Here is a 223,328-nt window from a genome sequence, read left to right as displayed (position 1 = left end):
GCGTCGAGCCGGTGACGCTGCGCGCCGCCCGCCTGATGGAAACGGCGACCGCCGTCTACGGTGTCCAGGCGATGGGCGCGCTGCTGCGGCTGCTGCCGGAGCGTGATCCGCATCCGCACCTCTTCGATGCGCTTGAAGTGATCCTCGATCACCTGCACAATCCGGCCGATGCCGGCGAGCTTTTCGTGCGTTTCGAACTTGCGGTGCTGAACGATCTCGGCTTCGGCCTCGATCTTGCCGAATGCGCCGCGACCGGCGCCCGTTCCGATCTCGCCTATGTCTCGCCGAAATCCGGCCGCGCCGTCAGCCGCAGCGCCGGCGCCCCCTGGGCGGACAAGATGCTGCTGCTGCCGCCCTTCCTCAGCGCCGAAGGCAATCATGCGGCCGATTTCGATAGTCTCGCAGCAGCATTCCGTCTGACGGGATTCTTTCTGCATCGCCACGTCTATGAACCGCGCGGCATCGAAGCCGTGGCAGCCCGCGACGGCTTTGTTCAGGCGGCACTGAAAGCGCTCAATCCAGCCTTGCGGACGCTTTCCGCTCCGGATGGTATTTCTGCCTGACCTCCTGTCTTTCCGGCATTTTTTACCGGTGCAAAACATCCTCCGGATTTGGCGGTTTACCCGCATGGCAGCCCTTCCTATGTGTTGGAGACGCCAATCGAGGAGGATCTCATGCTGACCAAAACCGCATCACCAACGACGATCACGCTCTGGAACGGCCGTGAAATTCCGCGTCTCGGCATGGGATGCTGGGCGATCGGCGGCCCCTTCTTCGCCGGCGACACGCCGCTCGGCTGGGGTGAGGTCGACGACGATGAATCGGTCGAAGCGATCGACCGCGCCATCGAACTCGGCATCCGCTTCTTCGATACGGCCTCGAACTATGGCGCCGGCCATTCGGAGGAGGTGCTCGGCCGGGCGATCGGCAATCGCGACGATATCGTCGTCGCCACCAAGTTCGGCTTTGCCACCGATCCGCAGACCAAGCAGGCGACCGGTGCCTTCGCCGATGAGGCCTTCATCCGCCGCTCGGTCGAGACCTCGCTGCGTCGTCTCAAGCGCGACCGCCTTGATCTCCTGCAGTTCCACATCAATGACTTCCCGCTGGAACAGTCGGATGCCGTCTTCGATACGCTGGAAGCGCTACGCGCCGAAGGCAAGATCGATACGTTCGGCTGGAGCACCGATTTTCCCGATCGTGCCGCCCGCCATGCCGGCCGCCAGGGTTATGTCTCCGTGCAGCATACGATGAACGTCTTCGAACCCGTGCCGGAGATGATGGCGGTGATCGAAGGGAAAGGGCTGATCTCCATCAATCGCGGTCCGCTGGCCATGGGGCTCCTGACCGGCAAGTTCACCGCCGAAAAGGCAGTGGGTGCCAAGGATGTACGCGGCGCGGCCCTCGATTGGATGGTCTATTTCAAGGAGGGGCGCATGGCCCCGGAATTCGCCGCAAGACTCGATGCCGTCCGCGACCTCCTGACATCGGGCGGCCGCACACTGACACAGGGGGCGCTTGCCTGGCTCTGGGCAAGGTCGCCGCGCACCCTGCCCATTCCGGGTTTCCGCACCGTCGCCCAGGTGGAGGAAAATGCCGGCGCGCTGGAAAAGGGACCGCTACCGGCCGACGTCATGGCGGAGATCGACGCCGCACTCGGGCATGCGTGAGAGACGGCGAAATTCTCCCCACGCTCCCTCATTCCTGTCCTCGGATCAAGTCCGAGGACAGGAATGAGGGAGGATGTTGCAGCGTTTGAGGAAGAAAGCGCCGCTTCCAATTCCACCTACTATGCCCGTGCGCGAACCTTCAACGCCCAGCCTTCGGGCCTTTCTTCGACGATTCGAACGGTGTCGCCCATCGTGATCCTGCCGCTGCCGCGCGGCGTCACATTCCAGCCGAACAGCGGGCCGGGCACGCGGCGGTCGGCCGACATGCGGATGCGGCCCATGGCCGGCATCGGGTTGGGCACCTCACGTGAGCCGGTCAACTGGTCCTGCGTCGTCATGATGCAGCGCGAGCAGGGTTTGACAAGATCGAAGCGGATGCCTGATATTTCGATCGCTGCCCAGCGGTCCTCAGGCCAGGCCTCGTCGATATCGATGACAATATTCGGACGGAAGCGTTCCATGCCGACGCTGCCTTCGCCGTGGGCGGCGAGATCGGCATTCAGCGCCTTCAGCGAACCGGTCGTCGTCACCAGGATCTGGTAGCCGTCGGTGAAGGTAACCGGGGTGCCTTCGCCGGCCCATTCAGCATTCGCCGTCCGCCGCGCCTGCCCGTCGAAGAAGACGAGCCGCACCTCGCGGCCAAGCCATTCGGAAAGCCGGCGGTTGCTGTCGGGATCGGCGACGGCGGCGCTGACGGTCGATTTCCACACGGTCACATCCATGCGGGTTTCGGGCCGAGGCGGCGGCACCGATAGTTCGGGCCTTCCCTCCATCAGCAGCCGAAAGGCGCCGGGTTCCGGCCGCAGCGTGATGCGCGCGAGATCCGGCAATTCGCGCTGGGTGATGAAGTGGCCCTCGGGATCGGTGATCATCGCTCGCCGGTCGCCGGCCAGTCCGTGGGCATCGATCTCTGCGGCCGGCAGCGCAATGCCGCGGGCACTCTTGAGCGGGTAGATGAAGAGGTCGCTGATACGCATGCCGTTCTCCTGGATCTCGTCTGCTAGATTTCATCCATGAAGGCCGAGAGGAAATCGCGGAGGCTTTTGTCACGCGCGGCCGCCAGCTTGCGGCCGGTCTCGGTCTGGAACCCTTCCGCCAGCTTGAATAGCTTCGTCTGGAAATGGTCAATGGCATAACGCTTGTCGTCGAGTGGGCGGTGTTCCGCTGCCGGGTCGAACGGATCGTAAAGCCCCGATCCCAGCCGTCCGGCGATATAGAAACAGCGGGCGGCGCCGACCATGCCGATCGCGTCCAGTCGGTCGGCGTCCTGCAGGATCTTTGCCTCCAGCGTCTGCGGCGTCACCCCGGCTGAGAAACTATGCGCGGTGATCGCATGTGTCGCAGCCTCGATATCCGCGCCGCTCCAGCCGATGTCTGCCAGGATCGCCGATGCTTTTTCCGCCGCTAAGGCCGATGCTTTTGCCCGCAGCGGCGAATTCTTCTCGACGGCGACGCAGTCGTGCAGCAGCACGGAAGCGGCAAGAACCCGCCCGTCGCCGCCTTCTTCAGCATGGATTCGCATAGCGTTGCGGAAGACGCGCAGGATATGGGCAAGATCATGCGAGCCGTCGTCGCCATCGGCCGCATGCGCAATCAGGGCCGCCGCCAGCGTTTCGTGAGGGGAGAAGGCTTCAGCCTCGAACATCGCGCCACCTGTCATGAGGAAGATAAAGCATCGACTGCAAGCCAACACCGCCAAGCATGTGAAAGGCAGCCGCAATCGCCGCCGATTTTCTAGCGGCTTGCCGTGCGAGTCGCAATCGCGCGGATCTCAGCGCCTGGTGTCAGGGCGACGTATCACGCCGCCGTTCTTGGTGGCAGGGAGAGAAGGTGGGGCACGTCGCGCGCCGGTCTCGGTGGACTGATATGGTAGCCCTGGATCTCGTCGCATTCCTCGCATTCGAGCAGCGTCAGCTGCGCGGCCGTCTCGACGCCTTCGACGGTGACGCGCATGCCGAGTGCATCGCCGAGCAGGATGATCGCATGCATGAGCGCATGCGCTTCCTTGTTGCCAGCGATGTCGCTGACGAAGGATTTGTCGATCTTGATCTTGTCGAAGGGAAAGCTGGAGAGATAGCTCAGCGAGGAATAGCCGGTGCCAAAATCGTCCATCGAAATGCGGATGCCGCGCTCCTTCAGCGCATGTAGGATCGGCAGCACCTCCTCGAGATTCTCCATCAGCACGCTCTCGGTGATTTCGAGTTCGAGCCGCGACGGCGACAAAGAAGCGGCGGCAAGCGCTTCGCCGACGTCCTTGGTCAGGTCGCTGCCGCTGAATTGGATTGCGGAAACGTTGACGGCGACCTTGATGTCTTCCGGCCATTGCGCCGCATCGCTGCAGGCTCGGTGCAAAACCCAGCGGCCGATATCGACGATGAGGCCGACTTCTTCGGCGAGCGGAATGAAATCCATCGGAGGGACGCGGCCGCGGACCGGGTGATTCCAGCGGATGAGAGCCTCGAAGCCGCAGATGCGCCGTTGCGAGAGGTCATAGAGCGGCTGGTAATGCAGCTCGAATTCGTCGGTCTCAACGGCGGCTCTGAGATCTGCCTCGAGCGCATGGCGCAGTTGCATTTGCGCTTCCATCTCACTGTCGAAGAAACGCTCGCGTTTGCGCCCGTCCGCCTTGGCATGCGACAGCGCCACGCCGGCATGTTTCAGCAAGATATCGGTTTCCTCGCCATCACCAGGGGCGATTGCGATCCCCATGGAGACGCTGAGCTCCACTTGTTTCTCGCCGTGGAAAAATGGCTCGGAAAGCTCGTCGCGGATCTGCTCGGCTAGGGCGGTCACGTTCGACGGCTGCTGTCTGGCTGTCTGCAGGATGGCGAATTCATCCGAGCCGAGGCGCGCCAGGACGTTCTTTGAACCGGCCGAGGCTCGGATGCGTTCGGCGACCTGCTGCAGAATCTTGTCGCCGACCGACACGCCCATCGTATTGTTGATCGATTTGAACCGGTCGAGATTGAGGTGAACGAGGGCGATCTGTCCGTCCGGCTTGCGCTCGATGAGCGCCGCATCGACCTGCTCGCGGAAATGGATGCGGTTCGGAAGGCCGGTCAACGGGTCGTGGTGGGCGAGATAGGTGATACGCTCGGCCGCCTTTCGATCCTCGGTAATATCGGCATGCATGGCGATGCTGCTGCCATCGGCAAGGATGGTGACCATGCTCTGGATGGTGCGGCCGTCGTCCATCAGCCACTCGCGCCGACGGATACTGCCGCTTGTTGCGATCGCGGGGGAATGTCGGCCGATTCGCCGGCCGGGCTTGGCGCTGGCGCCCTCCGCACCGCGCATTTTGGCGATGAGATCGGCGATGGTCGCGCCTGGAGTGATATCGTCCTGCCTGAGGCCGAAGAGTTGAGCGAAGCGAATGTTGGAAAGCGTCAGCCGCTGCTCGGCGTCGAAGACGCTGAGACCGAGCGGCAGATTGTTGAGGATGATTTCGAAGAGTCTCTGCTGTCCGTCGAACGCCTGGCTGAGGGCGGATATATTGCCTCTCAGCGCATGGTTTTCCTGAAGCAGCGTTTCCGCGCTTCTCTCGATTTCGTCATAGTCACTTTCATGGACGCGATAGGTCGCGATCACAAGCTCCATCAGACGCTGCGCATCGACCGATCCATCGGCCGTGACGGCCTGGCTGCATTGCTGCCAGAAGAGCGCTTCAGCTTTCATGGAGATGCTTCTTGCGAGACGGCTGCGGCGGCGTTGGTGGTCTCCTGCTGATGGACGTACCTCATGGCGTCGCAAAGCCTTTCCAAAATGAACGTTGAATTGATTTTTTATAAACTGAACGCCTGGGTGGTGTCCCGTGACACCCATTCTGGATGGGTCGGATTAATATTCGGTTGCAGTGCAGCAGCGACGGACGCTTCGTTAGACTTCTGTTTTATATGTGAAAAATCGCTGAAATACCGCGGGGTCCCCTTCATTGGGCGCAAGCGGAAGGCCTGCCTCCTCGCATTCCGTTAACCGTTGTCAATCATCGTTAATAAGAAGTTAACAACTTATTGACGCACTGCGCAAATCAGTTTAACCAGCGAGTCAGCAGTGATTTTCCATCTTCGTATTGCGTACAAACACCACCGGCAAAAGGCGGTGAATGGAGGTTTGTATGACCAGCACCACATCCGTTTCCGATACTTCATATGCTTATCTGGGGACGCTTTCGAGGCTTGATTCCAATGGCGACGGCGTACTCAGCCGCGGCGAACGCGCCGCCGATGAGAAGCCCGGCATCATCAAGGAACTCCTGGAAGACGACAGGACCAATGAGACTCAGCCGAGATTTTCCGGCAGCCTGATTGCGCTGATGATGGACACGCGTGACAGCGGCACGGCAAGCAATATTGCCGTTCCCTATCCTTTGCAGCAGACTGCGCCGACCTCAGGTGATCAGTCGGACGTGCTGTACCGCAACACTTACGGCCAGTTCGACTTTAACGCCGTCGCCTGATCCACTCCCGAATCGGACGATCTGCAGCCGGCCGTTTGGCCGGCTTTTGTCGTCTGATCTTCCTCGATCAGGAACACCTTCCGGGCTGACACGTTCAGAAGGACAACCGGACGGAAGGAGATCTCCATGAAAGCCATGTGCACCATCGCCGCCCTGAGCCTGCTTGCCGTTGCATTGCCGGCGGGCGCTCAGGACAAGCAGACGGCGATCGCCAATTTCGTCGGCAAGGACGGCAAGGAAGACGGCCGCGCGCAACTGACGGCTGCCGCCAATGGCGGCGTGCTGATCGAAGTCGAGATATCCGGACTGCCTGTGAATAAATGGGTGGCCTTCCATGTTCACGAGACCGGCCGCTGCGATGCCGCAACCCACCACGAATCGGCCGGCGGTCACTTCAACCCCGGGAAGGCCGAGCATGGCATCCTTGCCGCGAAGGGACCGCATGCCGGCGATCTGCCCAATCAATATGTCGGACAGGACGGGATGCTTCGGGCGCAGGTCTTCGACGGCATGGTCACGCTCGACGGCAAGACCGACGGTATCCGCGGCCGCGCATTGATGGTGCACGCCAATTCGGATGATTACCGCAGCCAGCCTTCGGGTGATGCCGGGGAAAGGCTGTCCTGCGGCGTCATCCAATAACCGGCTGGCATAAGTTCCTCAGAATCGATTGGGCATAAAATTATCATGTCTTATTGCCGCGTCGGCGCCGGCCTTTTGGCCGTCACCCGGCCATTGGACGTGTTTGCCGGCGCCGCGTCCGATACATCCGCTACCACGGCCGGTTTGTCGGTCGCCTTCTCGTCGAAGGCGAGTTTTACCCGCTTGACCATGTCACGGCTGACCACCCACCAGTCACCGGTCTTTGCCCAGTAGCGCAGCGTCACGACGATCGCGTTGTCATCGAGGCTGTCGATGAAGACGCTTGGGGCCGGTGACGTCAGCACCCGCGAATCGGCTTTGGCCAGGCCCATCAACCTTTCCATCGCCTGATCGAGGTCATCCTCATCGGCGACCTTGATCTTCAGTTCGTTCTGTCGGGTGGCCTCGCGGCTGAAGTTGGTAATCGGCGTATTCCAGAGCGTCGAATTCGGCGCCAGCCGATAAAGCCCGTCGGTAGTCCTGAGTTCGGTTGCAAACAATCCGATTTCACGCACCGTGCCGGCGACGCTGCTGGTCTCGATATATTCGCCGACGCGGAATGGCCTGAGGATCAAGAGCATGATGCCGGCGGCGATATTCTGCAGCGTTCCCTGCAGTGCCAGTCCGATCGCGAGGCCCGCCGCGCCGAGCGCTGCGATGATCGAAGCGGTCTGAACGCCGAATTGGCCGAGCACGGTGATGAACACGAGGATGAGCAGCGCGTAGCGCAGCACATTGGTGAAGAACCGCGCCAGCGTCTCGTCGATGCCATGGACGCGCGACAGGCCTTCATAGGCCCAGCGGCTGGCAAAACCGGCAAGCGCCCAGCCGAGAACGAGCAGGATCACCGCCCCGAGGACGGAGAAGGAATATTGCACCGCCAGCGCGCTTGCTTGGCTGAGCGCCGTTTGCGTGGCGAGAAGGACATCGGCTGCCTGTTGTTGCATGATCTGGCCCTGTCGTTGTGCTTGATCGGGGCCTAGATGGAGCGGCTGGCGGCAGCGTCAACCGCAGGCGCTGTCCCGGATATCAAGCACGAAGGGCGCGTTACCGTCGGCATCCGCACCGCGTCCGATTGCCCGAACCGCCGCAACCAGTCGGCCGCCGCGGTTCAGCAAGGTGTCGCCGATCTCGATCAGCCGGGCATTCGGAGTGGCGAAAGGCGAGGCGGTCCGCAGCCGGCGGGCAAGGCCTTCCTCGCTCTGCTCCGGTGCAAGCGAAAGGGCTGCGATCAGGGCTGCCGCCGGCGATCGCGACACGCCCATCCAGCAATGGATGAGCAGCGGCGTCTCCTGCCGCCACGATGCGGCAAAGTCGATAAGCCCGCGGACATGCGTCTCGTCGGGCGCCACGAGACCGCCGGTACCCTTGAAAATGATATCGTTCATGCAAAGCGTCAGATGACGATCGGCCGCGATCACGCCCGGTCGGTGAAAAGCCTGTTCCTTGGCGATCAGGCTGATCATGTCACGCGCCTTATGGCGCACGGCCATCTCCGCGATGCGCGACAGCGGCGAGACGACGATGAAGCTCACGACACCATCTCCCGCTCGGCTTCGATTGCCGCGAAGCGCTCGCAGAACAGCCGCTGCGCTTCGACCGCCGGCAGCGGTTCCATCATCAGCATTTCCCTGCTGATGCCGCGCGGCTGGCCGAAGAATTTCTGTGCCTCGGCGGCCGTGAAGCCGGCGAGCACGGTCGCCTCGAAATAGGCGGCGATCGTATCGGCCTTCTTGATTCGCTCCTTGAGGTCGCGCGAGGGATGCGGCGGCAGGCCGAAGCGCAGGTGCACGGCGGCCTCCAGCCGCGTTTCCACCGTCTTGTAGCCGCCGCCGACCACGGATTTGAACGGCGAGATCATATCGCCGATCACATATTCGGGCGCATCATGCAGCAGGGCCATCAGACACTCCTGCGGCCGGGCATCGTTGAAGCGGCGGAAAATATCCTCGACGACGAGACTGTGCTGCGCCACCGAAAAAGCATGATCGCCCGACGTCTGGCCGTTCCATCGGGCGACGCGCGCCAGCCCATGGGCGATGTCGGCGAGTTCGACGTCGAGCGGCGAGGGGTCGAGCAGGTCGAGCCTGCGCCCGGAGAGCATGCGTTGCCAGGCACGCGGAGCTTTCGCCGCTGTCACGCGCTGGCCTCGTCGGCACTGGTGGGAAATGCAAGGCCGGACCATTCCGGCAGGACGAGGGAAACGGGTATTTCGCCGGCGAGCAGCGGCGTGCCCGCGGCCATCGCGGCGCCGGCACGGTCGATGCGCACGATCGCAAGTCCGTGGTCGCCTTCGACCGAACCGAGTGTGCCCACAGGCTTACCGGCGGCGGTGATCTCCGTTCCGGTCCCCGGCAAGGCTGTGTTGGCGGAAACGGTCACGACGCGCCGGCGCGCCGTGCCGCGGTGCTGCATGCGCGACACGACTTCCTGGCCGACATAGCAGCCTTTCCGGAAGGAAAGGCCGCCGTTGAAATCCATCAGCACGTCATGTGGGAAGGCGTCCTGCAGGGCGAAGTCCGATCCCGACGTGACGATGCCGAGGCGGATCCGCAGCGCGTCGTAGAGCGCTTGCGCGCCATCGCCGTGTTTTCCCGCCCGGCGAGTGAGCGTGACGCCTGCCTTGGCGAAGCGACTGTCCCGGGCGCCCTGGCCATTCTCGATCTCGTCGGCATTCTCGCCCCAGGAAACGGTGACGCCTTGCTCGGCCCGCGGCGCCAGTGTTGCGGCGGCGCGCAGCTTGTACATCGTCAGCCGCTTCAGCAGGCCGTCGCGCTGGTCTGTATCCGTTTCGATCGCATAGCCGTCGCCCTCCTGCCAAATCATGAAATCGAACAGGATCTTGCCCTGCGGCGTCAGCAGCGCCCCGGGGCGGGCTTCGTCAGGCCCAAGCGCGGCGATATCGGTGGTGATCAGGTTCTGCAGGAAGGATCGGGCTTCCGCGCCGCTGACAGAGAGCAAGGAGCGGTTTTTGAGGAATACGGCTGGCATGGCGGAACCTGTCGCGTTGGTCATCGCTCAGAGGTATGTCTTCGTGAGGTCGATCGCAAGCGCCATGCGAGACGCCAAGGGCGCAGGCAGAAGCGCGTCAATCGCCGGCGGTGAAGAATTTCCATTTGCCGTCAGGCTTGATGCCGAGGCGGTAGAAATTATATCCGCCGAATTCCTGCATATCGGAAAGATCGCCTGCGGTGACGATGCGCAGCAGCTCGACGCGCTCCGGCGGCGTCAGCGACTTCAGATCCTTCTCGGCAAAATAGGGCCAGACATACATTTCATCAGGCGTGCCCTGGCCGACATGCACGAAGCCGGTCGAGATGATGTCGAGCATGATGGCGAGGATTTCGTCTCCGTCGGGATCGCCGGAAAGATCCTTCAGCGTGCCGATCGGATCGTCGGTCGGCTCGCCCACGGTCACCTGCGTCTGCTCGGTGCCGGTGCCCATCAGCGGCCGCAGCCGTTCGAGATCGCCGGAGGCGGCCGCCTCGACGATCTGCTCGCGCATCTTGCGAACCGGCTCTGGCACCTTGCTGATGTCGTAGATCACCTCGACGGGCTTGGATGTATCCTGAGCGCTCGGCGTCTTGTCGACACCCTGATTGTTCTGGCTTTTGACCAGCGGATCGGCCATGGGAACGCCGGGAGTGGTTCCGCCCTGCGGCTGGCTCTGTCCCTGAGCGCTTCCCGGCGCAGCCGGGGCGTCATTGGCCGCCTGGCCGGGGATCTTGTGCAGTTCGGAAAGCGCGTAGGCTGCCGGTGCGAGGGAGATAGTGCCGGCGGCGAGGCTGAATGCAAGCAGCACCGGCGCGAGCGGAATTCGCGAAACTTTCTCTTTACCGGTGCGCATCAAACTCTCTGATATCGATTATTGCAGGGTGCGGTTCGCGGAAAATTCGCCGGCAAGCATGCGCTCACGCAGCGAATCAAGCAGGGCTTCGGCGCTGCTTTCCCCGTGCAATCTGATCGTCTCTCTCAGCGCATGCGCAATAGCAGCATCAGCGATGATCTCAGTCTCGATTCCGTCGGCCATACCGTCGGCCCAAGCCTCGTTCTGGTATTCCAGAGCCGCCTGCATCTTTTCGTGGACGATCATATCGTCGATCTCGTTGAGGCTTGCTTCCATTGTCTTTTCCTCAGAACTTCTCATGTCTTACCGCACTGTTAACAACACTAACAGCCTTTTCCCAAAACGACACGTCCGCATGCGAAAACAGGTTAATTAAACGTCAATTTCCAAAACGCGAGGTAATTTCTGTGGCGAGTGTTGCACCTTCGTTACGGTAGCGCTCTTCTGCCACGATGGCGGCCGGGGTGCAATCCGTATAGACGGAGGCGAAGGCGCGGTAGCCTCGATTGAAGGCCGCCGTGAGCTTTTCTCTGCGCTGCTGCTCGCCGCCGGTCTCCGAATCGAGCAACTGCTGCATGCCGTTTCGCCACTCGTCGCCGCCTGCCGCCTTGCAGAGCGTTCTGAGATAATGCACCGAACCCAACACCTCGGCGAGCCGCGCCAGCTTGTCGTCATAGGGCACGATCACGGCCGGCGGCGGCGCAATCTCCTCCTGCGGAGGCGGCGTATTCTTGCCCCCCTGCGCCATGGTGGGGCCGGCGAGCGCAAGCAGGGCCAGCATAGGCAGGGGCAGAAAAACGCGTCGAACGGGAATCATGCCGATAGTTGATACGCTGAGCATGACGGCAACAAGGCGCTCTCGCAAATTTCCACTTCTATTCGCCGCGCGAAAGGCGCTCCGCGCATTCGAGCACGCTCTGCGGCACCGGCAGAAGCCGGATTTCGTCCACCGTGTACCAGCCCAGCGCCGCCGCATCGTCGGCGGCTTCCGCCACCACGTCACTGTCAGCCTCGACCCGAAAGACCGATAGGAAGAAATGGCTGCTGACGCTGCCGTCGGCCGCATGCGTCTTCAGATCATAGGTCGAAAACAGCCGCGGATTGCGCACCGAGATACCGGTTTCTTCACGGAATTCCCGCAGCGCCGTTTGCTCCGGCGTCTCGCCCGGTTCGCTGCGCCCGCCGGGAAAGGCATACATGTCGGCGGAGGGCGGATTGCGCCGTAACACCAGGAGGAATCGTCCATCGCGCTCAAGAATGGCGGAGGAGGCGGCTTTAGCGGTGGAGATCATGGAGCTGCTCTTGCTGTGACGGCTCATCCTATCCGATGAATATCGCGGAAGAAATGCGAAGGGCTCGAAAGGTGCTTCCGTGACCTACATCATCTACGCCTTTGCCGCTGTCTTCGAGATATCAGGCTGCTTCGCCTTCTGGGCATGGTTGAAGCTCGAAAAGCCCCTCTGGTGGCTGGCGCCGGGCATGGTCTCGCTGGCGCTTTTCGCCTGGCTTTTGACGCTGGTGCCGAGCGAAGCCGCCGGCCGCACCTTCGCAGCCTACGGCGGCATCTACATCGCGGCTTCTCTGGCCTGGCTCTGGCTGATCGAAGCCCGAGTGCCCGATCGCTATGATATCGGCGGAGCGCTGATCTGCCTTGCCGGCGCGAGCCTCATTCTCTTTGGGCCGAGAGGCTGAGCATGTCGCGCAAAGCGGGCAGCAATCGTCGCATCGCGCTTTCCGAAAATCGTTCCGCTTTCAGGCCGATGCGCTGGGCGCCTTGACCGGGCACGAGCCGGGTGCAAAGACAGGCCGATGTGTGGACGTTTCGCCCTGACAATATCGAGCGCCGACCTGCGCGATTTCTTCTCCGGTCTCGATCTCGACGATTTTCCGGCGCGCTACAATATCGCGCCGACGCAGCCGATCCTCGTCGTCATATCGGGCGAGGGCAGGGAGCAGGGCAGCAATTTGCCCGACCGGCGCGCCGTGCTCGTGCGCTGGGGCCTGACGCCCGGCTGGGTCAAGAATCCCCAGGACTTCCCGCTGCTGATCAATGCCCGCTCCGAAACCGCGATCGGCAAGGCTTCTTTCCGTGCGGCCATGCGCCACCGCCGGGTGCTCATTCCAGCCTCCGGCTTCTACGAATGGCATCGCCCATCCAAGGAAAGCGGCGAGCGGCCGCAGGCCTATTGGATCAGGCCGCGCCGGGGCGGGGTCGTCGCCTTTGCCGGGCTGATGGAGATATGGTCCTCGGCCGATGGCTCCGAAGTCGATACCGGCGCGATCCTGACGACATCGGCCAATGCAGGCATATCGGCAATCCACGATCGCATGCCCGTGGTCATCAAGCCCGAGGATTTTTCGCGCTGGCTCGATTGCAAGACACAGGAGCCGCGCGAGGTGGTCGACCTGATGCGGCCGGTTCAGGACGATTTTTTCGAGGCCATCCCGGTCTCCGATCGGGTCAATAAAGTCGCCAATATGGGGCCTGACCTGCAGGAGCCTGTCGTCGTCCAAAAGCCGCTGAAGGCGCCCGAGAAGCAAAGGCCTGATGACGGCCAGCTCAGCTTCTTCTGAAAACGGTATCCGCCATTTTCACTCGGCGCCCTATCCTTCCGGGTGGAAGCACAGCACTTCAAGCGGATTTCTTGATGCTGCCCGGCTTGTTCTTCGCCATCAGCGATGCTGCGACAACGGCCTTCAGGCCGACCGGGCGATAGTTGGCGGCGAGGTCAGGCTTGGCTGTCTGCTGTTCACCGGCACTGCTCTTCTTCGAAGTCACGATACGCTCCTTACCTGGATCTTCCCTGGGTATTTTGTTTTTTGAAGTTTCATCACGAATAGCGACAAAATGGGGACGCAGCTTATCAGGATTTGTAAACGCGCACCATAAATCGCGAGGCTTAACTGAAGCCTACGTTGGTTAATACTTACTGAAGGGAGCGGTTCCGAGAAAAGTGCGAAGGCGGTTTTTCTGGGGAAAGCGCGCGAAACAGCTTCCCCGGCTAAGCATGGACTTTCCCGGGGACCCGTCGCAATGAAAGGCGAGGAGCTTTCCGTCGTTCGGAAAAATCGGGAAATGCTCGCAGATCAGATGTGGCGGCCGATGTCGTCGTCGCCGACGCCGGGTTCCTCGATCGTCAGCGTCCCGTATTTGCGCCGCCATCTCCGCGCGCCGAAGGGAAGCGAAACGAGGTAGGCGGCAACGGTGAAAACCATCACCTCCCACGTGTAGCTCATTAACAGAGCCACATACAACACGACGCCGAGCATCATCGGCAGCACGAGATCGCGCCGCAGGCGGTTGCCTTCCGATTTGCCGGACCAGACCGGCAGCCGGCTGATCAGCAGGAAGGCGATGGCAACGGTGTAGATCGACGAGAGATAGGCAAAGGTGCGATCCGTCACCAGCCCGAGGAAGCCGAGATAGACCGGCAGCAGCACCAGCATGGCGCCGGCCGGCGCCGGCACGCCGACGAAATATTCCGATTGCCAGCTCGCCTTGTTCTCGCGTTCGGCCATGACGTTGAAGCGGGCAAGGCGAAGCCCGGCAGCGATCGCATAGATCAGGGCGGCGATCCAGCCGAGCGAGCGGGCCTGGTCGAGCGCGAAGACATAGACGACAAGGGCGGGCGCGACGCCGAAATTGACGATATCGGCAAGCGAATCCATCTGCGCCCCGAACTTCGAGGTCGCCTTCATCAGCCGTGCCACGCGCCCGTCAATGCCGTCGAGGAAGGCGGCGAGCAGCACCATCGAGACGGCGAGTTCGTAGCGGTTCTCGAAAGCCAGCCGGATGCCGGTCAGACCGGCGCAGATCGCCAGAATAGTGATGAGGTTCGGAAAGACGAGACGGAGCGGGATTTCCCGCAGCCGCGGGCCGCGGGCGGAATCATCAGGTCCATTGGGCTCGAAGGGTGGAAAGGGCGTTTCCATATCGACGTTCCTAGCTGCGGCGGCTGATGATCGGACCCTTGGCGGAGGCGAATTCGGCGATCACGGTTTCTCCGGCAACCGCCGTCTGGCCGAGCGAGACACGCGGTGCCGCACCGGCCGGCAGGAATACGTCGAGCCGCGAGCCGAAACGGATCAGCCCGAAGCGCTCGCCGGCATCGACCGGCTCGTTGGGGTTTGCCCAGCAGAGGATGCGCCGCGCCACGAGGCCGGCGATCTGCACGACGCCGATCTGGCCGTGGCGGGTTTCGATGACAAGCCCATTGCGTTCATTGTCCTCGCTCGCCTTGTCGAGTTCGGCGTTGACGAAGCTGCCGGAGCGGTAGTTGATGCTGACGATGCGCCCGCGCATCGGCGCCCGGTTCACATGGCAATTGAAGACGTTCATGAAGACCGAGATGCGCAGCATCGGCTCGGAGCCGAGGTTGAGCTCGGCCGGCGGCGTCACCATCTGGATCGCCGACACCTTGCCGTCGGCAGGCGAGATCACCAGATCGTCGTCCTGCGGGGTCACGCGTTCGGGATCACGGAAGAAATAGGCGCACCACAGCGTGAAGATCATGCCGATCCAGAAGAGCGGCTTGAAGATCCAGCCCAGGATCAGCGACGCGACGAAGAAGGCGGCAACGAAGGGATAACCCTCCTTATGCACGGGGACGATCGTGTTGCGAACCGTGTTGAACAGGCTCATGCTGCCGGTCTCCTTGCGTTGTCGTTTTTTGCTGGTTAGCGAAAAACCGTCTCCGGGGCAATGCTGTGGCCCCGGCACAGGTTCCGACGCCGGGGTTTCTGAACAACAAAAGCCCGCCGGCGCCGTTCTCCGTGTTCAGCTTTTTCCTGGTTCAGCTCGCCGGAGCAAGCCGCGTGATCACGCCGAGATCGTCGCTTTCGCGCACCTGCTTCAGATGCTCCTCCGCTTGTGTCGCCTCGCGCTGGCGGTTCCACATCGAGGCATAGAGGCCGCTCCGTTCGATGAGGGCGGCATGCGTCCCGCGTTCGGCGATCTCGCCGCTTTTCAGGACGATGATCTCGTCGGCGCCGATGACGGTCGACAGCCGATGGGCAATGACCAGCGTCGTGCGGTTTTTCGACACCATGTCGAGCGCGGTCTGGATTTCCCGTTCCGTCGTTGTGTCGAGCGCCGACGTCGCCTCGTCGAGGATCAGGATCGGCGGCGCCTTCAGGATGGTGCGGGCGATCGCCACCCGCTGCTTCTCGCCGCCCGAAAGCTTCAGCCCGCGTTCGCCGACCTTGGTCTCGAACCCCTCGGGCAGCGCCTCGATGAAATGCGCGATCTGCGCCACCTCGGCCGCTGCAAAGACCTCGCCGTCGCTGGCCGACGTGCGGCCGTAGCGAATGTTGTAGGCGACCGTGTCGTTGAAGAGCACGGTATCCTGCGGGACCATGCCGATATGAGAGCGCAGGCTCTTTTGTGTCACACCGCGGATATCCTGGCCGTCGACGGTGATCGTGCCGCTCTGGATATCGTAGAAGCGATAGAGCAGGCGCGACAGCGTCGATTTGCCGGCGCCGGACGGGCCGACGACGGCAACCGTCTTGCCGGCCGGCACCTCGAAGGAAATGCCCTTCAGGATCGGACGGGCCGGATCGTAGGCGAACTGCACGTCCTTGAAGGCGATCGCGCCCTGGCCGATCCGAAGCTCGGTCGCGTCAGGCGCGTCCTTGACCTCGGCCTTGACCTCCAGGAGATCGAACATCTGCTCGATGTCGGTCAGGCCTTGGCGGATTTCGCGATAGACGAAGCCGATGAAGTTGAGCGGCGCGGAAAGCTGCAGCAGCATCGAATTGACGAAAACGAAATCGCCGACCGTCTGCTCGCCGCGCTGCACGGCGAGCGCCGACAGCACCAGCATGATCGTCGTGCCGATGCCGAAGATGACGCCCTGGCCGAAGTTCAGCCAGCCGAGCGAGGTCCAGACATCGGTCGCCGCCTTCTCGTAGCGCTCCATCGACTTGTCGAAGCGTTTCGCCTCCATCTCTTCGTTGCCGAAATATTTGACGGTCTCGAAATTGAGCAGCGAGTCGATCGCCTTGGTGTTGGCGTCGGTGTCGCTGTCGTTCATCGATCGGCGGATGGCGATGCGCCAGTCGGAAGCGCGGATCGTAAACCAGATATAGGCCCAGACCGTAAAGGCGGTGACGGCGAGATAGGAGAAGCCGTAACCCCACCAGAAGATCGCCGCCGTCAGCAGGAATTCGATGACGGTCGGCACCGAATTGAGGATGGTGAAACGCACGATCGTTTCGATGCCCTTGGTGCCGCGCTCGATGATGCGCGAGAGGCCGCCGGTCTTGCGCTCCAGATGGAAACGCAGCGACAGCTCGTGCATGTGCACGAAGGTCCTGTAGGCGAGCTGGCGCACCGCATGCTGTCCGACGCTGGCAAACAGCGCATCGCGCAGCTGGTTGAGGCCGAGCTGGATCAGCCGGGTGACGTTATAGGCGATGACAAGCGCGATGGCGCCGGCAAGCAGCGGCGGCACGGTGCCGGCAAGATCCATCCTGCCGTTCAAAGCATCGGTCGACCACTTGAAGAAATAGGGGACGAGCAGCAGCACGAACTTGGAGATCAGCAGGAAGACCGAGGCCCAGACGACGCGCATCTTCAGATCGGTGCGGCCGGCCGGCCACATATAGGGCCAGAGGTTGAGAAGCGTCTGCAGCAGATTGGAATCCGAGACTGTCTTGCTGTTTGCCATGCCTGTCTCCAGTCCGGATGGGACTTGCCGCGGTCGCGGCGCTTCGATGCCCGGCAAACGCGGGCCGTGGGACGTGCCTGAAAGCGTTTCCCGCGATCCTGAGCCGCCATCGCCAGATAGGGTGCCGGCCGGACGAATACAACAAGTGCGGGGTTCGGGAAAAACCAGGCCGGGCGGTTATCCCGCCCGGCTCGATCGCCTCGGTTTGATGTTAGAGGTGCTGCTTGGAGAGCCGCTTGCGGTGCAGCTCTTCGGCATTCGGCAACGCATCCTTCGGCAGGCCGAAGATCTGGCCGGGACGGATACGATCGGGATCGGTGATCTTGTCCTCGTTGGCGATGTAGATCGTCGTGTAACGAACGCCGAGGCCATAGGTGCGGCGCGAGATCTGCCACAGCGTGTCGCCGCGGCGAATGATGACCGCCGCATTGTTGGCCGTCAGCGGCGCCTGCTCGATCGTCTTCGGCTGATTGCTCCCGACCTCGTTTGCAGCGGGTGCAGTCGGCTGGGGTGCCGCGGTCAGCTCGGCGATCAGGCTGCCGAGCTTGTCGAGTGCCGCGCCGACGGACTTCGCATCCCCGGGCAGGCTCTGCAGCAGCTTCAGCGCATTGCCGGCGACCTGCGAGGCGGAGCCGGACGTTTGCTTGAAGGCGTCGGGCGCATCGGCGGCCGGGCGGAAGTCGGCGACGGAGCGCAGCGCGAATTCCGTTGCCGAGCGGGCCGCCGCAAGCTGTTCGGCGCCGGGCAGCTTGCCGTCGGCAAACAGCCCCTTCAGCAGGCCGAAGGCCTTGCCGGCTTCGGCCTTGCGCTTGCCGAGCTCGCCCTCGTCGAGGGGCACCATCGTGGAAGCGCCATCCGCGTCGGCGGGACCTGCTTGCGCGGCGACCCTGACCTGATCGCCGGCCGGGCGATTGAAATTCACCGCTGCGCGCACGATCACCTTGCCGGCGGGATCGACGACATCGACGCGGATCTTGTGGTCGCCGACCGAAAGCGCCACCACGCCGTCGATAACGAAATGGCCGTCGGAGCCGGCCGTGTCCTGGCCGACGAGACTATCGTCGGCATAACCGATGACCTTGGCATTGGAACGCGTCGTGCCGGCAATGAAGATCTTGTCGCCTTCGATCTCGACCGCGTTGACCATCACATCTGGCGCATTCGTGTTGTCGGGTGCGGCGGTGCCGGGAATGGCCGGTGTCGTCGCAGCATTGTCGGAGGGGGCGTCGCTGACGTTCGGCGTCTGCAGCGCCAGCTCGCCGGTTGCGGCGGGTGCAGCTGCGGTCTCGCCCGTTGCCGGCTTGTCGGCAGGCGCCGCCATCGGATTGGAGGCATCGGCAACTTCGGTTCCGGCCTTCGGCGCGGTGATGATGCGGCTCGCCGCGCCGGGTTTGGAGACCATGGCGAGCAGATTGGCGCCGTTGCCGTCCTTCGGCACGGAAATGGTCGCGACCTCCTCGGAAAGCGTGCTCTTGCCGTCCTGGCCGGTGAACTTGAGCACGAGCTGGTGGTCGCCGGCCGAAAGCGGATCGTCGAGAACGGCAGCGAAATCGCCGCTCGCACCGACATCGGCGGTCGTCACCACCTTCTCGCCGTCAAGCACTTCGAGCTTGCCGTTCGGTTCGGCGGAGCCGGCAATCACCGTCGAGCCGTCGGGTTCGACGCGCAAGACGTCGAAGGCCGGAAGCTTCGGGCCGGCGGTCGCCGCGGCGTTGTTTGCAGCAGGGGCGGGCTCCGGCGCGCCGGTCAGCGCAGCCTCGGCCTTGGCGATGGCGGCAAGCGCATCGGCAATGTTCTCCGGCAGCGACTGGATAATGGCGAGCGCCTTCGCGCCGCCTTCCCTGGCCTTGGTCGCAATGGCCTGGGTCGCGGGATCGAGCCCCTCGGGGATTGCGAAATCGGCAAGGGCGGTCAGCGCGTTGACAGCCTTGGTCTTGGCGGCGGCGAAGACATCGTCGGCCGGGCCCTTGCCGTCAGCAAACAGCGCCTTGAGCTCACTGAGGGACACGCCGGCATCGGCCGACAGGCGACCCACCTTGTCGGTGACCGCAGCCGCGTCGGCGACGGTCGAGCGCGATGTCTTTGCCGCTTCGTTAACCGTGTTCTTGAGCTCCGTGCTCGCCTGGTTGATGGCGTCGCCGACCTTGGCTGCATCGCCGCCGATGCGCGGCATGACGAAAAACACCATCAGTAGGATTGCGATTACGAGGACTGCAAGGGCCAGCAAGCCGGCACGGTTCTTCATCATTATGTCTCCCCAGGCGGCAATTTGCCGTAGTAACCGAAATTGCTAGCGATTCCCGTTGCTTTTCACAAGCATTCAAAGCAATTAGGCAAGCTAGGCACGCTGCTTTTCAGTCAATTTTCTTGACTGCATTGAAATGGAATAGTTGTTTGCCCCCTATGACCGAGCAATCTGTATCGATTCGATCCATCTGCGTTTACTGCGGCTCCAGGCCGGGACGCGATCCCTCCCACATGGCGGCCGGGCGTGCTCTCGGAAGAGAGATCGCCGAATACGGCCTGCGCCTCGTCTATGGCGGGGGCACCAAAGGCATCATGGGCGCGGTTGCAAGCGGGGTGCTTTCAGGCGGCGGTCAGGTGACAGGCATCATTCCCGAATTCCTGATCGATATGGAAGCGACTCGCCACTCGCTCGGTCAGCTCAACGAACTTATTGTAACCCCTGACATGCACGCGCGCAAACATACGATGTTCGAGCGTTCCGACGCTTTCGTCGCGCTGCCCGGCGGCATCGGCACGCTGGAAGAGATCGTCGAGATCATGACCTGGGCACAGCTCGGCCGCCATGAAAAGCCGATGGTCTTTGCCAACATCAACGGTTTCTGGGATCCGATGATGGAACTGATGCGTCATATGACCGACGAAGGCTTCCTGCACACCGCCCACCGGGTGCAGCCGCTCGTCGTCGACGAGATTTCCGGTATCATTCCGGCGATCATGGCCCAGGCAGCCCAGCTCGCCGCCGATCGTGACGGCGAGGATGAGGTGATTTCGAAGATGTAGGCGGCGCGGGCGGCGCCGGAGCAGTGAAGCTCTTCTGCAGGCAAATTCAGCTGTATGCCGAGACAAGCTGCGTCACCTGAGATCGCATCCATCGGCTGGCGGGATCATTGTCACTTGCCGCCGACCAGACCATCGATATCGGGCTTACTGTTAGATCGAGCGGAACGTCGGCGACCGCCAAGCCGAACAGGCCGGCATACCGCTTGACGATTCTGGTCGGCAGGGTCGCGATCAAGGGTGCTTCCAGGACAGCGGTCAGCACGGTCAGGAATTCTGGGGCTGCTACCGACACGTCGAGCCGCACGTTGATCTGCTTCAATGCATCATCAATGCAGCCTTCGATGGCATCTTTCTGTGAAACCAGTGCATGCTTCAGCCCGATATAGCTGTCTCGGTCCAATGTATCGGGTAGGCCGAGAAGCTTCGGATTGTAGCAACACATCAGCGATTGCTCGAACAGCAGGCTCCGCCGATGTCTGTTGTTGCCGTCATCGTAGCAGCCGACGCCGAGATCGATGACGTTGTCGTCCAGAAGCTTGTGGACCGTCTCTGGATCGACCGCGCGGGCGAGTACCCTGATGCCGGGCGCCGTTTTGTTCAACATTGCGGCGAGACGCGGCACGAGCAACACTTCGAGCTCGCTGGAAAAGCCGATGCGGAATATCTGTTCGGCCTCGCCGGGCTCGAAGGTTCCGGGTGTTACGATCGCCTGCTGCGTACGACTGAGGATCTGCTCGACGGCCTCGGCGAAACGCAGTGCACGATGGGTCGGCTGCATGACCTGGCCGACACGCACGAACAGCTCGTCCTGAAGCAATGTCCGAAGCGTTCCGAGATTGTGGCTCATGGCAGGCTGCTGAATTTTCAGACGAACAGCAGCCTTCGTCACGCTCCGCTCCTTCATGAGCGCATCGAATGCGACAAGCAGGTTCAGGTCGAAAGACCACAAATTGAAATGATCAATGGAGACAATTTCATTCATCGATTTGATCGTTTCACAAATTCTCCCTATTGTCCATAGCCATCAGACAGCGCTGTCCCGATCCCAGTTCAACTCGAAAGGAAGTTCCATGAGCGATCTTGGAAAGGAATATCGTATTGCCGGCGCGACGGTGAGAAAGGTGCAGGAGCAATATCTGCATAACGTGCCGCCGTCGTTTCTCTATCCGGCCGCTGGTTCTGAGGAGATCAAGGCGGTCGAGCCGCGGCTTTCCGCCGTCGATATGGAAAAGGGCCGCGATGCCCTTGTGGTGAGCATACATAGTTGGCTTGTGAGAACGCCCGACCACGTCATCCTGATCGATACGGGCTCGGGCAACGACAAGGAAAGACCGCGTAACCCCAGCTTCCATCAACAGACCATCCCGTTTCTCGAAAGGCTGCGCCAGGCGGGTGTCGGGCCGGAAGACGTCGACTTCGTGATCAATACCCATCTCCACGTCGATCATTCCGGCTGGAATACCGTGCTTGAAGACGGAAAATGGATTCCCACCTTCAAAAATGCGCGCTACATCTTCCCGCGCGCCGAGCAGGAATACTACTCGTCAACGGCAAGCCACAACGACGTCAACATTCCCAGTTCCGGCGTCTATGAAGACAGCGTGCGGCCCGTGATCGAGGCGGGGCTTGCGGATTTCATCGACACCGCTGGCGGTCCTTTCCTGGATCGCTTCACCTTCTTGCCGACACCTGGCCACAGCATCGGCCATATGTCCGTTCTGCTGGAATCGGACAATGAAGCGGCGATTTTTGCCGGCGATGTCATGCACCATCCGATCCAGGTGGAGCGTCCCGACCTCAACACGGTGTTCTGCGAATTCCTGGATCAAGCCGCCCGGTCCAGGCGGCATGTCCTCGAGTTCGCGGCCGACAATCGCGCCATTTACTTCTCCACGCATTTCCCCGGCTCGTCTGCTGGCTATGTGAGCCGCGACGGCGAAAAATTCAGGTGGTCCTATGTCTGAGAACAAGCTCGCATCTTCAGCTTTTGACGCAGGCGAGATCGTATTCGACGAGCATTATGTCGATAGCGGAACCGACGGCATCAAGCTCTATCTCCGCAATAAGCGAAGGAAAGATCACAAGACCTTTCTCGCCGAGAAGACAATCGTGATGGTGCACGGGGCGACCTTTTCGTCCGGAAGTCTTTACGATGTTCCCTTCAACGGGATGTCCTTCATCGACTTCCTCACTCATCAAGGCTTCGATGTCTTTGCGGTCGATGTCAGGGGCTATGGAAAATCGACCCGCCCGCCGGAAATGCAGGCGGAGCCCGATCTCAATCCGCCACTTGTCGCGACCGACACCGGCGTCACGGACTTCGCAACGGCTGTCGATTTCGTCCTTCGACTGCGCGGTCTGAAGGCTGTCAACGTCTTCGCCATGTCGTGGGGCGGCACCGTGGCCGGTGCATATGCTGCGCGCAACGGCGACAAGGTCGTCAAGCTCGCGCTGCTCGCGCCGCAATGGCTGAGCGACGTTCCCATTCCGATCGACCAGGGTGGCGTCCTCGGTTCCTACCGGCTTGTTCCGGTCCAGGCGGCCTTGGCGCGTTGGCTGAGCACCGCACCCGAACGCGCGCGTGAACGTCTTGTGCCGGAGGGCTGGTTCGACCTCTGGGCCAAACTGACCCTTTCCGAGGAGACGTCGCAGGCTGACAGGGAGCAGGGCAAACTCCGGGCTACCAACGGGCCGATCCAGGATATCCGGACCTATTGGCGGGCTGGAAATCCCTACTATCGGCCGGGCGAGATTCGCGCACCGGTGCTGCTGTTGCACGGTGAATGGGACATCGACGTCCCGCTTGATCTGGCGCGGGCCTATTTCGAGCAGCTGACAGGCGCCTCCTACAAGCGATGGGTGGAAATCGGGGAGGCGACGCACCTCGCCCTGATGGAAAGCAACCGCATGCAGGCCTATTCCGAGGTTGCCCGCTTCTTCGATGAAACCTTCCAACCGGAATAGAATTTGAACGAGCGGGCTCCGGGATCAAATCCGGGGCCCGCTTCCTCCATCAGCCTGCCGCAAGCTCGGCGCGGCCATCAAGTCACTCGTTCCCATGACAATACTGATCAACGCCATCCTGGATGCCGGACGAAGTGCCGTCGACATCGCGATATTCACCTTTCTGCCGTTGATGATCGTGACATTCTCGCTGATGCGCTATCTCGAGGGTATGAGCGCCTTGCGATGGATGGCCGGCAAGGCCGACCCGCTCTTCCGATTGTTCGGTCTGGACGGTTTCGGAGCCTTGGCGATTATCCAGCTCAGCCTCGTCAGTTCGGCAGCCCCGGTCGCGGCCCTGTCGCTCATGGCGCACAAACGGACATCGGAGCGATTCATGGCCGCCGCCTTTGCCGCGGTGCTTGCGGCCGCGCCGGCAAATGCCAGTTTTCCGCTCGCAAGCCTCGGTGTCGATCCCGGCTTGATCATCGTCAACGGTCTTTGCGGAGCGCTTGTGGCGTCCACTCTCGCCTGCTGGATGATTGGACGCCGTTCCTTGTTTGAAACGGTCTGTTCCCGTGACACGGCCGATGACCACGTCGCCGCAAGACGCGATCTGCTGGCGGCAATCAACCGCGGTGGCGCAGATGCCGTTCGGGTCATTTCGGCAATTCTGCCGGTGCTCGTCATCTCCCTAGCGATGGTGAGGCTAATCCAAAGCACAGGCGCACTTTCGGCCTTCACGTCCGTTGCGCAGCCGTTGCTTCAGTTGCTCGGCGTCTCGCAGCAGGATGTCCTGTTCTTCCTCACAAAGTGCCTGGCAGGGTCGAGCGCAGCGGTCACGCTGTTACTCGACCTCCACAAGGAGCAGGGCCTTGCGCCTGAGAAGATCATTCACGGGTCCGCATTTCTGCTAAACCCTCTCGACGTTCCCGGTCTTTCCATCCTGATCGCTTCGGTGCCGGCGCTCAGGCCGGTGGCAGGCGTCGCCGTCGTGAGCGCATTGGCCGGGATCGTTGTCCGCACGGCGCTGCTGTCCTGGTTTTAAAGCCGACGCGCTCCGGCTTTCGATGGTTCGATCGTTACGTAGCAACGACGACATCCGTTGGACAGGGACTCCGACCTAGCGCCCGCGGCTTCCCTTCAGCATCGACCAGCTGTAGAGGAACAACCCCGCCCAGATCAGCGCGAAGGCAATCATGCGCGCCGTGCCGAGCGGCTCCTGGAAGACGAAGACCGCGATCAGGAAGATCATCGTCGGCGCGATATACTGCATGATGCCGATCGTCGAAAGCTTCAGCAGCTTGGCGCCGTTGGCGTAGATCATCAGCGGCACGGCGGTGATGACGCCGCAGCCGAGCAGCAGCGACGTATCGGCAAGGCCTGTGCGGTAGAAATGGCCCTGGCCGCTGCCGAATTCGAGATAGAGGATGTAAAGGAGGGCCGGCCCGCTGAGGATCAGCACTTCGAGGAAGAAGCCCTGATTCGGCCCGAGCGGCAGCGTCTTGCGCAGCAAGGCGTAGAAACCCCACGAGATGGCCAGCGTCAGCGCCACCCAAGGGATGCCGCCGCTATCGAAGGCGAGAATGGCGACGGCAAGGGCCGCAAGCGCGATCGCCGCGATCTGCAACGGCTGCAGCTTCTCCTTTAGCAGCACCGCGCCGAGGAAGATGCTGAACAGCGGATTGATGAAATAGCCGAGCGCGGCATCGAGCGAATGGCCGGCGCCGATCGCCCAGACATAGGTGCCCCAGTTGACGGTGATCAGCGAGGCGGTGAGCGCTGCCATCGCCAGCATGCGTGGCGAGCGCAGCGCTGTCGCGATATCATTGGTGCGCCCGAGTACGATCAGCACGATGCCTGCCAGCGGCAGCGACCAGACGATGCGGTGGGCAATCACCTCGGCCGGCGAAATATGCGCCACTGCCTTCATGTAGATCGGCAGGAAGCCCCAGAGCAGATAGGCGGTCAGCGCGAAGGCAAAACCGCGCGGACTGTCTTCGTTCTTGGCCAAGGGAACGGATACATCGGTCGACATCGGGCGTTTCCATCTTTGTTCTTCTTCTGATCCGGCCTAGCTTAAGCGCCGTGAATAGGCCAATTCATTTCGTTGAATGAAGGCTAAAGAATTTAAAGCGGATGGCGGAGCAAACCCGCCGATACGATCCGCCCATTCAGTTGACAGGCTCGGCAAGTTCTTTCATCTGGAGCGCCAAGCGCCAGATCAGGAGCCTCTCACGTGACCCTTACCGTACGCCCGGCAATGCCTTCAGACGCGGCAACGATCCTGCGATTTGTCCGCGAATTGGCCGATTATGAAAAGGCGATCCACGAGGTCGAGGCGACCGAGGAGAGCACGCGTGCGGCGATCTTCGGCGACGGTTCCGTCACGCATGCGCTGATCTGCGAACGCGAGGGTCGCGCCATCGGCATGGCGGTTTATTTCTTCAGCTATTCGACATGGCAAGCGAAGAACGGTCTTTATCTGGAGGATCTCTATGTAACACCGGACGCGCGCGGCTCGGGCGCCGGCAAGGCGCTTTTGCGGCGCCTGGCACAGATCGCGCTGGAAAAGGGTTGCGGCCGCTTCGAATGGAGCGTGCTCGACTGGAACGAACCCTCGATCCGTGTCTACGAGGCGATTGGCGCGCAGCCGCAGAAGGAATGGATCCGCTATAGGATGGCGGGCGAGACACTGGTGGCGTTTGCCCGCGGTTAGCCGAATCGGCGGAACAGACTTATTCCGCCGCGATCTTGCCGGCCAGTTGCCGGTTCTTCATCAGCTTGTAAATGACGGAGTCCATCAGCGCCTGGAATGAGGCGTCGATGATGTTCTCCGAGACGCCGACCGTCCACCAGCGCACGCCGTCGCTGTCGGTGGATTCAATCAGCACGCGGGTGATCGCCTCCGTGCCGCCATTGAGGATACGCACTTTGAAATCGGCGAGCACCAGATCGTCGATCTCGTGCTGGTATTTGCCGAAATCCTTGCGCAGCGCCAGGTCGAGCGCGTTGACCGGGCCTTCGGCATCGGCGACCGACATCAGCGTCTGGCCGTCGATGGTGATCTTGACCACCGCCTCCGAGACGATCTTCACGCGGCCGAGACTGTCGAAGCGGCGCTCGATCATCACGCGGAAGCCTTCGATGGTGAAGAATTCCGGGATTGTGCCGAGCGTGCGGTGTGCCAGCAGCTCGAAGCTCGCATCCGCGCCCTCATAGGCATAGCCGATGGATTCACGTTCCTTGACGATCGAGATCAGCAGGTCGAGCTTCGGATCGTCCTTGGCCACGGTGATGCCGCGCCGCTTCAGCGCATTGATGAAGTTCGCCTTGCCGCCCTGGTCGGAAACCATGACCTTGCGGAAGTTGCCGACGGTTTCCGGCGGCACGTGTTCATAGGTGCGCGGGTCTTTGATCAGCGCCGATGCATGGATGCCGGCCTTGGTGGCGAAGGCGGAAGCGCCGACATAGGGCATCTGGTGGTCGGGCGAGCGGTTGAGCAACTCGTCGAAGGCATGCGAGAGCCGGGTGAGGTTGAGCAGCCGCTCCTCGTCGATCGCCGTTTCGAAACGCGAGGTATAAGCGCTCTTCAGCGCCAAAGTCGGGATCAGCGTCACCAGATTGGCATTGCCGCAGCGTTCGCCGATGCCGTTCAGCGTGCCCTGAATCTGCCTCACACCGGCTTCGACCGCGGCAAGCGAATTGGCGACCGCCTGGCCGGTGTCGTTATGCGCATGAATGCCGAGACAGTGGCCGGGAACGCCCGCGGCGATCACCGCCTCGACGATGGCGCGCACCTCCGGCGGCTGCGTGCCGCCATTGGTGTCGCAGAGCACGACCCAGCGTGCGCCGCTCTCATAGGCCGTTTTCGCGCAGGCGAGCGCATAGGCCGGATTGGCCTTGAAACCGTCGAAGAAGTGCTCGCAATCGACGATCGCTTCCTTGCCGGCGCCGACGGCGGCCTTGACGCTTTCGGCAATGCTTTCGAGGTTTTCCTCGTTGGTGCAGCCGAGCGCCACCGCGACGTGATAATCCCAGCTCTTGGCGACGAAACAGATGGCGTCGCTTTTCGCCTGCAGCAGCCCGGCAATGCCGGGATCGTTGGAGACCGAAACACCCGCCCGCTTGGTCATGCCGAAAGCGACGAAGCGGGCCTGGCCGGTGCGTTTTTCGCTGAAGAAGGCCGTATCGGTCGGATTGGCGCCGGGATATCCGCCCTCGACATAGTCGAAGCCGAACTCGTCGAGCATCGCGGCGATCGCAATCTTGTCCTCGACCGAAAAATCGATCCCAGGCGTCTGCTGCCCGTCCCGGAGCGTCGTATCGAAGAGGTAGATGCGTTCTTTCATGTCGTTTCCTCCCGGCGGGCGGGTGTTGTTGTCCTGCGGATGCTGCCCCTCATCCGGCTGCCGCCACCTTCTCCCCGTTCTGACGGGGAGAAGGGGAATGCCGCACCGTATCGCGAGGCACGTCCCCTCTCCCCGCGAGCGGGGAGAGGGTTAGGGTGAGGGGCTGCCCCGACCCCGGCAATCAGTCTTGCTTCCCGGCAAACTGATCCGTCGCCCGGATCAGCCGATCGAGAATGCCCGGCTCCGAATAGGCATGGCCCGCGCCCTCGATCAGGTGGAATTCCGCCTTCGGCCAGGCCTGATGCAGCCGCCAGGCATATTTTGCCGGGCAGGGCATATCGTAGCGGCCATGGACGATGACGCCGGGAATATCCTTGAGCCGGCCGGCATTGCGGATCAATTGTCCCTCGTCCATCCAGCCGGCATTGACGAAGAAATGGTTCTCGATGCGGGCAAAGGCATAGGCGAACTCCGCCTCCTCGAACTTGCCGCTGGTCGAAGGTTCCGGCAGCAGCGTGATCGTTTCGCCTTCCCAGATGCTCCAGGCCTGCGCGGCTTGAAGGCGCACATTCCTGTCCTCATGCGTCAGGCGGCGATGATAGGCATGCATCATCTCATGCCGCTCTTCCGGCGGAATGGGGGCGATGAAGCGCTCCCACTTGTCGGGGAATATTTCCGAGACGCCGAACTGATAGTACCAGTCGAGCTCGGCCTTGGTCAGCGTATAGATTCCGCGCAGGATGAGCTCGGAGACCCGCTCAGGATGCGTCTCGGCATAGGCGAGCGCCAGGGTCGAACCCCAGGAGCCGCCGAACACCTGCCACGTCTCGACGCCGGCCATCTCCCGCAGCTGCTCGATATCGGCGACAAGGTGCCAGGTGGTGTTGGCGTTGAGATCCGCATGCGGCGTCGACCTGCCGCAGCCGCGCTGGTCGAACAGCATGACGTCGTAGAGATGGGGATCGAAGAGCCGGCGATGGGCGGGCGAAAAGCCTCCGCCCGGGCCGCCATGCAGGAAGACGGCCGGTTTGGCGCCCGGCGTTCCCGAGCGCTCCCAGTAGATCACATGGCCATCGCCGACATCGAGATGACCGGAGGCATAGGCTTCGATCTCGGGATAGAGCGTGCGCAGTCTCTCGGTCATATCTTCACGCCTTTCGCGGGCCAGACGGCGGTATCGTGGTCGGGATGCTGGAAGGAGATGATCGCCTCCTGCCGGGCATAGAAATCCGGGTCCTGGTGAACGGGCGCGTCGAAGATCGTCTCGACCCAGGGGAGGCGGGCCTCGTAATTGACCTGGATTTGCGGTGCGAGATCGCTGCGGTCGTCGAAGGTGCCGATGGCAAGCTCCAGGCCACCCGGATGCCGGTAGGTCATCGGCGTGCCGCAATTGCTGCAGAAGCCGCGCTCGATATTAACCGAGGACTGGAAATAGTTCGGCTCGCCGCGCGTCCATTCCATCCCTTCGTCAGGCGCGGTGACGAGCGCGGAGAAGAAGCCGCCGAATTGCTTCTGGCACATGCGGCAATGGCAGATCGAGGGCCGACCGAGCGCGCCTGATATGCGGAAGCGCACGGCGCCGCACTGGCATCCGCCTGTTCTGATTTTATCCGTCATAGGGTTTCTCCGGGTGGCCAGCTTTTCGTATCATGGTCGGGATGCTGATGATTGGTTGCCGCGATCGCATCTTCGCGCTCCGACGTGTCCGGCTCCGGTTCCAGCGGCAAGCCGTCGATCGCGTGAAACCAGGACATCTTGCGGCCGGTGTTCGATTGCATCACCGGCTTGACCGCGTCGGGATCATCCAGCGAGCCGAGAGCGATGTTGATGAAGTCCGTTTCCGGAATATCGTAGAACAGCGGCGTGCCGCAATCGCCGCAGAAACCGCGCCGCACGAGATCGGACGAGCGGAACCATTTGGGCTCCGCGCGCGTCAGCTCGAAATCCGTGCGCTTGGCCGCCGCCAGCGGCAGAAAATAATTGCCGGCCGCCTTCTGGCACATGCGGCAATGGCAGATATGGGGATAACCGAGTTCACCGCGCGCGCGATAACGAACCGCGCCGCACTGGCATCCGCCCGTATGCCCTGCCGGTTTCGTCATGCGCGATCCTCCGGCGGCCAGACCGGCGTATCGTGGTCGGGGTGCTGATAGGAAACCAGGTCGTGCAGGAAGGAACCGGCCGTCAGATCCGCCTCGGTTCGCTCTGCGGGCAGTTCGTGCAGATGATCGACAAAGCCGATCTTGCCTTCCACGCCCCATTGGATGGTCGGCGGCAGCAACGACGGATCATCGAATGCGCCTGCGGCAACGGCCATTCCATCCGGCGCTTCATAGGTCAGCGGCGTGCCGCAGTCGCCGCAGAAGCCACGCGCGACGAAATTCGAGGAGCGGAAAGTCTTGCGTGCTCCGCGCGTCCATTCGAACTCAGCGCCGCGCACCGAAACCAGCGGCGCATAATAGGCCCCGAACGCCTTCTGGCACATGCGGCAATGACAGATCGAGGAATCCTTGAGGTCGCCGCTGACGCGAAAGCGTATCGCTCCACATTGGCAGCCGCCGGTGTGGGTCTTGGTCATCACAGCTCCGTTCCGATGGTGCGGATAATATGGCTGCACACACTGTCGATATCCCGAAGAATATCATCGTTCCAGAAGCGTAGGACGATCCAGCCGTCTGTCTGGAGACGCTGAGTTCTGATTTCATCGTAGGTGAGATTAGGGGCAAGCGCGTGCTGCGAGCCGTCTATCTCGACGATAAGGTGATGGGTGGGGCATGCGAAATCGACGATATAGCCGGCGATCGGCATCTGTCGGCGGAAGCCGAGGCCCATCAAGCGATGGGCGCGAAGCTCGTTCCAGAGCTTCAATTCGGCGTCAGTCATAGCCTTGCGCATATGCCGGGCATTTGCCCGCCGTTGCGGCGGAACCGGTGTATGCGACATGTCTTGCCTCTCGCTATGACGTGACGGGGGTGCGGCACCCCCCTCTGCCCTGCCGGGCATCTCCCCCACAAGGGGGGAGATTGGCAAGACGCACTGGCCTCGCCAAATCCCGACAGTGTAGCGAGCAGCTTTCGCTGGATCGTACGCATGATCAGGGCGAGCGAGTGCTTCCAGCCGATCTCCCCCCTTGTGGGGGAGATGCCCGGCAGGGCAGAGGGGGGTATATCCAGCCGCCCAACCCATCTTACCGCTTGACCTCCCAAGTCGTCACCCGCTCACCGGTCGCCGCATCCTTGCCGTCCTTCAGCTGGATGCCTTTTGCCGTCAGCTCGTCGCGGATCTTGTCGGCTTCAGCAAAATTCTTCGCCTTCAGCATTTCGAGACGCATGGCGACCAGCGCATCGACTGCCGCCGCGACGGCTTCGTCGATTTCGGCTTTCTTCGGCAATAGGCCGAGGAGGGAAGCCGTTGCGGCAAAGGTAGCGCCGGCGGCGGGATCTGTGTGGGCGGCCTGCGCCAGCGCATGCAACGCCTGAACTGCCGCGACGGTGTTGAGGTCGTCGGAGAGAGCGTTCAGCACGCTCTCATCCGGCTTGGCATCGCCGGCTTCCGTCGCCGGCCATTTGGCGAGCAGGCGTTCGGCCTCTTCCAGCCGCTTGATCGAGAAATCGATCGGCTCGCGGTAATGCGTCATCAGCATGGCAAGGCGCAGCACTTCTCCCGGCCATTTCCGCCCGCCGAAGATCTGCGTGTGCAGCAGATCGTGGATCGTGACGAAATTGCCTTCGGATTTCGACATCTTGCGGCCTTCGACCTGCACGAAGCCGTTGTGCATCCAGACATTCGCCATCACCTCGGTGCCGTGGGCGCAGCGCGACTGGGCGATTTCGTTTTCATGATGCGGGAAGATCAGATCCAGCCCGCCGCCGTGAATGTCGAAGACATCGCCGAGATAACGCCGGCTCATTGCCGAGCATTCGATATGCCAGCCCGGCCGGCCGCGGCCCCATGGGCTCTCCCAGCCGGGTTCGTTATGGCTCGACAGTTTCCAGAGCACGAAATCGCCCGGGTTCTTCTTGTGCGCGTCGACGGCGACGCGGGCGCCGGCCTGCTGCTCGTCGAGCGGGCGCTTCGAAAGCTGGCCGTAGTCCGCCATGGATTTGGTGTCGAACAGCACTTCGCCGGCTGCGACGTAGGCATGGCCGTTGCCGATCAGCTTCTCGATGATCTCGGTCATCTCGACGATATTATCGGTGGCGCGCGGCTCGACATTCGGCTCCAGGCAGCCGAGCTCGGCGACATCGGCGTGAAACTGCGTCTCGGTCTTTTCGGTAACGGCGCGGATCGCATCGTTCAGCGGCAGGCCCGGATGATCCCGCAGCGCCCGCGCATTGATCTTGTCGTCGACGTCGGTGATGTTGCGGGCATAGGTGACGTGATCTTGGCCATAGATATGGCGCAGCAGCCGGAACAGCACGTCGAAGACGATCACCGGCCGGGCATTGCCGATATGGGCGAAGTCATAGACGGTCGGGCCGCAGACATACATGCGGACATTGTCGGGATCGATCGGCGCGAAGACCGATTTTTCCCGCGTCAGCGTGTTGTACAGCTTCAATTCCGGCGTCGCGTCCATTCCATTCTCCCAAAGGCACGATCAGAAAAATAGTGCGACCGGCGGGCCGGGGCGTTTCGCATCTTGACTATCTGGGAGATGAAAACGGCCGGGCCAGCGCTCGCGCTAGCGAATAATCTTCCGGCAGGTAATGCAGATAACCGTTTTCATGGCGCGATTTATGGCGTGGGAATGGCATTTGGTCAAGAGGGATGGGGAGCGATCCGGCGGCAACCGGAGCGACATATCCGGCGACACGATTGCAAGGGCGAGCGCCCGGCGAAGATATGGTGAGCGCGCGGAGGCGCGTCCGCCATTTTCCCGGCGCAAATCGCCAATAGCCAGTTGACAGGCTGCTGAAAACTGGGGGAATGAGTGAGAAACCTGGTCTGGGGAACGATCGGAGCGACGGCAATTCTGATAGTCGCATCCGCTGCTTATTTCGCATACGATTTCGGTATGTTTCGTTTCAACAATCCGTCTTTGTCAACCCATCCGATCCAAGGCATCGATGTCAGCCATCACCAGGGCGACATCGATTGGAAGACGGTTGCCGCGCAGCCGAACGTGCGTTTTGCGATCATGAAGGCCACCGAAGGCGGCGACCATAAGGATTCGAGGTTCGCCGAGAACTGGCAGCGCGCCGGAGAGGCCGGGCTGGTCAGGGGCGCCTATCACTTCTTCACCTTCTGCCGCCCGGGCAGGGATCAGGCGCAGAATGTCCTGGCGACCGTGCCGAATGAGCCGGGAACCCTGCCCATCGCCGTCGACCTTGAGTTTGTCGGCAATTGCGACAAGGTCCCGACGCTCGAGGAAATGGCGATGGAGGTCAACGCCTTCTTCACCGAGCTGAAAGGCACCTTTCCGGAGAAGCCGATTTTCTACGTCACACAGGAGTTCTTCGATCAATATCTGAAAGGCAATGAAGCCCGCTTCCCCGACCATTATTTGTGGCTGCGAAGCGTATTCAAGGAGCCGCAGCAGGAAGAATGTGGTCGCTGGTCGATCTGGCAATTTGCCGATAACGGTACCTTGAACGGCATCCAGGGACCGGTGGATCTCAATGCCCTATGCCCGTCGGAGACGGGATTGGCGCACCTCTTCCCATCCGTTGCAGCGAAGTAAGATCTTCGGCCTATTCCGCCAGACGCCTATTCCGGCAAGCGATAATCGACGAGCTTGTTTTCCCGTACCATGAACAGCTTGCCCGTCTCCGTCACGCCGGGACCGAGCAGCGGCAGGATCGCCTTCGCCACTTCGGAGGGATGCGGCAGCGTCTGAGGATCTTCGCCCGGCACCGCCTGCGCCCGCATGGCGGTGCGTGTCGCACCCGGATCGACGCTGGTGATGCGCAGCGGCGTCGATTGGCTCTCGCCGGCCCAGGTGCGCGCCAGCGCCTCGACGGCGGCCTTGGAAGCGGAGTAGGCGCCCCAGAAGGGACGGCACTTATGCGCGGCCCCGGAGGACAGGATGACGGCGCGGCCGGCATCCGAGCGTGCGAGCAGCGGATCGACCGAGCGGATCAGCCGCCATGTCGCGGTGACGTTGACGGTCATCACCTTCTCGAACACCTTCGCCTCGATATGGCCGATCGGCGAAATCACCCCGAGCACGCCGGCATTGGCGACGAGGATATCGAGCTTGCCCCAGCGCTCGAAGATCGAGCCGCCGAGCGCATCGATCGCATTCATGTCGGCAAGGTCGAAGGGCACCAGCGTCGCCGTGCCGCCGATAGCCTTGATCGCATCGTCGAGATCCTCGAGCCCGCCGACCGTGCGCGCGCAGGCGATCACATGAGCGCCGGCTTTCGCCAGTTCCAACGCGGTGAAATAGCCGATGCCGCGCGATGCACCGGTGACGAGCGCGATCCTGCCTTCAAGATTGATGTTCATCTGCCCCGGTTCCGGATGTGCTTGAAAAGGTAAGGGGCGCAATAAGCGCCCCCGATAGGAAAGTCAAAGCGGAAGCGGCTCAGCCGTTGCTGGCAAGCATCGAAAGCTTGTTGCCCATGGACTCGCCGTTCTTGTCGAGCAGGCGCGTGGGGTAGTCACCGGTGAAGTAGTGATCGGTGAACTGCGGGCGGGCCGGATTGCGATCCTCGCCGCCGACGGCGCGATAGAGGCCGTTGATCGACAGGAAAGCAAGCGAATCCGCGCCGATATACTTCGCCATGGCTTCGACATCGGCATACTGGTTTGCCAGCAGCTTTTCGGCATCGGGCGTGTCGATGCCGTAGAAGTCGGGGAAGAAGATCATCGGGCTTGCGACGCGGATATGGACTTCGCGTGCCCCGGCTTCACGGATCATCTGGACGATCTTGAGAGAGGTCGTGCCGCGCACGATGGAATCGTCGACCAGCACCACGCGCTTGCCTTCGATCATCGCCCGGTTGGCCGAATGCTTCAGCTTCACGCCGAAGGCGCGGATCTGCTGGGTCGGCTCGATGAAGGTGCGGCCGACATAGTGGTTGCGGATGATGCCGTATTCGAAGGGGATACCGCTTTCCTGGGCATAGCCGAGCGCCGCCGGCGTGCCGCCGTCCGGCACCGGCACGACCACGTCGCCATCGACCGGCGATTCCTTGGCGAGGTTCATGCCCATGTTCTTGCGCGTCGTATAGACGTTGCGGCCGCCGACGACCGAATCCGGACGAGCGAAATAGACATATTCGAACAGGCAGAGGCGTTCCGGCTGCGGCTTGCTCGGCTTGCGCGCATCGATGCTGATCGAGCCGTCCGGCTGGATTTCGCAGATGACAACTTCGCCGTTCTCGACGTCGCGGATGAACTTGGCGCCGATGATGTCGAGGGCGCAGGTTTCCGAGCAAAAGATCGGCTTGCCGTCGAGTTCGCCCATGACGAGCGGGCGGATGCCGGTCGGATCGCGCGCCGCAATCAGCTTGGTGCGCGTCATCGCGAGCATCGAATAGCCGCCTTCCATCTGGCGAATGGCGTCGATGAAGCGGTCGGAGGTCGAAGCGTGGCGGGAGCGGGCGATAAGGTGGAGGACGACTTCGGTATCGGAGGTCGACTGACAGATGGCGCCGGTCGCGATGATCTGGCGGCGCAGCGTCAGGCCGTTGGTGAAATTGCCGTTATGGGCAATGGCGATGCCGCCTTCTTCCAGCTCGGCAAAGAGCGGCTGGACGTTGCGCATCGCCACTTCGCCAGTTGTCGAGTAGCGCGTATGGCCGATCGACATGCTGCCGGGCAGGCGGGCGAGCGTCATCGGATTGGTGTAGTGATCGCCGACGAGGCCCATATGGCGCTCTTGGTAAAAGCGCTTGCCGTCGAAAGCGACGATGCCGGCCGCTTCCTGCCCGCGATGCTGCAGCGCATGCAGGCCAAGCGCGGTGAGTGTCGCGGCATCGGGATGTCCCAAAATTCCGAAAACCCCGCATTCTTCATGCAGTGTATCTCCGTCGAGCGGATCGTCGGTCGGGATGGCATGGGACTGGTTCATTTCTGCGGGCCTCTGCTCTCACAAGAATGGATCGGCATTTCCAGAAATAACTGAAGCCCGGCGGAGCTGGAATGCCCGGCCGGACCCCTCATTTCATATCCCGCTCACATGGCGATTGCCGGGAAGCGGGTCAAGCTCTTGAACACTGTGTCAATTCGCGGGCTGCTGCGCAGGTGCGGTCGGTGCGTCTTCCGCCGGAGCCTGGTCGCCCGTCGGCGGATTGGTACCTTCCGTGCCCTGTGCCGGCGGCTGAAGCTTATCACGGATGCTCGCCGGTATCATCTGGGCAAATTGCTCCGGCAGAACCGACTTCAGCTTCACGACCATCGAGTCCAGGAAGGGCTTCGACTTCGCGTCATTGACCCAGGCCGGGCGGTGATCGACATCGACCAGCCAGTTCCAGAAGGCGACGGCGACGACCAGGAGCAGCACGCCGCGCGCTGCCCCGAACAGGAAGCCGAGCGTGCGGTCGAGCGCGCCGACGCGGCTGTCGATGATGAAATCGGCGATCTTCATCGTGATGAAGGAGATGACGATCAGCGCGATCAGGAAGACGACCGCTGCCGACCCGACGATGGCGATGCGGTCGTCATCGGTGTATTTCTTCGCATAGGGCAGCAGGTAGGGATAGAGGTAATAGGCCGCCGCCGCCGAACCGCCCCAGCTCGCGATCGACAGAATCTCGCGCGAGAAGCCGCGGACCATCGCCAGCACGGCGGAGAAGAGCACGACGCCGATGACAATACCGTCGAAAATCGTAATGGGCATGTAATTTCAACTCCAGGACTGCCGCTTGGCGGCCGTGTCGTGCCTTATCGTGTGCCTCCTATATCATCACCAATCTTGGCAATGAAAGGATCAAACCTCGTCTTCCACACGCAGCGCTCCCTTCGATCCGGCGATGCGCGCGACCAGATCCGGCAGGCTTTCGACCTCGCTCCAGCGACCGCCTGAGCCCTTCGGCAGTTCGGCGGAGGCGGACGGAAGCAGTGCAGCGGAAAAACCCAGCTTCTCGGCTTCCTTGAGGCGCTGGGCGGTGTGCGCAACCGGCCGGATGGCGCCCGACAGGCTGACTTCGCCGAAATAGACGCAATCGGCAGGAAGGGCAATACCGGCAAGCGAGGAAACCAGCGCCGAGGCGACGGCGAGATCGGCCGCCGGTTCGGTGATGCGGTAACCGCCGGCGACATTGAGATAGACGTCGTGCTGGCCGAGCCTGACGCCGCAATGGGCTTCCAGCACCGCGAGGATCATCGACAGCCGGGCCGAATCCCAGCCGACCACGGCGCGCCTGGGCGTGCCGAGCGAGGTCGGCGCCACCAGCGCCTGCACCTCGACGAGCACGGGGCGCGTGCCCTCCATGCCGGCAAAGACGGCGGCACCCGGCGATTTCTCGTTGCGCTCGCCGAGGAAGAGTTCCGAGGGGTTGGCGACTTCGCGCAAGCCTCTGTCGGACATTTCGAAGACGCCGATCTCGTCGGTCGGGCCGAAGCGGTTCTTGACCGTGCGCAGGATGCGGTAATGGTGGCCGCGATCGCCTTCGAAATAGAGCACGGCGTCGACCATATGCTCGACGACGCGCGGGCCGGCGATCTGTCCGTCCTTGGTCACATGGCCGACAAGCACCATGGCGGCCCCGGTCTGCTTGGCGAAACGGATCATCGCCTGCACGCCGGTGCGCACCTGCGTTACCGTTCCCGGTGCGGATTCGGCCAGTTCGCTCCACAGCGTCTGAATGGAATCGATAATGACGAGATCCGGTCGCTTGCCCTCGGCAAGCGTCGCCAGAATGTCCTCGACATTGGTTTCGGCCGCCAGCATCACGTCGGTATCGGCCGCCGCAAGGCGTTGCGCCCGCAGCCGGACCTGGGCCACGGCTTCTTCGCCGGAGACGTAGATGATCTTATGGCCGCGCCGCGCAAGGGCGGCGGCCGCCTGCATCAGCAGCGTCGATTTGCCGATACCGGGATCGCCGCCGATCAGCACTGCCGAGCCGCGCACGAAGCCGCCGCCGAGCGCCCGGTCGAGTTCCGACATGGCGGTATGGATGCGCGGCGCCTCCTCGATCTCGCCCGACAGCGCCGTCAGCGTCACCGGCCGACCTTTTTTCGGTGTCTTGCCGGGACCGGAGCCGATCCCGCCCATCGGATCTTCTTCGACGATGGTGTTCCACGCGCCGCAGTTCTCGCATTTGCCGGCCCAACGGTTATGAACGGTGCCGCAGCTCTGGCAGATGAATTGTGTCCTGGCCTTCGCCATCAGTGATTGCTTTCGATAAATCTTCAGGTGAGGTCGCGCTCGTGAAACCCGATCGTGCGATCTGTCCGAGCTATTGCTGATCTGGTTGAGGCGCTTGGCGGAGGCGGCGGGATCTAATTGTCGGTTGCCGCAGCCTCTTGCAGAATAAATGCCGTCAGCTCGTCAGCACTGTTGAAAGATAGGAGCCGGCCCATGTCGATATCGTCTTGCCCCTCTTTGATCAGCGCCCGGAGCTTTGCAATCTTCGTCTCGCGTTTGCGCATGGCTGACTCCTCTGCGGCAGATATAGCAATCTGCGGAGAATATTCCTACTCCTCGGCGACATAGCGCCGCTCGTGGCGCAGCCCCATGCTGGTCAGGATCTCGTATCCGATCGTGCCTGCCGCCCGGGCCACGTCGTCGACCGGCACGTTCTTGCCGAACAGCTCGACATAATCGCCGGCGCGCACGGCATTCTCCGGCAGGTCGGTGATATCGAAGATCGTCAGGTCCATGGTGATCCGGCCCGCGACCGGCACCTTGTGTCCGGCGATGAAGCCTTGCCCGCCTTGCGGCACGGCCTGGCGCAGCGGCACGCCGCCGCTCGACTGGCTGCGCATGTAGCCGTCGGCATAGCCGGCAGAGACGATCGCCAGCCGGCTGTCGCGGCGAAGCTGCAGCGCCCGCCCGTAGCTGACGGTTTCGCCGGCCTCGACGCTGCGCACCTGGATGATGCGGGCTTCCGCGGTGGCGACCGGCCGCATCGGGTTCGTCATGCCGCTGACCGCCTCGCCGCCATAGAGCGAAATGCCCGGCCGCGTCAGGTCGAAGTGATAATCCTCGCCGAGAAAGATGCCGGCCGAGGCGGCAAGACTTGAATCGATGCCTTCATAGGCGGCGCTAACCCTGTGGAATGATTCGAGCTGGCGCCGGTTCATCGCATGGCTGGGATCGTCGCCGCAGGCAAGATGGCTCATGACCAGCACCGGCGCGAAACTGGCCGGCCGAGAGACGTCGTCGGCGAGCGCGATCGCATCGTCCATGTGCAGTCCGAGCCGATTGAAGCCGGTATCGACATGCAGCGCGCAGGGGTAATCGCCGTAATCGGCAAGCACGGCCATCCAGAAGGCAAGCTGCTCGTCGGAGGAAATCACCGGTACCAGATCATTGTCGAAGAAGCGCCGCTCGGTGCCCGGCCATATGCCTGACAGCACGAAGATGCGGGCGTCCGGCGCATAGAGGCGAAGTGTGACGCCCTCGTCGACGGTCGCAACGAAGAAGTCGCGGGCGCCTGCCATATAGAGCGCTTCGCCGGCATCCTCGATGCCCATGCCATAGGCATCCGCCTTGACGACGGCGGCAGCACGCGCCGCACCGGAGCGGCGCGCCATGTCGCGCCAGTTTTCCGTTAGGGCCGCCAGGTCGACGGTCAGCCGCAGGCCTGCGGATGCAAAAAGATCGTCGTCTTCGAAGGGAATAGGAAAATCTGTCATGAATCGCCGTGAAATAGTGGAAGGAAACCGCCTGGACCAGTCTAGAGAGCATTGCGGTTAAGGGAAAGCGCAGGCAGCCACATACCACCCTTTGCTTCTTGCACGATCACTTTTGTTCAAGACGCATGCCGGCTTCGGCGTTAATCTAATCGGATGCACAACGTATCACAGAAAGAGGCGGCAGACGCCATGCCGCTTGCCAACGTGGAAAGGGCCCGCTTCTGGCGGGATGGCCGCTTCCGCGATATGGAGTGCCTGAGCGCCACTTTCCTGACGCACGAATACGCGCCGCACGCGCACGATACGTTCAGCATCGGCGCGATCGAAAGCGGCACTCAGATCGCTACTCTCAGCGGCAGGAAAGAGGAAACCGGCCCGGGTGATTTTTATCTCATCGATCCCGGCGTCGTTCATGACGGCACGCCCGGCGGCGAAGGCTATCGCTATCGCATGATCTATCCGGATACGAAGTTGTTCGTCGATATTCTGGAGGATGTCACGGGCAGGGCCTTCCACGCGACGCCGTCCTTCTCCAGTGCGCTTCCGCGCGATCCGCAACTTGCCAATGCGTTTCATGCCGCCCACCGCACGCTCGAAAGGGCAGCAGGCGCGCTGGAGACCGATGAAAGCATGTTCTCGGTGCTGGCGGCGATCTTTGCGCGCCACGGCAGCACGATCGTCGTGCCTGTCGATACGCAGGAACGAAGCGCGGTCGCCCGCGCCCGCGACTATCTCATCGAGAATTTCGACAGCGATGTCGGCCTCGAGCAGCTGGCCGGCGTGGCGGGATTGAGCCGCGCTCATCTCATCCGCGCCTTCCGCAAGGAATATCACATCACCCCGCATGCCTTCCTCACCGATCGGCGCGTGCAGGTGGCCCGCCGCCTGCTGCGGCAGGGGCGCATGCCGGCCGACATCGCGCTTGAATGCGGTTTTGCCGATCAGGCGCATTTCACCCGGCACTTCAAGGCGCGCACGGGCGTAACCCCCGGCCAATTCCGCACCGGCTGATCACTTTCGTTCAATACAGCCATGGCGGGCTGGGCTAAGCCTCCGCGATCTTGATCAGGAGGTTGCCATGTTGCAGCACAGCCGGCCAGCCGGTGAATTTCTTATCGGCGAATTTCTTGCCGGAATGCGCGCCATCTTTCCGCTTGTCGTCGCTGTCCTGCCGATCGGCCTCGTCTTCGGCGCGGTCGCGGCCACCAAGGGCATTTCGCCGCTGGAAACGACGCTGATGAGCGCACTTGTCTTTGCGGGCGGCTCGCAATTCGTGGCGATGGACATCTGGACGCATCCGGCAAGCTGGATCGGTGTCGGCTTCGCCGCCCTACTGGTCAATATCCGCCACGTGCTGATGAGCGCGTCGATCGGCACGAAAATGCAGTCCTTCCCTGGCATCAAACGCTATATCGCCATGCTCTTCCTCGCCGACGAGCTCTGGGCCATGGCGGAATTCCGCGCCGGTAGCACACGGCTGACACCCGCCTGGTATGCCGGCATCGTCGCGCCGTTCTACCTCACCTGGGTCGGCTCGTCGCTGACGGGCGCTCTGCTCGGCGCCTTTCTCGGCAATCCTGCCGTCATCGGCTTCGACTTCGCCTTTCCGGCGGTTTTCGTCGTGCTCGTCATGGGCTTCTGGAAGGGCCCGGAAACCGGCGCCGTCCTCGCCGCAAGCGGCGTTGCCTCCGTTGCGGTTCATCACTTCGTGCCCGGGGTCTGGTATATCGCCGCCGGTGCGCTGGCCGGGCTGGCAACGGCCCTCTGGCAGGGCAGGGCGCGGGAGCAAGCGGCATGACGCTCGACCTCAACACCCTTATCGCCATCCTCGCGATGGCTGCCGCAACGGTCTTCACCCGCGTTGGCGGCCTCGTGTTGATCCGTTACATAGAGGTGGACGAGCGGCGGAGAACGGCGATCGAAGCCATTCCGCCGGCCGTGCTGATGGCTGTCATCGCCCCGACCGCCTTTGCCGTCGGTTGGGCGGAGACGCTGGCCTGCGCGGTAACCGCCATCGCTGCGCGCCGCCTGCCGATGCTTGCAAGCGTCGTGGTTGGTGTGACGACGGTCGCCCTGTTGCGGGCCGTTGGGCTCTAAAGCGGTTCAGCTTAACGGAAGCGCAGAACCGCTCTAACCTTTTGCTTTTACGCAATTCCCGGCAAAAGCGCTTCGCGCTTTGCCAGGCAAAACCGCTTCACACCTTTCCTGGAATTGCTCTAAGGGAAATCGACGCGGGAAACCGCGTCAATGTTCCTCGTAATGGGTGAAGGAGGGATCGGCGAGGTCGGCGAAGCGGGTGAATTCCGACTGGAAGGCGAGCTTCACCGTGCCTGTCGGCCCATGGCGTTGCTTGGCGATGATGACGTCGGCCGTGCCCTTCACCTTGTCGAACAGCGCTTCCCATTCCGGATATTTCGGATCCTGGATGTCGCGCGGCTCCGAATTTTTGACGTAGTATTCCTCACGGAACACGAAGAGCACGACGTCGGCGTCCTGCTCGATCGAGCCGGATTCGCGAAGGTCGGAAAGCTGCGGCCGCTTGTCGTCGCGGCTTTCGACCTGACGCGAAAGCTGCGAGAGCGCGATGATCGGAACGTTGAGCTCCTTGCCGAGCGCCTTGAGGCCCGTGGTGATCTGGGTGATTTCCTGCACACGGTTGTCGCTTGACTTGCCCGAGCCGGTCATCAGCTGGATGTAGTCGACCACAAGGACGTCGAGGCCGCGCTGGCGCTTGAGACGGCGTGCGCGCGCCGAAAGCTGGGCGATCGAGATACCGCCGGTCTGGTCGATATAGAGCGGCACCTTCTGCATCATCATCGAGCAGGCGACCAGCTTTTCGAAATCGGCATCGTTGATGTCGCCGCGGCGGATCTTCGAGGAGGAGACTTCCGTCTGCTCGGAGATGATACGGGTGGCGAGCTGTTCGGACGACATTTCGAGTGAATAGAAGCCGACCACGCCGCCGTTTTTGGCTTTCATGCTGCCGTCCGGCTGCACTTCGCCTTCATAGGCGGCGGCGATATTGTAGGCGATGTTTGTGGCAAGCGAGGTCTTGCCCATGCCGGGGCGTCCGGCGAGCACGATCAAGTCCGAACGCTGCAGGCCGCCCATCTTGGAATCCAGCGAATGGATGCCGGTGGAAATGCCGGAAAGCCCGCCGTCACGTTCCTTGGCGACGGCCGCCATGTCGATCGCCAGCGCCACCGCATCGTTGAAGGCCTGGAAGCCGCCGTCGTAGCGGCCGTTTTCCGCCAGTTCGAAAAGGCGGCGCTCCGTATCCTCGATCTGCGACTGCGGCGGCATGTCGAGCGGCGCGTCATAGGCGATGTTGACGACGTCCTCGCCGATGGTGATCAGTGCCCGGCGCAGCGCCAGATCGTAGATTGCCCGGCCGTAATCCTCGGCATTGATGACCGTGACGGCGTTGCTGACGAGGCTTGCCAGATATTGCGAAACCGTCATGTCGCCGACCTTCTCGTCGGCCTTCAGGAAGGTCTTGATCGTCACCGGATTGGCGATCTTGCCCATGCGGATGATATCGCCGGCGACCTCGAAGATCTTCCGGTGCAGCGGCTCATAAAGATGGATCGGCTTGAGGAAGTCGGACACCCGGTAATAGGCGTCGTTGTTCATCAGGATCGCACCCAGAAGTGCCTGCTCGGCTTCGATATTGTTGGGTGCTTCGCGATAATGCTGCTCCGACGGAGCAACAGCTGCAATCTTTCGAGCGGCGTCGTTCATCATCATCCGTTCTGTCTTTTTCCAGTTCCGGATTTGCAATTCCGGACGCGAAAATCAAGAGGCTGCGAAAGGAGGGGGGGCTCGCTTCGTTTAAATCCTGAACGCTGTGCACGTTGTTCGACTTCTCCACAGTCCTGGGCGACACAGTGGAGAAATACTGGCAGTGTCACCCGCACGACACGGTATGGCGCCGACTCAGCCCATCCGTTTCGGAGAACATTATTTTAGCGCGACGCGATAAGGCTCGCAGCAAAAACATCCGGAAAATCCCCAACGAAAAAGCCCGGCACGATGGCCGGGCTTCCTGTCGCGGATCGCTCCGACGAGAATTATGCTTCGTCTTCGTCGATGCCGTCGGCTTCCGGATCGAAGAAGTCTTCAGGACGCAGTGCGTCTTCGTCGACGCCGTAAATCGCGTCGACCGAGGTGAGTTCTTCACCCTTTGCCTGGCGCTCTGCCTCTTCGGCGGAGCGGGCAACGTTCAGCTCGACGTGGATTTCGACTTCGGCATGCAGCTGCAGCTCGACCTTGTGCAGGCCGATCGCCTTGATCGGCGTGTTCAGGTGAACCTGGTTGCGGCCGATGTTGAAGCCTTCGGCGGCGAGAATCTCGACGACGTCACGGGCGGCGACCGAACCGTAAAGCTGGCCGGTTTCGCCGGCGGAGCGAACGACGATGAAGGACTTGCCGTCGAGAACGTCGGCGACCTTCTGGGCTTCCGACTTGCGCTCGAGGTTGCGGGCTTCGAGCGTCGCACGCTCGGATTCGAAGCGGGCCTTGTTGGCGGCGTTGGCGCGCAGCGCCTTGCCGAGCGGCAGCAGGTAGTTACGGGCAAAGCCATCGCGAACCTTTACGGTTTCGCCCATCTGGCCGAGCTTGGAGATGCGTTCGAGAAGAATGACGTCCATTTTCTTTTCCTTTCTTGTGTCTCAGATTTTCGTATCGGATTGTTTGGGGGCATCGGCATCTTTCGTCGGGGTCAGCGCGATCGCTTTACGCGTATCGCTGAGACCGAGAACGAGGATGAGGAAAGCGGGCAGCAGCATCAGCATCGATGCCAGGTAGCTGAGGATGAGGGCCGGCAAACGCCAGTCCTTGCCGCGCGTGCGGAAGTGCAGCGAGGCGAAGCCGGAGAGCATGAAGCCGGCGCCGAAAGTGCCGATGACGGTCGCACCGATTAGCGCCGGAACGCCGCCGAAGAAGCAGGCGGCAAGCCCGGCGAGGAAGATGAAGATCGAGTTGCGGTTCATGCGCAGCGACGACGGAATGTCCTCGCGCGGGCGAAGGCCGAGACCGGAGGCGGCGACGATGCGCACCGCAAAATAATAGGCGGCAAACAGCATCGAGACCCACATGCCGCCCTGCACGGCCGGCAGCATCAGCACGATCAGCGATTTGGTCTGCGCGGTCGCCGCCGGATCGGGCATGAAGTCCGGTTGCTGTTCCTTGACGGAGGCGATCAGCAGATCGACGATCTGATCGGTGATCGCAGGCCCGTAGCCGATGATCACGCCGATGACGATGACGGCGAGTGTCACCAGGCCGCAGAGATGCAACAGGATATCGGAGAGCGGGTACCAGGCAAGCAGATGGTCGGGGCCGCCGAGTTCGGAAGCGGGACGCGCAAGATTGGCGAGATGGCTGAGCCAGCCGGCCGGCAGCAGCGTCACCAGCGTCATGATCAGTGCAAAGGACGGCGACATGACGATCGCGCCAAGTGCCGCTGCCATGACGACCGCCGCGATCGCGGCGGCATTGCCCCAGCCGAGCCCGACGATCAGGATCGGCAGTGCCGAGGCCGTATAGAGAAGCGCGCTGAAAAACGACGGCTGCATGCTCGCCCCCAGCATCAGCAGGAAGGCGGTCAGTCCGGCGAGTGCGCCGATCAGCAGCGTTCTAAGGTTCGGTCGTTTCAAGGTCGCTGTCCTGCTTCATCAAGCAGTTAGAGGATGTTGCTGAATCGAATTCAGAAACGTCTCAACATGGGTTTTAAGAGTTCCGATCCGCGCCCATCGCGGAAGGGAGAAGGGAAGGCACGAATGCCTTCCCTCTGAGTTGGTCGTGTCAGCCGATCAGGCGACGACGTAGGGCAGCAGGCCGAGGAAACGGGCGCGCTTGATCGCCTGGGCGAGTTCGCGCTGCTTCTTCTGGGAAACAGCCGTGATGCGGGACGGAACGATCTTGCCGCGCTCGGAAATGTAGCGCTGCAGCAGGCGTACGTCCTTGTAGTCGATCCGCGGCGCGTTGGCGCCGGAGAACGGGCAGGTCTTGCGGCGGCGATGGAACGGGCGGCGGACCGGAGCGGAGGAAGTTTCAGACATATCTTAGATCTCCCTTATACGCGGTCTTCGCGCGGACGGCGCGGACGGTCTTCACGGTCGCCGAAGCCACCTTCACGCGGCGGACGCGGGCCGCGGTCGCCGAACTCGCGGCGCGGGCCGCGGTCGCCACCTTCGCGCGGGCCGCGGTCGTCGCGGTCGCGCTTCTGCATCATGGCAGACGGGCCTTCTTCATGCTTCTCGACGGCGATCGTCATGTAGCGAAGAACGTCTTCGCTGATGCGCATCTGACGTTCCATTTCCTGGACGGCAGCAGCCGGTGCATCGATGTCCATCAGGGCGTAGTGTGCCTTGCGGTTCTTCTTGATGCGGTAGGTGAGGGACTTGAGGCCCCAGTTCTCGATACGCCCGACCTTACCGCCGTTAGCTTCGATCACACCCTTGTACTGTTCTACGAGGGCATCGACCTGCTGAGCGGAAATATCCTGCCGGGCAAGGAATACATGTTCATAAAGAGCCATGACAGCTTTGCCTTTCTTGCGTTTGGTTCAACCCGATATTCGGCGGCTAAGCCTCAACGACTGCTCCTGATTGGGCGGACCCAGGCAAGAAAGCGTTTTCCGAGACGGTCGAGAGCGGAGACACGGGAGGCTGGAACGCTTCCGTTCCGAACGATTTCCGCATGGAAACCGGCCCTCCGTTCAGCCACCAGCCAGAAGACCGGGTTAACGAACAGGGCGGCTTATACGGATTTTTCGGGCAAAGGCAAGCGCAATCGGACGCCGAAAACCGGATGTAAACCGGTGACCGGCGTCGGATATGCTCTAAAGGAACAGAGTTACAGAGTCAGCGGATACTGCCGGTGCACCTTGGCGATCTCCGCCAGCACCTCGCCCGAAAGCGTCAGGTCGGCCGCGCCGATATCGATTTTCAGCTGCTCCATCGATGTCGCACCGATGATGACCGAGGCCATGAAGGGTCTGGACCGGCAGAAGGCGAGCGCCATTGCCGCCGGGTCGAGGCCATATTTGCGAGCGATCGCCAGATAGGCTTTGGTCGCCGGTTCCTGCAGCGGCTGCAGGCGGCCGCCGATGTCGTGGTTGATCGAGCCGCGCGACCCCTTCGGCCTGCCGCCATCGACATATTTGCCGGTCAGGATGCCGCCGGCGAGCGGCGAATAGGCAAGCAGCCCGACATCCTCGTGATGCGAGAGCTCGGCGAGGTCGAGATCGAAATGCCGGTAGAGCAGATTATATTCGTTCTGGACGCTGGCAACCCGCGGCAGGTTCTTCTGTTCCGACAGCGTCAGGTATTTCTGGATGCCCCAGGTGGTTTCGTTGGAAAGGCCGATCGCCCGGATCTTGCCCTCTTTCACCAGCGCTGCGAGCGTTTCCAGGATGTCGAGCATGTTGGCGACGGCCTTGTCGCGATCCTGGGTGAACGGGTTGTAGCCCCAGTTCTGGCGGAAATGGAAATGGCCGCGGTTCGGCCAATGGATCTGGTAGAGGTCGACGTAATCGGTCTTCAGCCGCGTCAGGCTGGCTTCGAGCGCCAGGCGGATATTCTTGGCATCCGCCCCTTCGCCGCCGCGTATATAGTCGCGGCCGCGGCCGGCGACCTTGGTGGCGAGCACGATATCGCCTCGCTTGCCGGTCTTCTTGAACCAACTGCCGATATAGTCTTCGGTCCAGCCCTGTGTTTCCGGCGAAACCGGGGTGGTCGGGTAGAGTTCGGCGGTATCGAAGAAATTGACGCCCTTTTCGACAGCGTAATCCATCTGCGCATGGGCGTCGGTTTCGCTGTTCTGCGAGCCCCAGGTCATGGTGCCCAGGCAAATCTCTGAAACGGAAATGTCGGTGCGGCCTAGCGAATTGTACTTCATCAGAAAACCTTGGGAGTAAGGAGACTGGCTGGGAGGGCCTTGCGCAAATCTAGGCTCGATTTGGCAGAGCGCAAGAGTAAAAACCGGGCTTTTGCGCGGGTGCGAAAGGCTTTGCGCAGAATGCGCCGCCACTTGACTCTGCCGGAAAGAATGTCAATTGGAGGCAAAACAGCCTCAAGGGGCGCAATCAGGGGCAAGAGCCAGGGACATGAGCATGACCATCGCTTTCACTTTTCCCGGTCAGGGCAGTCAGGCCGTCGGCATGGGCAAGGACTTGGCCGAAAATTTCGCCGAGGCCCGTGCCGTTTTCGACGAGGTCGATGAGGCGCTCGGTGAAAAGCTTTCGGACGTCATGTTCAACGGTCCCGAGGACACCTTGACCCTGACGGCCAATGCCCAGCCGGCGCTGATGGCCGTCTCGATCGCCGTCGTCCGCGTTCTCGAAGCCAAGGGGCTGGATCTGAAGTCCAAGGTCGCCTACGTCGCCGGCCACTCGCTCGGCGAATATTCGGCACTCTGCGCCGCCGGCACCTTTTCGCTCGCCGATACGGCGCGGCTCTTGCGTATTCGCGGCAATGCCATGCAGGCGGCCGTGCCCGTCGGCGTCGGCGCCATGGCCGCGATCATCGGCCTCGAACATGCCGATGTCGTTGCCGTCTGCGAGGAAGCGGCCGCCATCGGCGCGTGCCAGATCGCCAACGACAATGGCGGCGGCCAGATCGTCATCTCGGGCGAGAAGGCGGCCGTCGAGAAGGCCGCCGGCCTTGCGACCGACAAGGGCGCCAAGCGCGCCATCCTGTTGCCGGTCTCCGCTCCCTTCCATTCCAAGCTGATGGCGCCTGCGGCCGAGGCCATGCGCGCCGCACTGGCAACGGTTGCCAAGTCCGATCCCGTCGTGCCCCTGATCGCCAATGTCCGCGCGGCCCCGGTGACCGGCGCCGACGAGATCGCCGGCCTCCTGGTCGAGCAGGTGACCGGCCAGGTCCGCTGGCGCGAGACGGTGGAATGGTTCGCCGGCAATGGCGTGACGACGCTTTATGAACTTGGCTCCGGCAAGGTGCTGACCGGCCTTGCCCGCCGCATCGACAAGACGATCACCGGCATCTCGGTCAACGGTCCGGCGGATATCGACGCGACTGTTGCCGCCCTCATGGCCTGATTGCTATCTCCAGATATAAGGAACGCTTCCATGCTCGATCTTTCCGGCCGCAAGGCTCTCGTCACCGGCGCATCGGGTGGTATCGGCGAGGAAATCGCCCGCCTTCTTCATAAGCAGGGCGCCATCGTCGGCCTGCACGGCACCCGCGTCGAGAAGCTGGAAGCGCTGGCGGCCGAACTCGGCGAACGCGTCAAGATCTTCCCGGCAAACCTCTCCGACCGCGACGAGGTCAAGGCGCTCGGCCAGAAGGCCGAAGCCGAACTCGAGGGCGTCGATATCCTCGTCAACAATGCAGGCATCACCCGCGACGGCCTGTTCGTGCGCATGAGCGACGAGGATTGGGACGCCGTTCTCGAAGTGAACCTGACCTCGACCTTCCGCCTGACGCGCGAATTGACGCATCCGATGATGCGCCGCCGCTATGGCCGCATCATCAACATCACCTCCGTCGTCGGCGTCACCGGCAATCCGGGGCAGGCCAATTACTGCGCCTCCAAGGCCGGCATGATCGGCTTCACCAAGTCGCTCGCGCAGGAAATCGCCACCCGCAACGTGACGGTCAATTGCGTGGCGCCCGGCTTTATCGAAAGCGCCATGACCGGCAAGCTGAACGACAAGCAGAAGGAAGCGATCATGGGGGCGATCCCGATGAAGCGCATGGGCACCGGCGGCGAGGTTGCTTCGGCGGTCGCTTATCTCGCATCCTCCGAGGCTGCCTATATGACGGGCCAGACGCTGCACGTAAACGGCGGCATGGCGATGATCTGAAACGACAAACCGCCGGCATGGGGATATTTCCGCCAATAGCATGTTGAGCAATCACGAAGCGTTGATTTTCTGGCTTTGCGGCAGACATAAAGCATGTTAAGCGGGCCATGACTGTCAACAGTCGTCCCGAGAAAGCAGACGGACCGGCGGGCTTTTTGCAAGCCTGGGACATCTCCGAAGCCGGGTAAACGAGTTTGCCGAGGATGTCTGAAAACATCGCAGGCTGAAACAGGGTAGGGGTGCCGCAACGGCATTCCGATCAGGACATAAGGTCGAGGAAACCGACATGAGCGATATCGCAGAACGCGTAAAGAAAATTGTTATTGATCATCTTGGCGTCGATGCCGACAAGGTCGTCGAGAGCGCCAGCTTTATCGACGATCTGGGCGCTGACTCGCTCGACACGGTCGAACTGGTCATGGCTTTCGAAGAAGAATTCGGCGTTGAAATTCCCGACGACGCTGCCGACTCGATCCTGACGGTCGGCGATGCCGTGAAGTTTATCGAGAAGGCCCAGGCCTGATCCTGTGATTTTGAGAAAGGGCGGGCCTGGAGTCCGCCCTTTTCTTTTCGGCATATTTTTCCATAGAACATAAGAGACGGGGGGAAGCACGCGATGAGACGTGTCGTCATCACAGGTACCGGCATGGTGTCACCCTTGGGATGCGGAACCGAGGTGACGTGGTCCCGGCTGCTTGCCGGCCAGAACGGCGCCCGCCTCGTCACCGAATTCGAGGTCGACGACCTTCCCGCCAAGATCGCCTGCCGTATTCCGATCGGCGACGGTACCGACGGCACCTTCAATGTCGATCAGTGGATGGAGCCGAAAGAACAGCGCAAGGTCGACCCCTTCATCATCTACGGCATGGCCGCCGCCGACATGGCGCTCGCCGATGCCGGCTGGCATCCCGAGACCGATGAGGACCAGATCGCCACCGGCGTGCTGATCGGCTCCGGCATCGGCGGCATCGAAGGCATCGTCGAGGCAGGTTACACCCTGCGCGACAAGGGCCCGCGCCGCATCTCGCCCTTCTTCATTCCCGGCCGCCTGATCAATCTCGTCTCCGGCCAGGTCTCGATCCGCCACAAGCTGCGCGGACCCAATCACTCGGTCGTCACCGCCTGCTCGACGGGCGCGCATGCGATCGGCGATGCCGCGCGGCTGATCGCGCTGGGTGATGCCGATGTCATGGTCGCCGGCGGCACGGAATCCCCCGTCAGCCGCATTTCGCTGGCAGGTTTTGCCGCGTGCAAGGCGCTGTCGACCCAGCACAATGACGATCCGCAGAAGGCTTCGCGTCCCTATGACCGCGACCGTGACGGCTTCGTCATGGGCGAGGGCGCCGGCATCGTCGTGCTCGAGGAACTGGAACACGCCAAGGCGCGCGGCGCCAAGATCTATGCGGAAATCGTCGGCTACGGGCTGTCGGGCGACGCCTATCACATCACGGCACCCTCCGAAGACGGCGAGGGCGCCGGCCGCTGCATGGCGATGGCGCTGAAGCGCGCCGGGCTGACGCCGGCCGATATCGACTATATCAACGCCCACGGCACCTCGACCATGGCCGACACGATCGAACTCGGCGCTGTCGAGCGGCTGGTCGGCAATGCGGCGTCGAAGATCTCCATGTCCTCGACCAAGTCGGCGACCGGACATCTTCTCGGTGCTGCCGGGGCGATCGAGGCGATCTTCACCACGCTTGCCATCCGCGACAATGTCGCGCCGCCGACGCTCAATCTCGACAATCCCGAACGCGAGACGGCGATCGATCTTGTCCCGCACAAGGCGCGTGAGCGAGAAATCAATGTGGCGCTGTCCAACTCGTTCGGGTTCGGCGGCACGAACGCGTCGCTCCTCCTGCGCCGTTACGTGCAATAGAAAGTCCTGCGCGGCGCAACGGGTGTCCCTTACGCCGCGACGGCCGGTTCTCTGTGTTGCGTCGCACGGCGTGCGGGAGCATAACGACCGGCGACGGCGCCGTTGAACGGCGGCAGAACCTGCTTTTGCCGCATTGCTTCGCGAAATAGCGAAGTGAGGGTCAAGTTTTAGAGGATTGCCGGTGAGCGATACGACGAACCAGAGCAACGATACGCAAGGACAGAAGGGACCGATCATCCCGAAGTCGCCGAGCGAAGCCCTGCGTCCGGAGCGCGTTCCGGAACCGCCGAAACGGTCCAAGAAAGCCCGCGGCCAGGTCGTTCTTTTCCTGAACTTCATCATGACGATGGCGGTTCTGGTCTGCGTCGTCGCCATTATCGGCTTCTACTATGCCACATCGACCTATCGGAACCCCGGTCCGCTGCAGACCAACACCAATTTCATCATCCGCAACGGTGCTGGCCTGGCCGAAATCGCCTCGAACCTCGAGCGCAACGCGATCATCAGCGATGCCCGCATCTTCCGCTATCTCACGGCAACACATCTTTCTGCCGGTGAGAGCCTGAAGGCCGGTGAATACGAGATCAAGGCCAGAGCCTCCATGAGCGATATCATGGAGCTTCTGAAATCGGGCAAATCAATTCTCTATTCCGTTTCCTTCCCCGAGGGCCTGACGGTCCGCCAGATGTTCAACCGTATGCTGGAGGATAAGGTGCTGGAAGGCGATCTGCCGGCCGCCCTTCCGGCCGAGGGCAGCCTGCGCCCGGATACCTACAAATTCTCGCGCGGCACCAAGCGCTCGGAAATCATCCAGCAGATGGCGGCGGCCCAGCAGAAGATCGTCGATCAGATCTGGGACAAGCGCGACTCCTCGCTGCCGCTGCGCTCCAAGGAAGAATTCGTGACGCTCGCCTCGATCGTCGAAAAGGAAACCGGCGTTGCCGACGAACGCGCCCATGTCGCTTCCGTTTTCCTCAACCGGCTCGGCAAAGGCATGCGCCTGCAGTCCGATCCGACCATTATTTACGGCCTCTTCGGCGGCGACGGCAAACCGGCCGACCGGCCGATCTACCAATCGGACCTGAAGCGGGACACGCCATACAACACCTATGTCATCAAGGGTCTGCCGCCGACGCCGATCGCCAATCCCGGCAAGGATGCGCTCGAAGCCGTCGCCAATCCCTGGAAGACGCAGGATCTCTATTTCGTTGCCGACGGCACCGGCGGCCATGTCTTCGCAGCCACGCTCGAGGAGCACAATGCCAACGTCAAGCGCTGGCGCAAGCTCGAGGCCGACAAGGGTTCGGACCCGAACATCGCAGTCGACGGCCAGCCGGAAGAGCAGCCGGCCGATAGCGGCGCCACCGTCGTGCCGCCGAAGAAAAAGAAGATCAACTGATAGTTTCTGGAGGCTCGCATGGCTTTGCAGTCCATGACCGGTTTTGCGCGGCGCGAGGGAACGAGCGGCCGCTGGCGCTGGGCATGGGAATTGCGCTCAGTCAACGGCAAGGGCCTTGACCTCAGGCTGCGCCTGCCGCCCGGCCTCGAACGCATGGAGGCAGAGGTGCGCCGCCTCGCCGGCGAAAGTTTCAGCCGCGGCAATCTGCAGGCATCTCTGTCGGTCACCGCCGACGAGAACCGCTTCGAGGCGGTGCTCAACAGGCAGGCGCTCGCCGCCGTGCTTGCCATGCGCGAGCAATTGGACGGTGTCATCGATCCGTCGCCGCTGAAGCTCGATACGCTGCTTCTTGTGCGCGGCATCGTCGAATTCCGCGAAGGGGAGGACGGCGAAGAGGCGCTCGCCGCCCGTGACGCCGATATCGCTGCCGGCCTGATGGCGGCACTTTCCGATCTCAGAGCGATGCGGGAACAGGAAGGCTCGGCGCTGACCCGCATTCTGCACGAGCATGTCACGACGATCGAAGGCCTGACACGGGCGATCGAGGCCGATCCTTCGCGTTCGCCGCAGGAGATCGCTGCGCGGCTTGCCGCGCAGGTTGCCGCGTTGATGGACGGCATGGCCGCCCTCGACCGCGACAGGCTGCATGCCGAAGCCGCATTGCTGGCGACCAAAGCGGATCTGCGCGAGGAAATCGATCGTCTGAAGGCGCATGTCGCCGCGGCGCGCGATCTCCTGGTGAAAGATGGTCCGGCCGGCCGCCGGCTGGACTTCCTTGCACAGGAATTTAACCGCGAATCGAATACCATCTGCTCGAAGTCGAATGCCTCGGCGGTCACCGCTGCCGGCATCGAGTTGAAAGTCGTCATCGACCAGTTCCGCGAGCAGGTCCAGAATTTGGAGTAAGACATGAAACCGGCGAAATCCTCGCCCGTGCAGATCGCCCGCCGCGGTCTGATGCTCGTCATCTCGTCGCCGTCCGGCGCCGGCAAGTCCACCATCGCGCGCACGCTGCTGGAGAAGGATAGGCAAATCGGCCTCTCCGTCAGCGTCACCACGCGCCAGCGCCGCCCGAGCGAAATCGAGGACGTGCATTATCACTTCAAAAGCGTGCGCGAGTTCGAGCGGATGCGCGACAGCGACGCGCTGCTCGAATGGGCCGAGGTGCATGGCAATTTCTACGGCACGCCGCGCGAACCGGTCGAGCAGGCCATGGCCGAAGGCCGTGACATGCTCTTCGATATCGACTGGCAGGGCGCCCAGCAATTGCAGGAGAAGATGTCGGCCGATGTGGTCTCGATCTTCGTGCTGCCGCCGACCATGACCGAGCTGCAGTCGCGGCTGCATCGCCGCGCCGAGGATTCCGAGGAGGTCATCCAGACGCGCCTCGCCAACAGCCGCGCCGAGATCGCCCACTGGCGCGAATACGACTACGTCATCGTCAACGACGATCTCAACGCCGCCTTCGACGCCGTCCAGTCGATCGTCAAAGCCGAACGCCTGCGCCGCGACCGCCGCCACGGCATGTTCGACTTCGTCCGAGAATTGCTGGAAGAGACGCCGTCGCTTTAGCGAGCTGGAACGCCCTCGGCGGCGATTCGCCGGTGTTGGTGGCGAATTGCCGGAGATCGGTCGCTGTCGAGCGCCAGACTACCACGAGCCTCGCTTGCGCAACCATGCCGACGCCTTATCCAGGCCGCCGAAGGGAAAGACGTGGATGTGCGATATCAAGGACTGTTTCGCAAGCGGGTATCGTTCGATAGGCGCCACGAACATCTCTGGCGAGTAACCGGTTGCAAGCGTCAGGAAGTTTCCGGAGTGACGCGTCAGCAGTGACAAAGAGTTGCCGATCCCGCACAGGCTTCCGTACTTGATCAGGGTTGTGATTTTCGCCGGTCCGGCTGCACCGATATGGATCGGAATACCGATGCCAAGGTTTTGGAGACCTTCGGCCCATGCCAAAGTCTTTTCGGCGTCGAATCCAAATTGCGTCACTATCCGCAAGCGTGCGTCGGTGCGCTCGGCGAACTCCCGTTTCTGATGGAGCGCTTTCATCGCGATCGCTTCGGAAAAATCAGGACTCCCTTCCGGATGCCCGGCTATGGCAAGGTCGGTAATCCCGAAGCGATCAAGAAGCCCGGTCTCAAGGAGGTCCATCGAGGATTCAAACGGCCCGGTTGGAGATTTGACGCCGCCTGCGATCACGAGGACGTCGGTGACACCAGCCTCTTCTGCAAGCCGTCCAATACGCTGCTCCAGAGCCGTCCACGAAGCGATCCTTCTCGCCGCCAGGTGCGGCACCGGAATACAGCCTGCGTCTCGCAGCCGGCGGGCGGCGGTCAGCATCTGTGCATCCGCCTCGTCCGATCCGATATCCGTCAGGTAGACCCGAACGCCTGCCGGCAACAGAGTTGCAATCTCGCTCACCATCGGAACCTGCTTCGGCAACATCTCGATCGAAGCGGGAAGCACTGGAGTTTCAGTCAAAACTTGTCCGGTCATTTCTGTACTCACGAAGAGAGGCCGCGGCCGCGATGTTCCGGACAATGGCGGGGTTTTACGAGCAGCGCAGTGGTTGCCGCGCCATATTATCGCCCGGTTGCGCAGTCGGCTTGTGCTAATCTCGTGGAGCGCGTGTTTCGCCATCGGCGCGCTCAAGGAGCAAGGTGCCCTGATGTGTAGCGCGGCCTGATCTCTTCGTTCTGACACTGGCCTAAGCGGGCCTGCTGCCTGGCCGTGTCTGGTCGGTGTGACGTCCCGCTGCGCGCTGTTGCTGCGATCGCCTTAAAGGGTGTTCGCCAACAGGCAGAATTCCTCGACCGACAGGGTCTCCGCCCGACGCGCCGGATCGATCCCGGCCTTGACGAGCAGGCTCTCGCCGCCGAGCGGTTTCAGGCTCTGGCGCAGCATCTTGCGGCGCTGGCCGAAGGCCGCCTGCGTCACCTTTTCCAGATTGCCGACAGTGCAGGGGATCGGGTTTTCCCGGGGTGTCAGATGCACCACCGTCGACGTCACCTTCGGCGGCGGCGTGAAGGCCTGCGGCGGCACGTCGAAGGCCATCCGTGCCTCCGTCCGCCAGCCGCAGAGCACGCCGAGACGGCCATAATGGTCGTCGTCTTCACCAGCGACGATACGCTCGCCAACTTCCTTCTGGAACATCAGCGTCAGCGACTGCCAGAATGGCGGCCAGGCCTTCGGCAGCAGCCAGTTGACCAAAAGCTGCGTGCCGACATTGTAAGGCAGATTGGCAATGATCTTGACCGGTCCATCAGGCGCCAGCGTCTCGAAATCCGTCTTCAGCGCATCGCCTTCGATAACCTCCAGCCGGCCGGGATAATGATCGGCGATTTCGGCGAGCGCCGGCAGGCAGCGGGCATCCCGCTCGACGGCGATGACCTTCCGGGCGCCGAGCGCCAGGATTGCCCGCGTCAGCCCGCCGGGGCCGGGGCCGACTTCGAAGATCGTCGCCTCTTCGAGCGGACCGGCCGTACGGGCGATCTTCTGGGTCAGGTTGAGGTCGAGCAGGAAGTTCTGCCCGAGCGCCTTGCGCGCATCGAGGCCGTGACGCTGGATGACGTCGCGAAGCGGCGGCAAGCCATCGAGTGCAGCCATCAGCGACGGCTTTCCTGAATGCGGCCGAGCTGGGCCGCAAGCTTCAGCGCCGCAACGAGGCTCTGCTCGCGCGCCAGCCCCTTGCCGGCAATGCCGAAAGCGGTGCCGTGATCGGGCGAGGTGCGCACGAAGGGAAGCCCGAGCGTGACGTTGACGCTGTCGTCGAAACCGAGTGCTTTAGCCGGGATCAGCGCCTGGTCGTGATACATGCAGACGGCGGCGTCGTATCGGGCTCGCGCCTCGTCATGGAACATGGTGTCGGCGGGCAGGGGGCCGATCGCATCGATGCCCTCGTCGCGCAGGTGCTCGATCGCCGGGCGGATGACATCCTCGTCCTCCTTGCCGATCGTTCCGTCTTCGCCAGCATGCGGGTTAAGGCCGGCGACAGCCAGCCGCGGCGCCGCGATGCCGAAGCGCTGCCTTAAATCTTCATGGGCGATCCGGCAGGTCTCCATGATCAGTTCGCTGGTCAGCGCCTGCGGCACGTCTCGGATCGGAATGTGGATGGTGACCGGAATGGCCCGCAGCTTCGGTCCCGACAACATCATCACCGGCGTCACCGGCCGGCCGGTCGCTCTCGTGGCGAGATCGGCGAGAAATTCGGTGTGGCCGGGGAACCGGAAGCCTGCTTCGTAGAGCACCGACTTGGCGATCGGGTTGGTGACGACCGCCAGCGCTTCGCCGTCGATGACGAGCGACACGGCTTTCTCGATCGCCGCGATCGTGCCTTTCGCCGTTGCCGCATGCGGCTCGCCGGCAACCACTTCGATACCGGCAGGCACCGGCATGACGGGCAGCGCATCGGCAAACATGCCGGCGGCCTCGCTTGCTCTATCGGTCTCGCGGATCAAAACCGCCAGGTTGAGCTGGCGCGCTCTCAACGCCAATACGCCGGGATCGCCGATCAGGAAGAAAGGCGGCAGCCCGAGTTCGCGCCGCCGCAGCCAGGCCATCAGCGTAATATCCGGCCCGATGCCGGCGGGGTCGCCCTGGCTCAGCGCAAGCGGTCGCGAAAACGGTATCGTCATCGCAGCTCAACGATAGGCGATCTGCGCCTTCTTGCGCAGTTCATCCAGGTACTTCTTGCTGTTTTCGTTTTCCGGGCTGGCGTCCTTGCTGCCCTTGGACTTGCCAAGGTCTTCCTGGCGGAAGACCATTTCGGCCGCCTGGTCGTCGGAAACCTGGCGCTGGCTGCAGATTGCCAGATATTCGACGCCCTTGTCGGTGACGCGGGTCCCTGTCGTATTGCCTTTGGCCTGTTCGACCAGCGGCTTCCAATCCGGCGGGATTTCGGGGGCGAGCATGCGGCCGAGATCGCGCACGGAAACGTCGCGCATCGTCGCGGCAAAGACCTTCGATTGATCGCAGCCCGGAAACTTCGAGCGCGATGCCTCGGCTTCGCCCTTGCGCTTGCCGGTGATGGCGTTGCGCTTGGCTTGCGGAATGACGAAGATGATCTGCTGCAGCATATATTCGGTCGTCACCGGCTTCTGCTTGTTGTTCTGCATCATCCGCGAGACGAGGTCATAGTTCGACAGCCGCGAGGTCGAACCGTAGCGCGCGTTGACCACGCGCGGCCAGCTCATCTGCACGGCGATGAAACCCTTGAAATGGTCGACCCCGACGCCGGCGCGATCGAGAATCTGCGACATCTGCTCGACGGAAAGCTTGTTGCCGGCCGAAAAGCGCGCGAAAGACGCATCGACGTCCTGCTGCGAGACCGACATATGAACGCGGGCGACCTCCTGCCGCTTGAGCGACTCGTCGATCAATTGCTCCTCGGCAGCCTTGGCGTCGGCCTTGGTATGCTGCAGCCGCAGGAAGGCCTGGCGCTTGGCGACATCGCCGCTGGTGATGGCCGTGCCGTTCACCACGGCCTTGACCTCGCTTGCCGCAAGCGCTGGAGCGGCAACACCCGTCAGCAAGGCAAGCGCCGCCCCGGCGAGCAACGTGGTTATGGCTTTTTTCGCGTCAATCATCCGTTGACCTCCCGATAGCGTCGCGAGCCGTTGTTCGCGGCGTTTTTATCACAGTGCGAGACAGGCGGACATCGCTTCCGTCACGGCGCGAAACCCCTATGCCTCAGATATCGACTGGCGGCAATGTCCTGCACAGGCTTACGGCGAAAGAATGGCTTCAGGCCATGTTTGCGCCGCCTGCCCGTCATTGCACGGTGTCGGTGCCGATCTTGATATCGCCGAGCGTGCGGAAGGTCAGCCGTGCGCCGATCGTCCAGTCACTTGCCGTTTCGTCGTCGGAGTCCCTTGTATCCGTATAGGCGATCGTGAAGATCGTGCATTCGTCTTCGTAGGTGAGACCGAGCGTCCGGCGGCTGAGCACGTCATTGTTCAGATCCCAGGCGATGCCGCCGAAGATCGACCAATAATCCTTGAACTTGATTTTACTGTTGGTCTGGATCTCGTCGTTGTCCTCGGCAAAGCCATATGCCGGCTGGGCGCTGAGATGGGTGTAGGTCACCTGCGTCTGGAAGGTGTCGTTCTGGTAGGCCGTCGTCAGGTCGCCGCGGCGGAACTCGAAATCCTTCTCGTCGAGACGATAGGAGGCCGTCACCGAAACGCCGTAGGGTGTCTCGACGCCACCGAGGCCGACATAATCGGAGCGCGTGGTTTCAAGGCCGGAATCGGCGCCGACATTGACGAGGTCGTCGGTCGCAAACGAGTTCTGGCCGGCAATCTGATAGGATTGGCCGAAGATGCCGTGCAGCTTGTAGCCGCTGTCGAACGTGCCGGTGTACTGGACGCCGACATTGGCGCGGGTGCCGCCTTCGACGCGGTCGTAGCCCGAGAATTTATCGCGGTCGAACAGCGACGTGGCGTCGAAGACGAAGCTCTGCGCATCCTCATTCGGCAGGCGGCCGGCGAGCTGCTCGTCGGGGCGGGCATAGATCTGCGCGATCGGCTCGAGGATATGGGTGCTGTTATCGGTCGTCATCAGGATCGGATAACGCATCTCCAGCCCGGCCGTGAACATCGAGCGGGTAGCGGAATTGTCGTCGAGATAATTGCCGGCATAGGGAACGCCGTTGGCATTGACCGGACTGTCCATGTTAAGCGCGAAGGCATCGCCGCGCGCGGCCAGCAGTGGCGTGATCACCAGGCCGGTCGGTGTGACATAGGTGCGCTTCCACTCCAATTCGCCGGTCAGCCGCGAGGTCTGGCCCTTCAGGCCGCGAAAGCGGTCGAAGCCGTCGACGGTGTAGAAGTCGTCATGGGTGCGCGAAATATTGGTCAGGTTGACGTCGGCCGAAAGCTCGCCGCCTGCCAGCGGCTGCGGTGCCACATAGTGATAGTCGAGCGACGGATAGACGATCGCCTGCTGCTTTTCGGCCGTGTTCGTGCGGTCGGCATCCTGGACGTCGAAATAGAACGCCCGCATGTCGAAATAATTGCGTTTCCCAAGCCCGGTCAGGTAGATCTGGTTGGTGTGATCCGTGCCGGTCAGGTCCCGCAGCTTGTAGGTCTTCGAGAAATTGTTGTCGCTCTGCACCATGACGTCCCAGCCGAACGTCCAGCGCGGATTGATGCGGAATTCGGCCTTCGACGCCACCATGCCACGCCGGCTGGCTTCGGCATCGCTGGTGCCCGAGCTGAAATTGTCCGGCTTTGCCTGGTCGATCCCGGCGACGCGCAGGATATGCGTACCGTTTTCGAAGCGCTGGCGGAATTCGCCTTCGACGAGGAAGCCCTGGGCGGTGTAGCCGGTGGTGGTGACCGTCGCGTCCATGCTCGGCGAGATCACATAATAATAAGGAATGGAAAGTCCGAATCCGAGATTCTGCGACAGGCTCATCGTCGGGAAGAGAAAGCCCGACTTGCGCTTCACCGTATTGTCGGGAACCTCGATGAACGGCAGGAAGGCGATCGGATAGCCGAGCAGCTCGAAGCGCGCACTTTCCAGACGGATCGTGTGCGTCACGCCGTTCTGGATCACGCGCTTGGCCTTGACCTGCCAGAATGGCGCGCGCTTCGGATCTTCGGCGCAGGGAAGGCAGGCGGTGTAGACGCCCTTGTTGAGAATCATCTTCGTGCCGCCGACGCGCTCGCCGCTTTCGGCGACGATACGCGTATTGTCGGTGGTTTCGATGCGCAGCGAGTTGAGGAAACCGTCGGAAAAATTGTCGGTCACGTCAAGGTTGTCGGCATAGATGCGGTTGCCGTCGGGACTGACCATCTCGACATTGCCGAGCGCCATCATCCGGCCGGTCTTCTGATTGTACTCGACCTTCTGCGCGACCATTTTGTAGCCGCCATAATTGATCTGCACGCCGCCGACCGCCGACACCAGGTCGGCGTCACGGTTATAGACGAGTTCATTGGCCGAAAGCAGAAGCTTGGCCCCTTCAGGAATCTTCTTCTCTATGTTTTGTTCGGGCGCGCTGGCCTGGCCGTAGGAGGCCGGAGCGCTGCCGAAATAGGAACATGAAGCCGCACCGACAAGCAGGGCAACCAACTGTTTACTAAAATACTTGCGGTCGCCTGCCGCCACTAGCCGTCCTCCTGATGAAGCAGAATAGTCGCACCCAAGGCCAGCGCAACGACCACCGGTATCCACGTCGCCACGAAGGGGGGCACGACTCCACTGCTTCCGAATGCCTTTACAAGCACGGTGATGACATAAAGCACGAAGCCCGAAAGGATGCCACCCAGAATCACGGAGCGGGATTGGTTGAACCGGCTAAATTTTAGGGACACTGTTGCAGCAATGAAAGTCATCGCCACCAGCAGCAATGGCTGGGACAACAAGGAGTTGAATTGCGTCTCCAGCGCCTTGGTCGAGATGCCGAAGGATTTGGCCGCGGCAATGCGGTTGGAAAGGTCAAAGAAACCAATTGTTTCCGGCGCCGTCAGCCGCTCCTGGACGAAGTCCTGTTTCAGATTGGTGCGAAGTTGAACCGAAGCTTTACGCACGGGGATTTCGCCAGGCTTGCGCTCGACAACGTTGTTAAGTTGCCAGTAACCATCTTCCAATTTCGCCGTCGCGGCATCCTGTCTCAGAATGACCTGACCGCTTGAATCGAAATGGATCAGCACGGCGTCGATCAGCTTGGTTCCGTTCTCCTGAACCGTATGGGCGCCGATGATGACATCGTCCCGGCCGCTGATCTGGCGCAGCCACGGAATCTGCGGCGCCTTGCGCAGAACCGCGTTCTCGCCGCGCCAATCGGATTCGACGAGCAGCGCCTGGCGCTGTCCCCAGGCGGCAAGCGGGTTGAGCGCCGTCATTGTCAGTATGCCGAGCAGCAGCGAACCGGCGATGAAGGGGGACATGAACTGCCAGACCGAAATGCCGGCTGCGCGCGTGACGACGAGCTCATATTTGCGGTTGAGCCCGATCAGCACCGTCATGCCGACGAACAGCGCGATGAAGGGCACGGTCTGCTGCAGGATGAGCGGCAGGCGCACGGCGGTCATCAGGATGCCGCCGCCGATCGTATAGCCGGGCAGGCCGGACATGCGGCCCGCCGTCTCGCTGAAGTCGAGAAGGAAGGAAATCGCCGAGACGCCGATCAGGAACCAGCCCATCGTCACCAGGTAGCGGCGAAAGAAATAACGCGACAATGTCCCGAACATCATTGGGCGGCATCCCTGCCGGTCCTGCCGGTGGCTGCAAGCAGCCTTTCCTGCATCCGTCTCCAGAAAGTCGACATCCGGTCACGAACGAAGGAAGGCATGGCCAGTCGTTTGTGCAGGCCGAGGAAGACGATCGAGACGATGCTGCTGACGATCGGTAGGGCATAAAGAACGACAATATATTCAGGGTCGGTATCGATCTGATTGGCCGCATAGAAAGCCGCCCATCTGAGCGCGAAGGCGTAGGCGAGCGCGCTCACCATCGGATGCAGCCGCGCTTCGCGGTGCGAGCGCGCATCGCCGGCGATCGCCAGCGAAAATAGCGCAAAGACGACGGGCAGAATCCAGTCCGTCAGCCGGCGATGCAGTTCGGCGCGGTAGCTCTGCGGCCGGATCGTATAGTCCTTGTCGGCCGGATCCGGATTGATCAGGAACCACAGGTCACGGTCGCTGGCGCGCAGCGTCGCCTGGCCGCGATTTTCGGTCATGTCCGAGAGGTCGAAGGAGTAGGAATCGAAATTGATCACCGAGACGTTGCCATCAGGCGTTTTGCGGTGCACTTCGCCCTGATGCATGATCAGCGTCGTGCCGGTATCGTCGACGGCGCCTTCCTTCGCATAATAGATCAGCTCGTAGGCCGGGTCGCGCTCGTCGGCGACGAAAAGGCCCTTCAGCATGCGGCCGGCCATCCGCTTCGAGATCTGCACATAAAGGCCTTCATCCAGCTTGCGGAAGGTCTTCTCTTCGATCACCGAGGAGAGCAGGTCGGCATAGGTCTCGGCGATCATCTGGCGCACGACGGTCTTTGCGCGCGGCTCGACGACGTTGTCGACGAAGAAGGAAAACACGCTGACGACGGCGGCAAGCAGCAGGATCGGGCGGATCAGCACGCTGCGCCGCGCTCCCGCCGCGTCGATGACGGTGAGTTCGGAATCGTTGTTCATCGTCGTCAGCGTCTGAGTGATCGCGATAACGAGGGCAAAGGGCAGCACGACGGGAATGATCGACGGCAGGATCATCGTCGCGAGCTTGGCGAACGAGCCGATCGACTGGCCGCTGTCGGTGACCAGGTTGATGCGCTGCAGAACCTGTGTCGTCCAAATGATCGCCAGAACGGGCAGGAGCGCCACGAGAAACATCTGGCCGACGCGCCGCAATATGTATGTCTCGAGTAGTTTCATGCCTGCCCTTGAAAGCACCTGCACGCCCAAACGGCTTTGCAGGAGAATCCCTCTACGCTCTTTGTCGCGCTTTTGCGACAAGCTGGTGTCAAAAATTCATTCAAATTTCAGAATTTTTTCGATGCTGTTGCGACTCAGTTAATGCCAGCAACGCGGCGAAGACGACAAGCGACGAAAGCCATCCGAGAACGACGTCGGAAAGGTAATGCGCGCCGAAGGATAGCCGCATCGCCGGGGTAAGGATCGAAATCGCCGCGACGGGGGCTGCCACTGCATAGCGAAGGGATTTGGGAACGAACAGCAGAAGGCAGAAGAGCCAGCCGGCGCTCGCTGCCTCGCCTGAGATGAACGAGCAGTTCGAGATGCATTTTCCGGCAAGCGAACCTGCCTCGACGAAATGCAGCGTACCGCCGAAAATATCCGTCTGTATCGGCCGCGGCCGGCCCCAATGTTCTTTCAGGATAACATTGACGAGCAGCACCGGCCCGATCAGCAGCGTTCCGAGCGAGACTTTCAGCTTGTTTGCCCGCTCGGCGTTGAAGGTGGCGCCATGCTGCTGGTAACATTCGATGAGTTTCCACGCCATGACGATCGCGACGACATAGGGCAGGCGGAAGAAGATGGTGCGCAGCAGGTCGAAATTTCCGGAATCGCGATAGGGAAAGCCGCCGCAGATGCTTCCGGGGGCCGCCGTCGCGTCGCAACCCGTGGCCAGGAAAAAAAGCTGGGAAAAATAGATGTCTATCGCAGGGAAGGCGCGAAAGACGGCAAGCAGCGCCCACCAGGTCCAGAACAGCAGCATGAATGCGCCGAAAGTCGTTTTCGGCAGGCGGATTGTCAGGCTCCGCCACGGATTTTTCGGAAAAACGGTCAACGCGAATATCTACGAAACTGACGAAAACATGAGGGCCGTGATGGCCGCGGGCGACCATAACAATTGTCGCCGGCCATTGACAGACCCGCCAAACGCGAAATTATCCGCCAGGGACGGATTTCGAGAATCCCAGCGGAGAAGACATGTCAGCAAAGTTCGAAATTTCATTCGCAAAGTCGGCAAAGCTCAGTGGCGGCCTGGCGATCTTGTTGAAGACCGCAGACGCCGACAGCCCTGCGGGCGCCGACACAGTCGATCCGGCCGGCGTGATCGCCAAGGCTGCCAGGATCGCCCGATTCTCCGCGAAATCCATGAGCGCGCTCGATATTGTCGCCCCGGAAGGCGCCTCCGTCGAGCGCATCGTCGTCATCGGGCTTGGCAAGGCCGCCGGCCTCACGCCCCATGATTGGCTGAAGGCCGGCGGCGCTGCGGCGGCGAAAATCAAGAATACCGACAAGGCCGCCGTCTTCATCGACGTGCCCGGCCTCGAGACGAGCGCGCGGGCAGCCGCCGATTTCGCCCTCGGCCTGCTGCTGCGCGCCTATAGCTTCGATACCTACAAAACGAAGAAGGGTGACGACGAGGAGAAGCCGACGAAATCCGTCAAGGTGACGGTCGTCACCGCCGATCCTGCCGGCGCCAAGACGGCATTTGCCGATTCCGAAGCGGTCGCCGCCGGCGTCAATCTTGCCCGCGACCTCGTCAACGAGCCGCCGAACGTGCTTGGCCCGGTCGAGTTCGCCGCCAAGGCGAAGGAACTGGAAAAGCTCGGCGTCGAAGTGGAGATCCTGACCGAGAAGGAGATGCGCCGGCTTGGCATGGGCGCGCTTCTCGGCGTTGCCCAGGGCTCCGTGCGTCCGCCGCGCCTGGCGGTCATGCAGTGGAAGGGCGGCAAGGCCAAGGATCGCCCCATCGCCTTCATCGGCAAGGGCGTCGTTTTCGATACCGGCGGCATTTCGATCAAGCCGGCCGCCGGCATGGAGGACATGAAGGGCGATATGGGCGGGGCCGCAGCCGTCACCGGCCTTATGCATGTGCTCGCCTCCCGCAAGGCCGCCGTCAACGCCGTCGGCATTATCGGCCTCGTCGAGAACATGCCTGACGGCAACGCCCAGCGTCCGGGCGATATCGTCACCTCGATGTCCGGCCAGACGATCGAGGTGATCAATACCGATGCCGAAGGCCGCCTCGTGCTCTGCGATGCCCTCTGGTACTGCAACGATCGTTTCAATCCGCAGTTCATGATCAATCTCGCCACTCTGACCGGTGCAATCGTCGTGGCGCTCGGCAACGTGCATGCCGGCCTGTTCTCCAATGACGATCAGCTTTCCGCCCGGCTGACGGCAGCCGGCCTTTCCACCAACGAGAAGCTCTGGCGCATGCCGCTCGGCAAGGACTACGACAAGCTGATCGACAGCAAGTTCGCCGACATGAAGAACACCGGCGGCCGGCAGGCTGGCTCGATCACCGCGGCGCATTTCCTCAAGCGCTTCGTACAGGATACGCCCTGGGCGCACCTCGATATCGCCGGCACGGCGATGGGCTCGCCGCAGGATGAGATCAACCAGTCCTGGGGTTCCGGTTTCGGCGTGCGCCTGCTCGACGAACTCGTTCGCACCCATTATGAAGCCTGATGACGGACGTTCTCTTCTATCATCTGACCGAAACCAGGCTGGAAGACGCGCTTCCGCCGCTGATCGACAAAAGCGTCGAGCGCGGCTGGCGCGTTGCCGTTCAGACGCGTGAGCCGGCGCGGCGCGATGCTCTCGACGCGCATCTTTGGACTTTCCGCGAGGAGAGCTTCCTGCCGCACGGCATCGATGAGGGCGATTTCGCCGAAAGCCAGCCGGTGCTTTTGACCGTGACGTCAGGCAATGCCAATGCGGCGACCGTGCGTTTCATCATCGACGGCGCCGAGCCGCCGGCGGTCGAGGCCTATGAGCGTATCGTCTTCATGTTCGATGGTCACGACCAGGAGCAGTTGGAGACAGCCCGCGCGCAGTGGAAGAAGCTGAAAGGCGAGGGGCATAACCTCACCTATTGGCAGCAGACCACGGAAGGGCGGTGGGAGAAGAAGGCCTGACGTCGCTTCTCGGGCCACACCGATAACGGCATGCATAAAACAAGGAGCCAAGGGCGTCGTATCGATCAAGTTTCGATGCGACGCCCTTAGCGTTTCGGTCAGTCGTGGAACGCCTCGACGAACTTGCGCTTGCCGAGCATGAAGGCGTCGGCGACGTGGCGCAGCGGCGCGAGATCGACATCCGATTTGCCGGCCTTGATGATTTCGGCGAAGCGATGGTAGAGCGAGGGATATTCCTGTTCCGGCTCGGCGAAGGTCAGTGTGCCGTCGACCGAAAGCTTGGCGCCGCCTTCGGCAAGAACCATCTGGCCGGCCGCCGTTTCCGCAACGATGTCCCAGCTCTGCTTGCCGGTCTGGCGCCAGTCGAATTCGGCATGAACGGGCAGGCCGCCGGCATCCTGGAAGCGAATGTCGGCAGCGATGGGCGCATCGCGGTTTTCAGGGAATTCGAGCACGGCTCCCGTGATGAAGATCTGCCGTGGCAGGATGTGGGTGACGATCGAAAGGGCGTTGATGCCGGGATCGAAAACGCCGAGACCGCCGGCCTGCCAGATCCAGTCCTGGTTCGGATGCCAGTGGCGGACATCTTCCTTCCAGATCACGTGCACGCTTTTGATCGTCGTGGAGGCAAGAAACGCCTTGGCAGCTTCGACGGCCGGCGCATAACGCGAATGCCAGCTGGCAAAGAGCGAGGCGCCCTGTTTGCTCGCAAGCGCCTCGAGATCGGCCACTTCGCTCAGCGTTGCGCCGGGCGGCTTTTCCAGGAAGACATGCTTGCCGGCGACGAGCGCCTTATAGGCGGCCTCGTAGCGATATTGCGGCGGCATGCACAGCGAGACGGCATCGATGGAAGGCTCGGCGTCGAGCATCGCCTCGATCGTCGTATAGCTGTTGATGCCTTCGACGGTGCCGTGGCGGCTCGCCGTAGCGACGAGCTTGAAATCCGGGTTCTTGGCGATGGCAGGAAGGTGCTGGTCGCGGACGATCTTGCCGACGCCGACGATGGCGAGGTTGATTGGAGACATGGTTTCGCTCGAGCCTGTGAAAAGTATGATTTATTGCGCTTCTTTTAGCAGAAAGGAGAGCGTCGACAAGCTCTCCCCTTCATTCTCTTCTATCCTACCGCATGATGGCCCATCTACCTCCTACCTCATGATAGTTTGGCGAAGGAAGCTGTAACCCATCGCCGCGCGGGCGGCGCGCTCTTCGGAATTGCCGTCGCCGCCATGCCCGCCGGAGCCGAATTCATGGAAGAGCGGCCGGTGTCCTGCCTCCTCCAGCCGCGCGGCAAAGCGGCGCGCATGCGAGGGATGCACACGGTCGTCATTGGCGGAGCTTTCGATATAGATCGGCGGATAGGCAAGCTCCGTTGCCGGCCTGACATTGTGAAGCGGCGAATAACCGAGCATGAAATCCCGGTCTTCCGGCATCTCCGGATCGCCGTATTCGTCCATCCAGGCCTGTCCTGCGCTGAACAGGTGGAAGCGTGTCATATCGAGCACCGGCACCTGGCACCAGACGGCGCCGAAATCCTGTGGGTAACGCGTCAGCATCACCCCGGTCAGCAGGCCGCCATTGCTGCCGCCCTGGCAGGCGATCCGTGACGGCACGGTATAGCCGCGGGCAACGAGATCGCGGGCGATGGCGACGAAATCGGCAAACGCCCGGTCTCGCCCCTGCCGCTTGGCGCTGCGATACCAGTCGGGCCCGAATTCGCCGCCGCCGCGGATATAGGCCTGCACATAGGCGCCGCCTTGCTCGAGCCAGCGCCCTGTCACGCCGGAATAGGTCGGCGATAGCGAGACATCGAAGCCGCCATAGCCGTAAAGCAGCACCGGCAACGCCCCCTTGGTCCAGTGCTTCGGCAAGACCAGCCGGTAGGGCACTTTTGTTCCGTCTTCCGAGACAGCTTCCAGCAGTTCGGATGACATATCGGTCGCATCGAAATAGCGCGGTGCAGCCGCGACGAAAATCGGTCCGGGCTCTGTGCTGCGATCCGACAGTTCCAGCCGGTAGCAGGCCGGTGGCTGCAGGAAGCCCTGGCCGACGATGTAGAGCGTATCGTCGCCGAGGTGCAGATCCGCGTGCAGCGGCCTGAAATAAGCCGTCTGCATGTCGGCCGGCAGCGCGATCTCGCGCTGTTCGGCATCGGGCTTGCTCAGGTCCAGCACCAGGAGGCGCGGCCGCAGCCGGTCGGAAATGATGAAGACGCACCACTGGCGCATCAGCATCATCTGCGAGATCGACTGGCCCTCGCCAGGCTGAAACAGGATCCGCTCCGGCCCGAGCACTGAAGTCTCAGAGGTGGGGTCGAAGCGCTGCAGCACGAGGCTGCCGGTGGCGACGCGCTCATCGGTCTTCGCCCGCCAAAGGCAATGATCGTGATTGAACTGGAAGTCCGCCTCCTCAGGCAGATCGATGCGCCGCCGTGCGCCGTCGTTGCCGATCAGGAACGCGCTCGAAACGCCGATCTCGTGGGCGGCGACGAAAATGTCGATCAGTCCGGCGTCCGCCGAAGCGCCCGACAGAACAGGGTCGATGACGAGATTGAAACCGTAGACGTCCTCGTCGGCGGCCTCGAACATGATGGCGGCCTCTTCCGGCCGCTGCCCGCGCTTCAATCGCCGCCCGACGCGCGGCCATCCCGAGCGGGTTGCCGAATATCGGTCGATGGAGCCGAAATAGCAGATCTCGTCGCGGCTCAGCCAATTGGCGTGCGAGCGCGCCGCAGGCGTATCGAAACCGCCCTCGACGATCTCCTTCCTCTCGGCGTCGAATTCGAGCAGCCGGAGAAGGTCGGAGCCGCCGTCCGAAAGCGTGAGAAGCACCCGCGTCGGCTCCCACGGGCAGGTGACGACGCCGCGCCAGTTCCAGCGCTTGCCTTCGCCGGCGCAGAAGGCGTCGAGATCGAACACCGGCTCCCATTGGGCGTCCGGCAACGGCTCCTGGTCCGCCGGCAGACGGAGCCAGAGGCCGAGCGGATTGTCCTTGCTCTGGCGGAAATCGAACAGCCACTCGCCTCGGCGCATCGGGACGATCAGCCTGTCCTGCCGCTCGATCAGCGCCTTGATCGCATCGCGATCCTCGGCAAATTGCGGTGTTCTCAATGCCGCGTCGGAAAGCGCGTTGTGTTCCTCGATGAACTTGCGGGTACGGAGATCGTCGTCCGTTTCGAGGTGAAGATTCATGTCCGACCTGCCTGGTTCCGTTGACGTCGCATAACTAACGCATCGGTTCGAAAATCGAAATCGATTTCGGGTGGACGCGTAGATTCAAGTCTCGCGGCGTCCTTTGGGCGCCTGACGGATGCACGGCGATTTGGCCAATATGTCCGACGATTAGGATGAAGATAGTGCCGGCCGCGCGAGGCCGAGATGTTCGCGCAGGGTCGAACCATTGTACTCGGTGCGGAACAGGCCGCGCTCCTGCAGGATCGGCACGACCATCTGCGTGAAGTCTTCCAGCCCTTCGGGAAAAAACGGCGGCATGACGTTGAAGCCGTCGGCGGCATGGCTTTCGAACCATTGCTGCATCCGGTCGGCGATCTCGGTCGGTGTGCCAAGCACGATATGGTGGCCGCGGCCGGCGGCAACGCGCAGCGCCAACTGGCGGATGGTCAGATTCTCGCGCCTTGCAAGCGCGGTCAGCAATTCGGCGCGGCTGCGCAACTGGTCGGAGATCGGAAGGTCCGGCAGAGGGCCGCCGATGTCGTAATCGGCAAGGCTGTGGCCAATGCGTTCTTCCAGAAGCGGCATCGCGCTCCTGGTATCCGTCCACTTGTCGAGCTCTGCAAGCTTGTCCGCGGCCTCCCTGGACGTACGGCCGATCACCGGCAGGAAGCCGGGCATGACGGCGAGGTCGTCCGGCTGGCGCCCGAAGCGGACGGCGCGTTCCTTGACGCTCTTGTAGAAGGCCTGCGCCTCCTCGCGGCTTTGCTGCGCGGTGAACACCACGTCGGCGGTGCGGGCGGCAAGATCCTGGCCGGGGCCGGATGAACCCGCCTGGATCAGGATCGGATGGCCCTGCGGTGCGCGCGGAATGTTCAACGGCCCCTTGACCGAGAAGTACTTGCCCTTGTGGTCGAGCACATGGATCTTGGCGGGGTCGGCATAGATGCCGCTCTGCTTGTTCTTGATGAAGGCGTCGTCGTCCCAACTGTCCCAGAGACCGCGCACCACGTCGACGAATTCCTCGGCCACGGCGTAACGCTCGTCATGCTCGGGATGCGCCTTGGAGAAATTGTTCGCCGTGCGGGCATAGGATGTCGTGACCACGTTCCAGGCGGCGCGGCCGTGGCTCAGATGGTCGATCGAGGCGAAGGCGCGGGCGGTGTGATAGGGTTCGCCATAGGTTGTGGATGCGGTTGCCGCCAGGCCGATCTTGTCGGTCACAACGGCCAGCGCGGAAAGCAATGTCAAAGGTTCGAAGCGGGCGATCGTCGAGGGATGCGCATCGACGCCGCTGGTCAATCCGTCGGCCAAAAAGACCATGTCGAATTTCGCTGCTTCGGCGATCCGGGACACGCGTCTCAGCAAGTCGAAATTCTCGCTTCCCGCCTCGGCGTGAGGATGGCGCCAGCCGGATACGTGGTGGCCGGCTCCCTGCAGGAACAGGCCCAGATGGATTTCTCTTTTGCGGGTCATGGGAATTCCTTCGTCAAACGAGGTTTGGGGCGACATCCTGGTTGAGCAGCGCCAGCAATCGGCGAAGATCGGCAGTGCTGCTCATTGTCCGGACGAGCGACGGGATATCGGCGTAGGCGGGATGGCACGCCGTTGCGTCGCGAAATTTTTCGGTCGGATCAGTGATCCCCGGCAGGCCGTCGTAGCGGCGCTGGATCGTGCTGCCGTCGTGAAGCAGGATATCGACGATGACGAAGCGGGTCCGGGGATCGCTCGACATGCGCGGCGCGCTGTCGTCATGGCGCCGGTGGGTGCGGCGGGCAAGTTCCATCAGCCGCGGCGCAACAGGCTGTTCGTCGAAATGATCGAGCCGCAGAGCGCCGTCGATCAGGGCGGCGGCAAATACGTATTCGGGACTGAAGCGCGCCTCGATCCCATTGGTGGGCCTGCTCACCACCAGGGCCGCATCGGCGCCCGGCGGGTAGGTGAACGTGATGCGCTCGATCGCCTCGGCGCCGAGGCCTTCCTCGTTGAGGCCGATGCCGACGGAAGCGACCGGATGGCTGGCGGTGCAGCAGGGATAGGCCTTCAAGGTCAGCCCGGGCGCCACGATCTGCCATGGCGAACCCCAGTTTTCGGTCAGGGCCGAGGGGTGTTCCGCGCCGAAGGCATAGGCCGAATGGAACCCGGTGGGATGATCGAGGAAATCGCGTGCGCCGCCGAAGCCGGCCGCTGCCAATCGCGCCGACAAGAGCCCGGATCTCGCCGCCATGCCGGCATGAAAGGGTTTGGCGTCCGTGCCGAACTGCAGCCGCAGGCCTGACGATTGCGTTGCCGCAAGGCCGAGCGCGATGGCGGTCTCGTCGATCGAGGCGCGTGTCAGATGAGCGATCGCGGCAGCCGCGCCGACCGTGCCGAGCGTTGCCGTGGCGTGGAAACCATTCTCGTAATGTTTCGAGCCGAGCGACAATCCAAGCCGCGCCATGGCTTCGAGCCCGACGATATAGGCGGCGACCAGTGCATTCGCGGAAAATTCGCGCTCGGCCGCGAATGCCAGCAGGGCCGGGACGATCACCGTCGTCGGGTGGCCGCGCACGCTTGCGTGCACGTCGTCGTAGTCGAGGACATGGCCGGCATGGCCGTTGACGAACGCCGCGATCAGCGGATCGGTCCGGCGCGTGCTTCCGAGCAGGATCGCTTCGCCCGGGAGATGGGCGCCGATGGCATCGGCCAGAATGCCGGTCGTTCGGTCCCGGGCGCCTGCGATCGCGCAGGCGAGAAAATCGATGATCGCCGCACGGGCCGCGTCCACAGCCGCAGGATCCTCCAACGGATCCGCAGAGATGATTGCCTGGGCAAACGCCGAAGTCAGGGGTGCGAATGTGGTTGTCATGACGAAACCCTAGTTGTCTTCGCCGCGCATCGGCCCGCGCCCACCGGCCAGGCCGCCGACGAATTGGCGGATGCGTGGATTGTCGAACCTATGAAAAATCTGTTCGGGGGAGCCGTGGTCGACGATGCGGCCGTTTTCGGTGAAGACGACGGTGTCGCTGATCTCCTCGGCGAAGCGCATTTCGTGGGTTACCAGAATGCTGGTCATGCCGTCGCGAATGAGGTCGCGGATCACCCACAGCACCTCGCCAACCGTCTCGGGGTCCAGCGCAGAGGTGACTTCGTCGAACAGCACCAGTTCCGGCTTCATCGCCAGCGCGCGGGCAATCGCGACGCGCTGCTGCTGGCCGCCGGAAAGCTGGCCGGGATAGGCGTCGGCCTTTTCCGAGAGCCTCACCTTGTCGAGCAGTTCGCGCGCCCGTTTTTCCGCCTCGCGCCGCTCGACGCCGAGGATGCGGGTCGGGGCCAGCACGATATTCTCCAGCACCGTCAGATGGGGAAAGAGATTGTATTGCTGGAAGACGATGCCGACGCGCTTGCGCAGCGCGATGCGTTCGCTTTCCCTGGCCAACTGATCGACGCGGGTGCCGTCGACCGTGATGCGGCCGTGCTGCGGCGTCACCAATGCGTTGATGCAGCGCAGGATCGTCGACTTCCCAGAGCCGGACGGGCCGATGATGGAAACCGCATTGCCCCTGTTGACGGTCAGATTGATGCCCTTCAGCACCTCTGTCTGGCCGAAGGACAGGTGCACGTCCTCCAGTCGCACGATCGCTTCGTCTTTTGTTGTATTCATCGTCTCAGATCCTCAGGCCGCGTTGAAACGTCGCTCGAGGCGTCGTGTCAGGCGGGCGATCGGGTAGCAAAGTATGAAGAAGGCGGCCATCACCACGATATAGGCGATGATCGTGAAGTCGAGGCGGCGCACGGAGGTGCTCGCATCCGTTGCCGCATGCAACAATTCATGCACGCCGACCAGCGAGGCGAGCGACGTGCCCATGGTGATGGAGGCCAATACGTTCATCCATGGCGGCAGCGAGCGCCTGAGGCATTGCGGCAGGATGATCCAGCGCAGCGCCTCGCTGCGCGAAAATCCGAGCCCCTTTGCCGCTTCCCACTGCGTGGTCGGGATCGAAAGGATGGCGCCGCGGGTGATCTCGGCCACATAGGCGCTTGCCGGTATGGCAAGGCCGATCACTGCCTTCAGCCAATCGGGGAAGGGCAGGTAGTTGCCGGCCACCACGATTTCGAAGGGAAAGATGTAGGTCGTCGCGAAGATCAGCACGAGGTGCGGTGCATTGCGAAAGACCTGCACATAGGCGACCACAGGGTAGCGCACCAACCTGTAGGACGCCAGTTCCAGGATGCCGAATACGGCTCCGAGCGAGGTTCCGAGCATCATCGCGCACAGGCTGATGACGACGTTCATCATGAAGCCGGAAGCGAGATAGGGAAACCACGTCACCAGCTCGCGCCCGAGCGTCAGGTCGGCCAGCGACCAGACGAGGATGACGAGCGGCAATGCCACGAAACCGATATTGCGCAGCAGATGGCTGCTCCTGCGCGGCTTGGAAAGCGCCAGTGTCGTCATAGGCCATACCCCGGCACGGCGAGCTTGCGCTCCACCCACAGGCCGATCCGGGCAACGGCGAGATTGATGATGCTGAAGAACAGCAGGATGACGATCATCAGCGACACCACGTTGTCGCGCTGGGTCCACACCATGATCGAGGCATAGGTAATCTCGCTGACCGCAATCGCATTGCCCACCGTCGTCAACTTCACCAGATTGATGAGATTATTGACGATCGCCGGCAGCGAGGCCCGAAATGCCAAGGGAACTTCGACGTAACGAAGGATCTGCAGCTTGCTGAAGCCGATGCCGCGCGCCGCTTCCACCGTGGCCGACGGCACTGCCTCTATGCCTGCGCGGATCGCTTCGGCGTGCAAGGCGGCGATGTGCAATCCGACCACCGCCACCACCCAGAAGAACGGCGTCAGCGGATTGTTCTGCGCTCCGCCGACCAGGTTCGATACGAATGTATTGAGCACAAGGAAGCTGAACATCAGCTGCACCAGAGTCGGGGTGTTTCGGGTGATTTCCACGAAGGCGCGCACCGGCGCCGATAGCCAGAGCCTGCCCGATGTGAGGCAGGCGGCAAACAGCAGCCCGGCAATCAGGCTGACGGGAATCAGCAAGACGATCAGATAAAGCGTGGTGATGAAGCCGTCACGCCATATCTGCGCCTCGTAGCCCGTTGCCAGGAATTCGTAGTTCAGGCCGAGCCTGTTCGCCAAAGTGACGAACAGGCTGGTCATGCTGGTATCCTGCATGTCGATCCGCCAGTGCAACCTGTCTTACTTGCTGGCCGACAGGGTCTGGCGCTCCTGCTCGAGATATTCGGTATTGCGGAGCCGGTTCGCCTTGGCAAATTCGAGGAGCTTTCCCGACGCATGGAGCTGCCGGATCGTTTTATCGAGCGCCTCGGCCGTCTCCTTTTCGCCCTTGCGGACCCAGATTACGGAATCCGAAGGCAGCAGCTCGGTCGGGAAGAGGATGGTGTAGTCCTTCCACTCCTCGGGCCGGTCCTCCAGCAGCAGGCCGACGGTGGCGCCGACATGGACGGCTGCGACGCAGTTGCCGCCCTGCAGCGCCAGCAGCGACTCCGGCTGGCTCGGCAAGCCCTTTACCTCGGCGCCATATTGCTCGATCAGCGGCTGGGTGAAGTTCGACCCTTGCGAAACGCAGACCGGCTTTCCCTTGAGATCGGCCCAGTCCTTCAGTCCGCTGTCCTTGCGTCCGACGGCGGCGCCGCCGCTGCGGTCATAGGGTGTCGGCACCCAGTCGAGCACTTTGGCGCGATCCTCCGTGTATTGCATATTCGCAATCAGGATATCGACCTTGCCTTGCTGGAGAAATTGCACGCGGTTCGGGGGAGTGACGGTGACCGTTTCGAGTTTGACGCCGAGATCGTCGGCGAGTGCCTTGGCAATATCGAGATTGTATCCCTTCTGCGTCTGTGACGTCGGATCGATATAGCCAAAGGGGGCGCCCGACAGGATGACGCCGACGGAGAGGGTGCCGCGGGCTTTGATGCGATCAAGCGTGGCGTCCGCGAATGCTTGCGTTGCCGCCAGCAGCGAGATCGACATGGCGAGGAGCGCCTTCGGGAAAATTTTGCGTGACATGTTTGAGCTCCGTTTTTGAAGGAAGGGCTGAGGGATCAGTTCATGATCTCGAGCAGCGCGAGGCTTTTTGAACTGCATATTTGGGTCGCCCACAGTCGCCACCTGGCAAACAGGCGAGGCCGAAAAGGCTGGCGACGGCGTCAGGGTAATGTCGATCACGGCTCACCTTCAGGCCCGTTGAAGCCGCCGGCTTGGAGAAGAGCTGCGGCCGTCTTTCGGGCGACGTCTGCGGGCCTTGCTTCCGGGCGCAGCACCGATCCGGCAAGAGCGCCTTCGTAGAGAAGGAGCAGTTGCTCGCTGAGGTCGTCGTAGGCGGGGCCGAGCGGGACGAGCCGGGCGAAGAGTTCGCGAAGAAATAGCTTATGCGCGTAGGCCACGTCGCGTATCGCGGCGGAGCCGGGATTTTCCGTCACCGCAATGAGGAAGGCGCACCCCCGAAAGGCCTCGGTGCGTGTCTTGTCGGACAGGCTGTCGAAAATGGCGAGAATCGCAGCCGCACCGCTTTTGCCCGAGATCAGCGCCTCCATCTGGCCGCTGACAAACGTATGGCGCTGCTCGAGATAGGCAATGATGAGGTCCTCCTTGCCGCCGAAGTGACGGTAGAGGGTGGCGCGGGCAATCTTCAGCTCCCGGACGATCTCGTCGATGCCGACCCGATATGTGCCGCGCCGGTAGAAGAGATCGCTGATCGCATCGAGTATTTTGGCGCGAAACGACAGCCGGAGGGACGGGGGCATGGTGATCCATTGAGAGAGAAGGAACGTTCTTTCTCAAAAGATCATTATCATGATAGATTATATAGATTTTATTTTTCGAATTGAGTGCACGCCTTGGAAAATCTTCCGCCTCCGCCGTGGTTTTGGCCATCGCCTCAACCAACATTCCAGGCAAAGCGCGAAGCGCTTTTGCCGGGACGTGCGTTAAAACAAAAAGTTAGAGCGGTTCTGCGCTTCCGTGAAAAGCTGCACCGCGCTAGCGGATCGTTACGAAATCGGCCGAGGCAAGGACGTTGTTCGGCACCGGCGCCTTATTGAATTTCAGCGTCACCACCTTGTAGCCCTCGGCTTCGAGATCCGAAAGCAGCGTCGGCAGCATGGTCGCCGTACGTTTATGGATGTCGTGCATGAGGATGATGCCGCGGCCGCGCTTGTGCAGCAGGTCCATCGTCCGCTGCGTCACGGAGAGCGGCGTTGTGGCGAAATAGTCCTTGCTGTCGATATCGACATCCATGACCACCATATCGCGCATGGCGATCGCGGTGCGAAGCCTGTGGCTCTCGGCAAGATAGGGGAAGCGGAAGAAGGAGACGTCGGTTCCCGTCGCCTTGGTCACCGCCAATTCACCCTTGATCACCTCGGCCATCGCCGCGTCGAAATCGAGCGAACTCAGGTTGGCGTGGTCATAGGTGTGACTGCCGATCGTATTGCCGTTCTCGGCGACCTTGCGGGCGAGCGCCGGATGCAGTTCGGCCATTTCGCCGACCATCATGAAGGCGCCCTTGACGCCGAACCGGTCGAGGATCGCCAGCACCTTGTCGGTCCGGCCCGGAATCGGGCCGTCGTCGAAGCTCAAGATCACTTCCTTGTCCTGCAGCTTGAGATCGGCAAGCGAGGAAACCTCCAGCGTCCGTCCGGCCAGATGGTGCCAACCGGTCATGCGCGGTGCTTCATCATCCTCGGAGCGCTTGCTGGAAAGCGTCCGTCCCTCAGGCGCAATCACCGAGGCGGTTTTGATCGAGGTGTCGGGGGCCTGTCTGGTGGTGCTGCAGGCGGAGAGGGCGGCCGCGAGGGCGATGCAGGCCAAGACGAAAAAGCGATGCATGGAAAGGGCTCAACAAATCAGTAACGAATGTTGAGACAACCTTTCGAATTATGGTTAACGATCGGTTGAGATCGGCGGGAATTGTGTTGATGCGCGGCACTTCGCCGCGTTTTCGAGAGCATGATGCCGAAAAGTGTCAGCGGTTTTCGGGCGACAACATGCTCTCATTCTAAGGCCGGTGGTTATCCGGCCATCGCTTCTTCGTATTCGGCCGACAGCATCAGCCAGTCTTCCTCGGCGGCCGCCAGTTTCGCCGCAGCCTCGCCGCGCTGCTTTGCCTTCTCTGCGGCCTTGGCGGGCGTCTTTTCGTAGAGAACAGGGTCTGCAAGTTCCGCGTCAAGCGCCTGAATCTGTTTCTCCAGCTTCGCCGTCAAGGATTCGATTTCGTTGATCTTTTTCCTGAGTGGCGTCAGCGAGGCGCGCTTTTCTGCGTTGAGCTTGCGCTGTTCCGCCTTCGACGTCGCGTCTTCAATCAGCTGCGGCTTTTCTTCTTTTTTTTTACCTGAGGTAACGATCAGGTCGCGGTATTCGTCCATGTCGCCTTCGAAGGTCGTCACCGTGCCGCCATTGACCAGCCACAGCCGGTCGACCGTCGCCTCGATCAGGTGACGGTCGTGCGAAATGAGGATGACCGCACCTTCATAGTCGTTCAGCGCCTCGATCAGCGCCCGGCGGCTGTCGATGTCGAGGTGGTTCGTGGGTTCGTCGAGGATCAGCAGGTTGGGCGCATGGAAGGCGGCAAGCCCCATCAGCAGCCGGGCCTTTTCGCCGCCGGAAAGATCCTTGGCGGCCGTTGCCATCTTCTCTGTCGCAAGCCCCATCTGGGCGACGCGGGCGCGCACCTTGGCCTCCGGCGCGCCGGGCATCAGCCGGCGTACATGTTCGACCGGCGACTGCTCGGGAATGAGATCGTCGAGCTGGTGCTGCGCGAAGAAGCCGATCTTCAGGCTCGGCGCCAGCTTCACTTCGCCGCTTTCCGGCGCGAGCCGGCCGGAGATGAATTTGGCGAAGGTCGACTTGCCGTTGCCGTTCGAGCCGAGCAGGGCAATGCGGTCGTCATTGTCGATGCGCAGGTTGAGGTTCTTCAGGATCGGCTTGCCGGGCTCGTAACCGACGGCGCCGCTCTGGATGGCGACGATCGGCGAGGCCGGCTGCTTTTCCGGCTCGGGAAAGGTGATCGGCGTGACGTGATCCTCGATCACCGCGGCGACCGTTCCCATACGCTCGAGCGCCTTGACGCGCGACTGCGCCTGGCGGGCCTTGGAGGCCTTGGCCTTGAAGCGGTCGATGAAGCTCTGCAGATGTTTGCGCGCCGCCTCGTTCTTGGCCTTGGCCTTGGTCTGCAGCTCGTCGGCCTCGGCCTTCTGCCGCTCGAACTGGTCATAGCCGCCGCGATAGAAGGTCAGCTTCTTCTGGTCGAGATGCACGATCGAATTGACCGCATTGTTCAGGAGGTCGCGGTCGTGGCTGATGATGATGACGGTATGCGGATAGCGGCGGATGTAGTCTTCCAGCCACAAGGTGCCTTCGAGATCGAGATAGTTGGTCGGCTCGTCGAGCAGAAGCAGGTCCGGCTCGGCAAACAGCACGGCGGCAAGGGCAACGCGCATGCGCCAGCCGCCGGAGAAGGAGGAGGCGGGACGGGCTTGCGCGGCCTGGTCGAAGCCGAGGCCGGCGAGAATGCTCGCCGCGCGCGCTTCGGCCGAATGTGCGTCGATATCGACGAGACGCATCTGGATTTCGGCGATGCGGTGCGGGTCGGTCGCCGTTTCCGCTTCGGTGATCAGGGCTTTGCGTTCCTTGTCGGCGGCAAGCACGATCTCGATCAGCGCGTCTTCGGTTGCCGGTGCTTCCTGGGCCACCTGGCCGATGCGTGCCGCCTTCGGGATCGACACCGATCCGGTCTCCGAGCCGAGATCGCCGGTGATGACGCGAAACAGCGTCGACTTGCCGGCGCCGTTGCGCCCGACGAGCCCCGCCTTCGTGCCCGAAGGCAGCGAGACGCTGGCATTGTCGAGAAGCAGGCGCCCGGCTATACGGGCGGAAATATCGGTAATCGTGATCATGGCCGGCGTTTTGGCCGAAAGTGGCCGCCAAGGCAAGAGCATGCTCGTCCGCGGCAAGGCGGCTTGTTCCGCGGCGAGCCGCTCGTCCGCCTTTAGCGGCCGAAGGCCTGCACCGGCTGACGCGGGTTCGACTGCGCGGCGAAAAGCGCCACGCGTGCATTGGCCTGAAGTTGCCCTGGAGATGCGGCATCGGCGCTGAGCGCCACGCCGATCGAGATGGTGAGCCGGCCCGGAGCGATTTTGTCGGATGTCGCGAAGACGAGATTGTCTTCGACCGAAGCACGCAGGCGCTCGGCGATCGCCATGGCATCCTGCATGCCGACATTGGAAAACAGGAAGGCGAATTCGTCGGCTTCCGTGCGGGCGACGAAGTCGTTCTTCTTGATCGATTTGCGGAAGAGGCCGGCGAGCTTCTTCAGAAGCTTGTTGCCGGCCTGCGTGCCGTATCTGTCGTTGAGCTCAGCGAAATTGTCGATATCGACCATGATCAGCGCGTTGCCGGCCGCACCTTCTTCGCGCTCATAAAGCTCTGCTATCACCCGGTTGAATGCGATGCGGTTCGCCAGTCCGGTGATTTTGTCGGCAACGGTGGCCGATTGCATCGCCGAGATCCCGCGTTCCAGCACTTCCAGCGCCTTGATGTCGTCCTGAAGCCTGGCGCCGATGTCCATTTCCGCCGAAAGTACCGCGGCAAGCGAGGCGGAGAGATAGTCGACCTCGCTGGTGAAGGCGGCAAGGCTCTGGTCTTCGTGGCTCGAGACCGATTTCAGGATCTGACCGCAGGCGCGCGCAAAGGCATCTCTGTGTTTGAGACCTTCGGCAAGCCTCTCCGCAACGTCGCGCAGCATCCGGCTCGCCTCGTTCCGCGACGTCTCGCCCGCCAGTCCGCAATGGCCGACGAGCCGGTATTTCAACCCGAGTTCGTCAAGCATCGGCTGTTGCGGCTGGGACCCGAGTGCGGCGATATCCTGCGCAAGTCCGGCATTGAGCCCGACGATTGCCTCGTGGAAGAGTTCGTAGTTGCGCGGCAGTGCGGCAACGTTCAGGCGCGCCATATGCTGGGCGATCCTCTGGATGTCCGTCATCGGCGACGGGCGCGCGGCCTCGCGCGGCACCAATGCGTTTGCGCTTGCATTCTGCATGACGATCCCTCGCGACCCGGCCTATCTCTCACATCCCGCTATGCCTGCAAGCATTTAAGAGAGGCTGAATTTTCAATGGGAAACCTGGGATTTACGGCACGAGCGGTTAATGCAACCTTGATGGCGAGACCTCACGTCCACCCGCGACTTTCGCTGGGTCACCTGTTCCACACATGTAGCGCGCAAGATCAAATGGCAACAGAAACTGCAGTGACGGACGCCCACCGTCGACGTGTTTTCCGATTCATGCTTTAACGCATGCACCGGTAAAACTGGCAGGGGTTCTCGATGGCCGGCCGAACTACTTTTCTATGCACGCTATTAATTTCTGCGTTTACAGCCACTTATGTATACGCAGACTGGCAAGGCACGCGGTGGGGTCAATCACTAGAAGAGCTAAGAGCGAGCGAAAGGCAACTTCAGCCCGTGGTTGGGGCCGCGATGGAGGACCGTTCCCTTCCGGCATATGGAAAGCCGCTTCTTTCGGGGCCTTACAAGGCAGGGGCTGAGAAGTTTTCTGCCGATTATCTATTTAATAGCAACAAGCTTTCTGCAGTTGTTCTCTATATGAGCGATCGAGAGCAAGCCGTGAGGGTTAATGCACAGCTCCGCGCACAATACGGTAGGCCAGAACTCGATGACCTCGACCTTGGTCCTCCGACATACTGCACGACGGAGACGCGGACTTGGCGCGACAGCGAGCGGGGAAACCTTGTCACGTTTCGAGGCCGAATTTGCAGGGCGGAGACATCGCAATACCTTATCTACAGGCCGATCGTCGGATCGATGAAGAGTGGCTTGTGAGAGGTATCAAGTCTGATGACAAAGCGCGATGAGGACGAGAAGCCTCCCGAGAAAAAGCAGGAAATCGAATATTATCTTGAGCTTAGAGGCGGCAGAGAGATCAAGGCATTCATAGATTTCTTTAAAATTATGAAGTCGCTTTTCTCACGAAAAGACTGAACGCGAAGGCGATCGAAAGCAGATACCGCTCTGCACTGAGGTGCCATTTGAACTTGCGCTGCTATTGTTGCATCTCTTGCCGCGAAATCCACCCGAAGCCTTGCGTTTAAGAGCTTTCATGTGATCTTGGGGGGGCATAAGGCCTCACATCCACTCGCGGCCCTCGCCACGCAGGAAGTAGATGAGATCCAGCTGGAGGCTCGGTTTGCCGAGTGCTGTCAGCGTCATATGGCACTGGCCGCGATGATGGGTCTGGTGGTTGAAGAGATGGGCGAGCGCGGGAGCCAGCGGCTGGGTGATCTCGATCGGCTGCGTCACGGGCACATAGGTGAAGTCGGCAGCCAGGGTGGGTTCATCAAGTGTGCCCGTCCAGGCAATGATCCGTTCGTCCTCGGCTTGGCGCGCAGCGGTCAGCGCATCCAGCGTTTCGAAGAGAATAGCATCGAGTGTTGCCGGCGCTTCGCCGGTGCCGGTGAAGCGCTTCATCCATATCCGGTCGGCGACGAGCAGATGATTGAGCGTGCGATGCAGCGAGCCGAAGAAGGCGCCGCGATCGCTGCGGAATTCCGCGTCGCTGAGTTCGGCCGCAGCCGCATAGACTCGGGCGTTGGCCCAGCGGTTATAGGCGGCGAACATCCTGTAATGTCTGAGCATCTGGTTCCCCTGGTCATCGCCCCAGTCTAACCCGTTTCTCCCGCAAATCGCGGTGATGCGCCCATGAAATTTCCTGATTTGATCACGGGCGTTTTCTGTCGTCGAATGAATGCAGCTTCGATCTCGAAAGGACTGTCATGACCAGAGCCCTCTATTCCCTCTGCGGCGCCGACGAACGGCACTTCTTCTCGCCCCATTGCTGGAAGGCGGTGATGGCGCTGGCGCATAAGGGGCTCGATTTCGAGGAAATTCCGACGACATATGCCCGCATCCGGGCGATCGGCGGCGGCGTCTCGTCGACCGTGCCGGTGCTCGACGACAACGGCCGGCTGATCGCCGACAGTTTCGACATCGCCCTCTATCTGGAGGAGGCCTATCCCGAGCGGCCGTCGCTGTTCGGCGGCGAGGGCGGCAAGGCGCTGTCGCGCATGGTGGAAGGGTATTCGCAGATGATCATCCACCCGGCGATCATGCGCATCGCCCTTCTCGACATCCATGCGAACCTCGACGAGGGGGACAAGGCCTATTTCCGCGAGAGCCGTGAGGTCAGGCTCGGCAAGCCGCTGGAAGTGGTTGCCGCCGGCAGCGAAGCGGAGAAGGCTTCTTTCGGCGCCAAGCTGGAACCGCTGCGGCACATGCTGAAGTTCCAACCTTTCATCGGCGGGCAGGCGCCGCTCTTTGCCGACTATATCGTCTTCGGCGCGCTGCAATGGCTGCGTGTCTGCGCCGGTCTTGCCATGCTGGCCGCCGATGATCCCGTCATGGCCTGGTTCGAACGCTGCCTCGATCTCCACCAAAGCCGGGGCCGGACTGTGACAGCGGCGTGAAATTGCCGCCGACCTCTTGTTTTCGGGCGTTGGGGCGGGTAAAGACCGCCCACTTTTCCCGAGAAAACAGAGGATTTGACTATGGCGATTGAACGCACCTTCTCGATGATCAAGCCTGACGCAACCAAGCGCAACCTGACGGGCGCCATCACCAAGATGCTCGAAGATGCCGGTCTGCGCGTCGTCGCTTCCAAGCGCGTCTGGATGAGCCGCCGCGAAGCCGAAGGCTTTTACGCCGTTCACAAGGACCGTCCCTTCTTCGGCGAACTCGTCGAAGGCATGACCTCCGGCCCGACCGTCGTCCAGGTGCTGGAAGGCGAAGGCGCCATCCTCAAGAACCGCGAAATCATGGGCGCGACCAACCCGGCCAACGCTGACGAAGGCACGATCCGCAAGGTTCACGCGCTGTCGATCGGCGAAAATTCCGTTCACGGTTCGGATGCTCCGGAAACGGCTGCTCAGGAAATCAAGTACTGGTTCTCCGACACCGAAGTCGTCGGCTGAGACCACGCTTCGGCATTGGCTTGCAATGCCTTGAATTGACTCTCGAAAGCCGGGGCTCGCCCCGGCTTTTTCTATAGTGCGCCTTTTCTATGCCAGGCATCTACGCCGGGCACTTGTCGGTGTTCGAAAAATCGACGCTGCCGTCAGGCTTGAAGACCTCGGGGTTCTTGTCATAAAGCGCGCCGATGACGAGCGGCTTGCTCGGCAGCACCGTCTGGTCGAGGTCGGAGCGGAACTCGGTCTTCAATTTCTGCAGCACCTTGCCGTCCTTGTCGACCAGCCGGACGCTGACGGAGTAGGGACGGTCCTTGCGCACGCAGTGCAGCTTTTCGCTCTGCAGCGCGATCTTGTCGTCGATCGGATAGATCTTCTGGTTCAGCACCAGCGGATCGCCGCCTTGCGGATTTTCGAATTCGGCGATGATCAGAGAGCCGTCGGGGATCGGCCCCGTCTTCTTCAGCGTCAGCAGATAGGTGGCGCTGGCGACGCGATAGTTGAAGACGAAGAGATGGCCGGTGACCTCGACCAGATTTTCGGCCTGGCGCTGGCAGGCGGAAAGTAGAAGGCCTGTTGCAGCCGCTGTGACGATCAGATGTTTCCTCATGGCGTCTCCTCCTTCTTGCGGCGGTAGTGCCGGTTGGCCTTGGCGCGGTTGCCGCAGACCGCCATGTCGCACCAGGCCCGGCTCCTGTTCTTGCTGCGGTCGATGAACAGCCAGCCGCAATTGCCGCAGATCTTCATGCGCTGCGGATCAGGCATGGCGATCAGCCGCAGCACCGAATGGGCGGTGGCCGCGGCCAGGCTGCCCGGGCTTGCGTTGCGCAACGTTCTCGCCGTCGCTTCCAGCAGCGCGGCCAGCAATTGGTCGTCGCCGCCATCGAGTATACGCTTGCGGAAATAGAGGTCGATTGCTTCCCGCAACGCGATGAAATCCGTCTCGTTTTCCGCCGAGACCGGTGCGATATCGCCGAAGAGGGCACGTTCGGCGCAGAATTTTGCGGCCGCCTGCGGAAAGCCCCGCATCTGCTCCCCGATCGCAAAGCGGTCGATCCGCCGCGCTGAATCGTCGCGCAGAACGACGCTGTTGGCGACATCGAGCGCCAGTGCGCCACCGGCAAAGCGGTGAGGGGTCCAGGAAAAGCTCATGATGAAATTATAACTGGCGAAATAGGTTTTACCAGTTATAATTTTCCTGACGCGGAGTGTTCCGGAATGGCTTATCTTCTGCAGCAGCTGGCAAACGCGGTTCCGCTGGCCGCCCTCTATGCCGCGCTCGCCTTCGGTTATGCCGTCGCCTTCGGCGTGACGAAGCGGGCCGACATCACTTATGGGGCGATTTTCGCTTTCTCCGGCCAGATCCTGCTGCTGTTTACCGAGCTCGCCTATGTCAGGTTCTGGCTGGTGCTGCCGGCCGCCCTTGCCGTCGGCGTCGGCGCGGCGATCGTCTATTCACTGGCCGCGGGCCTATGGATCGGCCGCGCGATCATGCTGCCGCTCGCCAGCAAATCGCCGAATACGGTCATCGTTGCCGCCCTCGGCATCATGATCGTGTTGATGGAGACGGCGAGGCTTGCCGCCGATACAAGGGCCATCTGGCTGCCGCCGTTTCTGAACGGCACGGTGGTCTTCTGGAGCGACGGTCCGTTCAAGGTGACGCTTACCCATATTCAGCTGATCGACACGGCGCTGATGGCAGCCATCGTCGCGATCGGGACGCTGATCCTGAGGCGCACGGGCTGGGGCCGCGTCTGGCGGGCGGTCACCGATGATCCGCTGGCCGCCGAGCTTTGCGGCACCAGCGCCAGCCGCGTCTTTCTCGTCGCTTATGCCGCAGCTAGCCTCGTCGCGACGATCTGCGGCATCCTCGCCACGTTCTATTACGGCTCGATGGATTTCGGGGCCGGCCTGATGTTCGGGCTGAAGGTGCTGCTGATTGCCGCTGTCGGCGGTTATTCCGATCCGCTGCGCTCGGCGGGCGGTGCCGCCGGCCTCGCCGTCGTCGAAACCCTATGGGGCGCCTACGGCCCCTTCGTCTGGCGTGATCTGGTCATCTTCTCGCTGCTGGTCTTGATCCTGGTCATGAGCCGCAGGGAGCGCGTGGTGCTCTAAGAAATTCCAGCAAAAGTGCGCGGCGGTTTTGCGTCCGGAATTTCGTCAACAAGAAAGGTAAGACATATCCGTGCTTCGAAGAAAACGGAGATGTCCTACCTTATTTCCACTTGTCGCGCGCGGTATCGTCGGCGTCTTTCGCCGAGACCCAGTCGCCCGCGGCGCCGTCCTTGCCGTGCTCCTTCTTCCAGAAGGGAGCCGCGGTCTTCAGGAAATCCATGACGAAATTGGCGCCGTCGAATGCCGCCTGCCGGTGCGGCGCGGCTGCGACGACCAGCACGATATTCTCGCCGGCCGCGATCTTGCCGTAGCGGTGGATGGCGGTCAGCCCGAGCAGCCCGAAACGGGTGATGGCAAGCTCGCCGATGCGCCGCATCTCCGCTTCCGCCATGCCGGGATAATGCTCGAGTTCGAGGGCAGCCAGCGTGCCGCCCTCATCACGGCAGAGGCCGGAGAAGGTGACGACGGCGCCGATGCCGGCTTTGTTCTTGGAGAGCCGGTCGACCTCGGTTTGGAGGTCGAAGTCTTCGTGCTGGACGCGGATGGTGGGGGTGATGGTCACTTTGCAGACCTCCGTCGATTTGGAAGGTCATCGCTAACCCCGGTCTCCCTCATTCCTGTCCTCGGACTTGATCCGAGGGATGTCACAGGAATCCAGCCACGGCGCGTCCGCGCGGTGAATGACTCTATCTTTCGGCGATTGCTTCTTTCGCGCCCAAGGACTTGGGCGCACTGGATTCCTGTGACAAGCACAGGAATGAGGGAGGGAAACGAAGGCGCAGTCCTAGCCATTGTATGCTTCCAAAGCCCGACGGGGGCGGCAATCATCCCCCCGTCATCGGCGGAAATATCCCGATCTCCCGTGCCGCACCGATCGGTTCGTCATGCTCGACATGCTCCATGTCGAGCGCCACGCGGATCACCTCGGGATATTGAAGTGCGGTCTCATATTCTTCGCCCAGCGTCTTCAAATGATTCAGCAGATCGGCGACGGTGACGACGGAGGCGGGGAGGTCTATCTCCTCCTCGCCCTTGCCGATGCGTTCGCGCACCCATGCGAAATAGACAAGCCGCGTCATTCCTCGTCATCCACGATATGTTTCAGCCCGGCGCGGAAATAATCATAGCCGGTATAGATGGTCAGCAGTGCGGCGATCCACAAGAGCGCGATGCCGGTCTGTGTCGTATAGGGGAAAATCTCGTCTCCGGCCGGGCCGGCAAGCAGGAAGGCGATGGCGACCAGCTGAAGCGTCGTCTTCCACTTGGCGATCCGCGTCACCGGCACGCTGACTTTCAGCGCCGCCAGATATTCGCGCAGGCCGGACACCAGGATCTCGCGGCAGAGAATGGTGATCGCCGCCCAGATCGACCAGCCGGCAATGGTCTGGTCGGCGGCGACCAGCAGCAGGATCGAGGCGACCAGCAGCTTGTCGGCGATCGGATCGAGCATCCGGCCGATATTCGAGGTCTGGTTCCAGATGCGCGCGAGATAGCCGTCGAGAAAATCGGTGATCGAGGCGATGACGAAGATCCACAGCGCCACCCAGCGCGCCGTGTTGCTGATCGACAGCCTGCCTTCGATGAAGAAGCAGAGAACGATCAGCGGTACGGCGAGGATCCGGCCGTAGGTCAGAAGGTTGGGGATGCTGTACGCACGCGATGCCATGGGATCGTTTCTCTGTATTGATGCGCCGTTACAGCGCCGCGCGTCGTTCCGGGACGCGCAAAAGACGCTGTAACACTCTGAATATCCGCATCGTGATTTCCGAAAATCGAGTCCGATTTTCGGGCCGATGCGGTAGATGACGGCTTTGACCGCGGACCGTCAACATTCTTTCTGTCTTTTCACTGCCTTTGCGTGGAATTTGCGACGGACGCCGGTTATTTCGCGGCGTCGTCGTGGAAATGGTTGTAGACCTGCCTGGCGACCGCTTCCGAGATGCCTTCCACCGTCATCAGGTCGGAAAGCGCAGCGCGCGAGACCGCCTTCGCTGTGCCGAAATGCTGAAGCAGTGCCCGTTTGCGCGACGGGCCGATGCCGCCGATCTCGTCGAGCGGGTTCTTGACCATCTCCTTCTTGCGCCTTGCCCGGTGCGAGCCGATGGCGAAACGATGCGCCTCGTCGCGCATGCGCTGGATGAAATAGAGCACCGGATCGCGCGGCGGCAGCGTGAAGCTCTCGCGCCCCGGCGGGAAGAAGCGCTCACGCCCGGCATCGCGGTCCACGCCCTTGGCGATACCGATCGCGGTCACGCTGTCGGTGATGCCGAGTTCGGCGAGAATGGCACGCACCGCGGTCATCTGCCCCTGGCCGCCGTCGATCAGGATCACATCGGGCCAGGCCGGGAAGGGCATGTCGGCGGCGTCGGCGGCGGCTGCCGGCGTCGTCCGGTCGGGAATGCCTTCCTCCTTGATCAGCCGCGAGAAGCGCCGCGTCATCACCTCCTTCATCATGCCGAAGTCGTCTCCGGGGGTGATGTCGGTCGATTTGATGTTGAACTTGCGGTATTGGTTCTTGACGAAACCTTCCGGCCCCGCAACCACCATGCCGCCGACGGCATTGGTGCCCATGATATGTGAGTTGTCGTAGATCTCGATGCGCTGCGGCGCATAGGCAAGCCCGAACGTGTCCTTGAAGCCTTCGAGCAGCCGCGATTGCGACGCCGTCTCGGCGAGCTTTCGCCCATGCGCCTCGCGCGCATTGCCGACGACGTGATTAACTAGATCGCGCTTCTCGCCGCGCTGCGGCACGAGGATGGAAACCTTGTGAGCGGCCTTTTCGCTAAGCGCCGCGGCGAGCAGTTCCATCTCCTCGATCGTTTCCGACAGCATGATCTGTTTCGGCACCGGCTTGTCGTCGTAGAACTGCGCGAGGAAGGCGTTCAGCACTTCGGCGCCGGTAAGCTGCGGGTCGGCCTTGGGGAAATAGGCGCGGTTGCCCCAGTTCTGACCGGTGCGGAAGAAGAACACCTGGATGCAGGAGACGCCGCCCTCGTGATGGATGGCGAAAACGTCGGCCTCCTCGACACCGGCCGGGTTGATGCCCTGGTGGCTCTGCACATGCGACAGGGCCGCAAGGCGGTCGCGATAGATCGCGGCGCGCTCGAAGTCGAGGTCCTCGGCCGCCTGGTTCATCGCCTCGGCCATATGCGACTTCACCTTCTGGCTCTTGCCGGACAGGAAGTCCTTCGCCTCCTGCACCAGTTCGCCGTAACCCTCGTCGCTGACCTCATGGGTGCATGGCCCGGAACAGCGCTTGATCTGATAGAGCAGGCAGGGACGGGTGCGCGTTTCGAAGACGCTGTCGGTGCAGGTGCGGATCAGGAAGGCGCGCTGCAGCGAATTGATCGTGCGCCCGACGGCACCGGCCGACGCGAAAGGTCCGAAATAGTCGCCTTTTCGCGCCCGCGCACCGCGATGCTTGAAAATGGCCGGCGCCCGGTGGTCGCCGGTGATGAGGATATAGGGAAAGGACTTGTCGTCGCGCAGCAGCACGTTAAAGCGCGGCCGCAAGCGCTTGATCAGATTCGCTTCCAAGAGCAGCGCTTCGGTTTCCGTGCGTGTCGTCACGAATTCCATGTTCGCGGTCTGGCGCACCATCTGGGCGATGCGGTTGGAATGCACGCGGCCGACGGCGTAATTGCCGACGCGCTTCTTGAGGCTGCGCGCCTTGCCGACATAGAGCACGTCGCCCTCGGCATTGAACATCCGGTAGACGCCGGGGCTGTTCGGCAGCCGCTTGACGAACTCGCCGATCAGTTCGGCGCCGACGAGCCCGGTCTCGTTGAGGCTGCCGGCGTTCCAGTCGACCGTGGTCGCAAGGGGGGCCGCGGCGGAAACGTCGCCTTCCACCTCGATATCGTCTTCGCTCTCATCCGTATCGTCGTAGAGAACGCCGCCATCCGGCAGCTTTCGTCCGTTCATTCCGTAATCTCCGCCACGTCGGGCGTCTGCCAGGCAAGGTGCTGGCCGCCGTCGAGGGCAATCATCTGGCCGGTGATCGAGGGCGTGTCGTAAAGGAAGCGAATCGTTTGTCCGAATTCCTCCAGCGCCGGCCCTCGCTGCAGGATAAGGGCTGAGACCTGCGCTTGGAAGTCCTCCTGCGCCTGCCGTTCGCTCGGCATCGCCGGGCCGGGGCCGATGGCATTGACGCGGATATCAGGCGCCAAGGCCTGGGCAAGCGTCTGTGTCGCCGTCCACAGCGCCGACTTGGAGAGTGTATAGGAATAGAAGCTGGGTCTGAGTGCCCAGACCCGCTGATCGATGATGTTGACGATCAGCCCGGCGGCCCCGGCGGGCATCTGCTGCGCGAAGGCGGCAGCCAGGATCGAGGGCGCGCGCACATGCAGGTCGAAATGCAGCGCCCATGTGCCGGCGTTAAAGTTGCGGACGGAATCGTGCTGGAAGACCGACGCATTATTGACCAGCAGATCGAGCGGCCCGAGCGCTTCCGACGCTCTTTTGACCAGCGCGCCTGTTTCGCCGATATCGGTCAGGTCGGCCTGAAGTGCTGCCGCCCGATATCCCTTTCGCCGCAATTCCGCCACCAACTCTTCGGCTTCGCCGAGGGAGCCGTTCGCGTGGATCGCGACGGAAAAGCCATTTGCAGCAAGGTCTTCGGCGATTGCCCGGCCTATTCTTTTGGCGGCCCCGGTTACAAGGGCTGAGCGAAGTCTTTTGTGGTTCAAAATCCTGCCTTCTGATCCCGCGAGTCTGTCTGCCGACTATATAGGCGCGGGCGAAGATTATATAAATAGGGCGCTGCGGTTGCGTCCGCGCGCGGGATATTCTATGTATTATTTGAGAATGCGATTTCATAAAATAAGTATTTTAAGTTTAACCCTTCAGTAAGGTTAATGAATTGTATGTTGCGTCAAAGCAACATCGAATTTCAGCCATGCGGCTGCCACAATGATATCACAATTTGGCTCTTTCAAATCCGCATTTGAGTTCCAATTTCAGTCTCGATCCGGAAGGGACATCTGGCAATATCCCGCCAATGCTTCACTGATAGACAGATGACAAGCGGTGCGGGACTGAAAGGAGACTAAGTATGCGTGTACTCATTGCTGGCCTCATGGCCTCCGTTTTTGCAATTGCCGGCCTCTCGGCAGCTCAGGCGGCCGATGCCGTCGACCAGATTCCGGAAGCACCGGTCGCCCAGGATGCTCCGGTCAAGCCGGCTGGCAACTGGGAAGGCTTCTACCTCGGCGGCGCCGGCACCTACAACATGGGTAGCTTCGGTTCCGACCGCCACACCTATGGTTTCGGCGGCCAGGTCTTCACCGGCTACAACTGGCAGCAGGGCCAGATCGTTTACGGCGTTGAATCCGATCTCGGCTACAGCGGCGACGACGTTTCGCAAGGCGGCGTCAAGAACAAGTATGGCTGGAACGGCTCCGTCCGTGGCCGCGTCGGCTACGACATGAACCCCTTCCTGCTGTACGGCACGGCCGGTCTGGCCATCGGCGACGTCAAGGTTTCCGACGGCACCTCGGACGAAAGCAAGACCAACTACGGTTATACGGTCGGCGCCGGCGTCGAAGCCTTCGTGACCAACAACATCACGACGCGCCTGGAATATCGCTACACCGATTACCAGAGCAAGGACTACGACCTCGACTCCGGCAGCTTCTCGCGCGGTTACGACGAGAACAGCGTCAAGCTCGGTATCGGCGTCAAGTTCTAAGCCGGACAGCACGATCCAAACATAAAAGCCGGGCACGTTGCCCGGCTTAATTTTTGACAAACAGCGATCTTTATTCGGGGTCATCCTCGTACCCTGATTGCCCCTCACCCTAGCCCTCTCCCCGTAAACGGGGCGAGGGGACGTGCCTTGCGAGAGGCTGGTGGGGAACCGAGAGGTCGCGGCATGGTCCCTTCGCCCCGCGCGCGGGGAGAAGGTGCCGGCAGGCGGATGAGGGGCCGTCGTCTAGCTTTTGCAGACACTCAGCCCTGGGTCTTGAGCTCCGGATAGGCGGGGAATTTCTTTTCGAACTGCGCCAACCAGTCGATCAGCGGCGCATGATCGGCTTCCCACTGGCCCTTGAAGCGCAGGTCGAGATAGCCGAGCGTGGCGGCCAAGGCGAAATGTCCGCCGTTGAGCTTCTTGCCTGCTTTCGGCGGATTGGCGCTGAGATGCGCAAGCCCGCTCGTGACCTTCTTCCATTGCCGGTCGATCCACGGCTGGTGGATCTTTTCCTCATCGCGAAAGCGCCGCTCGTACATGATCGCCAGCAGGCAGTCGCAGATGCCGTCGCAGAGCGCCTCGAGGACTTCCGCATCCGTGCGTTTGCCCTTCTTGGAAGGGTAGAGCTTGCCCTTCGCCAGCCGGTCGAAATAATGCATGATCGCCACGCTGTCGAAGACCGCGGCGCCGTCATCGATGAGAAGCGTCGGGATCTTGCCGAGCGGATTGTTGTCCACCAGGATCGCCGGCCCGGCATTGGTGTCGACCCGGACGGCATTCAATTCCAGGCCCAGGAAATGCGCGGCCATCCGCACTTTGCTGGAATAGGGCGAGGGGGACGACCAAAGAAGCTTCATGGGATACCTGACGAGTTTCTAAAACTGCGGCGGACTATTCCCGAAGCCTCTTGCCCGGTCAATCGTCCCCCAGCAATCGTCCCTCAGTCAATCATCCTTGACCGCCTTGGTCTCGCCGCGCAGCCAGAAGGCCCGGTGCGAGGCGAAGCGGTCCTGCGCCAGATGGTCCTTCAACGCCGGCAGCAGCTGGTGCAGCTCGTCCTTCAGCGTGAAGGGCGGATTGACGATGACGAGGCCGGAGCCCGTCAGTCCGGTGATGCCGCGGTCGCTGCGCACGGTCAGTTCGGCGCAGAGCATCTTCGGTATGTCGAGCGCCTGCAGCCTCTCGTGGAATTCCTTGATCGGCGCACCCTTCTTCAGCGGATACCACAGGCAATAGGTGCCGCCGGGAAAGCGGCGATAGGCCTTTTCCAGCCCCTCGGCCAGCCGCTGATATTCGTTCTCTTCCTCGAAGGGTGGATCGACGAGCACGATGCCGCGCTTCTCCTTCGGCGGCAGATGCGCGCCGAGCGCCAGCCAGCCGTCGAGCTCGGTGATGCGGGCGTGGTGATCGCCCTCGAACAGCCGGTGCAGCCTGAGGTAATCCTCGGGATGCAGCTCCATTGCCGACAGGCGGTCCTGCGGCCGGAACAGCATGCGCGCCAGTTTCGGCGATCCGGGATAGAAGCGGATGCCGCCCTCCGGATTGAGCTCGCGGATTGCTGCGAGATAGGGTTCCAGCAGTTCGGAAACCTGCGGCCCGAGATCGGCCTGCATCAGCTTGCCGATACCCTCGAGCCATTCGCCGGTTTTCTGCGCTTCCTCGGAGGAGAGGTCGTAGAGCCCGATGCCGGCATGCGTGTCGAGCACGCGGAATGCCCCATCCTTCTTCTGCATGTAGCGGATCAGCCGCGCCAGCACGGCATGTTTCAGCACATCGGCAAAATTGCCCGCATGATAGATGTGGCGGTAGTTCATTTTCGCTGATGTCCGTATGAATTCGCGTTATCGAGAGTTTTTGTGGCTTTTGGCCGCAGAAGCCTTGCAATATACAAAGGCCATGAACATTGCGACCCCCATCCACGCCAAATCCCCGAAGCTGGACAGCAAGATCGGCCACACGGCCTGTCCGCATGACTGTCCCTCCACCTGCGCGCTCGAGGTTGAAATATCCGAGGATGGCCGCATCGGCCGCGTGCGCGGCGCAAACGATCATTCCTATACGTCAGGCGTCATCTGCGCCAAGGTCGCCCGCTATGCCGAACGGCTCTACCATCCCGACCGGTTGATGCATCCCTTGCGCCGTGCCGGCGCCAAGGGGGCAGGGCAGTGGCAGCAGATCTCCTGGGACGATGCGCTTGACGAGATCGCCGAAGCCTTCGTGCAGGCCGAGGCGAAGGACGGCAGCGAGGCGATCTGGCCCTATTTCTACGCCGGCACCATGGGCTGGGTGCAGCGCGACTCGATCGATCGCCTGCGTCATGCCAAGCGTTATTCCGGCTTCTTCTCCTCGATCTGCACCAACCCCGCCTGGACCGGCTTCACCGTGGCGACCGGTGTGCTGCGCGGGCCGGATCCGCGCGAGATGGGCCGCACCGACTGCGTCGTGATCTGGGGCACCAATGCGGTCTCCACCCAGGTCAACGTGATGACCCACGCCATCAAGTCCCGCAAGGAACGCGGCGCGAAGATCGTCGTCATCGACATCTACGACAACCCGACGATGAAGCAGGCCGATATGGCCCTGATCGTCAAACCCGGCACCGACGCCGCACTTGCCTGCGCCGTCATGCATGTCGCCTTCCGCGACGGTTACGCCGATCGGGACTATATGGCGAAATACGCCGACGATCCCGAAGGTCTCGAAGCGCATCTGAAGACGAAGACGCCGCAATGGGCCGCTGCCATCACCGGCCTTTCGGTCGAGGAGATCGAAGCCTTCGCGCGCCTCGTCGGCACGACGAAAAAGACCTTCTTCCGTCTCGGCTACGGCTTCACCCGCCAACGCAACGGCGCGGTCGCCATGCACGCGGCCGCCTCGATCGCCACCGTTCTCGGTTCCTGGCAATATGAGGGCGGCGGCGCCTTCCATTCGAATACCGATATCTTCCGCATGAACAATGCGGAATTGACCGGCCGGTCGATGAAGGATGCCGATATTCGCATGCTCGACCAGTCGCAGATCGGCCGGGTGCTGACCGGTGATGCAGTGGCGCTGCGCCATCGCGGTCCGGTGACGGCCATGCTGATCCAGAACACCAATCCCGCCAATATCGCTCCCGAGCAGCGCCTCGTCAGACGCGGCTTCGCCCGCGACGATCTCTTCGTCGCCGTCCACGAGCAGTTCATGACCGAGACGGCCGACATCGCCGACATCGTCCTTCCCGCGACGATGTTCGTCGAGCACGACGACATCTACCGCGCCGGCGGCCAGAACCACATCCTGCTGGGACCGAAACTAGTCGAACCGCCGCCAAGCGTGCGCAGCAATCTCTTCGTCATCGAGGAACTGGCCAAACGCCTCGGCGTCGCCGATCGGCCCGGCTTCGGCTTCACCGCCCGCGAGATGGTCGACCGCGTGCTCGAAGCGAGCGGCTTGCCGGATTACGAGCATTTCCTCGAGCATAAATGGTTCGATCGCCAGCCGGCTTTCGATGACGCACATTTCCTGAACGGCTTTGCCCATCCCGATGGCAAGTTCCATTTCCGCCCGGACTGGATCAATCAGCCGGCGCCGAACAAGCCGCCGGCGGCGATCGGCGTGCTCGGGCCGCATGCCGAACTGCCGGCCTTCCCCGATCAGGTCGATGTCATCGAAGTGGCGGATCCCGAGCATCCTTTCCGCCTGGCCACGTCGCCTGCGCGCAACTTCCTGAATTCGAGCTTCTCCGAGACCAAGACCTCCCGCCAGAAGGAAGGCCGGCCCGAGGTGATGATCAATCCGGCCGACGCCGAAGCCGGCGGCATCGCCCATGGAGACCTTGTCCGCATCGGCAACAGCCGCGGCGACCTGCGCATCCACGCCCGCATCACCACCGAAGTGAAATCGGGTGTGCTGATCGCCGAGGGCCTCTGGCCGAATAAGGCGCATGTCGACGGCGAGGGTATCAACGTCTTGACCGGCGCCGACCCGGTCGCGCCCTATGGCGGGGCGGCCGTTCACGACAACAAGGTCTGGCTTCGCAAGGACGCAATATGATGCAGCCGAAATCACGCGTGAAGATCGTCAGCGAGGAAACGCTGTCGAATGGCTGGACGCGGTTGAGCAGCTATCTGCTCGACTATATCGACCGCAAGGGCGCGACCCAGCGCCTGAAGCGGGAGGTCTATCACCGCACGCCGGCCGCCTGCATCCTGCTTTACGATCCGACACGCGACCTCGTCGTTCTCGTTCGCCAGTTCCGGCTTGCCGTGCATCTTAATGGCGATCCCGCCTGGATAGTCGAGGTGCCGGCCGGCCTTCTCGACGACGATCATCCGGAACAGGCGATCCGCCGCGAGGCGATGGAAGAAACCGGTTACCAGCTGCGCGATGCGCGCTTCTTGTTCAAATGCTACACGTCGCCGGGCGCCTTTGCCGAAGTCGTCCACTTCTTCGTCTCGCTGATCGACATCGCCGACCGCGTCGCCGAAGGCGGCGGCCTGGACGAGGAGCACGAGGATATCGAGGTCCTGGAAATCCCGCTCGACGAGGCCACCCGGATGATCGAAACCGGCGAGATCTTCGACGCCAAGACGATCATGCTGCTGCAATGGGCTGTGTTGAACAGAAATAAACTTCGCTAGCGGATGAGCGGTCTGGGCAAGCCGCTGGGTTGGGCCGAAGACGGTTTCGCTATCGCGGTTGTGGCGTTTGAAATTTCATACGTTTGTCACGAAGCGGTTCTATCCGCTGCGGTCTGTCAATCATCGATGCGGTCAGGAGAAAGCCCATGTGGCTCAGCAATTTCACCCTCGTTCTCCCCAACGAGGTGGTGAGTGAAGCTTCCCTACGTGTTGAGGATGGCGTCATCGCCGAGATCCGGCCGGAGTTGGTCGCGGGTGCCGCCATCGATGGCGGCGGGCGGCTGTTGATGCCGGGGTTTGTCGACCTGCACGGCGACATGATCGAACGCGAGATCGCGCCGCGGCCGAACGCGACGATGCCGATCGATTTCGGCATCCACGAACTCGACAAGAAACTTGCCGCCGCCGGCGTCACCACGGCCTTTGCCGCGGTCTCCTTCGCCACCGAAAGCGTCTACGGCCACGTCCGCTCGCTGGAGACGACCTCGGCGGTGATCGAGGGCATCAACCGCCTGCGCGACGATCTCTTGATCGATCACCGCGTCCATGCCCGCTACGAAATCACCAATGTCGGCGCCGCCGCCGCCCTCGAGCGCCTGCTGAATGCCGCTCAGATCGACATGGTCTCGCTCACCGACCACACACCGGGCCAGGGCCAGTACAACAATCTTCAAAGTTACATCCTCAGCATTTCCGAGCGCCGCGCCATCTCCGAGGACATGGCGGCCGAGATCGTCGCCAAGCGCATCGCCATGCGCAACAACCCTGAAATCGACGCCAAGCTGCGAGAGATCGTTGCGCTGTCGCTGAAGCATAAGCTGTCGCTTGCCTCGCATGACGACGACAGCGTCGAAAAAGTCGCCGAGATGCACGACCTCGGCGTCACCATCAGCGAGTTTCCGGTCACGGCACCGGCGGCCGAAGAGGCGCGCCGCCGTGGCCTCTGGACGCTGATGGGCGCCCCGAATGCGCTGCGCGGCCAGTCGATGTCCGGCAATCTTAGCGCGCTGGACGCCGCCAAGGCCGGCCTGCTCAGCGTCATCGCCGCCGATTATCATCCGGCCGCCTTCGTGCCCGGCATCGTCAAGCTCGCCGACATGGTGGAAGGTGGCCTACCGGCCGCCGTCGCCATGGCGACCGGCAATGCCGCCCGCTCCGCCGGTCTTACGGATCGCGGCGAAATCGCCCTCGGCCAGCGCGCCGATCTGGTCGTGGTCGAGCCGGGCAACATCAACCGCATCCGCGCCACCTTCCGCGCCGGCCGCTTCGTCTACAGCGACGGCACGCTGCACCCGCTGCGGGCGCTGGCGGCTTAAGCGCGGTCGCCCAAGGCTGCGGTTCGTTGATTTGCCCCTCACCCTAACCCTCTCCCCGTAAACGGGGCGAGGGGACGTGCCCTGCGAGAGCGAGGTGGAAACGGAGAGGTTGCGGCTTGGTCCCTTCGCCCCGTTTACGGGGAGAAGGTGGCGGCAGCCGGATGAGGGGCGGCCATTCGCGCCGCGCAGCAACGCGCTTAAGCCCGGTCGCCGATCATAGAAATCAGCTGAGCCTTGGGCGCGGCAATCGAAGCCTCAGCACCCACCGCCTTGCCACCGTCCATCGTCACCCGGCCCTCGGCAATGAGCCGCAGCGCCTGCGGATAGATCTGATGTTCGACGGTAAGTACGCGCGCGGCAAGGCTTTCGGCCGTGTCGCCGGAGAGAACGGGGACGGCGGCCTGGCCGATCGTCGGCCCTTCGTCCATGGCTTCGGTGACGAAATGCACGGTACAGCCGGCGATGCGCATGCCGGCGTCGAGCGCGCGCTGATGGGTATGCAGGCCTGGAAACAGCGGCAGCAGGGAAGGGTGGATGTTGAGCATCCGGCCTTCGTAACGCTGGATGAAGGTCGCAGTCAGCAGCCGCATGTAGCCGGCCAGGCAGAGAATGTCGGGCGAAAGCGTGTCGAGTGCGGAAAAGATCGCCGCCTCATGTGCCTCCTTGCTGGCATAGTCCTTGCGGGGGAAGGCGAAGGTGGCGATGCCTTCGGCGGCTGCCTTGGCAAGCCCTCCGGCCTCCGCCTTGTCGGAGATCACGCCGACGATCTCGGCCGGATAGTCGGCGGCCTTGGCCGCCGCAACCAGCGCCATCATGTTGGAGCCGCTGCCTGATATGAAGACGACGACGCGTTTGCGCGGCGTGCTCATAGGGCAAGCGTGCCCTTGTAGACCGTACCGGCAGCACCTTCGTCGCGGGCGATCATCCGGCCGAGGGTGATGACCTTTTCGCCTTCGGCTTCCAGTGCCGCGGAAACCGCCGCGACATTCTCGTCAGCGACGACGACGATCATGCCGACGCCGCAGTTGAAGGTGCGCAGCATTTCTTTCGCCTCGACGCCGCCGGATTTGGCGAGCCACGAAAACACTGGCGGCACCTTGACGGCATCGAGATCGATCTCGGCAGCCAGCTGCTTCGGCAGCACGCGCGGAATATTCTCCGGGAAGCCGCCGCCGGTGATATGGGCGAGCGCCTTCAGCGCACCGGTCTCGCGGATCGCCTTGAGGAGCGGCTTCACATAGATGCGGGTCGGCTCGAGCAGCGCTTCGCCGAGCTTCTTGCCTTCGGCGAAGGGTGCCGGCGCATCCCAGCCGAGGCCGGAGAGTTCGACGATCTTGCGCACCAGCGAGAAACCGTTGGAATGGACGCCGGAGGAGGCAAGGCCGAGGATCACGTCGCCCTCGGCGATATCGCCTGAGGGCAGCAGCTTGCCGCGTTCGGCAGCACCGACGGCAAAACCGGCGAGATCGTAATCGCCGGAGGAATACATGCCGGGCATTTCGGCGGTCTCGCCGCCAATCAATGCGCAGCCGGCCTCGCGGCAGCCGGCGGCGATGCCGCCGACGATCGCCGCACCCTGGTCGGGGTCGAGTTTGCCGGTCGCGAAATAATCGAGGAAGAACAGCGGCTCGGCGCCCTGGACCACGAGATCGTTGACGCACATGGCGACGAGGTCGATGCCGACAGTGTCGTGATAATCGGCATCGATGGCGATCTTCAGCTTGGTCCCGACGCCGTCATTGGCGGCGACCAGAACCGGATCGGTAAAGCCCGCGGCCTTGAGATCGAAGAGACCGCCGAAGCCGCCGATCTCGCCGTCGGCGCCGGGACGCCGGGTCGAGCGCACCGCCGGTTTGATCTTCTCGACGAGCAGGTTGCCGGCATCGATGTCGACGCCCGCGTCGCTGTAGGTCAGGCCGTTTTTCCCAGACTGGCTCATGCTGGTCTCCGATGGCTATTTCAGGCGGCAGACGCGCCGCGTCATCTGCCGGTCGCAATTGCATGACAGGGGCGTTTATGCAAGCGCTGCATGGCAAAAGCCCCCAATTTCCCGCGTCTTCTCGCAGGCTTTCCGGGATTTGCCGCGACAGGGTTGACCATCTTTGCGCCTGCATCCTATGTGCTGAATGGCCGCTTCGGTTCGGATGCGGCGTTTGGCGGCGGAAAGCGATCAGCGGAGAAGAGATGCCACAGCAAGTCAGCGGCAACAGTCTCAAACGTCAGATCTTCTTCTGGCTGGCAGTGCTCGTCTTCTTCATCGCCTTTCTCTACGTCTTCAGCTCGATCCTCCTGCCGTTCATCGCCGGCATGGCGATCGCCTATTTCCTCGATCCCGTGGCCGACCGGCTGGAACGCCTGGGCCTCAGCCGCATGATGGCGACGGTCGGTATCCTCATCGCCTTCGTCATCGTCTTTGCGCTGGCGCTGATGATCCTCATTCCCGTGCTCGTCAGCCAGTTCAACGACTTCGCCGAGCGTCTTCCGGGTTATATCAGCCAGCTGCAGCAGTTCATCAGCCAGTCGCAGAATTCGCTGCTGCCGGACTGGGTCAAGAGCCAGGCCGGTACGATCAAGGACAATTTCTCCGGCATCCTCTCCGAAGGCATGGGCTTCTTGACCGGGCTCTTCGCGCAGATCTGGAATTCCGGCAAGGCGATCGTCGACGTCATCTCGCTGCTCGTCGTCACCCCGGTCGTCGCCTTCTATATCCTGCTCGATTGGGACCGCATGGTCTCCAAGGTCGATCAGTGGATCCCGCGCGATTACATCAGCGATGTCCGCCAGATCGCCAAGGAGATCGACCAGGCGATTGCCGGCTTCATCCGCGGTCAGGGCTCGCTTTGCCTCATCCTCGGCATTTATTATGCCGCCGGCCTGTCCCTGGTCGGGCTGAACTTCGGCCTGCTGATCGGCCTCTTCGCCGGCATGATCAGCTTCATTCCCTATGTCGGTTCGATGGTCGGCCTGGTGCTCGCTGTCGGCGTGGCGATCGTCCAGTTCTGGCCGGATTATTTCTGGATCGGCCTGGTGCTCGCCGTCTTCTTCAGCGGCCAGTTCCTCGAAGGCAACATCCTGCAGCCCAAGCTCGTCGGTTCCAGCGTCGGCCTGCATCCGGTCTGGCTGATGTTTGCGCTTTTTGCCTTTGGCGCGCTCTTCGGTTTCGTCGGGCTTCTCGTCGCGGTGCCGGCGGCCGCCGCCGTCGGTGTGCTTGTTCGTTTCGCGCTTTCGCGTTACCTTCAGAGCGATCTTTATTTTGGCGGGTCATCCAGTGGCCGCGCCCGGAAGACGAAATCAGTTCCCAATGAATGACGTGAAGAACGCTGATCCGAAGCGCAAGGCCGGAGAGCAGCTGCCGCTCGCCTTTTCGCACGATGCTGCCAGCGGGCGCGACGATCTGCTGATCTCGGAGCGTCTCGCTGCGGCGGTTTCGATCGTCGACGCCTGGCCGAACTGGCCGTCGCCAGTCGTTATCCTTGCCGGCCCGGTGGGCTCGGGCAAATCGCATCTGGCCGGCATCTGGAAGGAACACAGCGGGGCGGAGATCATTCATCCCAAGGTCGGCTCCGATGCCGCCGTTGCGGCGGCGAACGGCCCCGTTCTATTTGAGGATGCCGACCGTTTCGGCTTCGACGACAACACGCTCTTCCACGTCATCAACAGCGTACGCGAAAACGGCACCAGCCTGTTGATGACAAGCCGTCTCTGGCCGATGTCATGGCCGGTTTCGCTGCCCGATCTGCGCTCGCGGCTGAAGGCTGCGACCGTCGTCGAGATCGGCGAGCCCGACGAGGCGCTGTTGTCGCAGGTGATCGTCAAGCTCTTTGCCGACCGGCAGCTTTATATAGATGACAAACTCGTGCTCTATATCGTCAACCGGATGGAGCGGTCGCTGAACGCCGCCCAGACGATCGTCGAAAGGCTTGACCGGCTGGCCCTGTCGCGAGGCACGAAAATCACCCGCACTCTTGCCGCTGAAGTATTGAATGAATTGGGAAATTCGGAGCCGGCCGATTGACTGTCACAGTTCCGTCGTGAAACTGATATAATTGCCGTCGGCGATTGAGAACGGGGTAAGCGGACCATGGATAGCGCAGTCGCAGAACATCAGGAACTCACGCCTGAGATCAACGATAACACCCCGCCGCTGGAAGAGTTGCTCAAGAGCCCCGAGCGCTTCATCAACCGCGAATTCTCCTGGCTGCAGTTCAACCGCCGAGTCCTGGAAGAAACGCTGAATACCGAGCATCCGCTGCTCGAGCGCGTCCGCTTCCTGTCGATTTCGGCCGCCAACCTCGATGAATTCTTCATGGTGCGTGTTGCCGGCCTCGAAGGTCAGGTGCGCCAGAACATCGCCATCCGCAGCCCCGACGGCAAGACGCCGGCCGAGCAGCTCGATTCGATCCTGCAAGAGATCGACCATCTGCAGATGGAGCAGCAGGCCTCGCTTGCCGTGCTGCAGCAGTATCTCGCAAAGGAAGACATCCTGATCGTGCGCCCCGGCGCCTTGAGCGATGCCGACCGCCAGTGGCTGGCCGCCGAATTCGAACAGGCGATCTTTCCGGTTCTGACGCCGCTGTCGATCGATCCGGCCCATCCGTTCCCCTTCATTCCCAATCTCGGCTTCTCGATCGGCCTGCAGCTCGTCAGCAAGAACGGCCGCGAGCCGATGACGGCGCTGCTGCGCCTGCCGGTGGCGCTCGACCGTTTCGTCCGGCTGCCCGATGATGGAAATACGATCCGCTACATCACGCTGGAAGACGTCGCCAACGTCTTCATACACAGGCTCTACCCGGGCTATGAGGTGCAGGGCTCCGGTACGTTCCGCGTCATCCGCGACAGCGATATCGAAGTCGAGGAAGAGGCCGAGGATCTCGTCCGTTTCTTCGAAACGGCACTGAAGCGCCGCCGCCGCGGCAAGGTCATCCGCATCGAAACCGATTCCGAAATGCCGGCCTCGCTGCGCCAGTTCGTCGTTCAGGCGCTCAGCATCCCCGAAAACCGCGTTGCCGTTCTGCCCGGCCTGCTGGCGCTGAACACCCTGTCGGAGATCACCAAGGCGCCGCGCGACGATCTCAGGTTTCAGCCCTATAATGCGCGATTTCCCGAGCGCGTCCGCGAACATGCGGGCGACTGCTTCGCCGCCATCCGCGAGAAGGACATGGTCGTTCACCACCCCTACGAATCCTTCGACGTGGTGGTCCAGTTTCTTCTCCAGGCTGCGCGCGATCCTGATGTCCTGGCGATAAAGCAGACGCTCTACCGCACCTCCAACGACAGCCCGATCGTGCGCGCGCTGGTCGACGCCGCCGAAGCCGGCAAGTCGGTGACGGCGCTGGTGGAGCTCAAGGCCCGCTTCGACGAAGAGGCGAACATCCGCTGGGCGCGCGATCTCGAGCGCGCCGGCGTGCAGGTCGTCTTCGGTTTCATCGAGCTCAAGACCCACGCCAAGATGTCGATGGTCGTCCGCCGTGAGGAAGGCAAGCTCAGAACCTATTGCCATTTGGGAACGGGCAATTACCACCCGATCACCGCGAAGATCTACACGGACCTCTCCTATTTCACCTGCAATCCCGTCATCGCCCACGACATGGCGAATATCTTCAACTTCATCACCGGTTACGGCGAGCCGGAACAGGGCATGCAGCTTGCGATTTCGCCCTATACGATGCGCCCACGCATCCTGCGCCACATCGAGGAAGAGATTCAGCACGCCAAGAACGGTGCGCCGGCGGCGATCTGGATGAAGATGAATTCGCTTGTCGATCCCGACATCATCGATGCGCTCTATCGCGCCAGCCATGCCGGCGTCGAAATCGATCTCGTCGTGCGCGGCATCTGCTGCCTGCGTCCGCAGTTGCCCGGTCTCTCGGAGAAGATCCGCGTCAAGTCGATCGTCGGCCGCTTCCTCGAACACAGCCGCATCTTCTGCTTCGGCAATGGCCACGGCCTGCCGTCGGACAAGGCGCTGGTCTACATCGGTTCGGCCGACATGATGCCGCGAAATCTCGATCGCCGCGTCGAGACCATGGTTCCGCTGACGAATCCGACCGTTCACGAGCAGGTCTTGTCACAGATTATGCTCGGCAACGTGATTGACAATCAACAAAGCTACGAGATATTGCCCGACGGTACGTCGCGGCGCATGGAAGTGCGCAGGGGCGAGGAACCGTTCAATGCGCAGCAGTATTTCATGACCAATCCGAGCCTGTCGGGCCGTGGTGAAGCTCTGAAATCCAGCGCGCCGAAACTGATCGCCGGCCTGCTCGAAGGCCGCAACAACAAGTAAAACTGGACCATATGGTTGAATCTGAAGCCCAGGGGCGCCTTCCAGGGATCGCCCCGGTCTCCGTCGTCGACATCGGATCGAATTCCATTCGTCTCGTCGTCTACGAAGGCCTGTCCCGTTCGCCTACGATCCTCTTCAACGAAAAGGTCCTCTGTGGCCTCGGCAAAGGCATAGCCGTCACCGGCAAGATGGATGAAGAGAGCGTCGCCCGGGCTCTGGCGGCGCTGCACCGTTTCAAGGCCCTGTCCGATCAGGCGCGGGCCGCCACCATGTATGTGCTGGCGACGGCCGCCGCCCGCGAGGCGAGCAACGGTCCCGATTTCATCCATCAGGCCGAAACGATCCTGCAGCGCCACGTCCGGGTGCTCTCGGGCGAGGAGGAGGCTCGTTTCGCCTCGCTCGGCATCATCAGCGGCTTCTTCAATCCCGATGGCATTGCCGGCGACCTCGGCGGCGGTTCGCTTGAACTGATCGACATCAAGGGCAAGGAGGTCGGCAAGGGCATTACGCTGCCGCTCGGCGGTCTGCGCCTGTCGGAATATGCCGGCGGCTCGCTTTCCAAGGCCCGGACCTTTGCCCGCAAGCAGGTGAAGACGGCGAAGCTCCTGGCGAAAGGCGAGGGGCGTACCTTCTATGCCGTCGGCGGCACCTGGCGAAATATCGCCAAGCTGCACATGGAGATCACCAACTATCCGCTGCACATGATGCAGGGTTATGAAGTATCGCTCGAAGCGATGATGCTGTTCCTCGATCAGGTGGCGACCGCGCGCGATTCCAAGGAACCGGCCTTTCAGGCGGTCTCCAAGCATCGCCGTTCGCTGCTGCCCTTTGGCGCCATCGCCATGAAGGAAGTCTTGAGCGTCATGAAGCCGTCGGTGATCTCCTTCTCGGCGCAGGGCGTGCGCGAGGGATATCTCTTTTCGCTGTTGTCGGAAGCCGAGCGCCGCGCCGATCCGCTGCTGGCCGCTGCCGGCGAGCTGGCGATCCTGCGTGCCCGTTCGCCCGAGCATGCCCGTGAACTGGCGGAATGGACCGGCCGCATGATGCCCTTGTTCGGTGTCCAGGAAACCGAAGAGGAAAGCCGCTATCGTCAGGCCGCCTGTCTGCTTGCCGATATCAGCTGGCGCGCCCACCCCGACTACCGCGGCCTGCAGGCGCTGAACGTCATCGCCCACTCCTCCTTCGTCGGCATCAGCCATCCCGGCCGCGCCTTCATCGCGCTCACCAACTACTACCGTTTCGAGGGCCTGCACGACGACGGCGCCACCGGCCCGCTGGCCCAGATCGCCACCCCGCAATTCATCGAGCGCGCCAAGCTGCTCGGCGGCATGCTGCGCGTCGTCTACCTTTTCTCGGCCTCGATGCCGGGCATCGTCAGAAGCCTGACCTTCCGTAAATCAGTGAACCCGGACCTCGACCTCGAATTCGTCGTGCCCCCCGAATACCGCGATTTCGCCGGCGAACGCCTGGACGGCCGCCTGCAGCAACTGTCGAGGCTGACGAACAAGAGGCTGGCGTTCCGGTTCGAGTAGGGTAGTCCCGCTGTTGCCGTATTCGGCCGCTTTGCTTTTGGTGCCGAAGCCTCGCTCCTCCCTCATTCCTGTGCTTGTCACAGGAATCCAGCGCGCCCAAGTCCTTGGGCGCGAAAGACTCTTTTCTCTTGCTGTATCGATTCAATCACGGCGCGGACGCGCCGTGGCTGGATTCCTGTGACGAGCACAGGAATGAGGGAAAAACGTAGATGTTCGCGACCAAATAAAAAGGGCGGCACTCTCCGCACCGCCCCCGTATTCCGTATCAAAACCCCGAATTACTTCGCGTTCAAAAACTCGCCAACCTCGAGCAGGCTGAACTCGTTATTGTCGGCCTTGTCGACAGCACGGCCGGCGGAGAAGGGCAGGTTGTTGTCGTTGCCGATGATGATGTGGGTGGCGTCGACGCGGTCGACGTTTTCGATCGTCACGAACGGCATGTCGTAGACGCCGTCCTTGCTGCCGGCCTTCTTCTTGTTGTCGGGGTCCTGAATATCCAGGAGGTCGATATAGCCGATCTTGCGAACGGCCTTGCCGACATTGGCGTCGTTGAACTCGATCTTGTAGACGCGCTTCAGCTCGGCCGGAGCCTCGAAGCAATCCGGCTTCGGCTGCTTCGGGTCGGCGCAGGCCTTGTCCTTGGTGCCGGCGCCGCTGTCGCGTTCGATGACCAGAGCGGTCGTGTCGTCGAGCATGTTGAAGTCGCCGATCGAAACGCCCTTGTCTTCGAACGGATAGAGCCAGCTGCGGCCGGTCCACTTCTTGGAAGCGACGTCGAATTCGATGACGCGAACGGCGGTATGGCCATCGACCGTCTCCATCGTGCCGTCATCCTTGTAGAGTGCGCCTTCGAGCAGGCCGTAGAGTTTGGCGCCGTCCTTCGACATGGCGAGGCCTTCGAAGCCGCCGGAACGCTTCAGGTTGAAGACCGGCATCTTCGCGGCCGGGTTGCCGGGAAGCTGGATCAGCGGATTGTCGGGCGAAAGCACCGGCTTGCCGTCGAGCGTCGTCGCGATGACGTCCGTCAGATGGCCCTCGGTGTCGATTTTCAGGATGTAGGGACCGAATTCGTCGCCGAGCCAGAAGCCGTCGGCAACGGGCTGGATCGATTCGATATCGAAGTCGGCGCCGGTGAGGTACCGCTTGTCGGTGCCTTCGAGCACGATCGGGAAAGGCGCGATCTTGTTCGGATCGGAAAGGAAGAGGTTCTTGACGACCTCGGCCTTGTTGGCTGCCCAATCGAATTTCATCTGGTGCAGGAAGAGCATCGCGTCCGACGAATTGGCCTTCGAGCCGAAGCCGTTGTCGGTGAGCGTCCAGAAGGTGCCGTCGGCCATCGTCTTGATGCCCGAGAAGCCCTGGATCGCCTGACCGTCGAAGGGCAGTTTCAGATCGGTGACACGGGCGCCGTCCTTGCCGGGAACCGTGCCGAGCGCCTCGGTGCGCTTGCGGTCCGCCGTGGTGAACTTGCCGGAATGCTTGAGGAATTCGGGAGCGTCGGTCGGGGCGGGAACCATAGTATTGGCAGGCAGGATCGCCTGGCCGACGAGCTTGGCCGGAAAGTGCTGCTGGTCGGCTGAAGCGGAGCCGGTTATCAGGATGAAAAGCGCTACGGAAGCAAGAAGGACGTTCTTCATAATATCCCCATGGAACGGATGCGAATGGCTTCCGCTTAGCAGGGCTTCCGTGTCAGCGAATTGACGGTTGAGTGAAGCTTTGGTGACGCCGGCTGAAAGCGTTTGCTCAGCCGTGCAGAATGACTGCGGGCGTGTTCAGCACGGTGACGGCGCGGGAGGAAAGCGCCATGACGCCGAGTGGCTGGCCGCGCCCCCTGACGGCATGGGTGCCGAGGTCCTCGCAGGTGATGTCGTCCGGAAATTCCATCCGCCGGGCAAGCTCTGCGGAGATCAGCACCGGCCGGTTCAAGGTGCGGCAGAGCGCCTCCAGCCGGGCGGTGGTGTTCACGGTGTCGCCGAAATAGCTGATCTTGTGATGGTCGACGCCGATTTCGGCGGTGATGATCTCGCCGCCATGAAGGGCGGCCCGCAGCTTCGGCACCTGGCCGTAATTTTTCCGCCAGCCGGCGGCATTGGCTTCGATATCGGCAAGGATGTCGAAGATGCAGCGCACGCAGCGCGCATTCTTGACGCCGCGGGCAAGCGGCCAGGTGATGATCGCCGCATCGCCGACATAGTCGTTGATCAAGCCCTTGTGGCGTCGAACGGGCTCGGCGAAGGTCGCAAACAGTGAGCTCAGCAACTGTTGCGCTCTGAGGTCGCCGTGCTTTTCGGCAAAGGCCGTCGAATCGACCAGGTCGATGAACAGGAAGACGCGCTCTTCCTTGACCGGATTGCGGTAGCGGCTGATGAGCATGCTGAGGAAAACTTCTCGGCCGAGCAGTTCCCGCACGCGCAGGATGAAGATCAGTATCGTGCAGACCGCCAGCGCATAGAGGAAGACCTTGAACGGCATGACGACGAGATCGAGAAGCGACGTCGGATTCAGCATGCCGAGCGACCAGAGCAGCAGGCCGGCGCAGGCAAAGCCGATGCTCATCAGGATCTCGTAGATCACCAGTTCGGTGATAATGAAGACGAAGGTCGGCAGCTTCTGGATGCGCCTATACAGCCCGCGAAACAGCACTTTGCGTTCGAAGGCGAGGATCGGCATGCCGATGAACAGCGCGAAGATCGCCCCGATCACCGGCGTCTGGGTGGAGTAGAACATCAGATCATAGACGACGCCGCTGGCAGCCAGAACGATCGTGATCAAGATCCAGTTCTGCGTCGGAGATATTTCCCGCATACGGCCCTTTCGCCTTGATGGTTCTCCCGACCATTGTTTCAGCTGGGAAAAAAGCGTCAAGCGAATTCGATGACAAGCTCAGAGGCTGACGGTGTCGACTTTCCGGTCGACGAAGCGCAGAGCGATCTGACCCTGGATCAGCTGTAGCGCCGGCACGCCGAAAAGATCGCGCCGCCAGCCGTTGAGGGCCGCGACATCGGCCTTCTCGCCCTCGGCGGCGATCCTGTCGAGATCCTCGCTGTTGGCGATTACCTTCGGCGCCACGCCGTGTTTTTCCGAAACCAGCTTCAGCAGGACCTTCAGGAGTTCGACGGCGGCAGCGGCCCCTTCGGGCGCCTGCGTCTGGCGCGGCACATGTGGCATATCGGCTTTCGGAAGAGCAAGCGCCGCATTGACGGCCTCGATGACGGATGCGCCGGAGGTCGAGCGCTCCCAGCCTTTCGGAATGGTGCGCAGCCGGCCGAGCGCCTCGGTATCCTTGGGCTGCTGCTGGGCGATTTCGTAGATCGCATCATCCTTCAGCACCCGCGAACGCGGCACGTTGCGGGCCCGCGCCTCGCGTTCGCGCCAGGCGGCGACATATTTCAGGATCGCCAGCTCCTGCGGCTTGCGCAGCCGCATCTTCAGCCGCTGCCAGGCATCGTCGGGATGCAGGTCGTAGGTTTCGCGCGCCTCGAGAATGTCCATCTCCTCGGAGAGCCAGGAGGTGCGGCCTTCGCGATCGAGTTCCGCCTTCAGCGACAGGTAGACGTCGCGCAGATGGGTCACGTCGGCCAGCGCATATTCCAGCTGCTTCTCGGAGAGCGGCCGGCGGCTCCAGTCGGTGAAGCGCGACGACTTATCGATATGGACGTTCTTGATGCGGCTGACCAGCTGATCATAGGAGACGCTGTCGCCGAAACCGCAAACCATGGCGGCGACCTGGGTGTCGAAGATCGGATGCGGAATGAGATTGCCGCGATTGAAGATGATTTCGATGTCCTGGCGCGCCGCGTGAAAGACCTTCAGCACCTTCGGATCGGCCATCAGCTCGAAGAAGGGCGCAAGGTCGATGCCCTTGGCCAGCGGATCGACCAGAACTTCGGTTGTCGGGCTCGCCATCTGGATCAGGCAAAGCTCCGGCCAGAAGGTCGTCTCGCGCAGGAATTCGGTGTCGATGGTGATGAAGTCGGACTTGGCCAGCTCTTTGCAGGCGGCCGCCAAATCGGCGGTGGTTTCGATCATATCATTTCATTCGCAAGGAAAAGGTCGGTGGAAACCTTCCTTCTCCTTTCGCTTCGATATGTCAATACAACAGCATACGCTTCGAGCACTGCTGGCTAAGAATTACGTCCAAACTGCGGCAAAGCGGGGCACCTCAACTCACCCTGAGATAGCTGGTCATCCCCGTCTTCTGGTGTTCGATGATATGGCAATGCAGCAGCCAGTCGCCGGGATTGTCGGCGACGAAGGCGAGCTGCACCTTCTCGTCCGGCTGGATCAGATAGGTATCGGTGGTGAGCGGCATCACCGTCCTGGTCGAGGAGGAGATCACCGTAAAGCTCATGCCGTGCAGATGGATCGGATGCGCATGCGGCGTCGTATTTTCGAGATTGAAGATATAGCTCTTGCCGAGCTTCAATTCCGCCAGCGGCGCCGTCGGATCGGGCGTGTCGCCCGGCCACGGCACCTTGTTGATGGCCCAGAAACTGTAGCCGAGCGTGCCGCAGATGCTTTCGACGGCGGTATTCTCCGCCGTGGCGCTCAACACCAGCGGGATCTGTTCGGCGGCGGAAAGATCGGCCTTTGCCACCGGATTTTCGACAAGCGGCCCGAGATCGCCGATCTCGCGCTTCAGCGACGATCCGACCGCACGCAGGCTGGCGATCGTCTTCGGCGTCGTGCCGCGGATATCTTCGAGCGTCGCGACGGCGCCCTCGCTGTCCGGCATGCACACGGCAAGATCGAGCCGCTGACCCGGCCCGATCTGCAGGAGGTCGAGGGGAAAGCGTTTCGGTACCGGATTGCCGTCGATCGCAATCACGCTCGCATCGGCACCTTCCATCTTCAGCGAGAAGATCCGCGTCACGTCGGTGACCGCAATGCGCAGCCGCACCAGCCCGCCGGCCGGCGCGTCATATTGCGGCTCCTGATGCCAGTTGGCGGTGCGCACCGTGCCGTAAGTGCCGGACTTGGCGGCGTCGCGCGGCCGGAACGGGGCGATGAACTGGCCGTCGCCGCCGAGCCGCCAGTCGCGCAGGTTCAGCACCACTTCGGCATCGAACTTAGGATCGGCCGGATCTTCGACGACGATGATGCCGGTCATGCCGTGCCCCATCTGCGTCAGCGTGTTGCAATGCGGATGATACCAGAAGGTGCCGGCATCGGGCGGCGTGAAGGCATAGTCGAAGCTGTCGCCGGTATAGATATAGGGCTGCGTCATGAACGGCACGCCGTCCATGCGGTTGTCGATGCGAAGTCCGTGCCAGTGGATCGTCGTCGGCTCGTCGAGCCCGTTTTTCAGCCGCGCCGCATAGGGGCGTCCCTTCATCATCCTGAGCACCGGCGGCATGCCGTCATGGCCCCAGCTCATGATATCCCGGGTCGGCCCTGCCTCGGTCAGCACGGCTTCGGTTTTCACGGCCGTCAGCAGCTGCGGTTCGGGGGGCGCCTCGGCAAACCCGAATTTGCCGGCAACGCCCATGCCGATACCATAGGCGCCCGCGACGGCGGATGCCTTCAAGAGGTTGCGGCGAGTGAGCAGAGGCATGCGGGCGCTCCATGGGTTGGAATGCCGATCCTTTTAAAGTTGACAGGCACCTTCATCAATATGGCAAACGCGGCCAAACTGCCGCAGCTTGACGGTCGCAGCCTCGCCATAAACGCGCGGGCTGCGCGCGCCAAGTCTTGACAAATCGGAGCGTCCATGCGCTTTTCCGCCCGATTTTCTTGTCGGTGCGGGAGAGCCATCAGAGCCCCTTGCTGCCGTCTTCAAGCCAGATACCGGGAATTGAGATGATGCATCGCTATCGCAGCCACACATGTGCAGCCCTCCGCAAGTCGGATGTCGGCGCCAATGTCCGGATTTCCGGTTGGGTCCATCGCGTTCGCGACCATGGCGGCGTTCTCTTCATCGACCTGCGCGACCATTACGGCATCACCCAGGTCGTTGCCGATCCGGATTCGCCGGCCTTCAAGCAGGCCGAACAGGTTCGCGGCGAGTGGGTCATCCGCATCGACGGTCTGGTCAAGGCCCGCACCGAAGACACCGTCAACAAGAACATGGCAACCGGCGAGATCGAACTCTACGCCCAGGAGATCGAAGTGCTCTCGGCTGCCAAGGAGTTGCCGCTGCCGGTCTTCGGCGAACCCGACTATCCGGAAGACGTCCGCCTGAAGTACCGCTTCCTCGATCTTCGCCGCGAAACGCTGCACAAGAACATCGTCAAGCGCACCCAGGTCATCTCCGCCATGCGCCGCGAAATGGGCAATGTCGGCTTCACCGAATATACCACGCCGATCCTGACGGCCTCCTCGCCGGAGGGCGCGCGCGACTTCCTCGTGCCCTCGCGCATCCATCCCGGTACCTTTTATGCCCTGCCGCAGGCGCCGCAGCAGTATAAGCAGCTTTTGATGGTCGCCGGCTTCGACCGCTATTTCCAGATCGCTCCGTGCTTCCGCGACGAAGACCCGCGCGCCGATCGTCTGCCGGGCGAATTCTACCAGCTCGACCTCGAAATGAGCTTCGTCGAGCAGGAGGACATCTGGGACACGATGGGCCCGATGATGACTTCGATTTTCGAAGAATTCGCCGAGGGCAAGCCGGTGACCAAGGAATGGCCGCGCATCCCTTACGACGAGGCGATCCGCAAGTACGGTTCCGACAAGCCGGATCTGCGCAACCCGATCGTGATGGAAGCGGTGACCGAGCATTTCGCCGGCTCCGGCTTCAAGGTCTTCGCCGGCATGATCGCCTCCAACCCGAAGGTTGAGATCTGGGCAATCCCGGCAAAGACCGGCGGCTCGCGCGCCTTCTGCGATCGTATGAACGCGTGGGCGCAGAGCCAGGGCCAGCCCGGTCTCGGCTACATCTTCTGGAAGGAAGAAGAGGGCAAAATCGCCGGTTCCGGTCCGCTCGCCAAAAACATCGGCGAGGAGCGTACCGAGGCGATCCGCACGCAGCTCGGCCTCGAGGCGGGCGACGCCTGCTTCTTCGTCGCCGGCGAGCCGTCCAAGTTCTACAAGTTCGCAGGCGAGGCGCGCAACCGCGCCGCCGACGAACTGAACCTGATCGACCGCGACCGCTTCGAGCTGTGCTGGATCGTCGACTTTCCCTTCTTCGAATACAACGACGAAGAAAAGAAGATCGACTTCGCCCACAACCCGTTCTCGATGCCGCAGGGCGGCCTCGATGCGCTGCTGAACCAGGATCCGTTGACGATCAAGGCCTACCAGTACGACGCGGTCTGCAACGGCTTCGAAATCGCCTCGGGCTCGATCCGCAACCAGTCGCCAGAAACCATGGTCGCCGCCTTCGAAAAGGTCGGGCTCAGCCAGCAGGATGTCGAAGACCGTTTCGGCGGCCTCTACCGCGCCTTCCAGTACGGCGCGCCGCCGCATGGCGGCGCTGCCTTCGGCATCGACCGTATCGTCATGCTGCTCGTCGGCGCCAAGAACCTGCGTGAAATCTCGCTGTTCCCGATGAACCAGCAGGCCCAGGATCTCTTGATGGGCGCGCCGACCCCGGCAACCCCGACGCAGCTGCGCGAACTCTCGATCCGGCCGATCCCGCCGGTCAAGAAGGACTGAGAGGGCAGGCTGCCCGGCACCGTGGCCAGCCCCGTCCTTCGAGGCCCCTTACGGGGCACCTCAGGATGAGGCTGGAGAGAGGTGGCGGCTCGGCTCAAGGGAGCGCGCGGGACCCCGCAACGTTGTCCCACGCGGCAGGCACCACGATCAGCCCTCATCCTGAGGTGCCCCGTAAGGGGCCTCGAAGGACGGGGGCGGGTGGCTCAACCACTTCGGGCACCTCAGAAGACTTGAAGAACTCAGAAAGACAAAAGGCCCGGCAGCGGAACTGCCGGGCCTTTTTCGTCAGATCGAAGCGATCAGTCGTTGGCCGAAACCTTGACGCCGAGCACCTGCGGCAGCGTGTTCGGAGCGCCCATGGCAGCACCGACGATCGTCGGGAACGGCACCGGCTTTTCGGGAGCGGCCTTGACGGTCAGGCTCTTCGGGTCGTCGAGGAAGGTGTTGACGGCAGCCGAAACGGCGTTCTGCAGTTCCGGGATATTGAGCTGCGCCAGCATGATCGGCGTCATCGCCTTCAGCGAATCCGCCATCTGCTTGCCGGACATGTTTTGCTGCGAACCGGCATAATCGAGCGCACGCTTGGTGATCGACGCATCTTCGAAACGCACCTGTGCGGCCTCGAAGGACAGTTGCTGCATCAGGCCGAGCATGGCAAGGCCGAGCGCCTGCTGCGACTGTTCCTTGTTCGGATTGGCTTCGGATTCCTTCATCGCATCCTGCATCGATTTCATGAAGGCCATCGTGTAGCCCGAGATCTTGAAGCCGAGGTTCAGTTTGCCGATGTTGGTGAAGTCGAAGGCGAATTCCGAAATGTCGATCGTGCCGGGGGCGAGTTCCCAGGCGCCCTTCATGGTAATGTCGCCCTGGACGTGCTGCAGGGCGAGCTTCTCGATCGCGTCCTTGCTCTGCGGGTCTTCGGCCTTGCTGAGATCGGCCTTCATGCTTTTGAAGGCGCCGTCGAAATCGAAGCCGGATTCATCTTCGCGAAGTGTCAGGTTCATGTCGGTCTGGAGCAGCGAGAACACTTCCGTGCCGTCCTTGACCACTTTCAGCGGGCCGGTATGGGCGGTTTCGTAAAGCATCATCGTATCGAGGGAGTCGCCGCCGGCCGTTGCCGGCACGGAGATGCCGCCGAGCGTGAGTTCCTGCGCCGTCACGGTCACGCCGTCTTGGGTCTTGTTGATGTCGGGGAAGGCAGCTTCTTCGATGTAATAGCCGCCGTCCTCGTCTTCCTCGACGCCGGAAAGGGTGATTTCGCCGATGGGCAGGCTTTCGCCGCCGGTCGGCTTGACGGTGACATTCTTCAAGGTCACGGTCGTGCCGTCGATATCGATATTCTCAGCCGCAATCGTCCCGCCCTGAGCGGCATAGGCGGCATTGATCTTCTTCAAGAGATCGGTGCCGTCGAGAGCAAAAGCCGAGCTGGCGAGCGAGAAAAAGGCGGCGCCCGACAGCATCAGCCGCGTTGTCCGGTAAAAGTTCATGGGTGATTCCTCTGGTGGCGTGTGGCGGTTTTGAATCTGCAGTTACGCTACTACGGATTGGGCCCGCTTTATATTTGCGGACTTCTAAATTTCCGTTGAAAGGAACGGCAAACGAAGTCCAAATTGCGGCGAAGCGTTTGTCTCATCCTTTGATGTCATTCCGAAGACTTCATCCACAGCTGCAATGGCCTGGATTCCTTGCCCGCCGGGCTCTTCTGAGCTAGTCAAGGACCCATGGGACAAGAGATTTTGCCGCCTTCGGGCGGAGACGACGACAACATCCAGCCGGTCGACCTCAAGGCAGCGCTCGAGCAGCGCTATCTCGCCTATGCGCTGTCGACCATCATGCACCGCGCTTTGCCTGACGTGCGCGACGGGCTGAAGCCTGTTCATCGCCGCATCGTCTATGCGATGAACGAGATGGGGCTGAGGCCGACCTCGGCCTTCCGGAAATGCGCCAAGATCGTCGGCGAGGTGATGGGTAACTACCATCCGCATGGCGACCAGTCGATCTACGATGCGCTTGCCCGTCTCGCCCAGGATTTCTCGCAGCGCTACACGTTGGTCAACGGCCAGGGCAATTTCGGCAATATCGACGGCGATAGCCCCGCCGCCATGCGTTACACCGAATCGAAGATGACGGCGGTCTCGGAACTGCTGCTCGAAGGCATCGATCAGGATGCCGTCGATTTCCGCGACACCTACGACGAATCGAATTCCGAGCCGGTCGTTCTTCCCGGCGCTTTCCCGAACCTGCTTGCCAACGGCTCCTCCGGCATCGCCGTCGGCATGGCGACCTCGATCCCGTCGCACAATGCCCATGAGCTTTGCGACGCCGCCCTGCATCTGATCAAACATCCCGATGCCACCGTCGAAAAGCTCGTCGAATTCATTCCCGGCCCGGATTTCCCCACCGGCGGCATCATCATCGACAGCCGCGACAGCATCATCGAGAGCTACCGCACCGGCCGCGGCGGTTTTCGCGTGCGGGCGAAATGGCAGACCGAGGATCTCGGCCGCGGCGGCTACCAGATCGTCATCACCGAAATCCCCTTCCAGGTGCAGAAGTCGCGGCTGATCGAAAAGATCGCCGAGCTGCTGATCGCCCGCAAGCTGCCGCTTCTGGAAGACATCCGCGACGAATCGGCCGAGGACATCCGTGTCGTCCTGGTGCCGAAGACCCGTAGCGTCGACCCGACCATCCTGATGGAATCGATGTTCAAGCTGACGGAACTGGAAAGCCGCTTCCCGCTGAACATGAACGTCTTGTCCATGGGCCGCATCCCGCGTGTCATGGCGCTGAACGAGGTGCTGAAGGAGTGGCTGGATCACCGCCGCGAGGTCCTGCAGCGCCGCTCGCGCTTCCGCCTGGCGGCGATCGACAGGCGTCTCGAAATCCTCGGCGGCCTGCTGATCGCCTATCTCAACATCGATGAAGTGATCAGGATCATCCGCGAGGAGGATGAGCCGAAGCCGGTCATGGTGGCGCGCTGGGATCTCACCGACAATCAGGTCGAGGCGATCCTCAACATGCGGCTGCGCTCTCTGCGCAAGCTTGAAGAGTTCGAGATCCGCAAGGAATTCGACGAACTCACCAGGGAAAAAGGCGAGATCGAAGCGCTGCTTGGCTCCGACGACAAGCAGTGGCAGACGGTCGCCTGGGAAATCGGCGAAGTGAAAAAGAAGTTCGCCAAGGCGACCGAGGTCGGCCGCCGCCGCACCCAGTTCGCCGACGCACCCGAAGCCGACGAGGAAGCAATCCAGCAGGCGATGATCGAGAAGGAACCGATCACCGTCGTCATTTCCGAAAAGGGCTGGATCCGTGCGCTGAAGGGCCATATCGCCGATACGGCGACGCTGACCTTCAAGGAAGGCGACGGCCTGAAACTCGCCTTCCCGGCGCAGACGACGGACAAGATCCTGATCGTCACCACGGGCGGCAAGGCCTTTACGCTTGGCGGCGACAAGCTGCCGGGCGGTCGCGGCCACGGCGAGCCGCTGCGCATCATGGTCGACATGGATAACGATCAGGCGGTGTTGACCGCTTTCGTCCACGATCCCGCGCGCAAGCAGCTGATCGTCTCGACTGCCGGCAACGGTTTCGTCGTTGCGGAGGCCGAGCTGGTCGCCAATACGCGCAAGGGCAAGCAGATCATGAATGTGGCGCTGCCCGAGGAAACGCAGCTGCTCGTGCCCGTCGTCGGCGACCACGTCGCCGTCGTCGGTGAAAACCGCAAGCTGCTGGTCTTCCCGCTGGCGCAGGTGCCGGAAATGTCGCGCGGCAAGGGCGTGCGCCTGCAGCGCTATAAGGATGGCGGCATCTCAGACGTCCGCTGCTTCGCGATAGCAGACGGCCTCGTTTGGGAAGACAGCGCCGGCCGGACCTTCACGAAGAACAAGGACGAGCTCGCCGAATGGCTGTCCGACCGCGCCACCGCCGGCCGCACCGTGCCGAAGGGCTTCCCGCGCAGCGGCAAATTCGCCGGCTGAGGCTTTGCAGCGTCCTGCGTCTGTTCATACGCGCTAAGGACGCTGTAACTCTTTGATTTGCCCCGGAAGTAAATTCCGCGCTCGGCTCTTGGCGGGCGCGGGAACTCCTCTATCTCATTCCCGTTACCCAAAATAGGAGAAGGCCGCTTCCGGGGCTGGCGGAATGGCCGGTGTTTACGTGCGCCTGGGAAAGGTGCGCGCCCTTACCGGAGGAAAATCGATGCCCGCCAGCACTATCAAATTGCATGTCAGCCACACCTACAGGGTGCCGCCTGCGGTCGTCTACGACGCCTGGCTCAATCCCGAAATCGCCCGCCGCTTCCTGTTTGCCACCGATGACGGTCACGTCATCCGCGCCGATATCGATCCGCATGTCGGCGGCCGTTTCTTCGTCGTCGACCGTCGCCCGACCGGCGATGCCTTTCACCAGGGCGTCTTCCTGGAACTGAAGCGCCCGCAACGCATGGTCTTCAGCTTTTCCGTCGAGGAGCACGACCACAATTGCGACCGCGTCGAAATCGACATCGAACCGCTCGGTGGCGGCAGCCGTCTGACGCTGACCCACGAAATGTGCGCCGAATGGGCCGAACACGAGGAAAAGACCCGGCGGGGCTGGGCGCATGTTGTGGAAGGGCTAGGCAGGGAGCTGGAGCAGCAACAATTGAAGCCTACCGGTTGAGCGCTATGCTGAAATCCCGAAGGAAGCGGGTCGCACCCTCTTCGTCGATCTCGCCGGCGGCGACCGCAAGAACGAAGGCGTAGAGATTGGCATCGGTCGTTTCGATCTCGTAGCCGTTTTCGAGAAGGAACACACCGGCGGTGACGATCGCGATCCGCTTGTTGCCGTCGACGAATGCGTGGTTGCGGGCAAGGCCGAAAAGATATGCGGCGGCGAGTTCGATGACGTCGTCGCAGCCGTAGTTTGCCTTATGCATTGGCCGGCCGAGGGCAGACTCCAGCGCGCCTTCGTCACGCAGCCCCGCGAGGCCGCCGAACCGCTCGATCTGCATTTTCTGCAGGCTCTCCACCAATGGTCGCGTCAGGAATTTGAAAGCCATTATTCGGCCAGCTTTTTCAAGGCGACCTTATATTTGTCCATGAAATATCGCGCCGCCTCGAGCTGACGGGACAAATCCTCATCGGCGGGCTTCAAGGTGATGCCGCCATTCTCCAGCTGTAATTCCACTGAGTCGCCCGCCTTCAATCCAAGACGGTCGAGAGCTTCCTTGGGGATGATAATGCCCTCGGAATTGCCGATCTTGCGGATTGTAACGTTCATGATTTCGTCCTCTGTGATAACGGAGTTATAACATGAGGATGCGCAGGCGACAATGTCCTATTCGGCTGGCTGGCTGATGTGCTTCCTCCGCACCATCCAGGCGGAATGCCCTGCGATTGCCGCCACCAGGATGCCACCGCCGACGAGTGTCATCGTCGCCGGCGTTTCGGCAAAGATCAGCCAGACCCAGATCGGCGCGAGCACCGTTTCCAGGAGATAGAACATGCCGACTTCAGGCGCCGAGAGGTAACGCGGCCCCGTCGCCAGGCACCAGAAGGCGACCGGCATCATGATCGCGCCGTTGAAGAGGATCCAGCCTGGATGGGCGATGGCAAGCCCTGAGGGCAGCGCCTGCGCGAGGCCGAGCGCGGCCGGCAGGATGGCGGCCAGCAGTGGCACGAAGCCCATTTCCCGGCGCGAGGCACGCCCGATCGTGATGGCTGCGGCAAGTATCAGCGCGCTGAGAAGCGCCATGGCGTCGCCGAAAACATGGCCGCTCGCAAGCCCCTCATGCACGATCAGCCCGACGCCTAAGATCATGAACAGCATGGCGATCAACGTTGCGGGCTGTGGCTTCTCCTTGAGGAAAATCCAGGAAAGAAGCGCAGCGAACATCGGGTTGAAGGCGACGATGAAGACGACGTTGGCTGTGGCCGTGTTGAAGACGGACAGCACGAAGGTGAGGGACGAGATGCCGTAGAGCAGGCCGGCGATCAGGCCGGGCCGCCCGGGAACGAGGACCGGCCATTTGCCCGAGGCAAGGCGCATTGCTGCAAGGATGACGAGCGTGGCGACAACCGTTGCAGCGCTTCGCACTCCCAGGACCGACCAGATGTCGCCATCGCCGAGGCGGACGAGCGGGATATCCATAGAAAGCGCCAAGCCGCCGATCGCCGTCAGCAGCAGGCCCTTCCGGTGGTCGGAAAGAGCGGTGGGGAACATTTAGTCTGGGGTGCTTTCGCGCATCGTGGAGGGATCGAAACGCTCCCAGCCGCGCGGGGTCAGATGTTCCTGCGGCTGGAAGCGTGTCTTGTAATCCATTTTTCGCGACCCTTGAACCCAGTAGCCGAGGTAGACATGCGGAAGGCCGAGCGCTTTGGTGCGCCTGACATGGTCGAGAATCATGAAAGTGCCGAGCGACCGCCGCTCGACATCCGGATTGAAATAGGAATAGACCATCGAGAGCCCGTCGCTCATCGTGTCGGTCAGCGCAGCGGCAAGCAGCTCGCCCTTCGGCCGCTGCTCCAGTCCGGAGCCTTCCTCGCGCCGGCGATATTCGACGATTCGCGTGTTCACATGCGTATCTTCCACCATGATCGCATAATCGAGCACGGTCATGTCGGACATGCCGCCCTGCTGGTGGCGATAATCGAGATAACGCCGGAAGAGCGAATATTGCTCGCTGGAAGGCTGGGCGGCGAATTCGGTGGCGATGACGTCGGAATTGGCGGCAAGCACCCGCTTCATCGATTTCGTCGGTTCGAATTCCTGGGCGAGAATGCGTACGGAAACACAGGCGCGACAGGATTCGCAGGCCGGGCGGTAGGCGATATTCTGGGAACGGCGGAAACCGCCCTGGGTCAGGATGTCATTCATCTCGGCGGCGCGCGGGCCGACCAGATGAGTGAACACCTTGCGCTCCATCTCATGCGGCAGATACGGACAGGCAGCCGGAGCCGTCAGATAAAACTGCGGGGATGGCGTTGTCTGCGTATTCATCTGTCGCGGAAATTTCCTTGTCGAAACCGTGCCGTTTCTTGACAGCATGACCTAAGAATAGAAAACGTCAACAGCAGGGCGGGCTTCGCCTTCATTTCAGTCTTCTAATTTGAGATATGGGGCGCCGGCACGCCCCGGCAAAGAGAAAGCGGAGACTTTATTTCGTCTCCGCTTAAGGGTTCTGCCGTGTTCGCTGTCAGCCGCTCAGGCGGTACGCACCGTCACCGTGCCGACAAGCAGGTCGTGGATGAGACGGCTGCGCTCGGTAAACAGACCGGCAAGCAGGATGAGCGGCGTCAGCACCGAGTTGAGGATCCAGAACAGCGCCAGATGCACGATCGCCGTCAGGAAATCCATCGGCCGCCCATCGACACGCACGATGGCGATCCCCATGGCGCGCATGCCGAGAGAGGCCTGGCTCGACCCGCCCACCGTCAGGCCGAAGTAAACGCCGGCCACGATGACGAAGAGGGCAGGGTAAAGCAGAAAGCCGAGCCCGAGCGTCAGGATCGACAGGAAGAACAGCACGACCGCGGCTGGAATCCAGAGCAGCGCCACGATGACGTAGTCGAGGATGAAGGCGAAGACACGGCGGCTCAACACGCCGCTATAGGCGCGCCAGTCCTCCGGTGCGGCATAAAGCGGATTAGGGTTGTAGCTCATCTCAATCTCCTGCGGAAAAGCGATGCCGCTGATATGGTGTCAGCTTGCAGAAATACAATAATTCTCCCGGAATCACCGCTTGGCGAGGATTTTCGCCACCTCGACCGCGAAATAGGTGAGGATGCCGTCGCATCCCGCCCGCTTGAACGACAGCAGCGTTTCGAGCATCGCCCGTTCGCCATCGATCCAGCCGTTCATCGCCGCCGCCTTGATCTGCGAATATTCGCCGGAGACCTGGTAGGCGAAGGTCGGCAGGCCGAAGGCCTCCTTCATCCGCCAGCAGATGTCGAGATAGGGCAGGCCGGGCTTGACCATCAGCATGTCGGCGCCTTCCTCGACGTCGAGGGCCGCATCGCGGATCGCCTCGGTGCCGTTGGCGGGGTCGATATAATAGGTCTTCTTGTCGCCTTTCAGCAGCCCCCCGGTCGAGATCGCCTCGCGATAGGGACCGTAGAAGGCGGAAGCGAATTTCGTCGCATAGCTCATGATGCCGACGTTCTGGTGGCCGGCCGCATCGAGCGCCATGCGGATCGCGCCGATGCGCCCGTCCATCATCTCCGACGGCGCGATGATGTCGGCGCCGGCATCGGCCTGCATCACGGCGGCGCGCGCCACCTGGTCGACGGTCTCGTCATTGACGATCTCGCCGCCTCTCAAGATGCCGTCATGGCCGTGGCTGGTGAAGGGGTCGAGCGCGACGTCGGTGATGACGCCGATATTGGGCACCGCCTTCTTGATCGCCGCCGTTGCCTGATTGATCAGATTGTTGGCTTCGAGGCTGTTGGAACCTGTCTCGTCGCGCAGTTCCATCTCGATATTGGGGAAGGTGGCGATCGCTGGAATGCCGAGGCCGGCGGCTTCCCGTGCTGCCTCGACGGCTTTGTCGATGCTCATGCGGTTGACGCCGGGCATGGCCGGGATCGGATCGATAATGCCGGAACCCGGCACGACGAAGATCGGCCAGATCAGGTCGTCGACGGTCAGCCGGTTCTCCTGCACCAGCCGGCGCGTCCAGTCCGCCTTGCGGTTGCGCCGCATGCGGCGATGGCCGGTGATGTCGTCGACGAGATGCGTCCTGTCCTGCATGATATCTATCCCCAGCCCATTCCATTTATCGGTGCGCTCATTATCATGGCGCCCGGAAAATCCAAACCGGACGATTGGCCGCGGCGGAAAAACTGCTTGTAACGATACGCTCCCCAACCGATGTTTGCGCCATGGAAACCGATTCCCCGACGATACCGAAACGCACGCTGGCCGACATTCTCTTCATTCTCTTCCTGAGACTGGTCGCCGTCTCCTGCTTCTGGTTCGGCCTGCAATATTGGGCGATGCTCGTCGGTTATTCGCTGGTCGGCGCCGGCCGCTTCGATCTTTTGAGCCTGCCGTGGAAGGTGGCGAGCACCAGTCTCGCCGTGCTCTTTCCCGTCGCGTCCCTCGGCCTCTGGCTGACCGTCTCGTGGGGACCGGTCATCTGGGTGCTGGCCGCCGGCGGCCAGATCCTGATGTATGGCTTGCTGCCGGATATTTTCGGCCCCAACAAGCTGATCATCCTGCTGCATGTCATCGTCGCCGTCGTTTACTGGATTTTCCGCCTGCTGCTCTGGCTGGAAAAGCGCCGGCAGCGCCGTCAGGTAAGTGTTGATTTACCCTGAGACAACGTGGAGTTACCAGTAAGGCTCCGTTAAGCCTGCGGTTTAAGTCGAATTTTATATGTATTCGATAGGGTCTCACTCAAGGCGGGAAGAAAACACACCGCCAACCAAACAGTGAGGCAGTCAATATGAACACGAAAATCAAGCCGCAGGCGGTATCGAACTTCCGTGACCAGCAGGATCAGGGCATCCGTGATCTTTACATGGAATCCCTTCATCTTGTTGAACGTCTTCACCGTCGTCTTCTCGACGTCATCAAGGATGAGTTCGACCGTCAGGGCCGCAGCGACGTCAACGCCATCCAGGCGCTGCTCCTTTTCAACATCGGCAATTCCGAGCTGACCGCCGGCGAGCTGCGCTCGCGTGGCTACTATCTCGGCTCCAACGTTTCCTACAACGTCAAGAAGCTGGTCGATCTCGGCTTCATCAACCACCAGCGCTCGCGCATCGACCGCCGCTCGGTCCGCATCAGCCTGACCGAAACCGGCCAGGACATCGCCGAAACGGTCGCCAAGCTCTACGAACGCCACATCACCTCGATCGACAAGGTCGGCGGCATCGGCACCGACGAGTTCACCCAAATGAACAAGCTGCTCCAGCGCCTCGACCGTTTCTGGAACGATAGTATCATGTACCGTCTTTGAGACGATACCCTACTGTTGACGCTTCCATATTAGAATGCTCTAACTGGCGCGAAAGTGCCTAAAAGGGCACTAGGTGGCACTAAGTGGCGCTGGTTTGCGCGCCACTTGCGCGCCAGTAAATCCGACCTCCATTCGGCACCTTAAGCGCAAAGCGGCTTTCCCTCCGCGATGCGCTTTTTGCTATTTGCACGGCCATGCATCGTACAGCGCGGCCTGCACCAGACCCTCGGCGTCTTTCTGGCGGTTCTCGGGATGATCGGCGAGATACTTGCAAACGACATCTCGCGCTTGGCGCAAAATCATTCCGTCTGGATAGCAGATGAAGCCACCCATCCGATATTTCCGCGCGAACGTCACAACATCGCCGGATGGCGCTTGATCTAGCGTGCTTAGCACTGAGAGGTCATAAGCGCTTTTGTCTATGACGCCCGCGACGTAGCCTGATACTGCCTCACGATTTCCTTGGCACAACTCGTGAAGCTCGTTGCCGGTATAAAAGCCAGCCTGGGCAGTGCCTGCCATAGCGAAAAGCGAGACAGCGAGAATCGCGCGCATGAAAATCCCTCGTGAGTTGCGGGGGATGGTAGCCGAGCGGCGGCTGGAATCAACTGGCGGGCGTTTCCTCAATGGGGAGAGCGCGGATGCTATTTGCCATGAAGTGATAGGCTTGACGGATGATCGGGCGACTGTCTGGCTCTATAGCGTTCCATATAACGACAGAAACTGGAAAGCGGCCAATGCTGTGGCGGAAATGCTCCGTGGTATGGAATACCGCGTGGATATCTCATCTTCACGGCCTCTAAAATAAAAGCCCTCGGAAGAGGGCTAACCAATGAGGCTGGGAAGTCGGAAGAAGAGTTGTGTCTCGGCTTTGTTCATCCTCACGAGGAAGTTGATGGCTTGCCGTTGGTCGACGTTGGGCGTCTGGCTGTTTCGCTGCAGCACGACCTATACCAGCTCATCGTCAGCCTGCGGCGGGGGCGGGGACATGCCCCAGATAGTTCCGTCATTGTCGATGTAGCCATCGTAGAGCGGCGGGTGGTCGGTGCCGCTCACGTAAAGCTCGATGATCATGATGTTGCTCCAAAAAAAGCGGCCCCCTGCAATGCCGTTGGACAGGGGGTCGAGTTACCGACTACGCCTGCCTGAACAGTAAGCAAACGCGCACAAGCCCTTGGTGGCACATTTACTATGCGCTGACGGATACGATCCGGAAGTAAGCCTACTTCACGCGGCGCGGGTTCGCGGCGGCCGCTCCATAGGCTGCGGCAGTAGTCTTGACCGGCCATGCTTTCCTTTGCCGGAAGCGTCGTTAAAGGCCACTTTGGCCAGAACAGCAGACGAGGCGGCGGTGCTGGCGGAGCGGTTAGTGAGGGACTTACTGCCGCCCTCCATGGCTTCGTGGCTCGCGGCGCAGGAGGTCAAAGCTCGAATGGGTATGGAGCCGTTCCCACGGGTTCCCGAGCCGGAGAAGACGCCGGAAATGCGGGAAGCGGTTTCGACGGTCCTGAGATCCCTTTCTGAGATTCTGGAGCCATCGTCCGGGCGTCGCCCTGAACTGGCGGTCGAGATCGCAAAGCTCTTTGCGGCGTTCAACCTCTACACGGGCGACGCCGCTAAATCGGCCGCACAGGTCGAGGTATGGGGCGAGCAGCTGGGCGAGTTTCCGCTGTTTGCCATCCGGAAGGCTTTTCGGTGGGCCGTGCGAGGTGAGGGGAAGATACCGTCACTGGCATCCTTCATCTCGGACGTGAAGTTGGCGATGGGATTGAACGTTCAGGAACGGAAGCGTCTTCTACAGCAATGGTCAAAACAACAGCATGTTTGCTACTTGAGAAGGCCTTGCGAATGATTCCAGCGGAGTGAAAATGCCAAAGAAGAACCTCGATGTGCAGGACTTTCCCTACCAGAAATTCAGCCAACTGCTAGGTCTCTTGCAAGAGCAGGATGAGCGAGGACTGATATTATCTGTTGCCTCTTTTGCTGAGGAGAGCTTGCGTCGTCTCATATTGGCTTACATGCGCGACGTGAAATCAGCAAAAAAACTAATAGACGAGTTTGGTGCGCCGCTAGGCACGTTCTCATCTCGGATTGCGACAGCCTATGCTCTAGGGCTCATCAATGACACGCGGTTGCAGATCTTGAGCATATTCGGCAAATTCGTAATGAATTCGCGCATAATTGGTCAGGCGTGTCTTTTGAAACCGCCTCCATCAAGGGGCATATCGCCGCCCTTAGCGACGGTAGGGGTTATATCGATCGTGATGCCGAACCTAAGTTTGATAAGGTGCGCCGAACGATGTCTGACTTGATCGCACAGATGGAGATGCTTGCCGAACGTATCAAAGTGCTCGATCTGCGTCTCAAGCCAATAGGCGCTCATGCTTCGGAGTTGACTCGGCAGAACAAAATAGAACAAAGGCGCCATGAACAGGCGCAAAGGTGAACTTACCCCATCAGCCATCGACCGTGGATGGCCCTTCCAAATCATCCAGCCGCAAGAGCTATCGCTCGGGAAGCTCGGGACAGAACAGTCTGACTTTTGCGGGAAGCAGAAGCTGATGCGCTGCGCTCGCGGCCACTCAATCTTCCATGAGGACCGGCACTACAACGTCCATTGCTTCGCTACCAAGGCAGGGGCTTAAGTCTTCCTCGATCGGTACGGCGGGGAATGGTTCGACCCGAAAGAGCGGGGGAAGGGGCTGAACTGGAATCGCTGGAATAAAAGATCAAGCGGCGGGACGGCGAGCGAAACCTGAAAAGGCCCATACCAAGGCGGAGCCGACCGCAAGCACGAGCAGCGGAGGTAGCAATGCGGCCAAAACGACTGGTTTGGTGCGCAGAAATTTGTCACCGCCCTCTGCAGGTTCCCAGCCGAGTTCGTCGTAAAGCATTTTGCTGACCTTCCCGTGACTATTGCCATTGTAGAAGGGGAACAGCGCGCGAAATTTTCTCTCCGGATACCAACATGCGGAACCTGGATTGCGAACGGTATTCCATGGTTCCGGGGCCAGTCTTTGAGAATAATCCTTCCCCTCGGTTCCCCTTGCTTTACCGCAGGGCACCGGGAGATCTGCATAGATGTCGGGATCGCCGGACCACCACTCGTCGCGCTCAATCGAGTCCCAGCTGATGAAGACGAATACTGCAATCCAGATTATGCTTAAAACCAGCCAAAGCCGGAAAAGCCCGCGTTTGATATTCATATTTTCAACACCCCGAACAACGAAATCAAGCCACGTTCCATCCGAAATAATTGAAAACAACCCTCAGAATCCATCCCAAAGCATAGAACTCAATAGGGAAAAGCAGGGATTCGAACAACAGGGCACCATACCGATTGAAATTTTCGGTATGCGTCAAGTTCCACCACGCCAATCTGATTGCCATAATGCCGCAAACAAGCATCATCGCCAGAATAAGGGTTCTGAAGGTATATTCGTGGCTGTAGCCGATAAACATGAATAAGAAATAGGTGAGAGAAATGCTCTTAGGCTTGAGCCCTTTAGGCTCCTTCTTAAAAGCTTCTTTAATGACTTCTTCTCCAACCTCTACTACTTCGTGACTGTCCATAGCCGCCCCACCTCAACTTAGACGTTTTTATATTCATACCATGCGGGTAGAGGAATCCCTAGATCGCGTAAGCCCGTGGGAGGTTGGGGCGCAGCTCGGCCACAAAATGCCGGGCTACAACATCACCGAAATGTACGCATTAGCCTCGCCCGACTACCTCGAAAAGGCCGCTGAAGCGATTGAAAAGCTCCTGCGCACCGCTATCCCACTTGATGCTCCACTAATCGAACGGGGACGCTGACGCGCCAATTGCGCGCCAGTCGTTCAAATTTCTGCAATTGTCATAATTCTCAAGCGCTTCTGGAACGACTCGATCATGTATCGTCTCTAAGATCCCTGACCTCCTTCAGGGTTGCAGAAAATCGGACGTGTTCCCTGCACGTCCGATTTGCCGTTTGTGCCCCCGTGGCATCTTTGCAACGCAAGCCAGGCAAGCATAATCGCCTGTATTCAAGCCGTTTTTTAGCCGTTATTAACCCGCACGGTTTACCCCGTCATATGGTTCGTTGCGTCGTATTCCCGGCAGCCGGCAGTACTCAACCGGCCTGGCAACACGAATTGGCCATATTGGTGTGGCAGCGAAAGGCTTAACAACCGGCGCTTTCAATGGACCGATCAGGAATGTTCAGGCTTCCGCATCGCAATCTTGTGATGGGGCAAGCGGGATTTTTTGATGTGCCGGGACAAGGAATGGACAGGGATCTGCGTTAAAGCGCAGTGATTTCGCAAAGAGCCGCGGCTTCTCTTTACCGTGGCATTCAGTGGTTGGGACTATGTCGAAGAAAAACGGAAATGAAGCTCTCTCGCGCCGCGCCTTCCTTGCGTCCGCGGCAACGGTTGGCGCCAGTGCGATCGCCGCGCCGGCCTTCGCGCAATCGGCGCTCGATACGCTGATCAATGCGCCGCGCCGCGGCAACTGGGACGACCAGTTCGACGCCAAGGCGGCTTCGCGCACGGCAAGCGCCGTCGTTTCCAACACGCCGATCCTCGGCCCCCAATCGGTTGCGAGCGCCCAGCAGGCGGTCATGCAGTATCAGCAGATCGCGGCCGCCGGCGGCTGGCCCGAGGTCAACCCCGGTGACCAGCGCCTGCAGCTCGGCGTCAGCCATCCCGCAGTCCAGGCGCTGCGCCAGCGCCTGGCGATCACCGGCGACCTGCCGCGCGAGGCCGGCATGTCGAGCGCCTTCGATTCCTATGTCGACGGCGCAGTCAAGCGCTTCCAGGCCCGCCACGGCCTGCCGTCCGACGGCGTTCTCGGTGAATTCACGCTGAAGGCGATGAACATCCCCGCCGATGTCCGCCTGCAGCAGCTGAACACCAATATCATCCGCCTGCAGACTTTCCCCGAGGATCTCGGGCGCCGCCACGTGATGGTCAATATCCCGGCCGCCTATGTCGAAGCTGTCGAGGATGGCAGTGTCGCGACGCGCCACACCGCCGTTGTCGGCCGTCTCAGCCGCCCGACGCATCTCGTCAACTCGAAGATCTACGAGGTCATTCTCAATCCTTACTGGACCTCGCCGCGCTCGATCGTCGAGAAGGACATCATGCCGCTGATGCGCAAGGATCCGACCTATCTCGAAAAGAACGCGATCCGCCTGATCGACGGCAAGGGCAACGAAGTCGCTCCCGAGACCATCGACTGGAACGGCGAGGCGCCGAACCTGATGTTCCGCCAGGACCCCGGCAAAACCAACGCCATGGCCTCGACGAAGATCAACTTCTACAACAAGAACGGCGAGTACATGCACGACACGCCGCAGCAGGGCCTGTTCAACAAGCTGATGCGCTTCGAATCCTCCGGCTGCGTCCGCGTCCAGAACGTGCGCGACCTGTCGAACTGGCTCTTGCGCGAAACCCCGGGCTGGAGCCGCCAGCAGATGGAGCAGGTGATCGCAACCGGCGTCAACACGCCGATCAAGCTCGCCACGGAAGTTCCGGTCTATTTCGTCTACATCTCCGCCTGGGGCATGCCCGACGGCATCGTCCAGTTCCGCGACGACATCTATCAGATGGATGGCAATGCCGAGCTGGCGCTCGATACCACGGCCGGCATGGAACAGCCGGCCCAATAAGCGGCGACCTCTGCATCGTGATGTGAGAACCGCGCTTTCGGGCGCGGTTTTTTTATGCCGGGGAGGGTAGCCTCTATGGGTCGCCCAGCTATCCGCAGGTTGCGGCCGCAAAACAGCATGGAGCGCGCGGTTTGCTCAGCAAATGTCGTTCTTCGTATTGCCCTTGCCACAGCGGAAGGATAATACCTCACCGCATTCCAGTTGAGGAGCCCGCCCATGACCAATGCTTCCACCGAATCCTTCTTCAATCGCTCGCTTGCGGACGTCGATCCGGAGATTTTCGGCGCGATCGGAAAGGAACTCGGTCGCCAACGGCACGAGATCGAACTGATCGCTTCCGAGAACATCGTCTCCCGCGCCGTGCTGGAAGCCCAGGGCTCCATCATGACCAACAAATATGCCGAGGGTTATCCCGGCAAGCGCTATTACGGCGGCTGCCAGTTCGTCGATATCGCCGAGGAACTGGCGATCGAGCGCGCCAAGAAGCTGTTCGGCGTCAATTTCGCCAACGTCCAGCCGAATTCCGGTTCGCAGATGAACCAGGCCGTGTTCCTGGCGCTGCTGCAGCCCGGCGATACATTCATGGGTCTCGACCTGAATTCGGGCGGCCACCTCACGCATGGTTCGCCGGTCAACATGTCCGGCAAGTGGTTCAACGTCGTTTCCTACGGCGTGCGTGAAGGCGACAACCTTCTCGATATGGACGAAGTCGCCCGCAAGGCCGAAGAGCACAAGCCGAAGCTGATCATCGCCGGCGGCACCGCCTATTCCCGCATCTGGGACTGGAAGCGCTTCCGCGAAATCGCCGACAGCGTCGGCGCCTATCTGATGGTCGACATGGCCCACATCGCCGGCCTCGTCGCCGGTGGCCAGCATCCGTCGCCGTTCCCGCATTGCCATGTCGCGACGACCACGACCCACAAGTCGCTGCGCGGCCCGCGCGGCGGCGTCATCCTCACCAATGAAGAGGATCTGGCGAAGAAGTTCAATTCGGCCGTCTTCCCCGGCCTGCAGGGTGGCCCGCTGATGCACATCATCGCCGCCAAGGCCGTCGCCTTCGGCGAGGCGTTGCAGCCGGAGTTCAAGGAATACGCCGCCCAGGTCGTCAAGAACGCCCGGGCGCTGGCCGAAACGCTGATCGCAGGCGGCCTCGACGTCGTCTCCGGCGGCACCGACAACCACCTGATGCTGGTCGACCTGCGCAAGAAGAATGCCACCGGCAAGCGCGCCGAGGCAGCGCTTGGCCGCGCCTACGTCACCTGCAACAAGAACGGCATTCCCTTCGATCCGGAAAAGCCCTTCGTCACCTCGGGCGTGCGTCTCGGCGCGCCGGCCGGCACGACGCGCGGCTTCAAGGAAGCCGAATTCCGCGAAATCGGCAACCTCATCGTCGAGGTTCTCGACGGCCTGAAGGTCGCCAATTCCGATGAAGGCAACGCTGCCGTCGAAGCCGCCGTGCGCGGCAAGGTGGTCAACCTCACCGACCGCTTCCCAATGTATGACTACATGGGATAAGGAGTAGCGATGCGCTGCCCCTATTGCGGTTCGGAAGATACTCAGGTCAAGGATTCGCGTCCGGCGGAGGATAACACCTCCATCCGCCGGCGGCGTATCTGTCCGGATTGCGGCGGTCGCTTCACCACCTTCGAGCGTGTGCAGCTGCGCGAGCTGATGGTCACCAAGAAGACCGGCCGCAAGGTGCCCTTCGACCGCGACAAGCTGGTGCGTTCCTTCGAAGTGGCACTGCGCAAGCGCCCGGTCGAGCGTGACCGCATCGAGCGCGCCGTTTCCGGCATCGTCCGCCGGCTGGAGAGTTCCGGCGAGACCGAAATTTCCTCCGAGCAGATCGGCCTGCAGGTGCTCGAAGCCATGAAGAGCCTCGATGATGTCGGCTTCGTGCGTTATGCCTCCGTCTATCGGGATTTCTCGCTTGCCGAGGATTTCGAGAAGGTCATTTCCGAAATCAACGCCAAGATCGCCCGCGACCCGCTGGACGGATGAACCATGAGCATTACGCCGGATGACGAGCGTTTCATGGCGGCGGCGATCCGCCTGTCGCGCCGGCATCTCGGCCGCACTACCACCAACCCCTCCGTCGGCTGCGTGATCGTCAGGGACGGCGTCGTCGTCGGCCAGGCGGTCACTGCCGTCGGCGGCCGCCCGCATGCCGAGCCGCAGGCGCTCGCCGAGGCGGGTGCGGCTGCCCGCGGCGCCACCGCCTATGTGACCCTCGAACCCTGCTCGCATCACGGCAAGACGCCGCCCTGCGCCGAGGCGCTGATCGCCTATGGCGTCGCCCGCGTCGTCATCAGCGTCACCGATCCCGATCCGCGCGTCTCCGGCCGCGGCATTTCGATGCTGCGCCACGCCGGCATCGAGGTGGACGCCGGCGTGCTGGAGGCGGAGGGCCGGCATTCGCTCGCCGCCTATCTCACCCGCCAGACGAAGAACCGTCCCTATGTGACTCTCAAGCTTGCCGTTTCCGCCGATGGCATGATTGGCCGCGAAGGGGAGGGCCAGGTGGCGATCACAGGCCCGGAGGCCCGCGCCGAGGTGCAGGCGCTACGCGCCGAAACCGATGCGATCCTCGTCGGCATCGGCACCGCGATATCGGATGATCCGCTGCTGACGGTCCGGATCCCAGGTCTTGAAGCGCAGTCGCCTGTTCGGATCGTCCTCGATCCCTCTCTTGCGTTGCCGTTGACGAGCAAGCTGGTTCAGACGGCTCGGCAGGTGCCGGTAATCGTGGTGGCGAGTGAGGAAGCGTCATTATCACAGGCGGAGGGGAGTGCTCCGCCCACCGACCCTACCGACATAGACTCCCGCCGTACCGCACTCGAAGCCGCCGGTGTCGAGGTTGTCTATTGCAATCCCTATCATCCGGAAATCCTGCTGCCGGCGCTTGCAACACGCGGCATTTCCTCGCTTCTGGTCGAGGGCGGCGCAAAGACGGCGCGGCTTTTTCTCGATGCCGGCCTCGTCGATCGTATCCAGCTTTACCAGGCGCCCGTGGTCATCGGTGAGGGCGGTATTGAATCCCCGTTGCGGGCAACCGACATACCATCCGGTTTCGCCCATCGGGGCACGTCTCTATTCGGCGTTGATCGCCTGGACGAATATGAAAGAGAGAATTGATGTTCACCGGAATTGTCACGGATATCGGTACAATCGAAAGTGTTTCAGCGTTGAAGGAAGGCATCAAGCTCCGCGTCGCGACCGCTTATGATCCCTCGACCATCGATATGGGCGCCTCCATTTCCCATTCCGGCATCTGCCTCACCGTCACCGGCCTGCCTGATGAAGGCAGCAACGGCCGATGGTTCGAGGTCGAGGCTTGGGAAGAGGCGCTGCGGCTGACGACGATCGGCACCTGGCAGCAGGGCAGCCGCATCAATCTCGAGCGGTCGCTGAAGATCGGCGACGAACTCGGCGGTCACATCGTTTCCGGCCATGTCGACGGCAAGGCGGAAATCCTCTCGGTGACATCGGAGGGCGACGCCACACGTTACCGCCTTCGCGCCCCCGAACATCTGGCCAAATTCGTCGCTCCCAAGGGCTCGATTGCGCTCGACGGCACCTCGCTGACGGTCAATGCGGTCGACGGCACGGATTTCGACGTCCTGCTCATCCGCCACACGCTCGAAGTCACCACCTGGGGCGACCGCAAGGCCGGCGATTTCGTCAATTTCGAAGTCGACACCATGGCGCGCTACGCCGCCCGGCTGGCTGAATTCCCGAGCGCATAACCCCGAAAATCGATAGCTCACCAATCCGGAGACAGCTTCGTCAGATACTGGCCGTAGGCGCTCTTGCCGAGCGTCGCCGCGAGTCTGGCGAGGTCGTCCTGCGAGATGTAACCCATGCGCCAGGCGACCTCTTCCGGGCAGGCGATCTTGAAGCCCTGGCGTTTCTCCAGCGTGCTGACGAAACCTGCGGCATCGTGCAGGCTGTCCGGCGTGCCGGTGTCGAGCCAGGCATAGCCCCGGCCCATCAGTTCCACGAACAGCTGGCCGCGCTCGAGATAGGTGCGATTGACATCGGTGATTTCCAATTCACCGCGCGGTGATGGCTTCAGGTTGGCGGCGATATCGACCACCTGCTGGTCGTAGAAATAGAGGCCGGTTACCGCCCAGTTCGATTTCGGCTCCTTCGGCTTCTCCTCGATCGACAGCGCATTCATCTTTTCGTCAAAGCCGACAACGCCATAGCGTTCCGGATCGGTGACGTGATAGGCGAACACCGTCGCGCCTTCCCGCCGGCTCGTGCCGGATTTCATGATTTCCGGCAGTCCGTGTCCATAGAAGATGTTGTCGCCGAGAACGAGTGCCGAACTGTCGCCATGCACGAAGTCGGCGCCGATGATGAAGGCCTGGGCAAGGCCGTCCGGGCTCGGCTGTACGGCATAGGTCAGCGAAATTCCCCATTGCGAGCCGTCGCCAAGAAGGCGCTTGAAGGCCTCGACGTCGTGAGGCGTGGTGATGATCAGCAATTCCCTGATACCGGCGAGCATGAGCGTCGTCAGCGGATAGTAGATCATCGGCTTATCGTAGACCGGCATCAACTGTTTCGAGACGGCCTGCGTGATCGGATGCAGACGCGTGCCCGTGCCGCCGGCCAGAATAATCCCCTTCATGCTCATCTCCCTAAAGACCTTTATTCAAAAGGTCTCGCATGACAATCTTCATCGACGGCTTCCACTCCGGCAGCCGGATTCCATATGCTCTGGCGAGCTTGTCGCCGTTGAGACGCGAATTGGCGGGACGCTTCGCCGGTGTCGGATAGTCCGCCGTCGGGATGCGCTTGACGTCGACGGTTCTGCCGCCGGATCTACGAAGTTCCGCGAATATCTCTTCGGCGAAATCAGCCCAGCTTGCTTCGCCGCTCCCCGTCAGATGAAAGGTGCCGCGGAGCGATGGCGTGGGGTCCCCTACAATACGGGCTGCGATCGCAAGAATCGCGTCGGCGATATCGAGCGCCGAGGTCGGGCATCCTGTCTGATCGGCGACAACGCCGAGATGATCGCGCGTCTCGGAAAGCCGCAGCATCGTTTTCAGGAAATTGGCGCCAAAGGGCGAATAGACCCAGGCGGTGCGCAAGATGACGTGGTTCGGGTTTGCCGCCGCGACGGCCTTTTCGCCCGCAAGCTTAGAACGCCCGTAGACCGAAATCGGCGCTGTCGCATCCTCTTCGGAATAAGCGGAGGCCTTGTCGCCGCTGAAAACGTAGTCGGTCGAAATGTGGATGACCGGAACCCCGATCCGCGCGGCAGCCTCGGCAACCGCCCCGGCGCCCGCCGCGTTGACGGCAAAAGCAAGGTCGGCTTCGCTCTCGGCCTTGTCCACCGCCGTATAGGCGGCGGCCGAGACGATCACATCCGGGCGCAAAGCCGAGAAGGCGGCTGCGATACTTGCGGGATCCGCAAGGTCCATTTCCGGGCGCCCGACGACGCTGACTTCGACGCTCGTTTCAGCGCCACGTCTGAGCAGCGACTGAACGACCTGGCCCTGTTTGCCGGTGACGGCAATGCGCATCGCTTATCGTCCCTTGAAAACGCCGAGGCGTTCGCCGGAGTAGACGTTTTCGCGCAGCGGCCTCCACCACCATTCGTTTTCCAAGTACCATTGCACCGTCTTTTCTATGCCGGTTTCGAAGGTCTCTTGCGCCTTCCAGCCAAGTTCGCTTTCAAGCTTCGAGGCATCGATCGCATAGCGTGCGTCGTGGCCCGGGCGGTCCGTGACGTTGGTGATCAGACGCGCATGCGGTCCCTTGTCTTGGTAGACGCCGTCGAGAATAGCGCAGATGCGATGAACGACATCGATATTCCGGCGCTCATTGCGGCCGCCGACATTGTATTTCTCGCCGAGCCGGCCCCGTGAAGCGATCGTAAAGAGCGCGCGGGCGTGGTCTTCGACATAGAGCCAGTCGCGGATATTCGCGCCATTGCCGTAAACCGGAAGAGGCTTGCCCTCCAACGCGTTCAGGATCATCAGCGGAATGAGCTTTTCCGGGAAATGGAACGGACCGTAATTGTTGGAGCAATTGGAGACGACGACGGGCAGGCCGTAGGTGCGGTGCCAGGCGATTGCCAGATGGTCGCTCGCGGCCTTGGAGGCGGAGTAGGGCGATGATGGATCATAAGGCGTCGTCTCCTCGAAGAGGCCCTGGTCGCCGAGCGAGCCATAGACCTCGTCCGTGGAGACATGCAGAAAGCGGAAGGCACTCTTGCTGCACGCGTCGAGCCTATCCCAATAGTGCCGTGCAGCATCCAGCAGGCTGAATGTGCCGACAATATTGGTCTGAATGAAATCGGCAGCGCCCGAGATCGAGCGGTCGACATGGCTCTCTGCCGCAAGATGCATGACGATATCAGGACGGAAGGACGCGAATGCTTCCTGCATCCTGGCGTGGTCGCAGATGTCGGCACGCAGGAATTGATAGTTGGGGGCCGCTTCGACGGATTTCAGCGATGCCAGATTTCCGGCATAAGTCAGCGCATCGACGTTCAGCACCTCGGCGCCGATTTCATTGACGAGATGGCGCACCAATGCCGATCCGATGAAGCCCGCTCCGCCCGTGACCAATATGCGCATCGTAGATCAATCCTTGGGTTGCTGCAGCGAATAGGAAAAATGGCTTGGCAGATCGGCGAGCCGCGGCAGCGTCTTGTCCTTGTCGGATGAGACCATGTCTCTCTCATCGAAGGGCCAGCGAATGCCGATCATCGGATCATTCCACGCGATGCCCCGATCATGCTGCGGGCTGTAGGGTGCGGTTACCTTGTAGCTGATGACGCTGTTCGGCTCGATCGTTACGAATCCGTGTGCGAAACCGGCCGGTATCCAGAGCTGCATGCCGGTGTCCGGCGAAAGCTCCTGAGAGAGCCATTTGCCGAAGCTCGGCGACCCCACGCGGATATCGACGACGACATCCATGATCCGCCCGGCAAGGCAGCGCACCAGTTTGCCTTGCGCGAACGGCCCTATCTGGAAATGCAGCCCTCGGACGGTGCCGGCCTGCGCCGACAGCGATTCATTGTCCTGGACGAACGTGACGTCGGCCACATTTTCCCGGAACCAGGCATCCTTGAATACTTCGGAGAAATAGCCGCGGTGGTCGCCGAAGCGTGGCGGCGTGATTGTAACGATGCCCTCGATGGCCGCAGTCTCAATACGCATGGCTTACCTTTTCTGCGGCTTTCATCAAGCGCCTGCCTTCATGACGCTCATCAGCATCTCCGCCTGCGAGCGGCTTCGCATGGCAGCAAAGCCTGTCGCGGCAATGGCATCGCGCTCTTTGGCATCTGCGATCAGCTTGTAGCAGCGCTCGATCATGGCGTCATAGGGCTCAATTGCCAAGCCGCCGATGAAGGGCTGGAGGTCTGGATCGCGGATGTCGCCTTCCGTCAGCACGCAAACCTGATTGGCGAGCAGATAGGAAATGCGCACGATCTCGAAGACGCCGCTCGCATAATGATGGATGTTGATCACGATCTTGGAACGGGCAATTGCCGCATCGCGTTCCGCACCATAGATGTTGAAGAGATGCGCGACCTTGAGCCCGCGGTCCTTCAGCGTCTTCAGGATATGGTGGCGGCGTTCGTTCATCGAGCCGTAGAAGAGCACGTCGATATCTTTGACGGGGTTGTGCTGAATCTGGCTCAGGCAACCGCTGTAACCGATTTCGAGCACACCGGCGTGATCGATACCCTTGGCGGCAAGATTTTCGCGGTTGCGCGGGCTGTAGTCGAGCACCGGCATCGCTCTCAGGATCGACGTATAGCGCGAATTGATCCAGCTGCTTTCTTCGGACACCTGCTCGAGATTGATGACGACGCTGTCCTTCGGCAGATGGCCGACGATTTCGGCGGGGAGAAGATTGCCGCCGTAGATGATCGGCGCACGGCCGGCAAATGCGCTCATATCGCGGACGATCGGTGCCGAGCCGCCGAGTTCCTCGAAGGCGCCTTGCAGGCCGAGCGCGACTTCGTCGAAGGCGTGGCTGTGATTGTAGTTTTCGGGCGTCACGATCCAGATGCAATGACGGTCCTTGTGTGCCTGCCATCCGCCGCTAAAGGGCTGCAACGCGTTGCCGGGCGGCTGCTCGATTTTCGGCGCGGCTGGTATAGCGGGCCTTTCCGTCCGTGCCGGCTGCTGCGGCATCTGGGAGGCGCCCGCCTGCGGAGCATAGGCGCGCATCAATTCGCGGCCGCCGATGAACTGGCCGCGCGGCATCCAGGCGGGCGGATCGTCAGCCATCCAGATCAAATGCGGCTGCTTGACGAGCGGCTGGCGGCCTTCCTGCCACGAGGTCAGGAGAGCCTCGTCACGGCTCTTCAGAAAGGCTTCCTTGGCGGCAAAGAGGCCATGCAGCATCCGGCCGAGGCGGGTCCCGAACTTCCATTCGAAATCGGCGAGAGCCGGTACGAAGGCGGCGATTTTCAATCCGGAGGCGGCAGCCTGCTGGACATAAAGCCCGAGCAGGCGCTCGATCACGAAGGGGCGCATCTTCGCGTTGGCATCGCGCGAATAGTGCGCCGTACCGGCATAGGCGGCGCCGGCCGGCGTGCCGGCGCGCGCTTGATGTTCCAGCGATTCGAGAATGCGTTCGCAGAAAGCGAAATAGCCGGACCAGAATTTCCGGTTGCCGCAGAAATAGTTGCAGAACGCGAAGGCAGTCTTGTCCTGCGGCGGCGCGATCGGATAGCCCAGCTCCTGGATATGAAGGAAGATCGGTTCCATGCCGGGATGACCGCCAAGCAGCGAATGTTCCCAGACGTTGCTGTAGATCGCGGCGTGGCCGATCAGCGGATTGTAGAGATAAGCATCCGCACCTTCCGCCCTGGCCTTTTCCGCCTCCGTGACGAAGGATGGGAAGCTCGTCACGGACTTCATCTCGAATTTGCTGGAGAGCAGCCCCCAAAACACGTCGTCACCGAGGCCGATCGCTTGGTGATGCTGATGCAGGGTGAGGAAGAGTTCATATTCGCGGGTCGTAGCCTGCGTATTGAACGAGATGTCGAGCGGCATGGCAGCCGCGTCGAGCTGGCTACGCTGCAAAGGATCGAGATAAGGCTGATAGATGATGACCGACCCCGTGCCGGCTGCTTTCTCCGTAAGAAGCGCCAGATCAGGAAGACCGGCTGGCAGAGCGGAAATGGGCTGATTGATCGTCAAGGCATCGTCCTTCGTGCATGGCCGCCGCCTCCGCGATTTACGAAACGGCATTCGGGCTGGTTTGCGTATCGACTATTGGATGTGAAGCTTGCGCCACACTGTTTGCAGGACTTTCGCTGGTCGGCCTGGAGTGATTGCGGGAGCCAGACCTATCGGGGGTCGGTTTTCTCTAGCCAGGCTTTGTTAGCTCAGCCGCTTCTGCTGCCAGTATCGCAAAGAGTTGCGATACTGCGTTTAGAAATGGGCCGGCTCGGTTCATACGCCGCTTCTATAGACCCCATCATTCGATACGGTCGCGATATCTCCGAACAAGGACCCGGGCAGGTTATTGCCATAGAGTTCGGCTAGCCGTTTGATGAGAAGGTAGCTTCCCAGGCGCTCCTGGCAAAATGAGATCGCCCGTTTCTGCACCGGATCTTCGGCCTGAAACGGTTGATATCGTTTCGCAAATTCAAAAGATGGCGCGACAAGACGCACAAAAGCATCCAGCCACCAGTCTGTCGGATAGGTGCCGAGTTCAATGCCTCCAGGGATAAAAGTCCCGGAATTGAAAAAATGCAGAGATTCGGCTTGTGTTAAAGCGTTTGTTTCGATCGAGCATGCCGTATATCTGAGGAGGTCAACAATATTGTGGAAACGTGCATAGTGTTGAGAAATGTTGTAGAGATTCAACGGGCGGGGAAGAAAGAAGTTTTCTAAGAAAAAATCAGGATCCTCTGGTCTTGTTATTTCTGTTTCTTCTGAAGTCGCTGTATTCATCCCTGGATAATCAGGATTCGGTGTTCCGATTTTTAGTCTCGTTAAAAATTTACGATATTGCCAGATGGTAATGTTGCGATGTTTTGCCGGTTCTTCCGAAGCAACTTTTGCAACTACGATCGTCCCCAGCGACCCTGACAGTTTCGCGTGAAGCTCCTCCGGCTCGCTGAAAAAATCATAACCGGGAATAACATCCATGCCCCTATTGTCCAAAGGAGGCTTAGAATTGAGCCATATGATTTTCGAGCCCTCCGGAGCGGGGTAGCTCGGCAAATCCTTATGGCAAACAATGAAAATGGTCATATCTGTGATCAGCCTCTTATGGATAGGGAGTGTCTGCCGGCTGCAATTACCACGCGGTCGGCCCGTCAATGCTTACTTGTGTCAACGTGGCGGACGTCGGTATTTTCAAGCGTTTTGCCAGCTGTCAGCGGAAGGGGTGCGAAGGTATCTGCCTTGGTAAGGTCTCTAAAGCGCGTTCCTTGCGCGTAGCAGGTGCGAAGCCCGGACGATGGGACCACCGCGGGGTTTGAATGTGTTTTGTCGCTAGGCAGCCCGCTCGGGGTGAAGAATTCCCTAGCGCGAAAACTGAATGACTTCGCCATTGTACTGCGTGCGCACCGTCTCGCGAAACCCGAGCTTGGCAGCGACCCGTAGCGAGGCCTGGTTCTCCGGGCTGATGATGCAGCTCATCGGTTTTCCCGGGAAATGCGCTTCCGCCCAGCCGATCAGCGCGGTCAGCGCTTCGGTGGCGTAGCCGCGGCCGTGCGCTGAGGGCGTCAATGCCCAGCCGAGCTCCATCATTCCCTCGATCGAGGGATCCATCTCCCGGCGGGATTCCATGAAGCCCGCTTCGCCGATGAACCGACCGTTCGCTTTCTCGACGATTGCAAGAAAGCCGAAGCCCATATGGTGCCACATGCCGGCCAGGCGCAGCATGCGGCTCCAGCTCTGTTCCCGCGTCGAGGCCACGCCGCTGATGAAGCGCACGACGTCCTCGTCCGCCCACAATGCTGCATGCGCCTCGAAATCGTCGAGGCGGTGAGGGCGAAGCGTCAGCCGCTCCGTTTCGAGGCTCGGAATATCGGTCATTTCGGATCCTTATGGAATCGCGCCCTCAGACGCCGGGCTCGCCGTCCCAATAGTCGAGATCGCCTTCCGGCCGTCCGATGTGGCGGAAGTGCCCGGCTTTTGTGCCGTCCCTGTTGGTCTTGGCAAGGAACTTTCCGGAATCGGGATATTCGACGATTTCAGTCTTCGCCATCGTCGAGATGCCGAGATAGATGAGGGTGGCCGTGCCGGTGTTGATGATCTGGTGCGCCGTATCCGGTCCGCCGGCCGGCGCGCCGAGCAGGTCGCCTGCCTTGATCGGATGGCGCTCGTCGCCGAAGCGGTATTCGCCGGCGCCCGCGATCACATAGAAAAGCTCGTCTTCGACATGATGATTGTGGAAGGGGCAGCCCGATTTGCCTGGCGGCACTTCGTTGTAGCTGACGCCGAGGCCGGTCAGGCCGAGAAGCGTGCCGAACGAGGTGTCGGCGCTTTCATAGAACTCGCCCTGTTTCCAGTGGTCGAGTTTCAGACCGGCGAGATTGATCACCGCCTTCGATTCCCTAGTCATGATGTCCTCCTGTTGCAGCAAGAGAAGCCATCATCTGAGGAAAATTCAATGCCAATCTCAAAAATCCCCGGCATGGGCGGAGAGGAGACCGCCGCCCATGCTGTGAGCGCCGCATGTCGGATAGGACGCCACGACGCTCGATTCCGTTCACCCCACGCATCCCGCAAGATCGGTTTCGATTTTCCGGGATGCGCTGAAGCCGTCAGCGGACATAGAAGGTCAGGCTGCCGTCGGCTGCCTGCTCGGCATTGACGATGTTGCGGACATCGACGCCTTCATTGTTGAGACGGTGGGCAAGCGACCTGTTGGCGTCGATCGAGGCCTGAATGCCGCGAACGGCTTGGCCGGAACGTTCCGGCGCCGAGCGCGGACCGGTGCTTTCGTCGTCGAGGTTGCGCCAGTTGTGGACCTGCTCGACATTGAAATCATTGCCCTGGAACGTCCGGAGTGTCTGCTCGATGCCTTGGGCCGTGTTCATCCCGAGGCTTTCGGCCCGGCTGACGCCGGCAAATGCGAGGGAGGAGAGGGCGGCTGCGATGGTGAGGGTGACAACGCGGTTCATGATGGTATCCTTTCATCTGCTTTGACGGTCGGCTGTCTTTGCAGGGGATCGTCTGCGTTACGATATGGAATTGGCGTTCGCCCTTTCGCGATTCAATGGGTTAAGCCACTGAAAAACCATTAAGAATTGTTCATGAAAACGGCCTTCGAATTGCCGTTTTCCAGGCATCCGCGAGAGCGGGGTTCAAGGACCTGCCCGGCTTTGCCGGCGCAGCACGGCTATCCCCTTACGGATATTTCTTCTTTGGCATTGCGGCATCGGCCGAAAGTGCTTGCCATTCTGATGAAGGCATGTTTTGACCGCGGGCTGCCGAGTGGAAAACGCCCCACAAAACGAAGGTGAACCATGCCGAGAGAGACCGCTCCCCATATTTTGATCGTTGAAGCCCGCTTCTACGACGACATGGCCGATGCCCTGCTCGAAGGCGCGACCTTCGCGTTGCAGGAGGCCGGCGCCACCTTTGAGGTCGTCACCGTTCCCGGCGCATTGGAAATTCCGGCAGCGATTGCCATGTCGCTCGATGGAGACGACAATGGCGGCACGCATTATGACGGCTATGTCGCCCTCGGCATGGTTATCCGCGGCGAGACCTATCACTTCGATATCGTGTCGAATGAATCCTCGCGCGCCTTGATGGATCTCGCGGTCAGCGAGTCCCTTGCCATCGGCAACGGCATCCTGACCGTCGAAAACGACGAACAGGCCTGGGCGCGCGCGCGCCGCTCGGACAAGGACAAGGGCGGATTTGCCGCTCGCGCAGCTCTGACCATGATCGAGCTGAAGCAGAAACTGGGTGCATAAAGAATGAACGACGACAAGACGGAACGGCCGGTCAAGACTGCGAACCAGCGGGGCGCTGCCCGCCTTGCTGCCGTTCAGGCGCTTTATCAGATGGATGTCGGCGGCACCGGCGTGCTGGAGATCGTCGCCGAATACGAGGCGCACCGTCTTGGCCAGGAACTCGACGGCGCGACCTATCTGAAGGCCGATGCCGCCTGGTTCCGTTCCATCGTCTCCGGCGTCGTGCGCGATCAGGTTCGTCTCGATCCGCTGATTGCCGCAGCCCTGCAGGATGATTGGGCCCTGTCGCGCCTCGACAGCACCGTGCGCGCCATCCTGCGCGCCGGCGTCTTCGAGATTGCCGACCGCAAGGACGTTCCGGTGGCGGTCATCGTCACCGAATATGTCGAGATCGCCCAGGCCTTTTTCGAGGACGACGAGCCGAAGCTCGTCAACGCCGTGCTCGACCGCATCGCCAAGCAGGTCCGCGGCGAGGCGAAGAAGTAAGTCTTTAGCCGCCAAACAATCTCCCTAAGTCTTTCTTCGCACTGCAACGGTTTTCGCCCGTTGCGGTCTTGACGCCACGTGATCGACCACGCAATCTCCGCACCGCTTAGCTGTGCATTTCTGTGGAGAGGAAGGCGAGTCGGCGGCGTATCTGCCGGAGGAGGAGTGATCTCCGGCCTATGGGAGGAAAGAGCGAAATGACCATTCTTTTATGCGTAATTGCATGCGGTCTGCTCTCGGTGGTCTATGCCGCCTGGGCAACCCGGTCGGTGCTTGCCGCCGATCAGGGCAATAGCCGGATGCAGGAGATCGCGGGTTATATCCGCGAAGGCGCTCAAGCCTATCTGACGCGCCAGTACAGAACCATTGCCCTTGTCGGCGTTGTCGTTTTCATCGCAGCCTGGCTGCTTCTTTCCGCCGAGGCCGCCATCGGCTTCCTGATCGGCGCCGTACTATCAGGTGCTGCCGGCTTTATCGGCATGCACGTCTCCGTCCGCGCCAATGTGCGCACCGCCCAGGCGGCTTCCGCCAGCCTCTCCGCCGGCCTCGACATCGCCTTCAAGTCGGGTGCGATCACCGGCATGCTGGTGGCCGGTCTCGCACTGCTCGGCGTCTCCATCTACTATACCATTCTGACCGTCGGCCTCGGCCATGAGAGCGGCTCGCGCGAAGTCATCGATGCGCTGGTGGCGCTCGGCTTCGGCGCTTCGCTGATCTCGATCTTCGCCCGTCTCGGCGGCGGCATCTTCACCAAGGGCGCCGATGTCGGCGGCGACCTCGTCGGCAAGGTGGAAGCCGGCATTCCCGAGGACGATCCGCGCAACCCGGCAACGATTGCCGATAACGTCGGCGACAATGTCGGCGACTGCGCCGGCATGGCCGCCGACCTTTTCGAGACCTATGCGGTTTCCGTCGTCGCCACCATGGTCCTCGCCGCGATCTTCTTTGCCGGGGCGCCGATCCTTCAGTCCGCGATGATCTATCCGCTGGCGATCTGCGGTGCCTGCATCATCACCTCGATCATCGGCAGCTTCTTCGTCAAGCTCGGCTCGAACGGTTCGATCATGGGTGCTCTCTACAAGGGCCTCATCGTCACCGGCCTGCTGTCGATCGTCGGTCTTGGCGCCGCCACCTCGCTGACGGTCGGCTGGGGCTCGCTCGGCACGATCGGAGGCGTCGACATTTCAGGCACGCACCTCTTCTTCTGCGGCGTCGTCGGCCTCGTCGTCACCGCGCTGATCGTGGTGATCACTGAATATTATACCGGCACCGGCAAGCGTCCGGTCGTCTCGATCGCCCAGGCTTCGGTCACCGGTCACGGCACCAATGTCATCCAGGGCCTGGCCGTCTCGCTGGAATCGACGGCGCTCCCGGCGATCGTCATCGTCGGCGGCATTCTCACCACCTATCAGCTCGGCGGCCTTTTCGGCACCGGCATTGCGGTCACCGCGATGCTGGGCATTGCCGGGATGATCGTCGCGCTCGACGCCTTCGGGCCGGTGACGGACAATGCCGGCGGGATCGCCGAAATGTCGCATCTGCCGCCGGAAGTGCGCAAATCCACGGATGCGCTCGATGCCGTCGGTAACACGACCAAAGCCGTCACCAAGGGTTATGCCATCGGTTCGGCCGGTCTCGGCGCATTGGTTCTCTTCGCAGCCTACTCCTACGACCTCAAATATTTTGCGGCGAATGGCGACAAATTCCCTTATTTCGCCGGCATAGGCGACATCTCCTTCGATCTTTCCAACCCCTATGTGGTGGCGGGATTGATCTTCGGCGGTCTCGTTCCCTACCTTTTCGGCGGTATCGCAATGACCGCCGTCGGCCGTGCGGCCGGCGCGATCGTCGAGGAAGTCCGCCGTCAGTTCAAGGAAAAGCCGGGCATCATGCAGGGCACGGAAAAGCCGGATTACGGCAAGGCCGTCGACCTTCTGACCAAGGCGGCGATCCGCGAGATGATCGTGCCGTCGCTGCTGCCGGTGCTGGCGCCGGTGGTCGTCTATTTCGGCGTGCTTCTCATCTCCGGCTCCAAGGCCTCGGCCTTTGCTGCGCTCGGTGCATCGCTGCTCGGCGTCATCATCAACGGCCTTTTCGTCGCCATCTCAATGACATCGGGCGGCGGCGCCTGGGACAATGCCAAGAAGAGCTTCGAGGATGGCTTCGTCGATAAGGACGGCATGCGTCACATGAAGGGCTCGGATGCGCACAAGGCCTCTGTTACCGGCGATACCGTCGGCGATCCCTACAAGGATACCGCCGGCCCGGCCGTCAACCCGGCGATCAAGATCACCAATATCGTGGCGTTGCTGCTGCTTGCCGTTCTCGCCGGTTGACGCAACACCGCGGATGACTGCCCCTAACCCTCTCCCCGTAAACGGGGCGAGGGGACGTGCCCCGCGAGAGGTTGGTGGGGAACGGAGAGGGTGCGGCGTGGTCCCTTCGCCCCGCAAGCGGGGGTCCGAAGGACGGGTCGAGACACGTGGCTCGATCCCGGTCAGTGGCGGCAGCCGGATGAGGGGCCGGTGGCGGCAATCTCCCGCGCCGAAGATGACGCCAACAAAAAACCCGCCGGAGCGATCCGGCGGGTTTTTCGTATGAGGCGTATGCGATCAGCGCAGGCTGCTTGGGTTCTGCGGCGTGCCGCCGGCGCCGCCGCCGAACAGGCTGCGGGCCGCGCTCGCGGCGCTGCCGCCGGAAAGCATCTGCTGCAGGAAGGTGAGTTCCTTGCCGCCGGTCGGCGTGACGCGCCCGATCGTGTCGAACACCTTGCCGTCCTGCAGCGTGTAGTTGGCGCGGCGGGTGACAACGCCGTCCTTGTCGAAATAGATCGCCAGAACGCTCTGGTCGACGACCTTCAGCTTCTGGAAGGCGACGGCACGGGTGCGTCGCTGCGAGATGTAATAGAAGACTTCGCCGTCGAAGGTCGCCGTCGTCGACGGGGTGCCGAGCGAAAGCAGTACCTGCTCGCGGCTCGATCCTTCCGGAACGAGGTTCAGCGACTGCTGGTCGGCGACATAGCCACCATTGAGCACGGTGCTGGTCTGGCAACCGGAAAGGGCTGATGTGGAGGCGATTATCAAGGCAATGGCCGCACTGCTGAAGAATTTCACGTCAGACTTGAAATACCGTTTCTTCAACGACATCTACTCCCTTGAGTCTCGATAGCAGCCATTTGGGGCCTTGCACGCTTACCTCCTGCAAAACCATTGTGGCCATTCCGGGTCGAATATCCCGAATTCGCTTCGCTGACGCATCGAAGGCGTCGTCCCGAAACAGGCCACGATCGGCATTGCAATTCGCGCCTGCTTCGGTAAACCAGCTTTCGAAATCATGCAACAAGGCCAGAGGCCGGCCGGCGTGAAGAATGAGGCATTTCCGGAAAAAACAATGATCTTCGGGCTCTTCCGTAAGAAAAACAACAATCAGGCAATCGTCGACAGGCAATATGCGGCGCTGACGGCGGCCGCGCGCATGCCGGAGATCTATGAGCGGCTCAATGTGCCGGACACGGTCATGGGCCGTTTCGAGATGCTGTCGATCACCATGATTCTGTTTTTTCGCCGCACGCGCAGCTCCGCCACCAGTGGCCAGGAGATTGCCCAGGAGATCGTCGACGCCTTCTTTCAGGATATCGACTATTCGATCCGCGAACTCGGCATCGGCGACAACAGCGTTCCGAAGCGCATGAAGAAGCTTGCCGGCATGTTTTACGGTCGGCTCGAAGCCTATTCGAAGGCGATGGATATAGGCGATGCCGAAGCGCTCGCTCTTGCTCTTCAACGCAATATCTACCCCGAAACCGCCGCACCGGCCGATATGGCCGGCCTCGCCGGATGGATGATGGCGGCGGAATCGCATCTGTCGGCCCTCGCCGAAGAGGTGATCGCCACCGGTGGGGCAACGCTGCCGCCGGTTGCCTGAAGGAGGAAACGATGAAGAACGATCGGGACGAAGTTCCCTTCTCTTATCACGTCAAGGTCGGCCACATCTCGGCCAACCCCGTCGAGGTCCATGTCGAGGCCGACGCCAACGAATTGAAGGCGCTCGCCAAAAGCTGGAACGTCGTCTCCGTCGACAATCTGAGCGCCGATCTGCAGATTGCCCGCTGGAAGCGCGACGGCGTGCGCATCAAGGGCCGCGTTCAGGCGAAGATCGTCCAGTCCTGCGTCGTGACGCTGGAACCGGTCGAATCCGCCATCGACGAGAGCTTCGAGCAGATCTTCGTGCCGGAGGGCTCCAAGCTTGCCCGCCAGCCCGGCAACGACGCCGGCGAGATGCTGCTCGATCCCGATGGCCCCGATCTGCCCGAGACCTTTGTCGGCGATACGATCGATGCAGGCGAGGTGGTTGCCGAATTTACCGCGCTCGCGATCGATCCCTATCCGCGCAAGGAGGGCATCGAATTCGCAGGCCATATCGAGGACAGTGGCGAGAACGACAAAAAGCCCTCGGCTTTCGCTGCTCTCAAAGATTGGAAAAAGGACTGAAGCGTCTCTGGCATTTGATATAATTCAGTTGTAAGCGACGCCAAAACCGGTATTTTGGCCGAAATTTCGCCCTCGGCGAAAAGAAGGATCAGGGACGCGTGATCAGAATATCTCTCGACCTCATGGGTGGCGACTTTGGTCCCCAGGTTGTCATCCCCGGCGCCGCAAAGGCGTTGGATCGGCATCCGGATATTTCCTTCGTTTTCTACGGTCTCAAGGAACAGTGCGATCCGGTTCTCGCCAGGTTTCCGAAACTCAAGGAAAAATCGCTCTTTCACGACTGCGAGCTCGCCGTCGGCATGGACGAGAAGCCGAGCCAGGCGCTGCGCCGCGGCCGCTACATCTCCACCATGTGGCGTTCGATCGAGGCGGTGAAGACGGGGGAGGCCGATGTTGCGGTCTCGGCCGGCAACACCGGCGCGCTGATGGCGATGGCGAAGTTCTGTCTGCGCACCATGGCCAATATCGAGCGGCCGGCGATCGCCGCGATCTGGCCGACGCTGAAGGGTGAGAGCATCGTGCTCGACGTCGGTGCGACGATCGGTGCCGATGCCCAGCAGCTGATGGATTTTGCCCTGATGGGCGGCGCCATGGCGCGTGCGCTGTTCGAGGTCGAGCGTCCGACGGTCGGCCTGCTGAATGTCGGCGTCGAGGAGATGAAAGGCCAGGAAGAGGTCAAGGAGGCCGGTCGCCTGTTGCGCGAGGCGAACATCGATTCGCTCGAATATTCCGGTTTCGTCGAGGGCAACGACCTCGGCAAGGGCACGGTCGACGTCGTCGTCACCGAAGGATTTTCCGGCAATATCGCGCTGAAGACGGCCGAAGGCACCGCCAAGCAGATCGGCGAATATCTGCGCGCCGCCATGTCGCGCACGCTGCTTGCCCGCATCGGCTATCTCTTCGCCAAAAGCGCTTTCGATCTGCTTCGCGAGAAGCTCGATCCGAGCAAGGTCAATGGCGGTGTGTTTCTAGGCCTGAACGGCATCGTCATCAAGAGCCATGGCGGGGCGAATGCCGAAGGCATCGCAGCCGCCATCGAAGTCGGCTATGACATGGCCAAGAACGGCCTCAATCAGAAAATAGACAACGATCTTAAGAAATATCATGCCAAGCGGCTGCCCCCGATGGGCCCGGAAGCTGCATGAGCGATGGGGTTCAATCGAAGATGATCCGTTCAGTGGTTCGCGGGTTCGGAGCCGCACTTCCGAAGCGCGTGATGACCAATGGTGACATGGAGGCGATCGTCGACACATCCGACGAATGGATCGTCCAGCGCACCGGCATCCGCCAGCGTTATCTCGCCGGCGATGACGAGACGACGGCGTCGCTCGGCGAGGCCGCCGCGCGCGCGGCCCTTGCCAATGGCGGCCTGACGCCAGCCGATATCGATCTTATCATCTGTGCCACATCGACGCCGGATAACACCTTTCCGGCAACCGCGGTCAACATCCAGAACCGTCTCGGCATGAGACACGGCTTCGCCTTCGACGTCCAGGCCGTCTGCACCGGTTTCGTCTATGCGGTCACGACGGCGGATGCCTATATCCGCGGCGGGCTTGCAAAGCGCGTTCTCGTCATCGGCGCCGAAACCTTTTCGCGCATTCTCGACTGGAACGACCGCACCACCTGCGTGCTTTTCGGCGACGGCGCCGGTGCGATCGTGCTCGAAGCGGGCGAAGGCGAGGGCACCGTTGCCGATCGCGGCGTGCTGACGGCACATCTGCGTTCCGACGGCTCGCACAAGGAGAAACTGTATGTCGATGGCGGCCCGTCGACGACGGGCACCGTCGGCAAGCTGCGCATGGAAGGCCGCGAGGTCTTCAAATATGCTGTCGGCATGATCACCGATGTCATTCAGGCGGCCTTCGATTCCACAGGCACCACCGCCGACGACCTCGATTGGCTGGTGCCGCACCAGGCCAATCGTCGCATCATCGACGGCTCGGCGAAGAAGCTGAATATCGATCCGGCGAAAGTCGTCGTAACGGTCGATCTGCACGGCAATACCTCGGCCGCCTCGATCCCGCTCGCCCTTGCGACCGCTGCCGGAGACGGCCGCATCAAGAAGGGCGACCTGGTGATGCTCGAAGCGATGGGCGGCGGCTTTACCTGGGGTGCCGTTCTGCTGCGCTGGTAGTGCGTAAATCCGGAAAAACCGGCGGCGAACAAGAGCTTGACCGTGACGCGCAAGACAAATACTCTTTGCGCGATTTCACAAAATATTTGAAATGGGCGGGGAAACCATGACCGGAAAAACAGTGACGCGCGCAGACCTGGCGGAATCCGTTTTCCGAAAGGTCGGGCTTTCCCGGACCGAATCCGCGGAACTTGTGGAAACGGTCATCGACGAGGTTTGCAACGCCATCGTGCGTGGTGAAACCGTCAAGCTTTCCTCCTTCGCCACCTTCCAAGTGCGCGACAAGAACGAGCGGATCGGCCGCAACCCCAAGACTGGCGAGGAGGTTCCGATTTCCCCCCGCCGGGTCATGACTTTCAAGGCGTCGAACGTGCTGAAGACGCGCATCCTCAAGGCGCATGTCTCTCGCAAGGTCAAGCTGAAGCCGCAGAATCCGGCCTCCTGAGCATCGGCCTTCCGTTTCTAAACTGGCATTTTTTGCTTTTGCACTGTCCATCGTTGTGCGCAACGTCGAGACATGACTTGAATTGTCGACGCCAAACCGTTGAAATATGATGAGTCGCCGTTGGATCGAGCCGCGAGGTCGCGTAGCAGTATGACGTTGGACAAGAGCCCCGATGCCTTTCGCACCATCAGCGAAGTCGCAGACGATCTGGATCTGCCGCAGCATGTGCTGCGCTTCTGGGAGACGCGGTTTCCGCAGATAAAGCCGATGAAGCGCGGCGGCGGCCGCCGCTATTACCGGCCCGAGGATGTGGATCTCCTCAAGGGCATCCGGCATCTGCTCTATGATCACGGCTATACGATCAAGGGCGTGCAGAAGCTTCTGAAAACCAACGGCAACAAGTTCGTCATATCGGTCGGCCATGGCGATCTTGCCAGCGTCGAGGCGCTTGCGTCGGGCGTGCAGGAGGCGAACGCCGGTGAACCGCGTGTCGGCATGGCCGACGAAGACCAGATTGTCGGCCGCGCCAAGCCGCCGATCACCCGCCGCTTCTTCAATTTCGTGGCTGGTGACGACGAGCAGGAAGTTTCGATCGGCAAGTCGAGCGTCGGCAAGGAAGACAGGGCATTGCTGCAGGAAGCGCTCTATGACCTGCTGGAATGCAAGCGTCTGCTCGATCAGGTGCGCTGACCGGGAAGGTTCCAAGGCGCATCGCGTGAAGCGCGGTTGAAGCGAGGCGCTTTCGCTCCTTGTTTTTGCGTGTCGTTATTCCGGAACCGACGCACACGTCCGGGCGGCATCCATCAGGATTCGGTAAGCCGCTTCATCGCCTGCTCGAGTTCGCTGAGCTGGAAGGGTTTTTGCAGCACCGGCAATGTGCTCGGGCTGCTGCCGGTGGGGGCCGCACCGTACCCCGTCGCGTAGACATAGGGTTTGCCGCGTTCGTCGAGTAGTTTTGCGACCGGGAGCGAACTTTGCCCCGCAAGCGAAACGTCGAGAATGGCAGCGTCGAAATCCGCGTCCCTGGCGGCAACAAGCGCCCGTTCCAGATCGGGCGCGCTGGCGCAGACCCGGTAGCCGAGATCGGCGAGCATGTCCTCAAGCAGCATCGCAATCAGCGCGTCGTCTTCGACGACGAAGATGTCTTTCATGTTCCCGTCCACCCACTTCCCCTTGCCGGGCATGGCGATTTATGTGGAACTCCTTGCACGCCTCGTCAAGACGTCACGCCCGCAGTGCGATAAACAGCATATTGCCGGGTGAAATTCGATGTGTAAAAGCTGGTATGCCGTCTTCGCGGCGGCTCTTGCATAATTCCTTAAATCGGAATCGACTCGGGAATAAAATTATGCAGAACTTCAAAGTGTTACAGTGCCCTTCGCGCGTCCGAAAAGCCCGCTTGGCGTTGTACGCGAGGGATCTTGAATGGATTTTCTGAGCGCCACGGATTGGCTGCGTCATAGGCCGGGTTATACATATCCGCTGGCCGTTGCCTTCGTTGGCCTGACGTTTCTTCTCAAGCTTGCCGCCAGCGACTATCTCTCGGGCTTTCCTTTCCTGAGCTTTCTTCCGGCGATATTGCTGGCGAGTTTCATCGGCGGCGCCGGGCCGGGCTTTGTCGCGGCCATACTCGCCGCTTTCATTGTCCAACAGTTTTTCGTCGAGCCGCACGATATCTTCTGGCCGGTCAGCGCCGGCCAGTGGGTCGGCCTTTCGACTTACCTCGTCAATGCGGTGATCATCATCGGCCTGATGGAGATGATCATCATCGCGCACGGCCGACAGAGCCGCCTGCGCGATGAACTCAACAGCTTCAATGCGCGCCTCGAACAGACGGTGGTCCAGCGCACCGCCGAGCTCAGGCATGAGATGGAGGAGAATGCCGCCGCTCAGGCGCAGGTGCGCCAGCTGCAGAAAATGGAGACGATCGGTCAGCTCACCGGGGGCGTCGCCCATGATTTCAACAATATGCTGGCGATCATCATCGGCAACCTCGATCTCGCCCAGCGGCGCATGAGCGGAAACGAAGATCCCCGCCTGCCGCACTCGATCCAGAATGCCAAAGACGGCGCCCAGCGGGCTGCGGTCCTGACCGCGCGTCTTCTCGCTTTCTCGCGCCAGCAGCCGCTCGCCCCCGAGGTGATCGATCTCAACAAGCTGGTCGGCGGCATGTCGGAGCTGCTGCGGCGTACGCTCGGCGAGCAGATCCGAATCGAGACCGTGCTGGCCGGCGGCCTCTGGCCGTGCTTTGCCGATCTGAGCCAGCTTGAGAACGCCATCCTCAACCTTGCCGTCAACGCCCGCGACGCCATGCCGGGCGGCGGGCATCTGACGATCGAAACGGCCAATACCGAACTCGACGAACGGTATTCACGCATGCATTCGGAGGTCGAGGCCGGCCAATATGTGATGATCAGCATGACCGACACCGGCACCGGCATGTCGCCCGAGGTGATCGAGCGTGCCTTCGATCCGTTCTACACCACCAAGGGACCCGGCAAGGGCACCGGTCTCGGCCTCAGCCAGGTTTACGGCTACATCAAGCAGAGCGGCGGCCACATCAAGATCTATTCGGAAATCGACAGGGGCACGACGGTGAAGATCTATCTCCCCCGTCGTGTCGGCGTGACGGACGCCCGGTTGAATGCGTCCGGCGCCCAGCCGATCCCGCAGGGCAGCGTCAACGATACAATCCTGGTGGTGGAGGATGACGAGAACGTCCGCATCATGACCGCCGAAAGCCTGCATGAACTCGGTTACACCGTGTTGCAGGCGGCAAGCGGCATGGAGGCGCTTCTCGTTCTGGAAGAAAATCGGGACGTCGATCTGATCTTCACCGACATCGTCATGCCGCAGATGAGCGGACGCCAGCTTGCCGATATCGTCCAGGAAAAATGGCCGTCGATCCGGATCCTCTACACGACCGGCTATACTCGCAATGCCATCGTCCACAACGGTGTGCTCGATCACGGCGTCTCGCTGCTCGCCAAGCCCTTCAGCCTGGAGCAACTCGCTTACAAGATCCGTGAACTTCTAAATGTACCGGCGAGAGTGGAAGGCGAGAGGACGTAAAGCCGCACGACTCCACGCCCACCGTTGGGGATCGCGTTATTCCAGGACCTGGATCACGCGCCGCGTCTTCGGCTCGACGATGACGCGCCGCTCATTGACGACGGTATAAGCGTAGCCGTCGATATTCGGCACGGTGTGCACTTCGACGGTATCGGGTAGCATCGCGCCGACCTCGATATCGCCGTCATAGACGACGGACGGCGTCTGTTGCTCCATCACATAGGTGCGCACCTCGCCGGGCAGCACGACGGAGCCGGTCGGTGCGGGATCGGTGACAATGACGGTGCTCTGCGCGAAGGCGGCGGAACTGATGGGCAGTATGGCGGCCGCAGCCAGCATGATCTTGCGCATGGGATGTTCTCCTTCTTCAACCTGAGACATCAAGGCAACGCCAGCCGCGCGGCATAGTTCCGCGCGGCCTTCGCCGATGGGGAAGACAGACGCCATGAGCAGTAATTAAGTTGTTGATAAATCAGTTTATGCACCATACGGTTGAGCTGCTCGAATCACGTTCAGTGTGCGTTCGTTCAGGGGGCGGCAGGGGCGTGTTTTTTACTCTTCGTTAACCATGTTGGCGATTTATACCCTGTGAACGGCCGGTCGGTCGTTGATTCGAAGGTCCGTCGCGTTTCGGTTTGCGAATGGATATCTGAAAGACGAATGCGGCGGCTCGAGACATGCGTTTGCGGAAGACGATATCGCTGATGGCCGTAGTGAGCACGATGGCCGGCTGCACGTCGACAGGCGGTGTACGCCAGCCTTCCGGGCCCGAAACCGTGGCGCCTGAAAAGGCGCTGGTCCTGCCGCCGCCGGGCGGCCCCTCGATCGTCAGTGTCGTCGAGCGCAAGCGTGGCAACGGCGTCGAGCAGACCGTATCGCTCTTTACCTCATCCTCCGTGCCCGGCCAGAATTTTCTGAAGGTCCAGTTCCTCGGCGCCTCCGGGGCCAATCCCGGGGCGGGCGATGCGGGCTTCAGCATGATCAATGAGAGCGGCATCCGTCGCGAAGTGGCCCGCGCGGCCCCCGGCGTGCCGATGGCGACGTCGGCGACCTTCCTTCAGAACGCTTACGGGCCCTTCGGCTACGCCTCCGGCCGCAGCCCTGCCGGCGACAGCTGCATCTATGCCTGGCAGCAGATCCGCTCGAGCGTCAACGCCACGAGCCAGGCGCGCAATTTCGGCATGATCCAGCTGCGCCTGCGTCTTTGCGACGCCAGGGCGAGCGAGCGCCAGCTGCTCGGCATCGTCTATGGCTATACCGTCACCGGCACCTTCGACGGTGCGACCTGGAACCCCTACGGCAATCCGCCGCCGGCCGATGCCGCGCTCGGACGCACCGGCGCGCCGGTCTATCCCGACGAGGGCGGTTATCGCGCCAGCCCTATGCCGATCGGTTATGAGCCGGCGCCTGCCATCGTCAGCCGGCCGCGGGTCGTTCCCGTGCGCAGCGCTCCGGCGTCGCAGCCGGCTGCGGGTGCGACATCGTTGCCGGCCCCCATCGGTCCGCGCGTGCCGCTGCCGGGCGAGGCGCCGCAGACGAGCGCAATGCCGGCCGCAGTAGCCGAGCCGGTCGAACAATCCGCAAGGGCGATCGGTGTCACCGTGCCGTCGCCGGACTGCATAGGCGACGCGGCCTTGACGGCCGCCTGCCGGCAATAACGAGCATGCCCGGAGCGCCGAATGGCGGTTCCGGTTGAGCAATTTCGAAGGAACGTCGATGCGCAAAGCCCGCAGTGTCATTATATGGGCCGTGGTTTCGCTCTGCATGATCGTGCTGATCACGCTGCCGGTCAATTTGCAGACCCAGCTCATCACCAGCATCACCGTCGTGACGGTCATGGCGCTGATCAAGGTTTTGAAAGGCGAGGGGACCTGGCGCCTGGTGGCGCTCGCCTTCGGAACCTCGATCGTTCTGCGTTATGTCTACTGGCGCACCACCAATACGCTGCCACCTTTGAATCAGCCTGAGAATTTCATTCCCGGCCTGCTGCTCTATCTTGCCGAAATGTACAGCGTCGCGATGTTGGCGCTCAGCCTCTTCATCGTCGCGACACCGCTGCCGCCGCGCCCTTCGCGCGCCGCCAATCCCGGGCGTCTGCCCCATGTCGATGTCTTCGTGCCGTCTTACAACGAGGATGCCGGGCTTCTCGGAAACACGCTGGCCGCCGCCAAGGCCATGGATTATCCGGCCGACAAGCTGCATGTCTGGCTGCTTGACGACGGCGGCACCCTGCAGAAGCGCAATTCCGGCAAGCTGCTCGAAGCCCAGGCGGCCGCCGCCCGCCATATCGAGCTGAAGCAGCTCTGCGAGGATCTCGACGTCAGCTACCTCACGCGCGACCGCAATGAGCATGCCAAGGCCGGCAATCTCAACAACGGCATGAAACACTCGAGCGGCGAGCTCATCGCCGTCTTCGATGCCGACCACGCGCCGGCCCGCGATTTCCTGCTCGAGACCGTCGGTTATTTCGAAGACGATCCGAAGCTCTTCCTCGTCCAGACGCCGCACTTCTTCATCAATCCCGACCCGCTGGAGCGCAACCTGCGCACCTTCGACAAGATGCCGAGCGAGAACGAGATGTTCTACGGCATCATCCAGCGCGGCCTGGATAAATGGAATGCTGCCTTCTTCTGTGGTTCGGCGGCGGTTTTGAGCCGCAGGGCGCTCGAATCTCAGAACGGCTTTTCCGGCATCAGCATCACCGAGGATTGCGAGACGGCGTTGGCGCTGCACGGCAGCGGCTGGAACAGCATCTATGTCGACAAGCCGCTGATCGCCGGTCTGCAGCCGGCCACCTTCGCCAGCTTCATCGGCCAGCGCAGCCGCTGGGCGCAGGGCATGATGCAGATCCTGCGCTTCCGCTTCCCGTTGCTGAAGCGCGGCCTGTCGATCCCGCAGCGCCTCTGCTACATGTCCTCGACGCTGTTCTGGCTCTTCCCGTTCCCGCGCACCATCTTCCTGTTTGCGCCGCTCTTCTATCTGTTCTTCGACCTGGAAATCTTCACCGCCTCCGGCGGCGAATTCCTGGCCTATACGCTGGCCTATATGCTGGTGAACCTGATGATGCAGAATTACCTCTACGGGTCGTTCCGCTGGCCATGGATTTCCGAGCTTTACGAATATGTTCAGACGGTGCATCTGCTGCCGGCCGTCGTCTCCGTCATGCTCAATCCGCGCAAGCCGACCTTCAAGGTTACCGCCAAGGACGAATCGATCGCCGTCAGCCGCCTGTCGGAGATCAGTCGTCCGTTCTTCGTCATCTTCGCGGTGCAGATCATCGCGCTCGTCATCACCATCTACAGGATCTATGCCGAGCCCTATAAGGCCGACGTGACGCTCGTCGTCGGCGGATGGAACCTCATCAACCTGATCATGGCCGGCTGCGCCCTCGGCGTCGTTTCGGAGCGCGGCGAACGCGCCTTGTCCCGCCGCGTCCGCGTCAACCGGCGCTGTGAATTCGGCGCCAACGGCAAGTGGTATGCGGCCTCGATCGAGGACGTCTCCGTCCACGGCGCAAGGCTTCACATCTTCAACAAGCAACTCGATGAGATGCTGGTCGGCGCCCTCGGGGAAATCCGCTTCCGGCCCTATAGCGGCGCGGAACTGGAAACCCTGCCGCTGATCGTCCGCAATATCGAGCCGTCGGGCGACATCAGCAATGTCGGCTGCCAGTACGTGCCGAAAAGCGCGCTCGACCATCGCCTGATCGCCGACCTGATGTTTGCCAATTCAGGCCAGTGGACCGAGTTCCAGGCGGCGCGCCGCCGCAATCCGGGCCTGATCCGCGGCACGATCTGGTTCCTCGGCCTGTCGCTCTACCAGACCAGCCGCGGCCTCATTTATTTCTTCCGCAGCATGCGGCCGGAGCGGGAAGCCCAGCAGCAGGCGGCAAAGGTCAACGCCGGATGAGAAGAATCGTCGCCGCCTCCCTTTTACTGCTGAATGCCTCCGCCTTCGCCCAGGCGCAGACGGCACCCTTCGACATGTCCGGCGAGCGACCGCCCGGAGCATCCGTGACCCCGAGATTGACGCCGGCCACGCCGCCGGCAGCGCCTGCACCGGCTCCCGTCACGCCTCCGGTTTCCGTATCGCCGGCACCCGCAACCCAGGCTGCTCCCGCACCCGTTCCTTCGGCGATCGCCGTCCAGCCGCAGCCGGCAGTACCGGCGCTCCAGCCAGCCGCGGCGGCAAATGCGGCTGCGCCGCCGCACTCCGGCGATATCCGCCGCTATGTCGTGCCCTTTTCGAAACTTGGTCTCGCCGGCGAATATGATCGCCGGTCATGGTCGGTCTACCTGACCCCGGAAGAGGCGGCGGCCAAGGCGAGCTTCACTTTCGCCTACCAGAATGCGGTCGTCGTCGCGCCTGAAGCCTCGGCGTTGACCGCCTATCTCAATAACCGCCCGATCGGCCAGCAGCGCGTCGGTTCGCCGGATGGCCCGTCGGCCGTCACCTTCGAGGTTCCGCCCGGTTTGCTGCAGCCCGGCGCCAATCTCGTCACCTTTGAAGCCGCCCAGCGCCACCGCACCGATTGCAGCATCCAGTCCACCTATGAATTGTGGTCGAATATCGATCCGGCCGGAACCTATCTGAGTTTTGCCGGCACGGACGCTGCACTGCTGGCGGGCGCCGATGCGATCCGCGCCATCGGCGTCGACGGCGCCGGCAAGACAGAGTTCGACATCGTCGTTCCGGCGCTGGAGCAGCCGGGAACCACCAGGCCGCTGCTTCGACTGGCGCAGGGCCTGTCGGTGTTGAGCAGCATGCCGAACCAGATCTTTGCCTTCAGCGCCACGGCGCTTCCGGCTGCCGGGCCCGGAAAGCTCAGCGTGCTCGTTGGTACCGCGGCGGAGCTGCGGCCGCTCTTTCCCGGCCTGCCGCCCGGCGCCGAAAGTGCGGCACTCGCCGCTTTCGTTACCGATCCTCGCAGCGGCTCGCCGGTGCTTCTGATCAGCGGTCCCTCCTGGCAGGCGGTCTCCTCGGCGATCGATACCATTGTCTCGCCGACGGACAGGTCCTCCGATGTCCGCCGTGACGTGCTGACCACCGAGCGCTGGAGCGCGCCGAACGCGCCGCTGGTCTTTTCCGATACCAGCATCGCCTTGTCCCGGCTCGGCGTGAAGACCACCGAATTCTCCGGCCGGCGGCTGCGGACCAGCTTCAATATCGCCGTGCCGGCCGACTTTTATGCCAATGCCTATGGCGAGGCGAAGGTGCTGCTCGATGCCGCCTATACCGATAACGTGCTGCCCGGCAGCCACATCGATATCTACGTCAACGACAATATCGCCTCCACCGTGCCGATCACCACGACGTCGGGCGGCATTCTCCGCCATCTGCCGATCCGGGTGACGATGCGCCACTTCAAGCCCGGTCTTAACACGATGGCGATCGAGGCGATCTTGATGACCAAGGACGATGCGGCTTGCGCGCCGGGCGCAACCGCCGGCGCGACGCCGCGCTTTGCCCTGTTCGATACCTCTGAGCTGCATATTCCGGATTTCGCCCGCGTCGGTCAGCGTCCGAATCTGGCCGCCATGGCCGGCACCGCCTATCCCTATGGTCGGGCCACGGAACCGACGCCGCTCTTCATCGACCGCATTGACGCCGACACACTTTCGGCCGCCGCAACCCTGCTTGGCCAGATGGCGATCACCGCCGGCCATCCGATCGCCGTCGAAACCGTCGCCTCGCCGAATATGATCGGCGATCGTGATGCCATCTTCATCGGCTCCATCTCGCAGATGCCGGCAACCGCGCTGTCGCAGACCAATATCGCCACGGCGAGCCAGGCCTCCTGGCGTCCCGTGACGGATGCGCAGCCGGGCGTCGTCGACACCGTCACGGCCTTCGAGGAGTGGAATTCCAAAGTCAGCGGCGGCGTCTTGCACAGCCGCGTCATGGCCTTTCGCGAGTGGGTGTCGCGTAATTTCGATATCTCCCGCAGTTCGTTGCAATTCGTGCCCGGCGCCGAGGAGATTTTTACACCGCCCAACGCCGCCACGCTGCTGGTTGCACAGGGCTCCAGCCCCGCGGGAACGGGCTCGTGGACGGTGGTGGCGGCGCCGTCGGCGAAGGATTTGCGTGAAGGGATCGAGGTTCTGACCGCGCAGCTGAACTGGCCGCAGCTATCGGGCCACATCACCACCTATTCGGGCAAGACCGGCAAGATCGAGGCGGTGCCCGTCACCCGTTTCGATTTCGTGCCGTCCATGCCCTGGTCGATCGCCAACTACCGCCTGATCGCCGCCAACTGGCTGTCGACGAACATCCTCTCCTATGCCTTCCTGCTGGTCGTCTTCGTGCTTTTGATCGGGGTCACCACATCGACGATGCTCAAAAGGCTGGGTCGGTCGAAATGAGGCGATTGCGCGCACTCCTGCTGGCGGCAACGGTCGCGCTTGCCCCGGCGGGCGGGCCCGCCGTCGCACAGCAGGCGATGATCAATGCCGCCGCATGGTCGGCCTACAAGGCGAAGTTTCTCGATGCGACCGGCCGCATCGTCGATAACGGCAACGGCAATATCAGCCACAGCGAAGGGCAGGGTTATGGCCTGTTGCTTGCCTATCTCGCAGCCAACCCAGCCGATTTCGAGCAGATCTGGTATTTTACCCGCACCGAACTGCTGCTGCGCGACGATGGCCTGGCCGTTTGGAAATGGGATCCGAACGTCAAGCCGCACGTGGCCGATACCAACAATGCCACCGATGGAGACATGCTGATTGCCTATGCGCTGGCGCTTGCCGGCACGGCGTGGAAACGCGACGACTATATCCTCGCCGCCTCCCGCATGGCGCAGGCTCTGCTTGCCGAAACCGTCGCCAGGTCCGAGGGCCGGACCTTGCTGTTGCCGGGAACCCAGGGTTTTACCGGCGGCGACCGGGACGATGGTCCGGTCGTCAACCCGTCCTACTGGATTTACGAGGCGATCCCGGTAATGTCGGCGCTTGCGCCGTCGGATGCCTGGAAAAAACTGTCGGATGACGGCGTGGAACTGTTGAACACGATGCAGTTCGGCCCGCGCAAGCTTCCGGCCGAATGGGTGAGCCTGCGCGATAAGCCGCGGCCGGCAAAGGGGTTCGACGCCGAGTTCTCATATAACGCCATCCGCATCCCGCTTTACCTCGCGCGCGGCGGCATCACCGACAAGGCGCTGCTCGTGCGCCTGCAAAAGGGGATGTCGCAAGACGGCGTTCCCGCCACCATCGATCTGACCACCGGCCGGCCGAAGACCCTGCTGTCGGACCCCGGTTATCGAATTGTTAACGATGTTGTGGCCTGTGTTGTCGATGGGACCAAGCTGCCGAGCTCGGCCCTGCAATTCGCGCCCGCGCTCTATTATCCATCCACCCTTCAACTGCTGGGGCTGGCTTATATCGGGGAGAAGCATCCGGAGTGTCTGTGAAGTCTTCTCTCGTGGCGGTTTCAGCGGCAGTGGTGGTGGCGAGCCTCGTCACCGGCCTGAAGGACCGTGCCGCTCTGCAGGAAAGGTTCGGTCTGGCGTCTGCCGACAAGCCGGCGCCGGAACTGATGATGATGGGCCGCATCAAGCCGACCGATTCTGCCGGCAATTCCGAATTCAATGCGCAGCTCGTCGCCGACAAGATCGAGGCGATCACCTCCTCGCCGCCATCGGCAGCGGATACATCAGATTCGAATGCCGTCGCGCAGCAGCCTGCAACGCCATCCGCCGCGCCGCCGTCTGAGCCTCAAGCGGCGAGCCCACCGGCGCCGGTCACGCCTTCCATCGTTTCCGAGCCGCCGGCACCGCAGCAGGCCGCCGCCCCGACGCAGCCGGCCGTCGATGAAAGCGCGCTTCGTTATTTCGCCAGCCGCGGCGACAAGGTGCGGCTGCAGGCCGAAATTTCCCGCCTTCAGGCGCTCTACCCGAACTGGGTTCCGCCGGCCGATCCGCTCGCCGTGCCGCAAAACGGCGACAAGCAGCTCGAGGCCATGTGGCAGCTCTATTCGGATGGCCGTTATGCCGAACTGCGCAAGGCGATCGCCGACCGTCAGGCAGCCGGCGCCGGATGGCAGCCGCCGGCCGATCTGCTCGATCGGCTCGACGTCGCCGAGGCCCGCGCCCGCCTCGTCAACGCTTCGGACCTCAAGCAATATGCGACGGTGGTCGATATCGCCGCCGCCACGCCGAGCCTGCTGACCTGCAGCGAGGTCGACGTTCTCTGGCGTGTCGCCGAAGCCTTCATTCAGACGGAGAGGGAACCGCGCGGCCAGGACGCCTACACCTATATCCTGAAGAATTGCACCAATCCGGCCGAACGACAGGCAACGATCGAAAAGGCCTCGACGCTGCTTTCCTATCAGCCGATGCAGGGGTTGCTCGCGCTGGAGAAGCCTGCCGCTGCCGACGGCAGCAGGGAATTCGATGCGATCCGCGACAACCTCGCCCGACGCTTCATGGCCGAAGGCAACGACGATCCGAAGCTCGCTATCGCGCCGGACTATGTCGCCCGCCTCGAAAAGCTCGCAGAAAGCCAGGGCCTGGCCTCCGACGCGCTGCTGCTCGGCTGGTACCAGCTTCGCCGCAACAACGACGCCGATGCCGAAAAATGGTTCCGCGCCGCCCGCGCCAAGCAGGACTCGGCGGCGGCTTCGCAGGGGCTGGCGCTGGCGCTGATCGCCCGCAAGGCGCCTCAGGAAGCCGAGGACGTGATGTTCCGCTGGCGCGCCGAGTCCGATGATGCGAGCGCCACCTATCTCGCTGCCACCGCCAACCTGATGGCGCTGCAGCCGCCGGCCGATCTCGCCGAAGACGTGCTGCATCGCATCGCCGCCGAGGTCATTGCCCGCAAATACGTGCCGACGGCGCAGCAGTTCGGCTGGTATGCCCGTTCCCTCAACCAGTTCCAGACCGCCGCACGCTGGTTCGAGACCGCGCTTGCCTGGAAGCCCGATGACGAGCCCTCCGCCTATGGGCTTGCCGTCACCCGCGAACAGCTGAACGACCGCAAGGCCGTGCTCGCCATCCAGCATGCCTGGGCCGGCCGGTCGACGCGCATCACCAATCTTGAAGACACGTCTTCGCTGAGCCCGAATGGCGCTCCGCTGCCGCCGGCAAAAGGCCCGATTGCCTCGCAGCAGCCGGTTCAGCCGGTGCCGCCGCAGCGTCCCGCCGCCACGGCCGAGCCGCTTCCGGTCGAGCGACCCACCGCACTGCAGCCAGGGCCTGATGCGGCCGTTCGCACGGCAAGATCGGGGATGCAGACGGTCACTGTCCAGCGCGGTCCGCGCCAGACACGCGGCTGCTCGACGACCGTCGATGCGGCGCAGCTCGGCCCGTCCGACGCGCTGTCGCGCGGCTGGTGCCTGATGGATATCAACCGGCCGATGGAAGCGATCTCCGCCTTCGAGGCGGCATTGCAGAGCCCGCTCCGCAAGGATCGCGAAGACGCCGCCTACGGCCAGAGCCTTGCCTATCTGCGCGCCGGCCTTTCCAGCAATGCCGCCGTCGCCGCCACCAAGGCGCCGCAGAGCCGCCAGCGCGCCGCCGAGCTCCAGGTGGCGATCCTCGCCGACCGGGCGCTTTCGGCCTTCGACGCCGGGCGTTATCGTGAAACCCTCGTCTATCTCGATCAGCGCGCCCAGCTGCAGCAGGAACGTATCGACCTGATGGTCCTGCGCGGCTACAGCTACTTCAATCTGAAAATGTACGGTGATGCGACCCGTATCTTCGAAGCCGCAGCCGCGACCGGCAACCGCGATGCCACCCGCGGCCTTGCCGACGTTCGCAAGGTCACCCATCCCGACGTCAACGATTAGCGTTGACGTCGATGTCGCCCTCCGCTACTCGCCTGTGTAGTTCAAAATGTTCCGGCGCCCTTTGCGTGTCTTAAAAGGCGCGCGGCGCTGCAGCGCCCGCAAGGAAACGCCCGTGCCCGCTCTCCATGACATCCTCGACAAGTCCTACGACGCCTTCCTCTTCGACATGGACGGAACGCTCTTGAATTCCATCGCCGTCGTCGAGCGCGTCTGGAGCGAGTGGGCAAGACGCCATGGCTTCGAACCGGAGGTCTTTCTGAAGACGATTCACGGCATCCGCGCGTCCGACGTGATCCGCGGGCTCGGCCTGCCAGGCGTCGATCCGGCCCATGAGGCGGACCTGCTGCTTGCCGAGGAGATGGAGGATGTCTCCGGCATTGTTGAAATCCCCGGCGCCATCCGCTTCCTCTCTGCCATTGCCGATGGCAAATGGGCAATCGTCACCTCGGCGCCGATCGAGCTCGCCAGGCGCCGCATGGCTGCGGCCGGCATCCCGATGCCGAAGGTCATCGTCAGCGGCCAAGAGGTTAAATCAGGCAAGCCCAGCCCCGAGGGTTATCTGCTCGGCGCAAGCCGCCTCGGCGTCGATCCCTCGAAATGCCTGGTCTTCGAAGATGCCGTCGCCGGCATCCTCGCCGGCGAGGCCGCCGGGGCCGACGTGACGGTGATCACTGAAACTCACGCGACACCTTTCGAAACGCCGCATTTTTCGATTCCCGATTACCAGGCATGGCAGCCCCGCCAAACCGCCGAGGGCCGGCTGACGATCGCTGCGATCTGAACATTCCGACAAACCGCCTCTTTTTGTCGGAGGCAAGGTTTTTCTGCTTGCATTGCGCGCGCTGAAAAACTAAACGAAGCAAGCCGTTTCGGCAGGTCGGGGCGTAGCGCAGCCCGGTAGCGCACTTGACTGGGGGTCAAGGGGTCGCTGGTTCGAGTCCAGTCGCCCCGACCATTTATCCCCTTGAAATCCAGTCAGAACATCACGCTTCATTGGTGGCCACTCTCGCAGTCATTGAGAAGAACCGTGGACCTTCAGTGCGGTTTCTGAGCGATCGCGATCATCGATTTTGCCAAGAGCGGAATTCTCCCGACATATTCGAAGTCGACGTCTTCGAAACCTGTGTCCAGCAGCAGGGTGCTCAATGTTCCGGGAGACCAGAATTTGATGTGGCCATGGTCCTTGAGCGGCATGAAATGGTCGTCCATCTTGCCGCTGACAGCCAAGGCCAGATTTTTCCAGTACCCGTGAAAAGGCGTCGACATCACCGCGATGCCGCCGGGCTTCACCAGATCGTACATGGTGGCCGAAAAAGCCTTGGGGTCATAAACGTGTTCAACCACTTCGAGGCTGATCACCGCATCGAAGGTCCCATACCGGCTGGATAGATCTTCGTAGCCGGAGCCGATCTCCAGCGGAAGATCGGGATGGGCCGTCCTTGCTTTCGCAATACCGTCCGCGGACGGATCGACACCGACGACGTCATAACCTTTCCCGGCAAGCACGGCTGCAGCACCGCCGGTACCGCAGCCGAGGTCGAAGACCGCCGTTTCATTTGCCTCCTGAAAACTGTTCTCGAGAACATCGACAACGGCCGGCAAAATATAGGAATGGGCGGTCGTCTGCTTGGCATGCACATAGGTCGTCGCGTCTAGTTCGATAGACATTTTGCCTCCTGGAGTAGTGGGCTCGTCAACCCGATGATACGCAGACACAATGGTACGGCGGACTTTGACGGCAGTGTGGTCCCCCTGTGGTATTAAAGTGATTAGCACCGAAGGCGTTCGCAGCCGCTGGGAGCGCCCGGCCGTTTGGCTAGGCCGTTTGGCTAGGATTGACAGGGTGCCGGGAAGGTGCTGAAAACGGGCCGTAATGTCCCCGTCGCGGCTCAAACGGTCGCTGGATCGGACCCCGCGCTTTAACTATTTAAAATGAATAGCGTGATAAAACACCCTTTGAAGGTGTGGATTGAACAAATACAACAGTTCTTTTTGTGCTATTTCAATCCAAAAAAGGCAGTATTTGTTGAAATTTGTTAAGACTACATCAGGTTTAGAGTGGATAACCCGTTTTTGATGTTGAGTAAACGTGAAATCTCTTCGCATTCGTGTGAATATGTGTAGATTAACATTATCCTTGGTCACGATAGCCTAGTGCGAACCCATGGTGGATATGAAGCAGAATCTCACTTGCAGGCAGGCCCTCTCCGGTGCGTTCCAGGCCCTGTCGGACGAGGCCGTCAAAGCCGGCTGGTCGGAGGGTGATGTTGCCCTCGCGCTCGCCGAACTCGCCGAGGAGCGGGTGATCGAGCTTACCGCCAAGGTGATCACGGAAGGCTTTATACACCCCCAGTTCGCCGCCGGCGGCCGCCGCGGCTAATCCACAGCAACAATCCCGCCGTCTTCGCCGTCATGAAGAAGCCCGCCGCGCGGGCTGCGCAGCCCGTCGAGCGCATTCAGGCAGTGTCGGCGCGACGATAGTGATGCCTTGGCTTGCCTGGCTATCGTTTGAGATATTCGACGGCTTCCCAGACGATGGAAACGATCAAGCAGCTCTCCGGAGAAAAGCCCCGGACGGAGGAGGGACGGCGTGTTTTACCCAACCTCCGGATCAGCTGGTCCTACCTCCAAGGCCGCCCAAACGCGCGAGACGAAATTTTGTTCCCTAATTTTGTTTTGGGGGAATTTGCATAGTTGCTAAAGTTCAAGCCCTCGCGCATAATCGCTTTTGACGGTTGCGGAGGGCGGCCGGCAATGCAAGCGTGAATGCGTTTGCCCTCGGAGGAAATGCGGCGTGATGTTACGATCATCAATCCATCCGCATGATTTACCGCTGTTTTCGGAAGATCTCGATCTGCTGTCTGGGGTGCTCGACAAGGTTTGCGACGAGCGCGGCCTCGTCAGGACGACGCCCGAAGCCGAGCGGATCGGTGCGGTCATCATTCAGCTCTACCGGCAGGGCGTGAAGGACAGCGGTAAACTCGCCGATCTTGCAAAGACCTATCTCTGATACTCTATTCTGCTCGATCGAGGCACCGTTCTTGCGATGCTCGTCGCGGTTCCCTGCGGCTTGCTGAACCGCCCGGATTGCGGGTTGGTTCAGTCGTCGTTGGCGGCGTTGAGGTTTTCCGGCCGGATGCCGTCGTCGCTGGAGGTGCGGGCGCGCAACCGGATGCCGGGGCCGCCTTCATCCTGATTGCCGCTCGACAGAAAGATGATGCCGTGCGCCTCAAGCGTGCTGCGCACATCGAACAGCGCATGCGGCTCGCCCGCAAACTCGCCGGTCTCCAGCGCCGCTACGGTCTCGACCGGCAGGCCGCTTGCGGCGGCGAGCTCTTCGATGCTCATCCCGATCATGGCGCGTGCGCCGCGTATCTGTGTTGCTGTTATCATGACCGAAAATCTAGCGCATTCACCGCAGTTCTCAAGTGGCGCGGGCCGATCAGGCGTCCTTCAATTTCACCCCAAACAGATCGTCATGCATGCGCTCGACCGCGATCCCCATGCCTCCCATCAGGGCGGCCCGGTTTCCGAAGCGGCTGATTTCGATACGCGGCGGATAGGGCGTGCAACGCGGCAGGAAATTCCGGATGGCGTTGACGAGTTCAGGTCTTGCGCCGATGCTGCCGCCGGTGATCACCAGCTCGGGATCGAGCGTTGCGCCGATGGCCGCAATGGCGACCGCCACCAGCCGCGCCGTCTCTTCGATCGCGGCCGCAGCACTGGCCTCTCCTGCATTGAACGCGGCGAAGAGCTCGGCCACGGCGGATGCGTTGCGCCCGCCGAAACCGATGTAGCGGCGCAGCATTGCGACGCTGCCGACCGCGCTCTCAAAGGTTCCAAGCGTAAACCCGCCGGGATCGAAAGCATCTCCGCCGAGCGGAAGATAGGCGATCTCGCCGGCCGCGCCCCGCGCGCCGCGCAGCAGGGCACCGTTGGCGATGATGCCCATGCCGACGCCCGTTCCGAGCGCAATGAAAGCAAAATTGCCGGTCTCGACACCGTGTCCCCGCCACCTCTCGCCTTGCGCGGCCAGGTTGACGTCATTTTCGACGATGACCGGTATGCCCATCCTGTCGCTGAAGACCTGGCGCAGATTGATGGCGTCGATGCCGGGAATGTTCGGCGCCACATTGATATGGCCGGTGGCCGGATCAAGCACGCCGGGGCTGCCCAGAACAGCGAGACGGAGCTTGTCGGCAGTCGTCCCGGCCGCAGCCGCGAGTTCGACGATCAGATCGCTGAACTGATTGACGAGATGCATTCCGCCGCGCGGATCGGTGGCCACTTGGGTTTCGGCCACCACATTTCCTAAGAGATCGCAGATAGCCGCAGCGATCTTGGTGCCTCCGAGATCGATGGAGGCGGCCAGGCCCGCTTTGGCATTGATTTCGTAGATGATCGCATTGCGGCCGGGGCGACCATCGGTCTGCCCGATCGCTTTCAGCCATCCGTCATCCTCGAGGTCGCGCACGACATCGGAGATCGTCTGTTTCGATAGGCCGGTGAGCTTGGCGATATCGGCGCGGGAAATCGACCCACTCGCCAACACGGTGCGGATCACGGCATTGGTTGAGATTTTTCGTGCGATCGGAGTCTGTGCGACAGAAGGGGTCATTGCCATCCCGCTAGCTCGGTCCAATTAGTTCGGAGCATATACTTAATTAGGGCGATATTGGCTGGCCATTATCGCGGTACGGCGCATACTTGGCTTTATCTGAGCGTGTGTACGCATTTTCAGTACACCGTGGCCATGGATTTGTCTATGTCCTTGACAAACGGAGGGCCGCCTGTAGGCTGGGATCAACGCGCGGGGATTGCCAATGATAAAGCCCTCGACTGATGGACAGCTTTTCGCCGAAGACGGTGTTTTACTGCCGATAATGGCGCCACGCCTTCAGGCGGATGTTCATCCGGACGGATATGCAGATCTCGCCCTTTGGGGCGCCGGCAGCCTGGGCCGCGTGAGATTTTCTGCAATCGGGGGCCCTTATAGCTATGCCCCGAACCGTATGGTTTCCAAACATGGCGGCGTCTTTGTCGCGCAGTCGCTGCCGGTGATGTTGATCCGCGGTGTGCGCCTTCAGGGTGTCTATCCCGCGCGTCGTTGCGCCTGGTGGCACGAGCCGGATGGACAAAGTGCGAGGGCGAAGCGCACTCGGACCCAGCATCGGCAGAGTTTCGAAATGGCCTGGGGCGTTCTCATTGTCGACGCTCCCGGCCCGGATCTGCGGATTGCCGTCGGCGCTTCGAGAGACGAAGCCGAAAACGCTCTCAACCTCGCCAGCGAAGCGATCATTGCCGAAGCCGCCGAATATGTGGCGCGGTGCGATCTGACGCCCGAGGCCGACCCGCTGATGCGCAGCATGGTCAGCCAGGGGATCCATGCCGCCCTTTCCAGCATCCGGCGCGACGAAAACGGCGCCTTCGCCGGCCTTGCCGCGGGGCAGGCCTATAGTGCGCCGGCGCGGACCTATTACCGCGACGGCTATTGGACGATGCAGCCGCTCCTGACACTTGCTCCCGAGGCGGTGCGCGACGAAATCCGGCTGCTGGCCAAGGGCGTGCAGCCGGATGGAGAAGCCCCGAGCGGCGTAATCTTGACAGGGCCTGCGCAATCGCAGGCCTGGCAGCACTTTGTCGCCGATAGCAAGGCCAATCCCAAAACCCACAAAAGAGCCGTTCCGGAGTACCATAACCGCCCGCAGGATTGGTGGAGCGACCACTTTGACAGCCCGCTTTTCTTCGTTCTTTTCCTGAGCGACTATGTCGGCGCAACCAAAGACTTTGCGGAGGTGGAGCGACACTGGCCAGTCGTGAAGGCGATCGTCGATCGCTATCTCGGCCTGGCCGGCCCCGACAGCGTTCTGCCGCTGAAGCCACGCAACGACCGGGACTGGGCCGACAACGTCTATCGTGAGGGCCTGGTCTCATACGATCTGGGTCTTTTCGTCGGCGCCATGGACGCGGTGGCAAGGCTTGGCGAGGAACTCGATCCCAAGCTTGCCGAACGCGCCCGCAGGACAGCAAGCCTTGCCCGCCAGGAAATCGAGGCTAAACTCTTCGTCCCGGCGACGGGAGGATATGTCGACTACGGAACGCCTGGCGCCTTTGTCGAAGATCATCTGGCTCTCGACAGCCTGACCTTGTCGCGATTTGCAGCGATTTCGCAACAGAAGGCCGTTGGATTGCTGAAAGCTTTTGAAAGTAAACTGGAAACGCGCCACAATCAGGAGCAGCCCTATGGCAGTTGGGGGGTGATGTGTGCCTATCCGCCCTTCAAGCGGCAAAGCGATCTGCGATCCAAGACCGCGTTTCCCTACCGCTACCATAATGGCTCGGACTGGCCCTATTGGACGGGCGCCTATGCCGAAGAACGCCTTCGCCACGGACTTGGAGGTGCGCGCTACGCATTGACGCGCTGGTGGCAAACCTGTCTCGACAATGGCTGGATCGGTGCGGTGGAATACTTCTCGCCGCCTTACGGGCGCGGTTCCCTGCTGCAGGGCTGGAGTACCATGCCGGCGGCGGTTGTTTTAAAATATGGGCTTGACGCGGCAAATTCGGAGCCAATGTCATGAGCGCGCGATCGGCTTCAACCGGGTTCTTGATCGATCCGCATGGCAAAGGCGACGGAGCCATCACGCTCGAATTCGGAAAAGCCAAGGTGACGGTAAAAACCTCTGGCGCGTTGGTTGTTCGGGTCGACACCGAGATGCACCGCTTTGATCCCGTGCTTTCGAAGCGCCTGAAGCTCGGTGCTGATCATCCTGCGTCCCCAGCCGCCTGCCTGAAGACCGGGAAGAATGTTGATGTGAAGATGCGCCGGGTAATCGTCTTGAAGCCAGGTCGTTCCGCTGCGCGGATTTTGAATGCGTTCCACCACGTCGGCATCGCGCGCACGGGTAGGCGTCAATCCGGCGATCTGCTGGCGCACGAACGGCCACCAGTTTGCGGCCAGGTCTTTGTCGAATCCGCTGGTATCGGGCGCGCCCACGACATAACCGACCGGCCGGTCGCCCTCAACGAGAATGAAGGCAAAGTCTCTGGCAAATTTGAGATAGGGGACCGACCAGATGTAACCGGGCAGATGCGGGTCGCTGTAAAGCGCGCTGGCATCCTCGCCGCCGTTGGCGGTTTTCAGGCAGATGTCGAAAAGAGCTTCGGTATCGGCTTCAATCGCCGGGCGGATGAAGCAGTCGGTGTCCATCGCTTTGCCACCTCCTGCGTGGCGCTTTGTCGTCATAGGTCGCGAGAGAGACTCAATGCGTTGACGATTACCTCAGATTCGCGGGCCCGGCAAAGGCCTGGGCAAGGAAACGTTCGGCCGGTGCCAGGGGCAAGGTTCGGACGGGGGAGTGGAGAATAAACCAAATGAGGTGGAGCAGATGAAAAGAACCGTGAAATCGATCAGCATACTGCCGGCATACCGATTGAAAGCCGCTGTCGCGCTTGCTGGCGCGGCGCTTATGAGTTTCGGCCTTTCCGCCGCCCGCGCCGACGACCTGGCCGTGTGGGACGACCAGACCTTCGAAGGCCAGAGCGCCGTCATCGAGCAACTGAACAAGGAGTTCGAAGCCGCGCATCCCGGTGTAACGATCAAACGTACCGCCCGCACCTTCGACGACATGAAGCTGACGCTGAAGCTTGCGGTTTCGGCAGGCGATGGCCCTGTCATCACCAAGGTCAACCAGGGCGCCGGCGACATGGGCGCGATGGTCAAGGAAGGCTTGCTCCTCCCGGTCGACGAGTACATCAAGAAATATGGCTGGGATAAGCGGCAGTCGGATTCCGTGCTTGCCCGGGATCGCTGGGACGGACCGAAATTCGGGGTCGGCAAGACCTACGGCATCTCGGGCCTCGGCGAGATCGTCGGTCTCTATTACAACAAGAAGATCCTCGACGACGCCGGCGTGGCGCTGCCGAAGACCTTCGAGGAGCTCTTGGCCGATCTCGACAAGCTGAAGGAAAAAGGCGTGGCGCCCTTCATGATGGGCTCGGCAAAACAGCATCTGGCCCTGCATATGATCGGCGCCATCGATCAGGCACATATCGACGCGGCCAATCGCGCCGAGCTTGACGACCTGATCTACGGCAAGGGCGGCTCGTGGAACACCAAGGGCAACATCGAATCGGCCAAACTCGTGCAGAAATGGGCGCAAGGCGGCTATTTCTACCCCGGCTTCGAGGGCATCTCCGGTGACGACGCCGTCCAGCTTTTCATATCGGGGCAGGGCGCATTCCTGATTTCCGGGACCTGGTACTTCGGTGACATGCAAAATAATCCGGATATCGGCTTCATGGCCATTCCCGCTCCGAAGGGCGTTTCCAAGCCCATGAGTGTCGGCGGCGTCGATCTTGCCTGGGCGATCACGAGCCTGGCCAAAGACAAGGCAAAGCAGGATCTTGCCGGCGAATACATCGACTATATGGTTTCGGAAAAGGCCGCTGAAAGCTGGGCCGCTGCCGGTTATCTTCCCGCAACATCGCTGCCGGCTGATGCAAAGCCCAAGCTCACGCCGCTCCTGACCTCAGGCATCGAGATGTGGAAGACGCTCAACGCCAATGACGCGCTCGGCCATTACCCCGATTGGTCCAGCCCGACGATGCTGAAGACGATCGACGACAACACGCCACTTCTTCTGTCAGGCAAGATCACGCCCGAAGCCTTTGTCGATGCCATGGACAAGGATTATCAGGCCTATCTGAAGGACAAGAAATAACAGCGCGGGCGCTGGTCATGACCGCCCGCCCGGCGGTCGTGGCCTGCGTCTTGTCGATCCTGAAAGAGCGCTGAGAGCTCTGGCTTGCCGCGCGACGACCAGAGCTTTGGCTTCATGGAGTACTGGATGAAACGCTCCGCACTTGACGGCTCGCAGCATACCAATTTTATCTATCTATTGCCCGGATTGCTGCTCTACGCGGCTTTTGTCTTTGGACCGATTATCGCGGCTTTGGGTTTGAGCCTGACCAGCTGGGACGGCTTGACCATGCCCAGATGGGTGGGCCTCGGCAATTACGCCGATCTCTTTTCCGACAGTCGTTTTTACATTGCCTTGCGCAACAATGCCGAGCTGATGATCTTCTACTGCGTCCTGCCGCTCGTACTCGGCATCACGCTTGCTGCCTGCGTCTGGAATTTGAAGCAACGCGAACAGCTCGCCCTTCGGACATTCCTGTTCCTGCCCTACATCATGCCGACCGCCGTGTTGGGCATCATCTGGGCATGGCTCTACAATCCTGCATTCGGCCCGTTCAACCAGTTTCTGAGAGCCGTCGGATTGGGCAGCTTCGCATTACCCTGGCTCGGAGATTTCAATTTCGTGCTTCCCGCGGTCGGGATCGTTGCGACTTGGTATTTCTTCGGTTTTTGCATGGTCATCTTCCTCACCGGAATTCAGCGCATCGACCCGTCTCTTTTCGACGCTGCCAAGGTCGACGGCGCTTCGGCGCGAAAGACCTTCTTCTGGATAACGCTGCCGCTTCTCATGCCCGAGATAAGGGTGGTTTTGCTGTTGACTGTTATCGCGTCGATCAAAAGCTTCGACCTGATTTTCACAATGACCCGCGGCGGACCCGCCAATGCGACGCTGGTGCCGAATATCTACATGTATCAGCTCGGCTTCGAGCTCAATCGGTTCGGCGCCGCAGCCGCCATCGCCATTGTCGGCGCGTTGCTGACCTTCGCAATCAACTTTGCAATTCACCGGCTGGTGGGCTCAAAAAGTAAAGGATTGGCTTGATGAGCCGTTCGTCCAACATCCCCGCCGCCAGTTTATTCCTTCGCATTGTCCTCTGGCTTCTTGCTTTCGTCACGATCACGCCGTTCCTGCTTCTGCTGCTGACGTCGATAAAGAGCAAGCCTGACGTTCTCAGGGGCGCATTCGCCTTGCCGGCCTATCCGCATTTCGAAAATTACGTCGACGCTTGGAATGCCGGGCATTTCAACATCTACTTCTGGAATTCGATCACCGTTGTCATACCCGTCGTTGCCGCCAGCGTCTTTCTCGGCCTGCTCACGGGCTTTGCCTTCGCCTACCTGTCGTTTCCGTTCCGGCGCACGCTGTTCGCCATTCTGACGCTTGGCATGATGGTGCCGGCGGAGGCCTTCATCATCCCGCTTTATTATGAAATGCGGTATCTCGGGCTGATCAATACCTATGCGGCTCTCATCGTGCCGCAGATTGCGATGTCGATCCCATTCTCGACGATCTTCCTCGCCAGCGCGATGCAGCAATTGCCGGAGGAAGTTCTCGAAGCGGCGGTCCTCGATGGCGCCGGACGCTTCTATATCCTGCGCAAGATCGTTATCCCGCTGATGATACCGGCAATGTCGACGCTGGCGCTTTTCCTGTTCATCTGGACCTGGAACGAGTTTCTCATTCCGTTCATTCTGGTCAATGACGACGCCTATCGGACGCTGCCCCTCGGCATGCTGTTTTTCCAGGGACGCTACACCGTCAACACGCCGGTTCTGACCGCCGGCGCGGTGATCGTGATTTTCCCGCTCATTCTGACCTATCTGGTTTTCCAGCGGCGGTTTATTGCCGGCTTGACGGCAGGCGCGACGAAATAGACAGGCACGCGCTTGGAAGCTATGGCCTGCGGCCGCGCTTGTGGCGCACTTCCAACGCCGCACAGCCCCAGACCGTGCCGAGCAGCAGATAGACGTGGCGCCAGTGGTCGATATCGATGACGTTGCCGATCGTCGCATGGCCGAGCACCGAGATCCAGGCGATCATCAGAAAGGGCTGCCACGGCCGGTCGAGCAGCAGGTATCGGAAGCCGAGCGCCAGCGTCCAGGCGAGCATGCCGACATAACTGACGAAGCCGAGCCAGCCGTAGGTCGTCAGCGATTTCAGCCAGATATTGTGCTCGTCCTCGGGAAACATCGTGCCGAACACCAGCGGGCCGATGCCGAGCGGGCGCTCCATCATCATGGTGAAGCCGATCCGGTGGCGCTCGAAGCGGCCGAGATGCTCGCCGTCATATTGCTGCACCAGCTGGGCGCGTGTCGAAAACAGTTCGGCGACCTTGGGGATCTGCAGCGCCACCAGCAGCGAGGCGACCAGCATGATGATCGCCGCCAGCGACAGGACCAGCACCCGCAGGCGAAAGGCGCCGCTGCGCTCCTTCAGCAGCATGATGAAAATCAGCAGCCCCACGCCGAGGGCGAAGAGCCCCCAGGCGGCGCGGGAAAAAGAGAGGAAGATGCCGAGCGCCAGCACGAGCAGGGCGGCGGCCTTCAGCGGCGATTTCCTCAGGTCGCCGACCAGGATGCCGTGGACGAGATAGAGTGACGGCGGCACCAGGAAGGGACCGAAGACGTTCGGGTCCTGGAAGGCGCCCTTGGCGCGGTCGTAGAGCGTGAAGATTTCCGCGCCGGGAAAGGCGTGGAAATAACCGAGTATCCCCAGCGCCGATGTGGCGACGGCAGCAAAAGCCCAGGCATTGAAGATCAGCGGCAGCCGCTTGTGACTGTCCTCGATGATCGCTGCGTAGAAGACCGCCGTCAGCGCCAGGAAGGTCGAAACCGCAATATACATCGGCCCCGTCGCCAGATCCTTCATCTGCGTCAGCGACAGCATGCCGCCGATGTTGAAGGTCAGTAGCAGGGCAAGCAGCGGCGCCACGCCGCGGGAGATCTTGAGGCCGAGGATGAACCAGAGGCCGATCAGCCCCGCCATCCAGAGTTCATAGGGCGCCGGCTCGTCGATCACGAAACCGGAGAGGAAGACGCCGAAGGCGACGAAGGCCGAGCCGATCAGGCGCAGCGTCATCCGCTGCGGTTGGGCGACACGGGGATATGTCGCCTCGATCGCGCTCAATAGGCGTTTTCCGTGTTGAGCAGCCGGATCGGCGTCAGGAACAGGATTTTCAGATCGAACCAGAGCGACCAGTTCTCGATGTAATAGAGGTCGTAGGCGGTGCGGAACTTGATCTTCTCGTCATTGTCCACTTCGCCGCGCCAGCCGTTGATCTGCGCCCAGCCGGTGACGCCGGGCTTGACGCGGTGACGGGCGAAATATCCCTCGACGACATCGGAAAAGGCACGATCGCGGGCCTGGGCGAGAACGGCATGCGGGCGCGGGCCAACCAGCGAGAGTTCGCCCCTCAGCACATTGAAAAGCTGTGGCAATTCGTCGATCGAGCTCTTGCGGATGATACGGCCGACGCGGGTGACACGCGGATCGGCCTTGGTCACCGCGGCCTTGCCGGTGGGGTCGGCCATGTTGGTGTACATCGAGCGGAACTTGAAGACGTTGATGACTTCGTTGTTGAAGCCATGCCGCTTCTGCATGAAGAAAACAGGGCCTTCGGAGGTTGCCTTGATGGCGATCGCCGTCGCCACCATCACCGGCCAGAGCAGCGCCAGCGCGACAAGGGTGAAGAAAATATCGAAGCCGCGTTTGGCGACGGAATCCCAGTCGCGGATCGGCTTCTTGAAAATGTCGAGCATCGGCACCGAGCCGACATGCGAATAGGCGCGCGGCCGGAAGCGCAGCCGGTTGGCATGCGCGGCAAGGCGGATATCGACCGGCAGAACCCAGAGTTTCTTCAAAAGGTCGTAGATACGCGCCTCGGCCGAAAGCGGCAGGGCGATGATCAGCATGTCGATGCGCGTCAGCCGCACGAATTCGACGAGTTCGGCGACCGTGCCGAGCTTCGGATAACCGGCAACCATGATCGGCGAGCGCTTTTCGCCGCGATCGTCGAAGATGCCGCAGATGCGGATGTCGTTGTCATCCTGCTGTTCGAGGATACGGATCAGCTCCTTGGCCGGCTCGCCGCCGCCGACGATGACGGCGCGCCGCTCCATGATGCCGTTGCGCGCCCAGTTGCGGATGCCGTAGGCGACGAGGAAGCGTTCGGCCGCAAGGAAGAGCGCGCCCGCGACGAACCAGGGGGTATAGGCATCGACCATTGCCCATGTGGTGCCGCGAACGAGCGCGAACAGGCCGACGGTCAGAAGAAGTGCGATCGTCCACGACGCCAGAATGCGCGGTATCAGCCGCAGCTTCGCACGAAGTGCCGGAATGGTGTAGGCATCGGCAAGCTGCAGGCCGATGACGGTCAAGGCCGCAGCGATCGCCGCCATGCCTGCCCGCATCAGCGTGGAATCGTTGCCGTCGCCGGACCAGAAAAAGTGGGTGATCAGGGCAATCGAAAAGAGCGCGAGGAATTCCAGCAGCCGCAATTGCCCGATGATGATGACAGGCGAATTGGTCCCATCGCGGAACTGTTCGGCGATCTGCCGGGCAAAGGGATTGATTTCTGTGGGATCGGAAGGTCTTTCCTGACCCGCGTCACCGCGCGCCTCGATGTCGGAGACCTGCCTGCGCAGGGCTTCCACGTCGAATTGATCGCCTTTTTCCAGCTTGTTCATGGGGGCTTTTCGCTCGTTGTCAGCAAGCGAAGTACCAGAAAGCCCCTAAGAAATATTTACGAGGCGGCGGGCGTTGCCTGACCGGCGTGCGGGATCGACGAGCTCATGGTATAATTTCAAGACATCGCGCGCCATGACGGCGGAGGAAAACACCGCCTTCACCGCTTCCGGCTTCGGCATCGTCCTGGCGTGCCAGTCGGGTGTGCTCAGTGTTTCCGCCATGACGCGGGCGAGGTCGTCGGAATTGCCGGCCTCGACAAGTGCGGCGCTGTCTGGGCCGAGCACCTCGGGAATGCCGCCGACACGGCTGGCGATGATCGTCTTGCCGGCGCCGAGCCCCTCGAGCACGATATAGGGCATGGCTTCGGCGCGCGAGGGAACGACGAGGTTCTGCGCCATGGCGAAAGCTTCGTGGACGCGCATCGCCGGCAGCATGCCGATGCGCTTGCCGAGGCCGCGTTCGACCATCATCTCGCGGTAGCGGTCGCGATCCGGCCCGTCGCCGATCATCAGCGCCGACAGCGGCCTGCCGAGCAGCCGCTCGGTCTTGGCAAAGGCATCGACAAACAGATCGGGACCCTTGAGGTCCCGGAGCATTCCGACATAGATGAAATGTACGGCATCCGAGCGGGTGGGGATCGGCTCGAAATCGCGCTCGCCGATGCCGTTATAGATCAGTTTCGTCTTCGTCCGCGGTCTGCCCACCTTGCGCGTATAGGTGTCGCGCTCATATTCGCAGATGAAGACCAGCGCATCGGTGAAATATTCCTGCAGGCGCTCCATCCTGAGGACGAACTGTCCACCAAGCGAGGAGCGCGAATAATGCAGGCTTCCGCCATGCGCGGTATAGAGGCGGGCTACGCGATACCTGTTCACCCGCAGGGCTGAGCCGGCAAGTCGCGCGAGCACGCCGCCCTTGGCGCCGTGTCCGTGCAGCACATCCGGCCGCAAACTTTTGATTTTCTTATATGTATCCCACATCGTCGCAATGTCGGACGGGCTGATCGAGCGCCGGATCGGCACGCGTGTCAGGCCGAGCGAGAGATAGGGTCTTATATCGTCGAACAGGCTGTCCTCGTACTCGCCGCCGGTCGAGCTGTCGCAGAGGATGCCGATGTCGTGGCCGGCCTTGCTGTGCTCCTCGACGAGGTCGCGGACATGGCGGAAGATCCCGCCGACCGGCGACCTGAAGCAATGGAGGATGCGGAGCGGCTGCTGTTCTGTCATCGCTCAAAAGAGCCGTTCGCGGACGTAGATCGTGTCGCCGGCGATGATCGGCCCCGATATGTTGATGCGGCCGGTCAGCACCTGTCCGTTGATCTTGCGGGTAACGTCGACCATGTTCTGGTTGGCGCGGCTGGTAAAGCCGCCGGCAACCGCGATGGCATTCTGCACCGTCATGCCGGGGACATAGGCATACTGGCCGGGCTGGCCGACTTCACCCATGAGGAAGATCGAACGGTAGCGATCGACATCGATGGTGACGTCGGGGTCGCGAAGATAACCCTGCTGCAGTTTCTGGGCAATCTGCCCCGAGAGTTGCTGCAGGGTCCGGCCGCGGGCAGGGACCTGGCCGATGAGCGGGAAGGCGATATAACCGGCCTGATCCACCGTATAGGTGTTGGTCAGGCTCTGCTGGTCAAAAACGGTCACGCGCAACCGATCGCCGCTGTCGAGCGTATAGGGCTGGATGGTCGCCTCGTTAAAGGCCTTCGGCGCCGGCTTATACGTCGTGCAGCCGCCCAATGCCGCCGTCATGGCTGCAAGGCTCAGGGCCAGAAGAATCTTGGGCTGGACGACAGACATCCGTTCGTGCTCACAGAAAATGAACTTGGTAGAGCCGTTATCGATCCGTTAGGGTTAATGCCCGGTAAAGGCCGCTTGCAATTTCCCGCGTTCCTTCACCGGCGTTGCTCATTACTCTGCAAGATTGCCATTAACCGTTGAGTTACCATGGTCGTTTACGCTTGCGGCACCTTTGTTGTGGAGTAAGAGCATGTCCGGCGTAGTGCGTGATCAGGATGTGGACATCGACCTCGGCCAGTTGGTCCGCGCCGTCTGGGCGCGGCGGCTCAGGATTTTGACGATTACTCTCGTGGGGGCGGGCGTCGCCTTTGCCGGCGCCAAGATCATGTCGCCGCAATATCGCAGTGAAACCCGCGTCCTGATCGAACCGCGTGCGCCGGCCTTTGCCAGCACCCAGCAGGTCAACGACGCCGGCGCCGGTCCGCTGATGGACGAACTGAATATCGCCAGCCAGGTGCAGCTGCTGCAATCGGCCGATCTCTTGAAGAAGGTCATCAACGACCTGAAGCTTTATAACCTGCCGGAATTCGACGATGCCGCCAACGGCTCGGCGATGGCCAGCATCCTGGTGAAGCTGCATCTGAAGAAGAACCCGCTGGAAAATCCGCCGGAAGAGCGGGTGATCGACGCCTTCGTCGAACGCCTGCAGGTCTACCAGGTGCCGGGGTCGCGCGTCATCGGCATCAGTTTCACCTCGAAGGATCCGAAGCTCGCCGCCGCCATTCCGAACGCCATGGCGAATGTCTATCTGTCGACCCAGAGCGGCGCCAAGCTCGATTCCAATTCCGAAGCGACACGTTGGCTGGAGCCGGAGATCGAGGGCCTGCGCCGCAAGGTCAGCGAAGCCGAGAAGAAGGTCGCCGAATACCGCACCTCGCACGGGCTGCTGCAGACGAACGGCACGACCACCTTTCCGGCCCAGCAGCTGAACGATATCTCCGCCGAGCTGACCCGCGTGCGCGGCGACAAGGCCAATGCCGAGGCGAGGGCGCAGGCCGTGCGCAATGCGCTGTCTTCGGGCGAGGCCTCCGATACGCTGCCAGACATCATGTCCTCCCAGGCGATCCAGCGGCTGAAGGCGACGGAATCCGGCCTGCAGTCGCAAATATCCGATCTGCAGACCAGCCTTCTCAACAGTCATCCCAGGCTGAAAAGCCTGCGTGCCCAGCTTTCCGATATCCGGGGCCAGATCCGCCAGGAGACGCAGAAGATCCTGGCGAGCATCGAAAACGAGTCCAAGGTCGCGGATCTGCGCGCCAGCGAGCTCGAGCGCCAGTCGGCCACGGTGCAGGCCAACAGCGCCCGCGCCGGTGAAGACGAGGTTGGTCTCAATGCGCTGGAGCGCGAGGCGACCGCCCAGCGCCAGCTGCTCGAAACCTATCTGGTGCGCTACCGCGAGGCCGCGTCCCGCGCCGATAGCAATTCCAGCCCGGCGGATGCTCGGATCGTTTCCAAGGCGATCGAGCCGGTCGATCCCTATTTCCCGAAGGTGGTGCCGATTGTCGTCGTTGCTGCCGTCGCGACGCTGATCATGAGCGCCATTATCACCATGCTCGCCGAACTCTTCAGCGGCCGGGCGCTCCGCCCCGTCGATGCGTCTCCTGAAGCAGTCGAGGCGGAAGCGGTCGCCGAGGAGACGGATGTTCCGCAGGCCGCGCCGATCGCCGCAATCGCCAGAAAGCCCGTCCAGCCGAGCATGCTCGCGGTGGTCGCTGACGAAGAGCATAGGGTCGAGGACGTGACGGCTGCTGACGAGGCAGCCGAGGACGACAATGAATTCTCCATCGCCTCGGTTGCGGACTATCTCAGCGACAGCCGCGCGCCGCTGGCCATTGCGATATCTCCGACCGGTGACGATGGTTCGGCGGCGACGGTTTCGCTGACCCGCATGCTCGCCGACGCCGGCCACCGTGTCATTCTGATCGACATGACCGGTTCCGGTTTCCCCACAGAACTGATGGCCGAGGATCAGGGCGCTCCTGGCGTCACCGATCTGTTGTGTGGCGAGGCCGCCTTCGGCGACACCATCCACGGCGACCGCCTGTCCGATGCCCACCTCATTCCGCAGGGCCGGAGCGACGTGCGCCGCGCGATGCGCGGTGTCGACCGGCTGTCGCTGCTACTCGATGCGCTCGCCGCCGCCTATGACCTCGTGGTGGTCGAATGCGGTTCGGCCGATGTCGCCGGCGTCTCGCGGCTGACGCGCAGCCGGGATGTCGAGATCATCCTCTCGCTGCCTGAGCTCGAGGAGACCATTTTCGTGGCGCTGATGACGGAATTCCAGGCTGCGGGCTACGAACGCGTCGTGCTGATGTCGGGCGGCGACGGGGCGGAGCAGAGGCTTGGCCGGGCCGCCTGAACGGTCAGCCGATCCGTGCCCGGATGCTCTGGGCGAATTTGTAGAGCTTGGGGCGCGCCTTGATATGCGCCTTGCCGCGGGTGACGATCCGGTGCGCCGCGCCGGCGGCGACGCCGAACGGCGAGACCGGCAGCACCACGTCGTAATGCGCCGTCTCCACAGGCGCCCAGGAACGCTTGTAGGTCTGGTCGCCGAGGCCGAAATCGAACAGCGCGATACCCTTGTCATGCAGTCCCGAGATGGTCTGCCAATAGAGGAATTCGCCGGGGCTCGTATCCGGCACCAGTTCTTCGTCGATCGCGCCGAATTGGCAGATGATGTGGTCGCCCTTGCGTGAAATCCCTGAAATCGCGGCGATGCGACCCTGATTTTCGCCCTTGAGCCGCAGCACATGCATCTGCAGCCCAAAATATCGGCTGGCATCATCTCGTTTGTCGATAAGGCCGTGCAGGAAGGCTTGGGTCTCCTTGTCGGCGAAAACGTCGGGCAGGCCGAGGCTGGCGAAGCGGGCGCTCTTCAGCCGGAAGAAAATATCGAGCAGGCCGTGCTGTTCTTCCGATGTCTCGGGGATAAGGTATTCGAAGCCGCCGGCCGCCTCGAGGCGCTTCGACTGAATACGGAATTTCTTGCGTCGGTTCTTGGCGTTGAGCTGTTTCAGCGTCTCCTCGAAGGTGGGGAGGAACGGCAGCTGGTAGGCGTGATTCTGGTTTTGCACCATCGGCAGCCCCGCAAGCGGGCTCTGCCGCCCGCGCCATTCCAGCGGAATGTTCTGCAAGAGCAGCAGATCGGCGCGGCCCTTCAGCGCCTGCCGGAGCCGGCCTGCGAAGTCGTCGGGATCGATGGTTCCACCGGTTTCGGCAAAGCCTTCCGAGAACAGGCCGGTATTGATGTTGCTATGATCGGCGGCGATGAATTTTGCGACGGAAAACCCGCGGGACTTGACGATCTCGACCGGCAGAATGAACGCGGCCTGGCCGGCATAGGTGCCTTTGAGGATCGCAAGCGGCCGCTGAAAGGCGTTCACCCAGGCGGCGCACCAGTCATAACTCTGATGCAGTGACTGGAGATTGTCGCGCTCCAGCGCCCGCCATTCCTCCTCCAGCGGCTGCATCGCGTCGAAAACACTGATATCGACTTCGGCCATGGCGAGTTTCATGCTCAGCTGGCGCAGGCGCGAAATGGCCGTTTGGGCCAGCGCCCCGTCCTCCGACGGCTGTTCATGAACATCGAGCTTTTGCGTCTGCACGGGTTTTCTCCGGTCAAGAATGCTGAACGGGAAAGTAGGAATGCAGGACGTATATTTGGTTTACTCGCAGGCGATGGGCGAGGTTTTCCGCCGATCACGGTTATTCGGCCGTTAATGGCGCTAAAGCATGTCGCGCAAAAGTGTGCAGCGGTTTTGCGACAACGACATGCGTAAAAACAAAGACCTAAAGCGCGACAAGCGAATCTGAAAGATCGCGACGCGCTTTAGCGCTGCCGCGGCCCGGCCATCCATTTGATGATCACCATTGCCGGCAGCACCCAGAGCAGGCCGGTCAGCAGGAAATAGAGCAGGTGGCCCCACCAGGGCGCGTTGCCGAGCGTTGCCACCGCGATCGTATTCGCCACCAGCGCGTAGGCGAGCACGAGCACGATGATCAGGATCGTGCCGATGAATTTGCGGAGGCGGATGGGCATTGCTTATCTCTCGGCAGGGGCGGGACGAACCGGCGCGACGGCATGCCGCAAAGGTTCGGGGCTTGTTTTGCATGAGCCGGTGGGGCAAATCAACTGCCGGATAGAAGGAGACATCATGGCCGTCGCAAACCTGACCACGGAACAGGCGATCCTGAGCGAAGTGCGCAAGCAGAACCGCAACCGCCGCGCCTTGCGCTTCTGGCTTGGTTTCGTGCTTTTGGCGCTCTTCTGTCTCGTGCTCGTCGGCGGCGCGACGCGGCTGACCAATTCCGGCCTGTCGATCACCGAATGGAAGCCGATCCACGGCGTCATCCCGCCGCTCTCGGCTGCCGAATGGGAGGAGGAATTCCGCCTCTACCAGCGTATTCCCGAATTTCAGCAATTGAACAGTTCCATGACCGTCGACGAGTTCAAGGGCATCTTCTGGTGGGAATGGGCGCACCGGCTGATCGCCCGCGGCATCGGCGTGATTTTTGCGCTGCCGCTCCTCTATTTCTGGCTGACCGGGCGGATCGAAAAGCGCCTGCGCTGGCCGCTGGTCGGCATTCTGGCGCTTGGCGGCCTGCAGGGCTTTATCGGCTGGTGGATGGTGTCCTCGGGCCTGTCGGTCCGCACCGATGTCAGCCAATACCGGCTGGCGACGCATCTGGTCATGGCCTGCCTGATCTTTGCCGGCTGCATGTGGATCATGCGTGGTCTCTCGCCCCATTCAAACGATCCGGCGCCGGCCCGCAGCTCGCGCGGTTTTGCCGCCGCGATCGCCGTTTTCGCGCTGTTCCAGATCTATCTCGGCGCTTTGGTGGCCGGGCTCGACGCCGGCTTTTCCTATAATACCTGGCCGCTGATGGACGGCGCCGTCATCCCCTCCGATCTGCTGATCCAGCAGCCTTTCTGGATCAATGCCTTCGAGAACCCGAAGACGGTGCAGTTCATTCATCGCATCGGCGCCTATACGCTCTTCGCGCTGACCTTGATCAACATGGTGATTGCGCTTCGCGCCGCACCCTGGACCACCCACGCACGCCGCGCCGTGCTGCTCTTTGCGCTGGTGACGCTGCAGGCGGCGATCGGCATCGCCACGCTGCTGATGCAGGTGCCGCTTCACTGGGGTCTGCTGCATCAGGCCGGCGCCCTGGTGGTTTTCGGTTTCGCTGTCGCCAATTGGCGCGGCTTTTACGGCGAATACCCCCACGGCACGATGATCGCCGAGCACGATTGACGGAAGAGCCTTCGTTCTACCGCAGCACGCCATCGAGCAGCGGCATGCCGATGATCGCTGCGGCGGCGATCAGAACGTAGCAGGCGATGCGGAAGGTCCGCTCCTCGGCGAGCCCGAACAGTTTCGAGCCGCCGTAGAGCCCGACCGCATAACTCGGCAGGATGACGGCGGTGAGCGCGAAGACGGCGGGCACGAACAGCCCGCCGAAATAGTAGCTGATGGCGCTGAAGACGCTCGAAATCGAGAAGTAGAGCACGACATTCGCCCGAACGCGGGTGAAGTCGCTCTTGCCGCCGAGCCAGTAGGCGACAACCGGCGGCCCGCCGAGTTGCGCGGCGCCGCTGAAAAGCCCGGCGATCAGCCCGACGCCGCTGGTCAGCGGTGCGGACGCCTCACCGTGATAGCGCCATCCCGACACCAGCAGCGCAAGCAGGCAGCTGGCGATGATCGTGATGCTCCAGCGCAGGAGCAGCGGGTCGAGCAACGCCAGTATCGCCGTGCCGGCCGGCACGCCGAGCGCAGCACCTGCCGCCATGATGAAGACTTCTCGCCGGTTGGCGACCCGCCAGGCCGGCGGGATCATGCCGAGTGAGGCGATGCCGTCGATGACGAGCAAAATCGGCGAGATCAGCTTCGGCCCGACGATCGCGCCGCCGAGCGGTACGAAGATCAGCGCGGCGCCGAAGCCGGAAAAGCCGCGGGCGAGCCCGGCAATGAAGGCAAAGGCCATCAGCGCATAGATGCCATGGTCGGGAAGGGCTGCGGTAAACCATGCGTGCACGCCATCGACGAGCGCATCGAGCGTCATGACATCAGGCTCCGTGATTCTGGGATCGGCGGCGGGGACGGTTTGCTCTCATAGCCCATTCGGCACCGATGATCGAGCCGAAAGCGGTGTTGCGGCCGCCGAGGCGGACGGCCGCAAGGAAGGTTCCAGAGGAAGAACTCGGCGCAAGCTCGAGCGGCATTCACGTCGATGCCGCTGGTCACGCCTTACGAGGCGAGCATCAGGTCCATGTTCTGGACGGCGGCGCCTGATGCACCCTTGCCGAGATTGTCGAGCAGTGCCACCAGATTGACCTGCGCAGCGCCAGGCGTGCCGAAGACGAAGAGCTTCATCGTGTCCTTGCCCTCGAGCTCGACGGCGTTGACACGGGAGAGCGCCTTGCTTTCTGCGAGCGGCACGACGGTGACGATATCCTTATCCTGGCCGGCATAATGGGCGGCGAGGGCGGCGTGGATGCTTTCCATCGTCGTGCCCTCGGCGAGGTCGCCGAGATGCAGCGGCACCTGAACGATCATGCCTTGCGCGAATTTGCCGACCGACGGCGAGAAGATCGGCGCGCGGTCGAGCAGACCGTGCACGGTCATTTCGGGCACGTGTTTATGGGTCAGCGGCAGGCCGTAGAGGAAATGCGGTGCGGTGATCGCATCCGGGTGATCCGCATTTTCCATCTGCGCAATCATCTGCTTGCCGCCGCCGGTATAACCGGAGACTGCGTTGACCGTAATGGGATAACCGTCCGGCAGGATGCCGGCGGCGCGCAGCGGCCGGATGAGGCCGATCGCACCCGTCGGATAGCAGCCGGGATTGGCGACGAAACGGGCGGCCTTGATCCTGCCTGCCTGCGCGCCGTCCATCTCGGCAAAGCCGTAAGCCCAGCCGGGATTGACGCGGAAGGCGGTCGAGGTGTCGATGATGCGCACATTGTTGTTGGCCGAAACCATCTGCACCGCTTCCTTCGATGCGTCGTCGGGCAGGCAGAGAATGGCGATGTCGGCGCTGTTCAGCATGTCCTCGCGCAGGGCGGCATTGCGCCGCTCGGCCTCGGGAATGGACAGAAGCTCGACATCGCGGCGGCCGGCCATGCGCGTGCGGATCTGCAGACCCGTCGTGCCGTGTTCGCCGTCGATGAAGATTTTCGGTGCCATGTTAAACCTGCGCTTTCAATGGGTTCTGAAGGTTTCCGGATTCAATTTGAGCGATGATAAATCAGCCTTGTGACACGGCGATGGCGCGTCGCTCGGCATGAAGCCCCAGCATATACATTGCCACCGTTGCCCCCGCAATGGCGGTGATATCGGCATGGTCGTAGGGCGGCGATACCTCGACGACGTCGGCGCCGCGGATATCGAGCTGGTGCAGGCGCTGCAGCACCGAGAGGATCTTGGCGCTCGACGGCCCGCCGGCAACCGGCGTGCCGGTGCCGGGCGCAAAGGCCGGATCGAGGCAATCGATATCGAAGGTCAGATAAGCCGGCGCACCGCGTGTGTGGGAGATGATCGCCGAAGCGATGTCGCCGGCGCTCATTTCCTCGACCTGATGGCCGTAGAGAATATTGACGCCGCAATCCTCCGGTGCATGGGTGCGGATGCCGATCTGGATCGAGCGGTCGGGATCGATGATGCCCTCGCGGACGGCCCGCGCGACGAAGGAGCCGTGATCGATGCGCCGGTCCTCGTCGAACCAGGTATCCTGGTGCGCGTCAAACTGCACGAGCGCCAGCGGCCCATGTTTTGCCGCATGGGCCTTCAGCAGCGGCCAGGTGACGTAGTGATCGCCGCCGAGCGTCAGCAGAAAGGCGCCGCTGTCAAGGATGGCATTCGCCTGGCGTTCGATGGCCGCGGGCGTATCCTGGTGATTGCCGTAGTCGAGCAGGCAATCGCCGTAGTCAATCACCGCCATCTCGGCGAAGAGATCGCGATTGAACGGATATTGCGGATCATTGTCGAAGATCGCCGAGGCGCGCCGGATCGCCTGCGGTCCGAAGCGCGTGCCCGGCCGGTTCGACGTGGCGGCATCGAAGGGAATACCCCAGACGGCCACGTCGACGCCGGCAAGCTCCTTGGTGAAGCGGCGGCGCATGAAGGACAGCGCCCCGGCAAAGGTCGGGTCGCCGGCGGCGGAGGTGAGGCTGGTCGCCGTGAAGGCGTGGTCGATGGATTTGTTCGCCAAGAGGGGCTCCTTTTTCGGTCGTGAAAGGTCAAGGCGCCGATTACGGGTAGGCGACCGGGCGACGAATTACAAGCGATCGCAAATGGAGCGGCGGCAAAAGCGTGCCGCGGTGCGGCGCCTTCGCCATGATGTGAGCGTCGAAAAAGCAGGGGAGGCGACCCACGAAAACAAAAAAGGCCGGGTTGCCCCGGCCTTCGTAATTCCGTCTGTCCGAAGCGATTAACGCTTGGAGAACTGGAACGAGCGGCGGGCCTTTGCCTTGCCGTACTTCTTGCGTTCGACGACGCGGCTGTCGCGGGTCAGGAAGCCGCCCTTCTTCAGCACCGAGCGAAGGCCCGGTTCGAAGTAGGTGAGCGCCTTGGACAGGCCGTGGCGAACGGCACCGGCCTGGCCGGAGAGGCCGCCGCCGGCAACGGTTGCGATGATGTCGAACTGGCCGTCGCGGGCAGCCGCAACGATCGGCTGGCGCAGGATCATCTGCAGCACCGGACGAGCGAAATATTCCGCGAATTCCTTGCCGTTGACGATGATCTTGCCGGAGCCCGGCTTGACCCAGACGCGGGCGACGGCGTTTTTGCGCTTGCCGGTCGCGTAGGAGCGGCCGAGCGAATCGACCTTGCGGACGTGAGCCGGAGCAGCAGCTTCGGAAACCGTGCCGAGATCCTTCAGGGAGGAGAGGTCAGCCATGATCAGGCGCTCCTTACGTTCTTTTTGTTGAGCGCGGCAACGTCGAGGGCGACCGGCTGCTGGGCTTCATGGGGATGGTTGGAGCCGGCGTAAACGCGCAGGTTCTTCATCTGGCGACGGCCGAGCGGGCCGCGCGGAACCATGCGTTCGACGGCCTTTTCGAGGACGCGCTCCGGGAAGCGGCCTTCGATGATCTGGCGCGCGGTGCGTTCCTTGATGCCGCCGGCAAAACCGGTGTGCCAGTAGTAGACCTTGTCGGAATACTTCTTGCCGGTGAAAACCACCTTGTCGGCATTGATGACGATGACGTTGTCGCCGTCGTCAACGTGGGGGGTGAAGGTTGCCTTGTGCTTGCCGCGCAGGCGCATAGCGATGATGGAAGCGAGACGGCCAACGACCAGCCCTTCGGCGTCGATGATCACCCACTTCTTCTCCACCTCTGCAGGCTTCTGGGAGAAGGTTGCCATAGTGAATACTCTCTTTTGAGACCCTTGGCCCGAGGGCTTGAAGGGCGTTTCTTGTTGCTTGGATTGGCAGGCTTGCGGCATGCCAAAAAGAAAGCAGCCCGGACAGGCTGCATTCTGGGCGGTCTATAGAGGGAATGGGACATCAGGTCAATATCAGCGTTCCCGAGGCCTGGAAAAATAAGCAAGTAAAAACAATTTGTTAGATATATGGTATTATGTTACCACACATTAATCGGCTAAACAGCGGCGTGCCTGACGCTTTTCGCACCTCTGTCGGCGTTGAAAGAGCATAGTGGCCGAAGGTGGCCGCTAACCCTTGAAGGCGCGCAGGCACTTCATCATTTCGCGAAGGCCGCGCGTCAGATGTTTGTCCCGGCGCACGACCATGCCAAGGCGGCGTGTCAGTTTCGGCTGCAGCGATGACGTGGTCACCAGGCCGGCGCGCTCGCGCTTCAGCGCCAGCCCCGGCAGGATCGACCAGCCGAGGCCGACGGCCACCAGTTCCTTGATTGCCTCGATGCTGCCGAACTCCATCGCCGGCCGGATCCTGGTGTCCGGGGCGGCCAGCCACGCATCGATTGCCCGCCTTGTATTGCCGCCCTCATAGAGCAGCAGTGTCCTGTCGCGCATGAAGGCGGCGTCCGGTCCGCCCTCGGGGATGAGACTGCCCGCCGGAGCGACGGCCAGCAATTCCTCCTCGTAGAACGGTTCGATCTCGAAGTTGCGCCCCGAGGCCGGCAAGGCAACGACGGCGATATCGAGGCTGTTGGCCTCCAGATCGCGCAGGACGTCGTCGGCATCGCCGATGCGCACGGTGATTTCCAGGCCGGGCATGGATTTTCTGGCGGCGGCAATGGCGCGCGGAAGCAGGTGGATGGACGCCGTGCCGCCGCTGCCGATGCGCACGCGGCCGCTGGCGCCGTCCCTGTAGGGCATCATCGCTTCTTCCGCGGCGGCCGATTCCTGCAGAAGGCGCCTTGCATGGGCGAGCAGGTCGAGGCCTGCGGCGGTCGGCTGCGCGCGCCGCCCGACGCGCTCGATCAGCCGGACGCCGAGCCGCTGCTCAAGCCCCTTGACCTGCAGGCTGACGGCCGGTTGCGTCAGTCCCTCCTTGTCGGCGGCGGCGGTGAAGCTGCCGAGATCAGCGACGTTGACAAAGGTTGCGAGCTGATCGAGGTTCAGCGCCATACAAAACTTTTCCTTATGCAAATCATAATATCCATAAACTTCCTTCGCGGGGTTTTCCAGCCCATCCTTCAGCCGTTCAAAAAAGGTAGAAGAGATGACCATGGAACTGAGCGAAATCCTTGAGACGCCTCGCCGCGATATCGTTCGATCGAAAATGCGCCGAACGGCGCGCTGGGGCCGGCGGCTGCTGGCCATCATCGAGCATCGCCTGGAAAAGCGCCGCAGCCGCCGCACGCTTTGCGAACTCACCGACGACGAGCTTTGCGATGTCGGCCTGACCCGTGCGGAGGCGAAGGGCGAGATATCGAAATCCTGGTTCTGGTCTTGACGCTGTCACTGCGGAAAGAGCCGATCCCGCTCGAAATTGCCGGCGCCTTGTGGCAGAACATCTGTCTGAAAATCGAGCGCAGGGAGCATCATCATGGCCGAAATCGTATCCTTCCCGGACGCAGACAGGTCGGATAGGTTGCTGCAACGCTCGCTGCGCGACGGCGTGCTGCGCCTGGTGCTCAACGACCCGCCGGCCAATGCGCTTTCGATCGCGCTTCTCGAGGCGCTTATGGCAGAGCTGGATAAGGCCGAATCGGATGCGGATATCCGCGTCGTCGTCATCGCCTCGACCGGCAATGTCTTTTCCGCCGGCCATGATCTCAAGGAACTCACCGCCCATCGCGCCGATGAAGATCAGGGCGCTGCTTTCTTCGAGCGGGCCTTTCGGCTCTGCGCCGATCTGATGCTGAAGATCGCCCATCTGCCGAAGCCCGTCATCGCCGAGATCGACGGGCTGGCAACGGCGGCCGGCTGCCAGCTCGTCGCCTCCTGCGATCTGGCGATCTGCACCGACACGTCGACATTCTGCACGCCTGGCGTCAATATCGGCCTGTTCTGTTCGACGCCGATGGTGGCCGTCTCCCGTGCCGCCCATCGCAAGCAGGCGATGGAGATGCTCTTGACCGGCGAGACGATCGACGCCTCGACCGCCAAGGATTTCGGCCTGATCAACCGTATCGTGCCGAAGCAGTATCTGGCGCAGGTGGTTTCCAAATATGCCGGAGTGATCGCCAGCAAATCGCCGCTGATCCTGAAGATCGGCAAGCAAGCCTTCTACTGGCAGCTCGAACTGCCGGTCGAGGCAGCCTATGATTATGCCGCTAAAGTGATGGTCGACAACATGCTGACGCAGGATGCGCAGGAGGGGATCGGCGCCTTCCTCAGCAAGCGTATGCCAGCATGGAAGGGTGAGTAATTACGCCAGTTTGAGAACCAGCCCGCCGAGAGCGATGACGACGCCGGCGACGTAGCGCCAGATGCTGGCTTTTTCCTTGAAGACGGTGATCGAGATCACCAGCGCAAAGAGGATCGCGGTTTCGCGCAGGGCCGCGACGGTCGCGACCGGGGCTTTTGTCATCGCCCAGAGCGCCAGCCCGTAGGAAGCGATCGAGCCGGCGCCGCCGATGAGGCCGCGCCACCAGTTGCGACGGACATGACGCGCCACGGCGACAGCGCCGCGCTGGGAAGCCGCCCAGGAAAACAGCAGCACTGGCGGCAGCAGAGACATCCACAAAGTGTAGGAAACCGCATTGCCGGAGATGCGCGCGCCGATGCCGTCGACATAGGTGTAGCTGGCGATGACGCAGGCATTGGTAAGCGAGAGCAGGACGGCGCGGCTGCTGCCGCGCCGCGCCTCCAGCGCAAGTGTCAGCACGCCGGCGCAGATCGTCACCGTGCCGGCGAGCGCGCCGGCGGAAAGATTTTCCTTCAGGATGAAGCCGCTTGTCGCGGCGATCAGCAGCGGCGCGCAGCCGCGCATCAGCGGATAGACGAGGCCGATATCGCCGGCCCGGTAGGCAGCGGCCACCAGCTGGAAATAGGCGAACTGCAGGATGGCCGAGATGCCGATGAACGGCCAGGCCGCGCTGTGCGGCAACGGCAGAAATGCCAGGAACGGAAGTGCTGAAACCGCGCCGCCGGCCGAGATCAGCGCCGCATCGAGGGACTTATCGCTGCCGGCCTTGACGATAGCGTTCCATGTCGCATGCAGCAGTGCGCCGAATAGAACGAGCAGGATGACGTCGAGTGGCAAGGGGGTGATCCGCAAACAGGTGGGAAAAAGAAAACGCTTCGCCCTGGACCGGGCAAACTCTTGAAAAGACAACTGGCATTTGCACGAAAATGTACCGGAGGCAGTCCCGGATACGTTCATATGTGGAATACCATCCTTTCAATATGCAGACAATGTTGGGCTGCCGTGGCAATTTTTACGTGCGCGCGATATGCGTTCAATCGGCGCAATGCTTTCAACTATGAGCTGTTTCTAATTTACGTGAGAACGTGAAGGGGGTTTATCGTGAACAAAAGTAGAAATGGCGTGGTAGGAATTCGAAGTGGTTTATTCTATGCTGCTGAAATATAGATATTATTCTATAACTTTGAAATAGCTGAAAAGCAAAGCCACTGGTTGTGTTATCTTTAATAAATCGCAGCGCGCGATTGAGTTCGAAACTCCCGCAACCGCGAAAGCGTCGCGGTTCGGTATCCCGTGCGATGGTGAAAAATATCAGAGCTGATACTGCGGAACGAACAGCATCCCGTCAAGGTTGTCTATGTTCTGGCAGTTCAGGACGGGGCAGCGCGGGTCGTCTTTCGAGGGGATGTGGGTCCACTCCGCATAATCGGTCGCATCGCAATAATGGCTGTTGCGGACATAGCGATCGTAAAGCGGCAAGCCACGGGGCGACTGGTAACGGAAGATAACGGCGCCCTGATTGTGGATGGCGGCGCGCACGCTGGCGCAGCTCATGGTGAGCGGGTTGTAGCGCGAAATCGCCAGCGCCGACGAGGCGGCGAGCACGAAGATGAGGGCAAGAGCGATTTTTTTCATCGAATCATCCTCAGAAGGCGTCCGATTATATATACGGAAAAGCCACGCCGCCGGTTTCACGAAAAATGCAAAAAAATGCGCGCCGTGTCGGCGGGCTTTCGGGAATGGAGAAGCGACCATGAACCACGACGCCTATACGGATGATTATCTCGCTGGAATCCTGCATTCCGTAAAGACCATCGCGCTGACCGGCGCGTCGCCCAATCCGGCGCGGCCGAGCAACGGCGTCATGGGTTATCTGCTGTCGCGCGGCTACGAGGTCATTCCCGTCAATCCGGGGCAGGCGGGCAAGCAGATCCACGGCCGCACCGTTTATGCCCGGCTCGCCGACATTCCCGTGGCGATCGACATGGTCGACATGTTTCGCGCCGCCGAATATCTGGATGGGGTGGTCGAGGAGGCGCTGGCGCTGCAACCGCTGCCGCAGATCATCTGGGCCCAGCTTGGCGTCCGGGACGATGCCGCTGCCGCAAAGGCGGAGGCCGCCGGCATCAAGGTGGTGATGAACCGCTGCCCGGCGATCGAGTACCCCCGTCTCATTGCCTGAGTCGCGGTTCGCTGAGGCGGATTTTCCACCGAACGCCCATGGGTTGAAACGGATCGCGATTAACTTTCATTCGCGGCAGGCTATGATCCTGCCCGTCAGCAACAACTGGAGGACGACATGGCCAAGAATGATCCGGGATTCAACACGTTGGCGATTCATGCCGGCGCCCAGCCCGACCCGGCGACCGGCGCGCGGGTGACGCCGATCTACCAGACGACTGCTTTCGTCTTCGATGATTCCGATCATGCCGCCGCCCTCTTCGGCCTGCAGGCCTTCGGCAACATCTACAGCCGCATCATGAACCCGACGCAGGCCGTGCTCGAGGAGCGCGTCGCAGCGCTCGAAGGCGGCACGGCAGCACTTGCCGTCGCCTCCGGCCATGCGGCACAGATGATCGTCTTCCACACCATTATGCGCCCCGGCGAGAATTTCATCGCCGCCCGCAGGCTCTATGGCGGCTCGATCAACCAGTTCGGCCATGCCTTCGAGAATTTCGGCTGGCAGGTGCGCTGGGCCGATTCCGCCGATCCGGCAAGCTTCGAAAGCCAGATCGACGAGAAGACGCGCGCCATCTTCATCGAGAGCCTTGCCAATCCCGGTGGCACCTTCGTCGATATCGCCGCCATCGCCGATGTCGCCCATCGCAACGGCCTGCCGCTGATCGTCGACAATACGATGGCCACCCCCTACCTCATCCGCCCGATCGAGCACGGCGCCGATATCGTCGTGCATTCGCTGACGAAGTTTCTCGGCGGCCACGGCAATTCGATGGGCGGTCTCATCGTCGACGGCGGCACCTTCGACTGGTCGAAGTCAGGCAATTATCCGATGCTGTCGAGCCCGCGGCCGGAATATAACGGCATGGTCCTGCACGCCACCTTCGGCAATTTCGCCTTTGCGATCGCTGCCCGCGTGCTCGGCCTGCGCGATCTCGGCCCGGCGATCTCGCCCTTCAACGCCTTCCTGATCCTGACCGGCATCGAGACGCTGCCGCTCAGGATGCAGCGCCACAGCGACAATGCGATCGCCGTCGCAAAATGGCTGAAGGCGCACAGCAAGATTGCCTGGGTGAATTATGCCGGCCTCGACGACGATCCGAACCACGCGCTGCAGCAGCGCTACTCGCCGAAGGGCGCAGGCTCCGTCTTCACCTTCGGCGTCAAGGGCGGCTACGAGGCGGGCAAGACGCTGGTCGAGGGGCTGGAGCTCTTCTCCCATCTTGCCAATATCGGCGACACCCGCTCGCTCGTCATCCATCCGGCCTCGACGACGCACCGCCAGCTGACCGACGAGCAGAGGATCGCGGCCGGCGCCGGCCCCGATGTGGTGCGCCTTTCCGTCGGCATCGAAGACGTCAAGGACATCATCGCCGATCTCGAGCAAGCGCTGTCGAAGATCTGAGATCAGAGGACTCCATGACGACCACGGCAAATTTCATCACCTTCGATATCGATGGCGTCGAAGCCGAGTTCGGCGCGCCGGAGCCCGACCGCATCATCTCCGGCGATCCGCAGTTCCGCAGCTGGAACCTGGAGGAGGCCGAAGGCGGCCTCTATTCCGGCATCTGGGAGGCGACGCCGGGCAAGTGGCGGATCGTCTACGAGGAATGGGAATATTTCAGCCTGCTCTCCGGCCATTCGATCGTGACGGAGGACGGCGGCGAGCCGGTTCACCTGAAGACGGGCGACCGGATGATCCTAAGACCCGGCTTCAAGGGAACCTGGGAAGTCGTTGAAACGACTCGCAAGGATTATGTGATCAAGGTTTGAGCCGAGGCGGCGAGCTAACGATGCCGGGCCTGTGCCGGTTTGCGGCGATTATGGCGCGTTTCTCCCAAAATGCCCGCGTCTCTTTCCTCAATAGAAGGCATTTGATCTTTCCAATTAATGGAACCTACATCGTCAACTGCTAGACCTTGTCTGCAGCGCATTGCGGACATGATGTCTCCTGCCGTCACCACAGACATGGCCTTACAATTGATCTTTTCGGGATTGGCATGTCGTCGAATCTTGCGGGTAGGCACGTTCGGACCCAAACGTCTTCCATCATCGCAACAACCGTTTGCTTCCTTGTCGTCGCCCTCGTGCTGACCGGCCTCATGGCTCATGTCGTCGCCACGATGACCCGGTCTGCGAACGAGATCGATGATGCCAGGGCCAGCCGCGCCGCCCGTGCGGCGATCGCAGCCTTTGTGGCCCGCCTGGGCTCGACGACGACGGACAATGCAGTGTGGGACGATGCCTATAAAGCGATGTCGTCTCCGACCGCCGCCGATTGGGCCTATGAGAATTGGGGAAAGACCAGCGAGGATTACGCGCTCTATGACGGCGCGATCGTCATCGGCCCCGATCGGTCTTCGATTATCTCCGCCTATGCCAAAGGCAAACCCTTCGAGCCGGGCGCATTTTTCGGCGAAGCCTTTTATCGCCAGGTCGGTGCTGCGGCCGATCCGGCGCGGGAGCCGGTCGTGAATTTCATCAAGACCGAAAGCGGTATCGCGCTGCTTTCATCGCAGGCAATCCAGCCATTCGAGGCCGCCGGCGAGCTTCCGAAGCTCAGCACGCTGAGCTTCTATAAGGAGTTTACCCAGGAAGTTCTCGACACGCTCTCGAACGAACATGAGCTCGATGGCCTGCACCTCGAGGCGGCGCCGAAGCCAGGATTTCTGAGCACGCCGATCACGGACATGAAGGGGGCCGCTATCGGCTATCTCGTCTGGCCCAGCAAAGCTCCGGGAAGCACGGTGTTTCGTCAGGTGACCCCTTATGTTGCGGCCGCTATCGCCATCCTTGTTCTGTTCCTGGTCGCCGTTCTGCTGGCCGGCGCGTCCGAGGCGCGGCGGCTGCGCCAATTGGCGCAAGCAGCGCTTTTCGAAGCGGGCCACGACAGCCTGAGCGGCCTGTTGAACAGACATGGGCTTCTCAGCCTGCTGGAGGATCTGCAGAGCTCGGATTCCTCACCACTCCAGCTCTATCTGGTCGATCTTGACGGCTTCAAGGCCGTCAACGATGCCTGGGGGCATGCGGTGGGCGACGATTTGATCCGGATGGTTTCGAGCGCGCTGACAGCCTGCCACCCCGAAGTCGTTGCCGCAGCCCGGCTGGGGGGCGATGAATTTGCGCTGGTGCACGTCGGATCCGCCACGTGCCAGGATATGGAAAAGACCATCCTGGCGCTGTTTGCCGAGCCCTTCAAAATCGACGGACGGACGATCGAGGTCGGAGCAAGCATCGGTGCTGCGACGCGCGACGGAGACGTCGAGCCGTTGGAGCTTCTGCGCAGAGCGGATATGGCTCTCTATCGTGCCAAGGCCAATGGCAGGGGTCAGGCGATCGAATACGACCCCGAACTCGACCAGGAGCGCCAACGGATCGCCGAACTGGAAAGCCTGTTGAAAAATGCCATCAGCAGCGGCGCCATCGAAGCGGTTTTCCAGCCTCTCGTTTCTGCCTCGACCGGTGCCGTGACCGGTCTTGAAGCGCTGGCGCGCTGGCGAACGGAAGCGGGAAATGTCAGCCCGGAGATTTTCATTCCCCTGGCCGAAAGGTGCGGCCTTATCGATGCGCTCGGCGTCCACATGCTGAGAACATCGATCGAGCATGCCAAGAACTGGCCCGATCTGGCATTGTCGGTGAACGTTTCGCCGGTTCAGCTCTGCAATCCGGAATTTGCCGCCGAGGTGATCTCGGTGCTGCAGGAGCTCGATTTCGATCCGAACCGCCTGACGCTGGAGATTACCGAAGGCGTTCTGATGACGAACCCGGATCAGGCCCGGCGCTCGATCGATCAGCTCAAGCGCGTCGGCATCAAGTTCGCGCTCGATGACTTCGGCTGCGGCTACGCCAGCATCGGTGCACTGCGGCAGTTCGGCTTCGACCGCATGAAGATCGACCGCTCGCTGGTCTCCGCACTCGACCAAGGCGCAAATGGCGCCGACGTCCTTCGGGCAACCATCTCGCTGGCGAGCGCTCTCAAGATTCCCGTGACTGCCGAAGGCATCGAAAACTCCCATCAGGCTGCGATCCTGCGAGATGCCGGATGCGATCAGCTTCAAGGCTATCTGATCGGAAAGCCCATGTCGGCGCACGATATCTCCGGAAAGCTGCGGGAAGACGCGGCGGCGTGATGCCGCTGGGGTTTCGGCATCCGCCCGGTATCGATGGCATGTGGCTGCCAACTCCGTTCCGAAACCCTGAAAACGACATTTCCCCGGATGACTGCGGTCATCCACCACCGGTGCCGTTCCCGATGTCGATCTACGACAACATCGCCTACGGCATTCGCCATCATGAGCGTCTCAGCAAGGCCGAGATGGACGTCCGCGTCGAGCAGGCGCTGCGCCCGGAGGTCCTGCTTCTCGACGAACCGACATCGGCCCTCGATCCGATCTCGACCGCCAAGGTGGAAGAGCTGGTCGCGCAACTGAAGGGCGAGTTCACTATCGTCATCGTCACCCACAACATGCAGCAGGCAAGCCGCATCTCCGACAACACCGCCTTCATGTATCTCGGCGAATTGGTGGAATACGGCCCGACCGCCGAGATTTTCCAGTCGCCCAAGGTCAAACGCACGGAAGATTATATCACCGGCCGCTACGGCTGATCAGCGATCCCGGGATCACCATCGCAGATCCAGCCGGTCCAGCCCGTGGAAATGGTAGACATCCTTGACCACGGGAGTCTTTGCCAGCCTCAGGCCGGGAAGCCGTGCAAACAGGATCGGCAGCACGACATTGAGCTCCAGCCGGGCCAGGGGTGCGCCGATGCAGAAATGGATGCCGGCGCCGAAGGAGAGGTTCGCCGCCTCGTTGCGATCGGGGCGGAAGGTGAGGGGATCGGTGAATTTCGCCGGGTCGAGATTGGCGGCGGCGAGAATGAGGCTGACCTTGTCGCCGCGCTGGAAGGAGACGCCGTCGATTTCGGCGGGCTCCAGCGCCCAGCGCTGGAAGATGTGAACCGGCGCGCAGATGCGCAGGGTTTCCTCGACGGTGCGTTCCGTCGCTGCTTCGTCGCGGAAGAGTTCCGCCGGATCCGAGCCGCTGTCGAGGATGGTGCGCACCGAATTGCCGATCTGGTGCACGGTCGCCTCGTGCCCGGCATTGAGCAGCACGATCGTCGTCGAGATCAGCTCTTCCTCGCTCAGATACTGGCCCTTGTGCTCGGTATGGATCATGTGGGTCAGCAGATCGTCGCGCGGGATCGCCCGGCGCTCTGCGATGACGGTCCTGACATAATCGGAAAATTCCTTCGCCGCCCGTTCGGCCTCGTCCTCCTGTTCGCGCGTGCGGCCGAACATGTACATGCGGACATAGGCGTGCGACCAGGCGAGCAGTTGCGGTCCCATCTCCTCGGGAATGCCGATCATCCGGGCGATCATCGTCACCGGGATGATGTCGGCAAAGGCCGAAAGCAGCTCGACCTCGCCCTTCTCCGCGAAGCCGCCGATCAGCCGGTTGGCGAGTTCGGCAAGCTCCGGCTTCATCTTCTCGACATGGCGCGAGACGAAGGCGCGGTTGACGAGCGTGCGCAGCCGCGTGTGCTCCGGCGGTTCGATTTCGAGCAGGGAATAACGTTCCGAGAGATCGAAACTGGTAAGATGCGGCATCGGCTCGGCAAGGCCGAGCTCCTCGCGGCTGGCGATATGCAGGATCTGCCGGCCGAAGCGGCGGTCGCGCAGCAGTCCGTTCACATGGTCGTAGCCGGTGAAGAACCACTGCTTCTGCTCGCTCCAGTAGAATGTCGGGCAATGGGCGTGAAGCGCGGCATAGACGGCATTCGGATTGCCGTAGAAGCCCGGATTGCGGGCGTCCAGCGAGACGTGGCGGCGGGTAGCGTCGATCGAAAGAAAGGGCGGTATCATCATGCCCCGAGGCTTAGCGGATTTGCCGGGCCTCGAAAAGATGTCGGGGCAGGGGGCGTTCTCGACCGCGCGTCCAAGGCTGCGCGGTCGGATGCTCCATCACTTGAGGATTTGCTCACAACCCCGAGAATCGATTCCGGTTTCCGGAGTCTTGACCTAGCCGGCACGCGACAGCGTGCCCATGCGCCGCAACGCCTCGACCTGATCGTCGACCGTCGGCACGAGTTCGCCGGCGGTGCTGCTCGGCGTGGCCGGCGCCGGGGCTGCGGCCTCGGCTTCGCCGAAGGTGACCGTGCAGTTGCGGCCGGCGGCCTTTGCCGCATAGAGCGCCCGGTCGGCAGCCGAGATCAGCTTGTCGATATTGGCGTCGATCGAGGCGGCGAGCGCGATGCCGATGCTGACGGTCGCCGGAACGATCGCTTCGCCGGTGCTGATGGGAAGACGGCAGAATTCGGTGCGGATCGCTTCGGCGATCGCCTCGGCTTCCGTCTGGTCGGCGACGGTGGCGAAGGCTGCGAATTCTTCGCCGCCCATACGGCCGAAGATGTTGTTCGGAATATACTGGCGGGCCATCCGCGCGAAGGCGGTCAGCACGGCATCGCCGGACTGGTGGCCGAAACGGTCGTTGACGCGCTTGAAATGGTCGAGGTCGAAGAGCATCACCGCGACCTGGCGCTGGTCGTCATGGGCCTTTTCCTGGATGGCGCCGAAATAGCCGAGCAGGCCGCGGCGATTGAGGACGCCCGTCAGCGAATCGGTCAGGGTGAGGGCGCGCAGGTGCCGTTCGGAGCGTTCCATGATCAGCCGGCAGGTGAAGGCGAAGGCGATGGTCAGCAGGAAGGCGCTTGCCATGGCGGAGGCGCCGCCGAGATTGGTTGCCTCGATATCGCTCGGCAGCGTCAGCGCCATCGTCAGCGCCGAGCCGAAACACAGGCAGCCCTGGATGACGAACACGCCCATCAGCTTGACCCGGGTGCGCTCGCGGCGCATGTCGCCGGCGGCAACCGCGAGCGCCAGCGCCGTCGCACCTGTCGCCGAAGCGAGATTGTAGAGCACCACCCGGTTCGAATAATCGTTGTTGACCCAGGGCAGGAACACACCGGCCAGCCAGATCGCCGGCGGCAGCAGCGCCCACCATTCGATCCGCTTGCGGTCGAGCGCCAGAAAGCCCGCCACCCAGGCGCTCTGGCCGAGCAGCGCAATGGCATTGCCGATCTCTATGGACAGCACGCTGGGGACCTGGCCGCGCAGCGCGATCATCGCAAAGCCGATGCCGGTCAAAAGGAAGCCGAGGCCCCAATAGAGATAGGCCTCGTTGCGGACATTGTGGCGCCAGGCGACGAACAGCACCAAAGCGAGCGTCATGGCCTCCGAACACCAGATGGCGAGACCTGTAGCGATATTGAACACGGCAGCAACCCCTTGCCCGTCGGCCCCTCTCTGTTGGGCCTTTGCCTGTCGGCCCTGTGCAGGCCTGTCTGTTGGGTCGCATCCTTGCCGAGGAAGTTCGCCACTTCCTTAATGTTGCGGCACTGCGGCATGGTTTTCGGCCGATATCTGCCGGTAGGCTTTCCGTCGGGTAAACGTGTGTGAGCATCGTCGAATGGAGTAAGGCTTCCTTCATCTTGTCACGGAGAAAAGCCGGGGGAGACGGCGCCGAGGGCTCGCCGTCGACAGGCGTTTGGGGGAAAGAGGCTCCGAACGGCCGCCTTGCCCCGCCTTCTTAACGTTATCCCAATGCGTGTCTTGAAGAGGAGGGCCGGGACACTCTATGTAGGGATAAGACATTTTCTTTGATTCCCGGCGCCGGCCGGCGAGACGTTGACAAAGGACGCACATGAGAAACCCAGTCGATACCGCAATGGCCCTCGTGCCGATGGTCGTGGAACAGACCAACCGCGGTGAACGCTCCTACGACATCTATTCCCGCCTGTTGAAGGAACGCATCATCTTCCTGACGGGTGCCGTCGAAGACCATATGGCGACGCTCGTCTGCGCTCAGCTTCTCTTCCTCGAGGCCGAAAACCCGAAGAAGGAAATCGCCCTCTACATCAATTCGCCGGGCGGCGTCGTCACCGCCGGCATGGCGATCTACGATACGATGCAGTTCATCAAGCCCGCGGTTTCGACGCTCTGCATCGGCCAGGCCGCCTCCATGGGCTCGCTGCTCCTGGCTGCCGGCCACAAGGACATGCGCTTCGCCACCCCGAATTCCCGCATCATGGTGCATCAGCCTTCGGGCGGCTTCCAGGGCCAGGCTTCGGACATCGAGCGCCACGCCCGCGACATCCTCAAGATGAAGCGCCGCCTCAACGAGGTCTATGTCAAGCACACCGGCCGCACCTATGAGGAAGTTGAAAAGACGCTCGATCGTGACCATTTCATGGATGCGGACGAAGCCCAGGGCTGGGGCGTCATCGACAAGGTTCTGACGTCGCGCCTCGAAATGGAAGGCGAGCAGGCCTAGTAATTAATTGGGATGGTGTTTTCCTCGCCACAGTTCTATCTCATTTGTGATCGAACAAGGCTTTCATCCGGCGACGAAGACGCTAATAGTAACTATTAATGCTATGTTGAATTTTTGTGACATAGCATTTGGCATTCGAAGGGGAATTCGTTGCCGCCGGAACCCGGACATGATTGATTGGGCCCGGTTCGTAGCCCCTGAAGCCCTTCTCGGCAAAGGCTCCGGAAACGGAGTGCCGCCAGGAGCTGATAGAGTGGACCGCGATTTCGCCTTGAAATGCGGCGTGCTGGAAGGAAAGTGATATGAGCAAGGTCAGCGGCAGCAACGGCGGCGACTCCAAGAACACGCTTTATTGTTCGTTCTGCGGTAAGAGCCAGCACGAAGTCCGGAAACTGATTGCCGGGCCGACCGTCTTCATCTGCGATGAATGCGTCGAATTGTGCATGGACATCATCCGCGAGGAGAACAAGTCCTCGATGGTCAAGTCCCGCGACGGCGTTCCGACGCCCCAGGACATCATCAAGGTTCTCGACGAATATGTCATCGGCCAGCGGCAGGCGAAGAAGATCCTGTCGGTCGCCGTGCACAACCATTACAAGCGCCTGGCGCACGCCTCCAAGAACGGCGAAGTCGAGTTGGCGAAGTCGAACATCATGCTCGTCGGCCCGACCGGCTGCGGCAAGACCTATCTTGCCCAGACGCTTGCCCGCATCATCGACGTTCCCTTCACCATGGCCGATGCGACGACGCTGACCGAAGCAGGTTATGTCGGCGAAGATGTCGAAAACATCATCCTGAAGCTGCTGCAGGCGGCCGACTACAATGTCGAGCGTGCCCAGCGCGGCATCGTCTACATCGACGAAGTCGACAAGATTTCGCGCAAGTCCGACAACCCGTCGATCACCCGTGACGTCTCGGGCGAGGGCGTGCAGCAGGCGCTCTTGAAGATCATGGAGGGCACGGTCGCTTCCGTTCCGCCGCAGGGCGGCCGCAAGCACCCGCAGCAGGAATTCCTCCAGGTCGACACGACGAACATCCTGTTCATCTGCGGCGGTGCTTTCGCCGGCCTCGACAAGATCATCTCCGCTCGTGGCGAGAAAACGTCGATCGGCTTCGGCGCCACGGTGAAGGCCCAGGACGACCGCCGCGTCGGCGAAGTCCTGCGCGAACTGGAGCCGGAAGATCTGGTCAAGTTCGGCCTCATCCCCGAATTCATCGGCCGTCTGCCGGTCCTTGCGACGCTCGAGGATCTCGACGAGGACGCGCTGATCCAGATCCTGTCCGAGCCGAAGAATGCGCTGATCAAGCAGTATCAGCGCCTGTTCGAGATGGAAGACGTCGAACTGACCTTCCACGAGGATGCGCTGCGCGAAATCGCCCGCAAGGCGATCGTCCGCAAGACCGGCGCTCGCGGCCTGCGCTCGATCATGGAGAAGATCCTGCTCGACACGATGTTCGAACTGCCGACGCTGGAAGGCGTGCGAGAGGTCGTCATCTCCGAGGAAGTGGTGCGCGGTTCGGCCCGTCCGCTCTACATCTATGCCGATCGTCAGGACGAAAAGGCCAACGCTTCGGCGTGATCTTGCGGCTTTCCTATGATTATTTTGGGGGCTTGCCATCGGCAGGCCCCTTTCTATTTGAAAAACCATCCAAGGCGCTGTTAGTATTTTGCCGGTGGGGACGGGAATTGCCTTTGCCGATGTTGCGCAAAGGAGAGTGCTTGGCAATGATGCGGTGATTCCGTAAGCCTCTTGTTGGCGTTTGTATTTTAGCCGGGCCGGAAGTGGTAAGCGCCGGTCCAGCCACGCGCTTCATAGTGTTGGCGTTCCGTTGTAACAAAGCTGTCACATCCGGGGAACGCGGGCGTTAGCGTGGCTTGAAAAGCGTAGTCAGGACCTCCACTTGTAGAGCCAAGTGAGAGTGCCGGCCGGTCCCAAGCGGCCGTGCAGAGAGCCCGGCAACGGGACGATGGAAAGGACTAAAAAATGACGAAGAAAACGTCTGTAGCGAGCAGTACTGCCTACCCTGTTCTGCCTTTGCGCGACATCGTGGTTTTCCCGCATATGATCGTGCCGCTGTTCGTCGGACGGGAAAAGTCGATCCGTGCGCTTGAAGAAGTCATGGGTTCCGACAAGCAGATCATGCTTGTGACGCAGATCAACGCCAGTGACGACGATCCGGATCCTTCGGCGATCCACAGTGTCGGCACCGTGGCGAACGTGTTGCAGCTCCTGAAGCTGCCCGACGGCACCGTCAAGGTTCTGGTCGAAGGCCGCGCCCGCGCCGAGATCGATACCTATACCAGCCGCGAGGATTTCTATGAGGCGCTCGGCCATGTGCTCGAGGAACCGCACGACGATCCGGTCGAATTGGAAGCTCTGTCGCGTTCGGTCGTCTCCGAATTCGAGAGCTATGTGAAGCTCAACAAGAAGATTTCGCCTGAAGTGGTCGGTGCTGCCAGCCAGATCGACGACTATTCCAAGCTCGCCGATACGGTCGCCTCGCATCTGTCGATCAAGATCACCGAGAAGCAGGAGATGCTGGAAACCACCAGCGTCAAGGCTCGCTTGGAAAAGGCCCTCGGCTTCATGGAAGGCGAGATCTCGGTCCTGCAGGTCGAAAAGCGCATCCGCTCGCGCGTCAAGCGCCAGATGGAGAAGACCCAGCGCGAGTACTACCTGAACGAACAGATGAAGGCGATCCAGAAGGAACTCGGCGACGGCGAGGAAGGCCGCGACGAGATGAGCGAATTGGAAGAGCGCATCGCCAAGACCAAGCTGTCCAAGGAGGGCCGTGAAAAGGCCGATGCGGAGCTGAAGAAGCTGCGCCAGATGAGCCCGATGTCGGCGGAAGCCACCGTCGTGCGCAATTATCTGGATTGGCTGTTGGGCATCCCCTGGGGCAAGAAGTCGAAGATCAAGGCCGATCTCAACAATGCCGAGAAGATCCTCGAAGCCGATCACTTCGGTCTCGACAAGGTCAAGGAGCGCATCGTCGAATATCTGGCCGTGCAGGCCCGTGCCACCAAGATCAAAGGCCCGATCCTGTGCCTGGTCGGCCCTCCGGGCGTCGGCAAGACCTCGCTCGCCCAGTCGATCGCCAAGGCGACCGGCCGTGAGTATGTCCGCATGGCGCTTGGCGGCGTTCGCGACGAAGCCGAAATCCGCGGTCACCGCCGCACCTATATCGGCTCGATGCCCGGCAAGGTCATCCAGTCGATGAAGAAGGCGAAGAAGTCCAACCCGCTCTTCCTGCTCGACGAGATCGACAAGCTCGGCCAGGATTATCGCGGCGATCCGTCTTCGGCCCTGCTCGAGGTGCTCGACCCGGCTCAGAACTCGACCTTCATGGACCACTATCTGGAAGTCGAATACGACCTGTCGGACGTGATGTTCATCACGACGGCGAATACGCTGAATATTCCGGCGCCGCTGATGGACCGCATGGAAATCATCCGTATCGCCGGCTACACCGAAGACGAAAAGCGTGAGATCGCCAAGCGGCATCTGCTGCCGAAGGCCATCAAGGAACATGCGTTGCAGCCGGAAGAATTCTCGGTCAGCGACGACGCCCTGATGGCGATCAGCCAGCAGTACACCCGTGAAGCCGGTGTGCGCAGCTTCGAACGCGAACTGATGAAACTCGCCCGCAAGGCGGTCACCGAGATCATCAAGGGCAAGACGAAGTCCGTTCACGTGACGGCCGCCAACATCTCCGACTATCTGGGCGTTCCGCGCTTCCGCCACGGCGAAGCCGAGGGCGAGGATCAGGTCGGCGTTGTCACCGGTCTGGCCTGGACGGAAGTCGGCGGCGAGCTCTTGACCATTGAAGGCGTGATGATGCCGGGCAAGGGCCGCATGACGGTCACCGGCAATCTGAAGGACGTCATGAAGGAATCGATCTCGGCGGCGGCCTCCTATGTCCGCTCGCGCGCTGTCGATTTCGGCATCGAACCGCCGCGCTTCGACAAGAGCGACATCCACGTGCACGTGCCGGAAGGCGCGACGCCGAAGGATGGCCCCTCGGCCGGCGTCGCCATGGCGACCGCGATCGTCTCGATCATGACCGGTATCCCGGTGAACAGGCATGTCGCCATGACCGGTGAAATCACCCTTCGCGGCCGGGTGCTGCCGATCGGCGGTCTCAAGGAAAAGCTGCTGGCTGCACTTCGTGGCGGCATCAAGAAGGTGCTGATTCCGGAGGAAAACGCCAAGGATCTGGCGGAGATTCCGGATAACGTGAAGAACAGCATGGAGATCATCCCGGTCTCCCGCATGGGCGAGGTAATCAAGCATGCGCTGATCCGGCGGCCGGAGCCGATCGAATGGGACGGCACGGTGGAAACGCCTGTCATCACATCGGTCGAAGGCCTTGATGAGACAGGCGCAACCATAGCGCATTGAATGGCCTCGGCCACATTTATGCCCCATTGGAGCAAAACACGGAAAAAGGCTGGCGAAAACGCCAGCCTTTTTTGTGAAAACGTCATGGAGACGCTTGCTTTTCCTTGATTTGCAGGGCTTTTGGGTTCCCGGCGGGCCTGATGAAACCTATTCGGCGCCTAGCTTACTATTGAGTCGTTTCATACCATTTAGAAAGGGGTGGAAACATGAACAAGAATGAACTCGTGTCCGCAGTCGCCGAAAAGGCAGGACTGACGAAGTCTGACGCGGCTTCCGCTGTTGACGCGGTTTTTGACGTTGTCCAGGCTGAACTCAAGAACAAGGGCGACATCCGCCTCGCGGGTTTCGGCAGCTTCACCGTTTCTCATCGCGCCGCAACGAAGGGCCGCAACCCGTCGACGGGTGCTGAAGTCGATATTCCGGCTCGCAACGTGCCGAAGTTCACGCCCGGCAAGGGCCTGAAGGACGCCGTCAACGGCTGATCTGGGATTGTCCGCCAGCCGGAAACGAGACCGGCTGTGCAGGATTTGAGAGGGGGTTCGGCTTGCCGGACCCCTTTGCTGTGCCGGACCTTTTTGGTTTGGCTGACCTTGCCGCTGAGCTCCCTTTGATCTACGAGATTTCTGTTCTCAGGGCGGGGTGAAACTCCCCACCGGCGGTAAAGGGCTTCGGCTCAAGCCCGCGAGCGCCTGCTTCTGCGCCATGCGGGAGAAGGGTCAGCAGATCCGGTGCGATTCCGGAGCCGACGGTTAAAGTCCGGATGGAAGAGAATGAGTGTCGGCCGTGCGAGGGGCAGGGGGCTGCCCTGTGTCGCCTGGTCGTGGCTCATACGTCCTGATTTATGTTGGTCCCTAAGTCGTGGATGAAAGACATGAATCAGACTTCCCTCGCTGGCGAGCCGTCCCGCGCCGTTGTCGGCGCCCTCTGGATGGTCCTTGCCGGCATCGCTTTTTCGCTTCTCAACGTCGTCACTCAATGGCTGACGATGAAGCTTGCCTTCCCCTCGGCCTCGGCCGCCTTCTGGCAATACGGCTTCGCCTTCCTGTTTTCGCTGCCCTTCCTTCGCCGGCTCGGCCTTGCGGCGATGCGCACGCGCTATCCCTGGCGCCACGTCGCGCGCGTCGTGCTTGCCGCCCTGGGCGTCGAGGCGTGGGTTGCCGGTCTTGCCGCCGTGCCGATCTGGCAGGCGATCGCACTGGTGATGACCTCGCCCTTCTTCATCATTCTGGGCGCCCGGCTTTTCCTCGGTGAGCGCGTCGGTCCGGCCCGCTGGGCGGCGACCGCAGCCGGTTTCACCGGCGCGATGATCATCCTGCAGCCATGGTCGGACGGTTTTGGCTGGGCCGCACTCCTGCCGGTGCTCTCGGCGCTGCTGTGGGGCGCCTCGTCGCTGATCACCAAGAGCCTGACCGGCATCGAGCGACCGGAGACGATCACCGTCTGGCTGCTCGTTCTGCTGACGCCGATAAATGGCGGCCTGGCGCTTGCGGCGGGCTTTGCCGTGCCGACGGGTGCTACCCTTGCCCTGTTCCTGCTGGCGGGGCTCTTGACCGCGGCGGCGCAGTATTTTCTGACGCTTGCCTATGCCGCGGCGGACGCCGCCTACGTCCAGCCTTTCGACGATCTGAAGCTGCCGCTGAATGTGCTGGCCGGCTGGCTGTTCTTCGGTTATGCGCCGGCGGGTTACCTCTGGCTGGGAGCGGCCCTCATCCTGTCCGCCTCGCTCTTCATCATGCGAAACGAGATGCGCAGAGAGCGCAAACCCGCCTGATCTGTTCGGGGGCAAAATGTCGCATCTGTCATGCCTCTGTCACGCCGCTCCCGCAGAAAACTCATGTTTCGAATGTTCGACACATGGGGGATGTCATGACAATTTCATCGCGCAAGGCAGCGCTTGCTGCCGTGCTTCTCGCATCCGTTGCCTTTCCGGCTGCGGCCGAACCGGTCTTCAACCGGATCGCCTCTTTCCCGGTGGCCCGGAACCTGCCTGATGACAAGGATAAGCTTTCGGCCACGTCGGCCGAAATCATTACCGCGACCGACGACGGCAACACGCTGATCTATAGCGACAGCCCGCTCGGCGCGATCGGCTTCATCGACATTACCGACGCCAAGGCCCCGAAGGCCGGCGGCGCGCTGATGATGGATGGCGAGCCGACATCGGTCACTTCCAGCGCCGGCAAGGCGCTGGTCGCCGTCAACACCTCCGAAAGCAAGGGCAAGCCGTCGGGCCGCCTTTCGATCGTCGACGTGGCGACGAAGAAGATCGAGAACAGCTGCGATCTCGGCGGCCAGCCGGATTCGATCGCCCTCAACAAGGACAAGACGCTCGGTGCCATCGCGATCGAAAACGAGCGTGATGAAGAGGTCAATGACGGGAAGATCCCGCAAATGCCGGCCGGCGACCTCGTCGTCTTCCAGCTCAAGAACGGCACTGTCGATTGCGGCACCATCAAGCATGTGGCGCTGACCGGCCTTGCCGGCGTCGCGCCCGAAGATCCGGAGCCGGAATTCGTCGCCTTCAACGGCTTGAACGAGATTGCGCTGACGCTGCAGGAAAACAACGAGATCGTCATCATCGACGCCAATAGGGCTGCCGTGAAGACGCACTTCTCCGCCGGCAGCGTCGATTTGGCCGGCATCGACACCAAGCGTGACGGCGCCCTGAAATTCACAGGCGAAGCCAAGGCCGTTCCGCGCGAGCCAGACGCCGTGAAGTGGCTGGATGATAACCGCCTCGTCATTGCCAATGAAGGCGACTACCAGGGCGGCTCGCGTGGCTTTACCATCTTCGACAAGACGGGCAAGCTTCTCTACGAATCGGGCGCTTCCTTCGAACGCGCCGTCGCTCATATCGGCCACTATCCGGAAAGCCGCTCGGGATCGAAGGGCGTCGAGCCGGAGGGTCTGGAAGCCGCCAAGTTCGGCGATGAGCAGTATTTCTTCCTGCTCGCCGAGCGCGCTTCGGTCGTCGGCGTCTACAGGGATACCGGCGCCGATCCCGAGCTCGTGCAATTGCTGCCGTCGGGGATTTCGCCGGAAGGCGGGATCGCCATTCCCGCACGCAATCTCTTCGCCACAACCAACGAACTCGACCTCGGCAAGGACGGCGGCGCCCGCTCGCACGTGATGATCTATCAGCGCGGGGAAGGTGAAAAGGCCTATCCGCAGATCGTCTCCGCCGACAAGGACGGCAACCCGATCGGCTTTGCAGCCCTTTCGGGTCTCGCCGCCGTTCCTGGCAAGCCGGGCATGCTCTACGCCGTCAGCGACAGCGTTCTCGGTTCGCAGCCGACGATCTACACGATCGACGCCAGCCAGAAGCCGGCCGTCATCACCGACGCCCTCGTCGTCAAGCGTGACGGCGCCCCGGCCCAGAAGCTCGACATCGAAGGCATCGCCGTTGCCGCCGACGGCTCCTTCTGGCTCGCCTCGGAAGGTTACAGCGAGCGTCTCGTCCCGCATGCCCTTTACAACGTCAATGCCAAGGGCGACATCAAGGCCGAGATCGCCCTGCCGAAGGAGCTCGTCGCCAACGAAATTCGCTACGGCTTCGAAGGTGTGACCATTGTCGGCACCGGCGACGATGCGACGCTGTGGATGGCGGTCCAGCGCGAGTGGGCTGACGACGAGAAGGGCTTCGTCAAGCTCGTCTCCTACAATCCGAAGAGGAAGGAATGGGGCGCGGTGCGCTATCCGCTTGACAGGACGGAAAGCGGCTGGGTCGGCCTGTCGGAAATCTCGGCTCACGGCGACAGCGTCTACATCATCGAGCGCGACAACCTCATTGGCGACGCCGCCAAGCTGAAGAAGCTCTACAAGGTGGCGATCTCGGAGCTGAAGCCCGCCAAGCTCGGGACAGAGCTGCCTGTAGTCAAGAAGACCGAAGCCCACGACTTCCTCGGTGAACTCAAGACCGCCACCAATGGCTATGTGCTCGACAAGCTCGAAGGCTTCACCTTCGACGCCTCGGGCAAACCTTACGCGGTTACCGACAATGACGGTGTCAGCGACTCCTCCGGCGAGACCCTGTTCTTCCCGGTCGAGCTGAGCGCGACGAACTGAGTGGTCATAGACCGAACAAATGAAGGAGGCCGGGCGAAAGTTCGGCCTTTGTCGTTGTTGGATCGTATGGCCGTCCTGCCGGCGGGCGGACGGAGGGCCAAGCCCACGTAAAAAGCGCAGCTGCGCCCGTATTCCTCGCTGCCCTTGCTCCAGAAGCCACCCCACCCTCCGTCCTCCTCGGGCTTGACCCGAGGATCCACGCTGGCCTTTATCGTCAGCGGGCATGGATCCCAGGCTCGAGGCCTGGGATGACGGAGAGTGGGGGCTGTTCTTGCCAAACTCGACGTCGGCGCAGCGGATAGATGCGTCGCGCTTCATGATCCAACGAACTGCCGCGTGGCCCCATCATCCGCCCTGCAGCCACCCGCTGGGGAGAAGAGGAAATCGAGCGGTCGCAGCTATCCCCTTCGCCCGGCAGGTGGGCGTCTCGCCCCAATCCTGACAAAGAAGCAGCACTCCGGCCCTACCAGCGCTGATGCACATGCGGCGCGATCAGCCGCTCGTAGATCTCGCGCGTTGCTGCCATGACATCGGCTGAAAGCGGCGCAAGGTCGGCAGCGGCTGCGTTGGCTTTCGCCTGCTCGCCATTGCGGGCGCCGGGGATGACGACGGTGACGGCTTCGGCCATCAGGATCCAGCGGAGCGCGAAGGCGGCCATCGTGGCGCCCTGGGGCACCAGCTTGCGCACCTCTTCCACCGCCTGCAGGCCGACCTCGAAAGGCACGCCGGCAAAGGTCTCGCCGACATCGAAGGCTTCGCCGTTGCGGTTGAAATTGCGATGGTCGTCGTTGGCAAAATGCGTCTCCCGGGTGATCTTGCCGGAGAGCAGGCCGCTTGCCAGCGGCACGCGGGCGATGATCGCTACATTCCGGCGGCGCGCTTCCTGGAAGAACAGGTGATCGGGGCGCTGGCGGAAGATATTGTAGATGATCTGGATGCTGACGACGCCGGGATATTCGATCGCCTTCAGCCCGTCCTCGACCTTTTCGACGCTGACGCCGTAGCCCTTGATCTTGCCGGCCTGCTGCAGCGCGTCGAGAGCCTCGAAGACTTCGGGCTGGTAAAGCACCTCGCGCGGCGGGCAATGCAACTGCACGAGGTCGAGGCTGTCGACGGCAAGATTTGTCAAGCTGCGGTCGATGAAGCCTTCAAGATTGGCCTTGCTGTAGCCTTCCGCGACATGCGGGTTGAGGCGGCGCCCCGCCTTGGTGGCGACCATCGGCCGTTCGCCGCCACGGGTTTTCAGCACGTCGGCGATGATTTTTTCCGAGCGGCCGTCGCCATAGACGTCAGCCGTATCGATGAAGGTCATGCCGGCATCGAGCGCGGCATTCAGCGCCGCGCCGCCGTCCGCCTCGCTGATGTCGCCCCAGGAACCGCCGATCTGCCAGGCGCCGAAACCGACATTGGTGACCGTGAAGGGCATGCGGCCGAAAGCATGGTGTTTCATGAAAAAATCCTTCGTAAGTGATGAAAGACACTGGCCTATCAGGCAGGCGACTATGCGGCAATTGTCGATCCGGCCTTGATTGGGCGCCTCGATGAAATATCGTTCCGCGGCAAGGCTTCAACTGCAATGAAAAGGAAAGACCATGGAGATCAAACCCGCCGGCTCCAGCCCCTCGACGAAGCCGCCGGCCGACTATTTCACCGGCGCCGTCCGCCAGGATCCGTTGATGGAGCCGCCGGCGCCGGCCCGAGTGAAGGCAACCTCCGTCACCTTCGAACCCGGTGCCCGCACCGCCTGGCATACGCATCCGCTCGGCCAGACGTTGGTCGTCACCTCAGGTAAGGGCCTCGCCCAGAGCTGGGGCGAGGAAATCCGCGAAATCCGCGCCGGCGACACCGTCTGGTTCGCGCCGGGTGAAAAACACTGGCATGGCGCTGCCCCGGACACGGCAATGGTGCATATCGCCATTCACGAGGCGTTGGATGGCAAGCACGTCGACTGGATGGAAAAGGTCAGCGACGCGCAATATTCCGGCAAGGCCTGAGCCAATCAAAGCCGTTTCAGGCAATAGGAAAAATGCGCGTGCGATTCGACCGTCAGGAACTCGAATTGCCAGCCGTAATCCTTGCAGAATTTGGTGACTGCCTCGACGACGCCATAGACGATCGGCTTCACCGTGTTGCCGGTGCAGAAATCATGCCCGGCAATGCGCCCCGTCCGCTTCACCTTCTTGTCGCAGAGCAGCAGCTCCTGCCAGGTGAGCTCGAAGGAATGGTCGGTATCGATATAGGCCCAGTCGAGGAAATCGTCCTCGAATTCGGCAAGCTTCTCGAGCGACGTGCCCTGCATCAGATGCAGCCGGCCGGCCGCGATCTCGGCCGCGAAATTCGTATGGATCGCGTCGAGCCCGGAGCTGTAGCGATCCATCGACCAGGGATCGATGAGATAGAGCTGCGCCGGCCGGTTCTTTTCCAGGATCTCCGCCGTATATTCGCCGAAGGCGGCACCCACCTCGACGCCGATGCCGCCGTTCGGGATGCGGTAAAGCAGCTCGCCGCGATCCGGCAGCAGCCGGGCGTTTTCCATATGATGGGCGCTGAGCGGAGTGCGCGGCATGCTCGCCCGGAGCGCCTGCCTGTCTTCACGTGTCTTCATCTTTGAACTCGGGATTGCGGGACCGACGGCCCTGATGCGGTTTGACGAGAAGGTAGGAGCGACTGATGTCGATGACAACCGCATGACAGGAATTTGCTTCTTTCGGACAAACCGTTAAGTTGCCCCTGTGGACTGACGGAAAAGCCTCGGGAGGAGCGATTTCATGAGACGCATGTGGCCTGAAGAATTCAACGCCATCATCAGCGGAGCGGAGGAGGTGACGTTGGAAGCACCCGCCGAGGCCGGCGAAGCGCCGCGCAAGGCGCTGAAGGCGCGAATCACCATGCAGGATTACGAGCGGATCTGGCCGCTCGCAGAGATGCGTTTCCGGCTTGGCGACAGGGATGGCAAGGCCATCACCCTGATCACCACCAACCCCCATTACCACGCCTGGCACCCGAAGGACGGCGGCAGCGTCGATTCCGTGTCGGACAGCGGCCGCCACTACAAGACGGATTATCTCGTCGTGCACTTCCTGCTCGACGACGTGAAGGAAACATCTCCGGCCTGATAGGCCGAGGCCCGGTGCGGCCGGAAGCCGCACCGGCGTTTGTTGACGCCGAGTTGATCCCGACGCTGATGACAACAGCGGCGATATCGCTAAGTTTGGCGAACCATATTCTTTAAAAAATTTGGAGGTTCCCGTGACGGGCAACGTGCTGGATATCCCGGTCAAGACTGTGGATGGACGCGAGACCACGCTCAACGACTACAAGGGCAGGGTGCTCCTTGTCGTCAATGTCGCCTCGAAATGCGGGCTGACGCCGCAATATGAGGGGCTGGAAAAGCTCTATGGCGAAAAGCGCGAACGCGGCTTCGTCATCGCCGCTTTCCCGGCTAATGATTTCAAGGGCCAGGAGCCCGGCACCGACGCCGAGATTCTCGATTTCTGCACCAGCACCTATGACGTCACCTTCCCGATCTTCTCGAAGATCTCGGTCAAGGGCGAGGCTCAGCACCCGCTTTACCGGCAGCTGACCAAATCGGGTGTGGCAACCACGGGCGAAGGCCCGATGCGCGAACGCCTGAAATCCCACGGCCTAGCAGGCGGCGACGAGGACGACATCCTCTGGAACTTCGAAAAATTCCTGATCGGCCGCGACGGCAAGGTTGCCGCTCGATTTGCGCCTGACGTGACGGCAGATGATTCGCGGCTGGTTTCGGCGGTGGATAAAGAACTGGCGAAGGGATGAATGGCGGGCAATGCGCGCGCCAGACAGAGGGTCGCTCACTCCCGCGATCGCGCTGTCGAATCGAAGAGAATGAGCAAGCGCCCCGGCGGAGTTCATCAATGCCGCGGGAAAAACGCCGCTTCGGAATCCCGAAATTCACCGCTTCGGGAATCCGAAATCCGCGGCGTTTCGCGCGGTGATGGCAGGAAAAAACACCCAATGATTTCAATCTCGCAGCCAATTTCGGGAATCCGAAGTGCTATATAGAGTCTGGTGGGAGTTCCCAGCCAAGGCACCTGGCCACGAACCGGAGACCCTGTGGCAGTCACAGAGCCACGGATGCCATCGGACGACCAAACGCGTCTGGGCTGCAATGATTCGCAAAAGCAGAGCAGGCTTCAGATCCCAAGCACGGTCACAAGCGGCGGCGTAAAGTCCTTGAAGCCGAGTCTCGGCCAGTCGCACCTGATATCAAACTGCGTCTTTGGCACGTGGCGCTGGCATTTCGGATTCGTCTTGAAGGCGTATCCGGGCAGGCTGACATAGATGGCACTTGGCGTGCAAAAGGCAATCGCGATGCACAGGGTCAATGCGGAGCTGAGAGCCCTCACGGCACACCTCCAGGCGTCATAAGCCTCCAAACGCGGAGACTTTCCGGGCCGCGATTCTCCCACTTTTGCCGAGCCCCATCCATTCGCCCAATAGGAGGTGGAAGGTGGGCCGGAGTAGTCCGTTTTGGTGGAGCGCAACCTTTCTGGCGGCGCGCAGCCTCTCGACCCGGCAGGCGCTATAGGATCAGCGAGCCAATGGGGACCAGATATGCCGACGAAGCAGCCGCAGGGGATCAGTCTGCCAGCCCGCGATATCATGCGGCCATTTTGGTATAGCAAAGGAAAAAATGGTGGGCGATGAGAGACTCGAACTCCCGACATCCTCGGTGTAAACGAGGCGCTCTACCAACTGAGCTAATCGCCCATCGCTAGCGAAGCCGGATCGGCCTGCCGCGTTGGTGGCCGTGATCTATGCGGATCGCGGCAAAACCGCAAGAGTGTTTGTGAAGATTTTTTGATTTTTTTGGCGGCGGTCGCGCTCGCTGCCGTGTCGACCGGGCGCGGCGGGGCTGTGGATAAGGGGGAGGGGAAGGCGGTGGGCATGTCGGCTTCGGCTGTGCCGTCGGCTTCGATCGGGCGTCCATGCTGCCGCGGGAAACGGAATTGCCGGCTTTTCCTTGGCTCCCTGCGGGCTTTGCCGAAACAATTCAACGGCTGTCATGGTTTTGTCTCCAAACCTGCTTGACACTAAAAGACGAACCCCGTAGTTAGCCGCTCATCGAAACGGGCAGCCGTTTTGGTGAGGGTGCGAAGGCATCCGGATTGCTTGAAATGAAGTGCGGGTGTAGCTCAGTCGGTTAGAGTGCCGGCCTGTCACGCCGGAGGTCGCGGGTTCGAGCCCCGTCACTCGCGCCATTTCAAAGCCGGCGTCAACTTGTCGCCGTCCGGTTCTTCCGTCCGTTATGCGCGGGTGTAGCTCAGTCGGTTAGAGTGCCGGCCTGTCACGCCGGAGGTCGCGGGTTCGAGCCCCGTCACTCGCGCCATTTTCTTCTGAAAGCCATGCAGTTTCCAGTGGTCAGACATGCAGCTTCAGGCGGCTTGGGCGAATTTGTCGCGACATCGTTGCATCTGCTTGATAATGTCCGCGCGCGACGCGTCGAATTGCCTCTGTAAATCTCTTGCGCCGGGGCTTCGGCTGCGCTAACCACGGCTTGTTGCAACGCACGTTCGCTTGCCGGGCATTTGCCCAAATGTGCCGCCTGGCGCCTCCGGCAAGCAGGGATGAACATGATGACTGAACTGCTCAGTTCCTATATTCCGATCGCCATCTTCATCGGTATCGCGCTCGTTATCGGCTTGGCGCTGCTCATTGCGCCGTTCGCCGTCGCCTTCAAAGCGCCCGATTCGGAAAAGCTTTCGGCTTACGAATGCGGCTTCAACGCTTTCGACGACGCCCGCATGAAGTTCGACATCCGTTTCTACCTCGTGTCGATCCTCTTCATCATCTTCGACCTCGAAGTCGCCTTCCTCTTCCCTTGGGCTGTTTCCTTCGGCGCCATCGGCTGGTTCGGCTTCTGGTCCATGATGGTCTTCCTCTTCGTGCTGACCATCGGCTTTATCTATGAATGGAAAAAGGGAGCCCTGGAATGGGAGTAGCCCCTGTGAGCAATCAGCCGCTCGTTGCCCAGCAGCCGAAGGGGATCATCGATCCCTCCACCGGCAAGCCGATCGGCAGCAACGACGCCTTTTTCGGCGAGATCAACAACGAGCTCGCCGACAAGGGTTTCCTCGTCACCTCGACCGACGAACTGATCAACTGGGCCCGTACCGGCTCGCTGATGTGGATGACCTTTGGTCTTGCCTGCTGCGCTGTCGAAATGATGCAGCTGTCGATGCCGCGTTACGACGTCGAGCGCTTCGGCTTCGCGCCGCGCGCCTCGCCGCGCCAGTCCGACGTCATGATCGTCGCCGGCACGCTGACCAACAAGATGGCGCCGGCGCTGCGCAAGGTCTACGACCAGATGCCCGAGCCGCGCTACGTCATTTCGATGGGCTCCTGCGCCAATGGCGGCGGTTACTATCACTATTCCTATTCGGTGGTGCGCGGCTGCGACCGCATCGTGCCGATCGATATCTACGTGCCGGGCTGTCCCCCCACGGCAGAGGCGCTGCTCTACGGCGTGCTTCTGCTGCAGAAGAAGATCCGGCGCACCGGCACGATCGAACGCTAAGGGTTAAGGACTAGGCATATGAGTGAAGCCCTGACTGAGCTTGCGTCCTACCTTGGCGAAGCGCGCGGCAATCTGATTGCTGCCTCGCAGCTGAAGTATGGCGAGCTGACGCTGACGACGACGGGTGAAAACCTGATCGCGCTGCTGACCTTTCTGCGCGACGACGCCAAATGCGGCTTCGTCAACCTGATCGATATTTGCGGCGTCGACTGGCCGCAGCGCGAGCTGCGTTTCGACGTCGTCTATCACCTGTTGTCGCCGAAGCAGAACCTGCGCATCCGCGTCAAGGTCGCAACCGACGAAGATACGCCGGTTCCCTCGGCCTGTGCGGTCCACCCCGGCGCCGACTGGTTCGAACGCGAGACCTGGGACATGTACGGCGTGCTCTTCACCGGCCATCCGGATCTGCGCCGCATCCTCACCGACTACGGCTTCGAAGGCCACCCGCTGCGCAAGGACTTCCCAACGACAGGCTTCGTCGAAGTCCGCTACGACGATGCCGCGAAGCGCGTCGTCTATGAGCCGGTCGAGTTGAAACAAGAGTTCCGAAACTTCGACTTCATGTCGCCTTGGGAGGGCACGGAGTATGTGCTGCCGGGGGATGAGAAGGCGAAGCAGTAAAGGCGAATAGTGAGTAGCGAATAGCGAATAGTTGGAAGGGGCGGGCAGACGATAAACTCCTATAAGGATCTCAAAGTCTGGCAGATGGCGATCGATCTCGCGGTGGATTGTTATCAGCTGACCAGAAAGTTTCCCAAGGAGGAGGTTTACGGTCTGACGGCTCAGATACGCAGGGCGGCGACTTCGATCGCAGCCAATATTGCTGAAGGACACGGACGTGAAGTCACGGGAAGTTTCATTCAGTTTCTGCGCATCTCCCAAGGTTCGCTGAAGGAATTGGAAACGCATATGCTCATCTCTCATCGCATCGGTCTGATCGGCGAGGGTGAGTTCGGGCAGATGACCGGAAAGTGCGACGAGATCGGACGAATGATTCGAGCGCTGATACGGAGTCTCCAGGAGAAATGATGAGACCGAACGAAACTATTCGCTATTCGCCATTCGCTATTCGCTTGATTGGCAACGCGTTTGGCATGGAGCAAGCAGCATGACCGAACATAACGTCCGCAACTTCAACATCAATTTCGGACCGCAGCATCCGGCGGCGCACGGCGTTCTTCGTCTTGTCCTGGAGCTTGACGGCGAAATTGTGGAGCGGGTCGATCCGCATATCGGCTTGCTGCATCGCGGCACCGAGAAGCTGATCGAGACCAAGACCTATCTGCAGGCCGTGCCCTATTTCGATCGTCTCGATTACGTCGCGCCGATGAACCAGGAGCATGCCTATGCTCTGGCCGTTGAAAAGCTGCTCGGCATCGAGATCCCGATCCGCGGCCAGCTGATCCGCGTTCTCTATTCGGAAATCGGCCGCATCCTCTCGCATCTGCTGAACGTCACGACGCAGGCGATGGACGTCGGCGCGCTGACGCCGCCGCTCTGGGGCTTTGAAGAGCGTGAAAAGCTGATGGTGTTCTACGAGCGCGCCAGCGGCTCGCGCATGCACGCAGCTTACGTCCGTCCGGGCGGCGTCCACCAGGACCTGCCGGAAAAGCTCGTGCAGGATATCGGCGACTGGTGCGATCCCTTCCTGAAGGCGCTCGACGACATCGACAATCTGTTGACCGGCAACCGCATCTTCAAGCAGCGCAACGTCGATATCGGCGTCGTCTCGCTGGAGGATTGCTGGGCCTGGGGCTTTTCCGGCGTCATGGTGCGCGGTTCGGGTGCGGCCTGGGATCTGCGTCGCGCCCAGCCCTACGAATGTTATTCCGATCTCGAATTCGACATTCCGATCGGCAAGAACGGCGACAACTACGACCGTTATCTGATTCGCATGATCGAGATGCGCCAATCGGTGCGCATCATGAAGCAATGCGTCAACCGCCTGCTGTCGGATGCCAAGACCGGTCCTTATTCGTCGATCGACGGCAAGGTCGTGCCGCCGAAGCGCGGCGAGATGAAGCGCTCGATGGAAGCGCTGATCCACCACTTCAAGCTCTATACCGAAGGCTACCACGTGCCGGCCGGCGAAGTTTACGCCGCCGTCGAGGCGCCGAAGGGCGAGTTCGGCGTTTATCTCGTCTCCGACGGCACCAACAAGCCGTATCGCTGCAAGATTCGCGCTCCCGGTTACGCCCATCTGCAGGCGATGGACTTCATGTGCCGCGGCCATCAGCTTGCCGACGTCGCAGCCGTTCTCGGCTCGCTCGATATCGTCTTCGGCGAGGTGGACCGCTGATGCAGCGTCTGCCGCTTGCCGTCGCACTCCTTCTTGCGGCATCCGGGGTTTCGGCTCAGGAGGCCGATACCCTCGGCACGCCGCTCGGCCATAAGGAAGTGACGCCGCCGGCGGCACAAACGTCCATGGGCGATCTTTTGTCCAAGGGCTATCAGATCAAGGCTGCCATTCCGAATGGCAGCAAATTCGTCGTATTTATGCAGAAAGACCAGTCGGCCTATGCCTGCGAAATGCAGTCTTTGACCGCTTCGCGGTGTGGAACCCTAAACTGATAAGGCGTGAGGAAGAATGTCCGTTCGTCGATTAGCCGAAGATCAATTTCAGCCTGCCGCATTCGCTTTCAGCGATGAAAATGCGGTCTGGGCGGACAAGACGATCCAGAAATACCCCTCCGGCCGCCAGCAATCGGCGGTCATCCCGCTGTTGATGCGGGCGCAGGAGCAGGACGGCTGGGTCACGCGCGCGGCGATCGAAAAGATCGCCGACATGCTCGATATGGCCTATATTAGGGTGCTCGAGGTCGCGACCTTCTATACGCAGTTCCAGCTGCATCCCGTCGGCACGCGCGCCCATGTCCAGGTCTGCGGCACGACGCCCTGCATGCTGCGCGGCTCGGAAGCGCTGATGTCGGTCTGCAAGAGCAAGATTCATGCCCACGCCTTCGAGCGCAATGCCGAGGGGACGCTGTCCTGGGAAGAGGTCGAATGTCTTGGCGCCTGCGTCAATGCCCCGATGGTGATGATCGGCAAGGACACCTATGAGGACCTGACCCCCGAACGCCTCGAAGAGATCATCGATACCTTTGCCGCCGGCAATGGCGCCAGCATCAAGCCGGGCACCCAGATCGATCGCATATTCTCGGCGCCCGAAGGCGGCCTGACCTCGCTGACGACGGAAGAGCCGAAGGCAAGGACACGCGCCAAAAAGACGGATGCCGAAACCATTTCGGCCCCGGTCGACGCCGCCCCGGTTCCGCCGTCGGAGGCTGCCCGCCCGAAGAGCACCGATGCCGAAACCAATGCCGCCCTGAAGACGCCGGCAACGGCGCCGAAGGCCGCTGCCAAGAATGCCAAGGCTGCCGAGCAGCAGCCGATATCGGGCACCGCGGCTGCCGAACCGGCGCCGGCGCCCGTCAAGGCCGAAGCTGCCTCGGCGGCAAAGCCTGCTTTGACCGACAAGAACCGTCCGGCCGGCATCGAAAAACCCGCCGCACCGGATGATCTGAAGATGATTTCGGGCGTCGGCCCGAAGATCGAGGCGACGTTGAACGAGATCGGCATCTTCACCTTCGCGCAGGTCGCGGGCTGGAAGAAGGCCGAGCGCGAATGGGTCGACGGCTACCTGAACTTCCGCGGCCGCATCGAGCGCGACGACTGGGTCAAGCAGGCCAAGGCGCTCGCCAAGGGCGGCGAAGCGGAATATATCAAGGTCTTCGGCAAGAAGCCGCGGTAAGAGGTGAAGCATGTTACAAGATAAAGACCGCATCTTTACCAACATCTACGGCCTCAAGGACAAGTCCCTGAAGGGCGCGATGAGCCGCGGCCACTGGGACGGCACCAAGCAGATCCTCGAAAAGGGTCGCGACTGGATTATCAACGAGATGAAGGCATCGGGCCTGCGCGGCCGCGGCGGCGCCGGTTTCCCCACGGGTCTCAAATGGTCCTTCATGCCGAAGGAAAGCGACGGCCGCCCGCACTACCTCGTCGTCAACGCCGACGAATCGGAGCCCGGCACCTGCAAGGACCGCGACATCATGCGCCACGATCCGCATACGCTGATCGAAGGCTGCGTCGTCGCGAGCTTCGCCATGGGCGCCAATGCCGCCTATATCTACGTGCGCGGCGAATATATAAGAGAGCGCGAAGCGCTGCAGGCGGCGATCGACGAATGTTATGACTACGGCCTGCTCGGCAAAAACAACAAGCTCGGCTGGGACATGGACATTTTCGTCCATCACGGCGCCGGCGCCTATATCTGCGGCGAGGAAACCGCGCTGCTCGAAAGCCTGGAAGGCAAGAAGGGCCAGCCGCGCCTGAAGCCGCCGTTCCCGGCTAATATGGGCCTCTACGGCTGCCCGACGACCGTCAACAACGTCGAATCGATCGCGGTCGCGCCGACCATCCTGCGCCGCGGCGCCGGCTGGTTCTCGGCCATCGGCCGTCCGAACAATGTCGGCACCAAGCTGTTCATGCTCTCCGGCCACGTCAACAAGCCGTGCACCGTCGAAGAGGAAATGGGCATCACCTTCCGCGAACTGGTCGACCGCCACGCCGGCGGCATCCGCGGCGGCTGGGACAATCTGCTCGCCGTCATTCCGGGCGGAGCATCCTGCCCGATCGTTCCGGCCAAGGACATCATCGACTGCCCGATGGATTTCGACGGTCTGCGCGGCGTTGGTTCCTCCTTCGGCACGGCCGCCGCGATCGTCATGGACAAGTCCACCGACGTCATCAAGGCGATCGCCCGCATCTCCGCCTTCTTCAAGCATGAGAGCTGCGGCCAGTGCACGCCGTGCCGCGAAGGCACCGGCTGGATGTGGCGCGTGATGGAGCGCATGGCCAAGGGCAATGCCCAGAAGCGCGAAATCGACATGCTGTTCCAGGTGACGAAGCAAATCGAAGGCCACACCATCTGTGCGCTCGGCGACGCCGCCGCATGGCCGGTGCAGGGTCTGATCCGTAACTTCCGTCCGGAGATCGAAAAGCGCATCGACCAGTATACGGCGAGCGCGCTCGATCACGGTGCGGTTCTGGAGGCGGCTGAATAATCATGGCGGACAAGGCATCCGATAGCAGGAAGAAGGAGGAGGCAGCCGATTTCGCGGCCGGCTTTGGCCGACTTGCTGCCGAGATGCTGGAAAATGCGCGGGCGATGCCGGTGCATCCGCTGATGGCGCAACCCGCCGCAGCCTTTGCCGCCGCAACGGCGATCGGCTTCGGTCTGTCGACGCAGATCGCCGGCGCTTTCTTCGGGGCCTTCCAGAGTGCTCTGGAAACGACCGGCAAGGTCGCGGCCGCCCTCGATGATACGCCGCCGGACGAGCCGGCGCCCGATGTCGAGATCCGGCCGGAGAATATTCGCCCTACCGTCAAGGCTTTCACAAAGCCGGCGGCCGAAAAGAAGGCAGGGCCGACATTGACCGTCGTCAGGCCGGTCAGCGAGCCGAAGCCGGTCAGTGAAGCGAAGCCGGTCGGCCAGCCGAAGCCCGCCGTGAAGGCAAAACCGGCTGCGCGGGCTGTCAAGGCCGACGATCTCAAGCTGATCGCCGGCATCGGCCCGAAGCTCGAGCAGGTGCTGAACGGCAAGGGCATTCGCAGTTTCGCCGAGATTGCCGCCTGGAGCGACGAGGACATCGTCAAGCTCGATGCCGAACTCGGTTTCAACGGCCGCATCGGCCGCGACGACTGGACTGGCCAGGCGAAAGTCCTGGCAGGACGGGGCCGTAGAAGGAAATGAACTGTCCGGCCGGATCAATCGGCCGGAAATATGGGCAGATCGGCGGACGGGCGGGGGCCTCACGCTGCAGATGCCGGTGCGGGTTCCGGACCTGGAACGCGCGATAGAGAATTTGGGCGACATCCGCTGTCGGCAGGACGAAAGATCCGGCTTGGCAATGAGACTGTTGCAAAAATAGGTTTGTTTGCCGTCATCAGGCAAACGGGAAACAGGACTGAGCGACGATGGCAAAACTGAAGATTGACGGCAACGAGATCGAAGTTCCGGATCATTTCACGCTGTTGCAGGCGTGCGAAGACGCCGGCGCCGAGGTTCCTCGCTTCTGCTTCCACGAGCGCCTGTCGGTTGCCGGCAACTGCCGCATGTGCCTTGTCGAAGTGAAGGGCGGCCCGCCGAAGCCGCAGGCTTCCTGCGCCATGAGCGTGCGCGACATCCGCGGCGGCCCGAACGGCGAACTGCCCGAGGTCTTCACCAACACCCCGATGGTCAAGAAGGCCCGCGAAGGTGTGATGGAATTCCTGCTGATCAACCATCCGCTCGATTGCCCGATCTGCGACCAGGGCGGCGAATGCGACCTGCAGGACCAGGCGATGGCTTTCGGCATCGACACCTCGCGTTATCAGGAAGACAAGCGCGCGGTCGAAGACAAGTATATTGGCCCGCTGGTCAAGACCGTGATGAACCGCTGCATTCACTGCACGCGCTGCGTCCGCTTCACCACAGAAGTCGCCGGCATTTCCGAACTCGGCCTGATCGGCCGCGGCGAGGATGCCGAGATCACCACCTATCTCGAACAGGCGATGACCTCCGAACTGCAGGGCAACGTCGTCGACCTTTGCCCGGTCGGCGCGCTCACCTCCAAGCCCTTCGCCTTCACCGCGCGCCCCTGGGAATTGAACAAGACCGAATCGATCGACGTCATGGATGCCGTCGGTTCGGCGATCCGCGTCGATACCCGCGGCCGCGAAGTGATGCGCATCCTGCCGCGCGTCAACGAGACGATCAACGAAGAGTGGATCTCCGACAAGAGCCGTTTCATCTGGGACGGCCTGAAGACGCAGCGCCTCGACCGGCCTTATGTCCGCCGCGACGGTCGCCTGCAGCCGGCCACCTGGGCCGAAGCCTTCGGCGCCATCAAGGCCGCCGTCAGCGCCACCTCGGGTGACAAGATCGGTGCGATTGCGGGCGACCTCGCTTCCGTCGAGGAAATGTATGCGCTCTCCGAACTGGTGAAGTCGCTGGGATCGGCCAATCTCGACTGTCGCCAGGATGGGACGGCACTCGATCCGTCGCTCGGCCGCGCCAGCTACCTCTTTAACCCGACGATTGCTGGCATCGACCAGGCGGACGCGCTGCTGATCATCGGCGCCAATCCTCGCTTCGAGGCGGCGATCCTCAACGCCCGCATCCGCAAGCGCTGGCGCCGCGGCAAGTTCCCGATCGGCGTGATCGGCGAGCCGGGCGAACTGCGTTACAGCTATGATTACCTCGGCAGCGGTCCCGACACGCTCAAGGATCTGGTCGATGGCGGCCACGCCTTTGCCGACGTCTTGAAGAACGCTGCCAAGCCGATGATCATCATCGGCCAGGGCGCGCTGTCGCGCAGCGATGGCGCCGGCGTTCTCGCCAGTGCGGCCAAGCTTGCCGGTTCGGTCGGCGCTGTTGTCGAAGGTTGGAACGGCTTTGCCGTCCTCCATACCGCAGCGTCCCGCGTCGGCGGCCTCGACCTCGGCTTCGTGCCGGGTGCCAAGGGCGCCAACGCCGCCGAAATGCTCACGGCGATGGATGTGCTCTTCCTGCTCGGCGCCGACGAACTCGACTTCACCGCGAAGAAGGCCAAGCTCACCGTCTATATCGGCTCGCACGGCGATAACGGCGCCCACCATGCCGACGTCATCCTGCCGGCCGCAGCCTATACCGAAAAGTCCGGCACCTGGGTCAACACCGAAGGCCGCGTCCAGATGGGCAGCCGCGCAGGCTTTGCGCCGGGTGATGCGCGCGAGGACTGGGCGATCATCCGCGCCCTTTCCGACGTGCTCGGCAAGAAGCTTCCCTTCGATTCGCTGAGCGAATTGCGCGCCCGGCTCTATGCCGCTTTCCCGCATTTTGCCGCCATCGACGAGATCGCCGAAACCGATAGCGCCCAAATTGCCGCAGTCGCGAAAAAAGCCGGTAAGATGAACAAGTCAGGGTTTGCGTCGCCGGTCAAAGACTTCTATTTGACGAACCCGATCGCGCGTGCCTCGGCTGTCATGGCCGAGTGCTCGGCATTGGCCCGCAACAACTTCAAAGTCGCGGCAGAGTAAGGGCAGGGGACTATGGATTCTTTCTTTTCGACCTATGTCTGGCCGGCGATCATCATGATCGGTCAGTCGCTGCTGCTTCTCGTTTGCCTGCTCGTCTTCATCGCCTATGTGCTGCTCGCCGACCGCAAGATCTGGGCGGCCGTGCAGTTGCGCCGCGGCCCGAACGTCGTCGGCCCCTTCGGCCTGTTCCAGTCCTTCGCCGACCTTCTGAAGTTCGTCTTCAAGGAGCCGATCATTCCGGCCGGCGCCAATAAGGCAGTGTTCCTGCTGGCCCCGCTGGTGACCGTGCTTCTGGCGCTGTCCACCTGGGCGGTCGTGCCGCTCGCCGACGGATGGGTGATCGCCAACATCAATGTCGGCATCCTCTATATCTTCGCGATCTCATCGCTCGAGGTCTACGGCATCATCATGGGCGGCTGGGCTTCGAACTCGAAGTATCCGTTCCTCGGCGCGCTGCGCTCGGCGGCGCAGATGGTGTCCTATGAAGTCTCGATCGGCTTCGTCATCGTCACCGTACTGCTCTGCGTTGGTTCTCTGAACCTGACCGATATCGTCAATGCCCAGCATACCGGCCTCGGCACCATGCTTGGCCTGCCGGCGTCGTTCCTCGACTGGCACTGGCTGTCGCTGTTCCCGATGTTCATCATCTTCTTCATTTCGGCGCTTGCCGAGACGAACCGTCCGCCTTTCGACCTTCCGGAAGCCGAATCGGAACTCGTCGCCGGCTTCATGGTCGAATATGGCTCCTCGCCATATATGATGTTCATGCTCGGCGAATATGCGGCCGTCTGCCTGATGTGCTCGCTGACGACGATCCTGTTCCTCGGCGGCTGGCTGCCTCCGGTCGATATCTGGATCCTCAACTGGGTCCCCGGCATCATCTGGTTCATGCTGAAGGCCTGCTTCGTGTTCTTCATGTTCGCGATGGTCAAGGCTTTCGTCCCGCGCTACCGCTACGACCAGCTCATGCGTCTCGGCTGGAAGGTCTTCCTGCCGCTGTCGCTCGCCATGGTCATCATCGTTGCATTCGTGCTGAAGCTGATGGGTTGGGCATGATCATGCCAGCTCTCGTTTCCGGCAAAATTGGAGGTTGAAGATGGGAAGCTTGTCCAGCTCCATCAGCTCGCTGTTCCTCAAGGAATTCTTCGGCGCATTCTTTCTGTCGATGCGCTATTTCTTCCGCCAGAAGGCGACGATCAACTATCCCTTCGAGAAGGGTCCGGTTTCCCCGCGCTTCCGCGGCGAGCATGCGTTGCGCCGTTATCCGAACGGTGAGGAACGCTGCATCGCCTGCAAGCTCTGCGAGGCGATCTGTCCTGCCCAGGCGATCACCATCGAGGCCGGTCCGCGCCGCAACGACGGCACCCGCCGCACGGTGCGCTACGACATCGACATGGTGAAGTGCATCTATTGCGGCTTCTGCCAGGAAGCCTGCCCGGTCGACGCGATCGTCGAAGGCCCGAATTTCGAATTTGCGACGGAAACGCGCGAAGAGCTCTATTTCGACAAGGCGCGCCTTCTCGATAACGGCGACCGGTGGGAGCGCGAAATCGCCCGCAACATCGCGATCGATTCGCCGTACCGCTGATTGGGTTTTGAAATGCCGCGATGGAGCTCTGCTGCTCCTGTCGCGGTCAATATGCACAGGAGCTTTGCCGGTCAGCCGCGCAAGGCTCTATCGGGCAGAAAAAC

218 protein-coding genes, 4 tRNA genes, 4 pseudogenes and 1 riboswitch (1 of these 227 only partly in view) are annotated in these 223,328 nt (G+C 61.7%); of the genes and pseudogenes, 104 read left to right on the top strand and 122 right to left on the bottom strand.

The genetic code is table 11. The features are described from left to right. Positions 1-563: the 3' portion of a DNA repair protein RecO gene (gene recO / locus CO666_RS06410; protein ID WP_097611248.1), read on the top strand. Its footprint begins 208 nt before the window's first position; 563 of the gene's 771 nt are visible here — the last part of the coding sequence; its start codon lies off the left edge, out of view; it ends in the stop codon at positions 561-563. A 111-nt stretch (positions 564-674) separates the two neighbouring features. Continuing rightward, positions 675-1,670 carry an aldo/keto reductase gene (locus CO666_RS06405; protein WP_097611247.1) on the top strand — a complete coding sequence of 332 codons (996 nt, stop codon included), beginning with the start codon at positions 675-677 and terminating at the stop codon, positions 1,668-1,670. Positions 1,671-1,789: 119 nt separating this feature from the next. On the opposite strand, the gene CO666_RS06400 is transcribed toward CO666_RS06405, so the two are convergent. The 3 genes and pseudogenes from CO666_RS06400 to CO666_RS06390 form a co-directional block, all read right to left on the bottom strand. Continuing rightward, positions 1,790-2,647, bottom strand: coding sequence for an MOSC domain-containing protein (locus tag CO666_RS06400; protein WP_097611246.1), 858 nt, complete (start codon positions 2,645-2,647; stop codon positions 1,790-1,792). 23 nt (positions 2,648-2,670) lie between these two features. Further along, positions 2,671-3,315 (bottom strand): HD domain-containing protein, encoded by a 645-nt coding sequence (locus CO666_RS06395; protein ID WP_097611245.1) that lies wholly within the window; start codon positions 3,313-3,315, stop codon positions 2,671-2,673. 126 nt (positions 3,316-3,441) lie between these two features. Beyond that, positions 3,442-5,345, bottom strand: a pseudogene (locus CO666_RS06390) (putative bifunctional diguanylate cyclase/phosphodiesterase). A 439-nt stretch (positions 5,346-5,784) separates the two neighbouring features. Between CO666_RS06390 and CO666_RS06385 the strand changes: the two are divergent. Beyond that, positions 5,785-6,126 carry a hypothetical protein gene (locus CO666_RS06385; RefSeq protein WP_097611244.1) on the top strand — a complete coding sequence of 114 codons (342 nt, stop codon included), beginning with the start codon at positions 5,785-5,787 and terminating at the stop codon, positions 6,124-6,126. Between the two features lie 126 nt (positions 6,127-6,252). After that, on the top strand, positions 6,253-6,768 hold the full coding sequence (locus tag CO666_RS06380; protein WP_097611243.1) for a superoxide dismutase family protein: 516 nt from the start codon (positions 6,253-6,255) through the stop codon (positions 6,766-6,768). Between the two features lie 50 nt (positions 6,769-6,818). Here CO666_RS06380 and CO666_RS06375 read toward each other — a convergent pair whose 3' ends face one another. From CO666_RS06375 to CO666_RS06340, 8 genes are all read right to left on the bottom strand, one after another. Continuing rightward, complete coding sequence (locus CO666_RS06375) at positions 6,819-7,715, bottom strand: mechanosensitive ion channel family protein (RefSeq protein WP_097611242.1); 897 nt, start codon at positions 7,713-7,715, stop codon at positions 6,819-6,821. Positions 7,716-7,772: 57 nt separating this feature from the next. Next, a complete protein-coding gene (locus CO666_RS06370; RefSeq protein ID WP_097611241.1) occupies positions 7,773-8,303 on the bottom strand; it encodes a tyrosine phosphatase family protein in 531 nt (176 codons plus the stop codon). Then, positions 8,300-8,908 (bottom strand): HD domain-containing protein, encoded by a 609-nt coding sequence (locus CO666_RS06365; RefSeq protein WP_097611240.1) that lies wholly within the window; start codon positions 8,906-8,908, stop codon positions 8,300-8,302. The genes CO666_RS06370 and CO666_RS06365 overlap by 4 nt, the downstream gene beginning before the upstream one ends. Then, positions 8,905-9,759 (bottom strand): CAF17-like 4Fe-4S cluster assembly/insertion protein YgfZ, encoded by an 855-nt coding sequence (ygfZ, locus tag CO666_RS06360; protein ID WP_097611412.1) that lies wholly within the window; start codon positions 9,757-9,759, stop codon positions 8,905-8,907. The genes CO666_RS06365 and ygfZ overlap by 4 nt, the downstream gene beginning before the upstream one ends. A 97-nt stretch (positions 9,760-9,856) precedes the next feature. After that, entirely contained in the window at positions 9,857-10,615 is a 759-nt protein-coding gene (locus CO666_RS06355) for a hypothetical protein (protein WP_097611239.1), read from the bottom strand. 18 nt (positions 10,616-10,633) lie between these two features. Further along, a complete protein-coding gene (locus tag CO666_RS06350) occupies positions 10,634-10,891 on the bottom strand; it encodes a hypothetical protein (RefSeq protein WP_003574226.1) in 258 nt (85 codons plus the stop codon). A gap of 103 nt (positions 10,892-10,994) precedes the next feature. Then, the gene (locus CO666_RS06345; protein ID WP_179869629.1) at positions 10,995-11,456 is read right to left on the bottom strand and encodes a TIGR02301 family protein; all 462 of its coding nucleotides are present in this window, start codon (positions 11,454-11,456) and stop codon (positions 10,995-10,997) included. Between the two features lie 34 nt (positions 11,457-11,490). After that, positions 11,491-11,907, bottom strand: coding sequence for an NUDIX hydrolase (locus CO666_RS06340; protein ID WP_097611238.1), 417 nt, complete (start codon positions 11,905-11,907; stop codon positions 11,491-11,493). Positions 11,908-11,986: 79 nt separating this feature from the next. On the opposite strand from CO666_RS06340, the gene CO666_RS06335 reads away from it, so the two are divergent. Together CO666_RS06335 and CO666_RS06330 are read left to right on the top strand one after the other, a co-directional pair. Continuing rightward, positions 11,987-12,307, top strand: coding sequence for a YnfA family protein (locus CO666_RS06335; RefSeq protein WP_097611237.1), 321 nt, complete (start codon positions 11,987-11,989; stop codon positions 12,305-12,307). Between the two features lie 117 nt (positions 12,308-12,424). Next, positions 12,425-13,189, top strand: a complete 765-nt coding sequence (locus CO666_RS06330; protein ID WP_097611236.1) for an SOS response-associated peptidase — start codon at positions 12,425-12,427, stop codon at positions 13,187-13,189. 58 nt (positions 13,190-13,247) lie between these two features. Here CO666_RS06330 and CO666_RS34060 read toward each other — a convergent pair whose 3' ends face one another. The 5 genes from CO666_RS34060 to CO666_RS06310 all read right to left on the bottom strand — a co-directional run bounded on the left by CO666_RS34060 (position 13,248) and on the right by CO666_RS06310 (position 19,534). Further along, positions 13,248-13,394, bottom strand: a complete 147-nt coding sequence (locus CO666_RS34060) for a hypothetical protein (RefSeq protein ID WP_164740546.1) — start codon at positions 13,392-13,394, stop codon at positions 13,248-13,250. 308 nt (positions 13,395-13,702) lie between these two features. Next, entirely contained in the window at positions 13,703-14,548 is an 846-nt protein-coding gene (gene pssA / locus CO666_RS06325) for a CDP-diacylglycerol--serine O-phosphatidyltransferase (protein WP_097611235.1), read from the bottom strand. 10 nt (positions 14,549-14,558) lie between these two features. Continuing rightward, on the bottom strand, positions 14,559-15,335 hold the full coding sequence (locus CO666_RS06320) for a phosphatidylserine decarboxylase (protein ID WP_280951779.1): 777 nt from the start codon (positions 15,333-15,335) through the stop codon (positions 14,559-14,561). A gap of 73 nt (positions 15,336-15,408) precedes the next feature. Further along, on the bottom strand, positions 15,409-17,286 hold the full coding sequence (locus tag CO666_RS06315) for an ABCB family ABC transporter ATP-binding protein/permease (RefSeq protein WP_097611233.1): 1,878 nt from the start codon (positions 17,284-17,286) through the stop codon (positions 15,409-15,411). A gap of 211 nt (positions 17,287-17,497) precedes the next feature. Beyond that, the gene (locus CO666_RS06310) at positions 17,498-19,534 is read right to left on the bottom strand and encodes a LysM peptidoglycan-binding domain-containing protein (protein ID WP_097611232.1); all 2,037 of its coding nucleotides are present in this window, start codon (positions 19,532-19,534) and stop codon (positions 17,498-17,500) included. Positions 19,535-19,689: 155 nt separating this feature from the next. Here CO666_RS06310 and CO666_RS06305 point away from each other — a divergent pair, with 155 nt between their 5' ends. Beyond that, the gene (locus CO666_RS06305) at positions 19,690-20,313 is read left to right on the top strand and encodes an LOG family protein (protein WP_085736738.1); all 624 of its coding nucleotides are present in this window, start codon (positions 19,690-19,692) and stop codon (positions 20,311-20,313) included. A gap of 46 nt (positions 20,314-20,359) precedes the next feature. On the opposite strand, the gene CO666_RS06300 is transcribed toward CO666_RS06305, so the two are convergent. Beyond that, positions 20,360-21,295 (bottom strand): LysR family transcriptional regulator, encoded by a 936-nt coding sequence (locus CO666_RS06300; RefSeq protein ID WP_097611231.1) that lies wholly within the window; start codon positions 21,293-21,295, stop codon positions 20,360-20,362. 88 nt (positions 21,296-21,383) lie between these two features. On the opposite strand from CO666_RS06300, the gene CO666_RS06295 reads away from it, so the two are divergent. From CO666_RS06295 to CO666_RS06285, 3 genes are all read left to right on the top strand, one after another. Further along, entirely contained in the window at positions 21,384-22,277 is an 894-nt protein-coding gene (locus CO666_RS06295; protein WP_097611230.1) for an MBL fold metallo-hydrolase, read from the top strand. Then, positions 22,270-23,277, top strand: a complete 1,008-nt coding sequence (locus tag CO666_RS06290; protein ID WP_097611229.1) for an alpha/beta hydrolase — start codon at positions 22,270-22,272, stop codon at positions 23,275-23,277. Before CO666_RS06295 ends, CO666_RS06290 begins: the two co-directional genes overlap by 8 nt. 94 nt (positions 23,278-23,371) lie before the next feature. After that, entirely contained in the window at positions 23,372-24,304 is a 933-nt protein-coding gene (locus tag CO666_RS06285) for a hypothetical protein (RefSeq protein WP_097611228.1), read from the top strand. Between the two features lie 75 nt (positions 24,305-24,379). On the opposite strand, the gene rarD is transcribed toward CO666_RS06285, so the two are convergent. Continuing rightward, positions 24,380-25,294, bottom strand: a complete 915-nt coding sequence (gene rarD / locus CO666_RS06280; RefSeq protein WP_097611227.1) for an EamA family transporter RarD — start codon at positions 25,292-25,294, stop codon at positions 24,380-24,382. A gap of 201 nt (positions 25,295-25,495) precedes the next feature. On the opposite strand from rarD, the gene CO666_RS06275 reads away from it, so the two are divergent. Continuing rightward, positions 25,496-25,975 (top strand): GNAT family N-acetyltransferase, encoded by a 480-nt coding sequence (locus CO666_RS06275; protein ID WP_097611226.1) that lies wholly within the window; start codon positions 25,496-25,498, stop codon positions 25,973-25,975. 19 nt (positions 25,976-25,994) lie between these two features. Here the strand turns inward: CO666_RS06275 and cimA are convergent, their stop codons facing one another. From cimA to cysS, 7 genes are all read right to left on the bottom strand, one after another. Continuing rightward, positions 25,995-27,608: a citramalate synthase gene (cimA, locus tag CO666_RS06270; protein WP_097611225.1), complete on the bottom strand. Its 1,614-nt coding sequence runs from the start codon at positions 27,606-27,608 to the stop codon at positions 25,995-25,997. Between the two features lie 181 nt (positions 27,609-27,789). Beyond that, positions 27,790-28,752 carry a prolyl aminopeptidase gene (pip, locus tag CO666_RS06265; RefSeq protein ID WP_097611224.1) on the bottom strand — a complete coding sequence of 321 codons (963 nt, stop codon included), beginning with the start codon at positions 28,750-28,752 and terminating at the stop codon, positions 27,790-27,792. Continuing rightward, a complete protein-coding gene (locus CO666_RS06260) occupies positions 28,749-29,225 on the bottom strand; it encodes a GFA family protein (RefSeq protein WP_097611223.1) in 477 nt (158 codons plus the stop codon). The genes pip and CO666_RS06260 overlap by 4 nt, the downstream gene beginning before the upstream one ends. Then, positions 29,222-29,710: a GFA family protein gene (locus CO666_RS06255; protein ID WP_097611222.1), complete on the bottom strand. Its 489-nt coding sequence runs from the start codon at positions 29,708-29,710 to the stop codon at positions 29,222-29,224. Before CO666_RS06255 ends, CO666_RS06260 begins: the two co-directional genes overlap by 4 nt. Beyond that, positions 29,707-30,186 (bottom strand): GFA family protein, encoded by a 480-nt coding sequence (locus CO666_RS06250; RefSeq protein ID WP_097611221.1) that lies wholly within the window; start codon positions 30,184-30,186, stop codon positions 29,707-29,709. The genes CO666_RS06255 and CO666_RS06250 overlap by 4 nt, the downstream gene beginning before the upstream one ends. Beyond that, positions 30,186-30,551: an endonuclease domain-containing protein gene (locus CO666_RS06245; RefSeq protein ID WP_097611220.1), complete on the bottom strand. Its 366-nt coding sequence runs from the start codon at positions 30,549-30,551 to the stop codon at positions 30,186-30,188. Before CO666_RS06245 ends, CO666_RS06250 begins: the two co-directional genes overlap by 1 nt. Before the next feature lie 244 nt (positions 30,552-30,795). Then, on the bottom strand, positions 30,796-32,187 hold the full coding sequence (cysS, locus tag CO666_RS06235; RefSeq protein WP_097611219.1) for a cysteine--tRNA ligase: 1,392 nt from the start codon (positions 32,185-32,187) through the stop codon (positions 30,796-30,798). 354 nt (positions 32,188-32,541) lie between these two features. Between cysS and CO666_RS06230 the strand changes: the two genes are divergently transcribed. After that, positions 32,542-33,291, top strand: a complete 750-nt coding sequence (locus CO666_RS06230; RefSeq protein ID WP_097611218.1) for a glycoside hydrolase family 25 protein — start codon at positions 32,542-32,544, stop codon at positions 33,289-33,291. Between the two features lie 26 nt (positions 33,292-33,317). On the opposite strand, the gene CO666_RS06225 is transcribed toward CO666_RS06230, so the two are convergent. The 6 genes from CO666_RS06225 to alr form a co-directional block, all read right to left on the bottom strand. Then, on the bottom strand, positions 33,318-34,058 hold the full coding sequence (locus CO666_RS06225) for an SDR family NAD(P)-dependent oxidoreductase (RefSeq protein WP_097611217.1): 741 nt from the start codon (positions 34,056-34,058) through the stop codon (positions 33,318-33,320). 79 nt (positions 34,059-34,137) lie between these two features. Further along, positions 34,138-35,628, bottom strand: coding sequence for an amidophosphoribosyltransferase (gene purF, locus CO666_RS06220; protein WP_097611216.1), 1,491 nt, complete (start codon positions 35,626-35,628; stop codon positions 34,138-34,140). Between the two features lie 150 nt (positions 35,629-35,778). Next, entirely contained in the window at positions 35,779-36,396 is a 618-nt protein-coding gene (locus CO666_RS06215; RefSeq protein WP_097611215.1) for a CvpA family protein, read from the bottom strand. A 90-nt stretch (positions 36,397-36,486) separates the two neighbouring features. Further along, the gene (radA, locus tag CO666_RS06210) at positions 36,487-37,887 is read right to left on the bottom strand and encodes a DNA repair protein RadA (protein WP_097611214.1); all 1,401 of its coding nucleotides are present in this window, start codon (positions 37,885-37,887) and stop codon (positions 36,487-36,489) included. A 113-nt stretch (positions 37,888-38,000) separates the two neighbouring features. Continuing rightward, the gene (locus CO666_RS34055; protein ID WP_179869619.1) at positions 38,001-38,150 is read right to left on the bottom strand and encodes a hypothetical protein; all 150 of its coding nucleotides are present in this window, start codon (positions 38,148-38,150) and stop codon (positions 38,001-38,003) included. Positions 38,151-38,195: 45 nt separating this feature from the next. After that, positions 38,196-39,359, bottom strand: a complete 1,164-nt coding sequence (alr, locus tag CO666_RS06205; protein ID WP_097611213.1) for an alanine racemase — start codon at positions 39,357-39,359, stop codon at positions 38,196-38,198. A gap of 189 nt (positions 39,360-39,548) precedes the next feature. On the opposite strand from alr, the gene CO666_RS06200 reads away from it, so the two are divergent. From CO666_RS06200 to CO666_RS06190, 3 genes are all read left to right on the top strand, one after another. Next, a complete protein-coding gene (locus CO666_RS06200; RefSeq protein WP_097611212.1) occupies positions 39,549-40,370 on the top strand; it encodes an AraC family transcriptional regulator in 822 nt (273 codons plus the stop codon). 67 nt (positions 40,371-40,437) lie between these two features. After that, a complete protein-coding gene (locus tag CO666_RS06195) occupies positions 40,438-41,157 on the top strand; it encodes an AzlC family ABC transporter permease (RefSeq protein ID WP_097611211.1) in 720 nt (239 codons plus the stop codon). Next, positions 41,154-41,456 carry an AzlD family protein gene (locus tag CO666_RS06190; protein WP_097611210.1) on the top strand — a complete coding sequence of 101 codons (303 nt, stop codon included), beginning with the start codon at positions 41,154-41,156 and terminating at the stop codon, positions 41,454-41,456. Before CO666_RS06195 ends, CO666_RS06190 begins: the two co-directional genes overlap by 4 nt. A 147-nt stretch (positions 41,457-41,603) precedes the next feature. Here the strand turns inward: CO666_RS06190 and CO666_RS06185 are convergent, their stop codons facing one another. The 6 genes from CO666_RS06185 to CO666_RS06160 form a co-directional block, all read right to left on the bottom strand. Continuing rightward, positions 41,604-43,100, bottom strand: coding sequence for a replicative DNA helicase (locus CO666_RS06185; protein ID WP_085738887.1), 1,497 nt, complete (start codon positions 43,098-43,100; stop codon positions 41,604-41,606). Between the two features lie 329 nt (positions 43,101-43,429). After that, on the bottom strand, positions 43,430-44,008 hold the full coding sequence (rplI, locus tag CO666_RS06180) for a 50S ribosomal protein L9 (protein ID WP_085736759.1): 579 nt from the start codon (positions 44,006-44,008) through the stop codon (positions 43,430-43,432). A 21-nt stretch (positions 44,009-44,029) separates the two neighbouring features. Further along, the gene (locus CO666_RS06175; RefSeq protein ID WP_097611209.1) at positions 44,030-45,016 is read right to left on the bottom strand and encodes a DUF2232 domain-containing protein; all 987 of its coding nucleotides are present in this window, start codon (positions 45,014-45,016) and stop codon (positions 44,030-44,032) included. Positions 45,017-45,172: 156 nt separating this feature from the next. Further along, positions 45,173-45,421: a 30S ribosomal protein S18 gene (rpsR, locus tag CO666_RS06170; protein ID WP_003547038.1), complete on the bottom strand. Its 249-nt coding sequence runs from the start codon at positions 45,419-45,421 to the stop codon at positions 45,173-45,175. 14 nt (positions 45,422-45,435) lie between these two features. Next, the gene (gene rpsF / locus CO666_RS06165) at positions 45,436-45,900 is read right to left on the bottom strand and encodes a 30S ribosomal protein S6 (protein ID WP_097611208.1); all 465 of its coding nucleotides are present in this window, start codon (positions 45,898-45,900) and stop codon (positions 45,436-45,438) included. Between the two features lie 317 nt (positions 45,901-46,217). Continuing rightward, complete coding sequence (locus tag CO666_RS06160) at positions 46,218-47,261, bottom strand: aldo/keto reductase (protein ID WP_097611207.1); 1,044 nt, start codon at positions 47,259-47,261, stop codon at positions 46,218-46,220. A 214-nt stretch (positions 47,262-47,475) separates the two neighbouring features. On the opposite strand from CO666_RS06160, the gene fabD reads away from it, so the two are divergent. The 7 genes from fabD to gmk all read left to right on the top strand — a co-directional run bounded on the left by fabD (position 47,476) and on the right by gmk (position 54,038). Next, the gene (gene fabD, locus CO666_RS06150) at positions 47,476-48,420 is read left to right on the top strand and encodes an ACP S-malonyltransferase (protein ID WP_097611410.1); all 945 of its coding nucleotides are present in this window, start codon (positions 47,476-47,478) and stop codon (positions 48,418-48,420) included. 30 nt (positions 48,421-48,450) lie between these two features. After that, positions 48,451-49,188, top strand: a complete 738-nt coding sequence (gene fabG, locus CO666_RS06145; RefSeq protein WP_039618906.1) for a 3-oxoacyl-[acyl-carrier-protein] reductase — start codon at positions 48,451-48,453, stop codon at positions 49,186-49,188. Between the two features lie 286 nt (positions 49,189-49,474). Then, positions 49,475-49,711, top strand: a complete 237-nt coding sequence (locus CO666_RS06140) for an acyl carrier protein (RefSeq protein ID WP_003547058.1) — start codon at positions 49,475-49,477, stop codon at positions 49,709-49,711. Between the two features lie 93 nt (positions 49,712-49,804). Next, entirely contained in the window at positions 49,805-51,067 is a 1,263-nt protein-coding gene (gene fabF / locus CO666_RS06135) for a beta-ketoacyl-ACP synthase II (RefSeq protein WP_097611205.1), read from the top strand. A gap of 181 nt (positions 51,068-51,248) precedes the next feature. After that, complete coding sequence (mltG, locus tag CO666_RS06130; RefSeq protein WP_097611409.1) at positions 51,249-52,466, top strand: endolytic transglycosylase MltG; 1,218 nt, start codon at positions 51,249-51,251, stop codon at positions 52,464-52,466. An 18-nt stretch (positions 52,467-52,484) separates the two neighbouring features. Then, positions 52,485-53,372: a YicC/YloC family endoribonuclease gene (locus CO666_RS06125; RefSeq protein WP_097611204.1), complete on the top strand. Its 888-nt coding sequence runs from the start codon at positions 52,485-52,487 to the stop codon at positions 53,370-53,372. A gap of 3 nt (positions 53,373-53,375) precedes the next feature. Next, the gene (gene gmk, locus CO666_RS06120) at positions 53,376-54,038 is read left to right on the top strand and encodes a guanylate kinase (protein WP_085736765.1); all 663 of its coding nucleotides are present in this window, start codon (positions 53,376-53,378) and stop codon (positions 54,036-54,038) included. 78 nt (positions 54,039-54,116) lie between these two features. On the opposite strand, the gene CO666_RS06115 is transcribed toward gmk, so the two are convergent. The 8 genes from CO666_RS06115 to CO666_RS06080 form a co-directional block, all read right to left on the bottom strand. Continuing rightward, positions 54,117-54,968 carry a methylenetetrahydrofolate reductase gene (locus CO666_RS06115; protein WP_097611203.1) on the bottom strand — a complete coding sequence of 284 codons (852 nt, stop codon included), beginning with the start codon at positions 54,966-54,968 and terminating at the stop codon, positions 54,117-54,119. 282 nt (positions 54,969-55,250) lie between these two features. Then, the gene (rsmA, locus tag CO666_RS06110; RefSeq protein WP_097611202.1) at positions 55,251-56,078 is read right to left on the bottom strand and encodes a 16S rRNA (adenine(1518)-N(6)/adenine(1519)-N(6))-dimethyltransferase RsmA; all 828 of its coding nucleotides are present in this window, start codon (positions 56,076-56,078) and stop codon (positions 55,251-55,253) included. Further along, complete coding sequence (pdxA, locus tag CO666_RS06105) at positions 56,078-57,106, bottom strand: 4-hydroxythreonine-4-phosphate dehydrogenase PdxA (RefSeq protein WP_097611201.1); 1,029 nt, start codon at positions 57,104-57,106, stop codon at positions 56,078-56,080. The genes rsmA and pdxA overlap by 1 nt, the downstream gene beginning before the upstream one ends. A gap of 6 nt (positions 57,107-57,112) precedes the next feature. Then, the gene (locus CO666_RS06100; protein ID WP_097611200.1) at positions 57,113-58,057 is read right to left on the bottom strand and encodes a SurA N-terminal domain-containing protein; all 945 of its coding nucleotides are present in this window, start codon (positions 58,055-58,057) and stop codon (positions 57,113-57,115) included. A 184-nt stretch (positions 58,058-58,241) separates the two neighbouring features. Next, positions 58,242-60,584, bottom strand: coding sequence for an LPS-assembly protein LptD (locus CO666_RS06095; RefSeq protein ID WP_097611199.1), 2,343 nt, complete (start codon positions 60,582-60,584; stop codon positions 58,242-58,244). After that, a complete protein-coding gene (gene lptG / locus CO666_RS06090) occupies positions 60,584-61,672 on the bottom strand; it encodes an LPS export ABC transporter permease LptG (RefSeq protein WP_071090205.1) in 1,089 nt (362 codons plus the stop codon). The genes CO666_RS06095 and lptG overlap by 1 nt, the downstream gene beginning before the upstream one ends. After that, a complete protein-coding gene (lptF, locus tag CO666_RS06085) occupies positions 61,669-62,850 on the bottom strand; it encodes an LPS export ABC transporter permease LptF (protein ID WP_097611408.1) in 1,182 nt (393 codons plus the stop codon). The genes lptG and lptF overlap by 4 nt, the downstream gene beginning before the upstream one ends. A 100-nt stretch (positions 62,851-62,950) precedes the next feature. Next, the gene (locus tag CO666_RS06080; protein ID WP_097611198.1) at positions 62,951-63,724 is read right to left on the bottom strand and encodes a phosphatase PAP2 family protein; all 774 of its coding nucleotides are present in this window, start codon (positions 63,722-63,724) and stop codon (positions 62,951-62,953) included. A gap of 143 nt (positions 63,725-63,867) precedes the next feature. On the opposite strand from CO666_RS06080, the gene CO666_RS06075 reads away from it, so the two are divergent. Both CO666_RS06075 and CO666_RS06070 read left to right on the top strand, forming a co-directional pair. Next, the gene (locus tag CO666_RS06075) at positions 63,868-65,358 is read left to right on the top strand and encodes a leucyl aminopeptidase (RefSeq protein WP_097611197.1); all 1,491 of its coding nucleotides are present in this window, start codon (positions 63,868-63,870) and stop codon (positions 65,356-65,358) included. Continuing rightward, a complete protein-coding gene (locus CO666_RS06070) occupies positions 65,358-65,807 on the top strand; it encodes a DNA polymerase III subunit chi (RefSeq protein ID WP_097611196.1) in 450 nt (149 codons plus the stop codon). The genes CO666_RS06075 and CO666_RS06070 overlap by 1 nt, the downstream gene beginning before the upstream one ends. Before the next feature lie 98 nt (positions 65,808-65,905). Here CO666_RS06070 and CO666_RS06065 read toward each other — a convergent pair whose 3' ends face one another. The 13 genes from CO666_RS06065 to CO666_RS06000 form a co-directional block, all read right to left on the bottom strand. Continuing rightward, positions 65,906-66,832 (bottom strand): Gfo/Idh/MocA family protein, encoded by a 927-nt coding sequence (locus tag CO666_RS06065; protein WP_097611195.1) that lies wholly within the window; start codon positions 66,830-66,832, stop codon positions 65,906-65,908. A gap of 120 nt (positions 66,833-66,952) precedes the next feature. Next, a complete protein-coding gene (locus CO666_RS06060; RefSeq protein WP_097611194.1) occupies positions 66,953-68,995 on the bottom strand; it encodes a prolyl oligopeptidase family serine peptidase in 2,043 nt (680 codons plus the stop codon). A gap of 150 nt (positions 68,996-69,145) precedes the next feature. Then, on the bottom strand, positions 69,146-70,450 hold the full coding sequence (locus CO666_RS06055) for an LLM class flavin-dependent oxidoreductase (RefSeq protein ID WP_097611193.1): 1,305 nt from the start codon (positions 70,448-70,450) through the stop codon (positions 69,146-69,148). Between the two features lie 13 nt (positions 70,451-70,463). Continuing rightward, entirely contained in the window at positions 70,464-71,822 is a 1,359-nt protein-coding gene (locus tag CO666_RS06050; protein WP_097611192.1) for an MmgE/PrpD family protein, read from the bottom strand. 9 nt (positions 71,823-71,831) lie between these two features. Beyond that, positions 71,832-72,617: an amino acid ABC transporter ATP-binding protein gene (locus CO666_RS06045; RefSeq protein WP_097611191.1), complete on the bottom strand. Its 786-nt coding sequence runs from the start codon at positions 72,615-72,617 to the stop codon at positions 71,832-71,834. Positions 72,618-72,629: 12 nt separating this feature from the next. Then, a complete protein-coding gene (locus CO666_RS06040; RefSeq protein ID WP_097611190.1) occupies positions 72,630-73,412 on the bottom strand; it encodes an amino acid ABC transporter permease in 783 nt (260 codons plus the stop codon). Next, positions 73,409-74,155 (bottom strand): amino acid ABC transporter permease, encoded by a 747-nt coding sequence (locus tag CO666_RS06035; RefSeq protein ID WP_097611189.1) that lies wholly within the window; start codon positions 74,153-74,155, stop codon positions 73,409-73,411. The genes CO666_RS06040 and CO666_RS06035 overlap by 4 nt, the downstream gene beginning before the upstream one ends. Positions 74,156-74,179: 24 nt before the next feature. Further along, positions 74,180-75,010, bottom strand: coding sequence for a transporter substrate-binding domain-containing protein (locus CO666_RS06030; protein WP_097611188.1), 831 nt, complete (start codon positions 75,008-75,010; stop codon positions 74,180-74,182). 155 nt (positions 75,011-75,165) lie between these two features. Continuing rightward, positions 75,166-75,747 (bottom strand): TetR/AcrR family transcriptional regulator, encoded by a 582-nt coding sequence (locus CO666_RS06025; RefSeq protein ID WP_097611187.1) that lies wholly within the window; start codon positions 75,745-75,747, stop codon positions 75,166-75,168. A 235-nt stretch (positions 75,748-75,982) separates the two neighbouring features. Continuing rightward, positions 75,983-76,831: a polysaccharide deacetylase family protein gene (locus CO666_RS06020; RefSeq protein WP_097611186.1), complete on the bottom strand. Its 849-nt coding sequence runs from the start codon at positions 76,829-76,831 to the stop codon at positions 75,983-75,985. A 182-nt stretch (positions 76,832-77,013) separates the two neighbouring features. After that, positions 77,014-78,897 carry an ABC-F family ATP-binding cassette domain-containing protein gene (locus tag CO666_RS06015; RefSeq protein WP_097611407.1) on the bottom strand — a complete coding sequence of 628 codons (1,884 nt, stop codon included), beginning with the start codon at positions 78,895-78,897 and terminating at the stop codon, positions 77,014-77,016. Between the two features lie 92 nt (positions 78,898-78,989). After that, positions 78,990-80,039 carry a GGDEF domain-containing protein gene (locus CO666_RS06010; RefSeq protein WP_097611185.1) on the bottom strand — a complete coding sequence of 350 codons (1,050 nt, stop codon included), beginning with the start codon at positions 80,037-80,039 and terminating at the stop codon, positions 78,990-78,992. Between the two features lie 1,107 nt (positions 80,040-81,146). Further along, on the bottom strand, positions 81,147-81,656 hold the full coding sequence (locus CO666_RS06000; protein WP_097611183.1) for a DinB family protein: 510 nt from the start codon (positions 81,654-81,656) through the stop codon (positions 81,147-81,149). A 137-nt stretch (positions 81,657-81,793) separates the two neighbouring features. Between CO666_RS06000 and CO666_RS05995 the strand changes: the two genes are divergently transcribed. Next, on the top strand, positions 81,794-82,483 hold the full coding sequence (locus tag CO666_RS05995; protein ID WP_097611182.1) for a glutathione S-transferase family protein: 690 nt from the start codon (positions 81,794-81,796) through the stop codon (positions 82,481-82,483). An 81-nt stretch (positions 82,484-82,564) separates the two neighbouring features. Further along, positions 82,565-82,987, top strand: a complete 423-nt coding sequence (gene ndk, locus CO666_RS05990) for a nucleoside-diphosphate kinase (RefSeq protein WP_003574140.1) — start codon at positions 82,565-82,567, stop codon at positions 82,985-82,987. Between the two features lie 100 nt (positions 82,988-83,087). On the opposite strand, the gene CO666_RS05985 is transcribed toward ndk, so the two are convergent. Next, positions 83,088-83,591: a hypothetical protein gene (locus CO666_RS05985; RefSeq protein WP_097611181.1), complete on the bottom strand. Its 504-nt coding sequence runs from the start codon at positions 83,589-83,591 to the stop codon at positions 83,088-83,090. Further along, positions 83,588-84,133 (bottom strand): CGNR zinc finger domain-containing protein, encoded by a 546-nt coding sequence (locus tag CO666_RS05980; protein WP_097611180.1) that lies wholly within the window; start codon positions 84,131-84,133, stop codon positions 83,588-83,590. Before CO666_RS05980 ends, CO666_RS05985 begins: the two co-directional genes overlap by 4 nt. A 66-nt stretch (positions 84,134-84,199) precedes the next feature. On the opposite strand from CO666_RS05980, the gene CO666_RS05975 reads away from it, so the two are divergent. Then, entirely contained in the window at positions 84,200-85,096 is an 897-nt protein-coding gene (locus CO666_RS05975) for a branched-chain amino acid ABC transporter permease (protein ID WP_097611179.1), read from the top strand. 100 nt (positions 85,097-85,196) lie between these two features. Here the strand turns inward: CO666_RS05975 and CO666_RS05970 are convergent, their stop codons facing one another. The 5 genes from CO666_RS05970 to CO666_RS05945 form a co-directional block, all read right to left on the bottom strand. Then, entirely contained in the window at positions 85,197-85,658 is a 462-nt protein-coding gene (locus CO666_RS05970) for a molybdenum cofactor biosynthesis protein MoaE (protein ID WP_097611178.1), read from the bottom strand. Positions 85,659-85,920: 262 nt separating this feature from the next. Beyond that, entirely contained in the window at positions 85,921-86,175 is a 255-nt protein-coding gene (gene moaD, locus CO666_RS05960) for a molybdopterin converting factor subunit 1 (protein ID WP_097611177.1), read from the bottom strand. Then, positions 86,172-86,762, bottom strand: coding sequence for a CDP-diacylglycerol--glycerol-3-phosphate 3-phosphatidyltransferase (gene pgsA, locus CO666_RS05955; RefSeq protein WP_003587473.1), 591 nt, complete (start codon positions 86,760-86,762; stop codon positions 86,172-86,174). The genes moaD and pgsA overlap by 4 nt, the downstream gene beginning before the upstream one ends. 215 nt (positions 86,763-86,977) lie before the next feature. Further along, positions 86,978-89,020, bottom strand: coding sequence for an excinuclease ABC subunit UvrC (uvrC, locus tag CO666_RS05950; RefSeq protein ID WP_097611176.1), 2,043 nt, complete (start codon positions 89,018-89,020; stop codon positions 86,978-86,980). Next, positions 89,017-89,784, bottom strand: coding sequence for an SDR family oxidoreductase (locus CO666_RS05945; RefSeq protein WP_097611175.1), 768 nt, complete (start codon positions 89,782-89,784; stop codon positions 89,017-89,019). Before CO666_RS05945 ends, uvrC begins: the two co-directional genes overlap by 4 nt. A gap of 365 nt (positions 89,785-90,149) precedes the next feature. Between CO666_RS05945 and CO666_RS05940 the strand changes: the two genes are divergently transcribed. Further along, complete coding sequence (locus CO666_RS05940; protein ID WP_097611174.1) at positions 90,150-90,785, top strand: outer membrane protein; 636 nt, start codon at positions 90,150-90,152, stop codon at positions 90,783-90,785. A 260-nt stretch (positions 90,786-91,045) separates the two neighbouring features. On the opposite strand, the gene CO666_RS05935 is transcribed toward CO666_RS05940, so the two are convergent. Together CO666_RS05935 and CO666_RS05930 are read right to left on the bottom strand one after the other, a co-directional pair. Further along, the gene (locus CO666_RS05935; protein WP_097611173.1) at positions 91,046-91,642 is read right to left on the bottom strand and encodes a glutathione S-transferase family protein; all 597 of its coding nucleotides are present in this window, start codon (positions 91,640-91,642) and stop codon (positions 91,046-91,048) included. An 87-nt stretch (positions 91,643-91,729) separates the two neighbouring features. After that, entirely contained in the window at positions 91,730-92,599 is an 870-nt protein-coding gene (locus CO666_RS05930) for a 23S rRNA (adenine(2030)-N(6))-methyltransferase RlmJ (RefSeq protein ID WP_097611172.1), read from the bottom strand. Between the two features lie 16 nt (positions 92,600-92,615). Between CO666_RS05930 and CO666_RS05925 the strand changes: the two genes are divergently transcribed. The 3 genes from CO666_RS05925 (at position 92,616) to CO666_RS05915 (ending at position 96,723) form a co-directional block, all read left to right on the top strand. Beyond that, positions 92,616-94,820 (top strand): molybdopterin-containing oxidoreductase family protein, encoded by a 2,205-nt coding sequence (locus CO666_RS05925; protein WP_097611171.1) that lies wholly within the window; start codon positions 92,616-92,618, stop codon positions 94,818-94,820. Continuing rightward, positions 94,817-95,407 carry an NUDIX domain-containing protein gene (locus tag CO666_RS05920; RefSeq protein ID WP_097611170.1) on the top strand — a complete coding sequence of 197 codons (591 nt, stop codon included), beginning with the start codon at positions 94,817-94,819 and terminating at the stop codon, positions 95,405-95,407. The genes CO666_RS05925 and CO666_RS05920 overlap by 4 nt, the downstream gene beginning before the upstream one ends. 146 nt (positions 95,408-95,553) lie before the next feature. Then, on the top strand, positions 95,554-96,723 hold the full coding sequence (locus tag CO666_RS05915; RefSeq protein WP_097611169.1) for an alpha-D-ribose 1-methylphosphonate 5-triphosphate diphosphatase: 1,170 nt from the start codon (positions 95,554-95,556) through the stop codon (positions 96,721-96,723). 197 nt (positions 96,724-96,920) lie between these two features. Here the strand turns inward: CO666_RS05915 and purN are convergent, their stop codons facing one another. Both purN and purM read right to left on the bottom strand, forming a co-directional pair. Next, a complete protein-coding gene (gene purN, locus CO666_RS05905; protein WP_097611168.1) occupies positions 96,921-97,592 on the bottom strand; it encodes a phosphoribosylglycinamide formyltransferase in 672 nt (223 codons plus the stop codon). After that, positions 97,589-98,662, bottom strand: a complete 1,074-nt coding sequence (gene purM, locus CO666_RS05900; protein ID WP_097611167.1) for a phosphoribosylformylglycinamidine cyclo-ligase — start codon at positions 98,660-98,662, stop codon at positions 97,589-97,591. The genes purN and purM overlap by 4 nt, the downstream gene beginning before the upstream one ends. A gap of 245 nt (positions 98,663-98,907) precedes the next feature. Between purM and CO666_RS05895 the strand changes: the two genes are divergently transcribed. The 4 genes from CO666_RS05895 (at position 98,908) to ppx (ending at position 104,541) form a co-directional block, all read left to right on the top strand. Further along, positions 98,908-100,032, top strand: coding sequence for an AI-2E family transporter (locus CO666_RS05895; RefSeq protein ID WP_097611166.1), 1,125 nt, complete (start codon positions 98,908-98,910; stop codon positions 100,030-100,032). Beyond that, positions 100,025-100,738, top strand: a complete 714-nt coding sequence (gene hdaA, locus CO666_RS05890; RefSeq protein ID WP_097611165.1) for a DnaA regulatory inactivator HdaA — start codon at positions 100,025-100,027, stop codon at positions 100,736-100,738. The genes CO666_RS05895 and hdaA overlap by 8 nt, the downstream gene beginning before the upstream one ends. Positions 100,739-100,804: 66 nt before the next feature. Beyond that, complete coding sequence (locus CO666_RS05885; RefSeq protein WP_097611164.1) at positions 100,805-103,009, top strand: RNA degradosome polyphosphate kinase; 2,205 nt, start codon at positions 100,805-100,807, stop codon at positions 103,007-103,009. An 11-nt stretch (positions 103,010-103,020) separates the two neighbouring features. Then, on the top strand, positions 103,021-104,541 hold the full coding sequence (gene ppx / locus CO666_RS05880) for an exopolyphosphatase (RefSeq protein ID WP_097611163.1): 1,521 nt from the start codon (positions 103,021-103,023) through the stop codon (positions 104,539-104,541). A 278-nt stretch (positions 104,542-104,819) separates the two neighbouring features. Here the strand turns inward: ppx and CO666_RS05875 are convergent, their stop codons facing one another. The 4 genes from CO666_RS05875 to CO666_RS05860 form a co-directional block, all read right to left on the bottom strand. Next, on the bottom strand, positions 104,820-106,178 hold the full coding sequence (locus CO666_RS05875) for an esterase-like activity of phytase family protein (protein ID WP_097611162.1): 1,359 nt from the start codon (positions 106,176-106,178) through the stop codon (positions 104,820-104,822). Positions 106,179-106,284: 106 nt separating this feature from the next. Then, complete coding sequence (locus tag CO666_RS05870) at positions 106,285-107,346, bottom strand: adenylate/guanylate cyclase domain-containing protein (RefSeq protein WP_097611161.1); 1,062 nt, start codon at positions 107,344-107,346, stop codon at positions 106,285-106,287. 78 nt (positions 107,347-107,424) lie between these two features. Further along, positions 107,425-108,570, bottom strand: a complete 1,146-nt coding sequence (gene rnd, locus CO666_RS05865) for a ribonuclease D (protein ID WP_097611160.1) — start codon at positions 108,568-108,570, stop codon at positions 107,425-107,427. Between the two features lie 133 nt (positions 108,571-108,703). Continuing rightward, positions 108,704-110,095: a multicopper oxidase family protein gene (locus tag CO666_RS05860; protein WP_097611159.1), complete on the bottom strand. Its 1,392-nt coding sequence runs from the start codon at positions 110,093-110,095 to the stop codon at positions 108,704-108,706. 248 nt (positions 110,096-110,343) lie between these two features. Here CO666_RS05860 and aspS point away from each other — a divergent pair, with 248 nt between their 5' ends. Further along, positions 110,344-112,134 (top strand): aspartate--tRNA ligase, encoded by a 1,791-nt coding sequence (gene aspS, locus CO666_RS05855; protein ID WP_097611406.1) that lies wholly within the window; start codon positions 110,344-110,346, stop codon positions 112,132-112,134. Between the two features lie 299 nt (positions 112,135-112,433). On the opposite strand, the gene CO666_RS05850 is transcribed toward aspS, so the two are convergent. Next, the gene (locus CO666_RS05850) at positions 112,434-113,621 is read right to left on the bottom strand and encodes a hypothetical protein (RefSeq protein WP_097611158.1); all 1,188 of its coding nucleotides are present in this window, start codon (positions 113,619-113,621) and stop codon (positions 112,434-112,436) included. Between the two features lie 234 nt (positions 113,622-113,855). On the opposite strand from CO666_RS05850, the gene parC reads away from it, so the two are divergent. Next, the gene (gene parC / locus CO666_RS05845) at positions 113,856-116,111 is read left to right on the top strand and encodes a DNA topoisomerase IV subunit A (protein ID WP_097611157.1); all 2,256 of its coding nucleotides are present in this window, start codon (positions 113,856-113,858) and stop codon (positions 116,109-116,111) included. 220 nt (positions 116,112-116,331) lie between these two features. Beyond that, the gene (locus tag CO666_RS05840; RefSeq protein WP_097611405.1) at positions 116,332-116,790 is read left to right on the top strand and encodes an SRPBCC family protein; all 459 of its coding nucleotides are present in this window, start codon (positions 116,332-116,334) and stop codon (positions 116,788-116,790) included. Here the strand turns inward: CO666_RS05840 and CO666_RS05835 are convergent. From CO666_RS05835 to hemB, 6 genes are all read right to left on the bottom strand, one after another. Next, complete coding sequence (locus CO666_RS05835; protein ID WP_097611156.1) at positions 116,780-117,169, bottom strand: type II toxin-antitoxin system death-on-curing family toxin; 390 nt, start codon at positions 117,167-117,169, stop codon at positions 116,780-116,782. The two genes, CO666_RS05840 and CO666_RS05835, sit on opposite strands and share 11 nt — an antisense overlap. Further along, entirely contained in the window at positions 117,169-117,390 is a 222-nt protein-coding gene (locus CO666_RS05830; protein ID WP_097611155.1) for an AbrB/MazE/SpoVT family DNA-binding domain-containing protein, read from the bottom strand. The genes CO666_RS05835 and CO666_RS05830 overlap by 1 nt, the downstream gene beginning before the upstream one ends. 57 nt (positions 117,391-117,447) lie before the next feature. After that, the gene (locus CO666_RS05825) at positions 117,448-118,332 is read right to left on the bottom strand and encodes a DMT family transporter (protein ID WP_097611154.1); all 885 of its coding nucleotides are present in this window, start codon (positions 118,330-118,332) and stop codon (positions 117,448-117,450) included. Next, positions 118,333-119,109, bottom strand: coding sequence for an arginyltransferase (locus tag CO666_RS05820; protein ID WP_097611153.1), 777 nt, complete (start codon positions 119,107-119,109; stop codon positions 118,333-118,335). Positions 119,110-119,313: 204 nt separating this feature from the next. Then, positions 119,314-119,772 carry an RDD family protein gene (locus tag CO666_RS05815; RefSeq protein WP_097611152.1) on the bottom strand — a complete coding sequence of 153 codons (459 nt, stop codon included), beginning with the start codon at positions 119,770-119,772 and terminating at the stop codon, positions 119,314-119,316. 72 nt (positions 119,773-119,844) lie between these two features. After that, complete coding sequence (gene hemB, locus CO666_RS05810) at positions 119,845-120,858, bottom strand: porphobilinogen synthase (protein WP_097611151.1); 1,014 nt, start codon at positions 120,856-120,858, stop codon at positions 119,845-119,847. Between the two features lie 131 nt (positions 120,859-120,989). Here hemB and CO666_RS05805 point away from each other — a divergent pair, with 131 nt between their 5' ends. Next, the gene (locus CO666_RS05805; RefSeq protein ID WP_097611404.1) at positions 120,990-121,427 is read left to right on the top strand and encodes a DUF6163 family protein; all 438 of its coding nucleotides are present in this window, start codon (positions 120,990-120,992) and stop codon (positions 121,425-121,427) included. A 128-nt stretch (positions 121,428-121,555) separates the two neighbouring features. Further along, on the top strand, positions 121,556-122,071 hold the full coding sequence (gene ldtR, locus CO666_RS05800) for a transcriptional regulator LdtR (protein WP_003574072.1): 516 nt from the start codon (positions 121,556-121,558) through the stop codon (positions 122,069-122,071). A 180-nt stretch (positions 122,072-122,251) separates the two neighbouring features. On the opposite strand, the gene CO666_RS05795 is transcribed toward ldtR, so the two are convergent. Then, positions 122,252-122,626, bottom strand: coding sequence for a Rap1a/Tai family immunity protein (locus CO666_RS05795; RefSeq protein ID WP_097611150.1), 375 nt, complete (start codon positions 122,624-122,626; stop codon positions 122,252-122,254). On the opposite strand from CO666_RS05795, the gene CO666_RS05790 reads away from it, so the two are divergent. Next, a complete protein-coding gene (locus CO666_RS05790) occupies positions 122,625-122,879 on the top strand; it encodes a hypothetical protein (RefSeq protein WP_097611149.1) in 255 nt (84 codons plus the stop codon). The genes CO666_RS05795 and CO666_RS05790 overlap by 2 nt on opposite strands. 140 nt (positions 122,880-123,019) lie before the next feature. On the opposite strand, the gene CO666_RS34850 is transcribed toward CO666_RS05790, so the two are convergent. After that, positions 123,020-123,145: a hypothetical protein gene (locus CO666_RS34850; RefSeq protein ID WP_280951777.1), complete on the bottom strand. Its 126-nt coding sequence runs from the start codon at positions 123,143-123,145 to the stop codon at positions 123,020-123,022. 250 nt (positions 123,146-123,395) lie between these two features. Here CO666_RS34850 and CO666_RS05785 point away from each other — a divergent pair, with 250 nt between their 5' ends. Both CO666_RS05785 and CO666_RS34050 read left to right on the top strand, forming a co-directional pair. Next, positions 123,396-123,923, top strand: a complete 528-nt coding sequence (locus tag CO666_RS05785; protein ID WP_245436745.1) for a hypothetical protein — start codon at positions 123,396-123,398, stop codon at positions 123,921-123,923. Positions 123,924-124,262: 339 nt separating this feature from the next. Further along, positions 124,263-124,517 carry a hypothetical protein gene (locus tag CO666_RS34050; protein ID WP_179869618.1) on the top strand — a complete coding sequence of 85 codons (255 nt, stop codon included), beginning with the start codon at positions 124,263-124,265 and terminating at the stop codon, positions 124,515-124,517. 283 nt (positions 124,518-124,800) lie between these two features. Here the strand turns inward: CO666_RS34050 and CO666_RS05770 are convergent, their stop codons facing one another. Together CO666_RS05770 and CO666_RS05765 are read right to left on the bottom strand one after the other, a co-directional pair. Then, positions 124,801-125,337, bottom strand: a complete 537-nt coding sequence (locus CO666_RS05770; protein ID WP_143540248.1) for a hypothetical protein — start codon at positions 125,335-125,337, stop codon at positions 124,801-124,803. Beyond that, positions 125,303-125,644, bottom strand: a complete 342-nt coding sequence (locus tag CO666_RS05765) for a hypothetical protein (RefSeq protein WP_097611146.1) — start codon at positions 125,642-125,644, stop codon at positions 125,303-125,305. The genes CO666_RS05770 and CO666_RS05765 overlap by 35 nt, the downstream gene beginning before the upstream one ends. Positions 125,645-125,750: 106 nt before the next feature. Here CO666_RS05765 and CO666_RS34845 point away from each other — a divergent pair, with 106 nt between their 5' ends. From CO666_RS34845 to CO666_RS05740, 6 genes are all read left to right on the top strand, one after another. Then, positions 125,751-125,885 carry a hypothetical protein gene (locus tag CO666_RS34845; protein WP_280951776.1) on the top strand — a complete coding sequence of 45 codons (135 nt, stop codon included), beginning with the start codon at positions 125,751-125,753 and terminating at the stop codon, positions 125,883-125,885. A gap of 532 nt (positions 125,886-126,417) precedes the next feature. Continuing rightward, the gene (locus CO666_RS05760; RefSeq protein ID WP_097611145.1) at positions 126,418-127,719 is read left to right on the top strand and encodes a L,D-transpeptidase family protein; all 1,302 of its coding nucleotides are present in this window, start codon (positions 126,418-126,420) and stop codon (positions 127,717-127,719) included. Positions 127,720-127,935: 216 nt separating this feature from the next. Continuing rightward, complete coding sequence (gene glyA, locus CO666_RS05755; RefSeq protein ID WP_097611144.1) at positions 127,936-129,234, top strand: serine hydroxymethyltransferase; 1,299 nt, start codon at positions 127,936-127,938, stop codon at positions 129,232-129,234. Between the two features lie 9 nt (positions 129,235-129,243). Then, positions 129,244-129,720, top strand: coding sequence for a transcriptional regulator NrdR (nrdR, locus tag CO666_RS05750; protein ID WP_085736815.1), 477 nt, complete (start codon positions 129,244-129,246; stop codon positions 129,718-129,720). A gap of 3 nt (positions 129,721-129,723) precedes the next feature. Further along, complete coding sequence (ribD, locus tag CO666_RS05745) at positions 129,724-130,854, top strand: bifunctional diaminohydroxyphosphoribosylaminopyrimidine deaminase/5-amino-6-(5-phosphoribosylamino)uracil reductase RibD (protein WP_097611143.1); 1,131 nt, start codon at positions 129,724-129,726, stop codon at positions 130,852-130,854. Then, on the top strand, positions 130,854-131,465 hold the full coding sequence (locus CO666_RS05740) for a riboflavin synthase (protein ID WP_085736817.1): 612 nt from the start codon (positions 130,854-130,856) through the stop codon (positions 131,463-131,465). The genes ribD and CO666_RS05740 overlap by 1 nt, the downstream gene beginning before the upstream one ends. A gap of 17 nt (positions 131,466-131,482) precedes the next feature. On the opposite strand, the gene rfbA is transcribed toward CO666_RS05740, so the two are convergent. The 9 genes from rfbA to CO666_RS05695 all read right to left on the bottom strand — a co-directional run bounded on the left by rfbA (position 131,483) and on the right by CO666_RS05695 (position 139,834). Further along, positions 131,483-132,352: a glucose-1-phosphate thymidylyltransferase RfbA gene (gene rfbA, locus CO666_RS05735; protein ID WP_097611142.1), complete on the bottom strand. Its 870-nt coding sequence runs from the start codon at positions 132,350-132,352 to the stop codon at positions 131,483-131,485. Between the two features lie 10 nt (positions 132,353-132,362). Then, positions 132,363-133,250 (bottom strand): dTDP-4-dehydrorhamnose reductase, encoded by an 888-nt coding sequence (rfbD, locus tag CO666_RS05730; RefSeq protein WP_097611141.1) that lies wholly within the window; start codon positions 133,248-133,250, stop codon positions 132,363-132,365. Positions 133,251-133,253: 3 nt separating this feature from the next. Then, a complete protein-coding gene (gene rfbB / locus CO666_RS05725; protein WP_097611140.1) occupies positions 133,254-134,309 on the bottom strand; it encodes a dTDP-glucose 4,6-dehydratase in 1,056 nt (351 codons plus the stop codon). Between the two features lie 6 nt (positions 134,310-134,315). Further along, entirely contained in the window at positions 134,316-134,894 is a 579-nt protein-coding gene (rfbC, locus tag CO666_RS05720; protein WP_097611139.1) for a dTDP-4-dehydrorhamnose 3,5-epimerase, read from the bottom strand. Positions 134,895-134,918: 24 nt separating this feature from the next. Next, complete coding sequence (locus CO666_RS05715) at positions 134,919-136,892, bottom strand: CgeB family protein (protein WP_097611138.1); 1,974 nt, start codon at positions 136,890-136,892, stop codon at positions 134,919-134,921. Between the two features lie 255 nt (positions 136,893-137,147). Continuing rightward, positions 137,148-137,954: a hypothetical protein gene (locus CO666_RS05710; protein ID WP_097611137.1), complete on the bottom strand. Its 807-nt coding sequence runs from the start codon at positions 137,952-137,954 to the stop codon at positions 137,148-137,150. A gap of 273 nt (positions 137,955-138,227) precedes the next feature. Then, positions 138,228-138,743 carry a GNAT family N-acetyltransferase gene (locus CO666_RS05705; RefSeq protein WP_097611136.1) on the bottom strand — a complete coding sequence of 172 codons (516 nt, stop codon included), beginning with the start codon at positions 138,741-138,743 and terminating at the stop codon, positions 138,228-138,230. A 25-nt stretch (positions 138,744-138,768) separates the two neighbouring features. Continuing rightward, positions 138,769-139,272: a cupin domain-containing protein gene (locus tag CO666_RS05700; protein WP_097611135.1), complete on the bottom strand. Its 504-nt coding sequence runs from the start codon at positions 139,270-139,272 to the stop codon at positions 138,769-138,771. A 202-nt stretch (positions 139,273-139,474) separates the two neighbouring features. Then, entirely contained in the window at positions 139,475-139,834 is a 360-nt protein-coding gene (locus CO666_RS05695) for a hypothetical protein (RefSeq protein WP_097611134.1), read from the bottom strand. Positions 139,835-140,179: 345 nt separating this feature from the next. Between CO666_RS05695 and ribH the strand changes: the two genes are divergently transcribed. The 3 genes from ribH (at position 140,180) to CO666_RS05680 (ending at position 143,457) form a co-directional block, all read left to right on the top strand. After that, entirely contained in the window at positions 140,180-140,635 is a 456-nt protein-coding gene (gene ribH / locus CO666_RS05690) for a 6,7-dimethyl-8-ribityllumazine synthase (RefSeq protein ID WP_004674116.1), read from the top strand. A gap of 3 nt (positions 140,636-140,638) precedes the next feature. Then, positions 140,639-141,121 (top strand): transcription antitermination factor NusB, encoded by a 483-nt coding sequence (gene nusB, locus CO666_RS05685; RefSeq protein ID WP_097611133.1) that lies wholly within the window; start codon positions 140,639-140,641, stop codon positions 141,119-141,121. 197 nt (positions 141,122-141,318) lie between these two features. Continuing rightward, on the top strand, positions 141,319-143,457 hold the full coding sequence (locus tag CO666_RS05680) for a sodium-translocating pyrophosphatase (RefSeq protein ID WP_097611132.1): 2,139 nt from the start codon (positions 141,319-141,321) through the stop codon (positions 143,455-143,457). 276 nt (positions 143,458-143,733) lie between these two features. On the opposite strand, the gene CO666_RS05675 is transcribed toward CO666_RS05680, so the two are convergent. Continuing rightward, positions 143,734-144,267, bottom strand: coding sequence for an outer membrane protein assembly factor BamE (locus CO666_RS05675; RefSeq protein ID WP_097611131.1), 534 nt, complete (start codon positions 144,265-144,267; stop codon positions 143,734-143,736). A gap of 187 nt (positions 144,268-144,454) precedes the next feature. Between CO666_RS05675 and CO666_RS05670 the strand changes: the two genes are divergently transcribed. The 6 genes from CO666_RS05670 (at position 144,455) to CO666_RS05645 (ending at position 148,883) form a co-directional block, all read left to right on the top strand. Next, positions 144,455-145,045 carry a ubiquinol-cytochrome C chaperone family protein gene (locus CO666_RS05670; protein ID WP_097611130.1) on the top strand — a complete coding sequence of 197 codons (591 nt, stop codon included), beginning with the start codon at positions 144,455-144,457 and terminating at the stop codon, positions 145,043-145,045. Positions 145,046-145,056: 11 nt separating this feature from the next. After that, entirely contained in the window at positions 145,057-145,611 is a 555-nt protein-coding gene (locus CO666_RS05665; RefSeq protein WP_097611129.1) for a YceD family protein, read from the top strand. Positions 145,612-145,709: 98 nt separating this feature from the next. Then, positions 145,710-146,756, top strand: a complete 1,047-nt coding sequence (plsX, locus tag CO666_RS05660) for a phosphate acyltransferase PlsX (protein ID WP_097611128.1) — start codon at positions 145,710-145,712, stop codon at positions 146,754-146,756. 20 nt (positions 146,757-146,776) lie between these two features. Next, positions 146,777-147,748, top strand: a complete 972-nt coding sequence (locus tag CO666_RS05655) for a beta-ketoacyl-ACP synthase III (protein ID WP_097611402.1) — start codon at positions 146,777-146,779, stop codon at positions 147,746-147,748. Positions 147,749-147,854: 106 nt separating this feature from the next. After that, the gene (locus tag CO666_RS05650) at positions 147,855-148,193 is read left to right on the top strand and encodes an integration host factor subunit alpha (RefSeq protein WP_003574027.1); all 339 of its coding nucleotides are present in this window, start codon (positions 147,855-147,857) and stop codon (positions 148,191-148,193) included. 150 nt (positions 148,194-148,343) lie between these two features. Further along, positions 148,344-148,883: a MerR family transcriptional regulator gene (locus CO666_RS05645; RefSeq protein WP_097611127.1), complete on the top strand. Its 540-nt coding sequence runs from the start codon at positions 148,344-148,346 to the stop codon at positions 148,881-148,883. A 113-nt stretch (positions 148,884-148,996) separates the two neighbouring features. On the opposite strand, the gene CO666_RS05640 is transcribed toward CO666_RS05645, so the two are convergent. Continuing rightward, positions 148,997-149,344 carry a response regulator gene (locus CO666_RS05640; RefSeq protein WP_097611126.1) on the bottom strand — a complete coding sequence of 116 codons (348 nt, stop codon included), beginning with the start codon at positions 149,342-149,344 and terminating at the stop codon, positions 148,997-148,999. A 274-nt stretch (positions 149,345-149,618) separates the two neighbouring features. Here CO666_RS05640 and CO666_RS05635 point away from each other — a divergent pair, with 274 nt between their 5' ends. Then, the gene (locus tag CO666_RS05635; RefSeq protein ID WP_097611125.1) at positions 149,619-151,265 is read left to right on the top strand and encodes an ATP-binding protein; all 1,647 of its coding nucleotides are present in this window, start codon (positions 149,619-149,621) and stop codon (positions 151,263-151,265) included. A 36-nt stretch (positions 151,266-151,301) separates the two neighbouring features. Here CO666_RS05635 and CO666_RS05630 read toward each other — a convergent pair whose 3' ends face one another. Next, positions 151,302-151,616, bottom strand: coding sequence for a DUF1236 domain-containing protein (locus tag CO666_RS05630; RefSeq protein ID WP_097611124.1), 315 nt, complete (start codon positions 151,614-151,616; stop codon positions 151,302-151,304). Between the two features lie 326 nt (positions 151,617-151,942). Here CO666_RS05630 and bcsN point away from each other — a divergent pair, with 326 nt between their 5' ends. The 7 genes from bcsN to CO666_RS05595 all read left to right on the top strand — a co-directional run bounded on the left by bcsN (position 151,943) and on the right by CO666_RS05595 (position 162,000). Next, positions 151,943-152,923, top strand: coding sequence for a cellulose biosynthesis protein BcsN (gene bcsN / locus CO666_RS05625; protein WP_097611123.1), 981 nt, complete (start codon positions 151,943-151,945; stop codon positions 152,921-152,923). Between the two features lie 58 nt (positions 152,924-152,981). Further along, a complete protein-coding gene (gene bcsA / locus CO666_RS05620) occupies positions 152,982-155,174 on the top strand; it encodes a UDP-forming cellulose synthase catalytic subunit (RefSeq protein WP_097611401.1) in 2,193 nt (730 codons plus the stop codon). Next, positions 155,171-157,627: a cellulose biosynthesis cyclic di-GMP-binding regulatory protein BcsB gene (locus CO666_RS05615; RefSeq protein ID WP_097611122.1), complete on the top strand. Its 2,457-nt coding sequence runs from the start codon at positions 155,171-155,173 to the stop codon at positions 157,625-157,627. The genes bcsA and CO666_RS05615 overlap by 4 nt, the downstream gene beginning before the upstream one ends. Next, positions 157,624-158,670 carry a family 8 glycosyl hydrolase gene (locus CO666_RS05610; RefSeq protein ID WP_097611121.1) on the top strand — a complete coding sequence of 349 codons (1,047 nt, stop codon included), beginning with the start codon at positions 157,624-157,626 and terminating at the stop codon, positions 158,668-158,670. Before CO666_RS05615 ends, CO666_RS05610 begins: the two co-directional genes overlap by 4 nt. Beyond that, positions 158,667-161,045: a cellulose synthase gene (locus CO666_RS05605; RefSeq protein WP_097611120.1), complete on the top strand. Its 2,379-nt coding sequence runs from the start codon at positions 158,667-158,669 to the stop codon at positions 161,043-161,045. The genes CO666_RS05610 and CO666_RS05605 overlap by 4 nt, the downstream gene beginning before the upstream one ends. Positions 161,046-161,157: 112 nt before the next feature. Beyond that, positions 161,158-161,826 carry an HAD family hydrolase gene (locus CO666_RS05600; RefSeq protein ID WP_097611119.1) on the top strand — a complete coding sequence of 223 codons (669 nt, stop codon included), beginning with the start codon at positions 161,158-161,160 and terminating at the stop codon, positions 161,824-161,826. A 97-nt stretch (positions 161,827-161,923) separates the two neighbouring features. Continuing rightward, positions 161,924-162,000 (top strand) — tRNA-Pro (locus CO666_RS05595). An 80-nt stretch (positions 162,001-162,080) separates the two neighbouring features. Here the strand turns inward: CO666_RS05595 and CO666_RS05590 are convergent. Then, the gene (locus tag CO666_RS05590; RefSeq protein WP_010069103.1) at positions 162,081-162,713 is read right to left on the bottom strand and encodes a class I SAM-dependent methyltransferase; all 633 of its coding nucleotides are present in this window, start codon (positions 162,711-162,713) and stop codon (positions 162,081-162,083) included. A gap of 496 nt (positions 162,714-163,209) precedes the next feature. Between CO666_RS05590 and CO666_RS05585 the strand changes: the two genes are divergently transcribed. Next, positions 163,210-163,425 (top strand): hypothetical protein, encoded by a 216-nt coding sequence (locus CO666_RS05585; protein ID WP_097611118.1) that lies wholly within the window; start codon positions 163,210-163,212, stop codon positions 163,423-163,425. On the opposite strand, the pseudogene CO666_RS34460 reads toward CO666_RS05585, so the two are convergent. Further along, a pseudogene (locus tag CO666_RS34460) lies at positions 163,385-163,648 on the bottom strand (DUF982 domain-containing protein). The gene CO666_RS05585 and the pseudogene CO666_RS34460 overlap by 41 nt on opposite strands. A 194-nt stretch (positions 163,649-163,842) precedes the next feature. On the opposite strand from CO666_RS34460, the gene CO666_RS05575 reads away from it, so the two are divergent. After that, positions 163,843-164,055 (top strand): hypothetical protein, encoded by a 213-nt coding sequence (locus CO666_RS05575; protein ID WP_085736835.1) that lies wholly within the window; start codon positions 163,843-163,845, stop codon positions 164,053-164,055. A gap of 89 nt (positions 164,056-164,144) precedes the next feature. Here the strand turns inward: CO666_RS05575 and CO666_RS05570 are convergent, their stop codons facing one another. Then, positions 164,145-164,438 (bottom strand): helix-turn-helix domain-containing protein, encoded by a 294-nt coding sequence (locus tag CO666_RS05570; RefSeq protein WP_097611117.1) that lies wholly within the window; start codon positions 164,436-164,438, stop codon positions 164,145-164,147. A gap of 49 nt (positions 164,439-164,487) precedes the next feature. Then, positions 164,488-165,669 carry an ROK family transcriptional regulator gene (locus tag CO666_RS05565; RefSeq protein WP_097611116.1) on the bottom strand — a complete coding sequence of 394 codons (1,182 nt, stop codon included), beginning with the start codon at positions 165,667-165,669 and terminating at the stop codon, positions 164,488-164,490. A 199-nt stretch (positions 165,670-165,868) separates the two neighbouring features. Between CO666_RS05565 and CO666_RS05560 the strand changes: the two genes are divergently transcribed. Further along, positions 165,869-167,626 (top strand): glucosidase family protein, encoded by a 1,758-nt coding sequence (locus tag CO666_RS05560; protein WP_097611115.1) that lies wholly within the window; start codon positions 165,869-165,871, stop codon positions 167,624-167,626. A 14-nt stretch (positions 167,627-167,640) separates the two neighbouring features. On the opposite strand, the gene CO666_RS05555 is transcribed toward CO666_RS05560, so the two are convergent. Beyond that, positions 167,641-168,255, bottom strand: a complete 615-nt coding sequence (locus tag CO666_RS05555) for a GNAT family N-acetyltransferase (protein WP_097611114.1) — start codon at positions 168,253-168,255, stop codon at positions 167,641-167,643. A gap of 178 nt (positions 168,256-168,433) precedes the next feature. Here CO666_RS05555 and CO666_RS05550 point away from each other — a divergent pair, with 178 nt between their 5' ends. The 3 genes from CO666_RS05550 (at position 168,434) to CO666_RS05540 (ending at position 171,621) form a co-directional block, all read left to right on the top strand. Then, positions 168,434-169,768 carry an extracellular solute-binding protein gene (locus CO666_RS05550; RefSeq protein ID WP_097611113.1) on the top strand — a complete coding sequence of 445 codons (1,335 nt, stop codon included), beginning with the start codon at positions 168,434-168,436 and terminating at the stop codon, positions 169,766-169,768. 126 nt (positions 169,769-169,894) lie between these two features. Then, positions 169,895-170,788 (top strand): carbohydrate ABC transporter permease, encoded by an 894-nt coding sequence (locus CO666_RS05545; RefSeq protein ID WP_097611400.1) that lies wholly within the window; start codon positions 169,895-169,897, stop codon positions 170,786-170,788. Beyond that, on the top strand, positions 170,788-171,621 hold the full coding sequence (locus CO666_RS05540) for a carbohydrate ABC transporter permease (protein WP_097611112.1): 834 nt from the start codon (positions 170,788-170,790) through the stop codon (positions 171,619-171,621). The genes CO666_RS05545 and CO666_RS05540 overlap by 1 nt, the downstream gene beginning before the upstream one ends. Before the next feature lie 19 nt (positions 171,622-171,640). Here CO666_RS05540 and CO666_RS05535 read toward each other — a convergent pair whose 3' ends face one another. The 4 genes and pseudogenes from CO666_RS05535 to CO666_RS05520 all read right to left on the bottom strand — a co-directional run bounded on the left by CO666_RS05535 (position 171,641) and on the right by CO666_RS05520 (position 176,238). Further along, positions 171,641-172,873 carry an O-antigen ligase family protein gene (locus CO666_RS05535; RefSeq protein WP_097611111.1) on the bottom strand — a complete coding sequence of 411 codons (1,233 nt, stop codon included), beginning with the start codon at positions 172,871-172,873 and terminating at the stop codon, positions 171,641-171,643. Next, complete coding sequence (locus tag CO666_RS05530) at positions 172,870-174,432, bottom strand: undecaprenyl-phosphate glucose phosphotransferase (RefSeq protein WP_097611110.1); 1,563 nt, start codon at positions 174,430-174,432, stop codon at positions 172,870-172,872. Before CO666_RS05530 ends, CO666_RS05535 begins: the two co-directional genes overlap by 4 nt. A 56-nt stretch (positions 174,433-174,488) precedes the next feature. Then, positions 174,489-175,659: pseudogene (locus CO666_RS05525) on the bottom strand (glycosyltransferase family 4 protein). A gap of 3 nt (positions 175,660-175,662) precedes the next feature. Further along, on the bottom strand, positions 175,663-176,238 hold the full coding sequence (locus CO666_RS05520; RefSeq protein WP_010066330.1) for a polysaccharide biosynthesis/export family protein: 576 nt from the start codon (positions 176,236-176,238) through the stop codon (positions 175,663-175,665). 190 nt (positions 176,239-176,428) lie between these two features. Here CO666_RS05520 and CO666_RS05515 point away from each other — a divergent pair, with 190 nt between their 5' ends. Further along, entirely contained in the window at positions 176,429-178,597 is a 2,169-nt protein-coding gene (locus CO666_RS05515; protein ID WP_097611109.1) for a GumC family protein, read from the top strand. Positions 178,598-178,601: 4 nt separating this feature from the next. Here the strand turns inward: CO666_RS05515 and CO666_RS05510 are convergent, their stop codons facing one another. Next, positions 178,602-179,843: a GNAT family N-acetyltransferase gene (locus CO666_RS05510; RefSeq protein ID WP_097611108.1), complete on the bottom strand. Its 1,242-nt coding sequence runs from the start codon at positions 179,841-179,843 to the stop codon at positions 178,602-178,604. Between the two features lie 224 nt (positions 179,844-180,067). Continuing rightward, positions 180,068-180,277 carry a DUF2842 domain-containing protein gene (locus tag CO666_RS05505; RefSeq protein ID WP_097611107.1) on the bottom strand — a complete coding sequence of 70 codons (210 nt, stop codon included), beginning with the start codon at positions 180,275-180,277 and terminating at the stop codon, positions 180,068-180,070. 115 nt (positions 180,278-180,392) lie between these two features. On the opposite strand from CO666_RS05505, the gene CO666_RS05500 reads away from it, so the two are divergent. Further along, the gene (locus CO666_RS05500; RefSeq protein ID WP_097611106.1) at positions 180,393-181,496 is read left to right on the top strand and encodes a COX15/CtaA family protein; all 1,104 of its coding nucleotides are present in this window, start codon (positions 180,393-180,395) and stop codon (positions 181,494-181,496) included. A gap of 16 nt (positions 181,497-181,512) precedes the next feature. Here the strand turns inward: CO666_RS05500 and CO666_RS05495 are convergent, their stop codons facing one another. The 6 genes from CO666_RS05495 to CO666_RS05470 all read right to left on the bottom strand — a co-directional run bounded on the left by CO666_RS05495 (position 181,513) and on the right by CO666_RS05470 (position 186,794). Next, on the bottom strand, positions 181,513-182,304 hold the full coding sequence (locus CO666_RS05495; RefSeq protein ID WP_097611105.1) for a sulfite exporter TauE/SafE family protein: 792 nt from the start codon (positions 182,302-182,304) through the stop codon (positions 181,513-181,515). Positions 182,305-182,489: 185 nt separating this feature from the next. Beyond that, on the bottom strand, positions 182,490-183,428 hold the full coding sequence (gene argC / locus CO666_RS05490) for an N-acetyl-gamma-glutamyl-phosphate reductase (RefSeq protein WP_097611104.1): 939 nt from the start codon (positions 183,426-183,428) through the stop codon (positions 182,490-182,492). A gap of 61 nt (positions 183,429-183,489) precedes the next feature. Further along, complete coding sequence (gene speB / locus CO666_RS05485; protein ID WP_097611103.1) at positions 183,490-184,452, bottom strand: agmatinase; 963 nt, start codon at positions 184,450-184,452, stop codon at positions 183,490-183,492. Positions 184,453-184,671: 219 nt separating this feature from the next. Continuing rightward, positions 184,672-185,139 (bottom strand): 30S ribosomal protein S9, encoded by a 468-nt coding sequence (rpsI, locus tag CO666_RS05480; protein WP_003573972.1) that lies wholly within the window; start codon positions 185,137-185,139, stop codon positions 184,672-184,674. Between the two features lie 2 nt (positions 185,140-185,141). After that, a complete protein-coding gene (rplM, locus tag CO666_RS05475; protein ID WP_010069368.1) occupies positions 185,142-185,606 on the bottom strand; it encodes a 50S ribosomal protein L13 in 465 nt (154 codons plus the stop codon). Between the two features lie 309 nt (positions 185,607-185,915). Then, positions 185,916-186,794, bottom strand: coding sequence for a LysR family transcriptional regulator (locus CO666_RS05470; protein WP_097611102.1), 879 nt, complete (start codon positions 186,792-186,794; stop codon positions 185,916-185,918). A 94-nt stretch (positions 186,795-186,888) separates the two neighbouring features. On the opposite strand from CO666_RS05470, the gene CO666_RS05465 reads away from it, so the two are divergent. Together CO666_RS05465 and CO666_RS05460 are read left to right on the top strand one after the other, a co-directional pair. After that, a complete protein-coding gene (locus CO666_RS05465) occupies positions 186,889-187,122 on the top strand; it encodes a DUF1127 domain-containing protein (RefSeq protein WP_097611101.1) in 234 nt (77 codons plus the stop codon). 93 nt (positions 187,123-187,215) lie between these two features. Continuing rightward, positions 187,216-188,040 (top strand): enoyl-CoA hydratase, encoded by an 825-nt coding sequence (locus CO666_RS05460; protein ID WP_097611100.1) that lies wholly within the window; start codon positions 187,216-187,218, stop codon positions 188,038-188,040. Here the strand turns inward: CO666_RS05460 and CO666_RS05455 are convergent, their stop codons facing one another. Together CO666_RS05455 and CO666_RS05450 are read right to left on the bottom strand one after the other, a co-directional pair. Further along, complete coding sequence (locus CO666_RS05455; protein WP_097611099.1) at positions 188,041-188,877, bottom strand: EamA family transporter; 837 nt, start codon at positions 188,875-188,877, stop codon at positions 188,041-188,043. A gap of 474 nt (positions 188,878-189,351) precedes the next feature. Further along, positions 189,352-189,675 (bottom strand): hypothetical protein, encoded by a 324-nt coding sequence (locus CO666_RS05450; protein WP_097611098.1) that lies wholly within the window; start codon positions 189,673-189,675, stop codon positions 189,352-189,354. 118 nt (positions 189,676-189,793) lie between these two features. Here CO666_RS05450 and CO666_RS05445 point away from each other — a divergent pair, with 118 nt between their 5' ends. The 3 genes from CO666_RS05445 (at position 189,794) to CO666_RS05435 (ending at position 191,991) form a co-directional block, all read left to right on the top strand. Beyond that, positions 189,794-190,222, top strand: coding sequence for a CoA-binding protein (locus tag CO666_RS05445; RefSeq protein WP_097611097.1), 429 nt, complete (start codon positions 189,794-189,796; stop codon positions 190,220-190,222). A 117-nt stretch (positions 190,223-190,339) separates the two neighbouring features. Further along, positions 190,340-191,623 carry an O-acetylhomoserine aminocarboxypropyltransferase gene (locus CO666_RS05440; protein WP_097611096.1) on the top strand — a complete coding sequence of 428 codons (1,284 nt, stop codon included), beginning with the start codon at positions 190,340-190,342 and terminating at the stop codon, positions 191,621-191,623. A 14-nt stretch (positions 191,624-191,637) separates the two neighbouring features. Next, the gene (locus tag CO666_RS05435) at positions 191,638-191,991 is read left to right on the top strand and encodes a cupin domain-containing protein (protein WP_097611095.1); all 354 of its coding nucleotides are present in this window, start codon (positions 191,638-191,640) and stop codon (positions 191,989-191,991) included. Between the two features lie 14 nt (positions 191,992-192,005). On the opposite strand, the gene CO666_RS34045 is transcribed toward CO666_RS05435, so the two are convergent. After that, positions 192,006-192,329 carry a hypothetical protein gene (locus CO666_RS34045; protein WP_179869613.1) on the bottom strand — a complete coding sequence of 108 codons (324 nt, stop codon included), beginning with the start codon at positions 192,327-192,329 and terminating at the stop codon, positions 192,006-192,008. On the opposite strand from CO666_RS34045, the gene CO666_RS05430 reads away from it, so the two are divergent. Both CO666_RS05430 and CO666_RS05425 read left to right on the top strand, forming a co-directional pair. Next, positions 192,219-194,348, top strand: a complete 2,130-nt coding sequence (locus CO666_RS05430) for a bifunctional diguanylate cyclase/phosphodiesterase (RefSeq protein ID WP_097611094.1) — start codon at positions 192,219-192,221, stop codon at positions 194,346-194,348. The genes CO666_RS34045 and CO666_RS05430 overlap by 111 nt on opposite strands. A gap of 107 nt (positions 194,349-194,455) precedes the next feature. Further along, positions 194,456-194,824 (top strand): annotated as a pseudogene (locus CO666_RS05425) (phosphate ABC transporter ATP-binding protein); the annotation flags it as partial. Between the two features lie 15 nt (positions 194,825-194,839). On the opposite strand, the gene CO666_RS05420 reads toward CO666_RS05425, so the two are convergent. Together CO666_RS05420 and CO666_RS05415 are read right to left on the bottom strand one after the other, a co-directional pair. Beyond that, positions 194,840-196,084 (bottom strand): cytochrome P450, encoded by a 1,245-nt coding sequence (locus tag CO666_RS05420; protein WP_097611093.1) that lies wholly within the window; start codon positions 196,082-196,084, stop codon positions 194,840-194,842. Between the two features lie 153 nt (positions 196,085-196,237). Next, positions 196,238-197,491 carry a GGDEF domain-containing protein gene (locus CO666_RS05415; protein WP_097611092.1) on the bottom strand — a complete coding sequence of 418 codons (1,254 nt, stop codon included), beginning with the start codon at positions 197,489-197,491 and terminating at the stop codon, positions 196,238-196,240. A gap of 427 nt (positions 197,492-197,918) precedes the next feature. On the opposite strand from CO666_RS05415, the gene clpP reads away from it, so the two are divergent. From clpP to CO666_RS05385, 6 genes are all read left to right on the top strand, one after another. After that, positions 197,919-198,548: an ATP-dependent Clp endopeptidase proteolytic subunit ClpP gene (gene clpP, locus CO666_RS05410; protein WP_003573944.1), complete on the top strand. Its 630-nt coding sequence runs from the start codon at positions 197,919-197,921 to the stop codon at positions 198,546-198,548. A gap of 302 nt (positions 198,549-198,850) precedes the next feature. Continuing rightward, positions 198,851-200,128 (top strand): ATP-dependent Clp protease ATP-binding subunit ClpX, encoded by a 1,278-nt coding sequence (gene clpX, locus CO666_RS05405; RefSeq protein ID WP_097611091.1) that lies wholly within the window; start codon positions 198,851-198,853, stop codon positions 200,126-200,128. A gap of 405 nt (positions 200,129-200,533) precedes the next feature. Further along, complete coding sequence (gene lon, locus CO666_RS05400; RefSeq protein WP_097611090.1) at positions 200,534-202,951, top strand: endopeptidase La; 2,418 nt, start codon at positions 200,534-200,536, stop codon at positions 202,949-202,951. A 206-nt stretch (positions 202,952-203,157) separates the two neighbouring features. Next, positions 203,158-203,433 (top strand): DNA-binding protein HupB, encoded by a 276-nt coding sequence (hupB, locus tag CO666_RS05395; RefSeq protein WP_003558438.1) that lies wholly within the window; start codon positions 203,158-203,160, stop codon positions 203,431-203,433. Positions 203,434-203,572: 139 nt separating this feature from the next. After that, a riboswitch (FMN riboswitch) is annotated at positions 203,573-203,727 on the top strand. A gap of 86 nt (positions 203,728-203,813) precedes the next feature. After that, complete coding sequence (gene ribN / locus CO666_RS05390; protein WP_425352400.1) at positions 203,814-204,722, top strand: riboflavin transporter RibN; 909 nt, start codon at positions 203,814-203,816, stop codon at positions 204,720-204,722. 95 nt (positions 204,723-204,817) lie between these two features. Continuing rightward, complete coding sequence (locus tag CO666_RS05385) at positions 204,818-207,016, top strand: esterase-like activity of phytase family protein (protein WP_097611399.1); 2,199 nt, start codon at positions 204,818-204,820, stop codon at positions 207,014-207,016. 463 nt (positions 207,017-207,479) lie between these two features. Here CO666_RS05385 and CO666_RS05380 read toward each other — a convergent pair whose 3' ends face one another. After that, positions 207,480-208,466 (bottom strand): aldo/keto reductase, encoded by a 987-nt coding sequence (locus CO666_RS05380; RefSeq protein ID WP_097611088.1) that lies wholly within the window; start codon positions 208,464-208,466, stop codon positions 207,480-207,482. A 142-nt stretch (positions 208,467-208,608) separates the two neighbouring features. Here CO666_RS05380 and CO666_RS05375 point away from each other — a divergent pair, with 142 nt between their 5' ends. Further along, entirely contained in the window at positions 208,609-209,010 is a 402-nt protein-coding gene (locus CO666_RS05375; protein ID WP_097611087.1) for a (R)-mandelonitrile lyase, read from the top strand. Between the two features lie 5 nt (positions 209,011-209,015). Here the strand turns inward: CO666_RS05375 and CO666_RS05370 are convergent, their stop codons facing one another. After that, positions 209,016-209,621 (bottom strand): class I SAM-dependent methyltransferase, encoded by a 606-nt coding sequence (locus CO666_RS05370; RefSeq protein WP_097611086.1) that lies wholly within the window; start codon positions 209,619-209,621, stop codon positions 209,016-209,018. A gap of 163 nt (positions 209,622-209,784) precedes the next feature. Between CO666_RS05370 and CO666_RS05365 the strand changes: the two genes are divergently transcribed. Both CO666_RS05365 and CO666_RS05360 read left to right on the top strand, forming a co-directional pair. Continuing rightward, complete coding sequence (locus CO666_RS05365; RefSeq protein ID WP_097611085.1) at positions 209,785-210,132, top strand: hypothetical protein; 348 nt, start codon at positions 209,785-209,787, stop codon at positions 210,130-210,132. A 133-nt stretch (positions 210,133-210,265) separates the two neighbouring features. After that, on the top strand, positions 210,266-210,814 hold the full coding sequence (locus CO666_RS05360; RefSeq protein ID WP_097611084.1) for a glutathione peroxidase: 549 nt from the start codon (positions 210,266-210,268) through the stop codon (positions 210,812-210,814). A 377-nt stretch (positions 210,815-211,191) separates the two neighbouring features. On the opposite strand, the gene CO666_RS35000 is transcribed toward CO666_RS05360, so the two are convergent. Further along, a complete protein-coding gene (locus CO666_RS35000; protein WP_097611398.1) occupies positions 211,192-211,404 on the bottom strand; it encodes a hypothetical protein in 213 nt (70 codons plus the stop codon). A 288-nt stretch (positions 211,405-211,692) separates the two neighbouring features. After that, positions 211,693-211,768, bottom strand: a tRNA-Val gene (locus CO666_RS05350). 414 nt (positions 211,769-212,182) lie between these two features. Here CO666_RS05350 and CO666_RS05345 point away from each other — a divergent pair. The 14 genes from CO666_RS05345 to nuoI all read left to right on the top strand — a co-directional run bounded on the left by CO666_RS05345 (position 212,183) and on the right by nuoI (position 223,224). Further along, positions 212,183-212,259 (top strand) — tRNA-Asp (locus tag CO666_RS05345). Positions 212,260-212,310: 51 nt separating this feature from the next. Next, positions 212,311-212,387 (top strand) — tRNA-Asp (locus CO666_RS05340). Positions 212,388-212,634: 247 nt separating this feature from the next. Then, the gene (locus CO666_RS05335) at positions 212,635-213,000 is read left to right on the top strand and encodes an NADH-quinone oxidoreductase subunit A (RefSeq protein WP_097611397.1); all 366 of its coding nucleotides are present in this window, start codon (positions 212,635-212,637) and stop codon (positions 212,998-213,000) included. Continuing rightward, positions 212,991-213,575: a NuoB/complex I 20 kDa subunit family protein gene (locus CO666_RS05330; RefSeq protein WP_003578567.1), complete on the top strand. Its 585-nt coding sequence runs from the start codon at positions 212,991-212,993 to the stop codon at positions 213,573-213,575. The genes CO666_RS05335 and CO666_RS05330 overlap by 10 nt, the downstream gene beginning before the upstream one ends. Positions 213,576-213,593: 18 nt before the next feature. After that, complete coding sequence (locus tag CO666_RS05325; protein ID WP_097611083.1) at positions 213,594-214,196, top strand: NADH-quinone oxidoreductase subunit C; 603 nt, start codon at positions 213,594-213,596, stop codon at positions 214,194-214,196. A 51-nt stretch (positions 214,197-214,247) separates the two neighbouring features. Continuing rightward, the gene (locus tag CO666_RS05320) at positions 214,248-214,604 is read left to right on the top strand and encodes a four helix bundle protein (RefSeq protein ID WP_280951781.1); all 357 of its coding nucleotides are present in this window, start codon (positions 214,248-214,250) and stop codon (positions 214,602-214,604) included. 79 nt (positions 214,605-214,683) lie between these two features. Beyond that, positions 214,684-215,874: an NADH-quinone oxidoreductase subunit D gene (locus CO666_RS05315; protein ID WP_097611081.1), complete on the top strand. Its 1,191-nt coding sequence runs from the start codon at positions 214,684-214,686 to the stop codon at positions 215,872-215,874. Next, complete coding sequence (locus CO666_RS05310; RefSeq protein WP_010068055.1) at positions 215,874-216,146, top strand: hypothetical protein; 273 nt, start codon at positions 215,874-215,876, stop codon at positions 216,144-216,146. Before CO666_RS05315 ends, CO666_RS05310 begins: the two co-directional genes overlap by 1 nt. 16 nt (positions 216,147-216,162) lie before the next feature. Then, positions 216,163-217,326 carry an NADH-quinone oxidoreductase subunit E gene (locus CO666_RS05305; RefSeq protein WP_097611080.1) on the top strand — a complete coding sequence of 388 codons (1,164 nt, stop codon included), beginning with the start codon at positions 216,163-216,165 and terminating at the stop codon, positions 217,324-217,326. Positions 217,327-217,336: 10 nt separating this feature from the next. Continuing rightward, the gene (gene nuoF / locus CO666_RS05300) at positions 217,337-218,641 is read left to right on the top strand and encodes an NADH-quinone oxidoreductase subunit NuoF (RefSeq protein WP_003558451.1); all 1,305 of its coding nucleotides are present in this window, start codon (positions 217,337-217,339) and stop codon (positions 218,639-218,641) included. Positions 218,642-218,643: 2 nt separating this feature from the next. Next, positions 218,644-219,330 (top strand): 5' DNA nuclease, encoded by a 687-nt coding sequence (locus CO666_RS05295; RefSeq protein ID WP_097611079.1) that lies wholly within the window; start codon positions 218,644-218,646, stop codon positions 219,328-219,330. A gap of 224 nt (positions 219,331-219,554) precedes the next feature. After that, positions 219,555-221,636 carry an NADH-quinone oxidoreductase subunit NuoG gene (nuoG, locus tag CO666_RS05290; RefSeq protein WP_097611078.1) on the top strand — a complete coding sequence of 694 codons (2,082 nt, stop codon included), beginning with the start codon at positions 219,555-219,557 and terminating at the stop codon, positions 221,634-221,636. 12 nt (positions 221,637-221,648) lie between these two features. After that, a complete protein-coding gene (nuoH, locus tag CO666_RS05285; RefSeq protein ID WP_085736875.1) occupies positions 221,649-222,692 on the top strand; it encodes an NADH-quinone oxidoreductase subunit NuoH in 1,044 nt (347 codons plus the stop codon). 40 nt (positions 222,693-222,732) lie between these two features. Then, a complete protein-coding gene (nuoI, locus tag CO666_RS05280; protein WP_003587270.1) occupies positions 222,733-223,224 on the top strand; it encodes an NADH-quinone oxidoreductase subunit NuoI in 492 nt (163 codons plus the stop codon). The last annotated feature ends 104 nt before the right edge of the window (positions 223,225-223,328 follow it).

Origin of the sequence: Rhizobium chutanense (genome assembly GCF_002531935.1) — a bacterium.
Classification (GTDB): domain Bacteria; phylum Pseudomonadota; class Alphaproteobacteria; order Rhizobiales; family Rhizobiaceae; genus Rhizobium; species Rhizobium chutanense.
Note: the sequence above shows the minus strand (reverse complement) of the source record. Positions and strands in the feature narration are given on the sequence as shown.

What these genes read in the sequence shown, in the direction of transcription:
- CO666_RS05575 (WP_085736835.1), top strand. Translation starts at nt 163,843, where the DNA reads ATGTTACGATCATCAATCCATCCGCATGATTTACCGCTGTTTTCGGAA.
- CO666_RS05610 (WP_097611121.1), top strand. Translation starts at nt 157,624, where the DNA reads ATGAGGCGATTGCGCGCACTCCTGCTGGCGGCAACGGTCGCGCTTGCC.
- uvrC (WP_097611176.1), bottom strand. Translation starts at nt 89,020, where the DNA reads ATGAACGGACGAAAGCTGCCGGATGGCGGCGTTCTCTACGACGATACG.
- CO666_RS06015 (WP_097611407.1), bottom strand. Translation starts at nt 78,897, where the DNA reads ATGATCACGATTACCGATATTTCCGCCCGTATAGCCGGGCGCCTGCTT.
- CO666_RS06200 (WP_097611212.1), top strand. Translation starts at nt 39,549, where the DNA reads ATGCCGCTTGCCAACGTGGAAAGGGCCCGCTTCTGGCGGGATGGCCGC.
- ndk (WP_003574140.1), top strand. Translation starts at nt 82,565, where the DNA reads ATGGCGATTGAACGCACCTTCTCGATGATCAAGCCTGACGCAACCAAG.
- argC (WP_097611104.1), bottom strand. Translation starts at nt 183,428, where the DNA reads ATGGCACCGAAAATCTTCATCGACGGCGAACACGGCACGACGGGTCTG.
- pgsA (WP_003587473.1), bottom strand. Translation starts at nt 86,762, where the DNA reads ATGGCATCGCGTGCGTACAGCATCCCCAACCTTCTGACCTACGGCCGG.
- CO666_RS05710 (WP_097611137.1), bottom strand. Translation starts at nt 137,954, where the DNA reads ATGACCATTTTCATTGTTTGCCATAAGGATTTGCCGAGCTACCCCGCT.
- CO666_RS06405 (WP_097611247.1), top strand. Translation starts at nt 675, where the DNA reads ATGCTGACCAAAACCGCATCACCAACGACGATCACGCTCTGGAACGGC.
- CO666_RS05495 (WP_097611105.1), bottom strand. Translation starts at nt 182,304, where the DNA reads ATGACGCTCGATGCGCTCGTCGATGGCGTGCACGCATGGTTTACCGCA.
- fabF (WP_097611205.1), top strand. Translation starts at nt 49,805, where the DNA reads ATGAGACGTGTCGTCATCACAGGTACCGGCATGGTGTCACCCTTGGGA.
- CO666_RS05565 (WP_097611116.1), bottom strand. Translation starts at nt 165,669, where the DNA reads ATGGCAATGACCCCTTCTGTCGCACAGACTCCGATCGCACGAAAAATC.
- alr (WP_097611213.1), bottom strand. Translation starts at nt 39,359, where the DNA reads ATGACAGATTTTCCTATTCCCTTCGAAGACGACGATCTTTTTGCATCC.
- CO666_RS05815 (WP_097611152.1), bottom strand. Translation starts at nt 119,772, where the DNA reads ATGAGCTACAACCCTAATCCGCTTTATGCCGCACCGGAGGACTGGCGC.
- CO666_RS06035 (WP_097611189.1), bottom strand. Translation starts at nt 74,155, where the DNA reads ATGCAGGATACCAGCATGACCAGCCTGTTCGTCACTTTGGCGAACAGG.
- CO666_RS06140 (WP_003547058.1), top strand. Translation starts at nt 49,475, where the DNA reads ATGAGCGATATCGCAGAACGCGTAAAGAAAATTGTTATTGATCATCTT.
- rfbD (WP_097611141.1), bottom strand. Translation starts at nt 133,250, where the DNA reads ATGCGCATTGCCGTCACCGGCAAACAGGGCCAGGTCGTTCAGTCGCTG.
- CO666_RS05675 (WP_097611131.1), bottom strand. Translation starts at nt 144,267, where the DNA reads ATGTCGTTGAAGAAACGGTATTTCAAGTCTGACGTGAAATTCTTCAGC.
- ppx (WP_097611163.1), top strand. Translation starts at nt 103,021, where the DNA reads ATGGTTGAATCTGAAGCCCAGGGGCGCCTTCCAGGGATCGCCCCGGTC.
- CO666_RS05315 (WP_097611081.1), top strand. Translation starts at nt 214,684, where the DNA reads ATGACCGAACATAACGTCCGCAACTTCAACATCAATTTCGGACCGCAG.
- CO666_RS05850 (WP_097611158.1), bottom strand. Translation starts at nt 113,621, where the DNA reads ATGAACTTTTACCGGACAACGCGGCTGATGCTGTCGGGCGCCGCCTTT.
- CO666_RS05805 (WP_097611404.1), top strand. Translation starts at nt 120,990, where the DNA reads ATGGAAACCGATTCCCCGACGATACCGAAACGCACGCTGGCCGACATT.
- CO666_RS06160 (WP_097611207.1), bottom strand. Translation starts at nt 47,261, where the DNA reads ATGAAGTACAATTCGCTAGGCCGCACCGACATTTCCGTTTCAGAGATT.
- CO666_RS05325 (WP_097611083.1), top strand. Translation starts at nt 213,594, where the DNA reads ATGAGTGAAGCCCTGACTGAGCTTGCGTCCTACCTTGGCGAAGCGCGC.
- CO666_RS06075 (WP_097611197.1), top strand. Translation starts at nt 63,868, where the DNA reads ATGTCAGCAAAGTTCGAAATTTCATTCGCAAAGTCGGCAAAGCTCAGT.
- CO666_RS06010 (WP_097611185.1), bottom strand. Translation starts at nt 80,039, where the DNA reads ATGCAGAATGCAAGCGCAAACGCATTGGTGCCGCGCGAGGCCGCGCGC.
- rnd (WP_097611160.1), bottom strand. Translation starts at nt 108,570, where the DNA reads ATGATCGAAACCACCGCCGATTTGGCGGCCGCCTGCAAAGAGCTGGCC.
- CO666_RS05540 (WP_097611112.1), top strand. Translation starts at nt 170,788, where the DNA reads ATGAGCCGTTCGTCCAACATCCCCGCCGCCAGTTTATTCCTTCGCATT.
- lon (WP_097611090.1), top strand. Translation starts at nt 200,534, where the DNA reads ATGACGAAGAAAACGTCTGTAGCGAGCAGTACTGCCTACCCTGTTCTG.
- CO666_RS05585 (WP_097611118.1), top strand. Translation starts at nt 163,210, where the DNA reads ATGGTGGATATGAAGCAGAATCTCACTTGCAGGCAGGCCCTCTCCGGT.
- CO666_RS06195 (WP_097611211.1), top strand. Translation starts at nt 40,438, where the DNA reads ATGTTGCAGCACAGCCGGCCAGCCGGTGAATTTCTTATCGGCGAATTT.
- CO666_RS06060 (WP_097611194.1), bottom strand. Translation starts at nt 68,995, where the DNA reads ATGAATCTTCACCTCGAAACGGACGACGATCTCCGTACCCGCAAGTTC.
- CO666_RS05465 (WP_097611101.1), top strand. Translation starts at nt 186,889, where the DNA reads ATGACCATGGAACTGAGCGAAATCCTTGAGACGCCTCGCCGCGATATC.
- cimA (WP_097611225.1), bottom strand. Translation starts at nt 27,608, where the DNA reads ATGAAAGAACGCATCTACCTCTTCGATACGACGCTCCGGGACGGGCAG.
- CO666_RS05980 (WP_097611180.1), bottom strand. Translation starts at nt 84,133, where the DNA reads ATGAGCTTTTCCTGGACCCCTCACCGCTTTGCCGGTGGCGCACTGGCG.
- CO666_RS05830 (WP_097611155.1), bottom strand. Translation starts at nt 117,390, where the DNA reads ATGAACGTTACAATCCGCAAGATCGGCAATTCCGAGGGCATTATCATC.
- rsmA (WP_097611202.1), bottom strand. Translation starts at nt 56,078, where the DNA reads ATGGCTGCACTCGATGGCTTGCCGCCGCTTCGCGACGTCATCCAGCGT.
- CO666_RS05570 (WP_097611117.1), bottom strand. Translation starts at nt 164,438, where the DNA reads ATGATAACAGCAACACAGATACGCGGCGCACGCGCCATGATCGGGATG.
- CO666_RS05450 (WP_097611098.1), bottom strand. Translation starts at nt 189,675, where the DNA reads ATGAAAAAAATCGCTCTTGCCCTCATCTTCGTGCTCGCCGCCTCGTCG.
- CO666_RS06055 (WP_097611193.1), bottom strand. Translation starts at nt 70,450, where the DNA reads ATGACCCGCAAAAGAGAAATCCATCTGGGCCTGTTCCTGCAGGGAGCC.
- CO666_RS06115 (WP_097611203.1), bottom strand. Translation starts at nt 54,968, where the DNA reads ATGACCGGACAAGTTTTGACTGAAACTCCAGTGCTTCCCGCTTCGATC.
- bcsA (WP_097611401.1), top strand. Translation starts at nt 152,982, where the DNA reads ATGCGCAAAGCCCGCAGTGTCATTATATGGGCCGTGGTTTCGCTCTGC.
- CO666_RS06290 (WP_097611229.1), top strand. Translation starts at nt 22,270, where the DNA reads ATGTCTGAGAACAAGCTCGCATCTTCAGCTTTTGACGCAGGCGAGATC.
- CO666_RS05420 (WP_097611093.1), bottom strand. Translation starts at nt 196,084, where the DNA reads ATGATGATACCGCCCTTTCTTTCGATCGACGCTACCCGCCGCCACGTC.
- CO666_RS05505 (WP_097611107.1), bottom strand. Translation starts at nt 180,277, where the DNA reads ATGCCCATCCGCCTCCGCAAATTCATCGGCACGATCCTGATCATCGTG.
- CO666_RS05975 (WP_097611179.1), top strand. Translation starts at nt 84,200, where the DNA reads ATGGCTTATCTTCTGCAGCAGCTGGCAAACGCGGTTCCGCTGGCCGCC.
- parC (WP_097611157.1), top strand. Translation starts at nt 113,856, where the DNA reads ATGGGACAAGAGATTTTGCCGCCTTCGGGCGGAGACGACGACAACATC.
- CO666_RS06185 (WP_085738887.1), bottom strand. Translation starts at nt 43,100, where the DNA reads ATGAACGACGCCGCTCGAAAGATTGCAGCTGTTGCTCCGTCGGAGCAG.
- CO666_RS05460 (WP_097611100.1), top strand. Translation starts at nt 187,216, where the DNA reads ATGGCCGAAATCGTATCCTTCCCGGACGCAGACAGGTCGGATAGGTTG.
- CO666_RS06045 (WP_097611191.1), bottom strand. Translation starts at nt 72,617, where the DNA reads ATGAATACAACAAAAGACGAAGCGATCGTGCGACTGGAGGACGTGCAC.
- CO666_RS06040 (WP_097611190.1), bottom strand. Translation starts at nt 73,412, where the DNA reads ATGACGACACTGGCGCTTTCCAAGCCGCGCAGGAGCAGCCATCTGCTG.
- CO666_RS05790 (WP_097611149.1), top strand. Translation starts at nt 122,625, where the DNA reads ATGAAAATCCCTCGTGAGTTGCGGGGGATGGTAGCCGAGCGGCGGCTG.
- rarD (WP_097611227.1), bottom strand. Translation starts at nt 25,294, where the DNA reads ATGTCGACCGATGTATCCGTTCCCTTGGCCAAGAACGAAGACAGTCCG.
- CO666_RS06100 (WP_097611200.1), bottom strand. Translation starts at nt 58,057, where the DNA reads ATGATTGACGCGAAAAAAGCCATAACCACGTTGCTCGCCGGGGCGGCG.
- CO666_RS05615 (WP_097611122.1), top strand. Translation starts at nt 155,171, where the DNA reads ATGAGAAGAATCGTCGCCGCCTCCCTTTTACTGCTGAATGCCTCCGCC.
- CO666_RS05555 (WP_097611114.1), bottom strand. Translation starts at nt 168,255, where the DNA reads ATGGACACCGACTGCTTCATCCGCCCGGCGATTGAAGCCGATACCGAA.
- CO666_RS05930 (WP_097611172.1), bottom strand. Translation starts at nt 92,599, where the DNA reads ATGAACTACCGCCACATCTATCATGCGGGCAATTTTGCCGATGTGCTG.
- CO666_RS05840 (WP_097611405.1), top strand. Translation starts at nt 116,332, where the DNA reads ATGCCCGCCAGCACTATCAAATTGCATGTCAGCCACACCTACAGGGTG.
- CO666_RS06340 (WP_097611238.1), bottom strand. Translation starts at nt 11,907, where the DNA reads ATGATCTCCACCGCTAAAGCCGCCTCCTCCGCCATTCTTGAGCGCGAT.
- radA (WP_097611214.1), bottom strand. Translation starts at nt 37,887, where the DNA reads ATGGCGAAGGCCAGGACACAATTCATCTGCCAGAGCTGCGGCACCGTT.
- nuoF (WP_003558451.1), top strand. Translation starts at nt 217,337, where the DNA reads ATGTTACAAGATAAAGACCGCATCTTTACCAACATCTACGGCCTCAAG.
- CO666_RS05655 (WP_097611402.1), top strand. Translation starts at nt 146,777, where the DNA reads ATGATCCGTTCAGTGGTTCGCGGGTTCGGAGCCGCACTTCCGAAGCGC.
- nuoH (WP_085736875.1), top strand. Translation starts at nt 221,649, where the DNA reads ATGGATTCTTTCTTTTCGACCTATGTCTGGCCGGCGATCATCATGATC.
- CO666_RS06250 (WP_097611221.1), bottom strand. Translation starts at nt 30,186, where the DNA reads ATGACCAAGACCCACACCGGCGGCTGCCAATGTGGAGCGATACGCTTT.
- CO666_RS06310 (WP_097611232.1), bottom strand. Translation starts at nt 19,534, where the DNA reads ATGATGAAGAACCGTGCCGGCTTGCTGGCCCTTGCAGTCCTCGTAATC.
- CO666_RS05820 (WP_097611153.1), bottom strand. Translation starts at nt 119,109, where the DNA reads ATGAATACGCAGACAACGCCATCCCCGCAGTTTTATCTGACGGCTCCG.
- CO666_RS05365 (WP_097611085.1), top strand. Translation starts at nt 209,785, where the DNA reads ATGAGACGCATGTGGCCTGAAGAATTCAACGCCATCATCAGCGGAGCG.
- CO666_RS05635 (WP_097611125.1), top strand. Translation starts at nt 149,619, where the DNA reads ATGGATTTTCTGAGCGCCACGGATTGGCTGCGTCATAGGCCGGGTTAT.
- CO666_RS05695 (WP_097611134.1), bottom strand. Translation starts at nt 139,834, where the DNA reads ATGAACCGCGTTGTCACCCTCACCATCGCAGCCGCCCTCTCCTCCCTC.
- nusB (WP_097611133.1), top strand. Translation starts at nt 140,639, where the DNA reads ATGAACGACGACAAGACGGAACGGCCGGTCAAGACTGCGAACCAGCGG.
- CO666_RS06345 (WP_179869629.1), bottom strand. Translation starts at nt 11,456, where the DNA reads ATGCTCAGCGTATCAACTATCGGCATGATTCCCGTTCGACGCGTTTTT.
- CO666_RS06070 (WP_097611196.1), top strand. Translation starts at nt 65,358, where the DNA reads ATGACGGACGTTCTCTTCTATCATCTGACCGAAACCAGGCTGGAAGAC.
- CO666_RS05470 (WP_097611102.1), bottom strand. Translation starts at nt 186,794, where the DNA reads ATGGCGCTGAACCTCGATCAGCTCGCAACCTTTGTCAACGTCGCTGAT.
- CO666_RS05530 (WP_097611110.1), bottom strand. Translation starts at nt 174,432, where the DNA reads ATGAACAAGCTGGAAAAAGGCGATCAATTCGACGTGGAAGCCCTGCGC.
- ribH (WP_004674116.1), top strand. Translation starts at nt 140,180, where the DNA reads ATGCCGAGAGAGACCGCTCCCCATATTTTGATCGTTGAAGCCCGCTTC.
- CO666_RS05295 (WP_097611079.1), top strand. Translation starts at nt 218,644, where the DNA reads ATGGCGGACAAGGCATCCGATAGCAGGAAGAAGGAGGAGGCAGCCGAT.
- CO666_RS05380 (WP_097611088.1), bottom strand. Translation starts at nt 208,466, where the DNA reads ATGAAACACCATGCTTTCGGCCGCATGCCCTTCACGGTCACCAATGTC.
- bcsN (WP_097611123.1), top strand. Translation starts at nt 151,943, where the DNA reads ATGCGTTTGCGGAAGACGATATCGCTGATGGCCGTAGTGAGCACGATG.
- CO666_RS06030 (WP_097611188.1), bottom strand. Translation starts at nt 75,010, where the DNA reads ATGTCACGCAAAATTTTCCCGAAGGCGCTCCTCGCCATGTCGATCTCG.
- CO666_RS05330 (WP_003578567.1), top strand. Translation starts at nt 212,991, where the DNA reads ATGGGAGTAGCCCCTGTGAGCAATCAGCCGCTCGTTGCCCAGCAGCCG.
- CO666_RS06395 (WP_097611245.1), bottom strand. Translation starts at nt 3,315, where the DNA reads ATGTTCGAGGCTGAAGCCTTCTCCCCTCACGAAACGCTGGCGGCGGCC.
- rfbB (WP_097611140.1), bottom strand. Translation starts at nt 134,309, where the DNA reads ATGCGCATATTGGTCACGGGCGGAGCGGGCTTCATCGGATCGGCATTG.
- CO666_RS34845 (WP_280951776.1), top strand. Translation starts at nt 125,751, where the DNA reads ATGCCGGGCTACAACATCACCGAAATGTACGCATTAGCCTCGCCCGAC.
- rfbA (WP_097611142.1), bottom strand. Translation starts at nt 132,352, where the DNA reads ATGAAGGGGATTATTCTGGCCGGCGGCACGGGCACGCGTCTGCATCCG.
- hdaA (WP_097611165.1), top strand. Translation starts at nt 100,025, where the DNA reads ATGAATGACGTGAAGAACGCTGATCCGAAGCGCAAGGCCGGAGAGCAG.
- CO666_RS05435 (WP_097611095.1), top strand. Translation starts at nt 191,638, where the DNA reads ATGACGACCACGGCAAATTTCATCACCTTCGATATCGATGGCGTCGAA.
- CO666_RS06260 (WP_097611223.1), bottom strand. Translation starts at nt 29,225, where the DNA reads ATGACGGATAAAATCAGAACAGGCGGATGCCAGTGCGGCGCCGTGCGC.
- CO666_RS06350 (WP_003574226.1), bottom strand. Translation starts at nt 10,891, where the DNA reads ATGGAAGCAAGCCTCAACGAGATCGACGATATGATCGTCCACGAAAAG.
- CO666_RS05760 (WP_097611145.1), top strand. Translation starts at nt 126,418, where the DNA reads ATGTCGAAGAAAAACGGAAATGAAGCTCTCTCGCGCCGCGCCTTCCTT.
- CO666_RS05860 (WP_097611159.1), bottom strand. Translation starts at nt 110,095, where the DNA reads ATGCCTCTGCTCACTCGCCGCAACCTCTTGAAGGCATCCGCCGTCGCG.
- fabD (WP_097611410.1), top strand. Translation starts at nt 47,476, where the DNA reads ATGACCATCGCTTTCACTTTTCCCGGTCAGGGCAGTCAGGCCGTCGGC.
- CO666_RS05995 (WP_097611182.1), top strand. Translation starts at nt 81,794, where the DNA reads ATGACCAGAGCCCTCTATTCCCTCTGCGGCGCCGACGAACGGCACTTC.
- CO666_RS05795 (WP_097611150.1), bottom strand. Translation starts at nt 122,626, where the DNA reads ATGCGCGCGATTCTCGCTGTCTCGCTTTTCGCTATGGCAGGCACTGCC.
- CO666_RS05650 (WP_003574027.1), top strand. Translation starts at nt 147,855, where the DNA reads ATGACCGGAAAAACAGTGACGCGCGCAGACCTGGCGGAATCCGTTTTC.
- CO666_RS05915 (WP_097611169.1), top strand. Translation starts at nt 95,554, where the DNA reads ATGTGGCTCAGCAATTTCACCCTCGTTCTCCCCAACGAGGTGGTGAGT.
- CO666_RS05430 (WP_097611094.1), top strand. Translation starts at nt 192,219, where the DNA reads ATGTCGTCGAATCTTGCGGGTAGGCACGTTCGGACCCAAACGTCTTCC.
- CO666_RS06375 (WP_097611242.1), bottom strand. Translation starts at nt 7,715, where the DNA reads ATGCAACAACAGGCAGCCGATGTCCTTCTCGCCACGCAAACGGCGCTC.
- CO666_RS05385 (WP_097611399.1), top strand. Translation starts at nt 204,818, where the DNA reads ATGACAATTTCATCGCGCAAGGCAGCGCTTGCTGCCGTGCTTCTCGCA.
- CO666_RS05645 (WP_097611127.1), top strand. Translation starts at nt 148,344, where the DNA reads ATGACGTTGGACAAGAGCCCCGATGCCTTTCGCACCATCAGCGAAGTC.
- CO666_RS34045 (WP_179869613.1), bottom strand. Translation starts at nt 192,329, where the DNA reads ATGAGCCATGAGGCCGGTCAGCACGAGGGCGACGACAAGGAAGCAAAC.
- CO666_RS05550 (WP_097611113.1), top strand. Translation starts at nt 168,434, where the DNA reads ATGAAAAGAACCGTGAAATCGATCAGCATACTGCCGGCATACCGATTG.
- nrdR (WP_085736815.1), top strand. Translation starts at nt 129,244, where the DNA reads ATGCGCTGCCCCTATTGCGGTTCGGAAGATACTCAGGTCAAGGATTCG.
- nuoI (WP_003587270.1), top strand. Translation starts at nt 222,733, where the DNA reads ATGGGAAGCTTGTCCAGCTCCATCAGCTCGCTGTTCCTCAAGGAATTC.
- CO666_RS06065 (WP_097611195.1), bottom strand. Translation starts at nt 66,832, where the DNA reads ATGTCTCCAATCAACCTCGCCATCGTCGGCGTCGGCAAGATCGTCCGC.
- CO666_RS05920 (WP_097611170.1), top strand. Translation starts at nt 94,817, where the DNA reads ATGATGCAGCCGAAATCACGCGTGAAGATCGTCAGCGAGGAAACGCTG.
- cysS (WP_097611219.1), bottom strand. Translation starts at nt 32,187, where the DNA reads ATGGACGCGACGCCGGAATTGAAGCTGTACAACACGCTGACGCGGGAA.
- CO666_RS05500 (WP_097611106.1), top strand. Translation starts at nt 180,393, where the DNA reads ATGGCCGTCGCAAACCTGACCACGGAACAGGCGATCCTGAGCGAAGTG.
- CO666_RS06400 (WP_097611246.1), bottom strand. Translation starts at nt 2,647, where the DNA reads ATGCGTATCAGCGACCTCTTCATCTACCCGCTCAAGAGTGCCCGCGGC.
- lptG (WP_071090205.1), bottom strand. Translation starts at nt 61,672, where the DNA reads ATGATGTTCGGGACATTGTCGCGTTATTTCTTTCGCCGCTACCTGGTG.
- CO666_RS05740 (WP_085736817.1), top strand. Translation starts at nt 130,854, where the DNA reads ATGTTCACCGGAATTGTCACGGATATCGGTACAATCGAAAGTGTTTCA.
- CO666_RS05445 (WP_097611097.1), top strand. Translation starts at nt 189,794, where the DNA reads ATGAACCACGACGCCTATACGGATGATTATCTCGCTGGAATCCTGCAT.
- CO666_RS05665 (WP_097611129.1), top strand. Translation starts at nt 145,057, where the DNA reads ATGAAGAACGATCGGGACGAAGTTCCCTTCTCTTATCACGTCAAGGTC.
- CO666_RS05440 (WP_097611096.1), top strand. Translation starts at nt 190,340, where the DNA reads ATGGCCAAGAATGATCCGGGATTCAACACGTTGGCGATTCATGCCGGC.
- rpsI (WP_003573972.1), bottom strand. Translation starts at nt 185,139, where the DNA reads ATGGCTGACCTCTCCTCCCTGAAGGATCTCGGCACGGTTTCCGAAGCT.
- CO666_RS05375 (WP_097611087.1), top strand. Translation starts at nt 208,609, where the DNA reads ATGGAGATCAAACCCGCCGGCTCCAGCCCCTCGACGAAGCCGCCGGCC.
- CO666_RS05335 (WP_097611397.1), top strand. Translation starts at nt 212,635, where the DNA reads ATGACTGAACTGCTCAGTTCCTATATTCCGATCGCCATCTTCATCGGT.
- CO666_RS06255 (WP_097611222.1), bottom strand. Translation starts at nt 29,710, where the DNA reads ATGACGAAACCGGCAGGGCATACGGGCGGATGCCAGTGCGGCGCGGTT.
- CO666_RS06215 (WP_097611215.1), bottom strand. Translation starts at nt 36,396, where the DNA reads ATGCCCATTACGATTTTCGACGGTATTGTCATCGGCGTCGTGCTCTTC.
- CO666_RS05630 (WP_097611124.1), bottom strand. Translation starts at nt 151,616, where the DNA reads ATGCGCAAGATCATGCTGGCTGCGGCCGCCATACTGCCCATCAGTTCC.
- CO666_RS06050 (WP_097611192.1), bottom strand. Translation starts at nt 71,822, where the DNA reads ATGACAACCACATTCGCACCCCTGACTTCGGCGTTTGCCCAGGCAATC.
- CO666_RS06385 (WP_097611244.1), top strand. Translation starts at nt 5,785, where the DNA reads ATGACCAGCACCACATCCGTTTCCGATACTTCATATGCTTATCTGGGG.
- ribN (WP_425352400.1), top strand. Translation starts at nt 203,814, where the DNA reads ATGAAAGACATGAATCAGACTTCCCTCGCTGGCGAGCCGTCCCGCGCC.
- CO666_RS06245 (WP_097611220.1), bottom strand. Translation starts at nt 30,551, where the DNA reads ATGTCGCATACACCGGTTCCGCCGCAACGGCGGGCAAATGCCCGGCAT.
- CO666_RS05885 (WP_097611164.1), top strand. Translation starts at nt 100,805, where the DNA reads ATGGATAGCGCAGTCGCAGAACATCAGGAACTCACGCCTGAGATCAAC.
- pssA (WP_097611235.1), bottom strand. Translation starts at nt 14,548, where the DNA reads ATGGAAACGCCCTTTCCACCCTTCGAGCCCAATGGACCTGATGATTCC.
- purF (WP_097611216.1), bottom strand. Translation starts at nt 35,628, where the DNA reads ATGAACCAGTCCCATGCCATCCCGACCGACGATCCGCTCGACGGAGAT.
- CO666_RS06380 (WP_097611243.1), top strand. Translation starts at nt 6,253, where the DNA reads ATGAAAGCCATGTGCACCATCGCCGCCCTGAGCCTGCTTGCCGTTGCA.
- CO666_RS05935 (WP_097611173.1), bottom strand. Translation starts at nt 91,642, where the DNA reads ATGAAGCTTCTTTGGTCGTCCCCCTCGCCCTATTCCAGCAAAGTGCGG.
- ygfZ (WP_097611412.1), bottom strand. Translation starts at nt 9,759, where the DNA reads ATGCCAGCCGTATTCCTCAAAAACCGCTCCTTGCTCTCTGTCAGCGGC.
- CO666_RS06295 (WP_097611230.1), top strand. Translation starts at nt 21,384, where the DNA reads ATGAGCGATCTTGGAAAGGAATATCGTATTGCCGGCGCGACGGTGAGA.
- CO666_RS05310 (WP_010068055.1), top strand. Translation starts at nt 215,874, where the DNA reads ATGCAGCGTCTGCCGCTTGCCGTCGCACTCCTTCTTGCGGCATCCGGG.
- CO666_RS06020 (WP_097611186.1), bottom strand. Translation starts at nt 76,831, where the DNA reads ATGCATCGCTTTTTCGTCTTGGCCTGCATCGCCCTCGCGGCCGCCCTC.
- CO666_RS06025 (WP_097611187.1), bottom strand. Translation starts at nt 75,747, where the DNA reads ATGCCCCCGTCCCTCCGGCTGTCGTTTCGCGCCAAAATACTCGATGCG.
- pdxA (WP_097611201.1), bottom strand. Translation starts at nt 57,106, where the DNA reads ATGACGATACCGTTTTCGCGACCGCTTGCGCTGAGCCAGGGCGACCCC.
- aspS (WP_097611406.1), top strand. Translation starts at nt 110,344, where the DNA reads ATGCATCGCTATCGCAGCCACACATGTGCAGCCCTCCGCAAGTCGGAT.
- rplI (WP_085736759.1), bottom strand. Translation starts at nt 44,008, where the DNA reads ATGGACGTCATTCTTCTCGAACGCATCTCCAAGCTCGGCCAGATGGGC.
- CO666_RS06000 (WP_097611183.1), bottom strand. Translation starts at nt 81,656, where the DNA reads ATGCTCAGACATTACAGGATGTTCGCCGCCTATAACCGCTGGGCCAAC.
- CO666_RS06315 (WP_097611233.1), bottom strand. Translation starts at nt 17,286, where the DNA reads ATGGCAAACAGCAAGACAGTCTCGGATTCCAATCTGCTGCAGACGCTT.
- CO666_RS06300 (WP_097611231.1), bottom strand. Translation starts at nt 21,295, where the DNA reads ATGAATGAAATTGTCTCCATTGATCATTTCAATTTGTGGTCTTTCGAC.
- glyA (WP_097611144.1), top strand. Translation starts at nt 127,936, where the DNA reads ATGACCAATGCTTCCACCGAATCCTTCTTCAATCGCTCGCTTGCGGAC.
- CO666_RS06355 (WP_097611239.1), bottom strand. Translation starts at nt 10,615, where the DNA reads ATGCGCACCGGTAAAGAGAAAGTTTCGCGAATTCCGCTCGCGCCGGTG.
- CO666_RS05590 (WP_010069103.1), bottom strand. Translation starts at nt 162,713, where the DNA reads ATGTCTATCGAACTAGACGCGACGACCTATGTGCATGCCAAGCAGACG.
- gmk (WP_085736765.1), top strand. Translation starts at nt 53,376, where the DNA reads ATGAAACCGGCGAAATCCTCGCCCGTGCAGATCGCCCGCCGCGGTCTG.
- CO666_RS05680 (WP_097611132.1), top strand. Translation starts at nt 141,319, where the DNA reads ATGACCATTCTTTTATGCGTAATTGCATGCGGTCTGCTCTCGGTGGTC.
- lptF (WP_097611408.1), bottom strand. Translation starts at nt 62,850, where the DNA reads ATGAAACTACTCGAGACATACATATTGCGGCGCGTCGGCCAGATGTTT.
- CO666_RS05895 (WP_097611166.1), top strand. Translation starts at nt 98,908, where the DNA reads ATGCCACAGCAAGTCAGCGGCAACAGTCTCAAACGTCAGATCTTCTTC.
- CO666_RS05705 (WP_097611136.1), bottom strand. Translation starts at nt 138,743, where the DNA reads ATGACCGATATTCCGAGCCTCGAAACGGAGCGGCTGACGCTTCGCCCT.
- nuoG (WP_097611078.1), top strand. Translation starts at nt 219,555, where the DNA reads ATGGCAAAACTGAAGATTGACGGCAACGAGATCGAAGTTCCGGATCAT.
- CO666_RS06305 (WP_085736738.1), top strand. Translation starts at nt 19,690, where the DNA reads ATGACCGAGCAATCTGTATCGATTCGATCCATCTGCGTTTACTGCGGC.
- CO666_RS05305 (WP_097611080.1), top strand. Translation starts at nt 216,163, where the DNA reads ATGTCCGTTCGTCGATTAGCCGAAGATCAATTTCAGCCTGCCGCATTC.
- CO666_RS06190 (WP_097611210.1), top strand. Translation starts at nt 41,154, where the DNA reads ATGACGCTCGACCTCAACACCCTTATCGCCATCCTCGCGATGGCTGCC.
- purN (WP_097611168.1), bottom strand. Translation starts at nt 97,592, where the DNA reads ATGAGCACGCCGCGCAAACGCGTCGTCGTCTTCATATCAGGCAGCGGC.
- CO666_RS05545 (WP_097611400.1), top strand. Translation starts at nt 169,895, where the DNA reads ATGAAACGCTCCGCACTTGACGGCTCGCAGCATACCAATTTTATCTAT.
- rfbC (WP_097611139.1), bottom strand. Translation starts at nt 134,894, where the DNA reads ATGCGTATTGAGACTGCGGCCATCGAGGGCATCGTTACAATCACGCCG.
- CO666_RS05370 (WP_097611086.1), bottom strand. Translation starts at nt 209,621, where the DNA reads ATGAAGACACGTGAAGACAGGCAGGCGCTCCGGGCGAGCATGCCGCGC.
- ribD (WP_097611143.1), top strand. Translation starts at nt 129,724, where the DNA reads ATGAGCATTACGCCGGATGACGAGCGTTTCATGGCGGCGGCGATCCGC.
- CO666_RS05925 (WP_097611171.1), top strand. Translation starts at nt 92,616, where the DNA reads ATGAATTCGCGTTATCGAGAGTTTTTGTGGCTTTTGGCCGCAGAAGCC.
- CO666_RS05825 (WP_097611154.1), bottom strand. Translation starts at nt 118,332, where the DNA reads ATGTTCCCCACCGCTCTTTCCGACCACCGGAAGGGCCTGCTGCTGACG.
- rpsF (WP_097611208.1), bottom strand. Translation starts at nt 45,900, where the DNA reads ATGGCTCTTTATGAACATGTATTCCTTGCCCGGCAGGATATTTCCGCT.
- CO666_RS06225 (WP_097611217.1), bottom strand. Translation starts at nt 34,058, where the DNA reads ATGAACATCAATCTTGAAGGCAGGATCGCGCTCGTCACCGGTGCATCG.
- CO666_RS05765 (WP_097611146.1), bottom strand. Translation starts at nt 125,644, where the DNA reads ATGGACAGTCACGAAGTAGTAGAGGTTGGAGAAGAAGTCATTAAAGAA.
- CO666_RS05870 (WP_097611161.1), bottom strand. Translation starts at nt 107,346, where the DNA reads ATGCGGGAAATATCTCCGACGCAGAACTGGATCTTGATCACGATCGTT.
- CO666_RS05520 (WP_010066330.1), bottom strand. Translation starts at nt 176,238, where the DNA reads ATGTCTGTCGTCCAGCCCAAGATTCTTCTGGCCCTGAGCCTTGCAGCC.
- rplM (WP_010069368.1), bottom strand. Translation starts at nt 185,606, where the DNA reads ATGGCAACCTTCTCCCAGAAGCCTGCAGAGGTGGAGAAGAAGTGGGTG.
- CO666_RS34850 (WP_280951777.1), bottom strand. Translation starts at nt 123,145, where the DNA reads ATGATCATCGAGCTTTACGTGAGCGGCACCGACCACCCGCCGCTCTAC.
- CO666_RS05875 (WP_097611162.1), bottom strand. Translation starts at nt 106,178, where the DNA reads ATGAAGAACGTCCTTCTTGCTTCCGTAGCGCTTTTCATCCTGATAACC.
- moaD (WP_097611177.1), bottom strand. Translation starts at nt 86,175, where the DNA reads ATGACGCGGCTTGTCTATTTCGCATGGGTGCGCGAACGCATCGGCAAG.
- fabG (WP_039618906.1), top strand. Translation starts at nt 48,451, where the DNA reads ATGCTCGATCTTTCCGGCCGCAAGGCTCTCGTCACCGGCGCATCGGGT.
- rpsR (WP_003547038.1), bottom strand. Translation starts at nt 45,421, where the DNA reads ATGTCTGAAACTTCCTCCGCTCCGGTCCGCCGCCCGTTCCATCGCCGC.
- ldtR (WP_003574072.1), top strand. Translation starts at nt 121,556, where the DNA reads ATGAACACGAAAATCAAGCCGCAGGCGGTATCGAACTTCCGTGACCAG.
- CO666_RS06285 (WP_097611228.1), top strand. Translation starts at nt 23,372, where the DNA reads ATGACAATACTGATCAACGCCATCCTGGATGCCGGACGAAGTGCCGTC.
- CO666_RS34055 (WP_179869619.1), bottom strand. Translation starts at nt 38,150, where the DNA reads ATGCGCAAACGCGAGACGAAGATTGCAAAGCTCCGGGCGCTGATCAAA.
- CO666_RS05700 (WP_097611135.1), bottom strand. Translation starts at nt 139,272, where the DNA reads ATGACTAGGGAATCGAAGGCGGTGATCAATCTCGCCGGTCTGAAACTC.
- hemB (WP_097611151.1), bottom strand. Translation starts at nt 120,858, where the DNA reads ATGCAGGACAGGACGCATCTCGTCGACGACATCACCGGCCATCGCCGC.
- CO666_RS05515 (WP_097611109.1), top strand. Translation starts at nt 176,429, where the DNA reads ATGTCCGGCGTAGTGCGTGATCAGGATGTGGACATCGACCTCGGCCAG.
- CO666_RS05985 (WP_097611181.1), bottom strand. Translation starts at nt 83,591, where the DNA reads ATGAGGAAACATCTGATCGTCACAGCGGCTGCAACAGGCCTTCTACTT.
- hupB (WP_003558438.1), top strand. Translation starts at nt 203,158, where the DNA reads ATGAACAAGAATGAACTCGTGTCCGCAGTCGCCGAAAAGGCAGGACTG.
- purM (WP_097611167.1), bottom strand. Translation starts at nt 98,662, where the DNA reads ATGAGCCAGTCTGGGAAAAACGGCCTGACCTACAGCGACGCGGGCGTC.
- CO666_RS05640 (WP_097611126.1), bottom strand. Translation starts at nt 149,344, where the DNA reads ATGAAAGACATCTTCGTCGTCGAAGACGACGCGCTGATTGCGATGCTG.
- clpX (WP_097611091.1), top strand. Translation starts at nt 198,851, where the DNA reads ATGAGCAAGGTCAGCGGCAGCAACGGCGGCGACTCCAAGAACACGCTT.
- CO666_RS05940 (WP_097611174.1), top strand. Translation starts at nt 90,150, where the DNA reads ATGCGTGTACTCATTGCTGGCCTCATGGCCTCCGTTTTTGCAATTGCC.
- pip (WP_097611224.1), bottom strand. Translation starts at nt 28,752, where the DNA reads ATGACCGAGAGACTGCGCACGCTCTATCCCGAGATCGAAGCCTATGCC.
- CO666_RS05835 (WP_097611156.1), bottom strand. Translation starts at nt 117,169, where the DNA reads ATGGCTTTCAAATTCCTGACGCGACCATTGGTGGAGAGCCTGCAGAAA.
- CO666_RS06330 (WP_097611236.1), top strand. Translation starts at nt 12,425, where the DNA reads ATGTGTGGACGTTTCGCCCTGACAATATCGAGCGCCGACCTGCGCGAT.
- CO666_RS06125 (WP_097611204.1), top strand. Translation starts at nt 52,485, where the DNA reads ATGGCTTTGCAGTCCATGACCGGTTTTGCGCGGCGCGAGGGAACGAGC.
- clpP (WP_003573944.1), top strand. Translation starts at nt 197,919, where the DNA reads ATGAGAAACCCAGTCGATACCGCAATGGCCCTCGTGCCGATGGTCGTG.
- CO666_RS05670 (WP_097611130.1), top strand. Translation starts at nt 144,455, where the DNA reads ATGCAACAAGGCCAGAGGCCGGCCGGCGTGAAGAATGAGGCATTTCCG.
- CO666_RS05560 (WP_097611115.1), top strand. Translation starts at nt 165,869, where the DNA reads ATGATAAAGCCCTCGACTGATGGACAGCTTTTCGCCGAAGACGGTGTT.